Origin of the sequence: Enterococcus sp. DIV2379, assembly GCF_050542965.1 — a bacterium.
GTDB lineage: Bacteria > Bacillota > Bacilli > Lactobacillales > Enterococcaceae > Enterococcus_D > Enterococcus_D entomosocium.
Map to the genome: position 1 here is coordinate 576,714 of NZ_CP172938.1, position 175,787 is coordinate 752,500.

145 protein-coding genes, 2 rRNA genes, 1 other RNA gene and 1 pseudogene (2 of these 149 cut by a window edge) are annotated in these 175,787 nt (G+C 41.0%); 105 read left to right on the forward strand and 44 right to left on the reverse strand.

What is annotated here, in order from left to right; translation table 11 throughout:
* The 12 genes from IGI92_RS02740 to IGI92_RS02795 all read right to left on the reverse strand — a co-directional run.
* Positions 1-1,397: the 5' portion of an AAA family ATPase gene (locus tag IGI92_RS02740; RefSeq protein ID WP_430607941.1), read on the reverse strand. The gene continues 787 nt to the left of window position 1, outside the view; the window shows 1,397 of its 2,184 coding nt (coding positions 1-1,397); its start codon is at positions 1,395-1,397; its stop codon lies beyond the left edge, outside the window.
* Positions 1,398-1,475: 78 nt separating this feature from the next.
* Positions 1,476-1,976 carry an antirestriction protein ArdA gene (locus IGI92_RS02745; protein WP_430607944.1) on the reverse strand — a complete coding sequence of 167 codons (501 nt, stop codon included), beginning with the start codon at positions 1,974-1,976 and terminating at the stop codon, positions 1,476-1,478.
* 12 nt (positions 1,977-1,988) lie between these two features.
* Positions 1,989-2,210 (reverse strand): hypothetical protein, encoded by a 222-nt coding sequence (locus IGI92_RS02750; protein WP_137663415.1) that lies wholly within the window; start codon positions 2,208-2,210, stop codon positions 1,989-1,991.
* Entirely contained in the window at positions 2,207-2,344 is a 138-nt protein-coding gene (locus IGI92_RS02755) for a hypothetical protein (protein WP_430607946.1), read from the reverse strand. The genes IGI92_RS02750 and IGI92_RS02755 overlap by 4 nt, the downstream gene beginning before the upstream one ends.
* 61 nt (positions 2,345-2,405) lie before the next feature.
* On the reverse strand, positions 2,406-2,699 hold the full coding sequence (locus IGI92_RS02760) for a hypothetical protein (protein ID WP_430607949.1): 294 nt from the start codon (positions 2,697-2,699) through the stop codon (positions 2,406-2,408).
* A complete protein-coding gene (gene mobT / locus IGI92_RS02765) occupies positions 2,696-3,877 on the reverse strand; it encodes a MobT family relaxase (protein ID WP_430607951.1) in 1,182 nt (393 codons plus the stop codon). Before mobT ends, IGI92_RS02760 begins: the two co-directional genes overlap by 4 nt.
* 183 nt (positions 3,878-4,060) lie before the next feature.
* The gene (locus tag IGI92_RS02770) at positions 4,061-5,452 is read right to left on the reverse strand and encodes an FtsK/SpoIIIE domain-containing protein (protein WP_430608479.1); all 1,392 of its coding nucleotides are present in this window, start codon (positions 5,450-5,452) and stop codon (positions 4,061-4,063) included.
* A 39-nt stretch (positions 5,453-5,491) separates the two neighbouring features.
* Entirely contained in the window at positions 5,492-5,770 is a 279-nt protein-coding gene (locus IGI92_RS02775; RefSeq protein WP_270790907.1) for a hypothetical protein, read from the reverse strand.
* A 15-nt stretch (positions 5,771-5,785) separates the two neighbouring features.
* Positions 5,786-6,070: a hypothetical protein gene (locus IGI92_RS02780; RefSeq protein WP_430607954.1), complete on the reverse strand. Its 285-nt coding sequence runs from the start codon at positions 6,068-6,070 to the stop codon at positions 5,786-5,788.
* Between the two features lie 23 nt (positions 6,071-6,093).
* Positions 6,094-6,453 (reverse strand): YdcP family protein, encoded by a 360-nt coding sequence (locus IGI92_RS02785; RefSeq protein WP_270790905.1) that lies wholly within the window; start codon positions 6,451-6,453, stop codon positions 6,094-6,096.
* A 19-nt stretch (positions 6,454-6,472) separates the two neighbouring features.
* Positions 6,473-6,787, reverse strand: coding sequence for a YdcP family protein (locus IGI92_RS02790; RefSeq protein ID WP_430607957.1), 315 nt, complete (start codon positions 6,785-6,787; stop codon positions 6,473-6,475).
* Between the two features lie 168 nt (positions 6,788-6,955).
* Entirely contained in the window at positions 6,956-10,828 is a 3,873-nt protein-coding gene (locus tag IGI92_RS02795; RefSeq protein ID WP_430607959.1) for a SpaA isopeptide-forming pilin-related protein, read from the reverse strand.
* Between the two features lie 213 nt (positions 10,829-11,041).
* Between IGI92_RS02795 and IGI92_RS02800 the strand changes: the two genes are divergently transcribed.
* A complete protein-coding gene (locus tag IGI92_RS02800; RefSeq protein ID WP_430607961.1) occupies positions 11,042-12,460 on the forward strand; it encodes an LA2681 family HEPN domain-containing protein in 1,419 nt (472 codons plus the stop codon).
* A 143-nt stretch (positions 12,461-12,603) separates the two neighbouring features.
* On the opposite strand, the gene IGI92_RS02805 is transcribed toward IGI92_RS02800, so the two are convergent.
* The gene (locus IGI92_RS02805; RefSeq protein WP_430607964.1) at positions 12,604-14,028 is read right to left on the reverse strand and encodes a HEPN domain-containing protein; all 1,425 of its coding nucleotides are present in this window, start codon (positions 14,026-14,028) and stop codon (positions 12,604-12,606) included.
* Positions 14,029-14,291: 263 nt separating this feature from the next.
* Here IGI92_RS02805 and IGI92_RS02810 point away from each other — a divergent pair, with 263 nt between their 5' ends.
* Positions 14,292-14,843: a hypothetical protein gene (locus IGI92_RS02810; RefSeq protein WP_430607965.1), complete on the forward strand. Its 552-nt coding sequence runs from the start codon at positions 14,292-14,294 to the stop codon at positions 14,841-14,843.
* A gap of 356 nt (positions 14,844-15,199) precedes the next feature.
* Here the strand turns inward: IGI92_RS02810 and IGI92_RS02815 are convergent.
* Positions 15,200-15,474 (reverse strand): annotated as a pseudogene (locus IGI92_RS02815) (tyrosine-type recombinase/integrase); the annotation flags it as partial.
* Between the two features lie 14 nt (positions 15,475-15,488).
* On the opposite strand from IGI92_RS02815, the gene IGI92_RS02820 reads away from it, so the two are divergent.
* The 4 genes from IGI92_RS02820 to IGI92_RS02835 all read left to right on the forward strand — a co-directional run bounded on the left by IGI92_RS02820 (position 15,489) and on the right by IGI92_RS02835 (position 20,019).
* Complete coding sequence (locus tag IGI92_RS02820) at positions 15,489-16,298, forward strand: DUF4767 domain-containing protein (protein WP_422704915.1); 810 nt, start codon at positions 15,489-15,491, stop codon at positions 16,296-16,298.
* Positions 16,299-16,998: 700 nt separating this feature from the next.
* Entirely contained in the window at positions 16,999-17,280 is a 282-nt protein-coding gene (locus IGI92_RS02825) for a hypothetical protein (RefSeq protein WP_422704914.1), read from the forward strand.
* Positions 17,267-18,238, forward strand: coding sequence for a reverse transcriptase family protein (locus tag IGI92_RS02830; RefSeq protein ID WP_430607967.1), 972 nt, complete (start codon positions 17,267-17,269; stop codon positions 18,236-18,238). Before IGI92_RS02825 ends, IGI92_RS02830 begins: the two co-directional genes overlap by 14 nt.
* Positions 18,239-18,300: 62 nt before the next feature.
* The gene (locus IGI92_RS02835; protein ID WP_422704912.1) at positions 18,301-20,019 is read left to right on the forward strand and encodes a DUF6119 family protein; all 1,719 of its coding nucleotides are present in this window, start codon (positions 18,301-18,303) and stop codon (positions 20,017-20,019) included.
* Between the two features lie 857 nt (positions 20,020-20,876).
* On the opposite strand, the gene IGI92_RS02840 is transcribed toward IGI92_RS02835, so the two are convergent.
* A complete protein-coding gene (locus tag IGI92_RS02840; protein ID WP_008377858.1) occupies positions 20,877-21,185 on the reverse strand; it encodes a hypothetical protein in 309 nt (102 codons plus the stop codon).
* Between the two features lie 885 nt (positions 21,186-22,070).
* Between IGI92_RS02840 and IGI92_RS02845 the strand changes: the two genes are divergently transcribed.
* The 22 genes from IGI92_RS02845 (at position 22,071) to IGI92_RS02950 (ending at position 55,411) form a co-directional block, all read left to right on the forward strand.
* A complete protein-coding gene (locus tag IGI92_RS02845; RefSeq protein WP_430607970.1) occupies positions 22,071-23,765 on the forward strand; it encodes a DUF2075 domain-containing protein in 1,695 nt (564 codons plus the stop codon).
* The gene (locus tag IGI92_RS02850; RefSeq protein WP_086294531.1) at positions 23,728-24,063 is read left to right on the forward strand and encodes a nucleotide pyrophosphohydrolase; all 336 of its coding nucleotides are present in this window, start codon (positions 23,728-23,730) and stop codon (positions 24,061-24,063) included. The genes IGI92_RS02845 and IGI92_RS02850 overlap by 38 nt, the downstream gene beginning before the upstream one ends.
* Positions 24,064-24,495: 432 nt before the next feature.
* Complete coding sequence (locus IGI92_RS02855; protein ID WP_430607971.1) at positions 24,496-27,603, forward strand: AAA domain-containing protein; 3,108 nt, start codon at positions 24,496-24,498, stop codon at positions 27,601-27,603.
* 194 nt (positions 27,604-27,797) lie between these two features.
* A complete protein-coding gene (locus tag IGI92_RS02860; protein WP_430607973.1) occupies positions 27,798-28,991 on the forward strand; it encodes an ATP-binding protein in 1,194 nt (397 codons plus the stop codon).
* Positions 28,992-29,277: 286 nt separating this feature from the next.
* Positions 29,278-30,750, forward strand: coding sequence for a TIGR02677 family protein (locus IGI92_RS02865; RefSeq protein ID WP_430607975.1), 1,473 nt, complete (start codon positions 29,278-29,280; stop codon positions 30,748-30,750).
* A 10-nt stretch (positions 30,751-30,760) separates the two neighbouring features.
* Positions 30,761-31,909 (forward strand): TIGR02678 family protein, encoded by a 1,149-nt coding sequence (locus IGI92_RS02870; protein ID WP_430607977.1) that lies wholly within the window; start codon positions 30,761-30,763, stop codon positions 31,907-31,909.
* Positions 31,899-35,990, forward strand: coding sequence for a TIGR02680 family protein (locus IGI92_RS02875; RefSeq protein ID WP_430607979.1), 4,092 nt, complete (start codon positions 31,899-31,901; stop codon positions 35,988-35,990). The genes IGI92_RS02870 and IGI92_RS02875 overlap by 11 nt, the downstream gene beginning before the upstream one ends.
* Positions 35,980-37,227 carry a TIGR02679 domain-containing protein gene (locus IGI92_RS02880; protein WP_430608481.1) on the forward strand — a complete coding sequence of 416 codons (1,248 nt, stop codon included), beginning with the start codon at positions 35,980-35,982 and terminating at the stop codon, positions 37,225-37,227. The genes IGI92_RS02875 and IGI92_RS02880 overlap by 11 nt, the downstream gene beginning before the upstream one ends.
* A gap of 443 nt (positions 37,228-37,670) precedes the next feature.
* Complete coding sequence (locus tag IGI92_RS02885) at positions 37,671-38,414, forward strand: hypothetical protein (protein ID WP_008377866.1); 744 nt, start codon at positions 37,671-37,673, stop codon at positions 38,412-38,414.
* Between the two features lie 707 nt (positions 38,415-39,121).
* Positions 39,122-40,402: a PTS cellobiose transporter subunit IIC gene (gene celB, locus IGI92_RS02890; protein WP_086332993.1), complete on the forward strand. Its 1,281-nt coding sequence runs from the start codon at positions 39,122-39,124 to the stop codon at positions 40,400-40,402.
* Between the two features lies 1 nt (position 40,403).
* Positions 40,404-41,303, forward strand: a complete 900-nt coding sequence (locus IGI92_RS02895) for a haloacid dehalogenase-like hydrolase (RefSeq protein ID WP_429967624.1) — start codon at positions 40,404-40,406, stop codon at positions 41,301-41,303.
* A gap of 178 nt (positions 41,304-41,481) precedes the next feature.
* Positions 41,482-42,300, forward strand: coding sequence for a MerR family transcriptional regulator (locus IGI92_RS02900; protein WP_429966982.1), 819 nt, complete (start codon positions 41,482-41,484; stop codon positions 42,298-42,300).
* 86 nt (positions 42,301-42,386) lie between these two features.
* On the forward strand, positions 42,387-42,863 hold the full coding sequence (locus IGI92_RS02905; RefSeq protein ID WP_034872811.1) for an SAM-dependent methyltransferase: 477 nt from the start codon (positions 42,387-42,389) through the stop codon (positions 42,861-42,863).
* Between the two features lie 166 nt (positions 42,864-43,029).
* Positions 43,030-43,611 (forward strand): GNAT family N-acetyltransferase, encoded by a 582-nt coding sequence (locus tag IGI92_RS02910; RefSeq protein ID WP_430607982.1) that lies wholly within the window; start codon positions 43,030-43,032, stop codon positions 43,609-43,611.
* A 351-nt stretch (positions 43,612-43,962) separates the two neighbouring features.
* The gene (locus tag IGI92_RS02915; RefSeq protein ID WP_430607984.1) at positions 43,963-46,200 is read left to right on the forward strand and encodes an ATP-binding cassette domain-containing protein; all 2,238 of its coding nucleotides are present in this window, start codon (positions 43,963-43,965) and stop codon (positions 46,198-46,200) included.
* 237 nt (positions 46,201-46,437) lie between these two features.
* Positions 46,438-47,913, forward strand: coding sequence for a helix-turn-helix domain-containing protein (locus tag IGI92_RS02920; protein WP_061053738.1), 1,476 nt, complete (start codon positions 46,438-46,440; stop codon positions 47,911-47,913).
* Positions 47,914-48,286: 373 nt separating this feature from the next.
* A complete protein-coding gene (locus IGI92_RS02925; RefSeq protein WP_430607985.1) occupies positions 48,287-52,858 on the forward strand; it encodes a hypothetical protein in 4,572 nt (1,523 codons plus the stop codon).
* A 39-nt stretch (positions 52,859-52,897) separates the two neighbouring features.
* Positions 52,898-53,416 (forward strand): hypothetical protein, encoded by a 519-nt coding sequence (locus IGI92_RS02930; protein WP_430607986.1) that lies wholly within the window; start codon positions 52,898-52,900, stop codon positions 53,414-53,416.
* Between the two features lie 25 nt (positions 53,417-53,441).
* Positions 53,442-54,005 carry a hypothetical protein gene (locus tag IGI92_RS02935; protein ID WP_430607988.1) on the forward strand — a complete coding sequence of 188 codons (564 nt, stop codon included), beginning with the start codon at positions 53,442-53,444 and terminating at the stop codon, positions 54,003-54,005.
* A 34-nt stretch (positions 54,006-54,039) separates the two neighbouring features.
* Positions 54,040-54,369: an LPXTG cell wall anchor domain-containing protein gene (locus IGI92_RS02940; RefSeq protein WP_301389759.1), complete on the forward strand. Its 330-nt coding sequence runs from the start codon at positions 54,040-54,042 to the stop codon at positions 54,367-54,369.
* Between the two features lie 173 nt (positions 54,370-54,542).
* Complete coding sequence (locus tag IGI92_RS02945; protein WP_061053740.1) at positions 54,543-54,938, forward strand: hypothetical protein; 396 nt, start codon at positions 54,543-54,545, stop codon at positions 54,936-54,938.
* Between the two features lie 125 nt (positions 54,939-55,063).
* The gene (locus tag IGI92_RS02950; RefSeq protein ID WP_005232097.1) at positions 55,064-55,411 is read left to right on the forward strand and encodes a DUF7006 family protein; all 348 of its coding nucleotides are present in this window, start codon (positions 55,064-55,066) and stop codon (positions 55,409-55,411) included.
* Positions 55,412-55,784: 373 nt separating this feature from the next.
* Here the strand turns inward: IGI92_RS02950 and IGI92_RS02955 are convergent, their stop codons facing one another.
* Positions 55,785-56,528, reverse strand: coding sequence for an EAL domain-containing protein (locus tag IGI92_RS02955; RefSeq protein ID WP_005232094.1), 744 nt, complete (start codon positions 56,526-56,528; stop codon positions 55,785-55,787).
* Positions 56,529-56,790: 262 nt separating this feature from the next.
* Between IGI92_RS02955 and IGI92_RS02960 the strand changes: the two genes are divergently transcribed.
* From IGI92_RS02960 to IGI92_RS02970, 3 genes are all read left to right on the forward strand, one after another.
* Positions 56,791-57,789: a GGDEF domain-containing protein gene (locus tag IGI92_RS02960; RefSeq protein WP_430607990.1), complete on the forward strand. Its 999-nt coding sequence runs from the start codon at positions 56,791-56,793 to the stop codon at positions 57,787-57,789.
* Positions 57,790-58,248: 459 nt separating this feature from the next.
* Complete coding sequence (locus tag IGI92_RS02965) at positions 58,249-58,566, forward strand: hypothetical protein (RefSeq protein WP_005232089.1); 318 nt, start codon at positions 58,249-58,251, stop codon at positions 58,564-58,566.
* Between the two features lie 58 nt (positions 58,567-58,624).
* Positions 58,625-59,167 carry a DUF3267 domain-containing protein gene (locus IGI92_RS02970; RefSeq protein ID WP_430607992.1) on the forward strand — a complete coding sequence of 181 codons (543 nt, stop codon included), beginning with the start codon at positions 58,625-58,627 and terminating at the stop codon, positions 59,165-59,167.
* Positions 59,168-59,361: 194 nt separating this feature from the next.
* Here the strand turns inward: IGI92_RS02970 and IGI92_RS02975 are convergent, their stop codons facing one another.
* Together IGI92_RS02975 and IGI92_RS02980 are read right to left on the reverse strand one after the other, a co-directional pair.
* Positions 59,362-59,781, reverse strand: coding sequence for a DUF2000 domain-containing protein (locus IGI92_RS02975; protein ID WP_005232083.1), 420 nt, complete (start codon positions 59,779-59,781; stop codon positions 59,362-59,364).
* Complete coding sequence (locus IGI92_RS02980) at positions 59,774-60,607, reverse strand: helix-turn-helix domain-containing protein (protein ID WP_074934353.1); 834 nt, start codon at positions 60,605-60,607, stop codon at positions 59,774-59,776. The genes IGI92_RS02975 and IGI92_RS02980 overlap by 8 nt, the downstream gene beginning before the upstream one ends.
* 368 nt (positions 60,608-60,975) lie before the next feature.
* Between IGI92_RS02980 and IGI92_RS02985 the strand changes: the two genes are divergently transcribed.
* Positions 60,976-61,092 (forward strand): putative holin-like toxin, encoded by a 117-nt coding sequence (locus IGI92_RS02985; RefSeq protein ID WP_080646931.1) that lies wholly within the window; start codon positions 60,976-60,978, stop codon positions 61,090-61,092.
* Between the two features lie 505 nt (positions 61,093-61,597).
* Here IGI92_RS02985 and IGI92_RS02990 read toward each other — a convergent pair.
* Positions 61,598-63,022: a glycoside hydrolase family 1 protein gene (locus IGI92_RS02990; RefSeq protein WP_430607994.1), complete on the reverse strand. Its 1,425-nt coding sequence runs from the start codon at positions 63,020-63,022 to the stop codon at positions 61,598-61,600.
* Positions 63,023-63,189: 167 nt separating this feature from the next.
* Between IGI92_RS02990 and IGI92_RS02995 the strand changes: the two genes are divergently transcribed.
* Positions 63,190-63,903: a GntR family transcriptional regulator gene (locus IGI92_RS02995; protein WP_008377910.1), complete on the forward strand. Its 714-nt coding sequence runs from the start codon at positions 63,190-63,192 to the stop codon at positions 63,901-63,903.
* Positions 63,904-64,048: 145 nt separating this feature from the next.
* The gene (locus IGI92_RS03000) at positions 64,049-65,377 is read left to right on the forward strand and encodes a PTS sugar transporter subunit IIC (RefSeq protein WP_430607996.1); all 1,329 of its coding nucleotides are present in this window, start codon (positions 64,049-64,051) and stop codon (positions 65,375-65,377) included.
* A gap of 205 nt (positions 65,378-65,582) precedes the next feature.
* Here IGI92_RS03000 and IGI92_RS03005 read toward each other — a convergent pair whose 3' ends face one another.
* The gene (locus IGI92_RS03005; RefSeq protein WP_005232077.1) at positions 65,583-66,335 is read right to left on the reverse strand and encodes a MurR/RpiR family transcriptional regulator; all 753 of its coding nucleotides are present in this window, start codon (positions 66,333-66,335) and stop codon (positions 65,583-65,585) included.
* A gap of 145 nt (positions 66,336-66,480) precedes the next feature.
* Between IGI92_RS03005 and IGI92_RS03010 the strand changes: the two genes are divergently transcribed.
* From IGI92_RS03010 to IGI92_RS03045, 8 genes are all read left to right on the forward strand, one after another.
* On the forward strand, positions 66,481-67,806 hold the full coding sequence (locus IGI92_RS03010) for a 6-phospho-beta-glucosidase (protein ID WP_016619912.1): 1,326 nt from the start codon (positions 66,481-66,483) through the stop codon (positions 67,804-67,806).
* Positions 67,807-67,808: 2 nt separating this feature from the next.
* Entirely contained in the window at positions 67,809-68,534 is a 726-nt protein-coding gene (locus IGI92_RS03015; protein WP_139960420.1) for a glucosamine-6-phosphate deaminase, read from the forward strand.
* A 14-nt stretch (positions 68,535-68,548) separates the two neighbouring features.
* Positions 68,549-69,811, forward strand: coding sequence for a PTS sugar transporter subunit IIC (locus tag IGI92_RS03020; RefSeq protein WP_430607997.1), 1,263 nt, complete (start codon positions 68,549-68,551; stop codon positions 69,809-69,811).
* A 362-nt stretch (positions 69,812-70,173) separates the two neighbouring features.
* Complete coding sequence (locus tag IGI92_RS03025) at positions 70,174-72,213, forward strand: BglG family transcription antiterminator (protein WP_413135129.1); 2,040 nt, start codon at positions 70,174-70,176, stop codon at positions 72,211-72,213.
* Positions 72,210-72,491 carry a PTS sugar transporter subunit IIB gene (locus IGI92_RS03030; RefSeq protein ID WP_430608000.1) on the forward strand — a complete coding sequence of 94 codons (282 nt, stop codon included), beginning with the start codon at positions 72,210-72,212 and terminating at the stop codon, positions 72,489-72,491. The genes IGI92_RS03025 and IGI92_RS03030 overlap by 4 nt, the downstream gene beginning before the upstream one ends.
* Positions 72,492-72,507: 16 nt before the next feature.
* Complete coding sequence (locus IGI92_RS03035; protein ID WP_430608002.1) at positions 72,508-73,872, forward strand: PTS ascorbate transporter subunit IIC; 1,365 nt, start codon at positions 72,508-72,510, stop codon at positions 73,870-73,872.
* Positions 73,873-73,894: 22 nt separating this feature from the next.
* Positions 73,895-74,752, forward strand: a complete 858-nt coding sequence (locus tag IGI92_RS03040) for a transketolase (RefSeq protein WP_430608003.1) — start codon at positions 73,895-73,897, stop codon at positions 74,750-74,752.
* A 3-nt stretch (positions 74,753-74,755) separates the two neighbouring features.
* Entirely contained in the window at positions 74,756-75,718 is a 963-nt protein-coding gene (locus IGI92_RS03045) for a transketolase family protein (RefSeq protein WP_430608004.1), read from the forward strand.
* Between the two features lie 112 nt (positions 75,719-75,830).
* On the opposite strand, the gene IGI92_RS03050 is transcribed toward IGI92_RS03045, so the two are convergent.
* Both IGI92_RS03050 and IGI92_RS03055 read right to left on the reverse strand, forming a co-directional pair.
* The gene (locus IGI92_RS03050; protein ID WP_430608006.1) at positions 75,831-77,300 is read right to left on the reverse strand and encodes a PH domain-containing protein; all 1,470 of its coding nucleotides are present in this window, start codon (positions 77,298-77,300) and stop codon (positions 75,831-75,833) included.
* Positions 77,290-77,781 carry a PH domain-containing protein gene (locus IGI92_RS03055; protein ID WP_430608008.1) on the reverse strand — a complete coding sequence of 164 codons (492 nt, stop codon included), beginning with the start codon at positions 77,779-77,781 and terminating at the stop codon, positions 77,290-77,292. The genes IGI92_RS03050 and IGI92_RS03055 overlap by 11 nt, the downstream gene beginning before the upstream one ends.
* A gap of 382 nt (positions 77,782-78,163) precedes the next feature.
* Here IGI92_RS03055 and IGI92_RS03060 point away from each other — a divergent pair, with 382 nt between their 5' ends.
* Together IGI92_RS03060 and IGI92_RS03065 are read left to right on the forward strand one after the other, a co-directional pair.
* Positions 78,164-78,301, forward strand: coding sequence for a hypothetical protein (locus IGI92_RS03060; protein WP_254907477.1), 138 nt, complete (start codon positions 78,164-78,166; stop codon positions 78,299-78,301).
* A 497-nt stretch (positions 78,302-78,798) separates the two neighbouring features.
* The gene (locus tag IGI92_RS03065) at positions 78,799-79,641 is read left to right on the forward strand and encodes a class I SAM-dependent methyltransferase (protein ID WP_430608010.1); all 843 of its coding nucleotides are present in this window, start codon (positions 78,799-78,801) and stop codon (positions 79,639-79,641) included.
* 119 nt (positions 79,642-79,760) lie between these two features.
* On the opposite strand, the gene IGI92_RS03070 is transcribed toward IGI92_RS03065, so the two are convergent.
* The 3 genes from IGI92_RS03070 to IGI92_RS03080 form a co-directional block, all read right to left on the reverse strand.
* Positions 79,761-80,222, reverse strand: a complete 462-nt coding sequence (locus tag IGI92_RS03070; RefSeq protein ID WP_008377933.1) for a GNAT family N-acetyltransferase — start codon at positions 80,220-80,222, stop codon at positions 79,761-79,763.
* A gap of 98 nt (positions 80,223-80,320) precedes the next feature.
* Positions 80,321-80,890 carry a hypothetical protein gene (locus tag IGI92_RS03075; protein ID WP_035006572.1) on the reverse strand — a complete coding sequence of 190 codons (570 nt, stop codon included), beginning with the start codon at positions 80,888-80,890 and terminating at the stop codon, positions 80,321-80,323.
* Positions 80,880-81,788 (reverse strand): helix-turn-helix transcriptional regulator, encoded by a 909-nt coding sequence (locus tag IGI92_RS03080; protein ID WP_086333005.1) that lies wholly within the window; start codon positions 81,786-81,788, stop codon positions 80,880-80,882. The genes IGI92_RS03075 and IGI92_RS03080 overlap by 11 nt, the downstream gene beginning before the upstream one ends.
* Positions 81,789-81,881: 93 nt before the next feature.
* Here IGI92_RS03080 and IGI92_RS03085 point away from each other — a divergent pair, with 93 nt between their 5' ends.
* From IGI92_RS03085 to IGI92_RS03105, 5 genes are all read left to right on the forward strand, one after another.
* On the forward strand, positions 81,882-82,298 hold the full coding sequence (locus tag IGI92_RS03085; RefSeq protein ID WP_061053752.1) for an effector binding domain-containing protein: 417 nt from the start codon (positions 81,882-81,884) through the stop codon (positions 82,296-82,298).
* A gap of 27 nt (positions 82,299-82,325) precedes the next feature.
* Complete coding sequence (locus IGI92_RS03090; RefSeq protein ID WP_061053753.1) at positions 82,326-82,838, forward strand: ClbS/DfsB family four-helix bundle protein; 513 nt, start codon at positions 82,326-82,328, stop codon at positions 82,836-82,838.
* 274 nt (positions 82,839-83,112) lie between these two features.
* Positions 83,113-83,844 (forward strand): class I SAM-dependent methyltransferase, encoded by a 732-nt coding sequence (locus tag IGI92_RS03095; RefSeq protein ID WP_430608014.1) that lies wholly within the window; start codon positions 83,113-83,115, stop codon positions 83,842-83,844.
* A 366-nt stretch (positions 83,845-84,210) separates the two neighbouring features.
* A complete protein-coding gene (locus tag IGI92_RS03100; protein WP_430608016.1) occupies positions 84,211-86,574 on the forward strand; it encodes an HAD-IC family P-type ATPase in 2,364 nt (787 codons plus the stop codon).
* Between the two features lie 231 nt (positions 86,575-86,805).
* On the forward strand, positions 86,806-87,732 hold the full coding sequence (locus IGI92_RS03105) for a LacI family DNA-binding transcriptional regulator (RefSeq protein WP_008377949.1): 927 nt from the start codon (positions 86,806-86,808) through the stop codon (positions 87,730-87,732).
* Between the two features lie 413 nt (positions 87,733-88,145).
* On the opposite strand, the gene IGI92_RS03110 is transcribed toward IGI92_RS03105, so the two are convergent.
* Positions 88,146-88,334 carry a hypothetical protein gene (locus IGI92_RS03110; protein WP_005227564.1) on the reverse strand — a complete coding sequence of 63 codons (189 nt, stop codon included), beginning with the start codon at positions 88,332-88,334 and terminating at the stop codon, positions 88,146-88,148.
* A gap of 954 nt (positions 88,335-89,288) precedes the next feature.
* Here IGI92_RS03110 and IGI92_RS03115 point away from each other — a divergent pair.
* The 4 genes from IGI92_RS03115 (at position 89,289) to IGI92_RS03130 (ending at position 92,340) form a co-directional block, all read left to right on the forward strand.
* A complete protein-coding gene (locus tag IGI92_RS03115; RefSeq protein ID WP_142972098.1) occupies positions 89,289-89,813 on the forward strand; it encodes a hypothetical protein in 525 nt (174 codons plus the stop codon).
* Positions 89,814-90,044: 231 nt separating this feature from the next.
* On the forward strand, positions 90,045-91,352 hold the full coding sequence (locus IGI92_RS03120; protein ID WP_008377955.1) for a DUF3440 domain-containing protein: 1,308 nt from the start codon (positions 90,045-90,047) through the stop codon (positions 91,350-91,352).
* 36 nt (positions 91,353-91,388) lie between these two features.
* Entirely contained in the window at positions 91,389-91,880 is a 492-nt protein-coding gene (locus IGI92_RS03125) for a hypothetical protein (RefSeq protein ID WP_050790962.1), read from the forward strand.
* Positions 91,807-92,340 (forward strand): IbrB-like domain-containing protein, encoded by a 534-nt coding sequence (locus IGI92_RS03130; protein WP_034871891.1) that lies wholly within the window; start codon positions 91,807-91,809, stop codon positions 92,338-92,340. Before IGI92_RS03125 ends, IGI92_RS03130 begins: the two co-directional genes overlap by 74 nt.
* Before the next feature lie 51 nt (positions 92,341-92,391).
* On the opposite strand, the gene IGI92_RS03135 is transcribed toward IGI92_RS03130, so the two are convergent.
* The 3 genes from IGI92_RS03135 to IGI92_RS03145 form a co-directional block, all read right to left on the reverse strand.
* The gene (locus IGI92_RS03135) at positions 92,392-92,544 is read right to left on the reverse strand and encodes a hypothetical protein (RefSeq protein ID WP_008377957.1); all 153 of its coding nucleotides are present in this window, start codon (positions 92,542-92,544) and stop codon (positions 92,392-92,394) included.
* Positions 92,545-93,047: 503 nt separating this feature from the next.
* The gene (locus tag IGI92_RS03140) at positions 93,048-93,914 is read right to left on the reverse strand and encodes a LysR family transcriptional regulator (protein WP_008377960.1); all 867 of its coding nucleotides are present in this window, start codon (positions 93,912-93,914) and stop codon (positions 93,048-93,050) included.
* Positions 93,915-94,373: 459 nt separating this feature from the next.
* Positions 94,374-95,879: a helix-turn-helix domain-containing protein gene (locus tag IGI92_RS03145; RefSeq protein WP_016611300.1), complete on the reverse strand. Its 1,506-nt coding sequence runs from the start codon at positions 95,877-95,879 to the stop codon at positions 94,374-94,376.
* 297 nt (positions 95,880-96,176) lie between these two features.
* On the opposite strand from IGI92_RS03145, the gene IGI92_RS03150 reads away from it, so the two are divergent.
* Positions 96,177-98,624 carry a bacterial Ig-like domain-containing protein gene (locus IGI92_RS03150; protein WP_430608020.1) on the forward strand — a complete coding sequence of 816 codons (2,448 nt, stop codon included), beginning with the start codon at positions 96,177-96,179 and terminating at the stop codon, positions 98,622-98,624.
* Positions 98,625-98,790: 166 nt separating this feature from the next.
* Here IGI92_RS03150 and IGI92_RS03155 read toward each other — a convergent pair whose 3' ends face one another.
* The gene (locus IGI92_RS03155; protein WP_005232006.1) at positions 98,791-99,366 is read right to left on the reverse strand and encodes a recombinase family protein; all 576 of its coding nucleotides are present in this window, start codon (positions 99,364-99,366) and stop codon (positions 98,791-98,793) included.
* A 180-nt stretch (positions 99,367-99,546) separates the two neighbouring features.
* Between IGI92_RS03155 and IGI92_RS03160 the strand changes: the two genes are divergently transcribed.
* Positions 99,547-101,034, forward strand: coding sequence for a helix-turn-helix domain-containing protein (locus IGI92_RS03160; RefSeq protein WP_016619493.1), 1,488 nt, complete (start codon positions 99,547-99,549; stop codon positions 101,032-101,034).
* 196 nt (positions 101,035-101,230) lie between these two features.
* Here IGI92_RS03160 and IGI92_RS03165 read toward each other — a convergent pair whose 3' ends face one another.
* Positions 101,231-101,434 carry a hypothetical protein gene (locus IGI92_RS03165; RefSeq protein WP_005232004.1) on the reverse strand — a complete coding sequence of 68 codons (204 nt, stop codon included), beginning with the start codon at positions 101,432-101,434 and terminating at the stop codon, positions 101,231-101,233.
* 658 nt (positions 101,435-102,092) lie between these two features.
* Between IGI92_RS03165 and IGI92_RS03170 the strand changes: the two genes are divergently transcribed.
* The 13 genes from IGI92_RS03170 (at position 102,093) to IGI92_RS03230 (ending at position 116,789) form a co-directional block, all read left to right on the forward strand.
* Positions 102,093-105,422, forward strand: coding sequence for an immunoglobulin-like domain-containing protein (locus tag IGI92_RS03170; RefSeq protein ID WP_430608023.1), 3,330 nt, complete (start codon positions 102,093-102,095; stop codon positions 105,420-105,422).
* A gap of 76 nt (positions 105,423-105,498) precedes the next feature.
* A complete protein-coding gene (locus IGI92_RS03175; protein WP_008377972.1) occupies positions 105,499-105,993 on the forward strand; it encodes a hypothetical protein in 495 nt (164 codons plus the stop codon).
* A complete protein-coding gene (locus tag IGI92_RS03180; RefSeq protein ID WP_016619491.1) occupies positions 105,990-107,243 on the forward strand; it encodes a nucleotide sugar dehydrogenase in 1,254 nt (417 codons plus the stop codon). Before IGI92_RS03175 ends, IGI92_RS03180 begins: the two co-directional genes overlap by 4 nt.
* 40 nt (positions 107,244-107,283) lie before the next feature.
* Complete coding sequence (locus IGI92_RS03185) at positions 107,284-108,018, forward strand: YveK family protein (protein WP_086316894.1); 735 nt, start codon at positions 107,284-107,286, stop codon at positions 108,016-108,018.
* Positions 108,018-108,659 (forward strand): CpsD/CapB family tyrosine-protein kinase, encoded by a 642-nt coding sequence (locus IGI92_RS03190; RefSeq protein ID WP_008377979.1) that lies wholly within the window; start codon positions 108,018-108,020, stop codon positions 108,657-108,659. Before IGI92_RS03185 ends, IGI92_RS03190 begins: the two co-directional genes overlap by 1 nt.
* A gap of 13 nt (positions 108,660-108,672) precedes the next feature.
* On the forward strand, positions 108,673-109,320 hold the full coding sequence (locus tag IGI92_RS03195; protein ID WP_042890094.1) for a sugar transferase: 648 nt from the start codon (positions 108,673-108,675) through the stop codon (positions 109,318-109,320).
* A complete protein-coding gene (locus IGI92_RS03200; RefSeq protein ID WP_008377984.1) occupies positions 109,320-110,066 on the forward strand; it encodes a WecB/TagA/CpsF family glycosyltransferase in 747 nt (248 codons plus the stop codon). The genes IGI92_RS03195 and IGI92_RS03200 overlap by 1 nt, the downstream gene beginning before the upstream one ends.
* Positions 110,063-111,316 (forward strand): O-antigen ligase family protein, encoded by a 1,254-nt coding sequence (locus tag IGI92_RS03205; RefSeq protein WP_430608027.1) that lies wholly within the window; start codon positions 110,063-110,065, stop codon positions 111,314-111,316. Before IGI92_RS03200 ends, IGI92_RS03205 begins: the two co-directional genes overlap by 4 nt.
* 8 nt (positions 111,317-111,324) lie before the next feature.
* Positions 111,325-112,740, forward strand: a complete 1,416-nt coding sequence (locus tag IGI92_RS03210; protein ID WP_430608030.1) for a lipopolysaccharide biosynthesis protein — start codon at positions 111,325-111,327, stop codon at positions 112,738-112,740.
* Positions 112,737-113,768: a glycosyltransferase family 4 protein gene (locus IGI92_RS03215; RefSeq protein WP_016611289.1), complete on the forward strand. Its 1,032-nt coding sequence runs from the start codon at positions 112,737-112,739 to the stop codon at positions 113,766-113,768. Before IGI92_RS03210 ends, IGI92_RS03215 begins: the two co-directional genes overlap by 4 nt.
* 32 nt (positions 113,769-113,800) lie before the next feature.
* The gene (gene wecB / locus IGI92_RS03220; RefSeq protein WP_430608032.1) at positions 113,801-114,898 is read left to right on the forward strand and encodes a non-hydrolyzing UDP-N-acetylglucosamine 2-epimerase; all 1,098 of its coding nucleotides are present in this window, start codon (positions 113,801-113,803) and stop codon (positions 114,896-114,898) included.
* A 71-nt stretch (positions 114,899-114,969) separates the two neighbouring features.
* Positions 114,970-116,373: a helix-turn-helix domain-containing protein gene (locus tag IGI92_RS03225; RefSeq protein ID WP_430608034.1), complete on the forward strand. Its 1,404-nt coding sequence runs from the start codon at positions 114,970-114,972 to the stop codon at positions 116,371-116,373.
* A gap of 53 nt (positions 116,374-116,426) precedes the next feature.
* A complete protein-coding gene (locus tag IGI92_RS03230) occupies positions 116,427-116,789 on the forward strand; it encodes a DUF7006 family protein (RefSeq protein ID WP_430608035.1) in 363 nt (120 codons plus the stop codon).
* Positions 116,790-116,905: 116 nt separating this feature from the next.
* Here IGI92_RS03230 and IGI92_RS03235 read toward each other — a convergent pair whose 3' ends face one another.
* The gene (locus IGI92_RS03235; RefSeq protein WP_430608038.1) at positions 116,906-118,393 is read right to left on the reverse strand and encodes a helix-turn-helix domain-containing protein; all 1,488 of its coding nucleotides are present in this window, start codon (positions 118,391-118,393) and stop codon (positions 116,906-116,908) included.
* A 487-nt stretch (positions 118,394-118,880) separates the two neighbouring features.
* Between IGI92_RS03235 and IGI92_RS03240 the strand changes: the two genes are divergently transcribed.
* From IGI92_RS03240 to IGI92_RS03290, 11 genes are all read left to right on the forward strand, one after another.
* On the forward strand, positions 118,881-119,276 hold the full coding sequence (locus tag IGI92_RS03240) for a DUF7006 family protein (protein ID WP_008377999.1): 396 nt from the start codon (positions 118,881-118,883) through the stop codon (positions 119,274-119,276).
* A 379-nt stretch (positions 119,277-119,655) separates the two neighbouring features.
* Positions 119,656-119,880, forward strand: coding sequence for a hypothetical protein (locus IGI92_RS03245; protein WP_016611282.1), 225 nt, complete (start codon positions 119,656-119,658; stop codon positions 119,878-119,880).
* A gap of 1,186 nt (positions 119,881-121,066) precedes the next feature.
* Complete coding sequence (locus IGI92_RS03250) at positions 121,067-121,435, forward strand: LPXTG cell wall anchor domain-containing protein (protein ID WP_301389176.1); 369 nt, start codon at positions 121,067-121,069, stop codon at positions 121,433-121,435.
* 12 nt (positions 121,436-121,447) lie between these two features.
* The gene (locus IGI92_RS03255) at positions 121,448-122,272 is read left to right on the forward strand and encodes a WxL domain-containing protein (protein WP_430608040.1); all 825 of its coding nucleotides are present in this window, start codon (positions 121,448-121,450) and stop codon (positions 122,270-122,272) included.
* A 23-nt stretch (positions 122,273-122,295) separates the two neighbouring features.
* Positions 122,296-123,222: a WxL domain-containing protein gene (locus IGI92_RS03260; protein WP_016611276.1), complete on the forward strand. Its 927-nt coding sequence runs from the start codon at positions 122,296-122,298 to the stop codon at positions 123,220-123,222.
* A gap of 92 nt (positions 123,223-123,314) precedes the next feature.
* Positions 123,315-124,379, forward strand: a complete 1,065-nt coding sequence (locus tag IGI92_RS03265) for a DUF916 and DUF3324 domain-containing protein (RefSeq protein ID WP_301389177.1) — start codon at positions 123,315-123,317, stop codon at positions 124,377-124,379.
* Between the two features lies 1 nt (position 124,380).
* The gene (locus IGI92_RS03270; protein WP_430608043.1) at positions 124,381-127,401 is read left to right on the forward strand and encodes a WxL domain-containing protein; all 3,021 of its coding nucleotides are present in this window, start codon (positions 124,381-124,383) and stop codon (positions 127,399-127,401) included.
* Positions 127,402-127,482: 81 nt separating this feature from the next.
* Complete coding sequence (locus IGI92_RS03275) at positions 127,483-128,901, forward strand: HTH domain-containing protein (RefSeq protein ID WP_430608045.1); 1,419 nt, start codon at positions 127,483-127,485, stop codon at positions 128,899-128,901.
* Positions 128,902-128,977: 76 nt separating this feature from the next.
* Positions 128,978-129,457: a signal peptidase I gene (gene lepB, locus IGI92_RS03280; RefSeq protein WP_430608047.1), complete on the forward strand. Its 480-nt coding sequence runs from the start codon at positions 128,978-128,980 to the stop codon at positions 129,455-129,457.
* A 73-nt stretch (positions 129,458-129,530) separates the two neighbouring features.
* Positions 129,531-130,295, forward strand: coding sequence for a hypothetical protein (locus IGI92_RS03285; RefSeq protein WP_420658060.1), 765 nt, complete (start codon positions 129,531-129,533; stop codon positions 130,293-130,295).
* A gap of 47 nt (positions 130,296-130,342) precedes the next feature.
* The gene (locus IGI92_RS03290; RefSeq protein ID WP_430608048.1) at positions 130,343-131,506 is read left to right on the forward strand and encodes a hypothetical protein; all 1,164 of its coding nucleotides are present in this window, start codon (positions 130,343-130,345) and stop codon (positions 131,504-131,506) included.
* Between the two features lie 54 nt (positions 131,507-131,560).
* Here the strand turns inward: IGI92_RS03290 and IGI92_RS03295 are convergent, their stop codons facing one another.
* The gene (locus tag IGI92_RS03295) at positions 131,561-132,010 is read right to left on the reverse strand and encodes a MerR family transcriptional regulator (protein WP_008378019.1); all 450 of its coding nucleotides are present in this window, start codon (positions 132,008-132,010) and stop codon (positions 131,561-131,563) included.
* A gap of 89 nt (positions 132,011-132,099) precedes the next feature.
* Here IGI92_RS03295 and IGI92_RS03300 point away from each other — a divergent pair, with 89 nt between their 5' ends.
* Positions 132,100-133,149: a zinc-dependent alcohol dehydrogenase gene (locus IGI92_RS03300; protein ID WP_430608050.1), complete on the forward strand. Its 1,050-nt coding sequence runs from the start codon at positions 132,100-132,102 to the stop codon at positions 133,147-133,149.
* Positions 133,150-133,577: 428 nt separating this feature from the next.
* Complete coding sequence (locus tag IGI92_RS03305; protein WP_430608051.1) at positions 133,578-135,056, forward strand: helix-turn-helix domain-containing protein; 1,479 nt, start codon at positions 133,578-133,580, stop codon at positions 135,054-135,056.
* A 203-nt stretch (positions 135,057-135,259) separates the two neighbouring features.
* Here IGI92_RS03305 and IGI92_RS03310 read toward each other — a convergent pair whose 3' ends face one another.
* Positions 135,260-136,426, reverse strand: coding sequence for an NAD(P)-dependent malic enzyme (locus IGI92_RS03310; protein WP_034871877.1), 1,167 nt, complete (start codon positions 136,424-136,426; stop codon positions 135,260-135,262).
* Positions 136,427-136,456: 30 nt separating this feature from the next.
* Positions 136,457-137,785: a 2-hydroxycarboxylate transporter family protein gene (locus IGI92_RS03315; RefSeq protein WP_008378026.1), complete on the reverse strand. Its 1,329-nt coding sequence runs from the start codon at positions 137,783-137,785 to the stop codon at positions 136,457-136,459.
* Between the two features lie 167 nt (positions 137,786-137,952).
* Between IGI92_RS03315 and IGI92_RS03320 the strand changes: the two genes are divergently transcribed.
* The 3 genes from IGI92_RS03320 to IGI92_RS03330 all read left to right on the forward strand — a co-directional run bounded on the left by IGI92_RS03320 (position 137,953) and on the right by IGI92_RS03330 (position 140,879).
* Positions 137,953-139,482, forward strand: a complete 1,530-nt coding sequence (locus IGI92_RS03320; protein ID WP_008378028.1) for a Spo0B domain-containing protein — start codon at positions 137,953-137,955, stop codon at positions 139,480-139,482.
* Entirely contained in the window at positions 139,479-140,171 is a 693-nt protein-coding gene (locus IGI92_RS03325) for a response regulator (RefSeq protein WP_420694544.1), read from the forward strand. The genes IGI92_RS03320 and IGI92_RS03325 overlap by 4 nt, the downstream gene beginning before the upstream one ends.
* 144 nt (positions 140,172-140,315) lie before the next feature.
* A complete protein-coding gene (locus tag IGI92_RS03330; RefSeq protein ID WP_430608054.1) occupies positions 140,316-140,879 on the forward strand; it encodes a hypothetical protein in 564 nt (187 codons plus the stop codon).
* Positions 140,880-141,019: 140 nt separating this feature from the next.
* Here IGI92_RS03330 and IGI92_RS03335 read toward each other — a convergent pair whose 3' ends face one another.
* Complete coding sequence (locus tag IGI92_RS03335) at positions 141,020-142,519, reverse strand: helix-turn-helix domain-containing protein (protein WP_430608056.1); 1,500 nt, start codon at positions 142,517-142,519, stop codon at positions 141,020-141,022.
* A 208-nt stretch (positions 142,520-142,727) separates the two neighbouring features.
* On the opposite strand from IGI92_RS03335, the gene IGI92_RS03340 reads away from it, so the two are divergent.
* The 6 genes from IGI92_RS03340 (at position 142,728) to IGI92_RS03365 (ending at position 154,018) form a co-directional block, all read left to right on the forward strand.
* Positions 142,728-145,292: a VWA domain-containing protein gene (locus tag IGI92_RS03340; RefSeq protein ID WP_430608058.1), complete on the forward strand. Its 2,565-nt coding sequence runs from the start codon at positions 142,728-142,730 to the stop codon at positions 145,290-145,292.
* A gap of 397 nt (positions 145,293-145,689) precedes the next feature.
* Positions 145,690-147,144 (forward strand): helix-turn-helix domain-containing protein, encoded by a 1,455-nt coding sequence (locus IGI92_RS03345; protein WP_430608059.1) that lies wholly within the window; start codon positions 145,690-145,692, stop codon positions 147,142-147,144.
* The gene (locus IGI92_RS03350; protein WP_430608061.1) at positions 147,137-147,547 is read left to right on the forward strand and encodes an LPXTG cell wall anchor domain-containing protein; all 411 of its coding nucleotides are present in this window, start codon (positions 147,137-147,139) and stop codon (positions 147,545-147,547) included. The genes IGI92_RS03345 and IGI92_RS03350 overlap by 8 nt, the downstream gene beginning before the upstream one ends.
* A gap of 173 nt (positions 147,548-147,720) precedes the next feature.
* Positions 147,721-148,500 carry a WxL domain-containing protein gene (locus IGI92_RS03355; protein ID WP_430608062.1) on the forward strand — a complete coding sequence of 260 codons (780 nt, stop codon included), beginning with the start codon at positions 147,721-147,723 and terminating at the stop codon, positions 148,498-148,500.
* A gap of 224 nt (positions 148,501-148,724) precedes the next feature.
* The gene (locus IGI92_RS03360; protein WP_430608064.1) at positions 148,725-149,774 is read left to right on the forward strand and encodes a DUF916 and DUF3324 domain-containing protein; all 1,050 of its coding nucleotides are present in this window, start codon (positions 148,725-148,727) and stop codon (positions 149,772-149,774) included.
* Positions 149,775-149,794: 20 nt separating this feature from the next.
* Positions 149,795-154,018 (forward strand): WxL domain-containing protein, encoded by a 4,224-nt coding sequence (locus tag IGI92_RS03365; RefSeq protein WP_430608066.1) that lies wholly within the window; start codon positions 149,795-149,797, stop codon positions 154,016-154,018.
* A 74-nt stretch (positions 154,019-154,092) separates the two neighbouring features.
* Here the strand turns inward: IGI92_RS03365 and IGI92_RS03370 are convergent, their stop codons facing one another.
* From IGI92_RS03370 to IGI92_RS03380, 3 genes are all read right to left on the reverse strand, one after another.
* On the reverse strand, positions 154,093-155,592 hold the full coding sequence (locus IGI92_RS03370; RefSeq protein ID WP_429967652.1) for a helix-turn-helix domain-containing protein: 1,500 nt from the start codon (positions 155,590-155,592) through the stop codon (positions 154,093-154,095).
* Between the two features lie 206 nt (positions 155,593-155,798).
* Positions 155,799-157,583 (reverse strand): ABC transporter ATP-binding protein, encoded by a 1,785-nt coding sequence (locus IGI92_RS03375; RefSeq protein WP_005231996.1) that lies wholly within the window; start codon positions 157,581-157,583, stop codon positions 155,799-155,801.
* Positions 157,576-159,309 (reverse strand): ABC transporter ATP-binding protein, encoded by a 1,734-nt coding sequence (locus tag IGI92_RS03380; RefSeq protein WP_430608069.1) that lies wholly within the window; start codon positions 159,307-159,309, stop codon positions 157,576-157,578. The genes IGI92_RS03375 and IGI92_RS03380 overlap by 8 nt, the downstream gene beginning before the upstream one ends.
* A 106-nt stretch (positions 159,310-159,415) precedes the next feature.
* Here IGI92_RS03380 and IGI92_RS03385 point away from each other — a divergent pair, with 106 nt between their 5' ends.
* The 10 genes from IGI92_RS03385 (at position 159,416) to IGI92_RS03430 (ending at position 167,866) form a co-directional block, all read left to right on the forward strand.
* Complete coding sequence (locus IGI92_RS03385; RefSeq protein WP_430608482.1) at positions 159,416-160,219, forward strand: MerR family transcriptional regulator; 804 nt, start codon at positions 159,416-159,418, stop codon at positions 160,217-160,219.
* Between the two features lie 99 nt (positions 160,220-160,318).
* Positions 160,319-161,068 (forward strand): YczE/YyaS/YitT family protein, encoded by a 750-nt coding sequence (locus IGI92_RS03390; RefSeq protein WP_081116963.1) that lies wholly within the window; start codon positions 160,319-160,321, stop codon positions 161,066-161,068.
* A 139-nt stretch (positions 161,069-161,207) separates the two neighbouring features.
* Positions 161,208-162,575 (forward strand): RsmB/NOP family class I SAM-dependent RNA methyltransferase, encoded by a 1,368-nt coding sequence (locus IGI92_RS03395; protein ID WP_430608071.1) that lies wholly within the window; start codon positions 161,208-161,210, stop codon positions 162,573-162,575.
* A 68-nt stretch (positions 162,576-162,643) separates the two neighbouring features.
* Entirely contained in the window at positions 162,644-162,979 is a 336-nt protein-coding gene (locus tag IGI92_RS03400) for a hypothetical protein (RefSeq protein ID WP_005227636.1), read from the forward strand.
* A gap of 131 nt (positions 162,980-163,110) precedes the next feature.
* Positions 163,111-163,617: a tRNA adenosine(34) deaminase TadA gene (tadA, locus tag IGI92_RS03405; protein ID WP_015509027.1), complete on the forward strand. Its 507-nt coding sequence runs from the start codon at positions 163,111-163,113 to the stop codon at positions 163,615-163,617.
* 29 nt (positions 163,618-163,646) lie between these two features.
* Positions 163,647-163,733: signal recognition particle sRNA small type (gene ffs / locus IGI92_RS03410), an RNA gene on the forward strand.
* Positions 163,734-164,367: 634 nt separating this feature from the next.
* Positions 164,368-165,750 carry a bifunctional metallophosphatase/5'-nucleotidase gene (locus IGI92_RS03415; protein WP_430608072.1) on the forward strand — a complete coding sequence of 461 codons (1,383 nt, stop codon included), beginning with the start codon at positions 164,368-164,370 and terminating at the stop codon, positions 165,748-165,750.
* Positions 165,751-165,838: 88 nt separating this feature from the next.
* Entirely contained in the window at positions 165,839-166,459 is a 621-nt protein-coding gene (locus IGI92_RS03420) for a YutD family protein (protein ID WP_005231988.1), read from the forward strand.
* A 1-nt stretch (position 166,460) separates the two neighbouring features.
* Positions 166,461-167,231 (forward strand): TIGR01457 family HAD-type hydrolase, encoded by a 771-nt coding sequence (locus IGI92_RS03425; protein WP_061053784.1) that lies wholly within the window; start codon positions 166,461-166,463, stop codon positions 167,229-167,231.
* Complete coding sequence (locus IGI92_RS03430; protein ID WP_008378077.1) at positions 167,228-167,866, forward strand: TIGR01906 family membrane protein; 639 nt, start codon at positions 167,228-167,230, stop codon at positions 167,864-167,866. Before IGI92_RS03425 ends, IGI92_RS03430 begins: the two co-directional genes overlap by 4 nt.
* A 56-nt stretch (positions 167,867-167,922) precedes the next feature.
* Here the strand turns inward: IGI92_RS03430 and IGI92_RS03435 are convergent, their stop codons facing one another.
* From IGI92_RS03435 to IGI92_RS03450, 4 genes are all read right to left on the reverse strand, one after another.
* Positions 167,923-168,432, reverse strand: coding sequence for a phosphatidylglycerophosphatase A family protein (locus IGI92_RS03435; RefSeq protein WP_005227653.1), 510 nt, complete (start codon positions 168,430-168,432; stop codon positions 167,923-167,925).
* 105 nt (positions 168,433-168,537) lie between these two features.
* Positions 168,538-168,855 carry a hypothetical protein gene (locus tag IGI92_RS03440; protein ID WP_430608074.1) on the reverse strand — a complete coding sequence of 106 codons (318 nt, stop codon included), beginning with the start codon at positions 168,853-168,855 and terminating at the stop codon, positions 168,538-168,540.
* A 47-nt stretch (positions 168,856-168,902) separates the two neighbouring features.
* The gene (locus tag IGI92_RS03445; RefSeq protein WP_430608076.1) at positions 168,903-169,178 is read right to left on the reverse strand and encodes an HD domain-containing protein; all 276 of its coding nucleotides are present in this window, start codon (positions 169,176-169,178) and stop codon (positions 168,903-168,905) included.
* 5 nt (positions 169,179-169,183) lie between these two features.
* The gene (locus tag IGI92_RS03450) at positions 169,184-170,161 is read right to left on the reverse strand and encodes an NAD(P)/FAD-dependent oxidoreductase (protein WP_010748839.1); all 978 of its coding nucleotides are present in this window, start codon (positions 170,159-170,161) and stop codon (positions 169,184-169,186) included.
* 139 nt (positions 170,162-170,300) lie between these two features.
* Between IGI92_RS03450 and IGI92_RS03455 the strand changes: the two genes are divergently transcribed.
* Positions 170,301-170,888 (forward strand): peptidylprolyl isomerase, encoded by a 588-nt coding sequence (locus tag IGI92_RS03455; RefSeq protein WP_005231982.1) that lies wholly within the window; start codon positions 170,301-170,303, stop codon positions 170,886-170,888.
* A gap of 89 nt (positions 170,889-170,977) precedes the next feature.
* Here IGI92_RS03455 and IGI92_RS03460 read toward each other — a convergent pair whose 3' ends face one another.
* Positions 170,978-172,159 carry a MalY/PatB family protein gene (locus IGI92_RS03460; protein ID WP_430608078.1) on the reverse strand — a complete coding sequence of 394 codons (1,182 nt, stop codon included), beginning with the start codon at positions 172,157-172,159 and terminating at the stop codon, positions 170,978-170,980.
* Between the two features lie 93 nt (positions 172,160-172,252).
* On the opposite strand from IGI92_RS03460, the gene IGI92_RS03465 reads away from it, so the two are divergent.
* From IGI92_RS03465 to IGI92_RS03480, 4 genes are all read left to right on the forward strand, one after another.
* Positions 172,253-172,633: a CvfD/Ygs/GSP13 family RNA-binding post-transcriptional regulator gene (locus IGI92_RS03465; RefSeq protein ID WP_008378090.1), complete on the forward strand. Its 381-nt coding sequence runs from the start codon at positions 172,253-172,255 to the stop codon at positions 172,631-172,633.
* A gap of 67 nt (positions 172,634-172,700) precedes the next feature.
* Positions 172,701-173,063, forward strand: a complete 363-nt coding sequence (locus tag IGI92_RS03470; RefSeq protein ID WP_034871858.1) for a hypothetical protein — start codon at positions 172,701-172,703, stop codon at positions 173,061-173,063.
* 566 nt (positions 173,064-173,629) lie between these two features.
* Positions 173,630-175,189 (forward strand): 16S ribosomal RNA (locus IGI92_RS03475).
* Between the two features lie 229 nt (positions 175,190-175,418).
* Positions 175,419-175,787 (forward strand): 23S ribosomal RNA (locus IGI92_RS03480); it runs 2,546 nt beyond the window's last position.
* Together the 16S and 23S rRNA genes form the textbook arrangement of a ribosomal RNA operon.

Sequence of the window (175,787 nt, forward strand, 5' to 3'; positions counted from 1 at the left end):
AATTTTTCCAGTAAATTATTAATGTCTGTAACGGTGGGAGCTACACTTGTTAAAGAATCCTCAATAGATACCATTTGCTCTTTGCTTTCTGTAATTTCTTTTTTTAGAGTGTCAATTTGTCCATTAATCGATTCTTTTGCTTTTTCTTTCCCTCGCAAAAATGTTAAATAGGCATCTATATCTATTTTCAATTCTGAAGCAATATAATCCCAAAGTAAATTTGCGCAATTTTTCATTTCCTGCTCCCGATTTCTCACAATTTCATTATTGGACTTAATCGCTCTATTAAATGTGCCTATTATACTATTAATTTCTTCGAGTAATTCTTTTGCGGTATCTAACATTATTTTATTAGAGGGGGAATTTTTCTTTTTATCTAATTCTTTGAGGTTCAATGCCAATAAACTATCCAAAAGCTGATATTTTACTTCTAAATCAGTCACATCAATTATAGGTATGTCCGTTTCAATAATTTCTTTGACGCTGAATAGCACTTGTGAAAAATAAGCATCATATTCTGAAATGAAAATATTTAATTTTTGGCAATCTATTTCATATTCTTCATCAAAATAGTCTTCAATTTCTCGTTTTAAGTCATCGTCAATTCCTTGCTGGCAAAAAGGACATTTATTATCAGCTTTATTCATGAAGTGTAGCCCTTGTTTAATCCAGTCGCTATTTTTAAGTGCATTTATTAACAAACCAATTGGTGAATCAGTACTACCAGTAATAACTTTTTCGAGTAAATCGGATGTTTCGTATGTTAAACTTTGATCAATATTAATCAGAGGAAATAGGGGATAAATTGTACTGTTGCGAGAATAAGCAACATCGTACCTTATTTTCAACTCCTCTAATTCTATCACGCTATTCTTGTCCCATTTTTCGTAAACAGACAAACATTTCCCAGAAAATTTCTGCTTACTATTTCGATATCCTACAAGTGCTTTGCTGAAACTTTCACCAATTGCCTGCTGTATTGCCCAACTCTTTTCTGTAAGTTCATTTTTTTTGCCTTCAATCTCAGCATTAAATTTTTGAATGGTCTGAGTTTTGGTATCAATAAGCGCTTGTTTATCACTATTTTCGTTTTGCAGTATTTTCAATTTATCTTGCTGTTCAATCGAATCTTGTCCTAGTGTAAAAATTCCCTTCAAATTCTCAGATTGCTTAAAATTATCCTCGACAAATTTTCTGTTATAGACGAGAGTCTTAACATCATCATTATGATTAACTTTTATTTCACAATCATCTGGTAGTGGCATAGAATCTATTAATTTTGAAATAGTTGTTTTTCCACTTCCATTGCTTCCATAAAAAAAATTTAATTTCTTAGGCTTTATTTCAACAAGATTTGTATACGTAGCGACATTGTGAATTTTAATGTTTTGAATCAAATTTCTATCCCCCTTATCAAAGTTTATATTCACATTATCTTACAAATTGTGTTATTTCACAATATTATATAACGAGGATTATGATAAATACTCAAACACGCCATGCGAAGTAACCAGATAATTACCTTCAAATTCCATATCTCTACCTAAAGCTTGATAGTCAATATAGTTTTGTAGGTTTGCTGGTACTTCTCCAAGTACGCCTGTTTCTTCAATGTAATAAGCAGCCACATCTTCCATAGAATCGCAATCGGTATAACAAATAATATCGTCAGTATGTTCCAACAATTCTTCTAAAGAATTGAACCACATACCTTGAATTTCACTTAATTCATCATATATCGGTGTGCCTTCTATTTCTTCGATCATTTCACATAGGCGGTTAATTTCACTAATTGGTGTATATTCGCTAATCTCAAAGGGGAGTTCATAATCATGAATGACGTACTCTTCATATTCTTCATTTAAGCCGATTCGTTCTGCCATGTCTTCATAATCAATCGGCGGGGTGAACCAATCACCAACTAGTTCTCCTTCGTTATATTTGCCAAGATTAGCAACGTAGACTTGCATTTCCATCTTCGCACCTCCTTATGCGCCAATGATCCGATTGAATAAGTTAAGTAATACGTCTTTCACGCCACCTGCATTAAAGACCAAACCAACCGCAATCAGTGCGATAATCACAAAACCAATGAGTTTAGAAAACTCACGTTTAAAACCTAAGTACAAGCCAATCACTACGATCGCTAGTAATACAAGCGATTGGGCGTTGCTTAAAAACCAGTTATATAAATTTTGTCCAAAATTCATTCTTCATTCCTCCATTTCATCTGGGTCGTTTGTTCGTCCGTTCGTTTGCTGACTTGAAATAAGCACATGATTGCTATGCCGATTGCGACACCAAGTTCAATCAGTAAGAATCGACTAATCACTAACCACATCAATAAAAATCCTCCTTTCATTAAAAAAAGTGACCTCTAATACTTGAAGTCACGGTATATCCTGCTATTTAAATGGTGCTTGTTTTTCTAAATAGTGTTTGCGGTTTTTCAAATACTGCTTCACACGCCTTAACAATTGTGGGGCTGTTAGCTTTTCGCCATATACAGTAACTTTGTTTGAACCATGAGGGGAAAAGGTTTGTTTGTAAAAATCATAGCGATAGAGCGATTCATTTTCTGCACGACTTCCTTCAATAATCAACATTGTATACGCTCTGGTATTCTGACTATAGACAATCATTTCTATCCCACAAAGAAAGCCGAGAGCGGCAAGTTCTTCCGTTAAACGGCTACTCATAGAATCACATCTTCACGGGTTAAATACTGTTGTTCGATCAGTTTTTCATGCTTTTCGGTTAGCTTGGCTTCATGGATCAATTCAGATAAGATGGCTGTTTGATTTAATTGGTCGATCGTGCCGATCATTTTCAACGTTGGGGCGACTTGGTGACGCAGCCAGTTTAGCGTGCGCTCAAACGTGTAAGGTTCTGGTTCAGTTGTTAAGCGCAAGGCACCACGATCTTTGCCGATAAAAAATGCCCATTGTTGGTTCATTGACCAAGCACTACGTCGCATATTTTTGTCTCTATCAACAAAACGAATGTAGCGATTGATAATTTCAAAGGCAGTTTTTTCGACATCTTGACGGGTCAATAAATCAATGACCGCATGACTTGCTCGTTCGTTTTTCAAGCGAATTTCAAAACGATTCTTAACTTCCGCTTTTTCTAATGGAACATTATTTTTGGCGTATTGCTCGTAGTCCTTTTCATAAATGCAGAAGTATACTTCTGATTTTAAGGAACCCACATATAGGGTATTGCCCATGTCTGTCTTTTCGTCATGGCGGACTAATTCACCACTGCGATAGTATTTAAAGCTGCGAAAAAGCGAGATACATTCTTCGCTTTGACATTTCTTAGCTAGAGCAGGAATGTTTAGCATGCCGGTTTTATCATTAATCGCAAGGTCTAAGCGTTTAAAAATACCTTGGGCATTCAAACAGTCTTTAAAAAAATCAAACCAGCTTCGGTGTTGTGCTAATAGAAAATTTTCATATTGGCGACAGCCTTTGCCTTTGAGTTCCAGTAACACCCCTTTTGTTGGATCATGCGAAGCCATCACTGTAATGTCACCAAAACGGTATTGTTCAGTATAAGAGTAGTAGGCAAAGTCTTCATGAAGCATGTAATCCATGTTCAGGTGAAGAATCGTTTCTAACACTTGTGTCACATCAACCGTTGGAAAACGAATCCGTACATAGTCAAAGAGCAGTTCCAGTGGGGCATCCGGATTCAATCGCTCTAATGTATCAAACAGGGAAGAGCGGATTTGCTCCGTTGGAACTGCTTTGCCATTTTCAATTGCAGAAAGGTAAGGACGCGTAATACCAGCTGCTAGTGCTAGTTTGTTTTGTGAAAGTCCATAAGCCAGTCGCTTTTCTTTTACCCATCCAAGGGTGTTTGTCATGCACATTCCTCCAATCAAAAAAGCAGATGTAAACTATTAAGGGCTAGTTGACATCTGCTTCAATCGTTTAAAACACCTGTTGTACAAGGGTTTTCGTTATGAAATTATTGGTTTTTGGTTGTTTTTGTGCCCCCCTGTTAGATATCGGGGGCTAAAAGAATGGCGTGGCTGGCGCCACACCAATCGATGCTAGTCTGAACCAGTGGCTTGCACTTCGTCCGCCACTGGCTCAGCCTGCATTTTGGCGGCTAATTGACCGATTGCTCCTAGAAAATCATGGTGTTTAGGAACAAGGGGTGTATAGAACTCGCTAATTACACTCGTGCCTACATCTACATAGCCGCGTCCTTTAATTGGTTTTAAAAAGAATTGCTTTTGGGTGTCCGATCCAAACATCATGCTATAGCCCAACTCTGACATACGTCCAAGAGCCACGCGAAAATTAAACTGATCCCTAATCCCATCCGCTAAATATTTTGCGTCTGGACGTTGGCATGCCAAAATAAGAAAGAAGCCTGCTTGCCGACCTAACATCACGATTTGTTTTAATTTACTCATGACTTCAAGGCTTTCACGACCGAGCATATCCATAAAAGCAACATACTCATCAAAAATGAGAAAATTTGCGGGCAGATCAAGAGCAGCATAATTTTGTCCAGTTTGGTAATTCGGGTGATGTTTCATTTCGACACTACGAGCCATCATTTCTCCATAAAAGTGATTGATGCAAGCTAACATATCGTCTTTTCTATAATAAACATTGGGCATAACGGTGGCGAGATCAGCTAAGTCGGCATTTTTGGGGTCAAGTACAAACAACTTAGCATTGGTATGAAGCAAAGCTTCAATAATCGTCAGAATAAAATAAGACTTCCCACTACCAGTTCCTCCAGCAATTAACATATGCGGCAGGGAATCATATGCCCAATAGACGGATTCCATTAACTTTAAACGCCCGTCTTCAGCGGTTACTTCATCAATGCTAATCCGATTAGCGATTGTATCGTAGAGTAAGGTATACTCCACATAAGACTCTTTTAAGACCTTATCAACTAGCTCACAGTACAGACCTGTTTCCAGTTTGTCTTCTAAGCGCAATAGTTGGTCTTGATATTTTCCCATGGTGATTTCCACATTGATATGAATTAAGCCGTCTTTGAGCGTGTAATACATCTTGGGAAAGTGGGTGATTCGCTCTTTACTTTTAGAGCTGGGGAGGTCTTTAAAGAACCCTTCATTTTGAACTTGTTCGGCTTCATACCAACCATTTTGTAGGATCATACGTGCCAACTTTTGGCGGTGTTGCAGCTGCTTAATAGAATCAATCTGGTAGCGATAATACCAACCACCAACAAGTAGACATACAAAAAGGGCAGTTAGGAGACTACCCCAAAAGTAGGATGTTTGAAGTTGAGAGACAACTGTTGTCAAGGTGACAGTTTCCCAATTTGTCTGCAAGATAGCACGCAAATGAAAAGGAAGTATCACTAGTAGCGCAATCATTACAAAAGCACCAAGAATAGTGTGATAAAGCAAGTTTTTATTGCTGGCTCGAATACGTTTGCCTTTATATTTAAGGATAAAAAAAATACCTCCTTTTCTCCATAGTGCCAATGATGATTATTCATCACATCCTGCATAGCGAATCGTTAATATCATATCTTCATCTTCGATATTAAATTTAAACGCAACGGCTTGATTGGCAAGCGTCTTTTCAGCGTCCACTGTTGGATAAGTGAATAGCTGACTGCCTTCTTCGACTGCTTCTTTCCACTTTTCACTGATTTCTTCATAGATATCATCCGCATAAAAGCGAAATTCAGGTTTCACCAAACGTTCGATATCGTTTTCAAATTCATCTCTTCCCAGAATCGAGGTCACTAAATAAGTTTTACTCATAACTGTTTTTCTCCTTTATGCTTCTTCTTGATAACCGAGATAGATAATCACTAATTCTTCTAATGATTCTGTACCGATAGCGAAATTAAAGCTTATTGATATTTGCGTTTTACTATATGCTTCACTCATAACCAAACTGACAATTTCTCCCCGTTTTTCAAAACTATGTTCAATTAATTCCATGATCAAATGTTCGGGATTTAGTGTGGCTTCAGAGGATAGTGTCTTTTCAATATCTTTGAAAAAATCATCTAACCCGATAATTGATCCCATAGCGAGTTGATTGCCTTCAAAACTCATAAATAAGTCTCCTTTCTTAAGAATTATTTAGTGGGTTGCTTCTCAGTTAGTACCTTTTTTTGTTTTAAAAGAATATCCTCTGCTTTAATGTACCAATCGACATCTGCGCCCACATAAGTAGCAGTAGCGACAGTATCGGCAACTGGATTGATCAATTCTACTTCGGCATTATAATCAAAATTCTTTTCGCCAGCAGAAGCGGGGATACTGACTTGAATCATGCGTCCTTGATTTTTCGACTTTAAATCATAGGTACGTTCTTTGACTTGTTCAGTTACATTGCCTTCTTCATCCACAATTTTCACCTCACGTCGTAAGGCGGAAAACTTCAATGTGCCAAATGTTTTTTCTTTTTCAATAACAATTCCTTCTGCTAATCTCATAATGATTTACTTGTCCTTTCTAGGCTTTTACCATATTGTCAGCGGTTAAAATGTAATTGGTGAAACCGCGGTTATTGATTTTGTAGCCTTCAGCAGTAATCTTAGGATTAACTAGGCGTACTTTTTCTTCTGCTTCAAAGTATTTTTCACCAGCTTCGGCAGGTAAAACGACGACAATATCGTCCGCTCGTTGGATTGTAGAGTATAAGTTGTAACTACGTGAGAGAATGGTAGGTTTGCCATTGATCCGACGTTGTTCTACCTTGTCTTCACCAGCATATTCTAGTATTCCAAATGTTTCTTCTATATTGGGGATCACATATTTTAATTCCATTGTTTTTTCCTCGTTTCTTTCTTTAATCTTAGAGTCATTTTCAAACATGCTTTGTCAGTGGGGGAACGAATAGGGGACATAAGCGATCTCCTTTCCATAAAAAAAGTGATCCTTCCATATAAGAAAAGATCACTGCGGTAGTAATAAAATTGAAAAAAGAATCAAATTCTAGTTAGTCATTTTCCCTTTTTTCTTCCGAGCATAAAATAGTCCTAGCGCACTCGTAACAGCAGCTAACCCGATAAGTAATAGACCAGTATTTGTTGTAGCACCCGTTTTAGGGAAACGTTCGGTTCTTTTTGGAGTGTCAATTTTTTGATTGGTCATTTCGCATTTCACCACCTTTCCATTTTCTTTGATGTCAAATCTTAGCGGGGTTTCATCTAAGCGATAGCCGTCTGGTGCTTCAAATTCTTGGAAGTAATAGGTGCCAATAGGGAGGTTTTCAAACGTAAAAATACCTTTCTCATTGGTACGCCCCTCAACAATGACTTCTTTTTTGTCATTTAAGATCCGGATACCGGTATTTGGTAGTACCTTTCCTGTAGAAACATCTTTTTTGGTTAATTCAGCTGTTCCTTTTTTTAAGTAATTGGTAAATTCAAAGAGAATGGGTTCTTCGATTTCCTCTGATGGTGCAGGCGTTTCACCTAATAATTGATTGTCTTTGTCATAAGCTTTGATCCCATCTTTGGTTGATTCAATACGAATCACATCTTTAGATAACATAAGCTTGTCAGAAGAGGACGCTTTTTCTTTTAAATAGAACGTGCCCACAGGAATAGTTTCAAATACGCCTAAGCCGTCTTTATCAATTGCGACTTCCTGCATAATTTCACCGTCTTTGGTTTCAAGTGTGAAGACAGCATCAGCCCCTAGCGTGTCGTAAGTAAAGGACAGCCCATGTTCTTTATCAAAATTGGCATGTTCATTGACTTTCTTCATAGTGAACTCATTAAAATGCAGTTTGTTTAAAATTGGGTGACGAGTGATTCGTTCTAAAGTCTCTTTACCATAAGTAACTGTATCGTTATAAATGTGAATTGGGTAGGTAGCGTGATTATTTTCCGCTGTAAATTCAATGTCATATTCCTTCTCATCCAGTACATGATTTGTTCCAGCGTCCAGCTCTTTCAAGTAATACTTTCCTTCCGGTAATTTCAAATCAAGCACTGCAACGCCATCTTTTACCGTTTGATAGCCAACTAGGGAATCTGCTGGTACTTGTAACTTATCTGACAACTGTTGTTCCTCTCGGGTGAAGAGTCCGAACACTTGCCCATCACCTTTAATAGCTTCAATTTCAGGCTGATTCTCCTTCCAATCCGTGATTGATTCCTTATTTTTAAATAGTTGAATGTCTAAAGATTGGAAATCATTGGTCGCAGTAAGGGAAGTAGACGTAAGTTCCACTAGTTGTCCAGCATACTTTAATTCAAAAGGAATGGGGGTGGGATCAACAATAAAGCCGTTTGGCGCGGCTACTTCTACCGCTTGGTAGTTGCCAAGATATAATTCTGGAGATCGCCATGCGCCTTGTTCATCTGTAGTTAAGGTCGCCACTGTTTCGCCTTTTTTCACACGAGTTGTCCCATCATTGGTTGTAATGTCCGCAATAGCTTCAATGCGATAAGTCACACCAGCAATTGGCGTGTAATCATAATTAAACTCGTAGACTTGTCCATATTCTGATTCTTTTATTTCTACACCACTAGGTGTTTGTCCTGTTTTGGTAAAAACTACAATGCCTTTTTGAGAATGATCTTTGAAACAAATTTCAATTAACCCATCCTTATGAGAACCATCAACTGTAAACTCCGCTGGCTCTTTCGCTAAAATGTATCCCTCAGGCGCTTGGACTTCGATTAGTTGATAGTCACCGTAAGAGAGGGTTTGAGGAAGTAGTAAGTAGCCTGCTTCGTTGGTAAAGAAGGTATTGGTTTTCCCGTCTTCATTGGATTTTGGCATAGATACTAATTTTCCTGTTTGTAGGTTTTTAATCTGGAAACCAGCGTCCGCACGGGGAATCACTTTTCCGGTTTCAGCGTCTACTTTCACCACTTTTAGTTTTTCCTCAATGACCTTGTTTTCAATTGCGTAGTGGTGAGTTTCATTTTGTTCACGGATCGTCACCTTGAAATCAACGGTTGCTTTGTAGCCTTCGGGTGTTTTTGTTTCTTTCACGGTATACGTGTCATAAGGTAGCTCAGCAAATTTCAAGTAGCCTTCCTTATCAGTGAAGTCCTTCTGCACTAATTTCCCAGTTGTATCACTGTAGACACTAAATTCAACATTTTCCAACGGTTTCATTTCTTTGTCACTAAAGAGGTTGGTCAACCAGTCATAGTTCCCAAATTTGACTAGATCAAAGCTACCAGTAATGACTGTTTCTTTGACCGTTGTCGATTGGACAGCCGTTTCAACGGTTTGTCCGGCATATGTTAATTGGAAGGGGTGTTTTTCTGTATCCTTTAAATAGCCTTCGGGTGCTTGCGTTTCAATCCAATAGTAATCATCAAGATTAATGCCAGAAACAACTGCCGTTCCATCTTTTATCGTTACTTCTTTGATTAATTGATTGTCAGACGTCCGGCGTAGTTCGTAAACAGCGCCATCTAACGTTGCAGCACCTTGTGCTTTGGCACCTGTTTTAGCATCTTCCTTAATTAAGGTCACTGTTCCTTTTTTTTCATTTTCTACTTGGGAAATAGAGGTGGTGGTGATTTCAACGGTTTGTCCTGCATATGTTAACTCAAAAGGAATTTTCTCTTTGTTTAGCTGGTAACCAGCAGGTGCTTTTGTTTCAAGGGCATAATAGTTACCCAGCATTAAGGGGAGAGAGGTCGTCTTACCGTTTGAATCGGTGGTCATGGTAGAAACCTTGGTGCCGTCCGTTTTGTAGATAGCATAGATCGCACCACCTAAAGAGTAGTAGTCGTTTGGCATTGTGGTACCAAAGTCTTTACCAGACTTTTCAAGCAGTACTTGCCCTAATTGTTCTTTATTGCCAAGTGTTACCGTAATGGTTTCATTGGGTTTAATAGTGATTTTTTTAATTTCACCTTTATTCACATACCCATTGGGAGCAGTTACTTCACTAACGGTGACCGTTGTTCCTTCTGGAATATCTCTGATCGTAGCTACTCCGTTTGAATCGGTTACCACTTCTTTTGATGTACCGCTATATTCAAATTTCAATTTTGCATTTGCTAAAGGTTTGCTAGTTTCTTCATCAATTTTAGTCACTTGAAGATTGCCTAGCTTAATCACATTCACTTTCACGCTGGCTTGTTTGGCACTGTCTAAATGAAACTCCACCATGGATTGTTCGTTTGGCTTACGATAGACAATGGATGTACCAATTTTATTTTGCGGAACTTTGCGATAGGTAATACTACCATTGTTAGAATCTTTACTTGGAGTGATCACTAAGCTATTCGCGTTTTGTTTTAAGGTTGCATTGGTGTTGTTTGATTCTAAGCTCATATCTGCTAACACATTATTTGAATCGGTTAACGTAATAGAATCCCCGGCTTTGACGGTGACTGTTTGAGCATTCCAAGAGGGGAGGGTATCGTGCCGATTAACAAGCGCCATAATTTCAGCTTTGCGTTGGTCATAGTTTGGAATCGACGTACTTTGACGCTGATCTTCTAATTCCTCCCAAATCATAGCTTGTGTTACAGCATAGTCGTAGTGACTTTGATTAGTTATTGTATATCCATAATAAGCAATTTTTGAGAGCTTATCTTTTTTGGTACTGATATAGGACTCAGGTGTGTAGCCTTCGCCACCATTCGCTACGATGCCAGATTCAATGCAGAAGACTTTTTTGCCATCCATTTTTAGTACGTAGATATTATGAGTCATTGAATAGCCTGTGTTAGGACTGATTCCCGTATAATAATAATTAGTCGGCTCGTCTAGACTTAATGAACTGGCAAAAGTAGGAATTGAAGATGTGAAAAGGGTGCTGATAAAAGTCACGCAGACCATCAGCACCCTTAAGGTTCTATTTAGAATGTTCATTTTTGTTTTCACGATGTTTCTTCCTTTCATAAATTTTATAGTGAGGCTATTTTCATCTTACAAATGTTCAGGAGAATACTTTATTAATTAATTCAATCAAACTATAATAGAATTAATCTAAAATATGACAAGCAGAAAATTCAAAAGACAATAGAAATTATTACTAATTGCTAGTAGTGACATAAGAGGATAATTATACTGACAAAGAATCGAGGTGCTAAGCACATGGAAAAAATACGAGTTGACTACAATCAAATGTTTGATAATTCGAACGAAATTGAATTTTTGAAAAAAATGTTTGAGCAATACAAAAAAGAAATATACATATTTAATAGTCTGGCTGAGGAGATATCTTTTCTGTACAATTTGGGTTTGTTTTTTTCAGAGTGTTACGAAAAAAATACTAGCTTGAATCAAGAAGACTACATTGAGTTTATATTTAGAAATGCTAATGATTACTATTATCCAATATACTGTTACCTACAAGGGATAAAGATTTTCGAAAATAATTTAGATACTTTGGGATACGATGAATCATTCATTGATGAAATAATGAAAAGATGTTATGTGAATTTAGGAAACGAATTAAGCAATCATTTTAGAACAATTGATGCCTTACACTATTTTAATAAAGCAATATTACTTGATTATGATTTTTCAATGGCTAGAGGCAATCGAGCTTTTTGCTTAGAGAAACATTCACCATTTATTGATTTTGATGAACAAGATAAGATATTTAACTATATACACGGTGAATACTGGTCTATTGATATATCTGAAATAGAAAATGGTGAAGAACTATTCCTTACTCGAATGTTGAGATACGATACTTTAAAGAAGTCATATTTAGCTAATCTTGCTCAAGGAGGCGATCCCCATTACAGTCCATCAAATTTATTAATGACGATTGATTTTAATGACGAAAGATATGAAAATTGGTGTGTAATGAATGTTTTATATCTAAATTTTTTAAATGACTATTGGTGTTTCGAAGAAGCAAAGTTTGATATAAGAATTAATGAATTTTGCACAGCTAGACGGATACCAGAAACATCTAAAGTAATGTTGATCAATATGTTAAACAATTTTATCGGCTTAAGAGAAGGTTTATACGAACATCTTGTCAAAGATAATGAAAATCATTATGAATTAGCCAATATCTTCTGCTTATTATTCTCGTTTTTCGATAAGGTATCATTTTTCTTATATAAACATTTTCAATTAATTCCACCGAATAATAACGAGCGAAGAGTTAACATGAATAGCATTTGGAAATGCAGCGATTCAAATGGGTATAAACTGTTAGATTATAAGAATACATTTCTTTTTAATCTTTACTGGATGAGAAAAGAATATCGAGATGAAAATGATTTGGAATTAAGAAATTATTTGTTGCCAGATGCGCAAGAATTATCTGACTATCGGAATTTCTTAGAACATAAAGCATTTTCTTTTGTTGAGAATTCAGAACTATACTTTATTGATCCACAATTACTAGAGTCAAAAACTTTGAGATTGATGCAGCTAGTTAGAAATATGCTTCTTTCACTAATTGGTTTGTTAGATGTAGAGAGTAAATTAATTGATCCAGAAACTGGTCTAAGAGATATTAACGTAACCTTTTTGAATCATCAGTTATTTTAGCGTGATATTGATTTTGGTTACATCTGTAGAAAAAAACGAAAATGAGCTAACCTAAATCATTAATTAGCTATAGCTCATCACGTGATAATTAAATATAGGTATTGGAGGATTCAAAAAATTTCTTTCATTTTACTAGATTAACTTTAATAGAAAAGTGTTTGGTATGGACCATCGTACCTAATTATACTTTTTGCAATTATTGATTCATCGAAACCTATTTTTTTTAAAATAAGTACATCTAAAATACATTGTAATTTTAAAGTTGCATAGTATAACTCTCTTGTATTTGTAATAGCTGATTTATACTTAGATAATGAATCTCCATGTGTTAGATAGTTTCTTGTATCTGCTACAGATCTACAGAAGTTTTTGATTATTTTCGCTCTATTTTCTGAGCCAAATAATTTAAGTAGCAATTCTTCAGGTAGTAATTTTATGCAGTTAGTCAATTTCCAACGCAAAGCTCGTTCTCCCACAAAATTTATTTTGTTTTCAAAAAACTGATATTCATCTTTATTAATGATTTTTCTATTTAGGTTTTGATCTAAAACATCAAACAATTCATTTTTAATCTCTTCATATTTACTAGGTAGCTCAGGTCTTATATTTAAATACTGCCTTGCAAATACTTCTAGATTTTTTGATGTATCTATAAATAAATCAGAATCGAATCCATTTTTAAAAGCTTGATTAGCTCGTGTGTTTAAAATTACTTCTAAAGAATCATATTCTTTTTCAAATGTATGAAAAAATAAATCAATTGATTCATGAATTTTTTCGTATTCTAAAACTATTTTTTGGGGAGTTGACAATCTTTGATTAAAAAACACGGAGATTTCTTGCGAATCTGTAAATAGTTTTAAGGATTCATTATTTAGTCTTCTTCCGAAAAATATTGAATAAAAATTATTGATTCTGTGTAAATCATCTATTAATTTATCAAAAGAATATGCATTGTTATTTAATATTTTTATTTCGAAATATTTTTTTAGAGATATTTCCATTTTTATAAATCCATCAATATGTTTGCGTGATATTACAGCTTTTTTTGAAAACTCCATTGTATCGTTTTTTATTAACTGAGAAGTTTCAATTGATTTTAAGCTATCTTTTGAGTAATTTATTGATTCAGAGTTTTCTGGTGTGTTCATAAGTATTTTAATTGGAGAATTTTTATCCCAACTGTCATAAGAATCAAAAGAGAAATTATATTTAGTTATAATTAAGTCGCTGATTAAAGAAATTGGCTGGGAAGAAATAAATAAGGTATTTGCTTGATATTCTGACATTCCAATACCGGGCATATTGTTGGTTTGTTTAGTAATAAAGCAACTGTCCAAATATATATATTTCCCATTTTCGGAAAATCCGTAGATTACTTTATCATCAACTAAATTTTTCTGATCAAATAAGTCTCTAAGATTACCCATTAACTTTAATGAAATTATATTGGGAGTAAATGTTAAAGTTCCGTAAATACCATCATTTAAATCTGATTCAGGTAAGTACCATAAACCTCTTATTTCAAAATCTTCTAACATCGTTACTTTATTATCATATTTCTTCATTTTGTATAGACTCCTTGATTTTATAATAAACTTAGTATACTGCTTTTATTGTCTGACATCTACTGGCATAATGGTTTCTGTTATTTTAGTAATATGTTATTAACCAGTAACAATATTCCTTTTCCAGATAAGTAAGGTAAAGTTCTTGAATAAGAAATTCAAAAATGAATAGTAATAGCCGTTTTGTTTTATAAATACTTAAAAGCAAAAGATGTTGATAAGAATAAATAATAAATTTAGCTAGAAAAGAGGGGATAGCAATTATGGAAAAAAAATCAAATTATAATAGGTTGATCTTGATGAATGGTGATATGTTTCTCACTCCGGAGGAGAGAACAGAATTGAAACAAAGTTTTGAAGAAAATAATATGGAAATCTTTTTCTTAGAGCAACGTGGTATCAAGAACTCTATATTTGACGGAATTGAGATCATATTAAACAATAACCTGTTTAATATGTTAGTTGGAGGGGTATTAATGCCCGCAGCCTATGATGTTTTAAAAAATAGTTTAGTTACTATAGTAAAAAAAATTAGAAAAAGTAATATTAAAATTTTACGCGCCAATAAAGATCCGGAGCCCGTAAATGCTGTTATTAAAGTTAAAACTGATGCGGGAGAAATCATTGCATCTATTGATCAAGAACTTTCTCCAGAAGAAGTTGAAAAATATATAGAAGCTTTGATTATGGCGCATAAAATTGCTAATAACACTCCAGATAATAAAAATCAACACTTTATTGTAGAAAAAACTTCTGATGGAAATCTGGAAGTTTTACCCCTAATAGAGTATTTAAAAAAGCAGAATAAAATTTAAAGTGGAGAAACTTTAAATTATTTGAAAAAATAAGTGATTTCCATTTTTAGTATTCGTTCTAGCTCGCAATTTTCTTACTAAACTTATCCAAAATATCCTTATTTTTTCTGGTTAAAACAGATTGAAACTAAATCAAAACTAACTACAATTGACAAAAATTACTAGAACTTCGCAGCATTCACAGGAAATCTAGAATGCTGGTATACCAACGATTAGAGCTTATCAGAAGCTCTGAAAAAAGCTAGCCTTTTGCTGGAAGGCAGTGTGGGGTAAACCTATTATATGAGCTAGAACCCTTGATGTATAAGGATTCTAGCTTTTTTGTTTTGTCTTGATAGTAGAAATGACCAGTTTTTTTACTGATTATCCATCATATCAGCAAAGTCTTGACCAGTTTTCTTAGGGGCGTTGTTTGTAATGTGTGCATAGATGTCTAATGTCACTTTACTATTTTCATGCCCTAATCGTTGTTGAACTATCTTGACAGAGTCTCCAGCTTCTAATAACAAACTAGGATGGGATGTCTGAGTCCATGAGGCGTAATGTGAGGTAAGATATACTTTTTCAAAATATATCTTAACCAATCATTCACTGTATTTGGAATGTATGGAGAGTTTTTAAGTGTTGTAAAAAAAATTGCTCTTAGTGACATCTGGCAGTCTTAGTTCTGTAAAAGAGAGCTCTGTCAGTAATTCTTCAACAGAAGATAAGATAGTTGATGAAATGTTATGGAATGCTGGTGAGGATAAAAAGCTTAATGACTTTATGAGTACTTGGGGACAAACCATGAATCAGACATATAAACAATACAGTCCGAATAATAATGTTGATTTATACGGTTTGCAACTCCCTGACTCGGTTCTGAATAACAATAAGTGGCAGGCGGCTATTGGTAATACGCCAATAGTTTTAAATTGGTCAGAAAGTGGTGAAGAAGAATCAGGTTATTCTTTAGTAGCTGTTTATTCGGATGCAGAGGCACAAGATCATTTATCGAAGCATGTTTATTTCTTTACCATTAATTCAGGAGTACCCAAAGTGTTAATAACTAGCCAGAATCAAGGGAATCCGAATAATTATTTATACTTTAAAGAAACAGAGAATAAAGAGCTTAGAGATGGTTTTAGTAATATTGTGAATAGTAGTGTAACTTTTGATGATGCTAAATCAAATTTTACCAAAGATGAACAACTCAGCTACTTCATCAGCAACTATGGTCAATTACCTTATAAAGGCTATCTAACGACTGAAAATGATGGCAATGGTACAAGGATTACTTATTATGTTGATGAGTCTATTCCAAATGATCAGCAAGCTATATCAGAAGCAATTGAACATCTGAAAGCAATTAGCCTATCTGTTCAGCAGAAGGTGGGAGAAGGGATAACAGTAAGCTTAAAAGAGCCGCTGGAAACGGAGTACACTCTTACTCTGATTGATGGAAAACCAACTTAAAGTAATCATATCTTCGGTAGAATCATACAAGGAATTGAATAGGATAGAGAACCCCACCCCGTTGTTTTGTGACCGTACTAAGGGTGCCCTTTAAATGAGCTACAGTGCTCACTTGGGGTACTCTTTTTTTGACTTTTGCAAAAGGTTAATTAGTTTTGATACATGAAACGAAATGAAATACAGCTTTATAAACATTGATATACAAGGGTTTCTATGTTTCATATGTAAATGAAACGAAAAATAGTTTTTGGCTGAAAATCCTTAAAAAGTACTACATACTTGTGGGGGTTATTGCAAATGAAACAGACCTGCAAATATTTCATATAGTAAAAAGAAAACGCTATATTGATTGTTTTTTACCAGTGTGATATTATTAATTTAGAACAATTACCTAGAGTTCCCTGCAAATAAATTTGCTATTATACAAAACAATAGCGGTATGAAAAAGCCCCTGTATGTTCTATTGACGTCAAAATTTGTTTTGATATCAGGATTACGCATATCTGGACTATAGTATGAGTCTATGATGTCACGACTTTGTGTTGTATCACTCAGTGAGAAGCAGGGGATTTAATCAAGCTAATAAAAGTTGTTAGCTAAGTAAGAGTGAAGCGTTAACAAGACTGTTTAACTTCTAAATCTATAATTATAACGCAGGGGAGGGTCTTAATGACCTAAATAATTATAGGAGGTAAATGTCATGAGCAAAAATAAGCAAGTGTCTAAAATTGTTCTGGTTAAACAGTGGCTTAAACAACGGACATATAAAAATGGAACTTTGAGCTTTTTTAATTGTCTCAAGCTTATTGCAGAAATTCAAGGCATCATTGGTGCTTTCAAAGTCGTAATAATGGTTCTAGGATTCGTTCTAGGCGTTCTGTATAAAGTCTTGCCTTTTCTAATTGAAGTGTGCAACTTCTTAGAAAACTTGGCTTCATCTCTTTCTTATAAAAGAAGGAGATTTTTTTATGGATTTTACTAAATCTAGGCTATACGGTATATCAAATAAAAAATACTTGTCAGAACTAATACAGTTAGAGCTGAAAACCTTGAAAAATGTCGATAGCTATTATGAAGTGGCACCATTTTTTAAGAAAGTAAATGGGAAAAAGAGAGAGCTTTACAATCCTTCAGAAGCTCACAAAAGAGCACTTAAAAATATTGTGAAGGGACTAAGTTATATAGGTTTCCCCGATTACGTATACGGAGGTATTCCTCTGGTTGGTTATGTGGACAACGCAAGCAGACATTTAGAGAAAGAGTATTTGTTGTTGCTAGATATTACTAATTTTTTCCCTAGCACAAAGGATTCGTATGTTTATAGCTTCTTTCATAATACTATGTCTCAGTCAGAGGATATAGCAAAAATTTTAACTAATTTGACAACAGTAAAAAAAGGTGACGAGCGTTTTTTGCCACAGGGATTCTCAACGAGTCCTATGCTAAGCTTTTTATCCTATCATCAAATGTACGAAGAATTAGATGCTTTTTCTAAACGTAATAATTTTACTTTTTCAGCCTACTATGATGACTTTACATTTTCATCCGATAAGTTTATTCATACTAATAAGCGGAGAGAAGCAGTTGCAATAATAGAAAAATATGGTTTACAGGTCAATAAGAAAAAAACAAGATTAACAATATGTAATCATACAAGAGTCACAGGAGTGATTATTCATGGTGATACTAAAAAGGCTCCTAAAAAGCTTCATAAGAAGATGTATGATTATTATAGATTACTGCTTGATATGGACAAGGAGCCGACTAAATATACTCAAGATGAGTTTATTGATACATGCAATAGACTACAGGGGTGTCTAGCTGCGATTCAGTCAATAGAACGGGAAAGAAACCTTGAACACTATAATAATACATTACGCCACGTGAGAACTAAGTTTGATGTGCCTGTAGAGAAAAAAAAAGAAGCAGTTATACTTTAGAAATATTGAAGACAATAATTAAAAATAGAGTTTGGGTTGTTCTAATCTTAAGGAGGAGAAAAATGAAACTGATACTGTCTAAATGTAAAACAAGTGATTTCGATGAGGTGTCTAGATTACTTAGTGAGAATAATTATATACAAATAGGTGATAGTAGAGTTGAGCCACAAAATAATTTAGAAATGTTTCTTTTTTTTGAAAGTCATGAAAAAGAGCGGGTAAACTGGCTTTCCGAACTATTGAAATTCTTTAATGTTAGTAAAGAGGATTACGAAGAACATAATATTTTTGATGATACTCTATATCAGTATAATGCAGTTATTATTCTAAAAACTCCGAATAACTTATACGCACATTCATTAAGTCAAGGATTTAGAGTTCTTGAAAAAATTATTGATGAAGAATTTGGTTTGAAGTTTGCTGAAAAGACAATAAAAAATGAACATATCACTTTAAAAAATGTTAGTTACATTCAAAAAAATAAAATGAAAGGTATTACTAATTATAAGAAAGACCAAGGAGAATTTCCTAAAGCGAGTGAAAGCTATGCTTATGTAAGTGGAAAACCAGATTTTGATTTTTATGGAAATTCTATTGATTGTGGAACTGGTGTATCTTTTTCGAAAAATTTTGATATAAATAGTACAGAAGGATTTTATCAATTGTCTGAATTGCTAAAAAATGTAGATGAAGCATTAACTTTAAAGGATAATAAATCCATTTTACCAAGAAAGAAAAGGATTGCAAAAAAATCTCAATTATCAAAGTTATTGGATGAGGAAGTCGTAAAAAAGATAGTTGATAATACTGATGAAATAGGCATAGCTTTGGATGTAAGCAAAATACACTTAGTAAACAATTCAATTAATATATATTCAGAAAACAATCATTTAGAAATATATATAAGCAACCATTTGCAAAAAACCAAAGAAGAGCTAGAACCTTATGATGGTGCTATAGTAGAATACATTCGTAAGAACAAGGAAATAATAACATCTTTAACAGACATAAAAATTAGAGTAACTAATCATGAGTACCACGTAATCGAAAGTCGTCCTTTAAAAGAGTGGATTTATTGTGAATTAGAGTATGAGAGTATGCTATATACTCTAGATTCGGGATATTGGGGGTATTTTAACGACAAATTCTCAGAATTATTAAGGAAACAATTGGAAGAGGTAAATAGAGCAATAGAGTATAATGATGAGTTTAATATACCTTATATATCTGGTGAAGGACGCCTAAAAGGAGAAGGCGGATACATTGAAAAGTTAAGTGAGGGTAAAAACTATATAAAGTTGCACCAAAGAAATATTAATTATAATGGAGTTCCAATAGAAATAGCAGATATATACAAAAGGGATACCCAAGAGCTAATAGCAATTAAAAGGGGAATGGATACATCAAATAGTATGTATAGTTTTGAGCAATCTATTTTGTCGGTTCAGCTACTAAGAAATACTACTGAGTTTGATGTAGAAAAAGAATTACTAAAATACAATGACAGAAATATTTATGAAGATAAGGAAAAATTTCCTAATATTCAGAAACCAACTATTGGAAAAATTTTAGATTCTAGAATTTCCTCCGTGTTATGGTTACAAAGTACAGAAAAATATGTAAAAATGGCGGATGAAAGACAATTTGATTTCAATCAAATAGGTTCAATTTTACTAAAATTAAAAATTGTTGATTGGTATAGTTCAATATTGGAAAATAATTTTACACCAAAAATTTACATGGGGAAAGATCTTCAAGTTAATAAAAAAAGTCAAACTTAGCAGATTGACTTTACATTAAGTATTGCTCCCAATAACACATCAAAATTGACCAGATTTTGACCATCCTAATTTGATAATTGTTGCTAAATATTGACTAATTGTACTTCTATGAATCATCTTAATTGTTTAGTTTGACACTCAATGACACTGGTTAAGAAGTCGATTCCAATATGGAAGGGTCTGTGGGGTAATAGGTGTATACCACTACTTTCAGAGCTCTGTTGACTTGATTAGTATCTTACTGTTTTCCATTTAATAATAAAAAAGGAGTACTCTAAGGAGTGCTCCTTTTTGTATCTTCTTTAGGCTTATTGTTATTAAATTCCTTCAAGAAAAAATGTCCAACCTACAAAATATAGATTGAACATTGCTACCTTTTTCTTCGAATTTTATCAATTAATAGTTTTCCGAGTTCATAAATTGTTGTTAAAACTGCGATACAAAAAAGTAGTGCAGTATATTGTACAAGAAAAACTATGTTGAACCATAGCCCATAGACCATTGGTAAAACGACTAAAAGACAAACATATAATTCTATTTTTCGTCTTTTCCTTATTTGGAACCATCTTTCGTCTGTCAAAACTAAATCCCCTTTAAGTAAATTTAAAACCGTTAACTCGTATTCGATCATTGAATTTTGTGGTCAAGCAAGTGGTACCCTCAGCTAAGTATACGACTAATTGAGAGCCACCTAATAAATACTACCTTATTAATAATTGGAATAATTTTATCGTAAAGTAATAGATTTAGAATATTCGGACTGTTTTCTCGTCCAAAAAGAAGTTGGCAAATCGAAGAAAAAAACTGATTGATAACGGTATCAATCAGTAAGAGCTTAAAACGATCGAAGATTAGTATTACTTAGCATCGTTTTCTTTAAAGTAGTCATCAATGTAATCCTTAATTTTTTCAAAATCTTTAGTCAGAAAAAATTTAGAAGGAACTTTTATGATGGGGAGGTTATTTTCATTATCAAAAGGAGCGAATGGCTCAGGAAGGACCAAGTAATCAACAGTATCTTTATCTCTCAGATAATTGATTGAAACGTCGTAAAACGGTGAAAAATAGTCTTTGAGGCTTGTGTCTCTTTGATAAAGAACACCTGGAGTTAATGGTGTGTAAGATAATCCATTGCTCAAAACTAAGACAAAACAAATTCTTTTCATAAAAAATCACCTTTCCTTTCGATTAAATACTAGCGTCATCTCAACAGTCAAGGATTCGTTATTCATTTAATAAATCCATTTTAATAGACAAATGGATAAAATAGTGAGCAATAGAAAAATAATTCAGTTGTTGGGTAGAAGGGAACCAACAATCACAAGTTGTTCCTTTAAAAAACAAGAGATAGGAAAATACCAAGAACAATTGTGGTTAAGATTTCTAGAGCTCTTTCCAGAAACAAATTGTTGCTTTTTAAAAATATTGTTTTCTTTTTATAAGGGAACCAAAATGACTGGTTTGCGTAGTCTGGCGGGTACACGAGATCTAAAATACCACTGATTAACAGTAATGGAATTGCTTCGAAAATATTGTCATGGACGGCTAAATAAATATAGTATGTTAACAAAGAAATTTGAGCGATCCGCAGATGTCTTAGGCTGGTAACTGTATAGTTCATCAAATCATCCTTTCGTAAATGATTATCTCATATTGAATGATTTGGTTAAATTAAAATTATAAAATATTTATTTGTTTTAATATTAAAAAATAAATTCTTTTAATTTACTAAACAATTTATAAATATCCTAAACAGAGGATGTTTAATGAATTGTCAAATGGGATTTTCAGCTATTTATTTTAGAACGTCTTAGAGAGGATTCGTTTGAAAAGAGTTTCAGGATAATAAGTTAGTCTATTAAATCATTAGCAAAGTATGCACGTTGGACGAAATTAGTAGATTAATCAACAGCGATTTTTTTAGATAATGGTTATTTTGCTAAAACAAAAAATTACCAATTTTGTCTTTAATGCTTTAAGAGCAAAATATGCAATGATATACTAAAATAAATAAACTTAATGGAATAGACACTAAACGGAGACTCTAAAATATGACCAACCAACTAATCATAGAAGATCATCATTTCAAGAAAGGTGAGCTATCTAGCATAACGACGGCATATATCGATCAGTACCCAGTCGTTTACATACTCTACAACCGAAATGAAAAGAAAAGACCTGTTGCGTACATTGGTCAAACGGTTCAAGTGAATAAACGATTGAAGCAGCACTTGAATAACTCTAAGCGCAGAGAAATTAAAGAAGTCTTGCTGATTGGACATGAAAAATTCAATCAATCAGCGACCTACAATATCGAAACCAATTTGATCAATCACTTCATTGGGGATGAGCAGTTTCAGTTACAAAACGTCAGTCAAACAAGACAGGTACAGATGCATCAGTATTATGAAAAAGAGTATTATGATGAAGTGGTCTTCCAAGAGTTATGGGAAGAATTGCAAAGGCGTCAATTGGCGAAGCACTCAATCGATACGATTCGCAACAAAGATGTATATAAATTATCCCCTTTTAAAGAATTGACGCCAGAACAGTTAGATATAAAACTTGAAATTATTGAGTACTGTAAACAAGCGATTCAGCAGGATGAAACACAAAAAGTCTTAATAATTGAAGGAGAAGCTGGAACGGGAAAGAGCGTCCTATTGGCATCGCTCTATAACACCCTTCAAGACTATACAAAGTCAGAGTCTGTATTAAAAGGCACTGATAACTATTTGCTAGTCAACCATTCAGAGATGTTAAAAACCTACCATACAATGGCAGAAAGTTTGCCAAATTTAAAAAAGAATCATATGTTAAAGCCAACTTCCTTTATTAATAAAACAGATAATCAGAAGTTGCACCCAGACATCGTTATTGTGGATGAGGCCCATTTGCTTTTAACGAAGAAAGACAGCTATAACAGTTTTCACTATGAAAACCAACTAGAAGAGATTATCAAGCGAGCAAAAATCACGATTTGTATCTTTGATCCGAAGCAAGTATTGAAAATCAAAAGTTATTGGGATCAGGACAAATTGGATCAGTTTCAGAAAAGGTACAATGCTTCTCGCTTTCAGCTAAAAGATCAATTAAGAATGAAAAGTAGTCCACAAATTATTCAATGGATCGATGATATCGTAGAAAAACGTGTAACACCGATTCCAGAATCAACAGCATCTTTTGAGCTTCAGATTATGGAAACCCATGATGCGTTGAAGAATAAAATCTTTTCTCTCGATAAAAAGGAAGGTCTGTCACGGATCATCTCAACATTCGATTATGTTCATAAGAAAGACGGAGCTTCATATCTTGTAGATCCTGGTGGGATCAACCTGCCATGGAATACGACCGATACGAAGCGAACATGGGCGGAGCGACCAGATACAATCAGTGAAGTCGGTTCAATCTACACCGTCCAAGGCTTTGATTTAAACAATGTAGGAGTCGTCATTGGTCCTTCCGTTGATTACGATCCAGAGACCGACCAGCTTGTCATCGATATCGATAAATATGAGGACAAAGGGGCGTTTACGGGACGTGACGATATGAACCAAGAATTGACGAAGAAAGCCAAAGAAACGATCATCCTTAATTCATTGAATGTATTAATGAAGCGAGCAATCAAAGGGCTTTACATCTATGCAATCAATCCCAATCTCCGCCAAAAACTCATAACCCTACAAAACGAAAGGAGCCAGTCCTACCATGCAAAACCAGCCCTCTTCAATGGAACGGATCAATAAATTTCGAGATGATCGCAACTGGCGACAATTTCATAATGAAAAAGATCTAGCTATTTCTATCTCCATCGAAGCCGCCGAATTGTTGGAGATTTTTCAATGGAAAACACCTGAAGAAGCCACTCAAGATTTCGAACATCTAAAAGAAGAAATTGCCGATGTTCTGATTTATTCCTATATGCTGGCAGACAATTTGGGTCTTGATATTGATGAGATCATCAAAGAAAAGCTGGAAAAAAACAACATGAAGTATCCGATGAAAGAAAGTAAAGATTCGAAAAAGAAGTATAATGAATTGTAAGAATATATGCAAAAAAATCGTCTCTTTATCAATATGAACTGATGAGCTGTTCAAAATCAAATCTGGGACTGAATGAACTTCATTCTGGCTCAGATTTTTATGTTTCATAAAAATAAATAGAATAAGAAGACTAATCTATTTTCCTAATAATCTTCGAATCTTTTATTTAAGTTCATCAGTATAAGCCCCACGTCCATTGCACTTGCTCAAAACGACAACCTCTAAGGAAGATCTCGAATCTCTTAAATATGGTCTGGACGTTAAATAATTGTAAAAATATGTATTAAAACTGATTGTAAAACATACTCTACTGTAAGATAATAATCTTAAAACTAAAAAAAATATCAAGAAAATGATGCATGGTGAATAAAATTTTAGAGTAAGTAAAAAGATGACATAGAGACCTGTCATTTTTTACATGGAGCGTGAGTGATGGACAGAAAAAGAGATATTATAGATGCTTGGATTACGATTGAACAATTAGCAGAGGGCACAATTGATACAAGAAATAAAAGGTATTTGTCATTTGCAAGTCTTAAAGACAGAGACTATAAACAATTATTTGAGCAGTTTATTGAAAAGCAAGCAAAGAAACTCAAAGATCAAAAAGGTTACAATACTAAAACTAAAGAAGATAAATTTGGCTTAGTTGTCTTTTTTGATATTTTTGATTTTCAAGAAGTTGTTGAAATCTTAAGAAAGAGATATAAGATTTCATCTGCCTATGAAGAAACGAGAAAAACAAAAAAATTTACATTTGCATTATACTTCGACAAGAATTTAAACTTCCTTCGAGAAAAGCTGTTTTTCACAATCAGCGGATACATAAGATATAAGAAAGAGTTGCCTGAAGATTTCCACAAATCTGAAAGACAGTTGCGTGATGATCTAGCGTCTAGATTCGAAAACGATGATTTTAATGATTGTTTTAATCATATTTTTAAATTATATAAAGTGCCACAAAATCAGTGTCGGTACGCCTTTTTGGAAAACCTAGAAAACGATGACGTTAATCTTCATTCTTTTTATATTGACGATTTGAATAATGCCAAATTACTAAGAACAAAGAATCTGGAACAATATTTTGGTGAGTACACTGGGAATAAAATAAACTTGAATAGCAATAAAGAATCCGTTGATTTCAATGGGAACATTTTTGAAGAAATCTTGCAGCCCAAAAATTATCCCCTAGGACGATTTCCAAGCGAACCTGATCACAAATTATCGTTTATGCAACAAATAGCAGTTAATATAGTATTAAATGAAAATGAAACGATGTTAAGCGTCAATGGACCGCCAGGTACTGGAAAAACTACATTGCTTAGAGATGTCATTGCAGAACATGTTGTCATTCAAGCAAAAGAAATTTGTGGACTTACTCGGAAAGAGTTGAAAAAAAATTTACTTTGTAAAACGAATAAGCTTATTGGTATGTTGCCTTACCGCATTTCTGACAAAAATATCGTTGTAGCTAGTTCCAATAACGGTGCGCTTAAGAATGTGGTGAATGAATTACCGCAATTAAAAGAAATAGCCAATGAATTTCAAGACGTTATCAAGGAAGTGGATTATTTCTGGAAAATAGCTAATGAAAGCACGGATAATAAAAAGAGCAATCAAAAGTTGGATGAAACTGATGATGTAGCAGAAGAAAATTGGGGCGTATTCTCTACAGAAGGAGGGAATTTACATAACCAAAGGCAGCTATTTAATAAGTTGCAAAGCATGGATTACGTTTTGAAAAATAATTATGTATCAAATCCTATGGTGTATAAAGAATTTGAATCGCTATATACAGAGTTAGCTTTAGAAAGAAGTCAAAGGCAAAATTACTATGAGACAATAAAAAAATTTCCTGAATTAATCAATGAATACCATTCTTTATTAGAAAAGTACAATAGAGAAGAAAAAGAAAAGTCGGAAGCGTTAAAACATGCTGTTGAAAATTGTACGATTCAATTGACAAATCTATTAGAAAATAGTAAGTCGGAAATTGCACTTTTCAAGAAATTAGAACAAAACGTAGAAAAGGTTCAACAGGACTTTGAAAAAATTAAAGAGGAGCAGCAGCAGTTATTCAGTCAAAAACCAAGATTATTACGACTAAGAAAGTTCTTAAAAAACGATCATGTGCACCGTTATCTTGAAGAGTTAGATAGAAAACAAAAAGAAGAGAAAAAACTTTCTCTTGAGAAAATAGACTATGAAATTAAGTTAAAACAGAAAATGCAGATGATCGAAAATTATCAAGTTGAAATCAGAAATGTTGAAAAATATCAGAAAGAATTGACTCCTATCTTTGATAAATGGCAGCAAAACAAAATAAACGAACTGGATAAGCTTAGGAAGGAAATAGAGCAAATTCGAAAATGGCAGAAGGAAGCTGACTTTGAGGAACTTGATTTATCACAGCCTTATGAAGAATTGCAAAAATCCAATCCATGGTTTACTAAAGAATTTAGAATAAAGCAGTCGAAACTTTTTTTTAAAGCACTAGAGGTAAGGAAACAATTTCTCTATGAAAATAGAGAATCCTTCTCAACTGCATGGAGAACTTTTAAAAGTCCCGATAGAAATGGATCAACAGAAAATGACTTGAAAAAAGTTCAAGAATCTTGGCAGTGGGTAAATTTCGCTATTCCAGTAATTAGTACTACATTCGCAAGTTTTAGAAAAATGTTCACGAACATTGAAGAAGAAGGAATCAGTAATTTATTTATTGATGAGGCCGGACAAGCACTACCTCAGGCAAGTGTCGGAGCTATTTTTAGAAGTAAAAAAATTCTAGTGGTTGGTGACCCTTCACAAATCAAACCTGTTCTAACGGTAGACCCAAACGTTTTAAATTTGATTAGAAAGAATTATCGAGTGAGTGAGCATTTCATATCTTCAAACGCTTCAACTCAAACAATCATTGATAACATAGGTAAGTATGGCTTTAAAAATAGCGTTCAAAAATGGCGAGGTATTCCGTTATGGGTACACAGGAGATCAAAAAATCCAATGTTTACGATTGCAAATGAACTTTCATATGATGGATTAATGGTTCATGGGAACCCTCCAAAAGAGATACAAGGAAAAGGTCGCTGGATAGATATCACTGGCACAGCGAATGATAAATTCGTACAAGAACAAGCGACTTATGTAAAAAAAGAAATTAAAGAGATAATGGATAAAAAAGAAATCTACGTCATCACCCCTTTTAAAAATGTTGCATACAAACTAGAGCGTGAATTAAATAGCATAAATTTCGTGAAGCGAGAAAATGGAAAGGCAGTCAATGTTGGAACAGTTCATACGTTCCAAGGAAAAGAGGCAGAAATCGTCTTTTTGGTGTTAGGAGCGGATAATAGAAGTAGAGGCGCGGCTGAGTGGGTGGTTTCAGAGCCCAACCTGATAAATGTTGCGGCGACGCGAGCAAAGAGTGAATTCTATATTGTTGGTGATAAAAAATTATACAGTCAATTAGGAAGTGAAGTAGCAACCAAAACAATTGAGCTACTTGAACAATACAATGAAAAAAGGAAGCCTCTGTTGTAAACAAATCATCATAAGAATGAAAAAGTCAGAATGGAGGTAAGAAGTCTATTCTGACTTATTTCGGTTAGACATTACTATCGAATATTTTTAGTATCAAACTTCATAAAAATCAAAAAAACAATCAAATTTGAAGTTAACTTCAAAAAATGATAAAATAAAACAAAAATTGAAGTTTAGAAACGGGGCGAAACCAGTTGTTTCAACGACCAGCATATCTTCAACGGTTAATTGATTTTAAAGATACAGATTTTATTAAGGTGATTACAGGTGTTCGGCGTTCGGGCAAGTCGGTATTGCTGCTTTTGTTTAAGGAATACTTGAAACAAGAGAACATTCCCGATGATCATATTATCTACATGAACTTTGAGAGTTTTGAGTACCAACCGATCACGACAGAGGAAAAGCTCCGAGAGAAACTTCATGAGAAATTGCCTAAAGATGGTGAAAAAATTTATTTGTTGCTAGATGAAGTACAAGTAGTCGATGGTTGGCAGCGAGTGATCAATGGTGTTCGGGTGAGCTTTAATAGCGATATTGTCATTACAGGTTCGAATGCGAAGATGCTTTCAGGTGAACTGGCAACACTTTTGAGTGGCCGATATATTGAAATTCCTATGTATCCTTTATCCTTTCAAGAGTTCTTGGCTGTTAAAGAGATTCACCCTGATTCACGAAAAGTCGATACAGCATATGAAGAGTATGAAAAGTATGGTGGTTTTCCAAGTGTTGTGATTGCGGAAGAAGGAATCAAAGATACGATTCTTTCTGGTATTTTTGATACGATTGTTCTGAACGATGTCGCCTTAAGAGCAGGTATCAAAGATCCAGCTGTGTTGAAATCAGTGATCCGTTTTTTAGCGGACAATGTTGGACAACTCGTGAATACGAATAAAATCGTCAACACCCTAAAAAGTGAAAGAATTGAAACAACCAGTCATACAGTAAATAGGTATTTAGATCTATTAGAGAGCGGATACTTATTTTATCGTGCGAAACAGTATGATATACGTGGGCGCGAATATCTTAGGACGAATGGCAAATATTTTATCGTGGATACCGGTCTTAGAAGAAATGCCGTGGGGCGAAAAGATGGGAACTACAGCAACCGTTTAGAGAATATTGTTTATATCGAACTGCTACGTCGCGGGTATAGTGTGGATATTGGCAAAATGGAGCAGAAAGAAATCGATTTTGTTGCTCGAAAATTAGATGAAACGATTTATGTTCAGGTTGCCTATCAATTGCCTAACAATACGCATGAAACAGACAACTTACTAAACATCAAAGACAACTACAAAAAAATCGTTGTCACGGGACGATACTATGAAGTCGAACAAATTGATGGTATTCCCATCGTTTATATTGCAGATTGGCTGCTAGAGAAATAGAAAAGTCCATTCAAGTTGCTGGTTTACCAAAAGCTACTGGCAGAAGAACATTTTTATACAGCAAAGATTTCAAGTCATCAGGAGCATAGCTATCTCCTTGATGGCTTTTTTTATTGAGCCTATAGGTTATAGAAGGTTAATGGTGCCTCGTTCATAGGACGGCCATACACTAAACCAAGGTTTTTTGTATGAAATAGTATATTTTCCGTTTATTGTGATAAATCAACTATTTCAATATATTTGCTCGTGTTATACTGAAACCAGAGAAAATAAAGGGAGTTTTAACATGCCGCAATTTTTTGATGATCCATCTGATTACAAAAAAATGACCGAGGTAACGTATTTGTCAGCAGATACAAATCACATACGCTATCGAATGATTATGCGTTATTTCTTTGTGCAACATGAACGAATGCGTGATTTTATTTATCCAGAAGATATTTTTGCTTTTATGCAAGAGCAATCAATTCTGAATTATACAGAAGAACACCTTACCCAAGACTTGAAACAGCTAGTCAAGTGGAAAAATATCGCCGAGAGTTATGAAGTGAAAAATCCACGTACGATTGAAGAATTTAATCGACGAAATTCACGCTACCAAATTTTACCTATCAGTGTGGAAATTGAGCGGATGATGATGAGACTGGAAAATCAAGGAGAACGGTTTAAAGGCTCGCTGGATGTCCGTTCTTTTGAAAAGCTCCACCGTGTCTTAGCAGAATTCATCGAAGCTGAGCTTGATGAACAGCAGTTGATGGATACCTGGCAAGAATTAGTCAGTCGTTTTACAACGGTCAAAGAAGCAACTTCTGACTATATGGCCTATCTTAGTTCAGAAGATGCCGATTTTACTTCAGAAAGAGGCAAGCTGTTAGAATTCAAAGAAAAGTTTATCCGCTATTTGCGAGATTTTATTCTTGGCTCACATCAAATGGCTGCCAAAATCCGTGAATTGCTCACCCAGAAAAATCAGGTTCATAAACGGTTGATTCAGTTAAGTACATTACCAGAATTTAGTCCTCGTCTTGAAGCGGACATACAAACGCCAGAACAAAAGCTATTTGAAACGCAGGAACTCTTTCAGAGCATTCATGATTGGTTCATAGATCGCCCCATCCAATTATCGGAATATTCTCTATTAAATCAACGGACCGATGAGATGATTCGAAAAATCACTCGTGCGATTCGTGATTTGGGGGAAGAGCGGGCGCAGCGCTCTAGTCGGAAAAAAGATTACTTGCATATGGCGAAATGGTTCCATGAGTGCTCAACCCTCTCAGAGGCGCATCAACTATCAGCAACCGTTTTTGGCGTTGAAAACAGTCGACATTATTGGACACAAGAAGTTGACAGCAGTGATATTTATAGTGATATTTGGCAATTAGAACCTAGTGTTTATTACCTCAAAGGGCGTGTGCGGGAATACAAAGAATCGACCAAAAGTACGTCATTTACCATGAAACAATCAGAAAAAGACGCATTGACCCAGGAATATCAGGCACAGCAAGAAAAAATGCGAGCGCTCTTAAAGACGTACTTGATTGATGGAGAAATTCAGCCAAGCAAGCATTCCCTCATTCCGCAAGAGATACGGCGAACGTTTTTGAAGTGGTTTGCCCAAGGGATCCTGAGCAACGGTGGGTTATTTACGAATGAATTTGGCGAACGTTTAGAATTGAAACGTTTAGATGGTTCTTTCGATTTGATTTCGAATGATGGCAGATTGAGAATAGAAGATTTCAAATTTGTTATGAAGTAAGGAGGGACTCATGGAAAAAAAAGAACAAATCAAAGAAGCGTTGAAATTACTTTTCAATCACTACTGGATCATTCGTGACCAACAGATGGAAGAGTTTGCTTTGTTGAAGGGAGTAGAATCGGAGCTCCTTCAACTAGTCAAGGAAAGATTTGGCTACGCCCTACGGTTCACACCTGACTATATTAAACTAGAGAAGATTCCTGTAGAACCAAAGGATTGGATGGGAATCCAAGCGTTTCATTCTCCGGAAGACTATGCTTTGTTTTGCTGTCTATTAGCTTTTCTGGAGGAACAAAGCCGCTCACCTTTCTTTTTACTAAGTCATATTTGTGAGGAATTACTACGGCTTTATCCAATCAAAGATGCGATCAACTGGCAAAACTTTACTCATCGGAAATCGTTGGTTCGCGTGTTAAAAAAAGCCAAAGAATTCCATCTGATCGAGGAACGAGATGGTATGATCGAGCAATTTGGACAAGACGAATCTGCCGAGGTTTTGTACCACGCAACGGGTTATGGCAGAACATTTATGCGTCCTTATCCTGAAGATATCGCCAGCTTTGCTGATAGCACCCAACTCAAAGCTATCGATCAGCAAATCTTTCAACAAGAAAATGCCCAGCGATATTTAGCATATCGCCGATTATTTTTAGAGCCAACGGTGTTGCGATCCGACATTGACGAGTCGTTAGTGTATTATTTACGGAATCAAAGAAAGGCGATTAATGATTTCGCAGAAAATTATACGGATATGACCTTTGAAGTTTACAAAGATGTATTTCAAGTAACAGCTGATAATAGTAATCAGACTCATGTTTTTCCTGGTACAAAAGCATTAGATGATATTTTATTGCAACTTGGTACAATAGTAAGAACAAAAGACTATGTTCCAGAAAGTAGTGGGATCATTTCTCTCAGTTATTCTCAGTGGCTGCAACTAGTGGAAGAACTTTTTCAAGCCTACCACAATGGTTGGTCTAAAGAATACCGAGAGACAAAGCCGATCGACGTGTTAGCTCAAGAGCTCCTTTCTTACGGTAGTCAGTGGATGCTCTTACGGGAGCAGGCAGATGAAGTATGGCTGTTGCCTCAGTTAGCACGCTTTTCAGGAGAGTATAACGATGATTTTAACAAAAAGGAGCAGTTAGATGAAAAATGAGCGTTGGCATCTACACCGTGCCTACATAAGTAATTATTGGTATTTCGATGAAGCAAGTTTTGAGTTTTCTAAAGGGAAACTGCTTTTACGGGGAGCCAACGGTTCGGGGAAATCAATCACTACCGCTAGTTTATTGCCACTACTACTGGATGGAAAAATTGCCCCTTCACGTTTAGATCCATTTGGCTCTGCTTCACGAAAAATAGAGGAGTATCTTTTAGGTGAAAAAGATCTTTCGACCCACAATGATCGAACAGGTTATTTAGCGATGGAATATCGTTATGGCGATCAAGAGGTTTATTTTACAAGTGGCATGGGCATTCGTGCCAGAAGAGGTAAGTCATTGGATCGTTGGTATTTTATACTGACAGATAATAGCCGTATTGGGCTTGATTTTCCTTTATGGCATGAATTAGGTAGCAACCAGCGGCGGCCATTTTCAGAAAGAGAACTGATTGGACGACTAAATAATAGAGGTCGAATCACAAAGAAGCAAAAGGAATATGCGGAGTGGATCAATAAATATTTGTTTGCTTTTGACAGTATGGAAACCTTCAATCAAATGATTCAACTACAGTTGGATATTCGTAAACCAAAACTATCGAAAGACTTTGCGCCAACAGAAATTTATCGAATCTTAGAAGAAGCATTACCACAACTAAAAGATGATGATTTGCATGAAGTGTCGGATAGTTTAGAAAACATTGAAACGTCAAAGAATCAGCTGCAACAAAATGAAAAAGACCTGGTTGATTTAGAGGCATTGAAACATGCTTTTGATGACTACCATTTGCAGGTGCAAGGGAAATATGCCACACATACCTTGCGTACGAAGAAAAAAACCGCTGAGTTTCAACAATTACTGCATGAAAAAATGGAAATGTTTGAGCAAGCACAAAAGCTATTAGAACAGTCTATCGACAAGCGCGTAACCCTAGACAGTGAGCAAGATCTTCTAAAAGAAAAAATTACTGCTCTGGAGCACCATGATCTTTTTCGACTGGAAAAAGAACAATTACAAGCGAAGCAGCAAGAACAGCAGCTACACCTTCGTTTAGAGAAAATAACGAACAATATGCTGAAAACGAGAAACAGCCAGCAACAATACCAACAAGATTGTAACGAGTTGGAACGCCAGTTGGATCAGAAGAATCAAGAGCAACAAGGCTTCTTGCTAGAGATGGAAGACCATGTTGAAGGTACTGGATTTAAGCAACATACGTTACTTGTAGAAGATTTCAACCGATTAGGCTATGAGATGAACCTGCAGTATTGGAGAAGTGCATTAGGCAACTATCAAAAAGCAGTGGGTCAGCTGCTTGATGAAGCCTATCGTCTCCAGCAAACAAAGCAGCAAAAAGCCGCTACCAAAGAGTTGATCGATCAATTGGCAAAAGAGCATGAGCGGCTTTCTTTTGAGTTGCATCATTATGAAGAAATGTTTCAGTCTGAATTGACCAAAACAGAAGTTGCCTTAGCCCAGTGGCAAAAGATACTACCTTTTTCTTTTACCAATCAAGAATGGCAGCAGATGCTCCAGCGGCTAAACACCTTGTTTTCCCAAACGGCTTCCTACGAGCAAGTCAAAGAGCCATTGATCCACGCTTATCAACAATATCAATTAGGACAAAAAGAGATCATTCAGGAAAAACGCTTGGAATTAAACCAATTAGACAAAATCGGGAAGCAATTACACGATGACTTGAGCACTTGGCGTCAAAAAAAATTACCAGAACCGCAACGTCGTGCGGAACAGACAGCTGATCGCCTGCGACTGCATGCAGATGCCAAAAAAGTTGTTTCTTTTTATGAAGTCATCGATTTTACAGAAGATATCACACAAGACCAACGAAGCCAGCTAGAAGCAGCATTGTATAACAGTGGGATCTTAGACGCATTAGTCAGTGAGGAGCCATTGCCTTTAGAAAATGAACAGCAACTGGTCCCCAATCCCCAATTGATGGCACATACATTAGCAGACTACCTAGAGCCAGCAGTTGGTGAAAGTGGTATCTCAGAAGGATACGTTCTTGATTTACTGCAATCGATTGTCGTGGAGTCGGAGGATCCGACAGTGGCAGCCGTTGATCTGACTGGGATATATCATTTAGGGATCTATCGAGGAAAAGCTAGCAATAGTCAGAAAAGCCAGTTTATCGGCAAAGAAAGCCAAAAACAATTTCTAGAAGCCAAAATTGCCGAGATTGAAGGTCAGATTCTACTAAACGAAGCAGCAAAAGAAGAAAAGCAAAAGACGATCGATGCCGTTCAAAAAAAGATTACAAGCACACAATGGCTCTTTGAGCAAATGCCTGATAGCAAAGAATTAGAAGTAATTCAGCAAGAAATAAATAATCAGCAAAAAAAGGTCATAGAAAATCAACAACGACAGCTCTTCCAAGAACAACAGTATCTTCAATTCAAAGAACAACATAAAGTACTGCAAATTCAGATCCGTCAATTGCAAGAAACACATGACTTGATCGTTAGTGAGGACATAACCGCATTAGAAAAAGTCAAAAAACAACTGGCTGACTATCAAGGGGCCTTTGAAGATTTTTACGATGCTTTTACCGGTGGCAAGTCTTTGCCAAATCAAATTAGGCAATACAAAGAGTTTTTAGCAACGACCCGTGAGCGTTACGAGCAAGAGGCAGAAGAACAGCACGCGTTGGATCGACAAGTTGTTCACTTACAAAAGAAAATTGTAAGTATAGAAGAGCAACTTGCTCTTGAAGGCTTTGAAGAGATCCGCCAGCAAATAAAAGCCGCCGTGAAAAAGCAAGAAGAGAATCAGCAACAATTGCATGAACTAAATACAACAATCATTCCACAAACAACGTCACGAAAAGATGCTCTGGAGAAAGAAGTTAGAGAAAATAAAGAGCGAAGTGAATTCTATGAGCTGTTGTATCAAACGTGGTTGAACGTCGCAGAAAGAGAACTTTTACGCTATCAACAAGAATATCTCTCATTGAATGAGGTGGCAGAACATTATCAAGGAGAGGAAACGTTGAAGAAGGCTGCCACGATGCTAAAGCGAGTGCAAAGAGAAAAGATGGTTCCGTTAGGACAATATAGTCCAGAACTTGTTGAAAGTACAATGACGTCTATTGAAACACTTGAAACGCGAGAATGGTCCGACGCATTGGTAAGTGAAGTGCAGCTGCTGCAAGCAGATAGCCAGAACGAGGTCTTATACTTACTGGATGAACAAAACCATCGAACGTCAGTGATGGATATCTGCCAACAAGTTCAAGCAAAGATCGAGGAATTGAAATTCTTCATCGATGCAGAAGATCACAAGCTTTTTGAGGAAATCTTACTGAATTCCATTGGCAATAGCATCAAGGGGTTGATTTCTAAGACCGAACAATGGGTAAAGAAAATGAATGCCGTCTTGAAAAATACCAAGGATGAGAACCGTTTGCGCCTTTCTATTCGCTGGGTACCGAAAACTTCTGATCGTGAAGGCGAAATGCATACAACTGATTTGGTCCGAATTTTACGTCAGCCAGCAGCGATGTTAACAACGGAAGACTTGGAGCGAATGATTCGCCATTTTCGAGAAAAAATCAATTATGCCAAGACAATCCAAGGAAATAGAGAAGAAGGTGAAATCCAAACCCTTCATGAGGTGATGAAAGAGGTTTTAGATTATCGTCATTGGTTCAAATTTATTTTGAGGTATCAAAAAGACAACGAACCTGAACGAGAGTTAACGAATCCACGGTTTTATAAACTAAGCGGAGGAGAAAAAGCAGTTGCGATGTATTTGCCATTATTCACTGCGATGTATGCTCGCTTTGAAGATGCCAAAGCGGATGCACCACGAATGGTTTGTTTGGATGAAGCCTTTGCCGGCGTTGATGAACTAAATATCGCTGATCTATTTGGTTCATTAGAAGATCTAGGCTTTGATTATCTACTGAACTCCCAAGCTTTATGGGGCGATTACGATACGGTATCTTCTCTAAATATCTATCAGTTATTGAGAAAAGCGAACAGTACCACTGTTGGCTTGATTCAAAGTCATTGGAAAGGCAAGAAAGAGTCCCTTGGTGAGAAAAATGAAGACTGAATTACGTAAATTTTTTGCCGCTTATGAAAGTTATCATAAGGTGATGGAAATGGCAGCAGCGAAATACTATCGCTATGGACACTTCACTGGGACAATCCCTTTAACCACTTTTACAGAAAAGGAACAGGTAGAAATCGCTGACTTTTTAGGTGTTGCCTCTTCTGAGTTGCTACAGAAAAAGAAATTAACTTTAAAAGCTTGGCAAAAGGCGTATGAAGAAAGTCGATTTCACCAAATTGCCTTTGAAGAAGCTGTGGAACTGGTGACCGGCCAAAAACTGAGAACAAAAGGTTTTGAGCAAGCGCAAAAAGAAGCTGAAAGAAAGCAGTATGTTGACTATTTCTCAGAATGTGAAGGGCTTGAATTTGTCAGCCCCAAAAGGCAGCTGGATTTTCTTCGTCAACAGGTCACACGAACGGAACTTGATTTATTGGGACGGTTGATACAAGCATTGCCCAAAGAATTAACTTATTTACCCGTCTACGCACAACAACAGCTGGGAAATCCCCATGGATTAGATCGGCAAATGCGGATTGGCAAACTTTTCTTTACATTACTAATAGATTTATGTCAATTGACCAGAGAAACAAATGAATCAGCGACAGAATACCGTAGCCGTATTTATCAGCAGCAGAACCTCGTTGTCGATGACCTAATGAATTTTGTGACGATCAGTAATCTTGTGGCGAAAACGCAGGAAGGAACCGACCATCCTATGTGGCAAGGAGCATGTGAGTATCAAGTGATTTGGAATGTACCGATCAAAGCCTTGCTAGATATTGAAACCGTGAGGCCAAGGCAGGGGAATACGGTGTTTATTTTTGAAAATTCCTCTCTCTATTCCGCATTGCTGACAGCCTTTCCTGTGTTGCCATCTATCTGTCATCAAGGGCAATTTCGCTTAGCGATGTGGCGTATACTAGCGCTTTTTCCAGAAACGACTCACTTTTTTTATGCCAGTGATATGGACCCAGAAGGACTCCAAATGGCGGATAAAATCAAGCAACGTTACCAAGAAAGAGTGCAGTTTTTATTTATGGATCAACAGTCCTATCTGTCATATCCATCGGAAAAAGATATTTCCAACAGCTTACCTAAGTTGACGTCATTGATCGATCCTAATTTAAAGGCAATCGCTGAATCAATGAAGGAAAAGAAAGTAGCGAGTTATCAAGAAAGTTTATATGAGAAATATGTAGCCTTTCTAAGCAAATGGGAAAAATCAGAGAATATCTGATTTGCGCATAAAAGAAAAATAGCGGGTTGTGGAATCAGAGCTGATTCTACAGCCCTTTTTCACGATTAACACAGTGTTTTTTTCACGGCTTCTATTCTGCAAAAAAAATGAAAATCAGTCATAGAGGAGCCAGTTCTTGGATAGCTTTGTTTACTTCTTCTTACATGATCCTAAATATTCCGTCGTTTCTTTGCTTTAGGATAATCATAGTACTGTGTAAATCCCGATATATTCATAAAGGAATTGGTTTGATGTTTGAGTGAAAAACGAAAAACCGCTTTCTCCCCAAAAACCTAAAAAACCTATTGCCCCCCAAGCCCACTTACTGTATAGTAAACAAGAATATTTCATGAAAATAACCAAAAATAACTAATTAAAAAGACTTCGTTATTGAAAATTGCGATTAAACGTTGCCGCAAACGGAATATAAGAAGGGGAAAACAATGACGTATTTAACAAATAATTTTGTGAATTGCATGATCACTTTAGGGTTTATCTTCATCCATCTATTTTCAAATGTTATCTCATCCAGAAAACTAAACGTGCAATACATGAGCTCCTTTGCCGCTGGGGTAGGGATCTCCTATGCGATCGTTCATCTATTGCCCCATTTGGCGTATTTTCAAACGGTGTTGATCGATGAATTTGGCTGGGATTCGGGGATTTTTTATAGTCATGGGGTCTATGGCATCGTTTTGTTTGGCTTAGTCTTCAGTTACGTGATCTACAAAATCGATGAGCGGACGTTTATGGTGTTAGAAAAGAAAGACATCACCAGTGCCAAAAACGCCTTTTTTTGGTCGGATATCGCTTTTCATGTGATCTACAATATCATGATCGGCTATATCGTGATTGCCAATACGCTATCAGAGCGTTTTTACATTTTGACCTACTTTATTGCCTTTGGTTTGCACTTTCTCATGAACGATTGGCTGCTCTATCACCATCATGGTGCCCTTTACAACAAATATGGTCGTTTTGTGCTTTCCTTCAGTATTTTCGCGGGAGCTGCGTTCTCCCTCTTTGTTTCATTGCCTTACTATCTGGTGGTCATCATTGAAGCCTTGATCACCGGGGCTTTGCTGGTGAATATCATCAAATTTGAGTTACCCAATGAAGGGGAAGGCAGTATTCGTGGGCTATTGGTAGGCACAATCTGTTCTGGAATTTTGTTTGTATTTGTCTAGCGCGAAAAGGAGGGCTGAATCATGGATGATTCGGTCCTCCTTTTTTTATAAATACGTAAAGCAATCACTATTTTCTATTTCAATCGAACAAATCACAATAGTTTTTTATTTTTTTGACCATTATTTACAATTTTGTTACGATGTTCGCTTGCTTTTCCCAAAAACATTCTATAAAATGTAAGCGAATAGAAACCAAAAAAATAGGCACCTCGTATCTCTGCGCCAACAGATTTACGAGGCCCTGATCAGTCACACCCTTAAGACGGATGACCAATCAAGTTGCCATAGTTGATCGCCAAAGGCATCAACGTGTTTATTGTACCCGATTTCCTTGTCGATTTCTAGTAGATTCAGGCAGGTTTTTGGGCAAAAACCGTGGGATGCTGGACGCTTATTTTGCTATGCCAAAGGCATTGGACAATCTTGTCCAATGCCTTTTTTGTCGTTTGAAACGGTTCATGCGCAGGATCGTTTGCGGCAAATAAAAGGTGTGAAGATCAGTTGAGAACAGTTGCATGGAAAATAGGCAGTCATAGTTGAGAAATCCAATGCCTTGCGTTCTTACTGTGTTCATAGCAATAGCGTTTTGGCGATCAGCACTTCAATCCTAGGTTCTTGAAGGTGGCAAGCCTTGGTTTCTATTCACACTTCGAAAAGATACCTGAACGCACTCTTTCAGCGATCTTTTAAGGTTAAGGAGGAAGCTTATGAAGGATTCGTTAAAGAAATTTATGGAAGAAAAAATGCTGCCATGGGGAATGAAAATTGGCAGTGAAAAGCATCTAGTTGCCATCCGTGATGGACTTGTCACCACGATGCCTTTGATTATTATCGGTTCCATTTTTGTTATTTTATCCAACGTTCCATGGGAAGGCTTTAACCTATTTGTTACTAGTATTTTTGGTGGGGAATGGCGCAGCAAATTAGACTTTGTCGTCCAAGTGACCTTTGGTGTGATGGCGCTGTTCAATTCCTTTGCTATTGCGTATAGTTTAGCAACCACATACCGCGTCAGCGGTTTATCTGCCGGTGTATTGGCAGCGTCGGTTTTTCTTTTAGTCACTCCGATTGAAGACGGCGGCATTCAAATGTCTTATCTTGGTAGCCGCGGGCTGATCGTAGCAATCATCACCAGTTTGATCACGGCGGAGATTTTCCGATTATTCGTACAAAAGAATATCGTGATTCGCATGCCAGAAAACGTTCCCCCGGCGGTCAGTCGCTCCTTTATTGCATTGATCCCCTCATTCTTTTGCCTCTCGCTTTTCTGGGTGATTCGTTTATTAGTGGAATCATTCGGCAACACGAATGTTCATGATCTGCTGTACAGCCTTGTGGGACAACCTTTATCGATCATTGGCGGAGGCTTTATAGGTGGTCTATTTGCCATTATGTTTACGTCATTGTTTTGGTCAGTGGGCATCCACGGTTGGGACTTGGTCTTGAGCGTCCTGCAGCCGACATGGATTCAAATGATCGATGAAAATCGGATCGCTTTTCAAAACGGCGAAACGATTCCGCATATCATCAATTATACCTTTATGAATACCTTTGTCTGGATTGGCGGTAGTGGCGTGATTTTGGGCTTGGCGATCTTACTCTTAGTCAGAAGTAAAAGCAAGTATTTAAAAGAGTTGGGGAAACTCGGATTTCCATCAACGGTTTTTAATGTCAATGAACCCATCATGTTTGGGTTGCCCGTTGTCATGAATCCATTGATTTTGTTCCCATATATTCTGACACCGGTCGTTTGCTATGTCATCTCTTATACGACAGTTGCCATGGGGATCGTCCAACCTGCCGTCGTTTTGGTGCCCTGGTCGATGCCGCCAATCATCGGCGGTTATCTAGCCACAGGCGGACATATTTCGGGGGCAATCTTACAACTGGTGAATCTGACGGTTTCTATCGCCATCTATTATCCATTCTTCAAAATGCTGGATAATCGGACATTAGCCAGTGAACTCGGTTCAGAAAGTGGGGCGTAAAATGAAGACAAAACGATTATTGAATTGCACGGCAGCTGATTTTAAATCATTTGATAAAGACCAGCTATTGGAAAGTATCCGAGGAAGTGCGGGGCGGACGATCGTTGCAGAAAATGATGTTCAAATCGATCCAATGTCTAGAGGAATCACCAATGCTGAATTTGTCGCTGCATTTGGGGCGGATTTGATTTTGCTGAATCTATTTGATTGCGAAAACGGCGCTATCAAAGGATTACCGACAACGGATGACCCCATTCGCTTTTTGCAGTGCTTAACGGGGCGGCCTGTTGGGGTCAATCTTGAGCCTGTCGACGATTGTGCGGAGCAGATGGAACAGCTGACAACTATCGCTACTGGGCGTTTGGCAACAAAGAAAAACATGGCACGCGCAGAAGCACTTGGATTTGATTTTATCTGTCTGACAGGAAATCCTTCCACTGGCGTTTCAAATAAAGAAATCACAGCGGCAATCAAACAAGCAAGAGCTGTTTTCTCTGGGATCATTATTGCTGGAAAAATGCACGGAGCTGGTGTCAATGAACCTGTGTTGGATGAAGAAATTGCGTCTGCATTCATTCAAGCAGGAGCCGATGTTATTCTTGTACCCATTGCAGGCACGATTCCTGGTCTGAGTGAACAACACATGAGTGATCTTGTAGCCTTTATTCACCAAAAAGGGCAGTTGGTCATGGGCACCATCGGTACTACACAAGAAGGTGCAGATATAGGCACGATCCGTGCCTTGGCATTGACTAGCAAACGTGCCGGTTGCGACCTTCATCATATCGGAGATGCGGGTTTTTCTGGGACCGCTGATCCCGAGAACATCTTGCAACTATCCATCGCCATCAGAGGTAAGCGCCATACCTATCACCGAATGGCCGTCTCAGTGAATCGATAGGTGGAACAAATCGGCACATGCCTATGAAAGGCAAGAATTGTTAGAAGAATTTTTCGTTGAATGTTGAATAATGAAGCAAGACCGAAACAGAGAGTGAACTCTTTGTTTCGGTTTTTTATAGTGAGTAGCATTGAAGTGTGGATAAAGTGTTTTTATAATAAATCTATCGGAGGTGCGTATGTTTAAGATAGGTGAATTTTCAAAGCTCTCTCAAGTGAGTATCAGAATGTTGCGTTACTATGATGAGATGGGTCTATTAAAGCCCGATAGGATTGATATGTTTACTGGTTATCGACTGTATTCGGCTGTTCAATTGCCTGAACTCAATAAAATACTCTATTTACGTGATAGCGGCTTTAGTGTAGCAGAAATTGCGGTGTTACTGAAAAACCAAGAGCAGGACTTCCTTGCAGAACAATTAGAAAGAAAAAAAGATGAAATTGAGACAACTATAGAGGCGGAAAAACAAAAATTAATCAAACTAGAAGTGGCTAAATTAGTATTGACGAAGGAACGAACAGAGCGCCATTATCAGGTCACAATGAAAGCAGTCCCGAGTTATCATGTGCTCTCCCTTCGCAAAGTCATACCAAATTATTTTGCTGAAGAGGAACTGTGGAGAGAACTAGCCACTTTTATGGAGCTTCATAAAATAAAGAATTTCGGACAATCATTTTCGATTTATCACGACCAAGAGTTTAAAGAAAAAAATGTCGATGTTGAATTGTGTGTGCAAGTGAAAGCAGGCCTGCAAGTAGATTCCAAAGTATTTTCCATCTACGAAACGGAAGCAGTGCCAATTATGGCGTGCACGATGGTGTACGGTGCATTCTCCAACATAGCCAACGTCTATTTGTCCTTGGCTGAGTGGCTACAAGAACATCCTTATTACCAAATGGACGGACCAGACAGGCAAATCGTGCATCGCGGTCCTTGGAATGAGCAGGAGGAAAGCAGTTATTTGACTGAAATACAAATACCACTCATAAAACGATGAGTAGCAGATTTTTTCTATTTTTTCTTGACTCTCACATTGTGTCAGACACTATTCTAAGAGCACAAAGAGGAAATGGAGGAAAGAAAATGACAGAATATAAACTACAACCGATCGGAATCATTCAAAACAATGAGGACGGATGCTTGCTCAAGCTAAAGAAAGAATATGTTCCAGCTTTGGCAGGGATTGAAGGATTTAGTCACCTACAATTAGTATGGTGGTTCAGTGATTTTGCGGATGCAAAGTATCGAATGATTTTGGATGCTGAGCAACCCTATAAACATGCGCCTGAAAAAATGGGGATTTTTGCTACGAGATCACCCATCCGACCAAATCCAATTGCATTAAGTGTTGTTCAAGTATTATCAGTCGATGTTGAGAAAGGAATTCTTTCTATTCCTTATATTGATGCAAACGACCAAACGCCACTAATAGATATCAAACCGTACACACCAAGTTTGGATCGAGTAGAAGTGCCCAGAGTTCCTTCCTGGTGCCATCATTGGCCGAACAGTTTAGAAGAATCTGCTGATTTTAATTGGGAAAATGAATTTAATTTTTAGAGGATGAAAAAATAGAGGAATCAATCGGAAGATTGTTGGCGCAACAATGAAAATTTAAGCAATGTCGATGTTCGATTCAAGTAAAGAAAAAACGCGGTTTGTTTTTAAGGGACATCCTCCGCTATAATTGGGGGGAACATTAGGAAGAGCGAAAGGAGTATACCACATGCTAACAGGCAATAAAATCACTTTAAACCCTGCGGAAATCAAAGATAAAGAAGCGGTCTATCAATGGTGTTTTCACTCTGAAACCACAAAATATCATTCTGGACCACCTTCTTATCCTAATGCACCGATCGCCACAGAAGCAGAGTTTTTTGAGGACTATCAAGAGTATTATTTTACTGGTGCTCAACCGCAAAATGGCAGAGGCTTTTTGATTCTACATGCAGGTGAACCGATTGGTTTTATTAGTTACTCCTCGTTTCATCTAAAAGACGGCATAGCAGAACTGGACATCTGGTTGAATCGGGAAGTTCATTGCGGCAAAGGATTTGGTACCGATGCGATCGTCACCCTCGGTGATCATTTACATGAAACATTCGGCATTCAAAAACTGATGATGCGACCGTCGAGAAAAAATACTGCTGCAGTCAAATCTTACGAAAAGGCTGGTTTTACGCAATCTTACCAAGACCTTGCTGACTATTTGTTGGAAGAGTATCTTGCTTTATATGCCGAAGGGGATTATGGGGCAGAAGAAACGGTGACATTGATCAAAATGTTTCCGTCAACTGTATTGAGCTGATCTGGCCGATCTCTAACATTCGGCTTCAAACGATTAAAGGTTATTTCATGAAAACAGTCCATTTCACTTTGCAAGCAAGGGGAAATGGACTGTTTTTTACCTTTTAGCAATTTAAGGTCATTCAAAATACTCCTTCTTCGCTCTATCTTCTAACTTCGTTCGCACGCTAAATTCCTTCCTATGCAACAGTTATCGAAAAATCGCATAAGCCCCCACCATTGCTATTCCAACATTGAGAACAAAACATAAAATAAACATAGTTTTTTTGCAAAATTCCGAGAAACAGCGAGAATGTTTGTGCTATAATGGTCGCTCACTGTAAAAATTCAATAGAATCTGGGAGGGTATAGCATGCAGGAATACATTACGATCCACAACGCCAGGCAGAACAATTTGAAGGGCTTTGACTTGAAGATTCCCAAAAGAAAAATCACGATTTTCACGGGTGTCTCTGGTTCTGGCAAGTCATCGATCGTCTTTGACACGATCGCACAAGAAGCTGGTCGACAGCTGAATGAGAACTTTTCGAAATTTGTCCGCAACTTTTTGCCAAAATACAGCCAGCCCGATGCGGATGCCATCGACAATCTTTCGATGGCGGTAGTAGTTGATCAAAGCCGTTTAGGCGGCAATTCCCGCTCTACATTAGGGACGATCACGGATATCAACCCCTTGATCCGCTTGCTTTTTTCTCGTCTTGGTCAACCGTATTTAGGTCCTGCATGGAATTTTTCCTTCAATGACCCTCATGGGATGTGTCCCACTTGCGAAGGGATTGGGCGGATCGTCGGGTTAGATTTAGAAAAGGCACTGGATCTTGAAAAGTCCTTGAACGAAGGGGCGATCCTGCTTCCTGGCTACAAAGTCGGCTCTTGGCTACTGAAGTCCTTCACCAATACGGGCTTTTTTGACAATGACAAGCCGTTGGAAGAATATAGCGAAGAGGAAATGAACCGCTTTTTGTATGCCCAAGGAGAAAAAATCGATTCCTTGTATATGGAAGGCATGAGTTCCACCTATGAAGGCTTAGTCGCTCGTTTTAATCGCTCCAATATCAAAGGTGGCAATGAAAGCTCCGCTGCTACGCAGAAGAAAATCGCTTCTTTCATGAATGAGCAGAAGTGTCCTGACTGTCAGGGAAAGCGATTCAATCCACAAGTACTCGCGTGTAAAATCGCGGGCTATTCGATTGCGGACGTTTTGGCGATGCAAGTGGATGAACTATTGACGGTTCTTCAAGAAATCTCGGAGGAGAGTGTCCAACCCCTGCTTCAAAACATCCAAGCGAGAATCACTGATCTGATCAATATCGGGTTGGATTATGTTTCCTTAGACCGTGAAACAACGACGCTTTCTGGTGGGGAAAGTCAGCGGGTAAAAATGGTCAAACACTTGTCTTCTAGCTTGAACGATGTGATCTACATTTTTGATGAACCGAGTATTGGGCTGCATCCAAGGGATGTCCATCGATTGAATGAATTGTTAGTCAAACTACGGGACAAAGGGAACACCGTCATCGTAGTGGAGCATGACCCAGATGTCATTAAAGCAGCCGATCACATTATCGATGTTGGTCCTAAAGCTGGAAAAAATGGCGGCTATATTACTTACGAAGGAACCTTTGAAGGTTTGCTGCGATCAGATACACTGACTGGAAAAGCCTTTGGACAGATGGTGGATTTCAAAGAAGCCCCTCGCAGAAGCCAACAGTTTATCGAAACGAAAAAATCGACGCTGCATAACTTGAAAAATACAGCACTGCGGGTGCCATTAGGGGTATTTACGGTGGTGACCGGTGTCGCTGGTTCTGGAAAGAGCAGTTTGGTAAATGGTGTTTTTGCCAAAGAATACCCTGAGGCCATTACGATCGATCAATCAGCGGTGGCGGGGAATATTCGCTCTAATCCTGCAACCTATTCAGGAATCATGAATGACATTCGCAAGTTGTTTTCGCAAGAAAACAAGGTTTCAGCAGGTCTTTTTTCCTACAATTCCGAAGGTGCTTGTGAAACGTGTAAGGGCCACGGGACCATCAAGATGGAGCTGTCCTTTATGGATTCCGTCGAGGTTTTGTGTCAGGCATGCGGCGGCAAACGGTTTAAAGAAGAAGTCTACCAGTATCGCTTGAAAGGCAAGTCGATCGATGAAGTCCTTGCCATGAGTATCACGGAAGCGGTGGATTTTTTTGAGGAAAAAGCGATTCAAAGAAAACTAAAACAGATTTTGGCTGTAGGTCTAGGATACATGACCCTCGGACAGCCATTAAATACCTTGTCTGGCGGTGAATGCCAACGACTGAAGTTAGCAAAAGAATTAAGCAAAAAAGGCAATATCTACATTATGGATGAACCAACGACCGGATTGCACATGGCCGACATCAAAAGCATCTTGGCGATCATCGAACGATTAGTGGAAAAAGGCAACACGGTGATCGTGATCGAACACAACCTTGAGGTCATGAAAGCAGCGGATTGGCTGATCGATGTCGGTGCTGATGGTGGAATTCGTGGTGGTGAAATCTTGTACGAAGGAACCCCGGAACAACTGATCAATTGTCAATCGTCGATTACTGCGCAGTATTTATTTTAACGAAAAAACCAAGACTAGCCGTAAGCAGCTCTTTTCATCGAGTGTTGCTTGCGGCTTTTTTTCATTCCATCGAAGAAGCGATTACAAGTTAGAAAATAAAATTCAGAACGCTATTTTTTTTCATTATTAGTAGGTTTTTTGATAAAAATACTGTAAATTTGAGTATATAATTACCAAATAGTGGTCTATTTATGTAATAGTATAGAAAAGAATCTCTTGAAAAAAGGAGTGGAGTGGATGAGAGAGCTGCAATTGGCCTTCATCAGCAACCGCACAACCGCGCGGTTGTTTCGGCTGTTGAGTACGATTGAGCGAGATCGGGTGTTTACGATTGGCGACTTAGCTGAGCGCAATCAGGTAACTCAGCGGACGATTGCCAATGATATCAAATACATGAAAGAATATTTTGGGGACAGTATAGTTCTTGTTTCCGGCAATAGCGGGTTTGTTTTCGAAGAGAAAAAGCCTACAGAATATCAAAAAAGAAAACAAAGTTTGTTAAAAAATGAATGCTTATTTGAAATTATCGGGAATATCTTTCATGGCAAGTTAGCTAAGGTGGATGAGCTAGCACATCATTACCATTTTTCAGAGAGTACATTTCGGCGCTTACTCAATCAGCGCAACCCTATTTTGAAAAGCTATGGCTTACAATGGACCTCCAATCCTTTAACGATTGAAGGAAGCGAAGCCAACTTACGTAAGTTTTTCAAAGATTTTTATTATGAAGGGGTCGAAACGATCTATACATTGGTCCCAGACCAAGCATTGCATGACCTGATTTTAGGGCAATTGGATGACAAGTTCGGCTATTATGAAATCGGATCTGGGGCGACCCCCGCAGCGTTTTACTATACGTTTTATATTGCCATCAAACGCGCGAGCCTTGGCTATCATATCACTGTGCCCAAAGAACTGGTCAGGCAAGCGTATAAAGGGAATAGTTTCGCCAAACTTTATTCCTTGAAAAAAGGCATTGAAGAAATCTATCAGACCCAGTTGCCCAAAGAAGAATTTGCTTGGATCTACTTAGTCACCTTGTGCAAGCGAACCTTGGATCAAGAAGAACGAGAGGAAAAATTTTACCAACAATTTCATCAAGGTACAGCGATTGCAAACGTGGCCGAATTGTTTCTGCAGAACCATGATGTGCCCAAAGAGCAAGCCATTACGGTGGCGACGTTTTTACGTTCTTTCTTTTTATCGAGGAAAATAAACCATGCGATTGCGCCGGTTTTGAACAAGGAAATGGATGATATCAAAGAAGTGATCATGCGTTCCAACAGCGAGAATTATCAAAAGAACTTACAATTTCTTAAGGAGCAGAGCAAAAAACTCTCTTTGTCTAGTGCTTACTTAGAAGACATCTGTGTCAGTTTAACAATTTATAGCGAGTTGATTTTCGATTATTACGCACCAGCAAAAACCATTTATTTTCTCCTAGAAGGAGATCATTTTGTGTGCCAGCACATTCAAACTCGAGCAATCCAGCGGTTTGGCAGCAAGCACGAGTTGACCTTTGTGCAGCTGCAATATTTAACAAAGAAGACGCTAAATGGATCACATATTGATTTGATCGTGACCAATTACAATCGCTATCTCGTCGATTACAAAGTCAAAACAGATTATTTATTATTAAAATCTCTTCCAGATGATCGAGATTGGGAACATCTTGAACGGAAAATAAACCCGTATCAAAAACCGCTTTTTTAAACCCATTCCCGTACCTTTCACACAGTGAAAGAGGTAGGTTATTTATTCATCTATTTCAGGTGTTTATGAAAATAATGATTTTCTTTTGCTAAAGGACCACGCTATTCTTAGTTTAGTAAGGACCACGCGTGATACACTTACAGTTTTTTTCGTCTCAATAACCTTCGTTTTTAAGAAATAGGAACTCGTATGTAGATATTATTTTACAAAAACCCAATCTAACAACTTTCTTCAGACATTTGATTCGTCCAAATGTCTTTTTTTGTCGTTCCCCCAAAAACGAAGAATATTGAGACAACTTTGTGTGAAAAGGAGGAGGCTGTTTCTTAGCTTCAACCTTCTTGACGCACCAAAGACTTGAAGAAAGGAGGATATGATGAAACTACTTACATTGTTTTCTGCAGTATTCCTACTAAGCAGCACGGCGGTCAACACGACGCTGGCGTTCCAGCAAGTTGCTTATGCAGAAACAGAGTCACTTTCTGAAGAGACGCAACACTCCTCAACTGAGGAAACCACTAATTCTGCTGATCTATCGGAAGACCAAGAAACAACCGAAGAAAGCAGTGAAGAACAATCTTCTTCGGAAGCCACGGATGATTCCACGACAGCTAGCCAAGAAGAAGCAGAGGAAAATGAAGCACTGCCCGAAGCAGAAACGCCAGATAGCTCAGAAGATGAAGCGGAAACAGAAGCTGAGAATGAGCAAGTCGAAAGGTTTGATGCTGAAGCTTCAGCGGTCGCATTGACTGTAGCAAGTGAGGCGCAATTGCGGGCAATTTTACTTGGGGAATCCTTCACCGATGAAGATGGCACGGAGTATCATTACGAAGAAATCGCCAATGATCAATCCTTGGTGCTTACTTTTGCCAACAACTTGGCATTAACTGAGCCAATCAGTGGTATCCAACGGGCAGACGTTACTTTTCGTAGTCAAGATACACCTGTGATCGTTTCGCAGACGGCGGCAGAGAACCTGATGCAGTTTGCGGCACCTGTTCAACTGACTTGGCAAGGGGTACAACAACAAGGCATTCAGTCGGCGCAAGGGCTGGCTCAAACAACTGGGTCTTCAACGATTACCTTTGAAGATACCCAACTGGAGCTGACCACTACCGCAGGACGCGTGGTGAATAACAACCAAGCACATCTTCATTTCAAAGGAACCAATGTGGTGACGACAGCGACGTCTTCCATTCCAACGTTATTCACGGCTGAAGGACTCTTGGTCGAAGGCCAATTGACGATCAATCATCGCTCATCAAATGCCACACCAATCTTTGAAATGAATCAAGTAGCAGTCGCTAGCCAAGCTGAAATTTCTGTCACCCGAAGTACCAACAGCAATACTGGCACTGTCTTTCACATGACAGGTACCGCAGCAAGCCTTGATTTTGGTCAAGGAAGTATGACCACGATTCGCCAATCTGGCGCAATGGTTTCCCTACCAAATGCCAATCAAGATAGTCGGTTGACGCTAGCAACCGGGGCAACACTAGATGTTGGCACGGGACAGGGGCTTTCTGGTAATTCCACCAGCACGCTAGGCGAAGTAAGGTTACAAGCAGGGAGTCAGTTAAAACTATCTGAGTACGGGACGGTCAGCGGGACGCCCGCCATCAATGTCGGACACCGCTTCATCGTTGAAAATAGTACCGCGGACCAACCTACCATTATTGAAGGAACGCGGACGGGCACAACGACCGGAGCTTTTATCCAGCTCCAAAGTGCAAATTCCTCCATCGATTTTGGGGAGAATACACAAACGCGAATATCGCAGCATGGACCGATGTTTACGGGTGTGGCTAGTACCACGATAGTGATTCAAGACCACGTGAAAATGAACAATCAGCATAGCAACGGGTTTAATGGCAACGTAGCAGTCAACAGTATTGCGATTGGTGATCAGGTGGATATAACCATAAGTGAACCTAGTAATGCCACTGTTGGTCAAGCGTATCGAACCTTTTTCGCAACGTCTTCGGTTCAAATCGGAAGTCATACAACAATTGACGTGCCGAGAACGCGAACGACCTCTTCAGCAAGTACATCGAATGTCGTCATCGGCTTAGCATCAAGCAACGGGAAAATCACCATTGGTGACTATTCTGAAATAGCCGTGAACCAGCGAGGGGCGTTTGTCAACGCAAGTTTGTCCCATGTCACTTTAGGGAAATACTCAAAACTAACGGGCGTATTAGGGAATGGTTTTACCGCTGGAACGATGGTCGATCAATTTGAGCTGCTTGAAGGGGCTGAAATCAATGTTGCTGAGCATTCAACGAGCACAGCAGCCAATTCTTTTTCCGTGCAACGACGTTTCTTCCTAGGAGAAAAAGCAGCGATCAATTATTCTCGCACATCATCAGCAGCCAATCCTTTCATTGCACTGGGTTCAACGTCGACGGCTTCACAATTTTTGTCAGAAGCAAATGCAACCATCACCCTCAATCAAGTAGGACCATTGGTGACTGGTCGCAGCACAACAGATATCTATATTGGTGAAGCAAATACGATCAGCCTACAAACCGCACAAGGCTTTACCGGTGGTACCTCATCTGCTGCTTCTTCAACCATTCGCCGGTTGCATGTGGGCGATCACTCCGAAATCACCGTTTCTGGACGAAGCAATGCAAATGTTGATTTTTTCCGGTTTAGAGAAGAAATCAAACTAGGTCGTGAAGCGGAAGTAACGGTCAATCATACAACGCGACAAGCTGCACGAGCCGTTTTTCGTTTAACCTTGGCGAATTCGAAATTTACGATGGAAGAAGGAAGTAAAGTCGAAGTTGATACTGGTGGACGATTTCTACAGGGAGTCGGAACAACAGATCTGTTATTCGGCGAAAATTCCTATACGAGAATAAACGCTGCTAGAGGAATGACAGGAGACACCACTGTTCGTTCAGTTACGCTTGCGCAACATGCTGAAGTGCATTTGACAGAGCCAACAACGACGGCGATTCAAAATTCAGCAACAAGTCAAAATTATTCCAGAATCCGAGTATCACAAAGAGTGGAGTTGCAAGACAATGCTACCATGACGTCAAGAAGAGATCGAACGACTTCAGATTCCCGATTTATTTGGTTGACTGCTAGTAATTCATTTGTTCGGATTGGTAAAGGGGCTACCCTCGACGTGGATCAATCTGGAGGAATCTTTAGAGTAACGACTTCCTCTAATTTCATTCTCAATGATGAGGCAACATTTAAAGGTGTTGCGAGAGGTTTAAATACTCAGGCGGGAGGCAATGCCTCAAGCAATCATTCGAATTCATTTGCGAATATCACAGTAGGGGCCAGAGCTAATTTTTCCATGACCGATAATCGGACAGGTATGGGAACATCAGCGGAATTTATCAATCGCCCGTTAGTCAATGTGCGGAATTCATTTTCGGCAGGAGAAGATTCTACGGTTGTATTGGAAACCATAAGAAATAAATCTGAAGTTCTTTATTTCAGACTTGCCAATGCACGATTGAATATAAACAATGTGAATTTGTTTGAAATTAGTCATCCTACGACAAGAACTGGTCAAGCCAATGCACAATTGCAGCGTTTGATCCGATCTGCACAAAATACGGTTGCGAACGGTTTGAGAATCAATGTTGCGAGTCAAAAATTAGCAGTTTGGGAAAATGCTTCTTTAGATGAACCAACAGAAGAATTTATCAATATTTCCGGAACGATGCGAATCAATCGAAATGGGGGGAATACATTCCCTTATGGCGGCACAGGAAATGGCGAAGCGCGTTCCAGATTACTGAGTGGCGAGCAATTAGAGGGTTCTTTGGAAAGTCTGGAAAAACAAACGGACATTTACCAAGTGATTGCTAAGAATAACTTCAATAAGATTCGTTTTTCAGAACCAGAAGGCCTCATTGCCCGAATCGATGCATTGAGTGATCAGTCGACTGAAATCACTGGTTCCATGTACGAGGATACCGATATCACCTTGATCTCCTATACAAATACCGATGGAGAAATCGTCGAATTGGACAAAAACTCTGAACGAATCGAATGGGGCGACTATCGGGATGAAAATCAGCTGTATCGCTATTTCCGCATTCCCTTAAGAGAAAATGAGCGATTGGAAACAGAGACAGAAGTGTCGATTTTCTTATCGAAACCTTCGATTGAGACCTATGTCGATGTGACCGCTCGTCAAACCGTGATTAAAGGTGTGAATTTTGAAGCATACAATATCACCTTAGATCGCTATAAAATTAATGAATTAAGCACGCAAGAAGAATTAGATGCTTTGATCCTTCAAGAAAGTCGCGCGCAAGCCGCAAATGTATTGACGGAAGCGGATATGACGGATGACTTTCGCATCGTAGAAACGGATCTTACACGAGAAGTGGACGAAGACGGCAGCTACTTCGCTGTTCTTGAGGTGGGGAATAAAGCCTACCAGATGACTATCGGTATCGATGTGACATCGAAACTGGAGCATATGCGAGTGACGATCCCGACCAAAATGGTCTTTGAATCCTTGTACAATACGGCGGAATCGAATCGTAATTTTGAAAGCCAAGCGTATGAGATCCGCAATCAATCGCCACTTGCTGTGGATACCTATATCAATCAATTGGCGATCGATGATCCTGTCGGAATCGTCTTGTTAGAAGAGGGAGAAGATCCCCTCGATTACGCTGAAAGCGAAGAGGAAGACCCAACCCTTACTTATGACGATATCTCAACCCCGCTGTTGCGACTGAACCTAAAAACGGAAGAAACCCAGATTCAACTCTATGAAGCGATGGAAGAACAACACTTGGTTCGCTTAGAAGAAAGAAGTCGCGTGCCGATTTCCTTAACAGGGGATTTCTATGGGAATTACCCGCAATGGGTCGTTGATTCAGAAGCCGATCAAGGCGGATATTATGAAGACTTGCTCGTACCGAATTATCGCATCGTCTTACGCTTTGTTCCACGAGACTAAGAAAAAAAGATCGTACCAAACGTGAAGGAGGTGAATCCATTGGAGCAAACGAATCAAACCGAAAATAAAAAACGACGGAAATGGCTCTGGTGGTTGTTGCTATTGGCCGTACTTGCCGGTGGACTCGGGTACTATTTCTATCAATCAAACGAAGCGGTTCCGTTGATCAGTGCAGACCTTTTGCCTGAATCTGGCGATGCCACCGATCAGCGATTATCTGAACGGGCGCAGGAAATTGCAGATGCGAATTATTTCACCCTGCAAATCAATCCAGAAGCCATTTTTGAAGATGGTCAAAGCACGGGATCCATCGAAATCGTTAATCCAGGCACCAATGTGTACCCAATCGCCGTGGATATCTCTTTACTGTCGAGCGGGGAAGTCATCTATTCTTCCGGTGCGATCTATCCAAATCAATTTGTTGAAAATGTCGCCTTAGCGACACCATTGGCAAAAGGCGAGTATCCTGCCAAAGCCACCATCAATATTTACGACCCTGAAAGCAAAGAAAAACAAGGGGTCACTGAAGCTGAATTAACGATTATCGTTAAGAATTAAAAAAAGGAAAAGTGAGGAAATAAAAATGAAAAAATTTGTAGCAGCTATTCTAAGTACAGCAACGATCGCAGGAGTAATCGCAAGCGGCACCACCGCTTTTGCGACACAAACTATTGACGGACGTGAAGGCGATACGTCAGGAGATGTCCAAGTAAACGGGATCATCGGTGAATTCGAGAATACAACACCTGGACCAAATCCCGATGATTTGAACCAATGGATCAATGTAACGATTCCAACGACTGCTTTGTTCTATACGACAGAAGCGTCAAGTCATACAGAGATCGTTTCGCCTACGTACACAGTGACAAATAACTCAGCAGTTGGTGTGATCGCTTCTGTTGCAGGTGTTGATACACCATTGAATATGTCTGAAGTAGACTTGTTAAACGTAAACGGGATTGAGTTGTTTGAAAACGGCACACCAACTGTAACAGAAACAGAATTGTTTACCCTTGAAGGCAACCAAGGAACGAATGAAGGGACGTTTGCGTTCACTGGTGAAGCAACTCCTGTCAATGCATCAGAAGAATCAAACCCAAGTTTCAAATTGGTCTTGAGTTTTGCGCCGGATGTAGAGGAAGACTAAAAACTGAAATCCCAGTAAAGAAGGGATCTATCGTATGAAAAAACGAAAAAGAATCATTTTTTTCATCGCTGCATTACTGGCTCTGACTGTCTGGGAGCTATCAGAAACCGTTGTCGCAGAGGCGACAACAGGGCAGGTCACTGTGACTGGTCGAATTGGTGAAACAGCGAAGGAAGAGGAAGAAGCAGACGATGACAATAAGAAAACGATCGTCGCAGATGCTTCTCAAATCGGACAAGGGAAATTACCGCAAACAGGTTCTTCAAACACCACTCGTTTGATCATCCTTGGGTATGCACTCTTAGTACTGTTTGTCATTGCAACGACAAGAAAAAAGAAGCACGGTGAAAGCGTCGCTCCTTAACTATCGTCATCGCTAGAAGCGTAAAGGAGAAACTGTGAGGAAAACTTACAGTTTCTCTTTTTTAATGAAAGAGTAGAGCGGATAAAAAATGAATCAAAAAGGTAAGCAGTCCTTAGTGATACCACAAACGCTGTATAAGTGAGGTCAGTGATAGTTTTGAAAGGATACAGAAGATGAAGATCAGGAAAGAAGCATTTGAAAGAACCATCATAAATAGTGAATATATTGGCTACTACTATCATCTGCTGACTGCAGATTCTAGCCCCTATCCCCAAGGGGAACAAATAGATAAGATGCGTTACTTATTAGAAAATAATCACATAGAAGAAATAAAAGCGAATGCTCGCTATTTGTTCATTTTTCGTACGTATAAAGTACCTAGTGTCCTACAAAAAGAGTATCAGTTGTTGGAAGAATGCGTCTCGTACATCTCAAATTTGAACACCCATTTGTTGATGCCTCAAGAAGCAATTGAGCAAAGTCTTTCAATCAAGGCAGAAGATGAGGCGAAGGATCAAAAAGAGCATTACAAGCAGCTGGTCAGAGGGTTGCTGGATATTCTTCATTAACTACTGGACCTTGGTGTTTTTTCAGTAGCTAGAAAAAGTAGTGAATAGATAACGAGAAAGAATAGGCTGAGACTTAGGAAGAAAATAAGGGGGCTTGTTCCCCTCAAAGAAAGGAGCAAAGAAGCTTGACTGTATTTACTTCAAAGATAGAATATCTTGATGGATTTCAAAAGAAATTTACGGATTCCAATCGTGAAAATGGTGCCTTAGCCTCTTATTTAGAAAAGCAATTAACGTTACTTGATCAATTGATAGCAGGGATTTCTCCAGAAACATTTTGGGCGATCACCCCAGATATTCTGGGAATCGATGCCAAACTGGTTTTAGTCACAGAAATGATGCGATTTGACGATTTTTCCGATGACGAGATCATTCGAATCGTCGAAAAAGATTATCGCTTTTATCTGAAAGAATTGTGCGGTTACAATCTAGGAATGGAAACGAAGCATTCTCTGGTTTTCAACGTGAGATAAATCAAGGAGGGGAATAGTCGGAATCACTTCTAGCAAAACGATTTGGTAAGAAGTGATGAGTATTTTTAATGTTTCTGCAATTAGTAAAGGTGAGCGATTGAAATAGAAGGTTTGTATCGAAAAAAAGGGTGAATAGACAAAAAGCATTCAGGAATTGGTTTCTTGAATGCTTTTTGTCTATTCATTTATCTGAAAAAGGTCTTTGCTTTGGTTTCTACTCCCTCTCATGTAAAATCACCGTTAAAACGATGCCGAATCAGCAAAAATTCTGCAAATAAAATTATTTGTGTTATATTTGAAGGGCATCTGTTCATTTTTTTAATATTCGTTTATTTTTAATCGCGTATAGTGAGAAAAATAAACGACGCGATGGCTATTTTTTTCGCTTTAATTGATTAGCTGGGGAAGGTTTGTCCAAATAAAACCCTTGTTGAAGAAAAATCTCTTCTTCAAGCAAGTACTCATGGATATCCGAGGTTTCGACCCCTTCGACAATAAATTGGATTTTACGATTGCTGGCGATATTTCGCCAGAAGTCGATCAAAAAGAAAATCTCCTTTTGGGACAGCACTCGCAACGAGATAGGCGAAAATTTGATCACATCGATTTTATCCAGCATCGGTGCAATATTTGTCAGTGAATGAATGCCTGTCCCTACATCATCCAATGCGACAGAAAAGCGCATCTTTTTTATTTGGTTGATTTTGTTCATAAGAAAAGACTTGGGATCACAGGCGATAGAAGGTTCCGTATCGTCTTCGGTGATCTCAATCAAAATACGATCATGGTAGGGTGCTAAGTCAGCTAACATCAGAAAGGTTTCTGGGTAGCTGAGTTGTTGCGGGTGGATATTAAGACTGATTTTTGTTTCTTCATTCGGGTGAAGTAAGCTGAAAATTTCATTTCGGTACCATTGCAGTAAGCGAGTGTGTAGCTTTTTGTATTTGATCACTTGCTGGAAGAAGGAAAGGGGAAACCTATTTCTTTCGGTACTTCTCAATAATAATTCGTAGCCAATCACTTTCTGACTATCTGCTTTCATTTGAAAGATAGGCTGGGCATCAAAATATAATTGAGGAAATATCGATAAGAGTTCTTGTTCTATTTTCTCAGACATTGGTTTCTGCTCCTTTCTGGGGTAGTTTTATTTTTGGTTTCATGAAGTGCAGGAAAGGAAGATCGAGTTCTTTACCTGCATTGTTAAAGAATCGAGCCTTTCAAAATCATGGGCGAAGGATTTTAAAGAAAAATCTATGAAAGAAAGAAGGAATAGTGTGTTTGTCCATCTGATTTATGCTGCGATCTATTCTGTTTTAGTTGTAAGCTTGCTCATTTCGTAGGATCTGTTTATCAAGAACTTCAAAGAATTGAATTTACGCTTGTCATTTAAAATTCTTATCGGTGTCGTTCTGTTCATTTCGCAAGTCTACTTTATTATATCATTTTCTTTGAACAGTATCGGTTATGTTGCGTATGAATATACGATTCCAATCTTTATTTATTATTTTGGTATCCTCAAAGAAAAAATATATCTGATTGGGCTGGTCCCCGTCATCTTGCTAACTTTTTTTGCATTGATCAATAAATTCGAATGGGGAGCCATGCTCTTTATTATCGGATTAAATTACATCATTTTAATCATTACTTGCTTATTAAAGAAAAGATTTTACGGACAGACAAATCATACTGTCTTTTATCTATTTTCGATTGTGGTTACGGTTGTCTCGCCGATGGTCAATGCATTGCTTTTTCATCGCCATGAAGTTGGTCTTTGGGATGCTGTCACTTTAGGGATTGGATCAGTGGCAATCGTTTCTTTATGGAAGTATTATCTGCAGAATCAAAAAAACTTTCTCGAAAAAATCAATACGAAGATCATTGAGCGCAATTATGATGAGTTGACGAAGGTAAAAAATTGCCGTAGTTTGAACGAAGATATTTCAAAATTGGTGATAAACGAGAAGGATCAGCTGGTCGTGGTGATGATGGATTTAGATCATTTTAAGCAGATCAATGATCACCATGGACATCAAATCGGCAATCAAGCCTTAACCTTCTTTTCGGATAAACTGACGACATTTCTCTATCAAAAAAGTCCTTCCCATTTAATCGAAGTCTATCGGTATGGTGGCGAAGAATTTTTAGTCCTATTTAAAGAGAATACTTCCGTGTCAGTGAAAAAAATTATTGAAGAATTTCATTTGTTCTTAAGTAATGAACAGTTGAAACTAGAGGGAACACAACTGACCCTTTACTTTTCAGCAGGGATTTCAGAAGCAGGTCCTACGTTAGACATTTCAGAAATCTTTTATCAAGCGGATCAAGCATTGTACGAAGCCAAAAGGAAGGGCAGAAACCGCACGATTATATTTTCTTGAGACGCTTGCTTTTCTAAAGAAGGTTCCGCAGTCTTTTCTCAAGTAGATTGGGTGTTGTAGGAAACCAAAAGGAAAGACAAGGCCGTATGATTTTTTTAGACGAATGCTTTTCAGAAGAAGTTTTAATAAAGAGACAATGTTCGCAGGCTTCTTTGTCCAGCGTCGTAGCTTTTTCAAAAGGAAGAGGGGAAGCAATCTGGTAAGTATAATGGTTTACTAAACGGTTTCCGATTATCTTGAGAGGTTAAGCGAGGATAGAAAGGCAAGGAGAGTGCTTTTTAAGAAGTGGGAAGAAACCACTTCTTTTTTTGCACCAAGCATTGGGTAGCCGCACTTGGCAGCATCGAATTGGTTTTCTGCGTGTTTACACCCTTAGAAAGCAATGGTATATTTATTTGATAAGTAAATAAAATTATTTTTTTCCTGTGTGTAACGAAGACTGACTAAGGAGACTTCCCTATGAAACCAATTCGGCGATCACTGTACCAAAGTGCTTTATACGTAGCTATTCCTTTGATCGTGAGTCTACTGATTGGCTACTTAGCCAAATGCTCACTCCTGATTCCTGCATCCATTATTTATGGCGTTCTCTTGGTGTTTATGATCCCTTCCGACAGCTTTTTATCAAGCAGCGTGGACTACCAAACGAAAAGCATGAATCCAAGTTTTCGTCCTCCGCCATTAAAGAGAAGGATTGAAGGTGCGCCAGAAACGATCAATTTCCTCTTCGTTTTAACGGCACTGGTTTTGTGTTTGCTGCTCTTGTTGGTTGGGTAAAGGGAATTCATAGAAATTAAGTACTAAGAAGAATGTCGAAAAGAAAAGGAGAACAGCGATGAAATTACTCAAACAAATTAATTTAATGGATGATAAAAAAACAATAAAGAGATTGAATCTCGCGGCGATCCCTAGTTTTATTTTTTTCTATGTGTTCTTTACACTCTTTGTCTTAGGTGGTCATGGGTCAAATGCTGAAACTTCGTTTATTTTCGATCTTTTGCTCTTAATGGTTGCGTATTTTATTCTCATCATTGTTCATGAATTGATTCATGGTGCCTTCTTCAAGCTTTTTGACCCTAAAGGGAAGGTAAAGTTTGGGTTCAAAAATGGGGTAGCATATGCCACGAGTCCCCATTCCTTTTATTCAAAAGGGAAATTTGCCATCATTTTATTGGCGCCATTCATTGGCATTTCTGTGGGCCTCTTTCTATTATATTTATTTGGCTGGTTGACGGCATCTCTTTTTACCTTGATTGCTACCACACATGCCGCTTCTTGTGTGGGAGACTTTTACTTTCTTTTTCTGATTGTTAAAGCACCAGCGAACAGTTGTGTAGAAGATACTGAAGTGGGGTTGAATATTTATCAAGGAGAGTAGTTTATTTTTTCAATTGATCTTGGCAAAATCAAAGAGCAAGAAAATGTATGCTAGAAAATCTCTTACAAAAAAACAAACACCTCAAAAGTGTTTGTTTTTTTGTAAGACTGTTTATAAATAACGTATATAGCAAGAAGACTGTTCGGCCGACAAAAAGAAAATTTGTTTTAAACGACCGTTTTCTTACTAGCGCTTTACCGATACAACGGCAAACTACCAGCGACTTTATTGATACTCTTTTTCTTGCCTTTTAAACAAAGACCAAAATAAGCCAGTGTTTCTGTGGGAATCGTCTCAAGCGTCTGACGGTATTGCTCGTAAGAATTGGTGGTCTGAGCAACGTCGGAAAAATCAATGATGGTTACTTCTGGATCTGCTTGCTGACTGATCGATTCACGAATGGTCTGCAACTGCTCCTTGTTCGTTTTTAAGATAGGAATGGGAAAGTTGACAATGCCAAGGTGTTTTCTGCCTGTCGAATCGTAAATATCTTCTCCGATTCCTTCGGGAAACAATTTGCCCAAGGTTGCGCCTAAAATTGCAGCAGTATTTGCAACTAAGCCAATCGGTAATTGTTCATCGATAATCATGACACATTTTTCTTGGTTATTCATACGTTCTCACTCCATCTTCTTGGTAAATTGTTTGGTAAGCTTTCGGGGTGACCCCAATCAAGCTTTTAAAGATACGGGTAAAATGACTTTGGTCACTAAAACCTGTCAGAAAAGCGACTTCTGCAATTGCTTCTTGTGATTCTAGTCTTTTCTTGGCAGCACTGATGCGCACCGTACTTAAATATTGAAACGGCGACAGCCCATACGCTTTGGTAAATTGTCGAATCAAGACGTACTGATTCATTCCAAGAACGTCACTTAATTCACTCAAGGACAATTTTTCGGCATAATGTTGATCGATATAGGCTTTTGCCGCTGCGGCTTTATTTGAAACCGGATCTGTTTGTTCGTGGGTGAAATCCGCATACTGAACAAGCAGGTCGTGAAGGAGACAAGTAAAGCGTTCTTGTTTTTCAAACTCATCGCCGCGATCCGACAGCAACAGCTGGTGCACTGCATGAAATTCCTCTTTTTCTTTCACTTGGCGAATGACCGGTTCAGGAAAGTGCGGCGTCAATTGAGTGTTAAAAATTTTTTGTACTTGTACCGCCATGTTCTCCGGGGTTAAGTGGATATTGCGGTAAACCAGCTTTTCCTCTGTGAGTTGCTGGCAGCGGTGGGCAGCCTTTGGCGGAATCAAAATCAAGTCGCCTGCTTCAACGATATAGCAGGTATTTTGACAGGTGAATTGACGCGTCCCAGCTTCCATCAAGCCAATCACATAATATTCGTGCCAATGGTTGGGAAACTCCTGCTGGATGCCGTTAAATAATAAAGCCTCTACACCAAGGGTGCTATCTTGAATGATTTTTCGTTCATTTCTCATCTGCATTCTCCTTTTTGTTACTATAACAAAAGTGGTTTTTGGTGAATAGAATGATATTGACTTTTGACTATTTTTCTTGATGGAAGGCCCTTGATTGGGACTGAGAAAAGGGACTGGAGAATGTCGGGAAAGAGCGGATCAGCCTTGAAGAAAGAACAGCAGGTTATTTTGACGATTCTATGGAATGAATCAAAGCAAATAGACCATGCACCGTGAAAAAAATAACGATAAATCCTTGGTATTTGAAAGTTTTATTGATGGAAGTATGGTACCATTTGACTGCAGTAAAGTTTGTGACGGTGGCTATCTTTGAAAGGTGGTGGTGCTTATGAATGTAAGTACTAACTCTTCAGAAAGGAGAAGCCTTTTTGTCCACAGCGGAAGCAATCGGGCTAATGATCAGTTTTGGTACATTTACCGCCATGCTGATCTTTGGTATCCTAGCCGCAGTGAAAAATGACAAAAAAAATAACCGTCGACTTTAACAGGGAAACGGTTATCTTTTAAGTTAAAAAACCTGTCGCCGTCTTAAATGGCGCTGCAGAGGGGTTGTGGCAACAACTCCTCTTTACATAGTTAGTATAGCAAGAAGAGAGTGATTTTTCAACTTTAACAAGGATATTTTCAAACAAAATCGATAAGCGACATAGGCAAAACCTTATTCTCAATTGGAATAAGGTGTTCGATGTAGTCATTTTTGAAAAGTGTTCGAACATCTAAAAACGAATGCAATGTTTAAAGAAAAGGGAAGCATTATTATCGAAACTAGCGGCTAATAAGTTCCAGATAAATTCTGGTACATTTATTGCCGTGCTGCTCTTTCGTATCCTAGCCACAGTGAAAAATAACAAAAAAATAACCGTCGACTTTAGCAAGGAAACGGTTATTTTTTTACTAATAAAACCCTGTCGCCTTCTTAAAAGGTGCTAGAGAGGAGTTGTGGCAACAGGTTTCTTCTATACAGATCACTATCGATCATATTCGTGAATGCTAATCTACCAATCGCTCGAGATCGTAGGAAAAACCGTTTTGCTTACTTAGTTTCTTGTAAAACAAGCCACTTTTCTTTATTGTACGTTTCTGTGTGGCTAAATCTAAAGAAACTAAGCCGTAGCGGTTTTTATATGCATTGATCCATGACCAACAATCAATGAATGTCCATAGATGATACCCTTTTATATTACAGCCATCTTGAATTGCTTTCCATAAATAGGCGAGATGATCTTGGATAAATTCAATGCGATAGTCATCAATCACCTGACCATTTTCATCCATGAACCGTTCTTCATTAGCAACACCCATACCGTTTTCTGAGATAAAGGATTCAATATTTCCATAGTTATTTTTGATGTCCATACATAAATCATAAATTCCTTTTTCATAGATTTCCCATCCACGATATTCATTCATTCGACGACCAGGCATAATATGCGGTTCAAAGAACCATTCTGGTAAGAATGGACTTTCTAAATTAACGGCAGAAGTTCTTGCTTTGACACGGCGTGGTTCATAGTAGTTTAGACCAAGTATCTGCGCGGTATTCTCTTCAATAATTTTTAGGTCTGTGTCATTGAAATCAACGGGTAATTGGTCATATTCCTCCAGCAAAGAGACTAGTTTTTCTGGAAATACTCCTTTGACCATGGGATCTAAGAAACTACGAGTATAAAAAAGATCCGCAATTTCTGCTGCTTTTTTATCTGCTGAATTTTGGCTTCTTGGGAAAGTCGGACTCAAATTGAGAATTACTCCGATTTTGCTAGATAGCTGGTATTTTTTAAAAGTTTGAATGGCTTTTGCATGGGCTAATATGGTAAAGAACGCTGCTTGAGCACCACGTTTAAAATCAATGAGATTTGGATAGTGAAAATCTTCTAAATAAGAGCCCAAGATTGGCCCCAAAGGTTCGTTAAAGGTGAACCAATGATAAACTAAGTCGCCAAACGCTAGAAAACAGGTATCAGCAAAATTTACATAAGCTTCAACAACTTCACGTGATTCCCATCCCCCTTTATCTTGTAATTTTGCTGGCATGTCAAAATGATAGAGATTCGCAAAAACTTTGATATTATTATTTTTCATTTCGGTAAAAAGATCTCGATAATAGGCTATCGCTTTCTCGTTCGCTTTACCAACCCCATCATTTGGAAACATTCGTGCCCATGAGATAGACACCCGAAATGAATTGTGCCCGGTTTGTTTCATCAATTGAATATCTTCGTGGTAACGATGGATATGGTCTGTCGTAATACTAGGTCCAATTCGTTTATAAAAACGATGAGGTTCTTCGTGAAACCACCGATCCCATACGGTCTCTGCTTTTCCTGTTTCTCCACGCCCTTCAGATTGTTCTGCTGACCAAGCGGATCCCCACCAAAAGTCAGCTGGAAATGTTAACTGAGTATGTATTGACATTATCGTTTCCTCCTGTTCGTTTTTAACAGTGTAACATTGCTTTTGATATAAATAAATACTTTTTATTAAAAATATATATCTTTTTGTGGTGGGTATGGTTTTAGCTGTAAAAAGACAATTTTTATGTTAAAGTATAAGTAATAGAGATGAGTATGAGGGAGTAAGTTATGAAGAAACAGCCAAAATATATGGAGGTTTATACGGAGGTAAAGAAAAAAATTGCCAATGGAACCTATCAAATCGGTGAAAAATTACCTACGGGCGATGAACTTGCGCATGAGTATCAAACAAGTAAGCTCACTGTGAAGAAAGGTATTGATATGCTAGTATCAGAGGGAGTTTTACGAACACGTAGTGGATTTGGAACGGAAGTTCTACGCAGACCAATTGATAATTCGAAAGTGTTTGGACCAAATGAAGGTCTTTTTGATTTAGTAGGGGAAGAACATGTGACTTCTGAAATCCATACGTTCTCAATTGAGTTGCCATCGAATGAAGTTGCAGAAATTTTAGAAATAAATCAAAAAGAGTATGTCTATAATATTATTAGAAGTCGTTTTATTGATGAACAGCCTTATTCTATTGAGCAAACGTTTATGCCACTTTCTGTTATACCGGGGTTAGAACCAAAGCATTTGAAACGTTCTGTATATGGCTACATTACAAATGAGCTTAGTCTAGAGATTAAATCTTCCCATATTTGGATCAAAGGGGATGTGGCAAATGATTTCGATGCGGAAATTCTTTCTGTAAAACCAGGCGAGTTTATGATAGAGGTAGACAAAGTGGTGTCATTGTCTTCTGGTATACCGTTTGAATATTCTCTTTCGAGACATTTATACAAAGATTTTATTTTTGAAGCAGTTTTTGTTGAGAAGTGAAGACTAACGAATTTCGTTGGTCTTTTTTTGACTTTCAAAAAAAGATATATAATTTTAAATAAAGATATTTACTTTTTGGAAGAGCTGGTGTATGATCATCCCATAAGCAATCGCTTACAACTAAAAAAGGAGACTGATTGGAATTATGAGTAAAAAAGATGCTATTTTTGAAAAGTTCGGAATAATAGCCACAAGGTTAGGGAACCAGATTCATCTTCGAACACTAAGGGATGCTTTCGCCACTTTTATGCCTTTTATGATGTTGGCGGGATTTGTTACATTGATCAACTATGTTATTTTAGAGCCAACAGGATTTATGGGAAATATTATTGATCCAGCAACATTAACGACGATTCAAGAGATCGGGGCTTCCATCAGTAATGGAACGCTAAGTATAACGACACTATTAGTTGTTGCGGCAGTTTCTTATCATATGTGTGTTAGCAGAAATTATACAAATCATATTGCTGCTGTTCTAGTCGCTATTTCAACGTTTATTGTTCTCACCCCTATGATGACGATGTTTACACCAGAAGGAAGTCAAGAAGCGCTGGAAGTAGGTGGGGTTATTCCTGTCACTCATACTGGTGCGTCAGGAATGTTCGTTGGAATTTTTGTGGGCTTAGCTGCTACGGAACTCTTTATTAAGTTATCTAATAATAAAAAGTTACAAATTCAATTGTCAGGAAATATCCCTCCAGCTGTGTTGAAGTCTTTTAACGTCCTTATTCCGATCATGATTACCGTGACTACCTTCGCAATTGGTTCATTTGCTGTCAATCAATTATTCAATATGGATGTTAATTCGTTGATTACTACTCTAATCACTGGGCCTTTAAGTAGGGTAACGACAGGTTTACCAGGGTTCCTCTTAATTACCTCAATTGCAAATCTCTTTTTTGGGTTTGGAATTCATCAAGCAGTGATATCAGGTTCACTTCTCGATCCGTTCTTGATTCAAAATATGCAAGAGAATATGGCTGCTTATGCGAATAGGGAAGATATTCCACATATCATAAACATGGCATTTAAAGATACGTTTGCTGTTATGGGAGGGTCAGGAAATACTATTGCTTTGCTAATTGCTATTTTTATCTTTAGTCGTCGTAAAGATTACAAAGACTTTGCAAAATTATCCGTAACTCCAGCACTTTTTAATATCAGTGAACCAATCATTTTTGGTTTACCAATTGTTTTCAATATTAGTTTGATTATTCCATTTGTATTGGCACCGATTTTTTCCCTAACAGTTGCATATTTTGCGACAGCTGTTGGTTTGATCAATCATGTAGTCGTGCAGATACCTTGGACCACTCCTCCCGTCATATCTGGATTTTTAGCAACTGGTGGCGATTGGCGAGCATCAGTCTTACAAATTGCGATCATTGCTGTGAGTGTTTTTATCTACTTACCATTTTTACGTATCGATGAAAAAGTTACCTCAACAATAGGAAATGAAGAGGCAAATGATTGAGAAGAGGAAACTTCACAAGATTTTTTGAAGTCGTCTCAAACCAAAGGTAAGTGAAACAAATAAACTGAACAAATCTATATAACAAAAAGAGACCACATAGATGTATGTGAGTCTCTTTTTTTGTGGAAATATCGGTCGGTGAACTTGTGTTTAGACGGAAAGAATTACCTGAAGAATTTATTAGCAAGAATTTTTTTATACAAATCTATTGAGTTTCCATTCTATTTCTCACGGTTTTGGCTAACTTTTCAATAATATACATTGCCGGTATCTGGGTTGTAATATCAGCTTCATTAATTTTTTCTAGCGAAATATTATAGGTTATTGAAATATCAGCTAATTTAGAAAGTGTTGAATTAGAGCTGCTGGTAATTCCTATTACTGAGCTTTCTGATAGATTCAAATGATTTAAATATTGAATGATTTCTGTGGTCTCGCCGGAAACGGATAAAGCGACGATACACATTTTTTTTGCTAACTCAGTGGATAGGTAATTAATAGGATAATTACTAGGATCTTCAATGCGAATCGCCATGTTAAATAGTGACGAGAAATAAAGAGAACCATATTCAGCAACAACATTTGAGGAGCCTACGCCAATAAAAATAATCAGCTCTTTTTCCATCAATAAGTGAACTGCCTCATCAAATTTATCTTCAAAGAATTTGTCTTGTGTCCGTGCTAAAAAATTCAAGAGTTCACTCTCAAAATCAAGTGTTTTTACCTCTTTTTCTTCTTTAAGAGATTCGAGATACGCACTAAGGTAAATTTTAAATTCAGAAAAACCGGTACAGCGAAATTTTTTACAAAAGCGTAATACGCTGGCAGTACTCGTATGACTTTTCTCAGCTAATTCTCGAATACTCATGGAAGCAACTGCATTTACCTCTGAAATAATTGCTTTATATACCTCAATATCCGTTTCATTTAAGTCTGGTTGATAGTCAAGAAACAACATAGTAATCCCCTCCTGTTACAAATTGTAACAGGATTGTAACCGGTGTCAATCGTCTGTTTTTGTAACCGTTTACTTAAAAGCGGTATTTAAGGGGATAAAAATAATCTATACTGACCATGTAGTTAAGTTAAAGGAGTGTTTCAGGATGGATAAAGGAATAAAAATTGCAACAATTGGCGGTGGATCAAGTTATACACCAGAATTGATAGAAGGATTTATTAAACGATATGCTGAATTACCGATTTCAGAATTATGGCTTGTGGATATTGAACAAGGAAGAGAGAAATTAGAAATAGTTGGGGAACTTGCTAAACGTATGGTAAAAAAAGCGAACCTTCCAATGAAAATTTATATGACTCTTGATCGTGAAGCGGCATTAAAGGATGCGGACTTCGTTACGACGCAATTTCGTGTAGGTCTTTTGGAAGCGCGAGCGAAAGACGAGAGAATTCCTTTAACATATGACACGATTGGACAAGAAACGAATGGTCCAGGAGGGCTTTTTAAAGGATTACGCACGATTCCTGTTATCTTAGAAATAGTGAAAGATATGGAGCGCCTTTGCCCAGAAGCATGGCTGATCAACTTCACTAATCCAGCTGGCATGGTGACAGAAGCTGTCTTACGCCATAGCAATATGCGTAGAGTAGTAGGTTTGTGTAATGGACCAATTGGAATAGAACGTGGCATTGCAGAAACATTAAAAGTACCCAAAGAAGAATTATATGTTGAATTTACTGGGCTAAATCATATGGTTTTTGCGAAAAAGATTTATCATAAAGGGATTGATGTGACCCAAAAAGTACTTACATTGATGACGCAAGATACTGGCGATGCAGTTGGTCTGAAAAACATTGCTGATTTAGAATGGGAACCAAATTTTTTCCGAACACTTGGCATGATTCCCATCGGCTATTTAAGGTATTACTATCAAACAGCTACTATGTTGTCTGAGCAAAAACGATCAGCAGAGAAAGAAGGAACTCGTGCAGAAGTTGTGCAGAAAATCGAGCATGAGTTGTTTGAACTTTATAAAGATGAACATCTAGCAATCAAACCACCTCAATTGTCAGAACGTGGGGGCGCTTATTATAGTGAAGCAGCATGTAATTTAATTAATTCCATCTATAATGACAAACGTGATATTCAAACGGTCAATACAAGAAATAATGGTGCCATCAGTGATATCGATTGTGATTCAGCGGTTGAAGTAAATTGTTTGATTACAAAACAAGGACCGATCCCTTTGACTACAGGTGAATTACCTATTCCTATCAAAGGACTAGTTCAACAAATTAAGTCTTTTGAACGTATAGCGGCCCAAGCAGCTGTTACGGGAGACTATAACACTGCTTTATTAGCGATGACGATCAATCCCTTAGTTCCAAGTGATAGGACAGCAAAGCAACTACTTGATGAAATGCTTTTAGCACACAAAGAATATCTGCCGAATTTTTTTAAAGGAGAATGACAATGAAAGTAAAATACTATGTTGAGGCAAATTACCAAGAAGTCAGTAAGATCTGTGCAAAACTCATTTTAGATGTCTTAAAAGAAAAGCCAAATGGGTTATATTGCTTTGCAGGTGGTGATACACCCGTAGGAACGCTTAACATCATTGCAGAAGCAGCAATCAACAAAGAAATAGATTTATCCCAGGCAAAGTTTATTGAACTAGATGAATGGGTTGGAATCGATCCGAAAAATGAAGGCAGTTGTCTATCCTATTTAAAAAGAAACTTATTCAATCGGGTTCCTATTGACCTAAAGCAACTTCACACATTTGATCCTTTAGCCGATGATTTAAATGAGGAATGCAAAAAAGCTGATAAATTTATCGAGGAGAATGGAGGATTAACACTGAGTTTGCTTGGGGTTGGAGTAAATGGGCACTTAGGTTTTAATGAGCCTGGTTCGTCCTTCGAAGATAAAGCTCATATAGTGAACTTAGACGAATCAACCCAAAGTGTTGGGAAAAAATATTTTTCAGATGAGAAAGTTGATCGTACGAAAGGAATTACGTTAGGGATAGGACAATTATTACAATCTGGAACAATGATCGTACAAGCTAGTGGGGCAAAAAAGAAATCTGCGATACAACAATTTCTATGCGGTACGATTACAAAAGAGTGTCCAGTTACTTCTCTATGGTTGCACAAAGATCCTGTATTGGTGGTTGATAAGGAAGTCGTGAACTAAAAGGAGGAAAAAAGATGCAGGTCATTGAGAATAAGGTATTGCCTATATTGCTGAAAATAGGCAATAGTAAACACTTAGTTGCTATAAGAAATGGGATTTCCATGACGATTCCTTTTACTATTGTTGGAAGTATCTTCCTAATCATTGGTAACTTTCCAATACAGTCATGGATGGATTTTGTGTCAAATTGGGGGCCGCAGTTGAATGCACCAGTCAATGTTACGTTCGGAATCCTTGGACTGATATCTGCCATTGGTATAGGCTATCATTTAGGAAAAGAGTTTGGTGTTGATGCTATTTCTAATTCGATGCTCACAACTATCGGCTTTCTTCTAGCAACATTAAACGATGACTGGACGATAAATTTGGCTAATTTTGGTGCTAGTGGTATGTTTACCGCGATCATTGTTGGGGTCTTTGTTACTCATGCTTTTAAATGGTTTGTCACTCACAATATTGTAATAAAAATGCCAGAAGGTGTGCCGCCCACTGTAGCAACCTCTTTTGCAACGTTAATCCCAGGGGCATTTATTCTGACCGTTATATGGATCGTCAGAACTTTATTAGGGGCTGATATCAATGAAATCATTACTATTGTTTTCCAACCTTTAATGCAAGGGATGGGAACACTCCCAGGCATGCTGTTATACACACTTCTCGTTTGTTTGCTATGGATATGTGGAATCCACGGAGACAATGTTTTATCTGGGATTGCGACCCCTGTTTTCCTAAGTTATCTTGCTGATAATACGGCAGCTTTTCAAAGTGGTGCAGAAGTACCTCATGTTTTTGCCGATGGATTTTGGATTGTCTTTATGTGTTTAGGCGGAACTGGAGCAACACTCGGTCTAGTGTTAAATATGCTCCACTCCAGAAGTAAGATGTATAAGTCGATTGGACGATTATCTTTGCCGTCAGCTATTTTTTGTATCAATGAACCGGTTATTTTTGGTTTGCCTATTGTGATGAATCCTGTAATGCTTATTCCGTTTATAGCAACGCCTATGGTCCTATGTATCGGTACGTATATCTTAATGAATATTGGTATAGTAGGACCGATTGTTATTCAAGTTCCATGGACTATTCCTCCTATTATTGGTCCTTATTTAGCTACTAATGGTAGTATTGGAGCAGCCGTTTGGTCTTTTGTATCGATTTTCATTTCATATTTTATTTATATGCCATTTTTCAAAATATTGGAAAAGCAGCAAGTGAAAAATGAAACCGCAGAGGCGCAAGAAACGGGAACAACGATTCCTGTGAGTATAAGTGAGTAGATAGAAGAAGCCTATTTTCCATCATTCATTAAGATAAGTATTTTTAGGTATTAGAAAATAACTTTAAAAAAGTATATTGGAAAAAAGACGATTGTCCTTCATGATTCTGATAGTTTCAATAATAAAACAACAATAGCATCATTATCTAAGCGAATCAGTAAATGATTCGCTTTTTTTAATGTTGTATTTTTTATCATTTGCTTCTATCAATAAAACCTTCTCGAATACTTTATTGGATGTTATGGTAATCCTTGAAATCTCCTCTTCGGTCCATCGTTTAAAAAAAACGGAGCTTCAGTTGTACCGATAAATGATGGCGATTTCATTTTGTGCAAGCTATAGTTTAGGTGGGGGTAGCAAATATGATTCATTTCAAATTGACGTATCTGTTTTCAGAACCAAATATTGAGGCGTTTCTTCAGTTGACGAAGTGGAGGGATGAGGAATTTCTGGCGGAGATTGCCAAGATCAATCAAATCACTGAACAGCGGTTGAATCAACGAATCACGATGCATGAGGGAGAAGTTTTGATTCCTTCGCTGATTCAACGAAAATGGCCGGAAATTCTTTTCGATGTCCAGAAGAACACGTTGTTTTTTTCGGAAGAAGAGCGGCGGTCCATGATTTATCTTCTGACTTTTTCAGCAGTGAAAGACTTATCCGTCTACCAGTTTCAAGAGCTGTTCTATGTCAGTAAAAATACGATTTTGAAGGATTTAAAGGGGATCAGAGAGGAACTTGCAGCTTTCAAGATTCAACTATTGTACTCTCGAAAATATGGCTTTTATCTAGAGGGAGAGGAATATCAGATTCGCGCTCTTGCTTTTCGAAAAGTCAGTGCGTTATCCAATACGAAAAATGGGAATTTGCTTTTATTTGAGGGAATCTATGAGCAGAATAAAACGATATATATTCAAATAAGAGATCGTTTGTCCGCAACATTGACTGCCTTCAATCTGGTGATCGTACCGAGCCGCTTCGAAGAAATGCTTTATTTTCTTAATTATTTATCCTTTCGGATGGCAGAAACGTCTGTTTCTTTAGCGGAGACAGAAACATCGCTGCTACAGTCGCTGCATGTCCATCAAGTTAGTCAGCAGTTTTTAGCAGAATTTCCTGCCATCAAAGATCGGAAAACAGAAGAACTTTATGTAACGATCCTGTTGAAAACGATTCTGCAAGGAGATATCGAAGATACTTCATTAGAGTTTTTATTGGAATGTGCCAGTAAGATCATTCATGAAATGGAACGGCTGGCAGCTATCGAGTTTGTGGACTATCGCACCCTTTTGATGAACACATTCTATCATCTTGTCCCGGCGTATTTTCGAATCCGCTACGGTTTTCCACTCGAGAATGTACTGATTGAAGAAATCAAGCTGCAATACAATGAGTTGTTTGAACTGACGAGACGAGCACTGGGTTCTTTAGAAGACCTAGTCGGTACGATCCCTGATGAAGAAATCGGTTATTTTACGATTTTGTTTGGTGGAGAAATCAGTAAACAAAAGGCCAAACGTGATTACTTCCAATTGAATGCATTAGTTGTCTGCCCAAGCGGCATCAGTTCATCCTTGATTTTGGAATCAGAATTAAAGGAACTGTTTCCCCAGATCCATTTTTTGCCGGCTCGTTCGATCGAAGAGTATGAAAATGTTCGTTTCAATGACGAGATTGATCTGATTTTTTCCAGTGCCCCGATCAAAACCAAACGACCATGTTATGTGATCAATCCGATTATGACGCCCATTGAGAAGGATGAACTGCTTAGAAACGTACAAGCGGCATTCTTTCCTTCAAAAACTGGTTTGCATTCCATTGACGATGTGTTAGAAGTGATTTTGCCCTATGTTGATTTAAAAGCAGGAATCAGTAAGCAAAAGCTGAGAAAAATTTTGCAAAGAAAAATCAATCGAGAATTGAATAGAAGGGAAGACCAACGTCCGATGTTATCAGATTTACTAACAGCAGAAACCATCCAATTTACCGAGGTGCCGCTGACTTGGCAAGAAGCCATTCGAGAAGCTGCTGCGCCATTAAAAAAGACCAATAAAATTGAGGAACAGTATATAACCGCCATGATCAATAAAGTGGTAGATCACGGTCCTTTTATCCATATTGGAAAAGGTATCGCTTTGCCCCATGCGCGTCCAGAAGATGGGGTCAATGCGATCGGGATGTCGTTATTAAAAGTCAAAGAGCCAGTACTTTTGAATGATGATCCGCAACACCCCATTCAAGTGTTTATATGTTTGGCGGCGGTTGACAATGAGCTCCATCTAAAAGCGTTAGCGAGTTTAACAAAAATTTTGTCGAATAATGAAAAACTAACTGCGTTACTTTCCGCAACCAATGCGGATCAAATAATTGAAGTGATCAGAGAAGGAGAAGATGAAAAATGAAATTTGCAGCAGTGTGTGGGTCAGGATTAGGATCAAGTTTTATGGTGGAGATGAATATCAATTCTGTTTTAAATGAATTGGGTGTCTCAGGTGTGGAAGTGTCCCATTATGATTTAGGAAGTGCTGCACCCGATATGGCGGATGTTTTCTTTGTTGGTGGCGATTTAGCCGATAGTGCGCAGCATCTAGGTGAGATCGTGGTGTTAGACAGTATTATCGATCACGATGAATTGAAGCAAAAGGTTCAAGCCGTTTGTCAGGAAAAAGGATTACTATAAAAAGGAGTAGACAGTCATGAACGAATTTTTAGATATTCTTGTTGATATCGCGAGTACCCCAGCGATCTTAGTTGCGCTGATCGCCGTTTTGGGGAATGTACTGCAGAAAAAAGACATTGCCACGATCGTCAAAGGGGGCATCAAAACCTTTGTTGGGTTTCTCGTGGTCACTGCCGGGGCTGGGGTGATCGAAAGCTCTCTGGCGCCATTTGGGGAGATGTTCCAAGCAGCCTTTAACATGCAAGGGGTCGTCCCAAATAACGAAGCGATCGTTGCGCTGGCTTTGACGACTTACGGCACCTATACCGCACTTATTATGTTAGCCGGAATGGCCTTCAATATTTTGATTGCCCGTATCACTCGCTTTAAATACATTTATTTGACTGGGCATGCCACGTTGTATATGGCTTGCATGATTGCGGTGATTTTGAGCGTTACTGGAATGAATACTTTTAATCTAGTTTTATTTGGCGGCTTAGCGTTAGGGATCTGTAACACGATTTTCCCAGCGATCGCACAACCGTTTACTCGAGAAATTACTAAAAATGATTCCGTCGCATTGGGGCATACGGGGAACTTCGGCTACGCATTGAGCGGGTTGATTGGGAAATACGTCGGCAATAAGGAAAAATCCACAGAAGACATTAATTTTCCGAAAGGCCTGTCTTTCTTGCGGGACTCTACTGTTAGTATCACGATTACGATGGCTGTTGTATACGTGATCGTAGCAATTTTTGCTTGGAGTGAATTTATTACAGAAAATCTTAGCAATGGCACGAACTCGATCATTTATTCGTTGCAGCAAGCCGGTTCGTTTGCCGCCGGTGTCTTTGTGATTTTAGCTGGTGTCCGTCTGATTTTGGCAGAAATCGTACCAGCCTTTAAAGGAATTTCCGAAAAGCTTGTTCCTAATGCGATTCCTGCATTGGATTGTCCGATCGTCTTTCCTTATGCGCCAAATGCTGTTTTGATTGGTTTTCTAACCAGTTTTGTCGGTGGAATCGTTAGTTTGATCATCATGGTCTTCACAGGAACAACCGTTATTATTCCAGGTGTCGTGCCCCATTTCTTCTGTGGCGCAACGGCAGGTGTTTACGGCAATGCAACGGGTGGTGTGCGAGGCGCCGTCATTGGTTCCTTTATTCATGGGATCATTATCAGCTTCATGCCGATCTTGTTGATGCCAGTCATGGGGGATCTTGGATTCCAAGGATCAACTTTCTCTGATACCGACTATGGAGTTGCAGGGATCTTCCTAGGAAACTTAGCCAATATGGGCGGTCAAATCGCCATCTTCTCAGGGATAATTGCGGTAGTCGCGGTCTTGATCGGATTGACGATTTTCAAGAAAAACAGCCGGGCAAAATCTGTTTCTGAATAAATAGGGGATGGAGGGATAAATAGTGGCAATCAGTGAACAAGAATACCACGAACTCGAAAGATTAGCGGCAAAGATTCGTTTAGATACCCTTTGCAGCATCAAGAAAATGGGGCAAGGCCATCTGGGCGGTTCCTTTTCAATTGTTGAATTATTAGCCGTTTTGTACGGCAAACAGCTGCGGGTCAATCCACAAGATCCACAGTGGGCGGATCGTGACCGACTCGTTTTATCAAAAGGACATGCTGGCGCCGCACTGTACAGTGCATTAGCAAATACGGGCTATTTTGATCGGTCGTGGTTATGGGCGATCAATGAGGGCGGCACGAGACTGCCTTCCCATCCGGATCGCTGGAAAACGCCGGGGGTTGATGCCACCACAGGTTCACTGGGGCAGGGGACTTCCATGGCTGCCGGGATCGCGACGGGTCTGCGCTTGGCAGGGAAGGACAATTTTGTTTATTTGATCGTCGGGGACGGCGAACTAAATGAAGGACAGTGCTGGGAAGCTTTCCAATACATTGCCCACTTCAAACTGAATCACTGTATCGTCATTATTGATGACAATAAAAAACAGCTAGATGGGCCAACCAAAGACATTCTTGATCCCTTTGACATCCAGCAGAAGATGACTGCATTTGGCTTTTATACAGAAAAAGTTCCAGGAGCAGACATGCAAGCCATTGATGAGGCAATCGAGCGCTGCAAAGCGATCGAAGACCAAGCGGTTTGCATTGTCTTGGACAGCGTGAAAGGACAAGGCGTTCCTTTCTTTGAAGAATTAGATGCCAATCACTCCGTGAAGTTTACCACGGATGAAATCAATCAAGCAGCAGAAGCGGCAATCAAAGAGTTGACGATAAAAATCGAAGGAGGACGCTAAGGCATGTTTACATTAAGCAAAACCACTGCTGCTGGTAAAGAGCTGCGAACATGTGTCGTTGACACATTGGTGGAACTCATGGATGAAAATAACCAGCTAGTTGCGTTGGATGCCGACCTTGGCTCTGCCAGCGGCTGGACAGCGATTGCCAACAAACATCCCCAACGCTTTATCAACATGGGGATCGCGGAAGCCAATATGGTTGGCGTCGCTGCTGGCTTGAGTTTAACTGGCTATACACCTTTTATCCACACTTTTGGGCCATTTGCAACGCGCCGGGTATTCGATCAGCTGTTTATTTCTGGCGGCTATGGCGGCAATACGATCAATATTTACGGTTCTGATCCGGGGTTTGCAGTCGGACACAACGGCGGCACCCATACGACATGGGAAGATGTGGCTTTGATGCGAATGATTCCCCAATCGATCGTCTGCGATGCAGCGGATGAAGTCCAAATGGCGTGGATCATAAAAACCTTTAGCCAATTATCCGGCGTTCATTACGTACGAGGCAATCGGAAAGCTGTTCCAACGATTTATGAAAAAGGCTCGACCTTTGAACTAGGGAAAGGCAATGTTTTAAGACCAGGCGATGAACTGTTGTTGATTGCCAGTGGCCAACTGGTTTCTGAAACACTGCAAGTGGCAGAAGAATTAGCAGAAATAGGAATCAGCTGCGAAGTGATCGACATGTTCACCATCAAACCGATCGATAAAGAATTGATCATCCGCGAAGTTCAGGGAAAACGGCAAGTCATCACCATCGAAAATCATTCTATCACCGGTGGACTAGGGAGTGCCGTCGCCGAAGTGCTTGCTGAAACTGGCAGTGCTGTTCCCTTAAAACGTATTGGTGTCAACGAACGATTTGGCCAAGTCGGCACACCCGATTTCCTGCAAAAAGAATATGGCTTAGATGCTGCTTCAATCAAGCAGCAAATAGTTGAGGGGAAGGTCAGGGAATAGAAAAAGGAAGCATCAACGAATCAACGGTTGGTGCTTCCTTCTCATTTATTTCAGGACTTGCAAAAAACGTCAAACAACGCGTCAGTTCTGCTGTTTGACGTTTTTTTATGAACTACGACAAAAACCAGCGCCGTAACTTTTCTGCTTCGGTTAATGGGAAGTAGAAAAGCTTACTTTCGGTGAAGGTATCTTCGGTTTTGATGGTCAACTGTGACTTGCCCAGACCTTTTTTTTGCTGCCAATACGTCGTGGTGACGGTGAAATCTTGGATTTTATTTTTCTTCAGATAAGCGGTCACCTTTGTTAAGCCGCGAATCGTTTGACACAACAATACATGGTTATCTAAAAATTGATACCCTTGTATTTTGCCCCGCCAGATGCTTGATAACACGAAGGAGCCAAAGAACACGAAGAAAATCAGCGCTAACCACCAGAAAAAGAAGGCGGAGATTCCTACAACAAGCAGCCCGATAAGCAGTGGCCAACGGCAAAAGTACCAAAAGTTGGGTCGCGGATTTTTCACTAGAGCGGTTTGTTTAAACGACCATTCAGGTAAAAAGCGGGCCAATGTTTCGGTCAGCTGCGCCTCTTTCAAAATGGGGAACAGATAGACCGTATCATCGCTTTCTGAAGAACTGCCAGCAGCCAGCAGTAACTTGACGGAGCTTAGATGAAAGATTCGGCGATAAAGATTTTGTTCGACACTTAGCCCTTGGATCCTAGCGAGGGGTATCGTTTGGTGTCGTTTAGAAAACAAGCCTTGCGTGATCAGCAGCTGTTGTTGGTTCGTTTCCACCGTAAAGCCATAATAGCGGAAAATATTTCTAGCAATCGCAAGAAAGAAAAACAAAATTAACAGCCCCAGCAAAAGCGCAGCACCAAATAAAAGGCCGAGTTGCTGCAAATCCGATGCATAGGCAAAGAGATTGGGAATGTTGTCGATCACGTTGTAGCCGATGACTAGAACCAAGGTGAAAACAGAAAAATCAGTGATAGAAAACAAGAAAATCTCCTTGAATTTCAAAGTGAATGTTTCTAACGGCGGATTTGCTGTTTCCTCACCCGAAAAAACAGTAGCGTAATTATTGGTTGGTTCTTCTCCACTAGCTGCTTGGGCAGTCGGCTCTTGTGGTGTCGCAGCTGCTTTTTTTGACGCTTCGATGGAGGCAATGAGAACCAGCGGCAATGCTGGGAAAAGAATTTCGGCTTCGCCACTCGAACTTGCGGCGCTTTCCAATTTCACTTCAGCTAGTTTAAACGGACGTAAATAAAAGTAATGATTCTCTTGAATCGTTTGGATGCGTTCAAACGGCAAAATCGTTTGTTTTTGGATAAAGAGTCCTTTGTTGACTAGCACACTCGTTTGATCGATTTGAAAGGTAAAGCGGGTGTATGACAGTACCGCAAAAATCAAACAGACCAGTAAAAATAGCAGAATGCCGCCCAGAATCATTGGCAAAGAAGGGGCGTCGTTGAATAATTTGAATACAAGCAGAAACGCTAGTACCAGAAAATTTTTGCAATTTTTGAACCAATAAAGACCGATACACAGCAACGGCAGTCGTTGTTTTTCATAGATCATCTTTGACCACCTCGACTAAAGTCATAATGGTTTCTCGCAAGCGTTCGGCTTGCGCCACTGGTAGGCCTTCAATGGCGTGGTTGGTGGCAGCCGTATGGATCTGTAAGGAGACTAAGGAGTATTTTCGCAAAAAGATCCCTTGGTCTGTTTCGATATGCTGGATTCGGCGGATCGGAATATACGTGGTGCTGCGGAATAGATAGCCGTGTTGAATGGCGATATCATTTTCTTGGATCTCGTAGCGATGGAATTTGTAACGGTAGCTCATCAGCACAAAAGAAAGCAGATGGCTGATCAAAGTCAGCGCCAATAAGCTTGACCAAAGGGTGATCACCCAGAAATGCAGCCAGTTTTGCGTGGCTAGAAACCAAAAAGAAGCAGCGAAAATCAGGCTGAAAATAATCAGTGACGTAATCCTTCGCAACCGCCAAACACGAATGATGGTCTGAGGCATTTGTTCATTTAATAAGGGATAATTCAAGGGAAACATCCTCTCTACATAGAAATAAATAGGGTTACCCACAAATATAGTGGAGATAGAAGAAAAAAACAAGGTCAGGAATTAAAAATAGTTAATTGTGATTTAAATATTGTTGCGAATAGGTAAAAAAAGAAAAAGCCACGTTTAGCTAACCAATGAGAATGAGTTTGTTCGTCATGAAAAAAGCGAATCTGCTATTGACTCTCCCTCAAGAGGAGCCAGTATGCTTTAGTAGAATGGGGCGATTTCTGTAGAAAATGATTGAGGTTGCTGGGCTGTCAAAAGAAATCAATGGACGCAAAACAAATGATCAACTGACCTTTTTGGTATTGGAATACCGCTGGTCGTACTATTTTTGACCAATAGGATTGGTGGAGATAAAGTGAGGGGGGCTGTTTCTTATACATCCCAAGATAGTGATTTGGCCTTCAAGCAGATAGAAGAAGTACCGGAAGCAGTTTGTATGGTCCATAATGGAGCCTATGCTGCAGTTATTCAGTTTGTTGAAAACAACGGCTAACGAATCACAGGGCCTTTTCGTGAAAGCTATATTGATGGCATTTGGAATAAAGAAAGTGAAGAGGAAGGGCTGACTGAGATCCAGCTTCCTGTTGAAAAAATCAGTAGGCGACAGTAAGCAGAGACGTAGTTTGATGCAGTTTTTTTGTTAGGCAAGGTGTGAATTGCAGTAAGAACTTCTTTTATCGAAGGAAAGCAGGCGATTCCCATTGACAAATCGACTAGCGCCTTCTAAACTAAAGGCAGAAAAACAAGAGAAAAAGGTGATGGCTCCGGTCTATCTGCTGTTATTCCTTCGTTAACAGGGGTAGGGCTGGAAAAGAGTAAATAAAATCAATTTCATAGGCAAAAAATTGACTGCATGCAGTTTTATTTGAAGTGTCTATCATTGATTTTATTTTACTCTTCGCTTTTTGATCTTCATCGTTTGAAGGTTGACCGCAGAGTGAAATCTGTGGTCTTTTTTGTTTTTCAATTATTTTGAAAGGGGAAAATAAGATGTACCAAGAATTGAGAAAGGCAATCGAGCGGCCACCGCTCTATAAAAAAATGGCAGAGGCGTTTTGGGACGATGCGTATATTTCCAAGCAAATGTTAAAGGCTCATTTGGATCCTGATTTTGAGGGAGCTAGTAGAAAGGTTGACTTTATCAACGAATCCGTTCGATGGATCAGTCGCCTTGTTCCGCCAGAAAAACAGACGCAACTTCTTGATATCGGCTGCGGACCAGGGATCTACGCGGAAAAATTTGCAGCGCTGGGCTATGAAGTGACAGGCGTTGATTACTCCAGAAGATCCCTTACCTATGCGAGAGATTCTGCGAATAAGCGGGAACTAAATATTACCTATCTATTTGATAACTATTTGGAGATGGCATTACCTCAGCAATTTGATTTTATTACCTTGATTTATTGCGACTATGGTGCCTTAAATCCAGAGGAACGCAAACTACTGCTAAAAAATGTGCTGGCGCATCTAAAACCGGGTGGCAAATTTTTGTTCGATGTATTTACGATTGCACAGTTTTTAACGCTTAATGAAGAGCAGACCTGGGAAAGTCACGAATCAGAAGGGTTTTGGCGGGGGGAGCCCCATCTTGTGCTATATCAACGATGGAAATATCCTGATCACGTCTTGCTGGAGCAAACAACGATTTTAGCAGAAACTGAGCTCACCAATTATTATTTATGGACGACCTATTTTACAAAAGATGCATTGCTGAGGGAAGTTCAGGCTGCAGGCTTTGATATCTGTGAGGTATTTGGCGATGTCAAAGGCAGTCCTTATAGCGAAGAAGGTTCAACAATGGCGATGCTACTGAAAAAACCATGCACTCATTGAAAGAATGGTTTTTATGTAAATAGAAGCAAAAAGAAACGACGATTTTCTGTCGTTTCTTTTTGTTTGGCGCAGGTCTGGTCGATTGATTCCTAGGTACGAATGATGTGGCTCTTTTCGTACTACTCAGCGAAACGTCGAACCATCGTAATATCTGTTTCCAAATAGCCCATTTTTTTGTATAGCTGATACGCAGATTGATTATGGGCAAAAACGTGCAAGCCGATCTCAGTGATGCCTTGCTGGATCGCCCACTTTTCCAAAGCTTGTAACGCTTTGGTTCCATAGCCTTTTCCTCGCTGGTCTTCCTCGATGATAAAGTCATAGATGAAGGCTTTCTGGGCAGCTGTGTTGATCCAAATCACCCCGATCGGTTCACTAAAATCAGCTGCAAATAAAGAAAACAAGTGATTGTTTTCAGTGGCAGTCCCTTGAGGAAGTAAAGAAGCAAAGCTTTCTTTGGCGAGGGAGAGGGCCTCGTCTTTGGCCCATGTGCCTGCTTGGATTTTGTCATTGGCGTATTCGAAAACAGCATTGGCTAAGTAGGCAGCGTAGTCGCTGTCTTTCATTGGTATTAAGTTCATCTATTTCTCCTTTCGTCCTTTTGGATTCTCCCTATCTTGCAGAATGATTGCAGTAAGGGGAAATGGGGACGCTTGATTGGTAACTATTTGTTCCCCCTTCAGTTGAAGGTCTCTGACAGCGGGTCTCGTCGTTGAAACAAAAACAGGTCATCCGGTGCAAACTGGTGGCGTGCATCGCAAGTATAGCCTCGCAACCAGTCACAACCATCGATGCGGCGAACGTAGAATCCTTTGGGGAAATCATCGGTTTTCTCCAAAGGCATAGAAGCGATCGTGATTGCGGCAGCTGGCGCTTTTCCTTGGGATTTCAGTCCGGTGCTATTTGCCAGTTGATGATAACTGAGGCGAAAGTGTAAGGCCATTTCCAATGTACAATCGGTCAGTCCATAAGAAGGTGCAGCTGCAAAAATCTCCGTCAACGAGCCACCTTGTGTGAGTCCCAGTTCTTTAAGGGAAACAATCACACAAGTAGTACGCTGTTTATCGGCACTGAGGGAGAGGTGGGGATGGCGCAAGAGCTGGTTGGCATACGCGTTTAAGTGAATCTGCTGTTCTTCCAACTGCTGGCAAAGGCGGGCTAGCGAAACCCCGCCATAGTCTACGATCACTTCTTTCAAATCAAACACTCCTTTCAATAGGGATCCATTTCTTGAAAAATCAGTTCGCACCCTCGTTCTCAGTCAAATTGGCATAAATCGCAGCAACTTCTTCTTGGTAACGATTCTTTAGTCGAGGGGGACTTAAAATGCGTAGGCTTTTTCCAAAAGAGAACAAATAGGGCACCACCCAGCTTTCCTCGGGTAAATCAACGGTAACCACAGCAGTGCCTTCCTCCGTCAAAGTAATATCCTGATGATCGAACTCATCATATACCCGATAAAGAACGTCGGCTTGAAAGAATAGACGAGCGGGATAGGTGTCAACAGTCAATTCAATGGCAGAATTAGGCGCAGTGACCGGAAAAAAATGCTGTTCAGTGACGTGGACCTGACTCATACGGCTGATTTTAAATGTCCGAAAGGCATTCTTTTGCTGGTCGAAGGCTTGCAGATACCATGCTTGCGAACGAAAAAGCAGTTTGTAAGGCTGACAGACGCGTTTTTGCGGTCCCTGTTTACTGATATAGTCAAAGGTGATCACGTGGTTCCTTAAAATACTCTTTTTTAATAAATCAAACGTGTCGTTGCCGTTTTCTCGCCGATGCCAAGTGGAAAAATCAACTTCTAGCCAGTCTGCATCGTTTTGCTGGAATAAGGATTGCAGTTTTGCCAATGATTCTCCGCTGATCTGTGGCGTCAGCTGGCGAATCCCTTTCAACGCCAAAAGCAGGTTTTTCCGTTCTTCCTCTGATAATAACACTTTATCCAACACAAAACTGCTTAACAAATAGACGCCGCCATTTCGACCCGTTTCGGTATAGATGGGTACGCCAATACTGCTTAGGGTATTGATATCTCTGGTGATGGTGCGAGTCGAGACTTCAAATTGTTTGGCTAATTCAGAAGTGGTTGCTTTTTCATGATTCAACAGGTGGTAGATAAGGCCGAACAGGCGTGTCGTGCTCACTTGGTTTACTCCTTTTATAAAAAGATGATAAAACACTGACAGAAGGTGTCTAGGTTTCTATCGTATCATAAAGACAAAGAAGGAGGAACACTAATGAAATTTTCGATAATAGAAACGGAAAGAACCAATAATTTTACTGATCCAGCGATTCAAGCAAAAATCACTGGCTTATGGGAGAAAAACAGCGAGGCGGTCAAGAAAGCCGCAGAAAAAGGAACGGTCATCGCTTGCGTTTACCACGAGTATGAGTCAAACTATCAAGGAGACTATGCCGTTTCGCTTTGTTTCGAAGAAACGGAGCAAGCAGACTTTGATACAGAAAAATATACTTGGAAAAAGTATCCGGTCGATCGGCGCGATGCGCAGGGCATTCTGACTACTTGGCGTCAAGTCTGGTCAGAGGAAGAAAACCAGCAGTTGCAGCGCAGGTATTCCTTTGATTTCGAACAGTATGCGCCAGACGGCGAAGTAACGATTTTTATCGCCATTGAAGAAAGCGACAAAGAGTAACCATTTTCCTGAATAGGAGGACAGTCAATGAGACAGTACGAAAGCAAAGCAGACTTGATCCAAGAGATCACAGAACGTTACCAAAAATTTCGCCAAGAATTTGTTGAAATTCCCGAAGCGTTACGAAATCAACGGATAGCAAGTGTCGACAAGACCCCTTCAGAAAATTTGTCTTACCAAATCGGCTGGGTCAGTTTGTTATTGTCATGGGAAACACAGGAACAACAAGGGATGAGCGTTCACACACCTGCTGAAGGGTATAAATGGAACAACCTTGGTGGATTGTATCAATCCTTTTATCAGACATATGGCAGTTTGACCTTAGCACAGCAGCAAGAGCTCTTAGACCAAAAGGTGACGGCACTTTGCCAGTGGATCGAAGGCTTATCCGATCAGGAATTGTTTGAAGCAGGGCAACGGGATTGGGCAACCACCAAAGCACAGTGGCCAGTCTATAAATGGATCCATATCAATACAGTAGCACCCTTTACCAATTTCCGAACGAAAATCCGAAAATGGAAAAAGGAAGCACTGCATTGATCAATAGAGAAATGAATGAATCGAACAGGAAAATCACACCCTTTTCATAGTGTGATTTTTTGCTGTACATAAAAAAACGGTTTATTGAGAAACAATGGCAAAGAAGCGCCAGCGACTTGCTATCAATTGTGAGAGACTGAAAATCGTGCTATGATGGCGTTAATCAGAGCAAGGAGGAAAAAGCTGATGTGTGGTGGCATTATTTCCCAAAAAATTGCCTAAGCCCATGTAGATCAAGACCAGCAAAAAACGATTTACATGGTAGGAACAAATGATGAAAGAAAACAAATATGATGACCAAACGTTTTTTACGAAATACAGTGAAATGACTCGTTCGCAAAAAGGCCTGCAAGGAGCTGGGGAATGGCAGACGCTAGAAAAAATGTTGCCTGATTTCGAAAAAAAGCAGGTACTTGATTTAGGCTGCGGGTATGGATGGCATTGCCAATATGCTGTAAACCATGGAGCGGCAGCAGTACTAGGAACTGACATTTCTCAACGGATGCTTGAGGAGGCTAAGAAAAGGAACCCTGATCCGAAAATAACGTATCAATGTGTCGCAATGGAAGAAGTGACACTTCCTCCAGCCACAATAGACGTTGTTTTAAGTTCATTGGCGTTTCACTATGTGGCAACGTTCGAAACATTGATCAAAAGCATATCGGTCTGGCTGAAACCTGGTGGTGTACTCGTATTTTCGGTGGAGCATCCGGTTTATACTGCGGAAGGATCGCAAGATTGGCAGTATGATATGCAGGGGGGAATCCAGCATTTCCCAGTCGATCATTACTATTATGAAGGCAAGCGGCAAGCGCAATTTTTAGGTGAAACGGTGACGAAATACCATCGTACCCTGACAACCTATTTAATGACCTTATTGCAAAACGGCTTCATTTTAGAAAAAGTGATTGAGCCGCAGCCGCCAGAAGAATTACTAGAAGTACCGGGAATGAAAGACGAAATGCGCCGACCAATGATGCTGCTAATAGCTGCTAGAAAAAGCTGACTTAAAGAATTGTTAAACAGTTGATCTGTGAAGATCAGCTGTTTTTTTGTTTTGTGTCATCGTAAGAAACAACCGATGAAGCCTGTGATCGCATGATGTGTAGTGGGTTGAGTTAACAAAATAAACTGTTATTTTAATTGCTAAAGTGACGCGAAGGTGACAAAAATGAAACGCCATTACTTAAAAGGGTATGCTATATTTTAGACAGTACTTGTTTTTTTACGGAAAAAAGCCGATAGATGATGGCGTAACTTACGCAATCGCCGCCAATTGGTTTTATAGAAAAAACGCAAAACCATTCCCAAGTCCGATGCACGTTTGCAGAATATTCAGCAAACGAAAAGTAAATGACTATGATTAGAAAGGGTGAGGATCATCGAAAACAACCAAACCATTGGCTTAACGTCAGGGGAAGTCAAGGCGCGGGTGCAGCGCGGTCAAGTCAATAAGACAAAAAAGGATACGACGAATACGTACCCGAAAATCCTGTTTACCAATATCTTTACCTTTTTCAATTTAATCAACTGTGTCCTATTCTTTCTCGTCTGTTTGACGGGTTCTTATCAAAACGGTTTGTTCGTCTTTGTTGTCTTCAGCAATGTGATCATCAATCTCTTTCAAGAAGTTCGTTCCAAACGAACGCTAGATAAGCTGGCACTGCTAAAAGTTGCCAAAGCCGATGTTTATCGGGATGGTAAGCTGGAGAATTTGCCGATCCACAAACTCGTAATGGATGATGTGTTACGACTGAAAAGCGGGGATCAAGTGCCGACGGATGCCAAAGTCATTCAAGGATCTTTAGAAGTCAATGAATCCTTGCTGACTGGTGAAATGGATACGATCCACAAACAGCCGGCAGACGAGTTGTTTTCTGGCAGTTTTATCACTGCTGGTGAAGCGTTGTGCCAAGTGATCCACGTAGGCGCTGATAACTATATCGCAAAAATCAACAAAGAAGCCAAGACCATCAAACGACAAAAATACTTGATCCAAGGCAGTTTGAATAAAATCATTCGTTGGATCAGCTTGATTTTGGTACCGTTATGTACCCTCTTGTTTGTCAAACAGTTCTATTTCTCTCATGCGGCTTTCAACACCGCCATCTTACGGACGGTGGCGGCAGCTGTAGGGATGTTCCCCGAAGGTTTGTTTTTATTGACCAGTGTCACATTGACCATCAGTGCCGTCTATCTGGCGCGCAAAAAAGTGATGGTGCAGGAATTGAACTGCATTGATGCTTTGGCACGGGTCGATGTTCTTTGCTTAGACAAAACCGGCACGATCACCGAAGGCAAGATGACGGTGGAAAAGACGATTTCCTTACAATCGGAAACACCGTTGGCAGAAATCACCGGCAACTTAATGGCTCAGCTACCCGATCAGAACCCAACGGCAATGGCGCTACGAACCTTTTTTTCAGAAAAAACGACTTACCAGATGCAGCAAGTCGTCCCCTTTTCATCTGACCGCAAATTCAGTTGCGTCACGTTTGAAGGGCAAGGCACTTATTTCATCGGAGCTGCGTCGATTTTACTGGGAACCAACCATGAAGCTGTCTTAAAACAGGAAAGACAGCTGGCAGAAGAAGGCTACCGGGTGATCGTTTTGGCGCACAGTGCGCAAGGCTATGAGGAGGCAGGACTGCCGACGGATATTGAACCGTTAGGATTTTATTTACTGTCAGACACGATCCGTGAAGATGCCAAAGAGACTTTGGAGTATTTTCGTTCACAAGCAATCCAATGCAAGATCATCTCTGGCGATGATCCAGTGACAGTCAGTCAAATCGCGAAAAAAGTCAATCTACCAGGGGCTGCTGATTTTATCGATGTATCAAAATTAACTGCAGCCGAATTAAAAGAAGCTGTCAGCAACTATCAGATTTTTGGTCGAGTGACGCCGCAACAAAAGAAAGAAATGGTACTCTACTTGAAAGAACAAGGGCATACTGTCGCGATGACTGGCGATGGCGTCAACGATGTTTTGGCGCTGAAAGAAGCCGACTGTTCCATCGCGATGGCTTCCGGTGTCGATGCTGCGCGTCAAGTATCAAATTTGGTGCTTTTGGAAAATCAATTCGATGCTTTGCCATCGGTCATGGATGAAGGCCGCCGAGTAATCAATAACATTACTCGCTCAGGTTCATTGGTGCTAGTGCAAGTCTTATTCTCCATCATGATCACTATGGGGACGTTGTTATCAGGAACGACATATCCTTTTGAGCCGATCCAATTAACGATCATCAATGCCTGCTTTGTCGGCATTCCGACCTTCTTTTTAAACTTTGAACCAGACTTCAATCGGATCGAAGGGGAATTTATGACAACGATTTTCAAAAATGCTTTTCCAACAGCATTGACGATTACGGTAGGAACTCTGCTGATCATTAACTTTGGCTATTGGTTCAACAGTAGCAGCAAAGCTCTATCGATCATGAGCATTATTTTTACCGCTTGGAACTATCGCTTGATCCAGAAAAAAGTCTATCCAGCTATCAACAGCTATCGAACGATGATTTTTTTCAGCACCCAGATCTTGTACTTTGCTGCCTTGATCGTCGGTCGTGACCTCTTTAACCTAGGCAATACCAGCTATCTCAACCTCATTCTCTTGATTGCCTTGTTGAATTTTTCCGCCTATATGCAACGCTTTGCGGATAAGGGCATCGAGTTACTGATGCGAAGGTATACGAAGAAACGTAAAAGCTTATCAAAAGAAATGATTCAGTAAACAGTAGAAAAACTGATTGCTTAAGTAGCGCTTGTAGCTTGCTAAGCAATCAGTTTTTGTTTATAAATAAATTTCTTTTATTTTCAAGGAGTCTAAGTCTTGCTATGAAACTCGTTTCATACCGTACAATCAACCAAGGGACCTTTTCAGAAAATTTGTCGAAAGTGAATCAGTAAATTTTCTATGGTAGACTTAGGTCAATCGTAAAACAAACAGATAGGAATGAAGGAAATGGCAACGATACGCGATATAGCAAAAATCACTGGTTTTTCGATCACGACAGTCTCTCGTGTGATCAATGGCCATCCTTATGTCGATGAGCAAAAGCGAGCAGCGATTTTGGCGGTGATGGAAGAACTGGATTACAAACCGAATAAGATCGCCCAAAAGCTCAGCTCGGGGAAAACCTATAATATTGGGGTCATCGTGCCGTTTGTCAATCACGCCTTTTTTGATGGGATTCTAAATGGCATTATGGAAGAAGCCTTTGCTAAAAAATACAAAGTGACGTTATTGCCGACCAATTTTGATCGGAAATTGGAACTAGAATATCTAGAAGAATTCGCTGCAAAAGGGTTTGACGGATTGATCGTCATTACCCGCGCAAATCATATCGAGACGTTTTATCCCTACATGGAAAAAGGACCGATCGTTTTTTGTGAAAATTCGACCGGTACTGCTGTTCCTTTCGTTGCGATCGACTTGGTCGGCTCTGTGACAGCTAGTATCAATTATTTAAAAGAACAAGGCGTAAAACGTTTGGGACTGACGCTCGGGCGCAGCAAACGTCTTAGCTGCAATTCAGTCAATACCATCGCAAAAGCCAAGGAGCTGTTTCCTGCTTTTTCGGAAGCCGATATTTATTGGGATTGTATCAAAGCACAAGACGGGATTTCCGCAGCAGCCTTTTTTAAAGAACGAGGAATCGATGGGGTGATCACAAATGGAGACGAAATCGCAGCAATGATTTTGAATCAATACTCCCACGGGACAGCACCCATCGTGATTGGACAAGAAAACCTGCTTATCAGTCAAATGCTGCATTTTTCTTCCGTTGAGTTTCATCTGAATCAGTGCGGCAAAGAAGCCTTTCGCTTGTTTCAAGAAAGAAAACAAGAACAGATCATTCTGCCTTATGAACTTATTATTCGTGAATAATCATTGTCAAAAAAAGAACACACCTTATTACGAGAGGTGTGTTTTTGCCTGATTTTTAAAGGGAATTTGAGGAGATAAAATAAAAAAATAAAGAAAAAATCAATTTTGAATGCTTGCTTTTCACAGAGTAAAGGGCTACCATTGGTCTGTGGCTTTTTCGCCACAAAAATAGGAAACGTATCAGACAAGAGTACTTGGGGAAGATTCTCTTGGGGGAAGCCTGATACGTTTCCTTTTGTTCATTCTAACACTATTTATATATAAAGTAGAGAGATATTGAGTAGATAAATAAAAATACTGCTGTAATTGATGAATAGGAAAAGAGCAAGCTCACAAAGGACTACTTTCAAATCGTTTTCCTACAACATGTTGGATGGCAAATGGCTCCTCATGTTTTGGTTAATAAAAGAGGATCAACTAACTAATTGTGTGGCACCAACTAGAAAATTACATAGCTTAGCAACACCTGTTTCAGCTGTTTCTTTGATTAGAACAGTTGCAGTATTCTCGTAAACATGAATCACACTAACTTCTTGTAAACCGGTAAAGCCAATAACATTTGCCTGATAGTTTTGACCAGGGAACACTTGGTATTTTTCCATGTTTTTATCTCCTTCATTATTCTTATTTCAAAAGAATAATAATTAAAATTTAAGAAAAAGTAAAGTGAAACGATTTTTCATTCAAAAACACAGCCCTTTGGCGTTTGTCTCGAGTAGTTTCGATCTTTTTCTGCAATTTTTCATTATTTTTTTCAATAAATATGCGGTGGCTTATTGAACTTTATTCAAGAATATGTGCCTCTTTTTTTAGCAGCAACCACAGATTTCATCTAAACGAATGGGAGAAAACAGCAGCTGAATTGTTTGTTTTGTACCGGATTGGGGCTTATAATAAAAATAGGAAGAAGGATCGACGTCACCGCTTCCTAAATCAATTGAAAAGGGCGTGGAAGTTATGGAAAACGTATACCGAAATAACTTTGTCAAAAGAACTATTCAACTGATGTTTGCACCAAAAAAAATCAGAAAGCGTCCACCAGAACAATGGATCAAAATGCCTACCGACCGAGGTATTCGGAGAAAGGACGCGTGATCCAGCATCTCGCAGCTATGCGTGAAATAGTATTTGAAGAGAAAAGAACGTTAGGAAGTCCCGAACGCGGGACTTCCTTTTTTGTGTCAGTGACATTGGGAATTTAACGAGAAAGTAGTTGCCAGCAGGTTCTCTTGTGAAGGGCTCCTTTCAGAAAAGGATATAAAAGGAAGCTTGCACTTTTCCTAGCGCTCAATAGACGAACGGAAGAAATCAATAGATAGCAGTGTTAGTGGATAAAGGATCGAAAGGATTCTTTCCAGCTGTTTTCAATTTTAAATTGGGTTTTCCAAAAAGTATGATATTCAAAGTGGCGTTAGTCTACCTACGTGATCAGAATGGATGATTGATAAAAGAAGGGGAATATAAAAGCCACTTTTTTCGCACATAGATTCTGTTAAAATAAACTTAGAGGTTCAAACCTGTAAAATAATCTTATAATTTTTAAAGAAGGTGAAAGCATGGACTACCCAGAAATCGCAGGTCATTTCCAGACAACATCCTTTGATCCCCAACCGTTTGTGCAAACGGCGATCGATGATCGAAAGGTAAGAGAGAGGCTAGTGGAGAATATCGTTGATGGTCAAAATCATATCAATGAGTATTTTAATAGTTATTTGATCATTAAAGAAGTAGCCGTTAAAAACCCTGAGCTGATTTATGATGAATGGGAACGGATCTGGGCATTGCATACCCATAAAAACTCCTATCATCGGTGGATCGCTCATGATTTGATCAGTCAACTTTTGGTGATTGATCATGAAGACAAGTTTGAAGGGATCAAGCAAGAGTATGTACTGCTGCCTAAAGGAGAAAAAATTAGTAATTTCTTGAAGATGACTGAAAACATCAAGGAAGCCAGTCGATACAAAGACCTTCAGCAAGAGATTCAGCGTTTACTTGCGGATCAAGAATGGCTGTCCCACTTCAATGAAAAACAAGTGAAGCGTATTGAAAAAGTCCTTCAAACCCTTTTGGCTGAATGAATCAAGAAAAGCAATAAAACTTGTTTCAGAAGGAATTTTCCCACTATTTTTCTTGATTACTAGGAATAGTAGTGAACAATGGGGAACACATTGCAATGATAGCTAACAATTATTTGCATGTATCGAATGCAAAATCTCCCTTAAGTCCTTGTAAGAAGCTAAGTGAAACTTTATACTAGAATGTAATACTTATTCAAAAAAAGGACAAATAAAATGAGGACATGAGCTTTTATGAAGAAATATTGTAAGGATAATGTGCTGGAAGCGGCGATGACGCGCCTGGAATATATTTTTGATACCTTTCCCCATGTTTATTTCTCTTTCAGTGGTGGAAAAGATAGCGGTGCCATGATTCAGTTGGCTGACCAAGTCGCCCGACAAAAAAAGAAAACTTTTGATCTGCTGATTTTAGATATCGAGGCAAATTATGATGCTACGAGAACGTTCATGGAAAAAATCAAAGCGTTACCAACTATCAATCAAACCTTTCACTTCTGTTTGCCCTTTTACGAGGACAACAACACTAGCGTATTTCAGCCACAATGGCTGATGTGGGATGAACAAGAACGTGAGAAGTGGGTACAGATGATGCCAAAAGATGCGATTTCACTTGCTGATTTAGATGAATCATTGATGGAAATCTATCAGAGTGCAAATATGAATCCAGATAAGTTCTTACGAAACTTTGCTCACTGGTACGCAAACTATCATCAGTGTGAACCCGTTGCTTGTGGCGTTGGCATCCGAACACAGGAAAGTCTATACCGATATCGGTCGATCACTTCGCCAAAGTATAACTTTCGGAAGCAATGCTGGATCAAACGGCAAGTAGCAGATTCCATGGTCGTCAATTTTTACCCCATCTATGATTGGAAGACAGAAGATGTCTGGGGCGCCTATGCCCATTTTGACTGGCCGATAAATGGCTTTTATGAAAAATTATATGATCATGGCGTTCCGATTCATCAAATGCGAATCTGTCAGCCTTATGGTATGCAGCAACGAAAAGGCTTATATCAATATGCTCTGGTGGAACCGGAAACGTGGGAACGGGTCGTCAACCGCGTGTCAGGAGCCAATTTTGGTCGATTGTATGCCCAGACGGGATTATTGGCGCATTACAATACGAGAAAGCCAAGTCATATGACTTGGCAAGAGTATGCGGTCTTTTTACTAGAATCAATTGGACTTTATTCAAAGAAATTACAGGACCATTATTACCGCAAAATCACAATCTTGATTGATCATTATCGAGAAAAGCACGGGATCGAAGTGGAAGACATTCCCGATGTGACCAAACGTAAGGAGTGGCTGAAAAACGAAGTGCTCTGGCATGACTGGAAAGGGATCGCTCGTGCGTTAGAAAAAAATGATTTTTCTTTGAGCACGCGACAATACAGTCTGACGAAAAAAGATGAGACGGAATTGTATGAGTTGGCGGTCGATTTTGGGGCGGCGTTGGGAATCGAGCATTTACCCAAGTATCAGTTAAAAAAATTGAATGCCAAATATGAGTATTTAACGAAAAAAATCACCTGACGATGGACGAATGTGTCCCTAGAGAGGAAGGATTTTGTGAACGAACGATTGGTTTTATTTTTTCCACCGTATAAGAAAAGCCAATTCTATCAATTGATGGGGGCTTTTTTTGCGGAACGGGTGTATCAGCAGCAATTTCCGTACTTAGTCAATGATGAGAACTGCTACTGGTATGTGATTCTTGATGACGAAAAACGGGTGACCGCTTTTTCTTATTATGAAAAAGGCGTCAATAAAGTGGAGCTAGGGGAATTTTATGAAAAAGATCCAACTGCTCAATTTAAAAAGTTTCTTTTACGGAAAATGTTGGTGGATATCAGCCGCAACTACCCAGAAGCAGAGATTCTCGCTTCTAGTAACCAGCCTAGTGAAATTGCACTTTTGGAGTCAAAAGGGTTTGCGGTCTATCGACAAACAAAAAATTATTCATTTCTAAAAAGGAGTGTAGTACCTCATGAGCGATATCGATTTTCCAGTGTTAGCGGCGAAGCTGATCCCAGTCAGCAAGATTCACGCGAATACGTATAATCCCAACACCGTGGCTGCTCCAGAGATGGATTTGCTGGAACTGTCGATTCGGGAAGATGGCTTTACGCAGCCACTGGTTTGTTACCACGATAAGGAGCAGGACAAGTATATTTTGATCGATGGGTTTCATCGGTATGTCGTAGCAAAAGACCGCCTGGCGTTGCCAAGCGTTCCGGTCACAGTGATCGATAAGCCTTTTGAGAATCGCATCGCTTCAACGATTCGCCACAATCGAGCACGTGGTACCCATGGCATCGAGAAGATGGGAAACATCGTGCAGCAGTTGGTCGCTAACGAGTGGTCGGATGAACGAATTGCCAAGGAATTGGGGATGGACCGCGAAGAGGTCTTTCGCTTTAAGCAGCGCTCAGGCTTAAAAAGTGCCTTTTCCAACCATGAATTCAGCAAATCTTGGATTGAGTTTGAAAAAAGATACTATAAAGGCAAAAAAGAGACCTGAGAGGTTGAAAAAACTATCTAAAAAAGCTATCTATTAGAAGACAGCGATTCGTTAATAATTCTTTTTAAATTTTGAATAGGTGTTTTTTACAACGATAACGATCAGATTGATCACCATCGACAAACAAAGCGTCCCTAAGAGAATGGCCAGGATCACACCTAATGTGTCTCTTAGAAAGCTGAAGATCGCTTCAATGATAAACATAGTTTTTCCTCCTTTTCTCATCGTCTATTTTTTCTGACAATTGCAAAAATAGGCTCCTTGAGCAATAACTGCCTGCTACTAAAAACATGATCGAACGGTTTTCAAGTCCAGCCTTTTTTGGTGATTGTTCTTTTCCAAAGTAGAGTATACATTGGAAAGGATGAAAGAACGTTTCTATTTTTTATAATCGGTAAAAAATTCTGAAATGTAAAGAACAACAGTGGCTTTTTTATCTCCTGCGGATAGTATGAATAATCGTACCAGTTTGCATAAAAAAAGTAAAATGATAACAAAAAGTGAGTGGCGAAACAAGAGGTAATCATCTGATTGAATAATAATAAGCGAAATGAAAAGCTATGCTGCACAACGTCTGTAGAACAGAAAGAGGTTGTGCGGCTATTTGTTTTCACGCTGCTTCTTTGCTGCTAGAATAAATACTATCATTTTTTTTTTGAAGAATAACTGCATAAAAATCGATCGTGATCAAACTGATTTTATAACAGTTACAGTAAGCGCATTTTTAACTCAAAGACAAACTTTTTTGTAATATTCGGGAAAAGTGTCAATGGTTGCTTTGACAGTAAGCCAATCGTCATGCGGAGATTCGGTAAAGGCAGTGATAAAATTTTTACTTGAGCGCATGTTTGATCAATGATCGAACGCGGGACTAGACCGCAGAAGCCTGTTTGTTCAATCAAATAAGGAATCGTCGTGCTGCTGCTGACATATTCCCATTGGAGCGAAGGTACACACTGGTCAAGGTAGCCCTCGATATTTCTAAGTGCAGGACAGTCACCGCCGGAACTGTATAGATGGATTCCTGTAAGGTCGGCTAATTCCTTAATGATCAATGGGTTCGTGATCGAAGTGATGCAGCAGATTTCTTCTTGTAAAAGTTCTTCATAGACAAAGGAATCTTCGTGAGGAAGTGAGCATAACGCAAAATCAATACGATTTTCTTTTAATGCATCGGCTAATGCCAGCGTGGATCCCACCATGATCTCGAATTTTATTTTTGGGTATTGGTGGGAAAATACATGGAGAAGCTCCGGTAAAATCAACATGTCATAAGGGGGGACGATGCCCATCCGTAAAGAATATTCGACTGTGTTCGAAGCATTGAGCAACTGTTCTTTGACCTCCTCCCACTGAGCGATCAGACCAGGAACCGCCTGTTTCAACAATTCACCTTCCAACGTGAGTACATTGCTTTTTCCTTCCAAAAATAACGCTACTTCTAACTCTTCTTCTAACTTTTTGATATGGTTCGTAACCGTCGATTGGGCATAGTTTAATTTAGCAGCAGCTTTCGTAAACGTACCTTCTTCAACGATCGTTTTAAAGGAGTGCAGCTCTTTGATAAAATCCACATTGGTCCCCCTCTCTTTTTACCTATTATACAAAAAAGGAGCGGGGAGAAGATTTCTTTTTTTTCTAGTAAATAAAAAAAATAGATACAAAAGTTATTTAAAACATGCAGTCTGTTTTGATCGTATGTTTCTTTGCTTTTAAAATAACGCTTTTCACATTTGGTGCTAAGAGTAGCTGCTAAAATTTCTATCATAAAAAAATACACCAAACATCCCAACTTTTCAGGGATTACGAGCAGCACACGAAAACAAGACAATGAATTTTTACGCTGCGCTTGAAAAGAAAAGCATTTGTTAGGAGAGGAATCTTGAAAAAAGGTCTGATTTTTTTCTGATGTGAAAAAAATAGACACGCTAAGAGAAAAGAAAAATGGATACTTAGGAAAGGACTAAAATAGCAAACCATGCAATGAAAAAACTGACGGCGCTTCCTTCAAGAAGGCCGACAGTTTCCTTAGGTCAATGAATCGGTGTGATTCTTGGCTGAATCAGCTGTTCAATCGTTTTGTGGATGATCGTCCAGTCCGAAAGGGTAGGAACATTGGAAATTCGTAGTTGCTGAAATTTGGGGTTACTTTTCAGATGCAAGTCAAAATTGCTAACGATCAAATCAATTTCTCGATGGATCAATTCTTGTTCATCAGGAGCCACTTCAAAAAAATAACTGATTTCTGTATGGTCATTTTTGAATAGCTCTGTTGATGCGGCTAAAAAGGCATCTAATCCAGCACCACCTTGAAAAGCAAAGGCCACTTTGAGATGTTTTTTCAACTGATTGCTAGAAGAAAGTTCGCTTAACAAGGTCAACGTAACTGCGACATGCTCTAAGTGAGTAAACGAAAAGAAACGACTTTGTTCATTAAACTGTTTCAACCATTTATTCCAAGCAAGGTAGTCCGTCTTGAATGTCGCTTCAACAAAGGTTTTGATCTGGGGATCGGCAAATTCGTAATTCGCAGAAATCATCGTTAACAAGCGGAGATTTACGAGATATGCGATGATTTTGTGTGATGCTGCAGGAAGGATAGCTATTCCAGGTTTCTTTAAAAAGGCAGCAACTTCTGCGAGAATTTCTGGTTTCTCTGTATGGTGAAAAATGTAATCCGCCTCGCTTTCCCCATTAATATCCATCGTACTATACGAAATGCAGTGGAGAGCATTGAGGAAGATCCAAAGGAGTTCTTGTTGCGGCAAGTGGATGATCCGGTATTTTTTTAAATAATGTTCGTTTAATATTTTTGAGAAAACAGCGAAGCGTTCTTTCTCTAATAGATTGCGTTCTAAAGACGGTGGCAATGTCAAAAAGTAAGAATAGCGCCACCTACGCTTGGCAATACTTAGCCATAGGGCAAGTCGATAATGACTGTAATGCAAATCTTTTTTGTTGGCTTCTTTTGCTTTTTGGACCAGAAGACGCGCATCTGCAGGGCTGTCTTTATCTAAGATCGTGCTATCGCCATAAGCGGAGAAAAAGACAAACAGACAAAAGCGAATATCGGCTTCGGTACCGATAAAATCAAGATGATTCGTTGCGATGGTCACAGAATAGGTTTGTAAAGATTTGTTCATATAACTGATCGTTCGCAACAGATGACTGCGGGAATAGCCAAATTCGATCGTTGCTCGGTGAATAGAGTATTTTTTATTATCAATGATACTAGACATGATTTTAAACTCCAACGTTTCCATGCCCAAAAGCTGAATGGCAGAATTGATTGAAGCATTTGGTGCATACTCAATCGAAACGATGTTGGATCCAGAAAGTTTGATCTTGACCAGATCTTTCGGCAAACTGTCGCTTAAAATACTTAATTCTTTAGAGACTGTAGGCAAGGAAAGTCCCAATAATGTCGCCAACTCTTGCGGGTGATATCCTGCGGGTGCTGCATTTAGCACTTGCAGAATTTTTACTTGACGAGAAAATGCCTTATCTCGATGTAAGTTGATGGATAAATTTTCTAACATTGATGTCACCACCTCTTTCAAGACCCTGTGGGAGCGATCAGCGATCGAATATAAAAACCATTCGTTTTAAGTAAATTATATAATACTCTGGGCCATTCAAGAAGTCTTATCCCTTGAAAATTGAAGGAATTCATGTTAAAGATGCGGCGCCCACATATTTTTGCGAAGGACAGTCATTTAAGGGAGTTATTTTATAGAAAACACCCCTGCCAGTTGCAGTCAACCAAAATTTGGACAGATTGGAACGGAAGTAAGTGTGAATAAAGTTTGGAAAAAGAAAAAGGAGAAAAAGTAAAAATGAAAAAACGCGTAGTTATAATTAAGAGCGGTTTAATAGGGATGCTGATTTTAGGGACAACCTTTCCAAGCACATGGCCGATCGCTCAGGCAACAGAAAGACAACAAATACAGGAACAAACGCCACCGCTACATACAATTGATTCATTGCTGACAGAGCCAGCAGTAGATATGAATAGGGGAGAAACAGCTGCATCACAAGAAGCGAGAGCTGCTGATATGGTATCCTCAGAAACGAATGCGAGCCAAGCAGAGTCCATCAATTTAAAGGAAGATAGAAGCCAGCCTTATGCAGCTGTGAATAAAGAAGATGCAGAAATCGAAGCTAGTGGAGTATCCAAAGCAGAAACCAATTTAGGAAACATGGAGAATCAAGTCGTATCCACAGAACAAGCGAAGAGTACAGAAAATTTTACTTATGACCTTACCGTTGAGTATGATCCCATCAAGTATAAGGCACTAGACTTAGTTCTACCGATTCCTGAAAAATATGCGCAGCAAACTTTGTACCAATATCCTCAACTGGGGGAAAATTTTTATGTCTATAAAACGAATGAAATTTATATCTTGAAGGGCTTGGGGTTCACACAACAGATACTAGGAAATAACCCGCTACACATTTCATGGACAAGTTTTACAGGTTTTATAATCAACTATTATGGTCTAACAGCGATTTTGGAATACAATGACGCTAACGGTAACCTTTTGTTTACAGCAACATATAATATTCGCTTTACAAATAGCCATCTGACCATTAAATATGTGGATGAGACTGGTATGAAAATCTATCCTTCCCAAACGATCAATGATAGTACCAATGAGCCTTATGATGTCTCTACAAGTGCGTTTATTCCACAAATTCCGGGGTACATCCTTGATACAAGTCAACTGCCAACGAATGCAAAAGGTGTTCTTCCTCGTGGCGAAGTAACGGTGACGTACGTCTATCAAAAAGCACCGACTGACTATACCGATCTGACCGTGAAAGATACCACGATTTATGAACAAGATACATGGACAGCGGCGGATAATTTTGAGCAAGCTATTTCAAAAGAAGGCAAAACTTTGACTTATGAGGAATTTATTGCTGAGGGTGGTCGTGTTTCCGGACAAGTAGATACTAACAAAGCCGCTACGTATAAAATCAGTTATCAATTGAATCATGTGAGTAAAGAAGCAACGATACTCGTAAAACCACGATTCACTGCGATTAAGGTTCATGATTCTTCGATATACGTCGGCGATGACTGGGCCGCAGAAGATAACTTTGATCAAGCCGTAGATCGGGATAACAACCCAGTTTCGTTTGCGGATGTGAACGTTGAAGGAAGCGTAGATACTAAAAAACCGGGGTCCTATGAGGTAGTTTATCGTTATGATGGAGTAGCATCAAAAGCTGTGATCACCGTCAAAGCCGACCAAACCAAGGTGACTGCCCATGACAGCGAGTTGTACACAGGGGATAACTGGACAGCTAAGGATAATTTCGATAATGCAACAGATAGAGACGGTTCATCTGTTGATTTTGGGGATATCACTGTCACAGGGATTGTCGATACGACGAAAGTAGGCGAGTATGAAGTTATATACAGCTATCATGACTTAGAAAGCAAAGCCCTTATCACCGTCAAAGCCGATCAAACTACAGTCAAAGTCCACGATAGCGAGTTGTACACAGGGGGAAACTGGACAGGCAAAGACAACTTCGATAGCGCAACAGATCGGGATGGTAAACCTGTTGATTTTGAAGATATCACCGTTACAGGAAAAGCAGACACAACGAAAGCAGGCGAGTACGAGGTCACTTACATTTATCGTGGTGTAGAAAGCAAAGCCACTATCACCGTCAAAGCGGATGAAACATCCCTAAAAGTCCACGATTCAACGATCAAGCAAGGCGATGAATGGTTGCCAGAAACAAACTTTGATTCTGCCACCGATCGTGATGGCAAAAAAGTAGCCTTTTCAGAAGTAGAAGTCAATGGCACAGTGAACAACAACATAGTCGGTCAATACACGGTTTCCTACCATTACGGAGCAGTGATTGCCCATGCCGTGATTACTATACAAGCAAAAGTCAGCGAAACACCTGACGAAACGCCAACAGAAGTACCAGAAGAAAATCGCCCGGAAAGTGAGTCGCCTGGGACTGAAATTCCTGAAACTGAAGCGTCTGATCCAATAACAGAAGAACCAATTAAGGCACGTCCTGAGACAGAGACGTCAGAAACAAACGATGATGAGAAAAACGAAAAACGTCCATCAGAACAATCAGACAACCCCTCAGCAACAGGACAGACAACACCGATCAAAGCAAGCAAACAATCCACTGTTAAGAAACTGCCAAAAACAGGAGAAACAAGCAGTGTTTTGCTAAGTGTTACAGGTATCCTATTCTTAATCGGCGGGTTGGTGCTCTTGTACCGTAAGAAATCATGGAGAAAATAACAATAGGATCGACAAAAGAGCTAGAAGAATAAAACATACAGGACGAACAAGCTGGATGAATTGCTTTAAGAGAGAACAAAAAAGCAATCACAAACATCAGCAATGTTCGTCCTGTTTATTTATATAGTGAGCAGCCGAGAGTACTAAGTTTAGCCAGCACTTGTATTTATGAAACGATCTCCTCTTTTTCCAGACTAAGATAACGATAAAAAGTTGATCGTTTTAACCCTGTTTGGGCACAGATATCCACAACAGCTTTTCCTTCTTTTTGATAAAGGTTCAATGCGTGTTGAATCAGTCCAGGATCGATTCGTGGGCGACCACCGATATTTCCTCTAGCACGAGCGGATTCTAAGCCTTCTTTGGTCCGTTCGACGATGATGTCTCGTTCGAATTGGCTAAAGGCTTGGAAAACAGTCATCATCAATTTCCCTTGTGGGGTTTGCGTATCAAAATTTTCTTTGATACTGATAAGCTTTACTCCTTTTTTTTCAAAAAAGTAGACAAGATCAATGAGATCTTTGGTACTTCTTCCTAGTCGCGAGAAACTTTCAATGATGATTTTATCGTTTTCTTTCACTCGTTTTTTTAATTTATTTAATTCAGGACGATTCGCACGAACACCACTGATCTTTTCCGTATAAATTTTATTGCACTCATACCGGTCAAGTAAATCTAACTGACGCGAGAGATCCTGTTGTCTTGTGGAGACACGTGCGTACCCATAAACCATATTTGTCATACGAATTCCTCCAGTTGCACAAAAATAAGTCTACATAGAGAATACCTTGTTTGTTCACTTAAGTACACATTCAAGAAGCTTCTTAATGTGAATTTGGGAAATAGCAAGGTTTTTTTATGCACCTAAATATTGTACTATAGTAAAGACACTAGTCGGTGAGGAAGAAACATGGAGGGGAAAATGAGAGAATTGCAGTTAAATTTTATGCTAAATAAGACGACCGTTCGCTGGCTTCAAATGTTAAATACTTTTGAGCGAGAACGGACTTGTTCCATCGCAAGTTTAGCAAACAAACTTGATGTGACCCAACGGACGATCAGCTCGGATATCAAAGAATTGAAAACCTATCTACAAGAGGCAGCCGAATTTTCGCTTGTAGCCAATGGCTATCATTTTAGGGAAACGAATCCGAAAAAATACTTGTCCCAAAAAAAGGAGCTTGTTGCAGAAGAAGGAATGTATCAAATCGTGGAAGCCATTTTCCACGGTGAATTCTGTTCGGTTGAAGAGTGGGCGCAGCGCTTGTATGTATCAGAAAGTACGATGCGTCGTTATTTGAATACTGCTTCTGTGACGTTGCGAAAGTATCATGTGGAGTGGATCTTGCAACCGGTTAATTTGAGTGGCTCCGAAGCCAATATTCGCAAGTTCTTTAAAGATTTTTATTATGAATCAGATGTCACCCCTCATACGCTATTGCCCCCCAAAGAACTGATTGCACTAGTCAGTGATGTCTTCTCAGAAATTCCCGCAGAGCTGGTGAATACAGGCGTTTCTCCGAGTGATTTTTATTATAGCTTGTATATTGCGATCAAGCGTTACCAATTGGGAAAGACGGTTCAGATTCCTCAATCGTTGGCAAAAATCATCGAAACCCATGAGGCATTTGCCGTAATGAATGACTTAGCACCTAAAATCGAAGCGCTATACCGAGTAAGACTGCCGCAACAAGAAATTATGTGGCTTTATTTAGTGACCGTGATGAAACGGACTTTGACCGAGCCTGAAAAAGAGCAGCAATTCGTTGCATCGTTTGGACTGTATCCTGAACTCGAAGAACTGAGTCAGCGCTTCGTTCAAGAATGCATTTCCTTTCAAGAGCCCCAACGGGTCAAGACGATGATCCACGCCTTTTTCCTGTCAAAGAAAATCAATGAGCAACTGGCGCCCGTTTTAAATCACTTGCTAACAGAAGTAAAAAATGAAGCGCAGAAGCATCGTTCTGCCGCTTATCAAAGGAATCTGGCATTTATGAAGCAGCACCAAGCGATTCTTGGGATCAAGCAGGAGTATCTGGTAGATATTTGTGCGGCACTGACCCTTTACAGTGAAGCAATCAGGGAGCTCTATGCTCAAAAAGTCAGACGGATCGCATTGATAATAGAAGGCGATCTCTATGCCTGTCACACGATTCGTGCGCGCTTTTTGCGTTATGTCGGCAATGATCATCTGGTATTTTTTCCAAAAATCAATGAATTGACGACCGATTATTTGAAGGGAAATGCCATTGATCTTGTGGTTACAAATTATAGTGAATATTTATCAGAGTTCATCTTATCGACTGATTATCTTTTGCTCAAAGCAATCCCCGATCATCAAGATTGGCAAAGAGTGATTGAAAAAATCGATCCTCAGTTAGGGCAAGCGTTAAACGCTCCCACAGCCTAATATACGTGTTGAAAAAGAGCATGACGAGGACATGTGTGGATAAATTAAAAGGAAAAGCCGCAACCGTTGCGATCAACGGTTGCGGCTTTTATTCGTTCATCTAATAAAAAAGGGAGTTATCTGAAAATAGGCCCACTGTTCCTGAATACCAAAAGATTGGGTTATTTTGGTGAAAGAACAGCCTACGTTGAAACAGTTAGTTGGCATTTACTAGTTTATCAAAAATTGCTTCAAAGGTTTTGAACGTATCACTATCTAACTGACAAAGCCATAAAAGGTAGCTTTTTTCTTTGAATGTCCATTCGATCGAAGGGTAAGAGGCAATCAAGGCATGGTATTTCTCTCGTTGTTCACTGGTAGCTAATAACCACCGCTTCTCAAAAATCTTTTTCTCTTCCATTTTTATCTATCCCCCATAAAGAAACGTTGCCTGAAACTTCACTAACGGGCAACGTAAATCTAATGATATGCAGATCTGTGTTTAGTATACCAAAGAAAAATGAATTTTTTTAGAAGATGTGTAAAATTACATACAATTTCTTTTATTTTGCTTTTTTTGGGACCTTTTTTGAAGAAAAGAAGCGTTCTGTTGAAAGGAACTGTTATTAAAAATGTTTGTGATAATACTAAGAATTAGTAGGCAGAAACCTTGTATCCATCGTATTGAGTCAAGTGGTTACAGGTAATAACAAAAATGGACGATCCTTTTTAAATGATAAGGAATCGTCTTTTTTTATAACACTTTTTTTGCACAAACTTTTAAAATGCCTTATTTAAAAAGAAAATGAAAATCAATTTATTCATACAGGTTTGCAAATCTTGATTTATCGATTGATGATCAACCATGGTAAATTTAATCTCGTTAAAAACGATAAAATTTCGTCAAAAAAGCATTATTTTATAGCTCTAATTTAGGTTTTTAGATAGTTTGTATCGAATAGGTTGTTCCGATAAGAGCTATAACTGATTTTTTCGAGGGAGTAAGAAAGGGTGACTGATAAAAACGTGAAATGAATCTTTAAAGTACAAGAGAAAGAATAGAGAAAAAGGAGTTACTTATGAATAACAAATTTAGTAAAAAAGTCACAGGTTTATTGTTGATTAGTCATTTAACTTTATCAACTCTACCCATTACCGCTTTTGCTTCAGATGAGAGTGCTGCTTTACCGGAGGTGCAAATCGAAAGCACAAGCGAGTCATCTATGGGGCAAAGTGGTCTACCAGTTCTAAATCCAGAAAGTAATACTGATACAACCAAAGAAGATGTCGCTGATCCGGATAAAGAGAATGCTGCAGAAACTACTCCAACAGAAGAAACCGCAGAACAAGAAGCACCTGTTGAATCAGAAGGAAATGACAGCATATCCAGCATTACTGAGGAAGAGACAACGGAGTCAATTCAAGCGAGAAACATTCAAGATGCCCATGTACGGACTACAGAAGAGTTCATATCTGCTTTACAGAATTCTTTGATTCGAAACATTTATTTAGAAAATGATATTAGTCTGACTAGAACATTTAACATTACTACTAACAAAAATATTTACGGAAATGGGTATACCCTTGATTTGAATTTTTTCACAGTTGGTTTAGCTGCTACAGGAATCGTAGCCAATATTGAAAATATCAACCTTATCAACCAACAAATTTACTCATTTTTTTGGTCAGAATTTCAAAATGTTACAGTAAATTATCGTGATGTAACATCGTCTGGTCGCCAATTTATTTATCTTGCACATGGTACAGCAAATTTATATGGGACAATTGATGCTACAGCGAGTCTGGAAGAGAATTTCCAAGGTGGAGATTTGATTATTAAAGAAGGCGCAAATGTCGATTTCAAAAATACGTCAGCTATTAACGCCATTATTTCAAAAACTGGAGTCACTGTAGAAGATGGGGCTGTTTTAAACGTAGAATCTAGAGGAATTGGCATGTATGTCACTCAAGTACCCGCTATCAATATCCGTGGTGAGGCGAACTTCGATTCTTCACAAAATATAGCTATTTATGCACCTGTAGCAAATGGTTATATGACTATTCACGAGCATGCCAAATTACGTGCGACTTCTAAAGTCACGAATCATGAAGCGATTATGCTGCTAAACGGCTCCTTGACAGTTAAAGATGGAGCTACTCTAGAAGCAAGCTCTGAAGGAACAGAATCAACGATTCAGACTGGAAATTTAATGAGTTTCGAAAAGGGGTCGAATTTCCTAGTGACAAATACGAGAGGACCAGCTTTGGGCGCATATGCGAAGCCAACTGATGTGGCTATTGAGTCATTGAATGGTTTGGACACTTGGGCTGTAGGGAATACGCAAACAGATAATCCAACAAACAGTTATTCTGGTCATTTGACAGCAGTCTTTTCGTTAAATACTTTTACTACAGGACAGGTAACGTCTAACTTAATTTCGAACAATCCTGACTTTCAAGCAAACTTCAGCTCGGGAAGAGTTGGAAGAATCGCTGGAGGAAGTTTTGTTAAAAGACAAGAAATTGCACAAACCACAGTCAATGAAGTAACCAATGAAGACGAAACTGTTACTGGTAAAGCAGAACCCAATGCTGCTATTGATATTTTTGTAAACAATGAAGTAATTGCTTCTGGAACGGTAGATTCTACTGGTAACTATGAGATAAAAATTCCTAAACAGACTACCGGCACTGTTATTCTTGTCAACGCATCAATTGACGGTTTAGAATCATCTGCTCAAACAACGGTTACTCGAGCATCTTTGACAGAGACAACAATATCTGAAATTACTACAACAACAACTCAAGTTAATGGTACGGGTGAGCCAAATGCATCAATTGAAATAACAGTTGATGGCACAATTATCGCCAATGGACGTATCGGTAGTGATGGAAAATACAGCTTGACCATTCCTTTGCAAAAAGAAGGCACTGTTGTTCAAGCACAGGCGACTTTAAACGGGTTGACATCTAATGTTGCGTCAACGGTAGTTACTGCGGTACCTACAATCACCGAAGGCACGATCACACCAGCAAGCTACAATGTTTCTTCGGGCGATCAGTTCCTGAGAGGAACGTATACCGGTGATGTTGCTTCTGCCCGTGTGTATGTAAATGGGTCATCCGTTCGTGGTGGGAATTTTGCTGATGGTTCGTTCGAATTCTTTATCGGCAATCGCATCCAATCCGTAGATGATGTCGTAGAAATCGAAGCCTTGGATCAATATGGCAAAGTACTTGATCGGACAACTGTTGAATTGACTAGAGATTTGGCTGGTACGATCACACCGGATCAATACCGAGTTGGTGAAACCATGATTACAGGGACCTTTACGGGTGATGTCAACTTTGCACGTTTAGTGATCAATGGCACGCCTTCTAATGCATGGGGTGGTACCTTCAATGCCGATGGCACCTTCTCGTTTTATGTAGCGAACCTTGGGATCAAAGCGGGCGACAAAGTTGAGATCCAAGCGTTGAATCGTCAAATCAATGGCAACACGGAAGCCATCGAAGTGCTAGAAACCAAAGAAGTAACAGTGATTGATCAACTTCAAGGGACGATCACACCAGATAAATACAATTACACTGATACCACGATTACGGGAACCTTTACGGGGGATATCAATTTTGCCAACTTGGTGATTGATGGACAATCGGTAGGTAACTGGGGTGGTACCTTCAATAAAGAGACGGGTCGCTTTGAATTCTTTGTTCACGCACAATTTAGAGACCAGATCAGAACAGCAGCGAAAGTTGAATTACAAACTTACCATCGTGAAACAGTCGATGGACAAACGATTGATCATAAGCTGGTGTTGCAGCCGGTAGAAATTGTCAAAGCAACAGGTTCGATTCAACCAGCAGCCTTCAAAGTGACAGAGAGTGAAATTACCGGAACCTTTACTGGTAATGTGAATTTCGCCAACTTGATCGTTGATGGGCGTTCAGTTTCATGGGGTGGTACCTTTAACACAACAGACCAAACCTTTACTTACTTTGTCAATCAAGATACACGTAATTTAATTCGCGATGCGGAAACAGTTGAATTGGTTGCTTACCATCGGGAGGTTGTTAATGGCCGTCCAGTGGACACCGAATTGGATCGCAGTGTAGTCACTATCGATAAAGAATTTATTGGTACGATTACACCAGACCCATACAAGCTGGGTGACAGAACCATTACGGGAACCTATACAGGAGATGACATCAACTTTGGACGACTTGAAATTGATGGCATGATTCTGTGGGTAAGTGGTTTTGCGGATGGCACGTTTACCGCTTATTTGAACCAAGAACAAGCCAACAGCGTGACGAAAGACAGCAAGATGACGATCCATGCATTGCATCGCTTTGCTGACTTAAGCACACGAGAAATCGCACAAGCAACCGTTTCGATCACAGAATAAGAAACAAAAACTATGAGAGACCCTTGTACCTTGCCTGTTGCAAGGGGCTCTTCATTGATAGAAAGAGAGAAAGCAAATGAACATGAAGAAAAAAATCGTTAGCCTCTTTAGCCTTGCCCTCATGGGGAGTTTTTTAGCGGCTTGCTCGACGGATGACCAAGCAAAGACGGATACTACCCAAGGCAGCGAACCAATCGAACAAATCACGGATCAAAGCAATGCCGAGCCGCAATCGATCATTGGTGGATTAAAGATCATCATCGACAAACAAGAAATCAATCAAAAGAAAACAGAAGATGGGGAACAAGTATTACATACATTTACCATCACAGCAGAAAATATGGGGTCAGTTGCCGCTGGATTAGGTTCGATTGATTTTCTTTTAGAAACTGAAGAGGGAGAATTTCTTGAACTTGATCATACCATGGCGATGTTTGGCAATGAGATCGCTGTAGGTGAAACCATCACTGGACAAGTTTCCTTTGCTTTAGAAGAAGGACAAGTGGCGAAAAAACTGATTTATAAACCCGGTGAAGAACAATTAGCAGAATGGGATGTTAAGAGCGAATGAAGGTAAACGTTATTGGATTGGGGTATATCGGGCTGCCCACAGCACTTACTTTTGCAAACCATGGGATTGAAGTCGTTGGGGTTGATGTGTCAGAAACAGTCGTTCAATCACTTCAAGCAGGTCAGGCACCAATCGAAGAACCCGACATTGATCGCTATCTAGCACAAGCTTTAGCGAAAAAGACATTCAATGCACAGTTGGTTCCAGAAAAAGCGGATGTCTTTATTATTGCCGTACCAACGCCAAATATCGCCGATCAATTTGGTAGTTGCGACTTGTCCTACGTGAAAGCGGCGATGGCTGCTATCTTACCCTATCTTGAAAAAGGCAACACAGTCATTGTTGAATCGACCATTCAACCCCGCACGATGGAAGACATCGTTGGACCATTTTTTGAAAAAGCAGGTTATACCATTGGAGAAGATCTCTATTTGTTGCATTGCCCAGAGCGAGTTTTGCCAGGGAAAATCTTTGAAGAGCTGGTGATGAACAATCGAATCATTGGTGGCATGACGAGCGCTTGCACCCAACAAGGCAAACGCATTTATAAGACCTTCGTCAAAGGAAACGTGCTGGAGACTTCTGCAAGTATCGCTGAGCTATCGAAATTGATGGAAAACACCTATCGCGACTTGAACATTGCACTAGCCAATGAATTGGTCCAAATTGGGGATCGCCTAAACATTGATGCACTCCAAGTGATTGAGTTAGCCAATCAGCATCCACGGGTCAATATCCATCAACCGGGACCTGGTGTCGGCGGTCATTGCTTAGCAGTCGATCCGTATTTTGTTGTCGCGGCAGCACCTGATGACGCGAAGTTAATTCAATTGGGGCGGATGATCAATACAGAGATGCCTGAATTCATTATAAAAAAAGTCGAAGAGATCTTAGCGATTCATGGTGGAAACAAAATCGCGGTCCTAGGGTTGGCGTATAAGGGCAACATTGACGATGCCAGAGAAAGTCCGGCTGTTGAGATCGCCAAAAGATTGAAACAAAAGAAAGCTCTGCAAGTCACTACCTATGATCCTTATGTCGCCACTTCTGATGTTGCACAAATTGAAGCAGCACTAACAGACAGTGATCTGGCATTGATCCTCTGTGACCATGATGCCTTTAAAGACATAGCGCCGGCAGCCATTCAAGCGATGAAACAAAAAATCGTTTTTGACACGAAAAATATTGTGACAGGTAAAACGAGGTTCGAGGCTGCCTATTCTCTTGGGTCATTACCAAGCGCCCAGTAAATGGTTTGATTGCTATTTCTGTTATTGAAAGGGAAAACCAATGAATAAAGAAATAAATATGAAAAAATTGAAGCAAGTCCTTCAGCAACGAATAGGCTGGATCCTCATGATCATTAGTATTCCCTTACTAGCGATGTTGCTTTATCTAACCCTGTTTGCTGAACCCATTTATCAAAAAAGTGCACAGTTGCTGATTAGTCAGTCAGAAACGATAGCTGGCAATCGTCTGGAAAACCAGACGATTCAGGCAGACCTTCAACTCGTCAGTACCTATAGCACCATCATCATGAGTCCTCGCATCTTAAATGAAGTCAGTGAGGCGCTAGAGGAAAGCTACGATGTGTCTGAATTGTCGGAGATTTTGAGTGTTACCAATGCCACCAACTCGCAGATCATCGAAATCAACGCTTACCATCAAAGTCCGAAGATCGCAGCCGAAATCGCCAATACGACCGCCAGCGTTTTTAGTGAAGAGATCCCTAAAATCATGAACATTGATAATGTCACGATCTTAGCAGAAGGAACCGTTTTGCCACAAGAAACGCCTGCTCGTCCAAACAAGTTTTTGTTGTACAGTTTGACCACTTTTTTAAGTCTTCTTTTCGCTTTTACGTATGTGTTCCTCCTGTTGGTTTTTGAGCGCAGTTTTGCTTCGAATACGGAAATCGAAGAGGTCTTAGGGGTAAAGGTCATCGGAGAGATAAGCAAAGAAAAACGAGTTGCTTCGTTTAAAACCATCCAGTCGAGAAGCTTTAGAGGAAGGAAGCGTGTGTGATGCGTAGCATGAAGGAAAATTATTCCATCATCAGCGAACAAGTCAAGTTGATTCGCGAAAATGTCGACTATTTATGCCAACAACAAGATGCTCAAACGATTTTGATTACTTCAGGAGAAAGCGGTACGGGAAAATCCACGGTCTCGGCAAATTTGGCGGTCGCCTATGCCCAAAAAGGGAACCGAACCTTATTGATCGATGCGGATCTGCGTAAACCCACCCAACATTATTTGTTTTCACAAGAAATGCACGTGGGCTTGTCCAACTATATCCGACGGGACATCTCGATCGAAAGCTGTGTCCAACAAGTGATTTTAGAAGATTGCGAATTTTCAATCATCACTAGTGGAGCCATTATGTCAAACCCTAATGATCTGCTCGCTTCTTCGAAAATGACCGCAGCCTTGCAAGAGGTCAAACAACTATACGATGTGGTCATTATTGATACGCCACCAGTCAATGTCGTTTCGGATGCCTTGATCCTAGCCAAGAAAGTCGACGGTGTACTTTTAGTCGTTCATGCGGATAAAACGAACAAACAATCCGCAAAAAATGCCGTCAAAAAGCTACGCCTAGTTAACGCAAACATCTTAGGTGTCGTTGCGAATGGCACGGACACGGGTGAAAATTACTATTATTAAGGAGGGGAACTTTGTGGAAAGACCCGCTTTAGACAAGCAGTCAAGGGTTCAAGCGACTAGCTATTTACGTTGGAAACGCACGATAGAAGCTATCTTTAGCTTGGGCTTATTAGTCGTCCTTAGCCCGCTGTTACTGCTGATTTGTATAGGGATCAAATTTTCTAACTGGCAGGCACCGATTATTTTTAAGCAAGTTCGTGTTGGCAAAAATGAGGCCACGTTTGTGATGTACAAATTTCGAACGATGGTGCCTGATGCCGATCAATTATTAGGGCGATACCTTGATAAAAACGAAATTGAAGGGGCCATGTTCAAGCTGAAGAAAGATCCGCGAGTGACGCGCTTAGGCCGTTTTTTAAGAAAAACGAGTCTTGATGAACTGCCCCAATTGATCAATGTCTTGAAAGGGGAGATGGCACTGGTCGGCCCCCGTCCTCCTTTAGAAAGAGAAGTCGTCAGTTATTCAGAAAAAGACAAGCAACGATTGTGTGTCACACCCGGGTGCACAGGGTTGTGGCAAGTCAGTGGACGAAACGAATTGAGCTTTCAAGAGATGGTCGCATTGGATCTCTATTACATCAATAACCTGAGCTGGTTATTGGACTTGAAAATAATTATGAAAACGATTGGCGTTGTTTTCTTACCCAAAGGAGCATTCTAATGGAGCAACAAGTACGTGTATCACTTTTAGGCAGCAATCTCGATTCCTTAAACTTTCAGGAAACCATTACTAAGATCGAGGCAATGATCGAACAGGGGATGCCCGCACAGCATGTTTCAATTAACGCGGGAAAAATAAACTTGATGCGAAAAGATCCCTCGTTGCGATCGATCGTCAATCGGGCAGCTTTGATCACGGCTGATGGGCAGTCGATTGTCTGGGCAGCGAAATATTTAGGGTGCCCGGTACCAGAAAGGGTAACAGGCATCGATCTTTTTCGCGAGCTGGTCAAATTGGCAGCAGAAAAAGGCTGGCGTCCTTATTATTTAGGAGCAACTGCCGAAGTCGTAGAAGCCGTCGTCAAACATGACCAACAGCTCTATCCCGACCTGAACATAGCGGGTTTTCACCATGGCTATTTTTCCGAAGTCGAATCATTGGACGTGGCAAAAGAGATTGCACGGACGCAACCAGACTTGCTGTTTGTCGCTTTTTCTAGCCCGCAAAAAGAGATTTGGCTCGATACATTCAGCGAAGTGTTGCAAGTGCCATTTGCGATGGGCGTTGGCGGCAGCTTTGATATCGTCGCAGGCAAAACCAAACGAGCGCCTTTGTGGATGCAGCGGGCAGGTTTGGAATGGTTTTATCGCTTTGCGCAAGAGCCAGTCAGGATGTTTGATCGCTATATCATAGGAAATTTACGCTTTTTACAGTATGTGTGGGGAGAAAAAAGAAGAAACGCATGAAATCAAAACAGCAAAGCCATCACCGCTTCTTCCTGGGGATTGTGGCCATTTTTCCGATAATCGACGTCTTAAACGGCTTATTTCTAAGTCTGGGCATTCCTTTTCCCATTGGCGTGTTCTACCGTTTGCTGTTCTTTTTGTTCTTAGTGATTATGATCGTGACAGAAAAGATTCCCCATAGCTACTATACATATTTAACGTATGGGTTTATCGCTGTGACGCTTACGATTTTTCTGTTACAAGCACTTTTTCTAGGGTACAGCTGGCAGTGGGTGATCGAGGATCTATCGGTGTATATCAAATACCTCTTATGGGTACTGATTCCTTATTATGTCTATCAACGAAAAAACGACTTCTCCAAACTGCACTACGACAGCTTGTTTATTGTTATCAGTGTCTGCTTCACCTTGGGGCTACTGATTCCTTATTTTTTAGGGCTAGGCTACCAAACTTATGACAATTCTGATGCTGGGTATAAAGGCTATTTCTTTGCCAATAATGATACGAGCTTTGCCTTTATTGTTTCAATCACCTTTACAGTCCAGGCACTAATTGTTTCGATCAAAGAACAGACCCATAAGTTTTCACTGTTTTTGGCTAGTTTATTCGCTGGAAATTTCGTCTGTTTGGTCTTGGTCGGTACGAAAACCGGCGTGTTTTATGGTGTCGGTGTGTTGTTCTATCTTTTAATCCGATTGGTGCTAGGCATTGAACGTAAAGCATTTCTGCAACAATTGTTTATCTGGTTTATGAGTTTTATTACGATTGCTTGGCTGCTTATTCAAGGACTACCATTGCTGATCCAAGCCGTCGAAGGAACCTATCTTCGCATGGTGTATTTTTATCATCTTTTCGACGGGGACTTGATCCGGCTATTTTCTAGTTCAAGAAGTGATTTTTTGATTGGTGGGATGAACGCCTTCTTAAATGATGAGGCCCGACACTTTACCATGATCTTTGGCCAAGGCTTTGAATACCGTTTGGCACACTTTGGTCGTCTTGGCTTAATTGAAATGGACTTCTTCGACACCCTTTTCGGGCAAGGCCTACTGGGAATAGCGTTATTGCTGCTAATGCTCGCCTATTTTGTCCATTTGGCCTTTCAGCCACGAAAACGATCGGTTTATAGTTTTGCCTTGATCGTGGTGCTTTTTTATAGTTTTTTTGCCGGGCATGTTTTGTATTCGGCATTGTCTTCCACCTTTTTAGGATTGATTTGTGGAGGCATTATTTTAACAGAGAAAGAGTGAACAACTGATTGAAAAAATTACTTTTGAGGCTGGGCTTTTTCTCCCTCGGTTCGTTAGGTTCGGCGGTCTTAAACTTGGTGCTTTTGCCCGTAACGACCAGCTTTTTGACACCCGAAGAATATGGGAAGACCAGTATGTTTTTCCTTGCACAGACCTTTTTGATATACGTGATCTATCTCGGCTTCGACCAAGCCTTTACGAGGGAATACCATGACCAAGAAAACAAACGCGAGTTATTGCAACAAGCGATGCTCGTCCCGTTGCTCGGTTCATTTTTCTTTCAGCTGATCCTAGTGGTTTTTGCGGCAGATTTTTCGCAGCTTTTATTTGAATCTCCACAGTACACCCGTGCGATTTATTTATTTGCTCTTTCGTCGGGACTGCTGATTTTTGAACGGTTTCTTTTGTTAACGGTTCGAATGCAAAACAAAGCGATCCAGTTCTCCGTTTACAGTATTTTGGTGAAATTCATGGTCTTGTTCATCACGTTGCTGTTTCTCTTTTTTGGTCCGCCGACGTTTATTACGGTGGTCTATGGCATGCTCTTCGGTCAGATTATCGGTGATTGTCTGTTGATTCTGGCAAACCTGGCGCTTTTTATGCCGCTCATTCGCCAAATCGATCGCAACCTGATCAAAAAGCTGAGTCGTTTTGGCTTGCCGACGGTGGTGGGAACGTTCCTCTATAGCCTGTTAATGATTATCGACAAAATGATGCTGCGCTATTTTGCTGATTTTGCCGCTTTGGGTATCTACACGGCTGCATTCAAAGTGGCAAGTGCCTTGATGATTCTACAAGTTAGTTTTGCCAATTTTTGGATTCCCACCTCCTATGAATGGTTCAAAAAAGGCAAACCATTGATTTATTACGAACGAGTCAGTCACTTTATCATGATCGTCTTGTCGATTTTCTTTTTACTGATGGTCTTTTTCAAAGAAACGATCGTCATCTTATTGTCGCAAGACTACTTAGAGGCCCAGTACTTGTTTCCCTTGTTATGTTTTTATCCCTTGATGATGACGATCAGTGAAACGACCAATCTCGGGATCGTTTTTTATAAGAAAAGTCATTTGAATATTGCTGCCTCTTTGCTGGCGGTCTTAGCCGCATCCCTTGGTCATCTCCTACTCGTACCGACAATTGGCGCCACAGGAGCGGCTTGTGCTACGGCATTAGGGTACTTGGTCTTCTTTTTTGCCCGTACATATTTTTCGATGACCTATTGGCAAGGGTTCTCAGTCAAACGCCAAATCAGCCTTTCGATCATGCTGTATTGCTTTGCGCTGTTTACGGCATTCAATCGGACTCTTTGGCTGGAAAAGAGCCTCGTTTTGCTGCTGATGCTCTTCGTCGTTGTTCTTTATCGCAAGGAACTAAAGCAGGTAACTAGATTTGTACAAGAAAGGAAAATCAACAAAGCATGAATATCTTACTTATCGGTCCAGATCCAGCAGCAAAAGGGGGGATCGCAACGGTCATTCATAATTTCCAAAAAGCAAAAGCGCCAGAGGACGTGCGTTTCGTCGTCCATAAGACTTGGTCGGAAAAAGGAAAATATTGGACGCAGCTCAAAGCGTTTCTTACGTTTCGTCGGCACATCAAAAAAGAAAGGTGCCAGATCCTTCATTTCCACGTTGCGCAAAAGGGCAGTTTCTATCGCAAGAGTTTGCTGTTGTTGCTAGCACCAAAACATTGCAAGACGATTTTTCATATGCATGCTTCGCAATTTGACCAGTTTTATCAAAACAGTCCTTCATGGGCAAAGTGGTGGGTCCGTTTTACCTTAGCTCGGGTGGATCAGCTCGTAGTGCTAAGTAGTAGCTGGTCAGCATTTTACCAAACGATTACCGATACCTCAATCGAGGTCTTGCCAAATGCCGTAGCGGTGCCGGAGGAATCCTTTTATGACCCTACCGCAAAATGGATCATCACTCTTGGCAGGATCGGGCAAAGAAAAGGCAGTTTTGATCTGTTGGCAGTTGCAAAAGCAATGGCTGTTTCCTTTCCCGAGATTCGCTTTATGTTATTTGGCGATCAAGAAAATCAACAGGTTGCCCAACAGCTCCAAGAAGAGGCTCTCACCAATGTGTTCTTAAATGAGTGGGTAGCAACCGATGCGTTACCAGCTGTTTTTCGTAAGGCAGCCATCCATTTTCTCCCTTCTTATCACGAAGGCTTGCCGATGGCGATCTTAGAAACCATGGCGGCAGGTATCCCCAATGTAACGACGAAGGTTGGGGGAATCCCAGAGTTGATCCAATCGGGTGAAAACGGCTACCTAGTAGCTGCCGGTGATATTCAAGCAATGATCGAGACGTTGAGCAGTCTGTTAGCTAACGAGGAAGAACGAATCAAAAGCAGCCAACAAGCCAGAGCAACGATTGAGCAACAGTATGCCTTAACGTCGTATATGAAGCGCTGGCAGAAGATTTACAAAAAGCAACTTGATTAATGTTCAAATTGCTGAAAAAAAGGAGAGGTACGATGCAAAAAATAAAGGTATTATCTATTTTTGGTACACGACCAGAAGCCATCAAGATGGCGCCGGTCATTCAAAAATTAGCAAACGATCCACGCTTTTTATCAAAGATCGTCGTGACAGGGCAGCATCGAGAAATGCTTGAGCAAACGTTAGCGGCATTTGAGTTGACCCCTGATTACGACTTGGCTATCATGCGAGAAAATCAAACCTTGACCAGTATCACCAGTCGTATTCTAGAAGGACTCGAAGGTGTTTTTCAATCGGAAGAACCAGACGTGGTGTTGGTTCATGGCGATACGACGACGGCAGTCGCAGCTGCGCTAGCCGCTTTTTATCAGCAGATCTTGATTGGTCATGTGGAGGCGGGGCTGCGTACCGGCAACAAGAACGATCCGTTTCCAGAAGAAATGAATCGCCGGTTGATTGATCAACTAGCGGATTTTCTCTTTGCACCGACGGATCAAAGTCAGGTTAATCTGTTAAAGGAAAACCACCCACACGACCGCATCGTCGTTACTGGCAATACGTCTATTGATGCTTTGTACCATACGTTGGCACAAAAAAAAGACCGAAAACCAATTAGTGAGAAAAAAATCCTTTTAGTTACGATGCACCGGCGAGAAAACATTGGGCAACCCATGGAACAAGTGTTTCGTGCACTAAAACGCATCGCTGTTGCTTATCCCGCACTGACGATCGTCTTTCCGATGCATAAAAACCCTCGTGTCCGTGCACTAGCCAAGCGCTATTTAGAAGGGCAGCAAAATATCGAGCTGATCGAACCATTGGATGCCCCTGCATTCTATCAGTTACTGGCAGGCAGCTACCTTGTTTTGACCGATTCAGGAGGGATTCAAGAAGAAGCACCCTCCTTGGGGATTCCTGTCTTGATCGTACGTGAAACGACGGAACGCCCAGAAGGGGTGGCAGCAGGGACTTTGAAACTCATTGGTACTAATGAGGAGCGTGTGTATTCAGAAATCGTTCATTTATTGTCAGATGAGGCAGCATACAAACAGATGGCGCAAGCCAAAAATCCCTATGGAGATGGACAAGCCAGTGAGCGGATCGTGGCTGAATTAAAAAGTTATTTCGAGTAGAGGAAGGCGAACCTATGAGACAATTCCAATCATCTTTTGTCATTAGTAAAACGACGCTAAGGTGGCTACATTTGCTAGAACATATGGAGCACGCTTCTCATACACCGATCCGTGGGTTGTCAAAAGTGATCAAAAGCTCTAGCCGAACCATCATTGAAGATTTACAAAACATTAAAGAGTATTTCGAAGATGCTATCGAAATGGAAACGTCAAATAGTGGCTATCAGCTACAAGTCATCGATACAGAAAGCTACTTAGAAAAAAAACGGAATTTGATCAGTAACGAGCCGTTGTTTCGCATCTTTGAGAGCATTTTTTTAGGGGAAATATTGACCATCAATGAGTGGTCAGACATTTTGTTTATTTCCCCTGCCACGTTGATGCGGTATTTTCGAAAAATCGACCCAATTTTAGCACAGTACCAACTGACATTAAACAAAACCACCGTGGATCTTATTGGTGAGGAAGTCAATATTCGCCATTTTTTTCTGAACTTTTATTATGAATCCGATAGTACGCCGCATACCGTATTTCCGCCGTTGATCATTCATGAGATCGGTTTAAACTTGAAAAAAGAAGAATTTGATAGCAATTTCTCTAATCTCGCCTTTGAGGAAATCAGTTACATGCTTTATATCATTTTAGAGCGAACCTCTCATGGCCATTACGTCACGATCGATCCAGCCATCGTCAAGCAGTTTCGTAAAGAGTATTATCTTGAGCTGAAAAAATTAAAGACGATGCTATCGAACCATTTGCAAACGACGATCGCCGAAAAAGAAATCATCTACTTTTATGCGTTATCGATGGGGAAACGGACGGTGTTTGATATTGATATGGAAAGGGACTTTTGCAGCAAGTTAGGTAAAGACTCACAGACTCTGCAACTAACCCAACGTTATCTAAAGGAGGCGGTCGTACCGCCGTATGCGCTGGAATATAGTAAGGTTTTGATCCATTCTTTTTTCGCTACGGTCCTACTAAAGAATAGATTTTCTCCGATTTTGAACAAAGTGATTCCCGATTTGATTTCATTCGTAAAAAAACAATTTCCAGAGGAAATGGCACAAAACACAGCGTTCTTACAAAAACAATTCAAGCAACTGAAGTGTTTGTCTTTAGACACGATCGTAGATATCAGCGCAGTGTTTACCATTCACATGGACTGTGTGAAAGAATTGTACTGGGGGAAGCCTAAAAAAATTGCGTTCCTGTTAGAAGGAAATCAATTTATCTCACAACGAATTCAGGTCACTGCCCGTAAGTATCTAGGCAGTTACCAGAAACTCTTTTTTCCGAATGTATTAGATATCAATCCCGGCTATTTTGAGGCGAACCAATTTGATATCATTGTCACAAATTATAACGAACATATGTCGAATTTTTCTTGTTCTGGCGTGTATTTATTGTTCAATAAAATCCCGAACTCAACCGATTGGCGCAGACTCATGTCATTGATCGACTTTAAATTTTAACAATGGTCCAGGTGCAAAATAATTCTCAGAGGAAAGATAGGAATGATGCAATCATGATGAAAAAAGGACATATGACACCAGAAGCCTATTTAAACAATTACAGCGAACTTTGTTACTTGCAGGAATTTCCCCTAATCAAACAAGTATGTACAGAGTTGCAAACACGATTCAAAGAAATTTGTTATACCGAGTACGATAATGTGCTACAACAAATGGCGGATTTACTAGAAATCGATGCCCAACTGCAAATGTTTTTAGAGTTTTTCCGACACGACTTTTTTAAAGAAATCGAATTAGCAGAAGAAGAGATCGTCGAAATGATCAAAAAGGACAAAAATGTCTATTACCGACAAATGGCAGGGATCGGCACGAACCAGAAAGCGCCCCATGGCTTGATTTATCTCAGCGAGAAATGAACACTCTCATCGCTGAGATAAATCAGAGTGTCAACCACTTGTTGGGTAAGAATGGTTTTTATAAAATAACACTTCGAAATGCTTTGTGACCGTGATGATTCCATAAGATAGCTGACCTACGCATTGTCCAACACAACCAGACGCAAGATCCGTGGATTGATTTGATTAAGTAATCGATTCCAATCTGTCGCATCTGGAAACGATTTTAGAAGAACGCATTCTACTTCCAGTAAGTATTCTGTCGTATACTCCGAATAATTGGTGACTAATAGATCAATTTGCTTTTCTTTTAAATAGGTTGGAGAGAGTTCACTGGCATTAGGATAATACAATGTATGGAAGCGACCCAAATATTTTCGCACGATACTTTCGGCATATTCACAAACATATTCGTTTCCTTCAAAAATCACGGCGATCGTCCGTTGTGATCCCCAATTTTCTTCTTTGATCGCTTCCATATGAATCGTTAAGCTGGCACAAAAATCTTCAAGATAGGAGGATGAATATAGCTTTTTGACTAGCTTGTGTTTTGCCAAAAATGCATAGTTTCTCTTATATTCGTGGGAAAACTTCTCTTTGACGAATTGCGTAAGATCGTCAATGTTGACATTCATGATGGGCGAGAGCATATCACGTATTTTCACAATCGTAAAAAATGATTCTAACCAGTGTAAATCTTTTTGTTCATCATAGGAATTGCCTTGATTTAGGGCATAGAAATCTTTTGTCACTTGTTGGATCTCAGGCCAGCGATTATAATTCCGGCAAAATTCTTCGATCGAAGGATGATTGATTTTTCGGCGACAGATGAGACAAAGCAACAAATAAATGATTTCGTCCTCTGGCAGATGATAATGAAAATAGGAATAAAGGATCTCTCTTAACGTATCTGGAGCAATCAATGAATGATAAGCATAAAAGATGTCCTTTAGTTCAGGTGAAAGTTCGACTTGTAACCCTTTCTTGCTGCGTTCCAGTGTAATGTAGAGAATATAGGAAAAGTAAGAAAAAGTAGAAGCCGGTTGCTTTTTTGAATGCAAAAGATTGGTGATCTCAATGACAGCATCTTGGACATCCAGCGATGGGAAGATCGTATTGACATTGATATCTGACTCATAATAAAACAGACAAAAAAAGCGGCGAATATCGATTTCGGAACCTATCAATGTGACAGGATTTGTTGATAGACGAAGATTGAAGGGCTTTAATAATCCGTTCATTTTTTTTAAGTAACTGAGCAATGCTTGTTCAGAAAGATTAAGGGTCAAGCTCCAATCCAGAGCAGATTGTAATTCATCAAAAAAAATACTCTCCAAAATCATAAAAAATGGCTCGTCTTTAACTAAATTTTGTTTTTGTTTGATATACCCCTCGGGATCAAGTTCTTCAAATAAATACCCAAACTTAGAGGAATAGATTTCGATCGCGTCATTAAAATGTTCACGAATCATGGCAATATCCGCAATGATCATACGGGTACTGCTTTTTGTTACTTCTGATAAATCGCCCAATGTTGCAGATGGATTCTTCTCAAATTCATTTAATAATTGCAATCGTCGGATTAAAGAACGATTTTTGATAAATTTTAGCTGAAAATTTTTCATATTTGCCCCCGTTGAATTTAAAAAAGAATTAAACACATTATAAACAAATGGTTAAAAAACTTCAATTTTTATGTTTAATTTTATTATATTTGACTAAATATCCCATTTTTATTATTCTGGTGGATGTAAACGTTTGAAACTAATTGATACAATGTAGGTTTTTTCACCGACAGGTGAAAATTGCTATTTTTTTTTAAGGATATTTGACGCTATAGTGAGACCATAGTCCGATGCTTAGGAGTATTTGTTTTTTCTCAAGAGGAAACCTGTGAACTGTTGGTTGGATCAAAAGGGAGAAAATAAACAGTAAATGTAACTAGCAAATGAGTGAATGTGCCATCAATACCTAGAAATGCAGTGTACTTGAGGGGTATCCACGAATGAGAGAGAAAGAAAATAGAAGACATTGATTGGTTGAAGAACATCTACGGTTACCAGAAAGTGTAAACTGGAAACGAACATGCAGATAGATTACGAGGAGGCTAATATGCTGGCAGAAAAGATAGCGGGAGCAGAAGAATATTTGGCGCATTTTCAAACAGAGCTAGAAAAACAAGGGGTGTTACGCTTTTTTCCTAAAATAAATGCCTTTTATCATCGGTTAGCAAAAGAGTTTTTAACGATTTTTCATAGCAAGGAAGAAAACCTGTTTGTTCAGTGGGGCCACTTATTGGCGATTGATGCACAATTGCAAATATTGATGGAAATCAGCAACAATCGCAAAGAGGGATTGCTAGATGACCTTGGGATGAGTGAGGAAGAAGTCATTGAAATGATAGAAAATGACCATAAGTATTTTTACCGTGAGATCACGGGGGCAAAGTTAACGCAAAAACCCAAAATGGGCTTGATTTATTTGAGTGAACACTTAGCGGAGTCCTGAAGTTTTATGTCTAATACGTCGAGTAGACCTGAGATTTAGGAAAAAAATTGAGATAAATGGGAAACGATGATGTTCAATAGACTATTGGGGAAGTTTTATAGATAGTTTTTTGGAGAAATAAATGGAGAGTAGTAGTGGGGCTAAAAGGATGATTTTCAGGTGGAACGTACCCTTGAGAATGACAGAGAGCAGATGGACTACTCAAACAACGCAGTGGGGAAGGCAATTGGTTGGTCTTCCTTGCTTGAGTAAGAGTTGTTTTTAAGAAACAACAGATTGACCGCTAAAGTCAACGACAAAGACGAACGTTTTTTTCTCTTCATTAAAATAATTACTGTGTAAGACGTGAAAAAAAGCAAAAAGCGCTTGAAGGTAGGACATGAACGGAATGAAACTTTTTATTATTTTTGCCTACTTGTCGGTAGGCATATCGGTGGCACAATACGGCATGTATGATTTCTTTCCCAGCATATCTGTGATCCTTCGCAGCTGGTTTCAATTGGGGCAAACCATTCTTTTGCTTGGCTATTTCTTTCTGCTGGTTATGTATTTTTGGGTACAGCGTGGCAGAACAAGGAAAGAGAAGCAATCTTTAGGAGAATGATCAAGAATTAAACAGCAATGATCAGCAAAGAAGCGTTTTTACAGTAGGAAGAAAGCGCTTGTTTGTAAGCAAAAGTATACATAAATAGTACGACCGAGACGAGCCTTTCGCGGGCTCTTACTTAACATAAACAAATCTGCAGCAAACGTTTGCTTCTTTTGGTGAAACCAAGAAGGGATCGTTTGCTGTTTTTTTGTGCTAACAAATAGGCCTGTTTTCAAATGTCCCGTGGAGAGCTTTTTTCAAGGAAATGAAAAATTCTTAAGGGGGAGGCTGGAAGAATCGATTCGTTCTGTAAATAGTAATCAAAAAATGGATGGCCGAAGAACTACATACGAGAGAGTCAATAAAATGCTTCATGGAGGAATGGCTGATTTAGCCAAGCGGCATTTCAAGGGAGTACCGAAGGATATTAGATAGAGAAGATAAAGCAATGGACAGAGACGCCAAAGTTTTTAGCGCTGCAATAGCTATTGGAGTATGCGTTGGTTTGGCTGCATCTGTATTGGCAACAACAGAGTACCGGGAAAGGGCTGGATAAGTGAAAATGAATGGGAAAGGTGGCGCTCCAAAAGAAGAACCATAGCTGACGATCCGCCAATCGTCGAGGAACCACCCAACTGTTTTCCGTAGAGAAATACCAAACGAGCAGGAGATGACCACTGACAGGCATGCTTCATGTTCTTATCAGTTTAGTGATTCTAAGAAAAACAACATAAAAGAAAGAATACCCGCCAAACGTAGCTTGGGGGATCAGATGAAAAGAGAGGAACGTTCTTAATAAGGATAGTCCCCCCCCCTCTTTTTTACCGTTATTTTATTGTGGCTTTTATAGAATGGAGAACTGCAGGTGCTTTGGAGATTGATATATGATTTTTCTATGTTAACAAGCACTTTGGTAGATGTTAAGGATTTCTCACTTTAGCCATATCCTATGTTGAATAATTTATTTAAAACGGGGGTTTGTTTTTTTATTTAGGCATAGATTTCATCAGCCAGTGAATTTATTGATTTTTCCCGCATCACAAAGATAGCTATAATGAAGTATATCGAGGATAAAAACCAGCGTTTTTGGAAGCCAACTGAAACAAAGATCAATCGACTTTGTTCAAGGTTACCGTCTAAGTAAAGGTGTCTAAAAAAGGGTGGTTTTTAGGCTTGATGATGTCAAAAAGGGGGAGGGAGAATGAAAAGAGCGAGGGGGAATTTTTGGGTCAAGCTGATGATCTTCGCGGCTTTTTTTCAAGTGATCAGTGCTTCGACGATTTTAGTTTCGGCACAAGAGGAGCGTTCCGTCGATACAGAAGGCTCAGTCCAGTTCACGGGTGTCTATGAACCAGACAAACCAGAACCTTCACCACCGACCGGACCGACACAACCTGGCGGGGATGGGGAACGTTTGCCGCAGACGAATACCCGAAAAAGTTCCAGTGCCACGGCACTCGGATCATTGCTGCTATTGATCGCTGGCTATTCAACAGTGAAGAAGACACGCAGGTACCAAAAAGAACGAACAACCTCAAGAACACAAGAAAAGTTGAGTAATAGAGAATAAGGGAATGATCTTATGAGATTTTTGCGATTTGCAACGAGCACCGTACTTGCCGCAACCCTTTTGACTGGTGGGATCCAAGGGACCGCCGCTGAAGTAAGAGTCGCTGAAACCGATGGGCAAGTCAGTTTTGTGCCCAATGATCGAGACCCGACGGAAGTGTTACCGCCTAATCCAGGCCCCGATGGCCCCGATGTTGAGATACCGCCGATCGGACCAGATGGACAAACAGGACCATTGACGATCGCTTATGCGCCGACTTTGGATTTTGGTACCCAAGAAATCTCCAACCGAGATGCCGTCTATTCGATGGTGGCAGAAAAGCAACAATTAGCGGATACCCAAGGGGAAGAAAACCAAGTACCGTATGTTTCCTTCGCCCAAGTACAAGATACCCGTGGGTCAAATGCTGGCTGGCGTTTGACTGTAGCACTAAGTGCGTTTGAATCAGGGACGCAACACAACGAACTGCGAGGGGCACAAATCATCTTTGCCTCACGAGAAGTTGACTACAATAGCCACAATCAAGAAAACGCACCGGACGCACATGAAGCCGGCTTGCGTTTGGATGCCAATGGTTCAGCACAAGCTGTTCTGACTGCTGATGCCGGCAAAGGGGCAGGCACTTCATCCGTCGTTTGGGGCTACCAAGATGAGTTGAATGCGCAGGTCCAAGCCCAGGCGCCGGTGGTTCGCAATGAGGCGATCCAATTGTTCGTCCCGGGAGCGACTGCTAAAGATGCAGCCTTGTATGTGGCGACTTTGACGTGGCAATTGACGACCACTACCTCGCAATCAGGAGAAACAGTTCCAACGGCGCAAGCCGATGAAACAAACTAAAAGAAAAGAAAGAAGGAATAAAAATGAAATGGATTCGATTAGCAACAGTCGCAACACTGACCTCTACGATCTTCGCAGGCGGTGTACAAGCAGTAGCAAATGATGAACCAACACCGAACCCAGAGCCGAGTGGAGAAAGACGTCGTCAGAATACAGAAAATAATATTGAGTTCCGAGCTGGTGATGGGGAGAGCGTAGAGGTCGTTCCTCCTGTACCGTATCCACCAGTAACAATCGTTGATCCAGATCCACCAACCGGACCGTTAACGATTGCCCATGTACCGAAAAAATTTGATTTTGGCATACAAAGAATTTCAACTACTAATGAATTTTATCCAATAATCGCTGAACAAGAAAAGCTTGTCACCGGTGATGATGAGGGGGAGGAAATCTCAAGAGATAATGGCGAAGAGGTAAGAGTACCATATGTATCCTTCGCGCAAATCGTTGATACTCGCGGATTGGATGATCCACAGTGGGGACTGCATCTTGATTTAACAGAGTTTACTACATCCAGCGGGAGTAATTTGAGAGGGGCTTATTTAGAATTCCTTAATCCAACCATTGTTCACAATGGCGCTACTGAGGAAGAGCTGAAGGCACTGCCTGATGACCATGAGGATAGGGATTATTTACTGCAGTTACTTCCTAATGCCTTTACCACACCAGACGAATTAGGAAACCAGAGTTTGATTGTCCCTGCAAACTCGACCAACGTTACAGTGATGGCTGCTACCGATGGGCAAGGGCAAGGTGTATCGTCTATTTATTGGGGGGATCAAGAAGAATTAAATGCTGCTCACGAGTCAGAAACAGATCCAGTTTTGAATCAAGCCATTCGCCTGCATATCCCGGGAACGGCTACACCACAAGCTACTGAATATACGGCAACACTAACTTGGCATTTAACAAGTACGATGGACGCCGATGGTGAAACAGTGCCAGACTAAGACGACTAATCTTCAAAGCAACGCAACAATAATGTGAAACAACTGGCAGGAGTAGACCGTTATTCCTGCCTTTTTTGGAAGGAGAAACAACAGTGATTGAACAACCAACAAACCAACGCTGGCTGCGGCTTTTGACTGCAATGATCGTGCTATGCTCATTGATTGCTTGGCCGACACCAGTACGAGCAAATGATGACATTGAATCAGAGTTGAATTTTTTTGTAACCCCGATATTCCCTGACAGTCAGATCGAAGGCGGTGCTAGCGGTTATTTTGATCTGAATTTAGGCGCAGGGGAACAAGAAGAATTGCAGCTGCGCGTCCAAAATACATCGGAAGAAACCATCGACGTCGAAGTATCGGCTCATACTGCTTTCACGAATGTCAATGGGGTAGTAGAATACGGTCGTGATGCCGAAGCTCCTGACCCGACATTGCCTGCCTCGATTGCAGAATTGATTGAAGCACCAGGGGTCATCACCTTAGAAGCCCAAGAAGAACGGATCCTTACACTGCCTCTGACGATGCCTGAGGAAGAATTTGATGGGATACTGGCAGGGGCGATCCGAGTAGAAGAGGTCCGCGATGCTACGGCAACGGAGTCAGAAACAGAAGGCATCGGGATTCGTAATGAGTTTGCCTTTATTTTAGGAGTCGTCGTAAGCAATAACCGCTCGTCAACGGATCCGGGCCTTGAATTGCTGGACGTTTTTGCCAGTCAAGTCAATTATCGGAACGTGATCAGTGCCAAGATTCAAAATTACACACCGACTTTCGTCAACCACATAGAAATTGATGCTGAGATTCGTGCCAGCGGCAGTGACACCGTCTTGTATGAAACGCAGCGCACAAGCATGCAGATGGCCCCAAATTCGCAGATGGATTTTCCGATCCCGCTAAATGGCGAGCGTTTCCGTCCGGGAGACTATGTCCTGACTATGACGGCCCGTTCACAAGGGGAGGAATGGCATTGGGAAGAACCCTTCACGATTGCGGCTGCTGATGCCCGACGTTTAAATGAGGAAGACGTGACATTGGAACCAGAAACCAATTGGTGGCTGATTGGCGGAATCGCCGCACTTGTTTTGTTATTGATCATCGTTGTTGTTTTAATCATTAACAAGAAAAAAAAGACAAAGGAAGGTGGGGATCAGTAAAATGAAAAAAAAAACACTAAAGATAGTACTATCACTTATGGTAGGACTATTTAGTGTTTACTTGTTTTTTCCGTCTATTCGTGTGTTCTTTTTTGAACCACTACATGCATGGCAAGGAAGAGAAGGTACGTTAGGCGAGGTGTTCACTGGATCTTCTTTTGAAGAATCTTTAGAGGATCAAGAGGAGTTGGTGGTTTCTTTTCTGGAAGAAATCCAGCAAGCCTATGTTGGAGAAGTGTTTCCGATCATGTTTTTAACAAACCGCCCACTAACAAGCATCGACATCCAGCTGCCTGCAGCCACGATCATAGAAGAAACATTTTTAATGGAAGAAATAGTGATCACCCAAACCGAGGATCCCGAGCAATGGCTTCTGAACTCCGAAGTGCCGTTGACGTCGTTTAGTCTACCACTGACGATAGAATCCGTAGGTACTTATGAAATAACGGTAGCAGAGACAGTGCTTACCTTGAACGTGGAAGAAAGAAAATCCGGAGATGAGGGGGAGAGGCCCCCTATGGAAACGGACGACCACCCGATTGGCACTAACTTAGCAGCGGATCCTGTCACATCAGATGGTTCATTTTTTGATGACATCGAGGTGGATGAAGGCAATCTTGATCTTTTGGAAGATAGGCGAAGAGAACAAGAAGTAAGCTCCTGGCTAGAATTTTTAGAAGCTGTCATGGACCCAGAGGTGAATCATATAAAGTTGATCGACAGCTTTGAATCTAGTGATAATCCGATTGAAGGTATAGCTTCAGGCGTATCAGGAAGTACAATTAATATTTCGAGTGGAGACTCTTATGTCTATATCAGCCAACCGGGAATCTCAAGAACTCTTATTATTGATGGACAAGGAAAATACCAAATTGATTTTCGTGCGGTTGCTGTTGGCTTCTTGGATAGTACGATGGTACCAGAATCTCCTTGGGATATTTCGTATCAAAATATTACCCTTTATCATGGGAATTATTACGGACCTATGAACGTTACTACTTTGGGTGTTAACAATCAAGCCATATCGACCATGCGGTACCATAATGTTGAAAACATTGGGAATCAGCTTTTGCATTCCGTTGGTACAACCGCAGTGCTTTCAGGAAAGGTTACCTCACATCAAGCACGAAGCTACCGTTCGACTTTTAATGAAAATTGGCAGATCAATGCTTGGAATCAAGCAAATTTTGAAGTCCATCGACTTTTGATCAGTCCCAATGCAGAAGTAGAATTGTCGACCATCAGTTCAGGAAATTTATTTTATCATGGTTTGAATCATCCAGAACTGATTATTGGAGAGAATGCCAAAGTTTCCATGAAAGCAAATTTTGAAGGGACTAGAGGGGAAGCCGATGGTGTGAATGTCTATTTTGGAAATGGTGGTGGGAATCTGACTGTTGGCAAGGGAGCAGAATTAAAACTTGACACTCAGATCAACGCCTCTGCGATTTCCACACTTCATGGAAACCATACCATCGATCTCTTGGAAGACAGCAAAGTGCATATCCAATCCTTAGAGAATCGAAGCCACACGAATGGATGGAATTGGAATATTCTTTCATTTCAAGGAGGCAACACCCATATCAATCTAAAGGAACGTAGTATGTTAAAAATTGATGCGGAAAATCAACCCAACTTATCGGCACATGTTGTTGGCTTCTGGGAACCTCAAAACAGTATCACTGTTGGTAAAGATGCTGTTTTAGATATTCGTTCGGACAGTCGCAATGATTCTCAAAATTTGATCTTTTTTGGAAATCTTTCGAAGTTGACGTTCAATGAGGCCCGAAAGGTCAATTTAGAACGAACGGCGCCGCTTTCTTTTAATAACGGAAGTTTGATCAACTTAAATGGAACCAATGAACTGGAAATCGAATTTCAAGGAATCAAACAATGGCAATACGGTGAGTTTGATGAGGTGCAGCCTACCCATGAGTGGATGCCTTTGATTCATATGAGTACCAACTTTACTTGGATCAATCCAACAATCAACAGTGTCGTAACTTTGGATCCAACAGTGGAACAAGGGGTACGTAGTCATTTTTCGACTCATAGCCAACGATTGCTTTTCGAGCAAGTTTCTGAAGTTGAAATAGAGTTGAATCCATTAACGGAAGATCCGACCTTATCAAATTCTCGGATCATCTCTGGAAGAGCAAATCCCAATAGCTATATTCGTTTTGAGCGGGAAGCATTTATGCCCGAACCAAATCCTTCCCTTGGTACTGTAACGGATCCAGATGGACGCAGAGAATTCTTTCACGTCCAAGCTGATGAAGAGGGAAACTTTCAGTTTGATTTATCCGAATTTCCAAACTTCCAACATTTTCGTCACGAAGAGCTAGTGACAGCCGAGGCGTTTTTGAATGGGAGATGGGGAAAGGATTCGGTGATTGTAGAGAAAATCGACATTGTGGACCCGCGGGATCCTTTTCGCCCGGATGAAACGGTCGATCCTGTGAATCCTCCTGTTTTGCCAGAAAACCAGGGATTTGTCAGCATCGACTTTATTTCTCAATTCGATTTTGGAGAAGTACCAATTCTTTCAAGTACCACTCGATATCCAGCAAAGCCGCAGGCGTTGCGGGAAGTTTATGAGGATGTGCATGAAGGGGACCGTCCCAATTATATCCAAGTATCGGATCGGAGGGTCGCTACTACTGGTTGGACACTGAGTGCTCGCTTATCTGAAGAGGGTTTTGTGGGTACGCATGATGAAAGGCAACGACTAAGAGGGGCAAGCGTTTATTTGTCAAATATCCATATGGTAACCACTGGTTCGAATGAGTCGGAGACGCCAGACTATCAAGAAGCCATTGAACTTATTGCAGGTCAAAGTAAAACCTTGGCTTCGGCTCAAGAGAATCATGGTGGAGGGACGTGGATCCAACATTATGGCTCAAGTGAAACAATGGAAAACAGTGTGGAACTGGAAGTCCCGATTGGTGCCAACCCCCAAGCAACTGCTTATCGCGGCACGATTTATTGGGAATTAAGCTTTGTTCCGAGACCTGAGTCATAAAAGTTTGAATAAGAAGGAAGCAGAAGCTGCTGGAAGTCGCCTGCAGCTTCTCTTCTTTCGAATGTGTGGGGAGGTGAAACGATGAGAAACAAGCCGTCTTTATTGATGAACAGTTTATTTTCAATGACGTGCAAGCGGCAATTGACGATTTTGCGGCAGTTGGAATGTTGCGGTCCTTTAAGTGGGCAACAGCTGGCACATGCTTGCGGTGCTTCTCGGCGGACGATTATTTCAGACATTGAGGAACTGCGCCAACTATTTGGGGCTTCGACGATCCTCGCATCTGCCAGCAATGGTTATGAATTGATGATCCAAGAATTGGCAGAGTATCAGGAAAAAAAGCGAGCATTGTTGGCGGATGACCCGAATCTGTTGTTTCTGCATTTCTTGTGTCAGCAAGAAACGGCGATACCGGAAAAACTTGTTGCGATCACCGGATTAGGCAATCAAACCTTTTTGAAACAATGTCGTCAGCTTCAGACCTTGTTCGCTGCTTATGAACTGACCTTGAATAAAAAGCAGTGGTGCCTAGAAGGGGCAGAAGGAAACATACGGTATTTCTATAAAGCCTTTTATTTTGAAGAAGAGGAACAGCCCTACCAAATCTTTGAGCAGCTGGCTGAAACGTTGACACTGCGGTATCGTCCGTCCTTGCCGATCGATCCAGTGGTTTCGTTGCAGTGGACGAAGGTCTTTCTTTTGCGGGCGCAACAAGGTGGACGCTTGGAAGAAAATTGGGAAATGGCTGACTTTTGTCGGTTGTTTCTAGAAAAAACGGGTTTTGTCATCGAAGGCTTGGAGGTCTGCAGGTCCTTGTCGCAGCAAGAACGGTGTGTCCTATTGTTTTTGATGATGGCAGATGAAGGGGTACTTTCGTTTTTATTGAAACATCCGTGGGTCGAAGAAACGGTGCCCTTTGATCCAATCGATAGCTTGCGAGAGACGTTTCCTAAGCAAGCAGAGACATTGAAAGAAGATCGCGTATTCGTGCAAGTGACGTTAGCAGTCATGTTACTGGATCGGCTCTTCCATGTGCCACCTCCTTTGCTGCGGGATCGTCGAAAGCCAGAAGTGTCTGGTATTGGAAAGACGAAGGCACTTTCTAGCGCTGCTTCTCACTATTTGCTGACAATAGGCGAGTCCTATCTAAAGAAGCAGCAGTTAAAAAACAACCAGCTGATGATCACCTATCATTTGTGTGGAAATGAGAAAATCAAAGGCTGGATCAAACAACGTCTGAGTGATTGGCTGGCTGCCCAAGGAGTGGATGTCGTCGTCGAGACTACGAGTGAGCTGTCGATTTTCACCGCCCGCCAGGTGGTAGTCACTGATCAACCGCTCTTTTTGCTGGAATTGGAACAGCCCATCTATCGGTTGGAACGACCGATTGAGCCAAATTCCATTGAACGTCTCGGCAAGGCGATTTTAGCCGATTTTCTTGGTCAATGTAAAGGCTCTGTTCCTAGTGAAGAGCTTCAAGCAGCGTCTGCCTCTCGCTAAAAACGGTAGAGCCAACGGTAGAATCAGTCAAACGCTACGTACGACGTAAAATTATGGTAGAGGAGCAACAGGTATCATGGGTCGATTCCAAAAGCAATTGGTACTTTGTGTGTTGGGGATAAGTTGTCTGCTACTGCTGCTGTTCTATTTCTTTTCAAACTACAAAATGGCTCGTGTCAGCGGTGATTCGATGGCCCCCATTATTCAAAACAACGAGTTAGTCGTTATTCAAAAGAATCAGTTGCCGCATCGTTATGATCTCGTCGCTTTTGAGCATGAAGGGCTGCTGATCGTAAAACGAGTGATCGGGGTTCCTGGGGATTCCTATGCGCGCAGTGGCAATCGTTTGCTATTGGGGGCATCAGGGTCCTATTATGATTTTTCCTATACCTTTACACTGACGCAAGAAACGGCGAGGGAATTGCCGGTCGGAGGCATCTTGCAGCCAGGCGAGTATTTCGTCGTTGGGGATGCAATCATGCACTCGATCGATAGTCGTGAATTTGGTATGGTGACGAGCGAGGCCCTTCGTGGGGTCGTCTTGAATTTCTTTTAAGGATTCAACGAGGTCAGTCAGCGTGTCTGTTTGAAAATCGAGGCTCAATTATGGACAAAAGATGGAAAGGGGGATGTCCGTGAAGATTGTTTATGTCAGCATACTGCTGCTTTGTTTTGTGGCGATCGGGGTGCTTGCTCAACGGGGATACCTCGAAATCTTTGTTCGAAGACTTGAGCGACGAACAAAGATGACGGAGTTGGAAAAAAGAAAACTGGCTTTTTTTAAGCATAAGATTCGTAATGAACATCCGTTAGCGTTGCTGATGGTGAGTGGTCTGTTTCTTATGAGTTTGCTGCTTTTGACTTTTACTCAAGTTTCCATACATGCGCAAAGCCGTAGGGTAGCAGAGGAAAGGGAGCAGATGAAACAGGAAATCTTACATTTACAAAAAGAACAGATTGAAGGGACGCAACGACCGTTATCGGTGTACCCGTCTGCAGGTCTCCCTTTTGAAAATCTTGCTTGGCAGACGCTGCTGATGGCGGATGATCGAGAAGCGCGTTTTCAGCTAGAAGAAGAATTTGGGACGCAAGTGACGCCTTTTTTAGGACCGACAGTCGTGCTGATCCATATTGACCAACCGCTGCAAGAAATCACCCTAACGAGTTCAAGTCATTTGAACTCTTCTGCGGACTTTCCTGCTTGGGAAGCTAATTTGCAGCGAATCATCGATGATCTATCGCAGGCGCAAGGCGTGAAACGGTGCCATTTCGTGTTGCAAGTAGCAGATACGCCCGATACGTCATTTGAACAAACGATCGTCCGCAATGCACAGGGACAGTGGCAAGTACTCAACCGAAAAGAGCTTGTCCAAGCTTCAGACACGGGAACTTAGAATGAAACAATCAAAAGAGTTATTGACGAAAGGGAGGGATTCAAGGGATGAGTAAGAAGAAGGGACGTGGGTGGTTTTCTGCTCAGACGCTATTCGACGAAATGAACCAAGTGTCATTGAAAGAATTAAAAGGATTTGAAGAAACGTATGAGAAAGAAAACAGAACCGCTGAGACAGCTGTTGCCAATGGACCGGCGAAAGAAGCCTTCGCCGATACCGCAAAAAAGAAAGCTACTAGCAATGATCAAGAAATGACGGGTACCAGTAGTAAACCCCAAAAAGGCAAAAAACAAGGGCAACGAAGTGGACAGGCGCCGGCACCGTCTCCTTCAGTACAAGCGGAACTAGAGGAACGATTTGAGCCAGAAGGATCGCCTAAGCACTCGACGCAACCCTGGTCCTCAGAAACTGGCATGCCACATCCAGTAAGCAGTAAAGGGAAGAGAAAGCGTAAAAGCACCAAAAAGCGTAATGAAACTGTCAATGCGCCCTTGCCTAGCTATCAAGAAAAACGCTCTTTTGAAGCGTTTACCGAGGAAGCGAACGAGGAGCAGATGGAGCTGGCGCCTGTCTCACCAGCAGATATGAGCTTTGAACAAACCCATCAAGAGTTAGTGTTGGCACGAACGAGAATCACAGAACTTGAAAAGCGGCTCCATGCAGAAACCTTGCATCGCTCACAGTCGGATATCCAGCAAGTGAAAGAAAAAGCGATTTTTGAACGCTTGGATTGGGCAAGAGAAAAACAATGGTATGAAAGCAAAGCCCAAGAACAAAAACAGCTGCTGCTCCAAAAAGAAGAGTTCATCACAAATTTGGCGAACCAACTCGCTGAAAAAGAAGCACAGCTGGAGGAGCAGGCTCGAGGCCCTCAGGAAGAAGAAGCCGCTGCGCTTCGCAAAGCGGTCAATGAGCTGCAAAAAGAAAACCAAGAGTTACAAAAAGAAAATCAGCAGTTTCAAGCGGAGATGCGAGAGATCTTGCTGTTTGCTAGAAAGAAAGCAGACCGGACACTTGAAGAAGCGCAGGTTGAAGCAGAACGGATGATCTACAACGCTGAAATGCGCTTGAATATCGCCCATCGTACGGCAAAAGAGATCCTTGATGAAGTGAGCGATACGAAAGAGAACATGAATACTCTCTTTGATTATTTGTATGAACAAGTCTATTCACTAGCAGACAAGCAAGTATTTGAAAAGTACCAAGAATAGGTTTGCTTCGGATCACTAGAAGCAGGCAGATAGTCCTGTGAACGTTACATAACGTTAGCGATCTTCGCTTTGGGCGGTGATCGCTTGAAACTTTTCTTTGTTTCTCAACGACATTTTGATTGGGAAATGGATTTGTTCTGTACCGGCTGCGATCGCTGATTCATAATACCAGCACTTATGGTCGATCAACGCCATCGATTGCTGCAAAGCGTCTATCTGCGCTTGCAGCGCTTTTTTTTGTTCAAGAAACATTTTATGGCGTTCTTGCAGCGAGTCATCACCAAGGCGTGTCAATTGTGCATAATCTTTGATCTCTTTAATGGTCATGCCTGTTTCCTTCAGACATTCGATCAATTCCAGCATCTCAATTTCGGTATCTGAAAATAAACGGTAGCCAGATTCTTTGCGCGCTAACGTCGGCAAAAGGCCTTCTTTGTCGTAATAGCGGATGGTTGACGTGGGGATATTTAAGGCTTTCGCAACTTGGGATATCGTATAGGTCATTTTTTTCACTCCTTAACGTTGACTTTAAAGTTAACTTTAATGTTAGTATGACAGTAAGCAAAGGAAAAAGCAATGAGGAGGAAACAGAGATGACAGAAAAAAACATGAAAGCTGCTGTATTAAAAGGACCAGAAACGATCGAGGTCAAACAAGTACCTGTGCCGAAAGTGGAAGAAGGACTGATCGAGATCCAAATTTCAGCTTGCGGCGTCTGCGGCAGTGACGTGCATATGTGGCAAGCAGGGAAAGGTTGGGGCAAAACAGGGGAGTCCGATTTTATCATGGGTCACGAGTTTTGCGGTGTCGTGACGGATGCAGGCGATAGTTCCTTTAAAATCGGCGATCGCGTCGCTTTTTGGGCAAATCTTTATTGTGGAAAATGTGAGATGTGCCAAAAAGGGCAAGAGCATTTGTGTCGGGAAGTAAACGGCACCAATTATATCGGCTTTGTCTGCAATGGCGCCTATGCCGAACGGTTTGTCGGAAAAGCGTCCAATGCTTATAAATTGCCAGATACAGTTTCAGATACAGCAGCTAGCTTGATTGATCCCTTGATGGTTGCCTATCATGCCGTCCGTAAATCCAATATTAAGTTAAATGACAAAGTCTTGGTTTCTGGAAGTGGAATCATCGGGCAATTGATTGGCGAATTGGCAAAAAAAGCTGGGGCTTCTTATGTGGCCATGTCCAAAATCAACGATACAAAAATTGAGAAAGCCAAGGAATTGGGAATCTTTGACGATTACTTTGACGCTAAGGATCCAAACCGCGGGGAAGTATTGAAAGACGCGTCTGCTGGTGGGTTCGATTTGATTTTTGAAGCAGTCGGTTCCAGCAGTTCCTTAGCGACATGCATTGAGGCTGCTCGTCCTGGCGCAACGATCGTGGCGATCGGAAATTCCGTTGCTCCCGAAATTCCTTTTTCATTAAATCGGTTGGTCTTGCAAGAAATCAAGCTCATCGGCAGCGTTTCTTGCACCCGCCAAGAGTTTGAAGAAACGATCGATTTGATTGCTAGTGGCATGATCGATCCCACAAAATATATCACGGATGAATACCCATTGGAAAAACTGCAAGAGGCGCTAGAACGCCAAACGTTAGAAGATGATCCGTTGGTCAAAGCGGTTGTGAGGTTTTAAATCCGATCCAGAGAAGAATGCCAAATGAAAATCGGGCACCGAGTATTGAACAGACATAGAATGATAGCTGATTCTGCTTAACATCTACGAGGTGTTAAGCTTTTTTATTTGAATCTGCAATAGAAAATCTGTTGCGCACAGGCAAAAGGTTGTGTGTATACATGGGTGTCAGCACTTTTCTTATTTGTCGCGTGTCGCAGTGCTAGCATTTGATCCAGGAAAAGAATGGTGCTTGCCTTGCTATGGATTGAAAGAAAGCCCGCAGCAAGTTCAAAAAAGCGAAAGCGAACTTTTCTGACAATGGACGTTTCGTGCCACATCTTATGTTTTTAGAAAGAAGTTCGTTTGACGTAGCGAAGAAAGGGGTTTCTGTTGTATGGTAGAATGAATAGAGCCAAGTCAGAAAAGGAAATGAGTGAAGAAATGGCATGAGGGAACTTCAGATGTCTTTTATTACAAGTCCGAGTACAAAGCGTTGGATGCAGATATTAACGATTATTGAACGAGAACAAGTTTTTAAAGTTGGGATTCTTTCTGAGCGATTGGCTATTTCTCAGCGGACATTGGTGAAAGACCTACGCTTGATCAAAGAGCATTTTGGCGAATGTATTGAATTGGTATCAGGTAATAGCGGATTTCATTTCGAAGAACGAAATCGTGTTCTCTTTAAAGAAAAAAAAGAGCAGCTATTAAATCAGGAAGTTTTATTTGAAATCATTGGGAACATTTTTTATGGAGAAGTAGTTGATCTGAATGAATTGGCTTATCGATACAATTATGCGGAAACAACATTACGAAGGTTTATTGCACGTGTGCAACCAGCCTTAAAAGAGTATGGACTTTCTCTAAGTTTCACACCGGTTACTTTGGTAGGCGATGAAGCAAATATTCGTAAATTCTTTTTTGATTTTTACTACGTAGGTGAGTCCACCCCCTATACGATCAGACCACCAGAAGGACTGCATCATGTAATTCTAAAGGGACTTTCTGATAAATTGGGAAAATATGAAGTAGGGACTGGCTTGACGATCTCGGCTTTTTATTCACTGCTGTATATAACGATTGTACGGGCGCAAAAGGAGCACTATGTTTCGATTCCTGAATGGGCAAAAGAGCTTGTCTATCAAGAAAATGATTTTAAATTGCTAGAGATTCTGAAAGAAGTCATTTTCAAAGAGTATGGGGTATCTTTACCCAAAGAAGAACTTGCTTGGCTTCACTACATGATTATATGTACGCGGACAATCAATCAATACGATCGAGAAAAAACTTTTCTAGCTCGATTTAATTTCTGGCCAGAAGTGAAGCCGATCGTAAAAGCGTATTTTGCTGATGCCGAATTTAAGGGCTGGGATCAGTCACTGCTAGAAGATTATCTAACCTCCTTTCTGGTGTCTAGAAAACTCAATGAAGTGATTTGTCCATCTTTGAACAAGCGACAAGCTGAAGAAGTCGCCTCAATAAAAACATACCATCGAGAGTCTTACTACAAAAATAAACCATTTTTGGAAAAGTACAAAGAAGAGTTAGCTTTTGCGACAGAATTTATGGAAGATATTGCTATCAGTTTTACAACGGTAAGTGATTTACTACGCGACTATTATCAACCGAAAAAAAATATTTTGTTTCTTATAGAAGGGGACTCAATGGTCGTTCAAATGATTCGACTACAAGCAATTCGGCTCTTTGCAAACAAGTATCAAGTCATTTTTCTTTCATTGCACGAATTAACAGAAGAACGATTAAAAGCGGACCAGAAGGTTTTGATCGTCACAAATTATCGTCCCTATATCCTGGATTATGGTTTGACGGATGATTATATCTTGTTAAGTAGCATACCAACGAAGAAAGATTGGGAGCGTGTGATTTGTCGATTGTATCCTCAAACTAAAGAGTGCCCTCTGTGAAGTGAACCAAGTGAAGCAATAGTGAATGGGAAGTTAGGGAGTATTTTTTCGGACTGTCTTCTGGGAGGAAACTTTCGATTATCTGTAAAATCCGACACAAAAATGTACCGACTAGTTTTCATAGTCGGTACATTTTTGTAGCTATTTTTCCTTTTATTGGTATCAAACAACTAGCGCTGCAGTCACTAATGATACCAATCTATTTAATCTTTTTTCCCCGCATTCTTCACGCTTTCTGCCACGACTTTAGCGACATCAGGCTGAAACGCATCTGGAATGATAGTGGTTGGAGTCAAAGCTGATTCGGGGATCAAACTAGCGATCCCTTGTGCTGCTGCGATCTGCATCTCGATCGTGATGTCTCTTGCTCGAGCGTCTAATGCGCCTCGGAAGATTCCCGGAAAGGCCAAGACATTATTGATCTGGTTAGGGAAATCACTGCGACCAGTACCGACGATAAAGGCGCCAGCTGCCAGTGCTTCATCAGGGAAAATCTCTGGCGTTGGATTCGCCATAGCAAAAATCACTGGTTTTTCTGCCATCGTTTTGATCCACTCAGGGTGCAGCACACCGGGAGCTGAAACGCCTACGAAGACATCTGCTCCTTTGAGGGCATCTTCTAGTGTTCCTGTTAGATGTTGACGATTGGTGACTTTGGCAATTTCTGCGTGATGGGGCGCAAGTTCATGGTTCGTTTCTGAAATGATCCCTGCTTTGTCGACAACAGTGATGTGTCTGATGCCAGCAGCCAAAAATTTTCGGGTAATGGCAAGGCCAGCAGAACCACCGCCGTTGATCACGATTTTGACCTCTTCAAAGGATTTGTCGATCAGCTTCAGGCTATTGATCAAAGCGGCTAATACCACGATGGCAGTTCCGTGCTGGTCATCGTGGAACACGGGGATCGGTAATTCTTCAATCAAGCGTCGTTCGATCTCAAAGCAGCGAGGGGCGCTGATATCTTCTAGGTTGATCCCACCAAAGGTTGGTGCGATTGCTTTGATCGTTTGAATGATTTCTTCGGTGTCTTGCGTATCTAGGACGATCGGAATCGAATCGATTCCGGCAAAGCGCTGGAACAAGGCCGCTTTGCCTTCCATGACCGGCATAGCTGCTTTGGCACCGATATTGCCCAAACCTAACACCGCTGAGCCATCGCTGATCACGGCGACAGTATTTTTCTTGGTGGTCAAGGTGTAGGCGAGTTCTTCGTTTTCAGCAATTGCTGATGAAACAGCTGCGACTCCTGGGGTGTAGGCGATACTTAAATCTTCTTTTGAATCAATAGTGACTTTAGAAACGACGGCTAATTTGCCCCCATTTTCCTCGGCTTGTTTCATAGCTGCTTCTTTGACATTCATCGTTGACATTCTTGATTTCTCCCTTCCGATTTCAAACAATTAAAATAATAGTCGTAAAAGTGCGGTCATTGAGATAACCGTGATCGCGCCACCCAAACGTGTAGCTACTTGGGCAAATGGCATCAAATTCATGCGGTCGGCGGTACTTAAGATCGCGACATCGCCGGTTCCACCCATTCCGCTTTGACAAGCAGAAACGATGGCTGCTTCGATAGGGTACATGTTCATAAAGCGAGAAACGATAAATCCCGTGGCAATCACAGTGAAAACGACGCTAATAACGACTAAAAAGTATTGCCAGGTCAGCATACCGACGACATCTTTCAAAGGAATATAAAGTAGTCCTAATCCTGCCATGAGTGGAAATGTAAAGTTACCAGAGATGAATTTGTAAAGCTGTTTTGATCCTTTTTGTGTTTCTTTTGGTACGACATTCAAGTATTTCAAGAAAGCGGCTGCTACGATCATGAGAACAGGTCCAGGAAAACCAGTGACGTGTTCCAGCAAACCGCCGAGAATAAAGAGCGTACAAGCGGTCAGCACACCGGCACCCATCAATTTGACGTCGATCGGTGATTGATCTTCAACCAACGCATCTTTCAAATCATCCCCATCACTCATTTTGACGAGTTGGCCTTTTCCTGAAAGCTGCGGTTTTTGTTCCCCTAAGCGAGTCAACAAGCCAGTACAAACGATCGCGAAAAAGTTGCCGATGATAGTGGCTGGAATCAACTGACCGACCAATTGCTCGCTACCTAAACCAGTGATGGCACTATAGCCTAAGGAAAGTGGTAAGATTCCTTCCCCAATACCGCCGGCTAAAACAGGAGTCACAATAAAGAACAAAGTGTGTTTCCAATCTAGCCCTAACAGGACACCGACAAGGGTACCTACGCCCATCGCTAAGACCATGCCTAACATCATAGGAATGATCATTCGCATCAACCCTTGGACTAAGATTTTGCGATTCATACCTAAAATGCTGCCGCAAACCAGACAGGCGATATAGAAATAAAGGAAGTTTGCTTGCTTCATTAAGATATTAGTTGATTCCAATACGTTTTGATTGATGAGATTAAAAAAGACCAGGATTGACGGAATCAACAAAGAAAAAATAGCGGGACCACCAAAATTCTTGATGATGGGGATGTTGGCACCAATCGTTCCTAATAACCAGCCTAAACTTAGGATAACGGCGAACCCCCCCAACATATTGACAGGCAGTTGCTGTAGAAAAGCAGTGATCAAGATAATGGCAGACATTACCAGATAGACGGGCAAAGGAACGGAACCAACATAGAAAGACCACCACTTTGCTTTGGTTTGCTTTTTTTCAACAACGGGTTGTTTTGCGACGACTTGTTTCATTCAAATACCTCCTTTGGATGTTTCCAGTATAAGGAAGCGCTCACAAACAAAGAAGATTATTTAACTAATTTAATTAAATACAACTTAAAAAAAGACCTTCGGAAAAAGATTCCTATGTTAAAATGAGCGTGTAATGAACGCTTATTAGCAATTGAGGAGGAACGACTATGCGAGAGCGGCCAGTTCGGCTGTGGGTGCTGTTAGTAGGAATTTTTACCAGTACCTTATGTATCGTTCTAACATTATTTTATGTACTGATGATGATGGAACAAAAAGAGCAAATGCACCGGGATGAAGAAACGCTGCTGCTATCGATCGGTCGTCAGTTAGCATCAGAAGCGGAGGTCAAGCAAGCACTGCGGGAAAAGAAAGCCAGTCCCCAGTTGCAATCATATACCAATGAATTAGCAAAAAATTATGGGTTGGATTTTATTGTTTTGATGGATCAAGACGCTATTCGGATCACGCACCCAGACCCTGAAAAGATTGGTCAACCTTTTACAGGTGGCGATGAAACACCGGCAATTGAAGGCAAGGAGTCTCTCTCCATTGGCAACGGCACCTTAGGACAGTCCTTACGTGGGTTCGTTCCAGTGAAAGAAGATGGAGAACAACTTGGCGTCGTGGCATTAGGGATTAAAATGACTTCACTGCAATCGCTAATCTTACTATCGCAAAAAGGCTATCGGAAAGCATTGTTCATCAGTTTGCTATTAGGCGGGGGGATTGCATTATTCGTGGCATTTTATTTGAAACGACAACTGCATAATCTGGAACCGCAAGAAATCTCACGTTTGTTAGAAGAACGCAATAGTATGCTGGAAGAAACCAAGGATGTTGTTTTTGTCTTAGACTTAGCGAAGAATATCTTGCTGGCAAATCGAGCTGCCACGGCATTGCCGCTTGCTACTGCATCAGAAGATGGCTTGGTTGGCCAATCCCTGCTAACGATCTTGCCTGCTTTGCAGCACGTCGATTTTGACAAGAAGCAAGAGCGGTTAGTACAGCAAGAAGGGCAGGACTATGTCTTTTCATCGGCGCCGATCATCGTGAGAAATCAGCAGATAGGGCATATTATTTTTCTAAGAAATGCGACAGAGTCTTTATTTATTGCGGATCAGTTGGCAAATACGACAGCCTATGCGACGGCACTGCAAAGTCAAGCCCACGAATTTATGAACAAGCTGCATGTCATCTATGGTTTGGTGGATTTAGAAGCCTATGAAGAGTTGACGATCTATTTGGATGATATTTTGAAACCAGAGAAAGAATTTGCTCATCGGCTAGCGATTCTTATTAAAAATCCGTTGTTGGCAGGGTTTTTGATTGGCGAGCGGCAAAAATTTTTAGAAAAGAAATGCCAGCTGTTGTTAGAAATTTTTCCAGAGATTCCCCAAGGGGCCGTTGCACATGAAACCAAAGTCTTATTAAACCTTTATCAATATATTCATCATCTTTTGCTGCAAAAGCATTTGACTCAAGAGGTATTTATGAAAATCGAGTACCAAGAAAATCAGTTGCAAACGAGTTGGCAGCTAGCGGAAGAAATGTTGACACCCGCGGAACAAGTGACTTTACAACAAGTAGGCTATTTTCAGCAATTACTGCATGAAGTCAATGGGACCATCACTTTTCAGGAAGCGCAAGGCGTCCTAGAAGTGACGATCACGAATGATTATCGGAAGGAGCAGCTATGAAAGCCAATATTTTGATTGTTGAAGACGATCCGATGGTTCAATTTATTCATCGCAGCTATTTAGAACGTTTAGCGGTTTTTGAGCGAATTTTTTCGGTGGAAACAGTGGAAGAAGCGCAAGAAATGCTACAAAAAGAAACCATTGAGCTGCTCTTGCTGGATATCCATTTGAAAGATGGCAATGGCTTGGAGCTGTTGCAAACATTACGGGAACAACAACAGGCTGTGGATGTGATCATGATCACGGCTGCCGATGAAACACGATTGATCAGCCAAAGCCTACATTTGGGGATGCTGGATTATTTGATCAAGCCGTTTTCCTTCGAACGATTTGCCCAAAGTATCCAAGTATTTCAGCAACGACGCGAAAGCCTCAAACATCCACGGATCGCTCAGCAGCAAATCGATCTGCTGCTGCAGGGAAACCAAAAAAGCCCGTGGATCGAACTAGAAAAAGGGTTGACAGAAGACACGCTTCAGTTGATCCAAGAAACGATTTGTACTATCAAACAGCCATTTACAGTCCAAGAATTGGCGCAAGCTTGCGCATTGTCACATGTGTCGGTACGAAAGTATGTCGCCCACTTAGAAAAGACCAAAGCCATTCGCAGTGAAAATGTGTATACAAAAATTGGGCGTCCGTATAAACAGTATTTTTTGACATATGCAGAAAAGCAGACAACGGATTGAAAAATGAGCTCTCATTATCAGCTGCGATAAATGCATTTAATAATCAAAATACGAGTATTTTTCTATTTTTGTTAAGATTTTATGATTATTATTTCAATTAAACCTATTCTTTATTAGACTGATTGATAAAGAAGGAGGAATAAAATGAATAAAAAAACACTGATTTTACCAATAATCTTAGTTACTTTAACAGGGTGTGGGGCTCAAAATGAAGACGACACAGCACAAGCAGATACGGTTGAAGTGCCAACGATCAACCTCGCTGCAATCGAAGAAGCACAAGAAGCTTGGGCTGAGAGCATCGTAGCTATTGGGGAAGCAAGTATGCAGAGTGAGGAAGCTGCAGAAGAACAAGCTAAAGAAACCCTTGATACGTTGTATGCATTTGATGAAGGAACAGTCCTTTTTAAACCAACGAAAGCTGCTGAAATTCCTTTCCGCTCAACAAAGGAAGAAGCTTTGTCTTATTTCGTTGGTGGTGATATTGAAGAAGACAGCGGGTTTGCTTTAGAGCCGTGGACAAATGTACGCTTTGACAATCACGATACGATTCTAAATGGTGATACAGCACTTTCTTCAGGAAATTATTATTTTACATCCGGTGAGACCGGAGAAGAGGTAAAGGTCGAATATACATTTGGGTATATGTTGGATGAAGGCGGCAACGTTCGAATCCAGTTGCAACACTCGAGTGTTCCTTTTCGTTAAAGGAACTAGCAACAGATTTAACTATTGGTTGTATAAAAGTAATACTGTATTGAATGAATGAAACAAAACGAGACGACGAAGTACCTACTTTCATTACTTCATCGTCTCGTTTTGTTGGAGTGATTTGAGCAGAGCAATCATTATTTTTGCGATTGGAATACTTCAATCGCCTGATGAATTGCTAACAAATCAGGGACGGTGACTTGTGCATTGATCAATAGGACCGGTGCTTTTTCATAGGTTTCAGACAATGGAGTGGTGCTTAGACAGAGATCGTAGTCGTCGTCGATAAACTGATCACGAATATCAAGGTTGTAGAACCCTTGAAAGGGCGCTTTGATCAGTTCTCTGATGGTCAGTGAAATCGCCAGCGGCAAGTCTGTTTCCAGTTTGATCTTGATTTTCTGCTGAAAAGTAGCTGGCGGCAAAATCAGCGTCCACGCCATAGCGACATGAAGAGAAAATCCGCTTCGTTTCAGTGGCTCTTTTTGGTATAACGAAGTTTTTGTCACTAGCTTTTCGGCTTGCTTTTGCAAATCAGGAAAATGTTCTGCTAAAAACTGTGCAGTATTATAGCCGGCTAATGTATGGTCGACCGGTCCAAACAATTCGACAGTCAAAAGCCCATTCAAGAGGGTATTCACGATCCTACTTTTGCAAGGGCGGGTCAACTCGGATTTTGGTGCGAACGCGGTCATCGACCAGAGAAGTTTTTGGATGCTCGTCGTTGGTTTTTTTGGGGAAAACGCAGCGTCCAGTTGCGCATCGGCAAACGTTCGATCGAGATTCGATGCTAGCCATAGAAAACAAAAGCGGCGTTCATTCTCATCAAGAAAGAAGTGTTCCGCTAGTTCTGACGATAAATGGTTGTAGATGGCGGTCTCTTCATCAATCAGGGATTGAAACAGGGAAAGATCTTCCCCAATCAAAGGGGCTTCGATCGCTACTGCTTCTGCTGAAATCCTTTGTCCTTTGCGAAACCGCAAAATAGTGACAGCCAAAATGTATGTGGTCATTTTCAATTCGATCGGGTTAAAGGGAATCTGATTGTTTTGGTAGAAGTCTTGTGCGATGGTTTCACATTTTTTCTGGGAAAGACCAGTAAAGGGCCAATGCAGACCGGCAAATGTTCGCCAAAAGAAGACCATCATAAAGTAGCGGATACGGGCTTCGCTGCCTACGAGTCGAACCGTCCCTTTTTGCTTTTGCAGCTGAAATCCCAATGGAGCAAGCAGTTTTTGCAACGCATAGATTCGTTTACGAACGGTTGATTCGGAGAAGTAATGGTCAGCGGCGAATTGGATCAAATTGATCTCACTTTGCAGCAAAAGGGTTTCCAGTAAATAAAAAAAGGGATTCGCTTCCAGCAACTGCCGACTCAATCGCTTGTAGTCTCGCTTAGTCCCAATGAAGGATAACCCAAAGCCGTGTTTGGCAACCAAAAGCGGTGAGGGATCGTCTTGTAAGGAAAGCGAGCGTTTGCTTAAAGTGTCGAAGCTTTTTTGGATGGAGCGGCGATCCAAAGCCAACGCTTGACTGATCTCTTCAATGGGAACAAAACGTTTTTGAAGATACAAAAACCGCAACAAGTCGATATCTCTCTTGAGAGTGTGTCCAAAAAATGGATAAAACCGTTCCATAATTCAAGCTCCGTTCTAAAGGTTTCTCTATGTACTCGATTCTCTTATGATAGCACAAAAAACGTGATTTTTTTGTAAATGAAATCAGCAATTTTTTGTCTCCTTTTCGCAGCAAAACCTTCTCTACTGTTTTCTGACAAAGACTCGCTTTCCTCAGCATTCATGGATCTGCTGAGGAAAGCAGTGCGGAAATAAAGGAGCGAAAGTGATGAAACACAAAAGAGGTTGGCAAAAGTATGCAGGGATTTTTTTCCTATTGTTGATGGGGGTTCTCATGGGCAGTCTGACTGTAAACAGTGAAACCACCACGTATGATTTTGACTATCAAACTGATGCGACCGGACAGTATTTGACAAATGGAACGGCTCAAGGAGATACGTACAACTACAAGTATGGACAGGCGCCGGGGGTTGCTTTTGATGAAGAGAACTATGTCAATTATGCAGATGAAGCTTATCTGAAAAAAAGTGTCAAAGAAGCTGCGGACCAAGGACTATTTGATGTAACGTTAGCTGTCAAAGGCAATCAGACCAGTACCCCTGTTGATCTGGTCATGGTGATCGATTATTCTTCCTCCATGACTGGAGAAAAATTAACCAACGCCTTGTTGGGGCTGCAACAGTTTGGAAATGAATTAGCTGATTCGCTAGCGAATGGCTCCATTCGGATCGGGATCGTTGCCTACAATCGAGAAGTTTACACTACCAACGGTTTTTCTACCGATATCGCCTACTTGGAACAATTTCTGCGTGAGACGGCCGAATCCCATTCTGGAACTTTTATGCAAAAAGGCTTATTGGCTGGACAACAACTGTTACTGGAAGAAAGTCGTCCAGAAGCGGAAAAGCTGTTTATTCATATCGGTGACGACAGTGCTAATCGTAGTTATTTGCCAGTAGATGAGGCAGCGGTTTATCAAAATACCGGCGCAATCAGTGACTATAACGGTTATCACACGGAAAGCTATATTGAAGAATTTCAAACGTCAGCCACTGCTTACCATACGACAAGTAAAAATCCATCAGATTCGCAAGCCATTCCTGTTAGCAACACTGTGGTGACAGACGAGACCCTTGGCACGATCGTCGCGCTTAAAAAATCTGGTTTTACCTATTATTCGGTAGCAACGGCGCCTTCCGCACGAGGGGAATACATTGGGCGCAATCTGGCGTCTGCACCGAGCAATTACTTAACAACGGATGAAAACCTGAGCGGATTGGGTTCAGCATTGACAGAAATCGCCAATCATATCGATAAAACCATCCCTGACGGGACGATTACAGATCCGATGGGAGAGGGCATTCTTTTGCAAGGGGCAGGTAATTTTGATGCTGATCAGTATCAGTCAGTCGGATGGCGCAAAAATGCGCAAGGAGAGTGGGTCGAGGCGCCGGAAGTTGCAACTGGAGTAACCGTTTCTGAAAAGGATCAGACTATTACCGTCAGTGGGATAGCCTTAGGTGAAAATGAAAAATTGACCTTGACCTACCAAGTTCGCTTGAATACGGAAGCCCCAGATTTTAAAGGAGAGGCGTGGGTGTTGTGCAATGGCCGTACGACCTTAACACCAGCAAGCGATGATGAAGCGTTGGATTTTCCGATACCTTCCATCAAGGCACCCAATGTTTCCCTTGCTGTTCTCAAAAAGTGGGTCAATGTCTCAGCAGCTGAGATTCCAGACCAAATCGATTATCAAGTCAAAAGAACCACCACTACGGCAGCAGACAGTTGGCAGCAGTCAGACCGTTTGACCCTTGAAAAAGCCAATGATTTTCAAGCATCATTAACAAAGATACCCGTTGCTGGTCAAATGGCAGACTTACCAAAATACAACAATCAAGGGGAAGACTTCGTGTATCAGGTTGAAGAAGTCAATATCCCCGACGGCTTCGAAAGCAGTGTGACGACTGAGGGAGATACCCTTGTAATCACCAATACAAAAAAAGAAACCGAACCAAGTACAACGGAACCAAGTACGACGGAGCCAAGTACAACCGAGCCAAGTACAACCGAGCCAAGTACCACGGAACCAAGCACAACCGAACCGAGCACAACGGAGCCAAGCATTACCGAACCAAGTACAACGGAACCAAGCACAACGGAGCCAAGTACCACAGAACCAAGCACAACCGAACCAAGCATTACCGAACCAAGTACAACGGAACCAAGTACAACGGAGCCGAGTACAACGGAACCAAGTACAACGGAGCCGAGTACCACGGAACCAAGCACAACAGAACCGAGCACAACCGAACCAAGTACAACGGAGCCGAGTACAACGGAACCAAGCACAACAGAACCGAGCACAACCGAACCAAGTACAACGGAGCCAAATACCACAGAACCAAGCATTACCGAACCAAGTACAACGGAACCAAGTACAACGGAGCCGAGTACCACGGAACCAAGCACAACCGAACCGAGCACAACAGAACCAAGCACAACGGAACCAAGTACCCCAGAACCAAGCATTACCGAACCAAGCACAACGGAACCAAGTACAACGGAGCCAAGTACCCCAGAACCAAGTACGACCGAGCCAAGTATAGCAGAACCAAGTACAACGACCACAAACCATGACGGTGCCACGCTAGTAAATCCCCATGAGAGCCAGTCTACTGAAACAAGTGCTAGTAGCGAAACCACGAAATCTTCCAGTCAAGAAAAAGCAAAGGCTCTTCCTCAAACGAATGAGCAACGAGCTGCATGGCTGGTGATTCTAGGCGCAATCATGGTAGGCGGTGTGTTTACAAGCGTACTGAAAAGGAAATAGGAGTTAGCTCTAACTTATAATTCTATAAAGTCAGCTAGACAAGTGTCTAGCTGTTTTTTTGTGCTTTAGGCAGTTGAAATCGGCGCTGTTACTAAAAAAGCTGCGGCTTATTGGTGAGTACAGCTAGCAATTTATAAAAGAGAAACAATAAACAAAAACGTGTCTGAATTATTTAAAATAACATCTAATATTTACCGTTGAGAGCCCGCAGAACAAATGATTCTTTGCGGAAAGTCAATATTTTTGCACCCTCGTGTGCAAATGCTGGATAAAAAATAGGTGGTAATTTTGTTAGAATCAAACAAGAAACATTGCAACGATTCGAAGGCAGCACTAAAGGAGGGACCTACGATTTGATGGAAAATTTATAGGAAATTTGCTAAAGGAGATTACGCCCGTGAACAGTCTTACATTCCAATTGGTAACGAACTCAGTGAATCGAAGAAGCCTTATACTATTGGCGTACATGGAAAACGAACAGATTTTGAGTGTCAAACAGCTCTCAGAAAAAGCAAGTATTTCTCGGCGGACGATCTTAACGGACTTAAAAGCACTACGCACATTTTTTGGTGATGCGATCTCTCTTGAAGGGACCCATCACGGGATGAAGTTGGTAATCAATGATCATGGTGAATACTATAAAAAACGACGCTCCTTCTATGAGCGAGAACCACTTATTTTATTAGTACAAGCTTTTTATGCGGGACAAACGTTTCCTTTTTTAGCTTGGATTCGAGCCATGCATATTTCAGAATCAACGGCAAATCGACTCATAAAAAAATTACAGCTGATTCTTGATGAATACGGTTTGGTGGTAACCAAAGCACCGATTGGGCTGATGGGAGAAGAGATCAATCAGCGAAAGTTCTTCTGGGATTTTTATTGCGAAACGCACTATTTTGAGTTGCCGGTCATTGAACATCAGCTTCAAGAAACGCTTTTAAGAAGAATTGAGCAAAACGTGGGGATCGTTTCAAGAAAAAAGGTAATCAATATTATTCGTTTGTCTGTTCAGCGTACCACTTTTGGAACCTTGATATTTGATCCTGAGATCCTAGCATTGATCCAGCAAGATCCGCTTTTTTTGACGATCAGTGAAACACTTCAAGAAAGCAGCAGTCTCCAACCCATTGCGAAAAAACGGCTCGTTCAGGAAGCGTGCTTTATTTACTTAATGCTTTATGCGCAGTGGGCGCTTCGAGGGAAAACGAGGATTCCTCTCAATACCTTTTCAAAAACGAGTAAGCGATTCGTTGAACTCTTTGTTGCTTTTTTTGAACAGCACAATACTTACCTTGACGAGCCTTGTGGAATTCAACAGGTCGTGGAAGATTTTTTAGTCCGGCAATATGCAAAAGTTGGCTTAGCACCTATCCACCTAAAAAATCCGGATAGTACGAATCAATTTGTGTTTTCTTTGCCTTTTGATCTTTATGAGCCTTTGATTAGGTTTATGGAAGTGAATGAGATTCCGCAATGTTTCAAAAATCAATTTTTGAGGGACTTTTGTTGTTCCTTCGTTCTCTATCTTTTTGGCAATCAATTGATCCGGGTTTCACAAAAAATCGTGGTGTTGCTTGCCAATAATTATGTGATCGATGAATGGGTCTATAGTATTTTTGAACATCATTTTAGTGGTCGAATGGCTGTGCTCTATGAAGAACAATTAACATCGGAACAGATCAACCAGCTTGACTGTGATATTTTGATCACCAATATCATTCCATTTGATTACTCCATAGAAAAGCAACCGCAGGTATTTTTTTTGCCTAAATACATTGGGTATAAAGAAGCGATTAAAATGGTTGTCTCCATCCTAAATGAAGGATTGGAGGACTTCGTTTGTGTCTGAAGTATGTTTTTTGGAAGAGAAAAAGGAGCGAGAGGAAAATGAGGGGGAATACATGGCGCTTCGTAAATTGAGGTATTTTATTGTACCAATGTTGCTGTTAAGTTGTCTGCTAGTCGCTGATTTCGTAGAAGCCAAAGAAGTGTCCACCGCTAGAACAGAAGGGGTCATCCGTTTTGTTGGTGGTCAGGAACCTGAAAAGCCAGAGCCAAAACCGCCGACAGGGGAATGGCGAGCACCTGAAGAAGATTCGTCTGATAGCGCAAAAAATGATCGTTTTCCGCAAACGAACAGTCACCAACAACTGCTTATTCGCTGGATAGGTCTGCTGCTCGTCCTCTTGAGTGTGGTCGCTTACTTGAAACGATGCGCACGAAGATCAGCTAACGAGAAAAATGACCTTTAGGCAATACGGTCGCACGCTTGTTTTAGGAAAAGACAGTTGTGGTTTTTGAAGAAGTGAGAGGATTAGTAAGCCAACTGGCAACCAGTTCTAGCGAAAAAAGGTTTATGCATCAATCAATAGTAATCATCGTAGATTCTTTCTGCGAATAATAATAGTAAAAGGAGTAATTTTTTATGAAACGTATTTATTTAGCAACAATCGGTGTCATGAGTATCGCTGTGTTATCTGGGGGAGTGACCGCAGCAGCAACCCCCATCCTGGAAGGAAATACCGAAAATGAAGTAGATTTCATCCCTGGGGAGGAGGAAGAGATCGATGTTGAGTTACCTGAAAAAGAGCCAGAGGTAGAAATTGATCCGATCGATCCAGAGGTAACCGGTCCGTTCACTTTGGTGCATGTGCCAAAGCGCTTCGATTTTGGAACCCAATTGATCAGCACAGGCCCTGGAAAATCCGCAATGCTTGCAGAGCTGGAACGACTGTCTGATGGGTCAGGAACCGCACCATATGTCTCTTTTGCTCAAGTATTGGATACCCGTGGTGGACACAACGGCTGGACGTTAAATGTCGATTTGGATCAATTTACAAGTACAGATGCCACTTCGAATCATGTATTACGTGGGGCTTATATCGAATTTCAAAATCCACAGATTCGTTCGAATGCATTAGATTCGGTTACTTTCCCAACAGCACCTAGCGATCAATTTAACCATCAAACCATCGATGTTGGAACGGAAGGCAACACCTTGATGTCTGCGGCTCCTGGCCAAGGGGCGGGACTTTCAACGGTTCAATGGGGCAATCAAACCCTGCTAAATCAACAGCATGCAGCTGGGGAAGAGGATATTCTCAATGAAGCGATTTGGCTCCATATACCGACAGGAGCGAATCCGCAAGCAACCGCTTATACGGCTACTCTGACTTGGCATTTAAGTGCCACTCCTGGGAATTAAGGGATAAGTTTTATGGAAGAACACAGCAAAGAAGCCAGTCTTTTAGCTTGGCTCAGAAGCATGAATAAAGGCACATGGTTTTGACGAATCATTTTACCAGTAAGCGCGATAGCGAATGATCAGCGTATTGCGGATAGGAAAAACGAATTGGGAAGTGAGTAAGGGATATAGGGAATAGGCAGGAGACGAGTTGTTCCTGCCTATTTTGAAAGGAATGATTCATTATGAAGACACAAAGCAAGAGATCAATCAAGAATAGGCTAGTAGCTGGGTTTGTTTTACTGGTGATGGTACTCGTTGGATTGCCGATGACAGGTTGGGCAGAAACACAATCAGAATTGCCATTTCATGTGGTCCCCAATTTGCCGAAAAGCCAATTGCCAGATGGGAATAGTGGCTATTTTGATCTAGAACTAGCACCAGGGACCGATGATGTTCTGGGGGTGACGATTCAAAATCGCGCGGAAAAGGAAATCACGATCGAAGTTTCCGCACATACGGCGTTCACTAACGGAAATGGCGTCGTGGAATATGGCAAAGATGCCGCAGAACCTGATCCGACTTTGCCTTATTCGATAGCTGATCTAATCGGATCACCTGGAGAGATTATTTTGTCAGCTAAGGAAAAAAAGACGATCGAGTTACCCATACATATGCCTGAAGAAGCCTTTACTGGTAGTCTAGTCGGCGGTTTACGTATTCGAGAGGTCATCGCAGAAGCGACTGGATCAGAGGAAGAAGGTGTTGCGATCCAAAATCGGTTTGCTTATATTCTAGGCGTTGTTGTCCGCAATGAAGCGTCTATTATTGAACCAGAGCTTGCGTTATTGGATGTGTTTGCCGGTCAAGTCAATTATCGCAATGCGTTTCGGGCAACGCTACAAAATCCGTTGCCGCGTTTTGTCAATCGACTAGAGGTAGAGGCAACTGTTCGACGAGCGGATCAGGAAGAAGTCTTATATGAGGCGCAGCGTGAAGGGATGCAAATGGCGCCAAATTCACATTTTCATTTTCCCGTTTCATTACAGGGGGATCGTTTTTACAGCGGAGAATATGTAATGAGCTTAACAGCTCGAGCTGAAGGTGAGGAGTGGACATGGGAATATCCGTTTACTGTGGAAGCAGACACAGCACGACAGTTGAATCGTGAGGATGTCACCATTGAAGAGGGGCAAAACTGGTGGTTGATCAGCGCATTAGGACTAGTGATCCTCCTTCTTGGAATAATCATTTGGCTGTTATGGAAGAACAAAAAGCCGACCATGGATACGTAAGAAGTAAAGGAGAGCATGGAATGAAAAAGCAAAACTTGAAATATTGGATTCGCTTGCTGCTTGTTTTTATGGGATTACGCTTGATGAGTGTCCCCCTCATCGTTGTTTTTGCTGAAACCGAGCCGCCATACCTCGCACAACCGCTAGCGGATGATGGAGTTCTGGGGGAGTTTGCCACAGGAACATCTGAGCCTGAAGGGACGGTGCAGTTCAAAGAGCCTAAATTTGCTGGTACGGTAGGTCAACCGCTTACGATCGATTTGGTCAGCGACCAAGCCGTGGCAGAAATCTTCCTAGAGTTACCAGCAGAAGTCAAGCTGATGACTGATGTATTGGCACCCGGACAAACAGCAGTAAAACAAAGCGATCAATGCTGGCAGATCAAAGCAAGTCAAGCACGGCAGACATTTTCTGTTTTGATCGTTGCCGAACTTCCTGGAAGTTTTGTTATAGCCAGTGCAGGGAGCGAAGCGATCGTTGAAATAGCTGCTGCAGAGACAGACACTGAGGAAACACCGAAAGACTTGGAAAATGAGTCCTTAGAATCGCAAGAAACGGATAGTGATCCTGCTGAAAAAGTAGCAGACATTGAGCGTCCGCAGGAGGAGTCAGCGGTACAGGCGGCTAGTGAGATCGTACCAAGCGCCTTTGATGGTGGCACAGCTTACGTAACGACCATGGCGGAGTTTATTAGTGCTTTACAAGATCCAGCCGTATCCATTCTTTCCTTACAAGCGGACCTTGTCCAATCTACTTCCAGCATAATGACCATCAATCGTCCGATAATGATTCAAGGAAATGGTCATGCATTGACCCTCAATAACAATAGTGCTTATTTTCAATTATTAACCGTTAACGAAGAAACGATTTTTCGTATCGAAAATCTCACATACCAAAAAACAGGCACTACCGCTTTGATCCAGACCACCAATGCGTTGAGTAAAAACTGGGTCGTTGAACTAGAGGAAGTAGAAGAAGCCTCGGAGAATCGGTCACCTTTTATTTTAGCACGAGAAGCGAAGGTTCACTTTACTGGTGGGATCAATCGCTTCGAAGCAATGACGATGGCTTCCGATACCTTGTTCAATCTGAAAGAAGTGGAGGTCGGAAATCAAGCGCAAGTGATTATTAATAAGCCGAATATGTGGATTTTTTATACAGCACCAGATATTCAAGATCCTAGGTTGTTGATCGATGAGGGTGCGCAAGTGAGCATTACTACGCGACTAGGGGATGCGAATACAATCGATTTACGTGGCGATAATGGTCAAATGGAACTCAATCATGGTGCTCGTTTAACTATTCGCAGTCCAGGAACGACTGCTGCTCCGACCAATGGTAATAATAATGCCGTTATTCTGTCTGGGAGAAATCCTCGCTTTATTGCAGCAGAGAATTCAGTTTTTTCAATCGAGGTTACAGAAAGAAAACGCGGGCTTGTTCTGACTGGAGAGCAGCCAGAATTGACGATCCAATCTGGTGCAAACGTAACGATAAACACAATGAATGCGAGCGCCATCCTCTTAAATGGTTTCTTTCCTTCTGCTACGATCGCAGGAGATGAAACACAAGTACGGGTGAACAATGAGACGGCGGCAGATGCCAATGCGATCGAACTAGTAGGAGACAACAGCAATTTTTATCTTTCTGATGGTGGTACGCTCATTGTAGAAAGTCAGGGAGCAGCCACAGCAATGTCGGAGGAACAAAATATTGCACTATTTATGAAGGGGGCGGATCCAACAATGGTTGTGGGGGATGCTGCCTTATTGCAGATTGAAACGACACAAAGAAGGCGCGGCGTATTTCTGACTGGTGAGAATCCTAAGTTGACGATCCAGAACGGTTCAAAAGTACGCTTGACCGCCGAAAATGCGAATGCTTTACGGGTCAACGGAAAAAATGCCGACGTCACCTTTAGTGGCGAAGAGACACATGTACGGATTTTCAGTGAGATTGCAGCGGCAGAAGGAGCAGCATCCTTTGTTTTATCGACACCGTCGAATGCGGCAGAAGCTGGCGCTCTTACTTTGAGTGAATCAGCAGTCTTAGAGGTCGAAAGCATCACTGCTAGTGCGATCAATATCACTAGTCTGAACTTTACTTTTAAAGTTCAAAGCAATGGACAATTAATAGCTAGCAGCCATGAGGCTGACGGGGACCACGCAGTGATTCGATTTTTATACTTCGGTTTGGTGACCTTTCATGTAACGGATGGCGGAATAGTAAAAGTTCGTAAAATAGGGGGGAGCGCACCCTTGATCCGAATTCCTAGTGGAGGAAATTCTTTTGAGATCACAGAAGGCGGCATCGTTGACCTTTATAATCCGGGAAACGGCAGCGCGCATGATGGGAATGTCGCTGGAGGAAATCAAGGGATTTTTTATGCGAGAGGCATCCATGATAACGGGACAGAGAATAATTTTTCAATCGTAGGTGTCGATAGTAAATTTATGTGTGTAGCAGATAGTGGTCCGGGGATTGACATGCATACCTATTTCAATTCAACGATCTACGTTGAACAAGGATATTTCCAAGTGGAAGGGCGGACAAGTTCCCCGAATGGTGGCGTGTTTCGTTCAGGTAAACTATCTGTCTTCTTGAACGATCCAGTCTTTTTTGATTTTCGTAATGAGCGGCTTGATGGAGGAAACATCTTTAGTGTTTCTAATCTTTCAACTTTAACAGCGACGAATAGTGACTTAGCTGTTTGGAAAAACGGGTCAAATCTCTTAGGAGATCCCGATCTAAATTTCCCAACCCTCGATTTTGCTTTTTCAGGAGCTGATTTTGGCACGTTAGGTTTGACGAATAAACCAGAGATATTGAATACGGAGACCTTTGGCAATCAGGGACTGACAGCGTACTCTCGAGTAAGTTCAAACAATGCGCGTTGGGCGATCGTCGATGAGTTACGGGTGCCGACGAATGCGGACAAAAAAATTCATGGGCGAGTCAGCTTGCCTGTTGGTTTTGATGGCACTCGCCCTGCTTGGGATGATGAAGCGAAAGTGACCGTTGAAATTGAAACAGCAGATGGTGAGAAGGAAGAAGTCACTGCGAAAACCGTCGGACATACAGAAGAAACACCGGGGATCAGTATCTATGGAGAAGAGCCGCAAGGAGGGATTTTTGAGATTCCTCTTGAGGCTCCTTTGGAAGCAGGAACCATCGTCCGAGTCGTCGCTGTCGAATTAACCAACGGCGAACTGACAGAAGGTGCCCAACATCAAATACGGACCGAGTCTGTGCAGGTTTTCCCTATTTTGCCGCCAACGCCCGCAGCTTTTGCTTCCTACGTACTTCTTGAAGAAACAACTGAGATCCATGGCCACACGGAAGACAAAGAGGTTGAGCTAAGTGCTGCACATAATGGTGCCTGGTTTGATACAGAGGCGGTGGTTATCGATGAAGATGGAACATTTACGATTGATGTAAGTGATCGGCAGTTAAAAGCGGGGGATGAGATCCAAGTCTTTCTGAAAGATTCTGCTGGTTCGGCAAAAGAAGCTGGAGTGATCAATCCGCCGACAACGAATGACGAACACGGCAATCAGAATCCAGCCTCAGAAGTTGTTTTTCGGGACGCTGTGTTTCCCGCTGCAACTACCCTGCGAATCGCCCAGACTGGACCACTGCCACCGGTTGATCCATTAGAACCGGATGTAGAAGTGAATCCAGAAAATCCGTCGGTCATTCCTGAGAACCAAGGGTTGCTCAGTCTTGATTTTGTTTCCCAGTTCCGATTTGGTCAGGTGCCGATCCGCAGTGCCAAAGGAACGTATCACGCACTGCCTCAGCATATGAATCTTGCCGAAGGGGCAACCGAAACTAAGGAACGTCCGAATTATGTGCAAATCACGGATCAGCGTAACGATGTAGAAGAGACGAGTTGGCGTTTATCGGCGACTCTTGATTCGCAGGGCTTCCAAAATGAAGACAATGAGCCCTTGATCGGTGCTCAAATCAGCTTAGCCAATCAACGGCTTATGACGACCTCAGCAAATTCCAATGCCAGTATGCCAGAGCTTTCCACGGTGAATGATAGTGTAACTTTGACGCCAGGTGAAGCGCAGCCTCTACTAACTGGCGACAGTCAGAGTACGGGAACATGGGTCTATCGTTTTGGTGATCAAGAGACGGCAGCCACCAGTGTCGCCTTGGAAGTGCCTGCTGGTGCAAATCCCAAGTTGGGATGGTACCGTGCAACGATTGAATGGTCGTTAAGTAGTGTGCCAGAGTGAAGAAAGAATACTAGTCGGCAATAAGAAACGAATGGAAAAGACGTGTGCGGCGTTCAAGTGCCGCACACGTCTTTTCACTTATAAAAGGTGCTTTTTTCGATGTTTCGCAACGCAAAATTATGGATGATTTTTGGGTTGATGATTTTCAAGAAATTGTTCCAATCATCTGCATCTGGGATCGATTTTATCAGGAGGCATTCAACATCTAAAATATACTCTTCCAAATACTCTGCGTAATTCGTCACGACTAGATCAATCTTGTTTCGTTCAACATAATCTAAAGAAAACTCACTGGAATCAGGAAATTGCAAAATATGATATCGACCAAAATATTTTACGGCAAAAGCATTGATGTGAAGACAAATATGCGCATCCCCCTCTAAAAGAAAAGCGATTCGGCGTGGATTGCCCCAGTATTTTTCTTTTAATCCTTCAAAGTATAAAGTGAAGCGGGCACTGATTGCTGACAGAGCGGTTGCTTCAAAGAGGGGCTGCCTAAAAAGAAACTCTGTATTTTCCTCATACTCTTTAGGGTATTGCGTTTGTGCGTAACTGGAAATTTCTTCCATACTTAGATTATAGGTAGGGGAAATCAGCTGTTTTATTTTTTCTGTTATAAAGAAAGAATGGAGAAAAATAAAATCTCGGGACTGATCATGATCGGATATTTGCTGAAACTGGCAAAAATTGGCAGTCAGTTCTTTTAGCTCAGGCCAATGGTCAAAGCGGTTAACAAATGATATTTCCCTGAGATAGTTGTTTATCCCACGGTTACTTGCTAGTAGAGCGAAAAGGTAGACCAGCTCCTCTGACGGTAAAGACAAGGAAAAAGCCGTTTGGAGTCGTTGATTGAGGGGCTGGATTTCTTGGAAGAGCTCATCTGCCAAGACGATCTTTTTTAATTGATCGGAGACAATGACAGTTTCTCCTGCTTGAGTACGCTCAAGGACAATATACAACCAATAACTGATATACCAAAATGAAGCCGTATTATTGGTTTTGCCGCGTATATTTCGAAAAAAATCTAAGACGATGTTTTGCACAGCGATCGTTGGACGTACCGTATGAGGCGTAGCGTCTGACTCATAATAAAAGGTATGAAAAAATTTGCGAATATCCGCTTCTGATCCGATCAGACGGAAATTCTTGTGATCAACAGATAACTGAAAGGGCCTCAGGGCTTTTTCAAAAAGCGTTAAATAGCGTAAAAGGGAACTTTCAGAAAGATAAAAATAGTCTGCCCATTCGGAAACTGTCCGATATTCTCCCTTAAACAGATGCTCAAGAATAACGAATAATGGTTCATTCTGAAGGAGCGCTCGTTTTCGTTCAAGATATTCCTTCGGTAGTAATTCGTGAAGAGAATAGCCATTCGACGTGGATTCGATCATTAAAGTACTTCCAAAGTAGCTCCGTAGCCCCTCCATATCATAAATGATCGTGCGCCGCGAACTCTGGACAGCTTTTGATAACTCACGATTCGAAAGGGTCTTATGCCGTTCCAAGAGATTCAATAGTTTCAACCAACGAATGGTGGTAGTAGAAGTAATAAACGTCATCTGAAAATTTTTCATTCATAACACTCCCATATGGTCTGTTTGGTGGATCGTCTCTCACGTCTGATTATGGAATATGGATACTGGCAAGGCAAGGGAAAGGTTTTTGGTAGGTAACAAGTGTTTTTTGTACAGGAACACTTGTGCTACTTAGGGATGAAAAGCAAATAACCGAAAAGTCCAACGATTCGTCATAGACATCGTTGGACCTTTCGGCTTTTTCATCAAGCTGTTGCAAACTGGCTGTTATATAGTTGGGCGTAAAGGGAATCTTGTGCCAGCAATTGAGTATGGGAGCCTTTTTCGACGACGGAGCCGTCTTTCATCACTAGAATCAAGTCGGCATTTTTGATGGTAGAAAGACGATGGGCGATGATAAAACTGGTCCTTCCTTGGGTCAAACGATCCATTGCCGTTTGGATCATTTGTTCCGTCCGCGTGTCGACACTGGAGGTGGCTTCATCAAGGATCAGGATCGTTGGATCCGCTAAAATCGCCCGGGCGATCGTCAATAATTGTTGTTGTCCTTGAGACAGTTCGCTTTCGGAGCCAATGACGGTATCGTAACCGTTGGGCAGGGTCCGCACGAAGTGGTCGCATTGGGCGGCTTTGGCTGCAGCCAAGATGTCTTCCCGAGTGGCATCGGGATTGCCATATGCGATATTTTCAGCAATGGTTCCTTGGAACAGCCATGTATCCTGCAGCACCATACCGAATTTTTTCCGGACTGCCGGTGCCGAAAAGGACATCATGTCTTGATCGTCCAGCAAAATCTTTCCACCGTTCAAAGGATAAAAGCGCATCAAAAGATTGATCATGGTGGTTTTTCCAGCACCTGTTGGTCCGACGATCGCCACCGTTTGTTTTGGTTTGACGGAAAATTCGACGTTTTCCATCAGGAGTTTTTCCTTGTTGTAGCCAAAGGAGACGTGTTGGAAATCGATTTTTCCTTTGATGGTTTGCGGTACCGGCAGTTGCTGGGTCGCTGTTTCTTCTTCAGGATAATCAAGGATCTCAAAAATTCGTTCGAGAGATGCTAAGGCACTTTGCAAGGTATTCATAATATAAGAAGCTTGCGTGATCGGTTCAGACACTTGGTTGATGTATTGCAGATAGGCTTGTACAAGACCAATGGATAATTGCCCTTGCAACACCATCAGACCACCAACGACGGCGCTTAAGATAAAGCCGATTTGATTGATAAAGCGCACGAAAGGATTGATAGCTGCACTGACGAACTGTGCTTTCCGAAAAGCTTTAAATTGAGCTTCGCTCAATTCCGCCATTTCCGCTTCAACGGCAATTTGCTGGTTGTAGGATTTGATCAGCGGATTTGCGGTATAAAACTCTTCCGCACGACTGCTGACTGCACCTAATGTTTCTTGGTTTTTGGTAAAGTAGCTCAAGTTTTTTCGTGCGAGAACGGTGGTCACAAAAGCACTCAAAAGCAAAATCAGGACCACACCGATCGTCAGTAATGGGCTGAGATAAAGCATGGCGATCAAGCCGAAGGTAATGCTGATGGTTGCGGTGATCAGCTGCATCAAACCGACTTGTAAGACTTCGGACACTTTATCTAAATCGAGAATCACTCGGCTTAAAATATCGCCGGTATGATGTTTGTCGTAAAAACTGATAGGCAGGCGATTGAATTTGTCACTGATTTGTTTGCGTAAAGTCAAGGTCAGGGTTTCACTGACACTGGCCATCGTATACTCTTGCAGCAAGGAAAAGAGACTAATCAAAAGCCAGGTTCCTGCTAAAAGGACGACTGGACCTAAAATACTTTGCCAAAAATCATTGATCTGCCAGCCTTCTTGTTGAAACAAGGCGATCAGATTATCCAGTCCACGTCCCAATATCAAAGGGGCGATGGACATTAGTAAGGAAAAGAACAAGGCAGAGACGATGATCAGCAGAAAGCGGGCTTTTTGTTCCATTAGTAATCGAAGTAGGCGCCGGCTTGTATGTTTCATGTTTTTTGGTGTATCCATTGTTTGTTTACTCATCCTTCATTCCTCCCATTCCTTGAGATGAGGCAAACTCTTGATAAGTTTGGCAAGTGCGTAATAATTCTTCGTGGGTTCCTTTACCGACCATCTTGCCGTTATCCAAAACAATGATTTGATCGGCATTTTTAACGGTCGATACCCGTTGAGCCACGATAATGACGGCGGCATCTTTCGTGTATTCTTTCAATGCACGCCGCAAGTTGGCGTCTGTTTGATAATCCAAAGCAGAAAAGCTGTCATCAAAGAAGTAGATTTCTGCGGGCTTTGTTAGCGCTCGGGCAATACTCAGCCGTTGCTTTTGACCGCCGGAGAAATTGCTGCCTTTTTGAGCAACCGGACTTTCATAACCTTCAGGCAAGCCTTCGATAAATGACTTGGCTTGGGCAACTTCAGCGGCTTTTGCCATCGCCTCATGGGTTGCTGGACGATTGCCGAAACGCAGGGTTTCGGCAATCGTGCCGCTAAGCAAGAGCGCTTTTTGCGGGACATAACTAATTTGGTCCCGTAATTCGGCTTGTGAGATCTCTTTGATGTTGCGGCCAAAAAGCGTGATCGAACCAGCAGTCACATCTTTGAAACGCAACAGCGCTTTGGCGATGGTGCTTTTGCCAGAGCCGGTTCCGCCAACGATCGCTGTCGTTTTGCCTCGGTGGATCTCGAAGCTGATATCTTCTAAGACGGGTTCTTCGGCGCCTTCATACGTAAATTGCACGTGATTGAAAGCGGCGATCGTTTCTGACAAGGCGGATTTGTTTAAGGTTTGGTCACCGTCAATCAAATCAATTGGTTCTTCTAAGACTTCTTCGATTCGTTGTAAGGAAGTCAAGCCTTTAGGCACCATCACGATCACCATCGCTGCCATGGTCAAAAACCAAAGGCTCAAAATCGTGTATTCGATAATGGCAGTAATACTACCAATAGCTAGGTGGCCCTGAAGACTTTGATAGCCGCCGTAGACTAGGATGGTCGAAATCGAGAGTCCCATTACTAAGTTGACGGTCGGATTCAAGACAGCAAAGAGGCGATTGACTTTAATCATGGTTTTCGCATATTCCGTCAAGGTTTGATCTGTCCGTTCTTTTTCGTAAGCCGCTTTGTCAAATGCCCGAATCACCCGAGCGCCGGTAAAGGTTTCTCGTAAGATCCGCATCATGTTATCGACTAGTTTTTGCGTGATTTGTGATAATGGGATCGCTTTGCGAATCACCCCATAAGCGATCATTGAAAAACATAGGATCGCTACGATTGGGACCCAAATCATCCGTAAAGAGACGGTGCCGGTTAGAAAAATCGAAGCTGCGACGATCATTGGGGCTGGCAAAATCATTTGCAGCGCCATCATCAAAATTTGTTGGATGTTGTTGATGTCGCTGGTGGTACGTGCCAGCAAAGTGGGTGTACCATAGCCATCAACAGCGGATACAGAGAGTTCTTGTGTTTTTTTGAAAAAGCGCATCCGCAAAAAATGCCCGAATTTTCCTGAAAGGTGGGCAGATAAATAACTACCGCCTACCGAGACGATCACGGTGCCGATGGCAATGGCAAACATCCACCAGCCATTGTGCCAAATGGCCGTCGTGTCGACTTTTAAGATCCCTTCATCAATGATTTTTGCCAAAAAATACGGCAACAAGAGTGTGCCGAAGGATTGGACTAGCATCAAAAGAAATAAACTGAAAAAGAAGCGTCGTTCTTCTTTATAAAATAACTGTAATTGTTTCATGATTTCCCTCCAAAAATGTCGTTCTATGGTAGAATAAACTGTAACGTTACGTTACAGTCAAGCAAGGAGTGAAATTTTTTTGAAAAAACAATTGACCATCAGTGAGATGTCCGCTTATGCTGGCGTGAGTCGGCGCACATTGATTTATTATGATCAAATCGATTTGTTCAAACCGCAATCGATTGGTGAAAACAGCTATCGCTATTACGGCTTTGAACAATGCCTTGAGTTAGACGTGATTTTGATGTTGCGTTCTTTAGACATGCCCTTGCAAGACATTCGCCAATTTTTGAAAAACCGCAACCCGGAATATACGCAAAAGGAACTTGTGGAACGGCGAGGACAAGTCCGTGACAAAATCGCTGCGCTACAAGAATTGGAACGAACCTTCGATCGCTACATCCAGCGCTATGAAAAAGTACAGAAAGCTGATTTTGAGACCTTTACGATAGCGCAGCACAAAGCAGAGGCGTTTATCGTTTCCGAAGAGATCGCTGGCGATGATCCAGAATCTGCTTATCAAGTGTACGCCCGTTTTTATCCGCTAGTGGATTATAAAGATGCCTTCAGTGGCTATCCCATCGGCTTTTTAAGTGCAGGAACGACGTTGGAGGATCAGACTTTTCACGCATCGCCTTATCGGGCATTGATCTTGATTCCCCAAGATCGGCTACATCTCTATCCGGAAAAGCTGATCATCACACGTCCCGCTGGTACGTATGTTTCTGGATTTGTCAGTGAGGGGGAAGAACAAATTGCCGCTTTTACCCACCGCATCCAAGCCTTTCTAAAAGAGAAGCAGTTGAAAATCGATGGCGATGTTTGGGAATTGTTATGGCAAGATGAAGTCTTTACCACACAAAAAGAATTGCAGATATTTGAAGTGATGGTTCCAGTGAAGCCCGAGTAATGGACGAGGCACGCGTATCTGTAAGAAACGAAAACTAAGATACGCAATAGCAATGGTTGTTGCGGGCATTTCAATGGAAGCAAAATGGAAGCAAAGGAGATGGACGAAGCCAGATCGTATCCCTACAAAGAGCCCTGGGAAGCGTTGAAATTCCCATTTTCCTTTTTTCTCGTTATACTTGAAAGAACAGATGAGAAAAAAGGGGAAATTTTAATGAAAAAAGAAACAGGATTACGCTCGCTTTATGCGTTGATTGGTGTCGCCATTTTAGGATTCGGGGCGGCATTGCTGCGGGTCGGCGGAGTAGGGCTAGACCCATACACAGCTGCCAATATCGGTGTCGGCGAGCTACTAGGGTTATCCCTTGGGGTCTATCAATTGATGATCAATATCGCTGTCCTAGTATTGATTTTTATCTTTGGCCGTCGCCATATCGGCATCGGGACGGTCATCAATATGGTACTGACAGGATTTTTCATCGACTTTTATACCAACGTTTTTGATTGGTTATCCGTCGGTCCCAATAACTGGTGGCAGCAAGGCTTGTTCTTGTTGATCGGGATCATCTTCTTTACCTTCGGTGCGTCGTTTTATATGTCAGCGAATTTGGGCAGCGCCCCCTATGACGCGATCGCCCCAACCATCGTCGATCAGACGAAAGCCAACTATCGAGTGGTGCGGGTGATTCAAGACGTTGCCTTTGCCTTGATTGGGCTCTTCACAGGCGGACCTATTGGAATCGGAACCTTCATCAGTGCCTTTTTAGTGGGCCCACTGATCAAATTCTGGGACAACCGTGTCTCTCAGCCATTCATCGAAAGCAGTGTCAAAAAAGCGATTTTTAAATAAAAAAGGTCTGCAGCAAAGAGAAGTCGAAGCGATTTAGTCGCCCACTTCACTCAGCTGCAGTTTTTTTGCCATTTGATCAAGGAATTCTTGCATAATTGCTTCTCAGTCGCTAGAATAAAAAAGCCGAGGAGGGGTAAGTATGCAATTACCAACACCATTTATTGAAAAATACCAACGGTTGCTAGGAGAAGAAGCACCAGCTTTTTTTACCGCTTTGACCGATAATCAGCCAGTCAAAGGCTTTCGCTTGAATGTTGCTAAGCCGCACGCACAAGCGATGCTGGCAAAATATGGATCAGCCGCTGTACCCGCCCCCTATGCAGAAGCGGCTTATATTGGCGAAGTCAAAGGCCGTTCGCTGCTCCATCAAGCTGGCTATGTCTACAGCCAAGAACCTAGTGCGATGATCGTAGCAACGATCGCAGCCGCTCAACCAGGGGAGCGGGTCTTAGATTTATGTGCGGCACCAGGGGGCAAAACAACGCAGCTGGCAAGCCAATTACAAGGGAAAGGGCTGCTTGTAGCAAATGAGATTTTCCCGAAGCGTGCCAAAATCCTATCAGAAAATGTGGAGCGTTGGGGCTTTCCGAATGTAGTCGTCACCAATCAGGCTCCACAAGAATTGAGCCGCCATTTTCCTCAGTTTTTTGACAAGATCGTGGTGGACGCCCCATGTTCTGGTGAAGGGATGTTTCGTAAAGATCCCGTCGCCTTAGAAGAATGGCAAGCAGATACACCTGATCAGTGTGCGATCCGACAAAAAGACATTTTGGCACAAGCCGTTGCGATGCTAAAACCGGGGGGCCAGCTGATCTATTCCACCTGTACCTTTGCCCCAGAAGAAAACGAAGCGATGATGGCTTGGTTAATGGAGGAGTACCCCTTCACGATCGAAGCGATCGACTTGGCCAATGTATCTCATGGGCGCAGGGAGTGGGGAGCTGCACCTGGGATTGAGAAAACCATCCGCTTATGGCCACATTTAAACCAAGGAGAAGGTCATTTCGCTGCGAAATTGACCTCGCTAGCAGAAGCAGCGCCAGTGAAAAAGAAGAAAAAAGGCAAAGGAGCGACAGCCAAGAGCCCATTGGATGCAACGACTCAAAAGTTGTGGCAAGCCTTTCGCAAGGAGTTTCCTTTTTTACAGGCACTGAATGCGACACCTCAGCTGCTAGGAGAAAACCTCTGGCTCGTTCCTGAAGAAATGCCTTCTTTAAAAGGGATCAAGTTTATGCGCCCAGGTTTGCATGTCGGCGTCGTTAAGAAGAATCGGATCGAACCTAGTTATGCGTTGGCATTGGCGATCCATGCAGAAGAAGGGGCACCGACAGTGCCAATCACTTTGCCGCAATGGCAGCAGTATGTGGCAGGTGAAACCATGAGCGTGCCAGGAAATGTTGGATGGGTGATTTTGACAGTCGATGAGATCCCCGTCGGTTTTGGAAAACAAGTCCAAGGAACTGTGAAAAACTTCTTTCCAAAAGGATTAAGATTCAAAGCGATTTAAACGAAATAGTGTTTTTATTTCAGTCCTCGTGCTATGATGGAAGTAGCAAAATAAGGGAGCTGATCGATATGAAAACATCATCAAAAGTAACGATTGGATTAAGCATTGCAGCGATCGCTGGGATCACTACTGCCGTCGTTGTATCAGACAAAGTATTCAATAAAGTACGCTTCGCTTGCAACCGACACAAAGTAAAGAAATTTGTCGATGACAAATTCAACGGCAATGAAAAATTGTTGGATGTCGTAGACGGCTTGTCTGACAATGAATTGGATTCGTTGTTAGGTGTGATGAAAAAAGTCAATGAGGGCCGCAACAAAATCTCTGTTTACGGAGACAACATCAAAGATTCGACAGAACATGTCAAAGACAAGTTGACGAGCTTTGTTGATTCCGTCTTTTAAGCCAATCATTCCATTTGAAACTCGCAGGGACATCGGTCTTTGCGAGTTTTTCTCGTCTTTCTAAGCGTTTTTCGTTATACTAACAAGGAAATGCACGAAATGGTGCGAGGTAGAGGAGTGAAAGTGAAGTCGTGGAAAAAACAAGTACCTTGACTGCCGAGGAAAAAGCGTTCTTTATGGAAGAAGCAATCAAAGAAGCCCGAAAAGCAGAAGGTTTGGCAGAAGTACCGATCGGTGCTGTCGTCGTCTTGGATGGCAAAATCATTGGTCGTGGGCACAATCTACGAGAAACGCAGCAACAAGCCGCAGCGCATGCGGAGATGTTTGCGATCGAGGAAGCCTGTCGCACTGTCGGAAGTTGGCGCTTAGAACAAGCGCAGCTGTTTGTGACCTTGGAACCATGCCCGATGTGCAGTGGGGCGATGTTATTGGCACGGGTGGAAGAAGTGTATTTTGGTGCCTACGATCCCAAAGGCGGCACTGCTGGTACATTGATGAATTTATTGGAAGATGAGCGCTTCAACCATTGGTCCTATGTGGAAGGCGGCATTTTAGAAGAAGCATGCGGCCAGCTGCTAACAGATTTTTTCCGAGCATTACGAGAAAAGAAAAAACAAAAAAAGGCTGGCAATCTCTAACGAAATACGTTATACTAAGTTTTGCCGAAAGGCTAGGACAATGGAGGTCTTGTGAAGCGTGTCAGATCCGGAAGGAAGCAGCACTAAGCAGGATTCTCCATGTGTCTGATTGAAAAACTGCTTGCTTTTAAAGAAAGCAGTAGTACTAATTGAATCGATGATCATTCAAACCTGAGACAGACTGTCTTAGGTTTTTTTATTGTCTGAAAGTCTTTGTGATACCAAGGGCTGTTCTAATTGTATTCTGCTTTAAATCTAGGCAATCGATAGCAGCTCTCAGAGGGTTAAGTTGTATTTTTGATACAAAGGCTTTATTCCTGTTTAGAACCTTACTCTGATAACTTTTCTGTTGGCGATTTTTGTACTCTCAAAGAATCAGTAGTTCTGACGAACTGAAACATGGATTACCTGCTCTCGATATTCGATAGAATCTTCGTTTCAAGAACTCTTTATTTTCGCTTCAACGAATTGCCTCCGCCGTGTTATCGGTTGCAATTCCCCCAAATAACCAGAAAAAATCACTTTCCTTTTTACAGTCAGAAAAGTGATTTTTTCTTTTGAACAACTGTCACTGTAACTGTTTCTTTTTTACAAAAAGTCACCATTCTTTTCCAAGCATTCCAATGGTTTCCCAGAGATTTTATGCTATGCTTATTTTGTAGAGACTTCCGTCGTCTTTCTACTGGCAACCCTTGATGCCAAGAGAAACGGATAGTGATTTCAGGCGACGTATTTGAAAAGAGGCGCACAATGGAAAAAATTACGATTATCCATACCAACGATCTGCATTCCCACCTAGAACATTGGCCGAAGATGCGGCGTTATTTGGATCAAAGAAAACGAGAAGCGGATACGACCGAAGAGACAGTGATCGCGGTCGACTTAGGCGACTTTGTCGATCGCTGGCATCCTTTGACAGAAGCAACTGACGGCAAGGCGAATATCGACTTGATGAATCAAGGGCATTATGATGCGGTGACGATTGGGAACAATGAGGGAGTCGGCAATCCCAAAGAGGTCTTGCAGCATCTGTATGACCAAGCAGCATTTCCGGTCATTTTAGGCAACTTATTTGATAAAAAGGATTTGCGTCCGCCAAAGTGGGCACAAGAATACAAAATCATGGAAAGCAATCAAGGAGCCAAAATCGGCTTGATCGCTTTTACGGCACCGTTTCCGCTAACATATGCCCCCAACGGTTGGGACATTCGCGAACCCTTGGAGATTTTGCCTTCATTAGTGCAGCATTTGCGCCCCGAGGTCGATCTGCTGGTCTTGATGAGCCATCTAGGCATCAATGCTGACCGCCAGATTGCGAGGGACTTTCCAGAGTTAGATGTTATATTAGGTTCCCACACGCACCATTTGTTTGAAAAGGGCGAAGTCATCAATGGGGTTCAAATTGGCGCAGCTGGCAAGTTTGGTTTTAACATTGGCGAAGTCGAAGTGGTCTTAGATGATCACCACCGCCCGATCAAGCATCGCGCACGTGTGATTCCGACGGATTCGTTGGTGGCTTTTCCGCAAGATGAGGAAAAGATCGCCGAATATCTATCGATCGGCCATCGCTTGCTGCGGGCAAATCAGGTGGCAGAAATTCCAGCAGCGTTTACGAGGGATTGGCAAAGTGAACATTCCTTGGTTCGGGAGGCTCTTTTGGCATTATGTGCCAAAGGACAGACGGATGCCGCCATCTTAAATACGGGGCTATTTTTAGATGATTTACCACAAGGGCGGGTCGATCAAGATCAGCTGCACACGATTTTGCCCCATCCGATGCATTTGATTCGAGTGACGCTGCAAGGCGCGGATGTCATTCGATTGGTCTTAGAGATGGAAAAAAATCGCAACTTTTTGCGCAATTTCCCAATTATGGGGATGGGCTTTCGAGGGAAGATTTTTGGCGAACTGGTTTATGAAGGCATTCGCTTTGATGAAAAAAACCACCAAGTTTTGTGGAAGCAAGAACCAGTTGATGTCTCTCAAAGCTACACGTTGACTCTTGTGGATCACTACTTGTTTATTCCGTTTTTCCCGACGATCGAGATTGCTGGAACTGTTGAGTTTCTTTTTCCAGACTTTATTCGGACGGTGGTCGGTGATTACTTGAGTCAGAAATACCCTATTCAGTAGTTGGTACCCCTCCAGTGGTTTTTTGAGGAAAACCGCGACTATCATTGAGGAATAAAACAAGGTATAATAAACAGCAGGTGGTGAAAAAATGACCGAAAAACAAACGATCACAGATGAAATGACATCTGTACTAGAAGAAATTATTGAAGAACCAGCGAAACAACCGCAAAAAGGCGAGTTGGTGACTTTGTTGAATGATGAAGAATTAATGATTGGCAATCGACAATACAAATTGGTCATGGATTATCGTGAAGGCTTCGATCCTGAAAAACTTGGTGAGCGTTACAGTGAAGTTTTGGCACGCTATGATTATATCGTAGGTGATTGGGGTTATGAACAGCTACGCTTGAAAGGCTTCTTTGAAAAGGATAACCGCAAAGCATTACCCGATCAGCGCATTGACATGCTGGAAGACTATTTGTATGAGTATTGCAACTTCGGTTGTGCCTATTTCGTGATCCAGAGGGTTGGCGGCAAGAAAGAAAAAAGTACCTCCCGAAGACGTAAGAAAAAGCCAGCTCAAACGAATCAAAATCAAACTACACAACAAAACGCACATATAGAAGAAAAGCGTGAAGCAATTCCGCAGAAGAAAAGCAAACCAACGATCAAAAATCGTAAACCAAAAGAAAAAAACGTCAAAAAAACCGAAACAACTACGGTGAAAAAAGGCAAAAAAGAGTTTACGATTCGACAAAGGGAAGAATAAGATGAAATATAAAGGCTATTTGATTGATCTAGACGGCACGATTTATTTAGGAAAAGAGCCGATCCCTGCTGGGAAACGCTTCGTAGAATCCTTACAAGAAAAAGGACTGCCCTATTTATTTGTGACCAACAATACGACCCGCAGTCCCGAAGTCGTGGCACAGCGATTGGCGGATGAATTTTCGATTCACGTGGCACCAGAAACGATCTATACCGCAAGCTTGGCAACGATCGATTTTATGAAAGACCATGGCAAAGGCCGCAAAGTGTTTGTGATCGGCGAAGCGGGGTTGATCGATTTGATCTTAGCTGCTGGGTTTGAGTGGGAAGAAACCAATCCGGATTATGTCGTGGTTGGTTTAGACAACCACGTGACGTATGAAAAATTTGTTTTAGCAACGTTAGCGATCCAAAAAGGAGCTACCTTTATCGGGACCAATCCAGACAAAAATATCCCGACGGAAAGAGGCTTGTTGCCAGGTGCGGGTTCACTGATTGCAATGGTGGAGACTGCCACCCAAACGCAACCAATTTTTATTGGCAAGCCAGAAGCCATCATTATGGAAAAAGCGGTGGCACACATCGGCTTATCAAAAGAAGAGGTCTTGATGGTGGGGGACAATTACGAAACCGATATTCGCTCGGGGATCCAAAACGGGATCGATTCTTTGCTCGTATTATCTGGCTTTACCCCGAAAGCGGCGGTTCCGACATTACCGGTAGCACCAACCTATGTGGTTGATTCTTTAGATGAGTGGGATTTTGAACAATGAAAAAACAAGTGTGGCTTGAACGCTTAGGATTTGTCTGCTTGTTTTTGTTTTTGGTCAGTCTAGCGATCACCCTAACGATCAATTTTCGACCGTTATATTGGTTTGATGTCGATCACTTAAATCTGCTGGATTATACCTCGCTAACAAGAGAAGAGTTGTTGAAGAACTATGGCTTATTGTTAGATTTTCTAAACAATCCCTTTGCAAGTACGCTCGCCTTGCCAGATTTTCCAATGTCTGAAGCGGGGGCTGGTCATTTCTACGATGTAAAACAGTTGTTTCTATTAAATTATGCTGTGATGATCGTCACGTTGCTGCCCAGTATCTGGTTCGTCAATCGGCTACGACAAAACCAACAGCAATGGCGCTTGATTCGTCCTTTTCAATGGGGGATGATATTGCCGCTGATTTTCGGGTTTTTGATGGCAGTCGGCTTTGATCGCTTTTTCGTTACGTTCCATGAGATTTTCTTCAGTAACGACGATTGGCTATTTAATCCAGCCACCGATCCGATCATCAACGTATTGCCAGAAACGTTTTTCATGCATTGCTTTATTCTCTTTTTTGTCTTGATTGAAGTCTTCTTTTTTGCTTTCTATTGGTGGGGCAAACGAGGCTTAAAAAAAACAGCGTAATGAAAAAAAGACCAACGATCCACTTCCTTTGAAGAAGGCGGATCGTCGGTCTTTTTTTATTGCGTAATGTAATGAGATTTACTTGGGTGTTGATGGGCTAAGCGACTTGCGGCAGAAGCGGCAATGGCACCTACGATATCATCTAAAAAGGTGTGAACGCGGGGACCGTCGTGCTTATTCAGTTCTTTCAAAATGCCCGGTTTGACTTTATCAATGTATCCGTAGTTAGTAAAACCGATGGAGCCGTACACATTGACGATGGATAGTGCGAGGATCTCATCGATCCCATAAAGCCCTTCGTCTTCTTTGACGATTTCTTGCAGTGGATGCAGCAGTTGATTTTCTTCTGCCAAAATATCCAATTGGACACCCGTCAAAATCGTGTTGTGGACTTCCCGCTTGCTTAAGACAGCGTTGACGCTTTCGATACACATCTCCAACGTGATGCCTTCAATGTAATCTTTTTGCAAGAACATCACCAATTCGCCGATGTCTTGCAGTGAGACACCGCGGTCGGCCAACAATTCTCTTGCTTTGTCTTCAAGTGTTTTGCTTTCTAATACCATATAGTTCCCCTCCATGTAAAAATAGTTTATTCAAAAGTCAACGTGCGACTGATGGATTGCAATCAGTAGTGCCTTATTCCAGTTGCAGCCAATGCCATTTGGGTTTTAGTCCCTTCTGACATCCATTGAAGCACAGGTGTTTGCTAGTTCTGCTTTGGCTGCCACTGCCCAAGGATGGGGGACCACTAAGTCACCGGCAAAGAGCCAGTCCATATAAAACTCAGCGGCGGCTTCCAAGGAATCATCGAGGCGGTCTAATAAGCCGGTTAAAAAAGGCGCTTGATCTTTGCGATCCCATTTGATTTTGTCGGCTAAAAAAACGAGTAGATCGAGACGACGATAATGGGTCTTTAAGGTGGTATGACAGCTGATGGCGGACAGAATGTCTGGATCAGACACCTGAAAAACCGTTTTTGCCAACAAAGCGGATTGCTGCTGATGCAGCAAAAAAGGTGCTTGCCGCTCCGCGTCTAAGATCGTTCGCCTACTGCTATCTGCAAGGCGATTCGCTGGTCATTAGGGATGACGACGCTGACATCGTGCAGCAGTCCTGCCAAGTAAGCTTTATCCGCATTGACTTGAAACCGTTCTGCCAATCCTTTGGCTTCTTGGGCAACGGCCAGATTGTGGACCGCCGTTTCGGCATGATCGAAGGCTTCCAGATACTGAACCATTTGCTCGGTGATGGTCTCCCCCTGTAAAGGGTGGTTATAGGCGGCAAGTTGACGTTGACCAGCTTGTTTCATCTCAGCTACTCCTTAAAAAGACTTGTACTATGGGCAGGTTGTGTCCGCGTTTTGGGATCAATGTAGTGGAGCGCATTGTTCACCGCAGTTGGGGCTTCCCCGAAACCAGTAGCGATCAGGTCGACTTTTCCATCGTATAAAACGACATCCCCACAGCCATAGATCCCAGGAACAGACGTGCTCATATCTGAAGAGACGAAGACTCCTTGGCGGCTGCTTTTCATGCCCCAATCCTTGATGTTCAATGTGGAAGAAAAACCGTAATTGACGATCAAAGCATCCAATGAAAGGCTGACCGTTTCATCACCTTTGACTTGCTGCAACGAGACACCAGTCAAACGTTGCTCTCCTTGAATCTCTTGGATCACATAGGGAGTCAAAATGTTGACGGCAGAAGCTTGCAATTTGCTGACGCTATGTTCATGGGCACGAAATTCAGGACGGCGATGGATCAAGTAGACTTCACTAGCGATCGGCTCCAGCATCAATGCCCAATCGATGGCAGAATCGCCGCCACCGGCGATCGCTACTTTGCGTCCGGCATACTTCATCAAATCGGTGACAAAATAGTCTAAGCCGTATCCTTCAAACCGCTCGCTTTCTGGCAAAGTCAGTTTGCGCGGCTGGAAGGAGCCGTTTCCTAAAGCCAAAATCACGGCTTTCGAGTAATGGATTCCTTTGTCGGTGGTGACTTCGATATAGTCTTCTTGTTTTTCGACCGACAAGACGGTTTCTTCTAAACAATATTGGTGATTGAAAGTTGTCAACTGTTTTTCCAGGTTTTGGACAAGATCGCCCGCTTTGATTTTCGGATAACCTGGGATATCGTAGATGTATTTTTCTGGGTATAAAGTAGCAAGCTGACCGCCTAATTGCGGCAAGCTGTCGATAATCTTAGTTTTGGCGTTACGCATGCCGGCATAGAAAGCAGAAAACATCCCGCTAGGTCCGGCGCCGATAATCGTTATATCAAAAATATCCATGTTATTCCTCTTTTCTAACCACGTTGGGTGAAGCATGTTCGTGTTGTACGAATAGCTTCATTATAGCAAAAATTATCCAAACTAGCATTTTTTCAATTTTCTGCTATCATGGATTTATGAGAGAGAAGGAGGAGTTAATGTGTCTGAATTTCCACAGTTAGCATTAGAAAAACAAACTGGCCATCAAGCAGTCATCAAAACCAATCGTGGGGATGTAGTTGTACAATTGTTCCCAGAATTGGCACCAAAAACAGTGAAAAACTTCGTTGAATTAGCGAAAAAAGGGTATTACGATGGGATCATCTTCCACCGTGTCATTCCTGATTTTATGATTCAAGGCGGTGACCCAACTGGTACAGGTATGGGCGGCGAAAGTATCTATGGCGGCAGCTTTGAAGATGAATTTTCAAAAGAGTTGTTCAATCTTCGTGGCGCTTTATCCATGGCAAACGCTGGTCCGAATACTAACGGCAGTCAGTTTTTCATCGTAAACAACCAAAATGTTCCTAGCAACATGTTAGGTCAATTAGAAGGTGCTGGTTATCCAGCTGAAATCATCGAAGCCTATCAAGCAGGTGGTACTCCTTGGTTAGATTTCCGTCACACAGTCTTCGGTCATGTGATCGAAGGAATGTCAGTTGTTGATGAAATTGCTGGTGTGCAACGGGGACCACAAGATCGTCCGGTGCACGATGTAGTGATCGAAACGATCGAAATCAGCGAATAAAACAAAAAGAACCCAAAAGCAGTTTCAACGGTCATCCTCAGGAGACCTTTGAAATGGCAGCTTTAGGGTTCTTTTTTTACACGTAAGCGTTAATCGATCGGTTGGTCTTTAAACGCGGCGGCGATTTGATTGAGTGCTTTTTCTAATAGCTCTTTAGGGCAGGCAAAGTTTAGCCGCATATGGTGACTCCCGTGGGGACCAAAGATACTTCCTTGATTCAACACGACGCTGGCTTCTTTGATCAGTTTTCTATGTAGCTGATTGTCCGTTAGGCCATAGGCAGAAAAATCTAGCCAGATCAAGTAAGTTCCTTCAGGCTTTTGAAACGACACGGTTGGCAGTTGGTCAGTCAAAAAGTCACAGACAAAGGTGCGATTTGCCTCTAAGTAGGACAATAGTTCTTCTAACCATTCTTCAGATTCACGATACGCTGCTTCAGTAGCGATCAATCCAAACGTATTGATCTCCCCTTGAACGTTACGCTCCTGTGTTTTTGCAAATTGGCTGCGCAAGGTTTTATCTTTGATGAATACCATCGAATTTTTGATCCCAGCTAAATTAAAGGTCTTGGTTGCTGAAGTCAAGATGATTGAAAAATCGGCAAAGTTTGGCTCAACTGTTTGGAAAGAAACAAAGTGATTTGGCGCAAAAACGATGTCTTGATGAATCTCATCACTGACAACGATCACTTGATGTTTTTGACAAATACGGCCGATCGCCAGTAGTTCTTCTTTGGACCATACCCGGCCACCAGGATTATGCGGATTACATAGAAGAAACAATTTTACCTTCTTTTCGATGATCGTTCGTTCCATCGCATCAAAATCGATGACGAAGCGTCCATCTTTTTCCAATAAGGGTTCTTGAATTAAGGTACGCTGATTGTTTTTGACAACCTGGGCAAAGGGATGGTAAACCGGATCGTGGATCAATACGGCATCTCCTTCTTGGGTGTAACTTTGGATCGCTAGTGCAATACTAGGAACGACACCGCTATTAAAAAGGATCGCTTCTTTATTGATGGTATAACCATGACGTCTTTGCTGCCAATCGATGATGGATTCAAGCAGCGAATCAGGGATGGTGGAGTACCCATAGATCCCTTGGGCAACTGCTTTTTCTAACGCTTTTTTCACTGGTTCTGGTGCCAGAAAATCCATGTCGGCTACCCAAAGCGGCAATAAGTTTTCTTCCTTATAGGTTTTTGCAATTGTATCCCATTTGACGCTATTGGTATTTAAGCGCGGATGAACTTTGTCAAAATTGATCATGCGTTTCCCTCCTATATTGTGTAACGTTGTTTCTGATGCTTCAAATCTACCACTAGTTCAAGTATAATGAAAGTGGAAAAGAGAGGAAAGACTATGAATTATCAAATCGGGAACATTATAGAAGGAACAGTCACTGGGATTCAACCCTATGGTGCATTTGTTTCGTTAGATAAAGAAACGCAAGGCTTGATCCATGTTTCAGAGATCCAATCCGGGTTTACTAAAAATATCCATGAAGTCTTACAGATCGGCCAAAAAATCCGTGTACAAATCATTGATATTGACGAATACAGCCAAAAGATCAGTTTGTCCCGCCGTACATTGGAAACAAGTTTTGTTCAGCCACCCTTTAAGCGTAAACGCTACTTTACAAATAAGAATAAGCGGATTGGTTTCCGTACGGTTGGAGAAGCTTTACCAGTGTGGGTGAAAGAAGCTAAAGAAATGTTAGAAAAAGAAAACAGCAACAGATAATCGTGCATATTTTCTGAAAATGTGCTAAAATTAGTTTACAAACAGATGAATAACTGAGGTGGGTATTTTGGGATCCAAAAAAGTAGCGGGTACAGTTATGATGCACTTAGCAAATGGTTCGAAACGATTTTTGATGCAAATACACGAAGGCACTGCGGAATTAGCGTCAACGGATTTTTCTGAAGATAAAACCGGCTTGGCTACGATCTTACAATTGTTTAAAGACCGTATCCACCTTGATGTGACAGCGATCGAACTCGTTGAACTCACAAATGGCAACATTGATACGCAAAACATTCCTTTATTTGTTTTTGAAACACAAGAAGCAGGACAAACGCAACAGCTGCCAGAAGGGTATGCGTGGGAAGAGCCCAATATCTTTCGTAAGATCATCGAAGACTATAAGATCGAAGGCGTTCCGTTCTTTTAGCAACTGTATACTAGTGAAAAGACTGAAGACCGTTATGACGGTCTTTTTTTATTGAAAACTTTTTGTAAATAAAATGAAATATTTCCTTGACCTGAGTCAAGAAGAATGGTAAATTAGTCAACGTTGGCAATTGAGTCAGCGGGTCAAAAATGCTTTTGAAAAAACTTCAAAAAAAGACTTGACCAAAAATGAAACAGATGATATTATAACGAAGTCGCAATTTTAGAACAGTTAATCGATGTTGATACATCAACAAAATTAATTAAAAAAAGTTGTTGACAAATAACAAATCATTTGTTATTCTAATGAAGTCGCTGAGACAGCCGCTGCGAAGTTGAAAAACAACGAGCGAAAAAAAACTTTTAAAAAAGAGTTGACAATCAATTGTCGCTCTGATATGATATAAAAGTTGCTAACACAGCACTGTAGACCTTTGAAAACTGAACAAAGCAAGCAAACGAACCAATGTGTAGGACGTTTCAATTTATTGAAACAAATACATGCAAGCAATAGCTAGCAAAGTTAATTTTTATGAGCTTAATGACCGTATGGTCATTCAAACAAATCATTATGAGAGTTTGATCCTGGCTCAGGACGAACGCTGGCGGCGTGCCTAATACATGCAAGTCGAACGCTTTTTCTTTCACCGGAGCTTGCTCCACCGAAAGAAAAAGAGTGGCGAACGGGTGAGTAACACGTGGGTAACCTGCCCATCAGAAGGGGATAACACTTGGAAACAGGTGCTAATACCGTATAACACTATTTTCCGCATGGAAGAAAGTTGAAAGGCGCTTTTGCGTCACTGATGGATGGACCCGCGGTGCATTAGCTAGTTGGTGAGGTAACGGCTCACCAAGGCAACGATGCATAGCCGACCTGAGAGGGTGATCGGCCACACTGGGACTGAGACACGGCCCAGACTCCTACGGGAGGCAGCAGTAGGGAATCTTCGGCAATGGACGAAAGTCTGACCGAGCAACGCCGCGTGAGTGAAGAAGGTTTTCGGATCGTAAAACTCTGTTGTTAGAGAAGAACAAGGATGAGAGTAGAACGTTCATCCCTTGACGGTATCTAACCAGAAAGCCACGGCTAACTACGTGCCAGCAGCCGCGGTAATACGTAGGTGGCAAGCGTTGTCCGGATTTATTGGGCGTAAAGCGAGCGCAGGCGGTTTCTTAAGTCTGATGTGAAAGCCCCCGGCTCAACCGGGGAGGGTCATTGGAAACTGGGAGACTTGAGTGCAGAAGAGGAGAGTGGAATTCCATGTGTAGCGGTGAAATGCGTAGATATATGGAGGAACACCAGTGGCGAAGGCGGCTCTCTGGTCTGTAACTGACGCTGAGGCTCGAAAGCGTGGGGAGCGAACAGGATTAGATACCCTGGTAGTCCACGCCGTAAACGATGAGTGCTAAGTGTTGGAGGGTTTCCGCCCTTCAGTGCTGCAGCAAACGCATTAAGCACTCCGCCTGGGGAGTACGACCGCAAGGTTGAAACTCAAAGGAATTGACGGGGGCCCGCACAAGCGGTGGAGCATGTGGTTTAATTCGAAGCAACGCGAAGAACCTTACCAGGTCTTGACATCCTTTGACCACTCTAGAGATAGAGCTTCCCCTTCGGGGGCAAAGTGACAGGTGGTGCATGGTTGTCGTCAGCTCGTGTCGTGAGATGTTGGGTTAAGTCCCGCAACGAGCGCAACCCTTATTGTTAGTTGCCATCATTTAGTTGGGCACTCTAGCGAGACTGCCGGTGACAAACCGGAGGAAGGTGGGGATGACGTCAAATCATCATGCCCCTTATGACCTGGGCTACACACGTGCTACAATGGGAAGTACAACGAGTTGCGAAGTCGCGAGGCTAAGCTAATCTCTTAAAGCTTCTCTCAGTTCGGATTGTAGGCTGCAACTCGCCTACATGAAGCCGGAATCGCTAGTAATCGCGGATCAGCACGCCGCGGTGAATACGTTCCCGGGCCTTGTACACACCGCCCGTCACACCACGAGAGTTTGTAACACCCGAAGTCGGTGAGGTAACCTTTTTGGAGCCAGCCGCCTAAGGTGGGATAGATGATTGGGGTGAAGTCGTAACAAGGTAGCCGTATCGGAAGGTGCGGCTGGATCACCTCCTTTCTAAGGAATATTTCGGAAGACTACACATCGTTTGCCTTTGTTCAGTTTTGAGAGGTTTACTCTCAAACAAAATTTGTTCATTGAAAACTGGATATCGAAGAAAAAATCAAAACAAGTAACACACACCGAGTTGAAATGTTAAAAGAGTTTTTTAATAAGTTCAACGCTTATTTTCTTGAGCAACCTTCTATCGCTAGAAGAAGTACTCAAAACCGACCGTAAGGTCAAAGGTTAAGTGAATAAGGGCGCACGGTGGATGCCTTGGCACTAGGAGCCGATGAAGGACGGGACTAACACCGATATGCTTTGGGGAGCTGTAAGTAAGCTATGATCCAGAGATTTCCGAATGGGGAAACCCAGCATCTTTTATAGGATGTTACGTCTGCGTGAATACATAGCGCAGTCGAGGTAGACGCAGAGAACTGAAACATCTAAGTACCTGCAGGAAGAGAAAGAAAATTCGATTCCCTGAGTAGCGGCGAGCGAAACGGGAAAAGCCCAAACCAACAAGCTTGCTTGTTGGGGTTGTAGGACTCCGATATGGTAGTCTATTCAGATAGTCGAAATACTTGGAAAAGTATGTCAAAGAGGGTAAAAA

What these genes read in the sequence shown, in the direction of transcription:
- IGI92_RS02745 (WP_430607944.1), bottom strand. Translation starts at nt 1,976, where the DNA reads ATGGAAATGCAAGTCTACGTTGCTAATCTTGGCAAATATAACGAAGGA.
- IGI92_RS02750 (WP_137663415.1), bottom strand. Translation starts at nt 2,210, where the DNA reads ATGAATTTTGGACAAAATTTATATAACTGGTTTTTAAGCAACGCCCAA.
- IGI92_RS02760 (WP_430607949.1), bottom strand. Translation starts at nt 2,699, where the DNA reads ATGAGTAGCCGTTTAACGGAAGAACTTGCCGCTCTCGGCTTTCTTTGT.
- mobT (WP_430607951.1), bottom strand. Translation starts at nt 3,877, where the DNA reads ATGTGCATGACAAACACCCTTGGATGGGTAAAAGAAAAGCGACTGGCT.
- IGI92_RS02775 (WP_270790907.1), bottom strand. Translation starts at nt 5,770, where the DNA reads ATGAGTAAAACTTATTTAGTGACCTCGATTCTGGGAAGAGATGAATTT.
- IGI92_RS02780 (WP_430607954.1), bottom strand. Translation starts at nt 6,070, where the DNA reads ATGAGTTTTGAAGGCAATCAACTCGCTATGGGATCAATTATCGGGTTA.
- IGI92_RS02785 (WP_270790905.1), bottom strand. Translation starts at nt 6,453, where the DNA reads ATGAGATTAGCAGAAGGAATTGTTATTGAAAAAGAAAAAACATTTGGC.
- IGI92_RS02790 (WP_430607957.1), bottom strand. Translation starts at nt 6,787, where the DNA reads ATGGAATTAAAATATGTGATCCCCAATATAGAAGAAACATTTGGAATA.
- IGI92_RS02800 (WP_430607961.1), top strand. Translation starts at nt 11,042, where the DNA reads ATGGAAAAAATACGAGTTGACTACAATCAAATGTTTGATAATTCGAAC.
- IGI92_RS02805 (WP_430607964.1), bottom strand. Translation starts at nt 14,028, where the DNA reads ATGAAGAAATATGATAATAAAGTAACGATGTTAGAAGATTTTGAAATA.
- IGI92_RS02810 (WP_430607965.1), top strand. Translation starts at nt 14,292, where the DNA reads ATGGAAAAAAAATCAAATTATAATAGGTTGATCTTGATGAATGGTGAT.
- IGI92_RS02825 (WP_422704914.1), top strand. Translation starts at nt 16,999, where the DNA reads ATGAGCAAAAATAAGCAAGTGTCTAAAATTGTTCTGGTTAAACAGTGG.
- IGI92_RS02830 (WP_430607967.1), top strand. Translation starts at nt 17,267, where the DNA reads ATGGATTTTACTAAATCTAGGCTATACGGTATATCAAATAAAAAATAC.
- IGI92_RS02835 (WP_422704912.1), top strand. Translation starts at nt 18,301, where the DNA reads ATGAAACTGATACTGTCTAAATGTAAAACAAGTGATTTCGATGAGGTG.
- IGI92_RS02840 (WP_008377858.1), bottom strand. Translation starts at nt 21,185, where the DNA reads ATGAAAAGAATTTGTTTTGTCTTAGTTTTGAGCAATGGATTATCTTAC.
- IGI92_RS02845 (WP_430607970.1), top strand. Translation starts at nt 22,071, where the DNA reads ATGACCAACCAACTAATCATAGAAGATCATCATTTCAAGAAAGGTGAG.
- IGI92_RS02850 (WP_086294531.1), top strand. Translation starts at nt 23,728, where the DNA reads ATGCAAAACCAGCCCTCTTCAATGGAACGGATCAATAAATTTCGAGAT.
- IGI92_RS02855 (WP_430607971.1), top strand. Translation starts at nt 24,496, where the DNA reads ATGGACAGAAAAAGAGATATTATAGATGCTTGGATTACGATTGAACAA.
- IGI92_RS02865 (WP_430607975.1), top strand. Translation starts at nt 29,278, where the DNA reads ATGCCGCAATTTTTTGATGATCCATCTGATTACAAAAAAATGACCGAG.
- IGI92_RS02870 (WP_430607977.1), top strand. Translation starts at nt 30,761, where the DNA reads ATGGAAAAAAAAGAACAAATCAAAGAAGCGTTGAAATTACTTTTCAAT.
- IGI92_RS02875 (WP_430607979.1), top strand. Translation starts at nt 31,899, where the DNA reads ATGAAAAATGAGCGTTGGCATCTACACCGTGCCTACATAAGTAATTAT.
- IGI92_RS02880 (WP_430608481.1), top strand. Translation starts at nt 35,980, where the DNA reads ATGAAGACTGAATTACGTAAATTTTTTGCCGCTTATGAAAGTTATCAT.
- IGI92_RS02885 (WP_008377866.1), top strand. Translation starts at nt 37,671, where the DNA reads ATGACGTATTTAACAAATAATTTTGTGAATTGCATGATCACTTTAGGG.
- celB (WP_086332993.1), top strand. Translation starts at nt 39,122, where the DNA reads ATGAAGGATTCGTTAAAGAAATTTATGGAAGAAAAAATGCTGCCATGG.
- IGI92_RS02895 (WP_429967624.1), top strand. Translation starts at nt 40,404, where the DNA reads ATGAAGACAAAACGATTATTGAATTGCACGGCAGCTGATTTTAAATCA.
- IGI92_RS02900 (WP_429966982.1), top strand. Translation starts at nt 41,482, where the DNA reads ATGTTTAAGATAGGTGAATTTTCAAAGCTCTCTCAAGTGAGTATCAGA.
- IGI92_RS02905 (WP_034872811.1), top strand. Translation starts at nt 42,387, where the DNA reads ATGACAGAATATAAACTACAACCGATCGGAATCATTCAAAACAATGAG.
- IGI92_RS02910 (WP_430607982.1), top strand. Translation starts at nt 43,030, where the DNA reads ATGCTAACAGGCAATAAAATCACTTTAAACCCTGCGGAAATCAAAGAT.
- IGI92_RS02915 (WP_430607984.1), top strand. Translation starts at nt 43,963, where the DNA reads ATGCAGGAATACATTACGATCCACAACGCCAGGCAGAACAATTTGAAG.
- IGI92_RS02920 (WP_061053738.1), top strand. Translation starts at nt 46,438, where the DNA reads ATGAGAGAGCTGCAATTGGCCTTCATCAGCAACCGCACAACCGCGCGG.
- IGI92_RS02925 (WP_430607985.1), top strand. Translation starts at nt 48,287, where the DNA reads ATGATGAAACTACTTACATTGTTTTCTGCAGTATTCCTACTAAGCAGC.
- IGI92_RS02935 (WP_430607988.1), top strand. Translation starts at nt 53,442, where the DNA reads ATGAAAAAATTTGTAGCAGCTATTCTAAGTACAGCAACGATCGCAGGA.
- IGI92_RS02940 (WP_301389759.1), top strand. Translation starts at nt 54,040, where the DNA reads ATGAAAAAACGAAAAAGAATCATTTTTTTCATCGCTGCATTACTGGCT.
- IGI92_RS02945 (WP_061053740.1), top strand. Translation starts at nt 54,543, where the DNA reads ATGAAGATCAGGAAAGAAGCATTTGAAAGAACCATCATAAATAGTGAA.
- IGI92_RS02955 (WP_005232094.1), bottom strand. Translation starts at nt 56,528, where the DNA reads ATGTCTGAGAAAATAGAACAAGAACTCTTATCGATATTTCCTCAATTA.
- IGI92_RS02965 (WP_005232089.1), top strand. Translation starts at nt 58,249, where the DNA reads ATGAAACCAATTCGGCGATCACTGTACCAAAGTGCTTTATACGTAGCT.
- IGI92_RS02970 (WP_430607992.1), top strand. Translation starts at nt 58,625, where the DNA reads ATGAAATTACTCAAACAAATTAATTTAATGGATGATAAAAAAACAATA.
- IGI92_RS02975 (WP_005232083.1), bottom strand. Translation starts at nt 59,781, where the DNA reads ATGAATAACCAAGAAAAATGTGTCATGATTATCGATGAACAATTACCG.
- IGI92_RS02980 (WP_074934353.1), bottom strand. Translation starts at nt 60,607, where the DNA reads ATGAGAAATGAACGAAAAATCATTCAAGATAGCACCCTTGGTGTAGAG.
- IGI92_RS02990 (WP_430607994.1), bottom strand. Translation starts at nt 63,022, where the DNA reads ATGTCAATACATACTCAGTTAACATTTCCAGCTGACTTTTGGTGGGGA.
- IGI92_RS02995 (WP_008377910.1), top strand. Translation starts at nt 63,190, where the DNA reads ATGAAGAAACAGCCAAAATATATGGAGGTTTATACGGAGGTAAAGAAA.
- IGI92_RS03000 (WP_430607996.1), top strand. Translation starts at nt 64,049, where the DNA reads ATGAGTAAAAAAGATGCTATTTTTGAAAAGTTCGGAATAATAGCCACA.
- IGI92_RS03005 (WP_005232077.1), bottom strand. Translation starts at nt 66,335, where the DNA reads ATGTTGTTTCTTGACTATCAACCAGACTTAAATGAAACGGATATTGAG.
- IGI92_RS03010 (WP_016619912.1), top strand. Translation starts at nt 66,481, where the DNA reads ATGGATAAAGGAATAAAAATTGCAACAATTGGCGGTGGATCAAGTTAT.
- IGI92_RS03015 (WP_139960420.1), top strand. Translation starts at nt 67,809, where the DNA reads ATGAAAGTAAAATACTATGTTGAGGCAAATTACCAAGAAGTCAGTAAG.
- IGI92_RS03020 (WP_430607997.1), top strand. Translation starts at nt 68,549, where the DNA reads ATGCAGGTCATTGAGAATAAGGTATTGCCTATATTGCTGAAAATAGGC.
- IGI92_RS03025 (WP_413135129.1), top strand. Translation starts at nt 70,174, where the DNA reads ATGATTCATTTCAAATTGACGTATCTGTTTTCAGAACCAAATATTGAG.
- IGI92_RS03030 (WP_430608000.1), top strand. Translation starts at nt 72,210, where the DNA reads ATGAAATTTGCAGCAGTGTGTGGGTCAGGATTAGGATCAAGTTTTATG.
- IGI92_RS03035 (WP_430608002.1), top strand. Translation starts at nt 72,508, where the DNA reads ATGAACGAATTTTTAGATATTCTTGTTGATATCGCGAGTACCCCAGCG.
- IGI92_RS03045 (WP_430608004.1), top strand. Translation starts at nt 74,756, where the DNA reads ATGTTTACATTAAGCAAAACCACTGCTGCTGGTAAAGAGCTGCGAACA.
- IGI92_RS03050 (WP_430608006.1), bottom strand. Translation starts at nt 77,300, where the DNA reads ATGATCTATGAAAAACAACGACTGCCGTTGCTGTGTATCGGTCTTTAT.
- IGI92_RS03065 (WP_430608010.1), top strand. Translation starts at nt 78,799, where the DNA reads ATGTACCAAGAATTGAGAAAGGCAATCGAGCGGCCACCGCTCTATAAA.
- IGI92_RS03070 (WP_008377933.1), bottom strand. Translation starts at nt 80,222, where the DNA reads ATGAACTTAATACCAATGAAAGACAGCGACTACGCTGCCTACTTAGCC.
- IGI92_RS03085 (WP_061053752.1), top strand. Translation starts at nt 81,882, where the DNA reads ATGAAATTTTCGATAATAGAAACGGAAAGAACCAATAATTTTACTGAT.
- IGI92_RS03090 (WP_061053753.1), top strand. Translation starts at nt 82,326, where the DNA reads ATGAGACAGTACGAAAGCAAAGCAGACTTGATCCAAGAGATCACAGAA.
- IGI92_RS03095 (WP_430608014.1), top strand. Translation starts at nt 83,113, where the DNA reads ATGAAAGAAAACAAATATGATGACCAAACGTTTTTTACGAAATACAGT.
- IGI92_RS03105 (WP_008377949.1), top strand. Translation starts at nt 86,806, where the DNA reads ATGGCAACGATACGCGATATAGCAAAAATCACTGGTTTTTCGATCACG.
- IGI92_RS03110 (WP_005227564.1), bottom strand. Translation starts at nt 88,334, where the DNA reads ATGGAAAAATACCAAGTGTTCCCTGGTCAAAACTATCAGGCAAATGTT.
- IGI92_RS03115 (WP_142972098.1), top strand. Translation starts at nt 89,289, where the DNA reads ATGGACTACCCAGAAATCGCAGGTCATTTCCAGACAACATCCTTTGAT.
- IGI92_RS03120 (WP_008377955.1), top strand. Translation starts at nt 90,045, where the DNA reads ATGAAGAAATATTGTAAGGATAATGTGCTGGAAGCGGCGATGACGCGC.
- IGI92_RS03130 (WP_034871891.1), top strand. Translation starts at nt 91,807, where the DNA reads ATGAGCGATATCGATTTTCCAGTGTTAGCGGCGAAGCTGATCCCAGTC.
- IGI92_RS03135 (WP_008377957.1), bottom strand. Translation starts at nt 92,544, where the DNA reads ATGTTTATCATTGAAGCGATCTTCAGCTTTCTAAGAGACACATTAGGT.
- IGI92_RS03145 (WP_016611300.1), bottom strand. Translation starts at nt 95,879, where the DNA reads ATGTTAGAAAATTTATCCATCAACTTACATCGAGATAAGGCATTTTCT.
- IGI92_RS03150 (WP_430608020.1), top strand. Translation starts at nt 96,177, where the DNA reads ATGAAAAAACGCGTAGTTATAATTAAGAGCGGTTTAATAGGGATGCTG.
- IGI92_RS03155 (WP_005232006.1), bottom strand. Translation starts at nt 99,366, where the DNA reads ATGACAAATATGGTTTATGGGTACGCACGTGTCTCCACAAGACAACAG.
- IGI92_RS03160 (WP_016619493.1), top strand. Translation starts at nt 99,547, where the DNA reads ATGAGAGAATTGCAGTTAAATTTTATGCTAAATAAGACGACCGTTCGC.
- IGI92_RS03165 (WP_005232004.1), bottom strand. Translation starts at nt 101,434, where the DNA reads ATGGAAGAGAAAAAGATTTTTGAGAAGCGGTGGTTATTAGCTACCAGT.
- IGI92_RS03170 (WP_430608023.1), top strand. Translation starts at nt 102,093, where the DNA reads ATGAATAACAAATTTAGTAAAAAAGTCACAGGTTTATTGTTGATTAGT.
- IGI92_RS03175 (WP_008377972.1), top strand. Translation starts at nt 105,499, where the DNA reads ATGAACATGAAGAAAAAAATCGTTAGCCTCTTTAGCCTTGCCCTCATG.
- IGI92_RS03180 (WP_016619491.1), top strand. Translation starts at nt 105,990, where the DNA reads ATGAAGGTAAACGTTATTGGATTGGGGTATATCGGGCTGCCCACAGCA.
- IGI92_RS03185 (WP_086316894.1), top strand. Translation starts at nt 107,284, where the DNA reads ATGAATAAAGAAATAAATATGAAAAAATTGAAGCAAGTCCTTCAGCAA.
- IGI92_RS03190 (WP_008377979.1), top strand. Translation starts at nt 108,018, where the DNA reads ATGCGTAGCATGAAGGAAAATTATTCCATCATCAGCGAACAAGTCAAG.
- IGI92_RS03200 (WP_008377984.1), top strand. Translation starts at nt 109,320, where the DNA reads ATGGAGCAACAAGTACGTGTATCACTTTTAGGCAGCAATCTCGATTCC.
- IGI92_RS03205 (WP_430608027.1), top strand. Translation starts at nt 110,063, where the DNA reads ATGAAATCAAAACAGCAAAGCCATCACCGCTTCTTCCTGGGGATTGTG.
- IGI92_RS03215 (WP_016611289.1), top strand. Translation starts at nt 112,737, where the DNA reads ATGAATATCTTACTTATCGGTCCAGATCCAGCAGCAAAAGGGGGGATC.
- wecB (WP_430608032.1), top strand. Translation starts at nt 113,801, where the DNA reads ATGCAAAAAATAAAGGTATTATCTATTTTTGGTACACGACCAGAAGCC.
- IGI92_RS03230 (WP_430608035.1), top strand. Translation starts at nt 116,427, where the DNA reads ATGATGAAAAAAGGACATATGACACCAGAAGCCTATTTAAACAATTAC.
- IGI92_RS03235 (WP_430608038.1), bottom strand. Translation starts at nt 118,393, where the DNA reads ATGAAAAATTTTCAGCTAAAATTTATCAAAAATCGTTCTTTAATCCGA.
- IGI92_RS03240 (WP_008377999.1), top strand. Translation starts at nt 118,881, where the DNA reads ATGCTGGCAGAAAAGATAGCGGGAGCAGAAGAATATTTGGCGCATTTT.
- IGI92_RS03245 (WP_016611282.1), top strand. Translation starts at nt 119,656, where the DNA reads ATGAACGGAATGAAACTTTTTATTATTTTTGCCTACTTGTCGGTAGGC.
- IGI92_RS03250 (WP_301389176.1), top strand. Translation starts at nt 121,067, where the DNA reads ATGAAAAGAGCGAGGGGGAATTTTTGGGTCAAGCTGATGATCTTCGCG.
- IGI92_RS03255 (WP_430608040.1), top strand. Translation starts at nt 121,448, where the DNA reads ATGAGATTTTTGCGATTTGCAACGAGCACCGTACTTGCCGCAACCCTT.
- IGI92_RS03260 (WP_016611276.1), top strand. Translation starts at nt 122,296, where the DNA reads ATGAAATGGATTCGATTAGCAACAGTCGCAACACTGACCTCTACGATC.
- IGI92_RS03270 (WP_430608043.1), top strand. Translation starts at nt 124,381, where the DNA reads ATGAAAAAAAAAACACTAAAGATAGTACTATCACTTATGGTAGGACTA.
- IGI92_RS03275 (WP_430608045.1), top strand. Translation starts at nt 127,483, where the DNA reads ATGAGAAACAAGCCGTCTTTATTGATGAACAGTTTATTTTCAATGACG.
- lepB (WP_430608047.1), top strand. Translation starts at nt 128,978, where the DNA reads ATGGGTCGATTCCAAAAGCAATTGGTACTTTGTGTGTTGGGGATAAGT.
- IGI92_RS03285 (WP_420658060.1), top strand. Translation starts at nt 129,531, where the DNA reads ATGTCCGTGAAGATTGTTTATGTCAGCATACTGCTGCTTTGTTTTGTG.
- IGI92_RS03290 (WP_430608048.1), top strand. Translation starts at nt 130,343, where the DNA reads ATGAGTAAGAAGAAGGGACGTGGGTGGTTTTCTGCTCAGACGCTATTC.
- IGI92_RS03295 (WP_008378019.1), bottom strand. Translation starts at nt 132,010, where the DNA reads ATGACCTATACGATATCCCAAGTTGCGAAAGCCTTAAATATCCCCACG.
- IGI92_RS03300 (WP_430608050.1), top strand. Translation starts at nt 132,100, where the DNA reads ATGACAGAAAAAAACATGAAAGCTGCTGTATTAAAAGGACCAGAAACG.
- IGI92_RS03305 (WP_430608051.1), top strand. Translation starts at nt 133,578, where the DNA reads ATGAGGGAACTTCAGATGTCTTTTATTACAAGTCCGAGTACAAAGCGT.
- IGI92_RS03310 (WP_034871877.1), bottom strand. Translation starts at nt 136,426, where the DNA reads ATGTCAACGATGAATGTCAAAGAAGCAGCTATGAAACAAGCCGAGGAA.
- IGI92_RS03315 (WP_008378026.1), bottom strand. Translation starts at nt 137,785, where the DNA reads ATGAAACAAGTCGTCGCAAAACAACCCGTTGTTGAAAAAAAGCAAACC.
- IGI92_RS03320 (WP_008378028.1), top strand. Translation starts at nt 137,953, where the DNA reads ATGCGAGAGCGGCCAGTTCGGCTGTGGGTGCTGTTAGTAGGAATTTTT.
- IGI92_RS03325 (WP_420694544.1), top strand. Translation starts at nt 139,479, where the DNA reads ATGAAAGCCAATATTTTGATTGTTGAAGACGATCCGATGGTTCAATTT.
- IGI92_RS03330 (WP_430608054.1), top strand. Translation starts at nt 140,316, where the DNA reads ATGAATAAAAAAACACTGATTTTACCAATAATCTTAGTTACTTTAACA.
- IGI92_RS03335 (WP_430608056.1), bottom strand. Translation starts at nt 142,519, where the DNA reads ATGGAACGGTTTTATCCATTTTTTGGACACACTCTCAAGAGAGATATC.
- IGI92_RS03340 (WP_430608058.1), top strand. Translation starts at nt 142,728, where the DNA reads ATGAAACACAAAAGAGGTTGGCAAAAGTATGCAGGGATTTTTTTCCTA.
- IGI92_RS03355 (WP_430608062.1), top strand. Translation starts at nt 147,721, where the DNA reads ATGAAACGTATTTATTTAGCAACAATCGGTGTCATGAGTATCGCTGTG.
- IGI92_RS03360 (WP_430608064.1), top strand. Translation starts at nt 148,725, where the DNA reads ATGAAGACACAAAGCAAGAGATCAATCAAGAATAGGCTAGTAGCTGGG.
- IGI92_RS03365 (WP_430608066.1), top strand. Translation starts at nt 149,795, where the DNA reads ATGAAAAAGCAAAACTTGAAATATTGGATTCGCTTGCTGCTTGTTTTT.
- IGI92_RS03370 (WP_429967652.1), bottom strand. Translation starts at nt 155,592, where the DNA reads ATGAAAAATTTTCAGATGACGTTTATTACTTCTACTACCACCATTCGT.
- IGI92_RS03375 (WP_005231996.1), bottom strand. Translation starts at nt 157,583, where the DNA reads ATGAGTAAACAAACAATGGATACACCAAAAAACATGAAACATACAAGC.
- IGI92_RS03380 (WP_430608069.1), bottom strand. Translation starts at nt 159,309, where the DNA reads ATGAAACAATTACAGTTATTTTATAAAGAAGAACGACGCTTCTTTTTC.
- IGI92_RS03385 (WP_430608482.1), top strand. Translation starts at nt 159,416, where the DNA reads ATGTCCGCTTATGCTGGCGTGAGTCGGCGCACATTGATTTATTATGAT.
- IGI92_RS03390 (WP_081116963.1), top strand. Translation starts at nt 160,319, where the DNA reads ATGGACGAAGCCAGATCGTATCCCTACAAAGAGCCCTGGGAAGCGTTG.
- IGI92_RS03395 (WP_430608071.1), top strand. Translation starts at nt 161,208, where the DNA reads ATGCAATTACCAACACCATTTATTGAAAAATACCAACGGTTGCTAGGA.
- IGI92_RS03400 (WP_005227636.1), top strand. Translation starts at nt 162,644, where the DNA reads ATGAAAACATCATCAAAAGTAACGATTGGATTAAGCATTGCAGCGATC.
- IGI92_RS03415 (WP_430608072.1), top strand. Translation starts at nt 164,368, where the DNA reads ATGGAAAAAATTACGATTATCCATACCAACGATCTGCATTCCCACCTA.
- IGI92_RS03420 (WP_005231988.1), top strand. Translation starts at nt 165,839, where the DNA reads ATGACCGAAAAACAAACGATCACAGATGAAATGACATCTGTACTAGAA.
- IGI92_RS03425 (WP_061053784.1), top strand. Translation starts at nt 166,461, where the DNA reads ATGAAATATAAAGGCTATTTGATTGATCTAGACGGCACGATTTATTTA.
- IGI92_RS03430 (WP_008378077.1), top strand. Translation starts at nt 167,228, where the DNA reads ATGAAAAAACAAGTGTGGCTTGAACGCTTAGGATTTGTCTGCTTGTTT.
- IGI92_RS03435 (WP_005227653.1), bottom strand. Translation starts at nt 168,432, where the DNA reads ATGGTATTAGAAAGCAAAACACTTGAAGACAAAGCAAGAGAATTGTTG.
- IGI92_RS03445 (WP_430608076.1), bottom strand. Translation starts at nt 169,178, where the DNA reads ATGAAACAAGCTGGTCAACGTCAACTTGCCGCCTATAACCACCCTTTA.
- IGI92_RS03450 (WP_010748839.1), bottom strand. Translation starts at nt 170,161, where the DNA reads ATGGATATTTTTGATATAACGATTATCGGCGCCGGACCTAGCGGGATG.
- IGI92_RS03460 (WP_430608078.1), bottom strand. Translation starts at nt 172,159, where the DNA reads ATGATCAATTTTGACAAAGTTCATCCGCGCTTAAATACCAATAGCGTC.
- IGI92_RS03465 (WP_008378090.1), top strand. Translation starts at nt 172,253, where the DNA reads ATGAATTATCAAATCGGGAACATTATAGAAGGAACAGTCACTGGGATT.